Here is a 225,318-nt window from a genome sequence, read left to right as displayed (position 1 = left end):
GATTTTAGATTTTAGATTTTAGATTTTAGATTTTAGATTTTAGATTTTAGATTTTAGATTTTAGATTTTAGATTTTAGATTTTAGATTTTAGATTTTAGATTTTAGATTTTTTCAAAATCTTCGATTTTGAAAGGTAAGCTTTGCGATCTTATTCAAACAAAAAACTTTGCAAACATTGCGTAACTCTTAGCGATCTCTGCGTTTAAATTACACACAAAAACATAATTAAAAAAAGAATAGAATTGATTTTGGAAAAATAAGGAATAACCGTATTTTTGCATCTCAAAATAAAAAATTAGTAATGGGAAGAGCGTTCGAATTTAGAAAAGGAAGAAAAATGAAACGTTGGTCAGCAATGGCTAAAACATTTACCCGAATTGGTAAAGATATCGTTATGGCCGTTAAAGAAGGTGGTCCTAACCCTGATGCCAATTCTAGATTAAGAGCTGTTATACAAAATGCAAAAGCCGCTAACATGCCTAAGGACAATGTGGAGCGTGCGATAAAAAATGCAAGTAATAAGGATACTGCCAACTATAAAGAGATTCTGTTTGAAGGATACGCTCCTCACGGAATTGCTATTTTAATTGAAACTGCATCTGACAACAATAATAGAACTGTAGCCAATATTCGCAGCTACTTTAACAAATGCAACGGAACAATGGGAACCCAAGGTTCTGTTGAGTTTATGTTTGACCACACTTGTAACTTCAGAATTGCAAAAGGAAATCTTGATCCTGAAGAATTAGAATTGGAATTAATCGATTTTGGTGCCGAAGAAGTTTTTGAAGATGAAGACGGAATTTTAATCTACGCTCCTTTTGGAAGCTTTGGCGCTTTACAAAAAGAATTAGAAAACAGAGGTCTTGAAATTTTATCTTCTGGTTTTGAGCGTATTCCGCAAATCACAAAAGAACTTACAGAAGCTCAAATCGCTGACGTTGAAAAACTAATCGAAAAAATTGAAGAAGATGATGACGTTATGAACGTTTATCATACTATGAAAGAGGAATAATTTTTTTTCTTTTCTTATATATTAAAAACTCCAGAGAAATCTGGAGTTTTTTTTGTTCTAATGAACTTTGTGAACACGGAAAAAATTTCTGCAGTATATTTGTGTATATAGGACCGATCGGTTTTCGAAATGTAACTCATTAAACTTGGAATATCATTGGACTGGGCACGAAGTCGGGAGACTTCGCACAGCATCGCCAGAAAGTTTAGAAGAAGACTTCGTAGAGCTGGGGAAATAAAAGTAAATATTAATATAAAAATTGAATAATTATTTATTATGATGAATGAGGAAGAAGATTTTACAACTGTACTAATAAATGCAGGATGGTACAAAGGGAGAACTATTAAAAGTAAAATTGAAAATACTATTCTTTATGAAATATTACCTAAGAAGATTCAAAATTTTCTTTGTGAATTTGGGGAGCTGAAAATTCATGCTGAAAATAGAATAGCGACAATGATTATTGATACAGGATATTTAGACAATAAAAAAGCATTTGATTATCAATTTTCAAATATTTATAAACTAGATGATGAAATTGATTTAAGTGATGATAGAAGTCAAAATTATTATTATTCAACGTTGATTGGGACACAGTTATATCCAGTTGCAAAATTAATTGAACAAAGTGAAGTATTAATGGATGAAAACGGGAATTTTTATATTATTGATTCTCTGCCCCAACTAATTTGGATATCAAATGAAACGTTCAATGCTCTTATTAAAATAATATTTGGATCAGGAGATGTTGCAATTTTCAATGAACATAGTATGGAATGGATGACTCCACTAGGAAAGGAATTGAATCAAAATCTTCCTATTAATCCAATTTTAAAAAATAATCCTTGGTAAAAACTGTTTAATTATTTTCTTATCTAAAATCTTATGAAACAAAAGCCTTCTGAAACTAAATCCAGAAGGCTTTTTTATTTTACAATAATATCTCTCAAATCCCTTCTCCCCTTCTCCCCAACATAATTCACACCCAATCCTCCCATTATCATAATTTTTGTCAGCTCTTCTGTTTCAATAATTATATCTTGTTGAAAACATTTTCTTTTCATGACTTTATGTCAAAATGCAATTACTAATTCAAAAAGTCAAAAGAGTTTAGTAAGTTTAGAACTCATAAGAAATTAAACTTAAAGCAAAGAAAATCACAGATTTAATTTAGGAGCGGGTACGAAGTCGGGAGACTTCGCACAGCATCACCAGATAGTTTAAAACAAGACTTCGCAGAGCTGGGGTTAAAGACCACAGGATTATTAAAAGGAGATGGAGCAAAGAATTTCAAAAAAGCCATATATGATCCTGAAATTTGGCCTGATGATAAATTAGAAAAAGCTTTAAAAGAAGCACTAGAAGATGCAATAAATAAAAATGGTGGAGAGCTACCAAGTGGTAATCCATCAGAAGGTGTGACATCGGAAGGTTATAAAATTATATTTACTAGTAAAAATGAAAAAATTACCACTTTCTGGTTTGATTAAAAACTATAATTATGAATTGGATAATAACTGAAGACAAATCATCTCCTAATAAATTAAGAATTGATTTCATCCCTTCAAATAATACGTTAAGTATGTTCTTTTCTAATTTAAAAACAATTGATTTTTTTGACTATATAATTCAAACGGTTAATTCGATTGGAGGATTTGGAATAGAAAATACAAGTATTTTGTTTTATAATCAAATGGATTGGGAAGATAAGGAAGGCCTTAATATAAAAGAAGGCGAAGTTTATATATACGTATACGATGGATTATCAAATGAAACAATAGTAAATGAATTAGAGTTTAAAAATATTCTCTATGACTTTTCTAGAAAAGTTATAGAAATAAATAATAAAAATGATGTTCTCTCAAAAGATTGGCTACGAAAAATGAACGAATCATTGCAAATATTAAAAGATAAAACATTAAAGGGTGAGATAAAATTATCAGCAGAACTTAAACAAAAAAACATTTATATTTTTTTCGATGGTTTAAAATCACATCAAGTAATTAACCAATATGATGATTGGTTAACTAGTACAGATTATTCTCTGTGGAGTAATTCTTATGTAGAAATTCAAAACAAGAGAATCTATATCATAAAAGAAAATGTAAAAGTATTATCAACTTTTAGATATTTTGATAAAACAGAACTTGACTTATTAGCCAAAAAATATAATCTCAAAATAAAAGAAGAAAATGATGTTTATTATGCATATAAAGATGAGCATACTTCTAGACAATTTCAAATTTCTGAAAATGATGAATTAGCTGTTATTTATTGTATTGAAGGCGGAAATATGCCCGAAAGTATTTTTATTTATGGAGTATTTGAAAAATAGACAAAATTGAAATAAATTTCTTTAAACCAAAGCCTTCTGAATTTAAATCAGAAGGCTTTTTTACTTCACAAAACATCATCAAATCTCCCTTCTCCCCTTCTCCCCAACATAATTAACTCCCAATCCTCCCATAATCATAATCTTAGTCAACTCTTCTGTCTCAATAATAATATCTTGTTGTAAAACATTCCCTTTAACTGATTTTATATCAAAAGGTATTGTTTTTGACAAATAATAATCTCCGCTTACAACACTAAGATAAAGATTATCACTATTCCTTAATACTTTTAAAGGAATAGCAAATTCACCCGTTTTTGCGTTTACTTTAAAAGGAGTTGGTGAATCATTTATAGTGAGCATTAAGTTTGGATATTCTTTATTGTTTAAAGGTCTGTGTGTTTTTGAATCTAATATTTTTCCTTTAACAATAATTGAAACTTCTTCTTCAATGGTTTGACTAACAGCAATTTTACCCACAATATGATTATTTAATTCCGGAGAAGTAATTTCGGTTTTAATTGGCTCTTTTTCTTGCCCAACAACATTCGAGGCTAATAAAACCGATGCGGCAATTGCAGCATATTTAAAATTGTTGATTTTTGATGTTTCATTGTACGCAAATTCCTGGTCTAACTGTGTAGATTTAATTCGTGCGCAAATACTTTTACCTTTATTTTCTGCAACAAACCTGCCTATTTCAGCGTTTGACTTTTTACTTAAATCAATTACGTTTTTAGCACACAAATCGCAAAACGAACCTTTTGAATTAGGAATCATTTTATCAAAATTTTCAGAACAAGGACTTGCTATTTCTAAGGTGAATTTCTTTTTCATACTATATATTTTTAAGTTAAAATCATTTCAAAATGCTTTATACTTATATAGAGAATGTTTTTCATGAAAAGGTTGGGAAGAAATAAAAATATTTTTTGATTTTTATAATTAATGGTTAATTTAAATACCTGTAAGATTAATAAATCAAATAAACTATTATATTTGCGGCAATTAGAAGAATAAAATAATTTTAAAATAATATCATGCAAACATCAAAATACACAAAATTCGCCGTCATTATTCTGGTGATTTTATTTATTGTTATAAGTGTTATAAGCTAAAAAACAAATAATACTAAAATTGAAAAGCCTTCTAAAGTCAAACTTTAGAAGGCTTTTTTATATCATTTCGAATTCATAATCTTTGACTGTCTATATACACTCTAAATAGATTCGAGGTTCCAAGAAAAAAATATAATCTCTTATATTTGCAATTCCAAAAACAAAAAATAAAAAACAATTTATGAAAACATCAAAATACACAAAATTTGCCATAATTATCATGGTGATTTTGTTTGTAGCTCTTAGCGTTATAAGCTGTGTTGCACACGTGCATAATGGTGGTGGCCCGAAAAAAATGCCACCCGGACAAGCGAAAAAAATGTCGGGAAGTCAAAGCGCCAAAGCTTATGCACCCGGACAACAGAAAAAGCATTAAAAAAAAGAAGCCTTTTGATTTTGATTTCAAAAGGCTTTTTCATTTTATATTAAAAATAAGGATTACTGAATAATCTTTATTTTGTTTATTTTTTCGGATTATTAGTTACTTTCAGCAAGTAAGTTCCTTCTGGTAAATCACCTATATTTGTAGCGTTTGCACCTACTACTTTTGTTCCTTGCGAGAAAACCTCAACAATTTTAGAAGTATTTTTTACATCTGTTATTGAAACCGCAGAAGCTGCCAATTTAATTGGAACTACAGGTTTTTCTACTACAGGAGCACTTTTTTGAGCTGCATTTGTACTTTGAGATGCTACAACTGCATTTATGGGTTTTGAGCTATTATAAGACTCCATAACCTGCTCATTTGTCATAGCAACGGTATATACTTTTACATCGTCTATATCGGCGTTAATTCCAACTGCTGTATTCAGTTCTCCGAGTCTTAAAATATATCCTTTTGTTAATCGTGAAATTCCATCAACTGATTTTAGTAATTCACCATTACGATATATTTTTGAGGCATTTCCGTCATAAGTGATGGCGTAGTGATACCAAACATCTTTAGCAAGCGGAACCGAAACAATAACATCATTTGTGGCTCCCCAACCAGCAAGGCTCAAATCAGAGTTGCCGGCCGATGCCGCTTGTTGCAATAAACCAAAGTATTGCGCATTGGCTGCGCTACCATAACCCAAAATATAATTTGGTATAGTAATAGTATTAAATTTCACCCATACAGATATTGATCTTGGTTTATTCCCTTGTGGAAGATCACCTAACACAACTTCAAAACCTTTATTCGTTAATCTCAGAGCACTTTTAGCAGCACCTGCTCTGTCATTTACAAAAACAGGGGTTCCCAAAAAAGAAATTGTATTATCGGTACTTTTTAAATTTCCATCAAACTTGAACTCCTGAACGGGATTTTGGGCATTAGTATTTAAAAAACTTACGAACATTAATGTAAGTAATAATTTCTTCATATTTTATAGATGTTTGGGGATTTAAAACTTTATATTTTAACAATACTAAACTATATTATAATGTCTCTGACTAAAAATTTAGTCGACAACGAACCTAAATAATCGTCAAATAACCAAAATTGATTATTTAAAACTCTTAATTAAATTAATTTATACTTTTATAAATTTTGTTAAAACTATAAATTTAATTCAACATAAACAAGCACTTCCTACGTATAAATACGTTATTCTCATTCAATCAAAATATTTTAACATTTAACAATATAAGATTATAGATTTGTAAAACGATTCTTAAAAAAAAACTCCATTCGTTTACACGAATGGAGTATATATTTCAAAAGTAATTTTAATTTACTTTACAAATTCAATTTTTTGAACTTCCTCTTCATTGATACTATCAAAGAATCCTTGCTCATTCATCCAGTCATCACTAAATACTTTACTCATATAACGAGAACCGTGATCAGGAAAAATAGCAATAATATTACTGTCTTTTGTAAATTCTCCTTCTTCTGCATATTGCTTAATGGCCTGCATTACAGCTCCAGAAGTATATCCAACAAATAAACCTTCTTTACGCGTGATTTCTCTTGCAGAGTGAGCGCTTTCTTCATCGGTTACTTTCATGAATTTATCGATGATATCAAAATCTGTAGCAGATGGAATCAGGTTTTTTCCTAAACCTTCAATACGATACGGGTAAATTTCTTTGTTATCAAATTCTTTTGTTTCGTGGTATTTTTTCAATACTGAACCAAAAGCATCTACACCTAAAATTCTAATGTTTGGATTTTGCTCTTTTAAGAATTTTGCAGTTCCTGAGATTGTTCCTCCGGTTCCGCTACAAGCAACAAGGTGTGTAATTTGTCCTTTTGTCTGTTCCCAGATTTCAGGACCTGTAGAGTTGTAGTGGGCATCAATATTTAACTGGTTAAAATACTGATTAATGTAAACTGAACCTTTTGTTTCTTCGTGCAAACGTTTTGCAACGTTGTAATATGATCTTTCATCATCTGCAGAAACGTGTGCGGGACAAACATACACTTTAGCTCCTAAACTTCTCAGCATGTCAATTTTATCTTTCGATGATTTTGAACTTACTGCCAGAATACAATTATACCCTTTTATAATGCTTACCATTGCTAAACTAAACCCTGTATTACCAGATGTTGTTTCGATTATGGTATCTCCTGGAGAAAGTATTCCTCTTTTCTCGGCTTCTTCAATAATATATAACGCGATTCTATCTTTTGAGGAATGACCCGGATTAAAAGCTTCTACCTTTGCGTAGAAATTTCCTTCTAACTCTTCGGTGATTTTATTTAGCTTAATAAGTGGGGTGTTACCTATTAACTCTAAAACATTATTGTAAGCATTTATTTCTTCTTTCATAAAAAAATAGTTAATCGAAGGTAATTTTTAATGACCTTGATAGGTTGCAAATTTAACAAAAAATTTCTAATTAGCTTTTAATTTTCTCTAAATCTAATAAAAAACTAAATTCTTTTGCTAAGTCTTTTAAAGCTTCAAATCGGCCTGAAGCACCGCCATGTCCAGCATCCATGTTGGTATCTAAGAACAAAAGATTATTATCTGTTTTTAAATTTCTCAACTTGGCTACCCATTTTGCTGGTTCCCAGTACTGTACTTGTGAATCGTGCAGCCCTGTAGAAACGTACATATTAGGGTATTGTTGCGATTTTATGTTATCATATGGTGAATACGACAACATATAATCGTAATATTTTTTATTGTTTGGGTTTCCCCACTCGTCATATTCTCCCGTTGTTAACGGAATACTGTCGTCGAGCATTGTTGTAATAACATCTACAAAGGGAACCTGAGCGATTACACCATTATATAATTGTGGAGCTTCATTTATAATAACTCCCATCAAAAGTCCTCCTGCAGATCCTCCTTCTGCATACAAATGATCAGCAGAAGTGTATTTCTCATCTATTACAAATTTAGAGCAATCAATGAAATCTGTAAAGGTATTTTTCTTTTTTAACAGTTTTCCATCTTCATACCATTGTCTTCCTAAATCTTCACCACCTCGAATATGAGCGATGGCATAAACAAATCCGCGGTCTAACAAAGAAAGTCGTGTAGAAGAAAAATAAGTATCCATAGTTATCCCATAAGAACCATAGGCATAAAGCAATAAAGGATTTTTGCCATTTTTCTGTAATCCTTTTCGGTAAATCATCGAAATTGGAACTTTAACTCCATCTCTCGCAGTTGCCCAAACTCGCTCTTCGATGTAATTTTCTTTATCAAATTTTCCACCTAAAACCTGTTGCTCTTTTAAGATTTCTTTGGTTTTAGTCTTCATATTAAAATCAATTACAGACGATGGCGTTGCAAGCGATTGATAACTGTAACGTAAAACATCTGTATCAAAATCAATATTGGTGGTTGCATAAGCATTATAGGTTTCGCTTCCAAAAGGCAAATAATAATCCGGTTCGCCATTCCACGGCATAATTCGAATATGATTTAAACCGTTTGAGCGCTCTTCTACCACTAAATAGTTTTTAAAAATTTCGATATCTTCCAATAAAACATCTTCCCGATGCGGAATAAGATCTTTCCAGAATTTCTTTTCTGTTTTGTTTTCAGGCGTTTTCATCAACTTAAAGTTGGTTGCCTTGTCTTTATTCGTTAAAATATAAAAAGAGTCTTCATAATGAGAAATACTATATTCTAAACCACGAACACGGGTTTGAAATACTTCAAATTCACCATCAGGATTATCTGAATTTAAAATTCTGTATTCTGTTGTTAAAGTACTTCCGGAACCAATAACGATATATTTTCTTGATTTTTCTTTACTTATTGAAACATTAAAGGTATCATCGGTTTCATTAAAAACCAAAACATCTTTTTCTGAACCCGTATTTAATTTATGTCTGAAAACTTTATCAGATCGTAACGTAACTTCATCTTGTCTGACATAAAAAATGGTCTTATTATCATTTGCCCAAACAGATCCTCCTGTTGCATTTTCGATTTTATCTGCCAGGATTTCTCCGGTTTCTAAGTTTTTTATCTGAATAGTATAAATTCTTCTCCCTACAATATCAACTCCAAAAGTGGCAAATTTGTTATCCGGGCTAATACTTAATCCCCCTAATTTAAAATAAGCATGACCTTTTGCCAATTCATTGCAATTGAACATAATTTCTTCATCTGCCGAAAGGCTTCCTTTTTTTCTTGAAAAAATGGGATAATCCTGACCGGTTTCAAAACGAGTAATGTAGTAATAACCATTATAGAAATAAGGTACAGAGGAATCATCTTCTTTAATTCTGCCTTTCATTTCTTCGTATAAAGATTCCTGAAGACCTTTTGTATGCGAAGTCATACTTTCATAGTATGCATTTTCCTGATTTAAGTAATCAATAACTTCTGGATTTTCTCTGTCATTCAGCCAAAAATAATTGTCAATTCTGGTTTCTTTGTGTTTTTTTAGTGATTTTGGAATTACTTTGGCCTGTGGAGCCGATATATCGTTTTGCATTGGTTGAGCATTAATTTTTATATAAGTCGAAGCAAAAATACTATAAACACAATAGAACAGAATTAATTTTTTCATAAAATATTGTATTGATATAATACAGCAATATAGTAATTTTGTCTGAAATAATTTAAAAATCAACAAAAATGGATTTAATGGGAATGATGGGTAAACTTAAAGAAACCCAACAAAAAATTGAAGATACCAAAAAACGTCTGGATACTGTTTTAATTGATGAGCAAAGTGCTGACGGATTATTGAAAGTAACATTAACGGCTAATAGAAAGATAAAATCAATCTCTATTGATGATTCTTTGCTTGAAGATAAAGAACAATTGGAAGATTATTTAATCGTAACCTTAAATAAAGCTATCGAAAAAGCAACAAGCGTAAACGAAAGAGAACTTGATGCTGTAGCAAAAATGGATATGCCAATGATTCCTGGAATGGATAATTTGTTTAAATAAAGGTACTAAGGTTCTAAGTTGCAAAGGTTCAAAGGTTCAAAGGTTCAAAGGTTTTTGATTTTGTAAACTTTAAAAAAAAAGATGCACAAAACTGTGCATCTTTTTTTATCCTTTGTCCCTCTGAACCTTTGCATCTTTGCATCTTTGAACCTCTTTTCTAAAACTTCTGAAGCGTTTCAATCACATAAGTATGCATGACTTCCCTGTAATCTAAATGCGTTACAATACGAAGTTTATTATGCCCCATTGAACTGATGGAAATGTTTTTCTGTTTTAGTTTTTCTATTAAAAGCTGATCGTTATAACCTTCTGCCAATGAAAAAATCAAAATATTAGTTTCGACAGGTTCAATTGCCGCAACCCATGGTTTTGTACTTAACACTGCTGCAATCTCTTTGGCTCTTCTGTGGTCTTCGGCTAATCTTTCGATATTATGTGCCAAAGCATATAATCCGGCTGCCGCCAAATAACCAACCTGACGCATTCCTCCGCCCAATATCTTTCTGATTCTCAACGCTCTGTGAATATCAGCCTTACTTCCCAATAATACAGAACCTATAGGAGCGCCCAATCCTTTTGATAAACAAACCGAAATGGTGTCGAAAATTGCTCCAAATTCTTTCGGATTTTGTCTTTTGGCAACTAATGCATTCCAGATTCTGGCGCCATCTAAGTGAAATTTCAGATTATTAGCGTCGCAAACCTTTTTTATTTCTCTTAAATCTTCTAATTCATAGCAGGCACCGCCTCCTTTATTGGTCGTGTTTTCAACACAAACCAAACTCGTTAACGGACTATGATAAAACTCAGGATCATTTATCGCTGCTGCAACCTGAGCTGCATTGATCATTCCCCTGTTTCCATCTATTAAGCAGCAGGAAACACCGCTGTTAAAAGAAGCTCCGCCACCTTCATAATGATAAACGTGTGCATATTTATCGGCAATTAATTGTTCACCGGGTTGTGTATGTAATTTAATTGCGGTTTGATTTGCCATAGTTCCAGACGGAAAAAAAAGTCCTGCTTCCATACCAAAAAACTCAGCTACCCTTGTCTCTAATTCGATAACTGTAGGATCTTGCTTGTATACGTCGTCACCAACCTGAGCATTAAACATATACTGCAACATTTCATAGGTAGGTTTGGTAATGGTATCGCTAATTAAATTTATTTCCATATTCTAAAAACTATATCTTATTTTTGTACAACAAAATTACGTATTACTTATAGTTATTCTTGGCAAGTTTTAGTAAATTTTAACTTGTGAATATCCTAGAACCAAATTAACGTAATATTTATAAAAAACATATAAAACTAATATTAATTTATGACAACTACCGAACAAATAAAAGGTATTGTGGAGCGCCTTGGTGCGTTGAGGAGGTATCTTTGACGTCGATGCCAAACTAATCGAAATTGCCAACGAAGAAGAAAAAACCTTCGCACCCAACTTTTGGAACAATGCAAAAGAAGCCGAAGTCATTGTAAAAAACCTTCGAAACAAGAAAAAATGGATCGAAGATTATAACAAAGCCATCGAACTGACGGATGAATTGCAATTGGCGTATGATTTTTATAAAGAAGGAGAACTTTCTGCAGAAGAATTAGACGAGCATTACAAAACAACGCAGGACCATATTGAAAACATCGAGTTCAAAAACATGCTTTCTGATGAAGGTGACAGTTTAAGCGCCGTTGTTCAAATTACTGCCGGAGCCGGCGGAACAGAAAGTTGCGACTGGGCCGGAATGCTAATGCGTATGTACATGATGTGGGGAGAAAGTTATGGCTATAAAATTAAAGAACTGAACTTTCAGGAGGGCGAGGTTGCCGGTATTAAAACGGTTACTTTAGAATTTGAAGGTGACTATTCTTTTGGTTACTTAAAAGGAGAAAATGGCGTACACAGATTGGTACGAATTTCACCTTTTGACAGTAATGCCAAACGTCACACATCGTTTGTATCTGTTTATGTTTATCCTCTTGTTGATGATAGTATCGAAATTGACATTAATCCTGCCGATATCGAAATTACAACGTCTCGCTCTAGTGGTGCGGGAGGACAAAACGTAAATAAGGTTGAAACCAAAGTACAATTAGTACACAAACCAACCGGAATCCAGATTCAATGTTCTGAAACGCGTTCTCAGCAAGATAACAGACAACGTGCCATGCAAATGTTACGTTCTCAGTTGTATGAAATCGAATTAAAGAAACAACAAGCACAACGTGCTGATATCGAAGCCGGAAAGATGAAAATCGAATGGGGTTCGCAAATACGTAATTATGTAATGCAACCTTATAAATTGGTAAAAGATGTTCGTACCGGTTATGAAACCAGTGATGTTGACGGTGTAATGAACGGAAATATTGACCCATTCTTAAAAGCATTTTTAATGATGATGGGACAAAAAGAAGAGGAATAATTTTTAGTATTCAGTCGCAGTTTTCAGTTTTCAGTTTTCAGCTACTGAGACTGTAAACTGGGACTGTAAACTGGGACTGAGACTGTAAACTGAGACTGTAAACTGAGACTGTAAACTAAAAAAATACGATTATGATAAAATGGGCAGATATAATTCGTTTTTCGAATCAGGGAAATCCAACTCCTGAAAAAAGAGTTGAGAAAACCGAAGAGGAATGGAAACAGCTTTTAACTCCTGAAGAATATCAGGTAACACGTTTAAAAGGAACAGAAAGATCATTTAGCTCTGAGCTTTGCAGTTTATTTGATCCGGGAATTTATGAATGTAAATGTTGTGGCACTGTGCTTTTTGATGCTTCTGAAAAATTTGAATCAGGAACCGGATGGCCTTCTTTTACACAACCAATTCAGGAAAATGCAATTGCATATCACGCCGACAAATCATACGGAATGATTCGTGTTGAAGTGGTTTGCAATACTTGCGATGCCCATTTGGGTCATGTTTTCCCTGATGGCCCTGAACCGAGCGGTTTGCGTTATTGCATAAATGCAATTTCTCTTTCTAAAATAAAAGAGTAAATAAACTTTACTCCATTTTTAAAGCGACTTCTTTTTAAGAAAAGAAGTCGCTTTTTTATTGTTTTAAAAATAGTTTTTCAGAGTTTAAGTACTTAATAAATAGACTTTAAAAGGTAAAATAGAGTATCTTCTTTTTAACGACAAAATACATATAATAAAGAAATACCTTATAAATATTATACCAAATTTGAGAATTATTAAATAATCATTATTTTAACTAAATTTTTTATCGATCCTTTTTTTCTCGGAATTAAAGACTGAAAAGAAAAATGAGCACTTTAAAAATCTAATAGTGATAGATTTTTTAAATCTTCATATCATAAAACGCAAGATAATCAGGCTTATTCTTTCTAAATTAATTGCTTTTTATATTTATAGCTAAATGACAACCAGAGGATTAAAAAGAAACCTAATGCCTTTTTAAAATTTAAAACAGATAATTTAAAGGTGTTTTTTAGGATAATTTTCTCATTAAAACAAAGTTCTTAAATTAAATAACAATCAATAAATTAATAGAATTTATGTTAATTTTATAATATTTAGAGCTTTATTTGTAAAAGAATTTAAAAAACTTCAAAATAAGATTAGGTAATTCGAATCTAATTGATTTTATTTGGCAAAAAATAACCCCCAAAATCTCTTAAATTCATTCGATGAAATCCTATTCAATTCAAGAAATTAATGAAGTAATTAATGGTGTAATTTATGGCACAACTTCACAATGCATTACCGCAACAGAGCAGTTAGAAAAAGCTACAACTTCAGAAATTTCATTTATAGGAAATAAAAAATATGAAAAATACTGGGAAGGTTCAAAAGCCTCAATTGCAGTTGTTAACGAAGACATTTCAATAGAGCCGGGAGATAATCGTGCTTTTATTAAGGTAAAAAATGCTGATTTGGCTATGTCTCAAATCTTAGCTCTTTTTGCCCCGCCTACTCCAATATTTCATAGCAATATTCATAAAACTGCAACAGTAGATGAAACAGCTATTATTGGTGAAGGAGCAAGAATTGGTGCGGGTTGTTATATTGGTCCAAAAGTAGAAATTGGTGCTAATGCTACCATCTATCCTAACGTGACAATTCTTGATGAATGTACTATTGGTAACAATACCATTATCTGGTCTGGAACTGTGGTTCGTGAGCGTTGTCATATTGGCAGCGATTGCATTATCCATCCAAATGCAACAATTGGTGCAGATGGTTTTGGTTTCCGTCCTTGTAGTGAAAAAGGTTTGGTAAAAATTCCACAAATTGGAAACGTAATTATCGGAAACGGAGTTGAAATTGGCGCAAATACATGCGTAGATCGCGGAAAATTCAGTTCAACCGTTCTTGGTGATGGCTGTAAAATTGATAACTTAGTTCAAATTGGACATAATAGTAAATTAGGTAAATTTTGTATTATGGCCGGAAATAGTGGTTTGGCCGGATCAGTAACTTTAGGAAACGGAGTTATCATTGGCGGAAGCGCATCTATAAAAGATCACACAACTATTGGCGATGGCGCTATCGTTGGTGCTGGTTCCGGTGTTACCGGAGATGTTCCTGCCGGAAAAACCATGTTAGGATATCCCGCGGTAGAAGCTCGTGATGCTTTGAAACAATGGGCTATTTTAAAAAGAATGGTTTGTGATTCTAAAAAATAATCGAAAAACAATTATATAAAAAAACAGAAGTCACCTTCTGTTTTTTTTGCTTTATATACAAATAAAAAAGGTTTATTTATAACGCTGATCCACTCTAAAATCTGTGGGGAGAGAAAAAAATTACCACGGAGAACGCAAAGATTATAAATATGCTAAGCTTAGTAAAAACATAAAGTTTCCAAAGCTTTGTGGACTTAGATTTGTGTAAACACAACTTAAATCTTAGTGAACTCTGCGAAAAAACCTTTGTGTTCTCTGCGTTAAAAAATAATCAGGGAGGCTAAAATTTTAATGTTTATACACAATATTTAGCGTTAATTCATAACGCTTCACATTCAAACCCCAAAATTTTCATCAAAAAAATAATCTCTTTCATAATATCATTATCCGACTCAAATCGTAAAATTCGATCACAATCTTCAAGATCAAAATTCCATTTCGAATTCGGAAATAGGGTATTCAATTTTGGTGCAATTTTTTTTACTTTTGAAGAAGAATTGACATTTGTTTTAAATACTAAAACCATAATTTAATTGATTTTATTTTTGAGACATTATTTCAATTTTACTTAGAATTTTAGCATCAATATAAAAAGTCCCAAACGGAATCATACAGGCTAAAAGCACTTTCCATGTCGTGTCTTTAAATTTCCAGTTCTGCTCTACTCCTACACTTATAGTATTAAAGATAAAAAGCAAAAATAAAGCGCCATGGATTGTTCCCATAATTCTGGTCAGAAATGGTTCTGCAAAAACATACTTTAAAGGAACAGCAATAAATAATAATATCAATAAGGATGTTCCTTCTAAAAATCCAATAATGCGTAATCTTCCAATGTTTGTCTGAAGTAAATGTTTCATAATTATCTAAAATAAGGTCGGTTTGAAAATGGAGAAAATGGCCAGGGAATGGCAATAAAAATGATCAATAAGGCAACTGAGAACCACAATAACATCGTTTTAAACTTGTCATTGTCTGCTTTTTTTCTTTTGGCTAAAGCCGAACCAATTGTAATTAAAACAATTCCGGTTAACATCAGGAAAATGTGAAGTATACCAAAAAACACAGTTTCAGAATTTTGAATTCCTTCTGAAAAATTCTTCCAAAAATATTTCACAATCGGACTTTGTACGTAAACTAAAATCCCAAAAATTAATTGGATATGAGCAATTGTTGCTGTCCAATGTCGAACAGCATTATCAGTTTTGGTAAATAATAATTGAGAAGAATAACCTTTATAAGCCCTGAAAATAGAATACAATAAGCTTATTAATACGAGCCATCTAAGAAAAGAATGGCAAATTAAAAAAGTTTGATACATTGTTTTTTGATTTAGACAATGCAAATATATTCAAAAACATACTAATTAGTATGTTTTTGAAATTGAATTTATTTTAAACTATTCAAATAATTCTTAAACTCTTTTAAATAAACAATATAGCAGGAATTATTATCTTGTAATTTTCCAAAATTTCGTATTCCCCAATAACCGGACATTATAAAATAAGCAATCTGTTCGCCATTTACATCCTTTCTTATTAATCCTAATTTTTGAGCATTTGCAACAGCTTTTTCAATAGTAATTTTCCATTGATCAACTAATTCAGTCAGGGCTTTACTAAACTGAGTATTCCATGGCGTCATTTCCTGCGTTAAATTTCCAACCGGGCATCCATATTTTACCTGCAAAAAGGGATCTCCGAGAAGTAAATATGAAATCATGTTATAAAAATCTTCAATCGGATTTGCTGAATCTTCTGCCGGTTTTATAAAACTTTCCAGCATTGTAGGTTTCAAAATTTCCTCAATAATAGCAACACCCATTTCGTCTTTTGTTTTAAAATGGTAATAAAAAGCACCTTTTGTAACCTGAGTTGTCGCAATAATATCATCGATGCTTGTGGTTTGATAACTTTTTGAATAAATCAATTCAAATGCTTTTTGAAGAATTGTAAGTCGGGTGTTTGCAGCTTTAGACATAAAAAATACTGATTAGTATGAAACAGCAAATTAAGCCAAAAAAAGTGAATTTTGTTTATAATTTAAAATAGCAATAAATCTGATTTTATTCTGCTTAAAGAATATAATTTATTATGTGGGTTTCAATTGATTTTGTAAATTAGCCAACACTATTTTGTAAAAACCACAATTTCTTATGGATTTAAACTTCAATAAAAACGAAGATCACAATAAACTATTACTTTCTGAATTAAAGCAAAGATTCACCAAAATAAAGTTGGGCGGAGGAGAAAAACGTATTGAAAAACTACATGCCGAAGGCAAAATGACAGCGCGTGAACGTATCGCTTATTTGCTTGATGAAAATTCAAAAAGTATTGAAATTGGAGGATTTGTTGGAGACGGAATGTATGCTGAACATGGTGGCTGCCCTTCTGGAGGAGTTGTTATTAAAATAGGATATATTCGAGGAAAGCAATGCATTGTAGTGGCAAATGACGCAACTGTAAAAGCGGGAGCCTGGTTTCCTATTACAGGAAAAAAGAATCTTCGTGCGCAGGAAATTGCCATGGAAAACAGATTGCCAATTATCTATTTAGTGGATAGTGCCGGGGTTTATTTACCACTTCAGGATGAAATTTTTCCTGATAAAGAACACTTTGGCCGAATTTTCAGAAATAATGCCCAAATGAGCAGCATGGGAATTACTCAAATTGCTGCCGTAATGGGAAGCTGTGTTGCCGGAGGAGCTTATTTGCCTATTATGAGTGACGAAGCTTTAATTGTAGATAAAACCGGAAGTATTTTTCTGGCTGGAAGTTATCTCGTAAAAGCGGCCATTGGAGAAACTATTGATAATGAAACTTTAGGCGGAGCAACAACGCATTGCGAAATCTCCGGCGTGACAGATTATAAAGCAAAAGACGATAAAGATGCTCTTGATAAAATAAAAAATATAGTACATAAAATTGGGGATTTTGACAAAGCCGGTTACAGCCGAATCAAAGCCGAAAAACCAGCTCTTGAACCAAAAGACATTTACGGAATTCTGCCAAAAGCACGAAACGAGCAATATGATATGATGGAAATTATCAATCGTTTGGTTGATAATTCTGAGTTTGAAGCTTATAAAGATGGCTATGGTCAAACTATTATAACAGGTTATGCCCGAATCGACGGCTGGGCTGTTGGAATTGTTGCTAATCAAAGAAAAGTCGTAAAAACCAAGAAGGGCGAAATGCAGTTTGGCGGTGTAATTTATTCTGATAGTGCCGATAAAGCGACGCGTTTTATTGCCAATTGCAATCAAAAGAAAATTCCATTGGTGTTTTTACAAGATGTTACCGGTTTTATGGTTGGATCAAAATCTGAACATGGCGGAATTATAAAAGATGGTGCAAAAATGGTAAATGCGGTTAGTAATTCAGTTGTGCCAAAATTTACTGTCATTGTCGGGAATTCATACGGAGCAGGAAATTATGCCATGTGTGGAAAAGCGTACGACCCAAGATTAATTTTTGCCTGGCCAAGTGCAGAACTTGCCGTTATGGGCGGAACTCAGGCTGCAAAAGTATTGGCGCAAATTGAAGCTTCTTCGCTTAAAGCGAAAGGAGAAATTGTAGACGAAACCAAAGAAACTGAATTATTCAACAAAATAAAAGCACGCTACGACGAACAAACTTCGCCTTATTATGCTGCTTCAAGGTTATGGACGGATGCTATTATCGATCCTCTAGATACACGCACCTGGATTTCTATGGGAATCGAAGCTGCCAATCATGCTCCTATTCAAAAACCATTTAATTTAGGCGTTATTCAGGTTTAGTTTTTCAGATTTTCATAAAATGTGCAAAAAAATAATGCATAATTTATTTTTAAGCTTTAAAAAATCACTATCTCATTAAAAATTAGTAACTTAGTATGTAATTTTTAATCAGCGTAGTATCATGGAAAATGTGAAAAGTTTAAATAAATGGGCCAATTCGCACACTTATTTACCAGTAGATTTAGTACGTATTGTATTGGGCGTTTTTTTATTTATGAAAGGAGTTTCATTTGTAACCAATGCTCAATATTTACATGATTTAATTTCTCCCATTGATCAATATGGAGGCGGAATGTTTCTTTTGCATTACATCGCGCCAGCTCACATGATTGGCGGGATTATGATTGTTTTTGGGCTGCTTACCCGTTGGGCAATAGCTGCTCAGTTACCCATTTTATTTGGAGCTGTCCTTATTAATTTTATGGGACACATGCATTCTCAAAGCTTAATTTTAGCAATAGTTGTATTATTACTTTGTATTTTCTTTTTAATTTATGGAGGCGGAAAACATTCAGCCGATTATTATTTCAAAATGCAGCAATAAAAACAATTTATCCCTGACTTTTTTTATTTGTTGGGGATAGATATGTCTTCTTTTAACATTAATTAGCATTTTTAAGTTTCGTTTATTGTATTTTATGAACTAATTTCGCCACCATGAATTGGATTCGTAAAACCATTATTTTTGTATCACTTTTGATCATCACTTTATTTGCATTTCAGGCAAGTGAAGGTGCTGTACCAAAAATTGAAAATAAAAAAACGAGTCCTGCCTTTTCAATAGAAAATGCTGATACATCAGAATTTATACAACCACAAGCCAGTTATCATTTTGCGGCAAATATAAAAACAAGTCAGCCAGTTTTAATTAAGTGGTTTGACTCTTTATTGATGGCAATTCCCTGTCATAAGGTTGTAAAATCAACAACAAATTTTTCCAATCAATTCTCAAATCAGAGCAAGAAAATATCTTTATTGCTCTATCCTTTCCATTATTTTTGGTAATTAAATTGATGAAACTTAGCGTGAAGAATATCTTCTTCAAAAATTAATCTACCCGTTTTCAACAACGAAAACAGTTTATTATTTCATTTAATTTAATTCAAAATTTTAAAAACATAATGGATACAAGTGTAACTATAATTGGTATTGTGATTGCGATCATAGTAGCCATTCCGATATATTTTTCTGCACGATCGAGTGCTGCAAACAGATCAAAGATTTTAAATATTAAAAAGAAATTCAATCCGGAAAATCCGGAAAATTTTGATTTAACAGAATCTCAAAGCAATAAAACGCTGACGATCGATCAAAAAAACAGAAAATTTATTTTAATGAATTTCAATCCCAATAAACAAGAATCAACGTTTGTAGATTTGAAAACAGTTTCATCCTGCAAATTGATTCCAACCACTGACGGAAATTCAGATACAATCTTAAAAATTGATTTTGAGTTTCAGGAAAAAGAAACATCAAAAAAAATTACGATTCCATTCTATGATTTTGACGACGACAGAATTAAGCAAATAAGTGCTTATCAGGATCATCAGTTTGCAAAACAATGGCTTAAAATCATTCAGGATTCTATTTAGTGTTAGTTATTTAATTCAGTAAAAAGAGGCTCATTTTGAGTCTCTTTTTTTTACGATAAATATGACATTTATCATTTTATGTTTTAAGACGGTCTGTTAATTTTGATAGTCCAAAAATGTACTCTAATGAAAATTTCGCTGATCCAAAAATACAATGTCCCAGGTCCAAGATATACGAGCTATCCAACTGTTCCGTATTGGAACGAAGCTGGTTTTAGCCAGGAAAAATGGATAAAATCTTTTCAGAAAGCGTTTTCAGAAAGCAATTCAGAAAACGGAATTAGCCTCTACATTCACTTGCCTTTTTGCGAAAGCATGTGTACTTTTTGCGGATGTAACAAACGTATTACAAAAAATCATTCAGTTGAAGAAACTTATATAAAAGCGCTGTTAAAAGAGTGGAGTTTGTATTGCAGATTACTTCCAGAAAAGCCCTTAATAAAAGAGATACATTTAGGCGGAGGAACACCAACATTTTTCTCAACAAATAACTTAGAACATCTTATTAACGGAATTTTTTGTTTTGCCAATAAGGCAGCGAATTACGAATTTAGTTTTGAAGGGCATCCAAATAATACAACTTACGAACAACTTAAAAAATTATATGATTTAGGTTTTCGACGTGTAAGTTTTGGAGTTCAGGATTATGCCGAAAAAGTACAAAAAGCGATTCATCGTATTCAGCCTTTTCATAATGTTGCAAAAGTAACTTTTTGGGCAAAAGAAATTGGATACACTTCTATAGGTCATGATATTATTTTCGGACTGCCATATCAAACAATTGAAGATGTCGTGGATACCGTGGAAAAAACAAATTCGTTAAGACCAGACCGATTAGCATTTTATAGCTATGCACACGTGCCATGGATAAAAGGAAATGGTCAGCGTGGATTCGATGAAGAGAATCTTCCAAAAGATGCCGAAAAAAGAAAACTATACGAAATAGGAAAACAAGTACTTTCTAAAAATGGTTATCACGAAATTGGAATGGATCATTTCGCATTACAATCAGATAGTTTGTACAAAGCCTCTCAAAACAAAAAACTCCATAGAAATTTTATGGGATATAGTGCCTCAAAAACACAATTAATGATTGGTTTAGGTGTATCATCTATTAGCGATAGCTGGTACAGTTTTGCTCAAAACACTAAAAACCTGGAAGATTATTATCAATTATTGGAATGGGATAAACTGCCTATTGTAAAAGGACACATTCTTGAGAATGAAGATTTAATCATTCGAAAACATATTCTAGATCTAACATGCGAATTTGAAACTTCATGGAGCAATGAAAACCTTTATTTTAAAGATCTTGGAAATGTAATTTCAGATTTAAAAGAAATAGAAAAAGACAATTTAATTGTGATTGAAGAAAATAAAATTAAAATTACAGAATCAGGAAGACCTTTTGTACGTAATATTTGCATGGCTTTTGATTTACATCTAAAAAGAAAATCTCCAGAAACAAGCTTGTTTTCTATGACGGTTTAAGGTTTAGTGACAATTAGGAGCTTGCTGCACAAATAAACTCATATTTGATGGAGATAAGTACGGAATTCCAAGTCCTAAACCTCTAAGAATAAATAAAACACCAATAATCACAGCAACATAAGGAATTGCTTTTTGTATTTTATTTCTGAAGGACATTTTTAATAAAGAATGCAAATATACAACCGCCGTCATTAAAGGAATAGTGCCTAATCCGAATAAAAGCATGTACAAAACTCCATAACCGGCACTCTGCATGGCTATTGCTCCAAATAGAGCTACATAGACCATTCCGCATGGCAAAAAGCCATTTAAAAGCCCTATTATAAAAAGGGATTTATAATTTTTGTTCTTGAAATGACTTCCTAAATTAGATTTTATTTTTGAAATGAGTTTATAAACCGGTTTTGAAAAATTGTATTTCGAAAACATTTTTTCCGGAATCAAAACCACAATTATCATCAATACACCAATAAAAACAGACATTTTTTGTTGTAATCCCGCCAGAAAAAAACCTCTTCCCAGTAATCCAAAAATTAACCCAATTGTAGTGTATGCTGTTAAACGGCCAATATGATAAGTAACAATTTGAGTTGTTTTCTTCACTTCATTTTGATGATCTACAGGCAACATCATGGCAATAGGGCCACACATTCCTATACAATGAAAACTACTAATTAGTCCGAATATGAAAGCAGAATACAACATTTTCCGTCTTATTAATTTACATAAACAACCTCTTTTGACAAGTATTTTTTACCATCATATTGCCATTCCATATTAACATCCCAGCGGCCTTTGATCAGCTTATTTTTAGGAATTAACAATGAAGATTTTATTAAAGCAATAGTGGTATTAAAATCGAATTTCTTGTTTGAAGGTCTGTATAATAAGATGTTTCCTTTTATTTTATCACTTTCAAATTTTGCAGGAAAAATTATTTCTACTCCGTCGGTAACATATTTTATAGTTGGTCTCTGCTGTAAATCATGTGCATTTTGAATTCGGGCCATTTCATCCTGAAAATGCGAGTCATGTTTGTAATATTCTTCTACAACCAAATCATTATCATATTTACTATTTGACTGTACTTCAAAAACAAAATATAGAATAAAGGTCATAAATAACCCAAATGCTATTACTATTCCGGTTCCCCAATTTATTTTCATGGTATTATTTTTTAATTAAAACTTCGCGGTCCTAAAAAGTTTGTCGTGGTGGTTTCAAGCAGCTCTTTTCCGTTATAAATGCCTATTTTTACTTTGGTTTTATCACTTTCTAAAATAGCCTGATCAATTTCTATAAAAACAGTTCCTTGTGAAATTCCTTCTTTTATAATTTTAAAATGTTCACTTCCAACATTTTTAATATCTCCTTTTTGATCAATCAATTCAAAATGAATATCATTATAATCCTTCATTGTTTTATTGACGATCTTATAGGTGTAAACATTACTAATTTTGTCGCCTTTATGTTGAAAAAGTTGCCCTGGCAAACGCAAAATAATCGCCTGAACATCGGCACGTAAAAAAAGCATTCCAACAAAAACACTTAATAAAATGAATAAAACTGCAGTGTAGCCTTTCATTCTGGCAGTAAACTTAAAAGGCTCTTTTTTTGCAATTTCATCTTCAGATGCATAACGAATAAGTCCTTTGGGCAAACCAACAGAATCCATTATAGAATCGCATTCGTCAATACAGGCAGTACAATTTGTACATTCTAATTGTGTTCCGTTTCTAATGTCAATTCCCATTGGGCAAACATGCACACACTGATGACAATCGATACAATCTCCTTTTCCGGTAATAACCCTGTCTTCCTTTTTATTAAACTTGGCACGTCCTAATTCCTTTTCACCCCGCACAAAATCGTACGCGACGTTTATCGATTTATTATCTAAAAGCACACCTTGTAATCTTCCGTAAGGACAGGCAATGATACAAACCTGTTCACGAAACCAGACAAAAACAAAATAAAAAACCGCTGTAAAAATAAGTAATGCAATAAAATTACTGGCTTGCTGAATTGGTCCTTGCTCAATCATTAAAAACAAGGTATCGCTACCCACTAAATAAGCAAGAAAAACATTGGCAATACCAAAAGAAATCAGGAAAAAGATAATCCATTTCGTGATTCTTTTTCGAATTTTTTCTGCATTCCACTCTTGTCTTGACAAACGGAGCTGTGCACCGCGATCACCGTCTATCCAATATTCGATTCTGCGGAAAACCATCTCTAAGAAAATAGTCTGCGGACAAATCCATCCACAAAATATTCTTCCAAAAACAACTGTAAACAATATTATAAAAACAATACCAACGAGCATTGAAATTACAAAGAGATAAAAATCCTGCGGCCAAAATGGAAAACCAAAAATATTAAAACGACGATCCAAAACATTGAACATCATAAATTGGTTTCCGTTTACTTTTATAAAAGGATTAGCAACTAATATGGCCAATAGCACATAACTAACCCATTTTCGATAATCATAGAATTTACCAGACGGTTTCTTAGGAAAAATATATTTTCTCTTACCACCTTCATCAATAGTTCCAATGGTATCTCTAAATGCTTCGTCTGGTAAATTTGACATGATTGTTTTATTATTTTTTAACTTCGGTACTATCGGCTGGTTTTCCATTTGCTATATCAGGATGCGGAGCAGTGTCATCTGCCCAAACCTCACCTTCTGATTCTTTTGGATCTTTTGGATTACTTCCTTGTAAAGACAAAATATAACTGGCTACTTTTTGAATTTCTTTAGGTTTTAGGGTTCCTTTCCAGGCAATCATCCCTTTACCATCACGACCTCCATTTGTTATCGTATGAAACAGGTTTTTAATTCCTCCGCCCAAAATCCAACGATCATCTGTTAAGTTTGGTCCGATTTGTCCACCACCATCTGCCCGATGGCAAGCAGCGCAATTTGTTGTGAAAATTTCTTTCCCTGCATCCAAATTTTCTTTATCCGTAAGTAAAACAACGGTTTTCTCATCCATTAAATCAGGTGCTGTTTTAAGATATTCATCTACGTCAATTTTCGCCTGAGCCATTTCTTTTTTAAGCTCCATTTCCTGATCATCACCTCCAAACATTTCATAACGGGCAAAATAAATCACTCCAAAAACAACACAGATGTAGAATAAATACACCCACCATGGCGGTAAGTTATTATCTAACTCTTTAATACCGTCATAATCGTGATCCATTAACAAATCGCCTTCTTTTTCTATAGGCTGCGTTTTGGTAAGTTTGTGCATCAGTTCTTTATACCAGGTACTTTCTTTTAGGCTTAAACTGTTTTCATGGTCTGCCTGAGCCTTTTCTTCCGGTGACATTAATTGATACATCACACGATTTACAGCACTTAACGTAATTTCAATTGCAATTAAAATGAACAGAAATACAAATAAAAAAACTGAAACCATTGGATATTTTATAAAAGCGGCTCTGTCGCCTGAATCTATACAATATTCCATCAATCCGAAAACGATGAAGAAAATCACCGGTACTCTTAAATATACTGGGAAAAATTTTTTCATTTTAAATATCTTTTGAAATTAAACTATTTCCTTCCTCTAAAGGTATTTGACTCATCTCCTTAATTTTTTCTTTTTTATAAGTAAAAACCCAAAGACCTAGGAATACAAAAAAGAAGAAAAATATCAGCAGAGAGAGAATCGGGTAAATTTCGATACCCGATATATTCTCCATATTGTGTTTTATTTGTTCGAACATAATAGTATTATTTAGTCTCTTTTACTTTAATATCTGTTCCAAGTCTTTGTATATAAGCAATTAAAGCCACAATTTCTCTTTCATTCATAGGGACAAATTGTTCTCCTCTTGCAGCGGCTTTTTTCTTGCTTTCCTCATAACTTTTCACAAAATCAGGATCGTTTTCAAGACTTTTCTCTATTGATATTGCTTGAGTTCTTAATGTTTGCTGCGCATTTGAAATTTCAGATTCAGAATACGGAACACCTAAAGAAACCATTGCCTGCATTTTCTTTTGGGTTAAAGAAATATCCATCGGTTTATTGTCAAATAACCATTTATAACCCGGCATGATTGAACCGGCAGAAATACTTTGTGGGTTCCAAAAGTGGTTAAAATGCCAATTATCATTATATTTTCCTCCAACTCTCAACAAATCAGGACCTGTACGTTTTGATCCCCAAAGGAATGGATGATCGTATACAAATTCGCCTGCTTTTGCTTGTGGTCCGTAACGCTCTACTTCACTTCTAAATGGTCGAACTGATTGTGAATGACAACCTACACAACCTTCTCTGATATATAAATCACGCCCTTCAAGTTCTAATGGCGAATAAGGTTTTACACTAGAGATAGTTGGAATATTTGATTTTACCATAATTGTTGGTACAATCTGAATTACACCTCCAATTAAAATAGCAATGGTTGCCAAAATGGTCAATTGAATTGGTTTTCTTTCTAACCATGAATGGAATTTTTCTCCATTTATTCTGCCACTGCTTATTCTTTGCAATGCCGGAGCCTGAGCTAATTCATCTTCTACAGTTTCACCAGCTTTAACTGTCATGATAATATTGTAAACCAATGTAAGCATACCAACTAAATACAAAGTACCTCCAATTGCTCTCATCCAGTACATTGGCATGATTTGCGTAACGGTTTCAAGGAAATTTCCGTAAGTCAAAGTACCGTCAGGATTAAATTGTTTCCACATTGAGGCTTGAAGAAAACCTGCAACATACATTGGCAAAGCGTATAATATAATTCCTAATGTACCAATCCAGAAATGGAAATTTGCCAATTTAGTGGAGAATAATTTGCTTTTTGTCATTCTTGGAACTAACCAATAGATGATACCAAATGACATGAAACCATTCCAGGCTAAAGCTCCAACGTGTACGTGAGCAATAATCCAGTCCGTATAGTGTGCGATAGCATTTACATTTTTTAACGAAAGCATCGGACCTTCAAAAGTTGCCATTCCGTATCCGGTAATTGCTACTACGAAAAACTTTAAAACCGGCTCTTCACGTACTTTGTCCCACGCGCCTCTTAAAGTTAAAAGTCCGTTGATCATTCCTCCCCAAGATGGCGCGATCAACATTACAGAAAACGCTACTCCTAAGTTTTGTGCCCAGTTTGGTAAAGCTGAATATAATAAGTGATGCGGTCCCGCCCAGATATAAATAAAGATCAAAGACCAGAAATGTATAATTGATAAACGATAAGAATAAATTGGTCTGTTGGCTACTTTTGGAACAAAGTAATACATTAAACCTAAAAACGGTGTTGTTAAGAAAAAGGCAACCGCATTATGCCCGTACCACCATTGTACAAGCGCATCCTGAACTCCTGCGTACACTGAATAGCTTTTAAGAGCAGAAACCGGAAGTTCGATATTATTGAAAATATGTAAAACAGCAACTGTTACAAACGTTGCAAGATAAAACCAAATAGCCACATACAAATGACGTTCTCGACGTCTTAACATTGTACCTATCATGTTGATTCCCATTACTACCCAGATTAACGCTATGGCAATATCAATTGGCCATTCTAATTCTGCATACTCTTTTGAAGAAGTATATCCTAAAGGCAAAGTAATAGCTGCGGCAACAATAATAAGCTGCCAGCCCCAGAAATGTAAATTACTTAAAAAATCGCTAAACATTCTGGCTTTTAGCAATCGCTGTAACGAATAATACATACCCGCAAAAAATGCATTTCCAACAAAGGCAAAAATAACCGCATTGGTGTGCAAAGGCCTTAAACGACCATAACTAAGCCAGGAGATCCCATCTGTCATGTTGGGAAAAAGGTACATAACCGCCAGGGTTAGTCCTACTAACATACCCACTACTCCAAAAAGGATAGTGGCGTAAATGAATTTTTTTACAATTTTGTTGTCGTAATAAAACTGTTCCATTTCCATAATTATACTTGTTTTTCTTCGGTTGGTGAAATATTATTCTTCGAAGTAATTTTTGTCTCGTCATCAAAAAGCATTCTGACCGAGGGTGTATAATCATCATCATATTGTCCTGATTTTACAGCGACAATAAAGGCAATAAAGAAACAGATTGCGACAAAAATACTTACTGAAATTAATAGATAAATGACACTCATACCCTAAATTTATGTTAACAAAATTAGTAGGTAACAGGCATGTAAAATATGATAATTATCATAATTGAAAAGATATGTTAAAAGTAAGAAAAATTACCTTACAATTATTTATAACTATTTTAAATTACTGTTGCTGAAATAGTTAGACATTAAAGTCACGAAGCTTACAATAGTAATTGTACTTAATGGCATAATAATGGCCGCGACTAAAGGAAGTAAATTGCCGGTAACAGCAAAAGATAAACCAATAACGTTGTAGAGCAATGACAAAGTAAAACTCATCTTGATTATTGAAATTGATTTATGCGATAATTTCAAGAAATAACTGAGTCGTGAAAATTCACCTGCATCTAAAATTGCATCGCAGGCAGGAGAAAAAACATTCACATTTTCTGAAATAGAAATTCCGACATTACTTTGCGCTAAAGCACCGGCATCATTTAAACCATCGCCAACCATCATTACATTTTGTCCCTTTTCCTGAAGTTTCTTTATAAAATCAAGTTTCTGCTCAGGTTTTTGATTAAAAATTAGCTCGGTATTTTTAGGTAAAATGGCTTCGAGACTTTCTCTCTCTCCATCATTATCACCAGATAATACTTTGATTTGATATGTTTTACTTAGTTCTAAAAACAACTCCTGCAAACCTTCCCTATATTGGTTTTTAAATACAAACCTGCCATAATAAACATTATCAATTTTAATATGAAGTGAAGTTTTTTCAATTTCGGATGTATCTGAAACCGAATTCCGTACAAATTCAGCAGAGCCAATCTGAATTTGTTTTTGCTGAATTATTGCCTGAATTCCTTTTCCGGTTATTTCCTGAAAATCATCTGTTTTAATTTTGTTTGTTTCCGGTAAAAAATCATATAACATTCTGCTTAAAGGATGATTTGAAGCGCGAAGTACATTTTTGATAAGCACATTATTTTCGTCAGAAATCAAATCTCCCTCGTAGGTAATACTGGCTTTTTTATTTGTTGTAATTGTTCCGGTTTTATCAAAAACTATCGTATCAACTTTTGCCAATTGCTCGATTACCAGAGCATTTTTCAGGTAAAACTTTCGCTTTCCTAAAATTCTCAAAATATTTCCAAAAGTAAATGGCGCTGTAAGAGCCAGTGCACAAGGGCACGCTACAATAAGTACCGCAGTAAAAACATTAAAAGCTATATTGGCATCAATAAATATCCAATAGCCAAAACCTGCAAAAGCAATTAATAATAATATTGGTGTAAAATACCGACTAATGGCATCTGTAATGGTTTTATGTTTTTGATCTACATTTTTTTGAAAGATTTCATTACTCCACAATTGTGTCAGGTAACTTTGTGAAACCGAATGCAAAACTTCCATTTCGATAATTTTTCCAATTTGCTTTCCTCCTGCAAATATTTTATCTCCCGATTTTTTAGTTATTGGGACTTCTTCTCCTGTTACAAAACTATAATCAATCTCGGCTTTTTCGCTAATCAAAATTCCATCGACGGGAATTAATTCCTGATTTCTAATTAATAAACGATTGCCTTTTAAAATATCATATATAGGAACACTTTCTTCAGAAGTATCCTGATTAATTCTCGTAACTGCAATAGGAAAATAGGATTTAAAATCTCTTTCAAAACTTAAAAAACTATAGGTCTTAATTTGAAACATTTTTCCGAGCAGCATGAAGAAAACCAAACCTGTTAAGCTGTCAAAAAAGCCAGGACCGTAATCCATAATCATATCAAAAGTACTTCGGATGAACATGACAATAATCCCTAAAGCAATAGGAATATCAATGTTTAACATTTTTGCTTTAATACTTTTATAGGCAGAAACATAATAACCGCCTGCCGAATATAAAAAACTAGGCAATGAGAGAATAAAAATTAAAGCTCTAAAGAAAGGTTTATAATTATCGAGCCAAAATTCTTTTATTTCAAAATATTCAGGAAATGAGAGCAACATTATGTTTCCGAAGCAAAAAAAGGCAACTCCTAATTTATAAGTAAGCGTTCTGTCAATATTATTTTTTCCGGTTTCGTAATTTTCTAAACTAATATAAGGCTCATAGCCTATGGAACTTAGCAAATACACAATTTTTTTAAGGGAAACAATTTCTGAGTTATAAGTAATTCGAACTCTTTTTTCTGGAAAATTAACCTGAGAAACACTTATTCCTGACTGTAATTTGTTTAGGTTTTCAAGAATCCAAATACAAGAACTGCAATGAATGTGAGGAATGTTTAATGAAGCAATGGCTGTGTTTCCTTCCTCAAATTCGAGAACTTTTGATAAGATGGCTTCATTATCAAGGAAATCATATTTGCCCTGAATATCTTGTGGAGTAGCGCCAGGTGATTTTTCAAAATCGTAATAGCAGGTTAAATCATTAAGACTAAAAATTTCGTAAACTGTTTTACAGCCATTACAACAAAACTTTTTTTCATCAAAATTGATTTCTTCATTTTTATCAATGGCCAAGCCACAATGAAAACAACCTTGCTCGCTCATAATTTGTTTTTTTTAACTTATGCAAAGTTTATAAATTGCAAAAGACTATAAATATGACTTTTATCATAGTTTATTAAATTATGATTCTAAATTAATAAATTAAAAAAGGCCAATTACTGCATTACATTTTTAATTGCTTTTTTTTATCAAATTATTATGTAATTAGATACTATTATTGGTTAATTTTGCATAAAATTTCTTGTCATGAATAAATGTGACCAATGTATCGTACGCCAGCTTACTTCTCTACAAGCATTAAATAAGGATGAAGTCATTAAACTTGCCAATAGCAAAACTACTTATACCATAAAAAAGGGAGATGCTATTTTTGAGGAAGGTGAAGTAACCAATGGCGTTTTTTGTGTAAAAGATGGTGTTGGAAAACTTTCAAAGCTGAGCGCCAACGGAAAAGACCAAATTATAAAACTCGTTAAATCTGGAGAACTTTTAGGACAACGTTCTATGATTAGTAATGAGCCTGCTAATTTAACGGCAAAAGCTGTTGCTGATATGGAAGTTTGTTTTATTCCAAAATCTGAAATTATTGGCTTTTTTAATAACAATAATCAATTTTCTATGAAGTTGATGCAATCTGTTTGTGAGGATTTGAAAGAATCTGAAAACGATAAAATTGCATTGGTACAAAAAACTGTAAAACAAAGATTGGCAGAAACATTGCTTTATCTACATGATTTTTATGGAGAAAACGATGATAAAACATTAAAAATACAACTTACCAGAGAAGAATTAGCCGGTATGATCGGAACTGCCACTGAAAGTTGTATTCGTTTACTATCTGATTTTAATAAATTAGAATTGATAGAATTGGTTGGTAAAAAAATCGTTCTTAAAAATGTAAAAGCATTAAAAAAAATAGCTGAATAATCAGAGTTTTTTAGCTTCATTCCAAAAAACATCCATTTCTGCAAGTGTCATATCCATTAAAGGCTTTCCTAATTCACCTGCTTTACTTTCAAGGTATTGAAAACGTTTAATAAACTTTTTATTTGTTCGCTCTAAAGCATCTTCGGGATTTACATTTAAAAATCGGGCATAATTAATCATCGAAAATAATACATCTCCAAATTCAGCTTCGATTTTATCCTGATCGCCAGCCGTGACTTCTACCTGTAATTCTTGTAATTCTTCCTGAACTTTATCCCAAACCTGATGCGGTTCTTCCCAATCAAAACCTACACCTTTTACTTTATCCTGAATTCGGCTTGCTTTTACTAGTGCAGGCAAACTTCTAGGAACTCCTTCTAAAACCGATTTTTTACCTTCTTTCAATTTAAGTTTTTCCCAGTTTTGTTTGACTTCTTCCTCATCTTTTACAACTGTGTCGCTATAAATATGTGGATGGCGATGAATTAGTTTTTCGCAAATTTCATTACAAACATCTGCGATATCAAAATCATTTGTTTCTGAGCCAATTTTTGCATAGAAAACAATATGCAACAGTAAATCTCCCAATTCTTTTTTTACTTCATTTAAGTCATTGTCCAAAATAGCATCTCCCAATTCATAAGTCTCTTCAATTGTCAGATGTCTAAGGGTTTGCAAAGTTTGCTTTTTATCCCAAGGACATTGTTCGCGCAACTCATCCATAATAATTAATAATCTTTCGAAAGCCTGAAGTTGAAGTTCTTTACTCATTTTGATGTTTTTTTTGGTTTGTAAACCGAATGTAGTAAAAGTAAAAAATCCTGTCAAGAAAATCTTAACAGGATCAGTATATTTGAATTGAAGATGATTATTCTTCTTCTTTTTTAGCTTTTGCTTTTTTTGCAGCCGGAGCTTTCTTTGGTTTTTCTTCTGTAGCGAGAGCTTTTTCTTCTTTTGTTTCTGCTGGAGCAGGAGCTAAATCAGTAACTAAACCTTTTGCCTGAAGTGTATTATACCAGTTTAATACTTTTTTAATATCTGAAGGATAAACTCTTTCTTCATCAAAATCCGGTAAAATTTCTTTAAAGTAAGCTGTTAATGTAGCATTATCTTCTTTGTGCGAAATCGCCTGACCATTTTTCTCTTTTTTAGCAATGATTTGCATAACTTCTGTTAAAGGTTTTTCTCCTTCGTAAGTGTAAATTGAGATCTCAGATAATAAACTTACATTACTTTTTAAGTTTACTGTAATTTTTTTTCCGTCTATTAATGATTCTGCCACAAAACCTGTACGAGTTTGTACTTTCAATACATATAAACCCGGTTTCCCTGAAATGGCTAAAATTTTCTCTAAATTCATGTTTATTAAAATTAGTATTAAGAATTTCTTTTTTGTTTAATGTTCTTCTCTAAGAACATCGTTTTTATCTTCCTTTTTTTGCCGCTGCAAACTTCATTCTATATTCCTGAAAAGTTTTGCCTTCAGTAATATTTTTCAATTTCTTTTGAATCAAACGCTTTTTCAAAGACGATATTTTATCTGTAAATAAAACACCCTCAATATGATCGTATTCATGTTGAATAACTCTTGCAATCAATCCGTCAAAAACTTCGGTTTTCATTACAAAATCTTCTTCACAATATTCAATTGTAACAGTTGGTTTTCTGTAAACATCTTCACGAACATCCGGTATACTTAAACAGCCTTCGTTAAAACTCCACTCCTCACCCTCTTCTTTAACAATTTTAGCATTGATAAAAGTTTTCTTGAAACCTTTTAGCTCTTTTTGCTCTTTTGTCGATACATCTTCGTCATCGCTAAAAGGCGTCGTATCAATAACAAACAAACGAATCGCTATACCAACCTGGGGTGCAGCCAGACCTACGCCATAAGCGTTGTACATGGTCTCGTACATGTTTGCTATTGTTTCTTTTAAACCGGGATAATCTGGCGTAATCGCCTCACCCACTTTTCTTAAAACAGGATCACCATATCCTACAATTGGTAAAATCATTACTATTAATTTAAGTTTTATCTACTGAAAAACGTTGAAATTTATTCTTATAATTCAGTTGGCAAAAATAGTAAAAAATAGTCAATGAATAATTCTAAACACAGATTAATCTCATTTTTGCTTTATGACCAAAAACTCATCCATAATTATGCCAAAGTAATTCGTACAATTCTTACCTTTGCTAGTAAACCTGATTATATGTACGAACGTATCACGAAATTTACCAACAGCACTTCTTTTTTAAATGCTTCAAAAGTAACTATTGCTTCTGTTGTTCCTGTTTTAATTTTGAATTTTCTGGGATATTTTGAACTTGGTTTTACCATTGCTTTAGGTGCTTTTTTTACCTACCCAAGTGATATTCCAAGTACTTTAAAGCATAAAATTAAGGGCCTTATAGTTGCTTCTTTTATTGTTTCGGGTGTAAATTTATTGGTCAATTTTGCTTATCCGTATCCGTTTTTATTTTATCCTTTTTTAGCCTTATTGCTTTTTTTATGTTCGATGATTTCTGTTTATGGGCAAAGAGCTACTTTAGTATCTTTTTCTGCTTTACTTTCTATTTCGCTATCATTTGGACATCTACATCAGGGTTGGGATGCTATAGAATATGCTGGTCTTATTTTTATTGGAGGCATTTTATATTTAATAGTATCACTTGTTTTTCATTTTGTACAACCTTATAAGTATGTTGAATTACAAATTGCCGAGGGCATTAAATTAACGGCAAAATATTTAAAATTAAGAGGTGATTTATGGAGTCCCGAAGCCAAAAGAACTACCATTATTGAAAAACAACTGGCTCTTCAGGTTGAATTAAATTTAATTAATGAAGATTTAAGAAAGGTACTTATTGGAAATCAAAATACTTCTGCAGCTACCAGCCAGAACAGAAAAATGTTGCTTGTTTTTATCACTCTTATTGAAATTCAGGAACTGGCATTATATACATCATTTGATCATAGTAAACTTCATGAAAAATTTGACAAGCATCCGGAAGTTTTGCGAACCTATCAGAATGTTGCTTATAAACTGGCTTCAACCTTAAAAAAGCTTTCTAAAAATGTACATCATATTGCCGTTTATGTTGATAAATCTGATTTGAAAAATGAACTTGATGCTCTTGAATTTGCCATTTTTGATTATGAAAAAACATTAGGCAAGGAAGCAGCTGCCGAAGGTGTTTTAATGCTAACCAACATGCTTAAATATGCAAAAAATCAAGTTGGGAAAATCAAGACTATTCAAAGGGCATTTTCGCTCGCAATGCAATCTTATAAATTAAAAGACAAGGACAAGGAACTCGAAAAATTCCTTACGCCTCAATATTATCCGTTTCGTACATTGCTGGAAAATATGAGTTTTTCATCTTCAATTTTCAGGCATTCGTTACGATTAACCATTACCATTTTGATTGGTTTTATTGTTGGGAAATTTCTTCCTTTTCAAAATGTTTACTGGATTCTACTAACTATCGTTGTAATTATGCGACCTGGTTATGGTTTGACAAAAGAAAGATCTTATAATCGAATTTTCGGGACAATTTTAGGAGGATTACTTGCTTTCGGAATTGTTTCATTAGTGCAAAATCATGTTGCACTAAGCATTTTTTCTATTGTTTGTATGTTACTCGGAATTTCATTTACACAAATCAATTATAAAATAAGTGCCACTTTTGTAACGATGTATGTGGTTTTCATTTACGGAATTCTAACACCTAATGTTGTTGAAGTCATTCAGTTTAGGATATTAGATTCACTTACAGGTGCTGTCTTAGCCTTTTTGGCCAATCAGTTTTTATGGCCGGCATGGGAATTTATAAACACACCAATACATATTGAAAATTCTATACGTTCTAATAGAAACTACTTAAAAGAAATCGCTGATTTTTATAATAAAAAAGGAGAAGTTCCTACTTCTTACAGATTAGCCAGAAAACATGCTTTTGTTGAAATTGGAAATTTAATGACTTCGTTTCAACGTATGATGCAAGAGCCAAAATCAAAACAAAAAACAATGCCTTTGGTGAACAAATTAGTGGTTTTAAATCATTCTCTACTTTCTGCATTGGCTTCTTTATCAACTTATATTCAATCGCATCAAACAACTTCTGCCTCAGAATCGTTTAATTATATTATAAAAACCATTATATCAAATCTTGATCATTCTATTTTAATTTTAAAAAATGAAACTATTGTAACAGATACTTTTTTTGATAAAGAAGATGTGACTTTGCAATTTGAAGAACTAAAACGCATCAATTTTAATCGTTTGGCTACAGATGATGAACTAGACAAAGAAACGCGTCAGGCTAAAATGCAGGAAGCTTCTATGGTTATTGAACAATTGATTTGGATGAGTAATCTGGCGGAAAAGATATTAAAAAACACCAAAGACCTAAAAACAACAAATCCAGATCAATGATCTGGATTTGTTGTTTTATATAGAATTTAAAACTAATTATTCAATTTCAAAACATCAGAAGTATGTTTTCTGATTTGTTCTAAAAGTTCTGGCTTATCATTTAATGTCTGACCGTAAGAAGGAATCATATTTTTCATTTTAGCTTCCCATTCCGGTGTTTTAATTTGGTTGGTAAAACATCTGCTAATTAAATCAATCATAATAGAAACTGCTGTTGAAGCTCCTGGAGAAGCTCCTAATAAAACTGCCAAAGTTCCGTCATGTGTATTAATTACTTCTGTTCCAAATTCTAAAACGCCACCTTCTTTTTCGTCTTTTTTAATAACCTGAACGCGTTGCCCGGCTCTTTCTAATTTCCAGTCTTTAGAGCGTGCAGTCGGTAAATATTCACGAAGTGCATTAATTCTGTCTTTTGGAGACTGACGAACCTGCTCTATCAAATATTTTGTTAAAGGTATATTGTGATATCCCGCTGATAACATCGGAATTAAATTGTTTGCTTTTATAGATAACGGTAAATCAAGATAAGATCCGTTTTTTAAGAAACGTGTCGAAAATCCTGCGAAAGGCCCAAAAAGAAGTGCTTTTTCACCATCGATTACACGTGTATCAATATGCGGAACCGACATTGGCGGAGCACCAACACTTGCTTTTCCGTATACTTTTGCCTGGTGTTTTGCAATAACTTCCGGATTGGTACATTTCAACCATTGCCCACTTACCGGGAAACCGCCGTATCCATTTCCTTCGGGAACATTTGCTTTTTCTAATAATGGTAATGAACCTCCACCTGCTCCAATAAAAACGAATTTGGTATATGCTTTACGTTTTTGACCGGTAGCCAAATCAGTAATTTTAATTCGCCATAACTTATCTTCGCGTTGTTTTAGTTTTTTAACCTCATGATTGAAATACAAAGAAACACCATCCAGTTTTTCTAAATAATTAAACATGCTTCTGGTTAATGCACCAAAATTCACATCGGTACCAATAGCCATATGTGTGGCAGCCAATTTTTCATTAGCTTCTCTCCCTTCCATTACAAGTGGCATCCATTCTTTTAACTGCTCAAAATCAGTACTAAATTTCATTTGAGAAAAAATTGGATTGCTTTGTAAAGCTTCAAATCTCTTTTTAAGATATTCTACATTTTTATCTCCCCAGACGAAACTCATATGAGGGACACTTTTTATAAAATTATCAGGAGACGGAACTTTGTTTTGCTGCACTAAATAAGACCAGAATTGACGTGAAACCTCAAATGATTCTGCTATACTTATTGCTTTTTTAGGGTCAATACTTCCATCAGCTTTTTCGGGAGTGTAATTTAATTCACAAAAAGCAGAATGTCCTGTTCCTGCATTATTCCAGGCATCAGAGCTTTCGGCAGCAGCAACATCCAGTCTTTCGTAAATTTCAATTTTTATATCAGGTTGCAGCTCTTTCAAAATTAATCCAAGAGTTGCGCTCATAATTCCAGCTCCAATAAGCACTACTTCACTATTGGAACGTATTGTATTGTCAGGCATAACAGTAATTTATTTTTAAAGTGCAAAGGTAATTTTTATAATTGCAAAAAAAAACTAAAATAGCATGATAAAAGTTATGTTTTTCTAAAAATTAAAACATCATAAGATTATGATTAAAAAAAACTAAAATCGTTTTGAAGAAAGATAATCCTGAAGCATTATTGTGGCAGAGATTTCATCAATTAAACCCTTGTCCTGGCGTTTCTTTTTGCTCAAGCCGCTATCTATCATGGTTTGAAAAGCCATTTTTGAAGTAAAGCGCTCGTCTACACGAACGACTTTCATATCAGGAAAAATATTCGAGAAGTGAGTTACAAATCCTTTGACTATTGAAGCACTTTCTGAAGGCTGACCGTTCATTTGTTTTGGTTCGCCAATTAAAACAGCTTCGACTTTTTCTTTTGCAAAATAATCTTTCAGAAAATCAATTACAGTATTAGTTGGAATTGTAGTTAAACCCGACGCTATTATTTGCATTTCGTCAGTAACAGCAATTCCGGTACGTTTTTGTCCGTAGTCTATGGAGAGAATTCTTGGCATTTTTTAATTTTTATCAAAGATAGAAAGGAAAATTTATAAATCTAAAGAGAATCTTTGTATTTAATAAATGCAAAAATAAAAGTAATATCTCGTTCCTTGTCAATTTCATAAAGCGATATATCCCGTAAAGACATAATCTCTTATCATTTCATCATTAAAATGAATTGATTTTTTCAAAGAGAAAAGAATTTTGAATATCTTTTTTATATTTTTGATTAAATCATTTTAAAGCTTTCTAGCCGCTTTCGGTTTATCTTTGGCTATATATTCAACTTGTTTATTCAGGGCAAACAAAAAATCTTCTGTAAAACTAATCTTCATATTTAGAAATTGTTTTTTCTGAAATTTCATCAACTTCTTCTATTGTATATAATTTTGCCGTACCATTTTTAAATTTAGCATAAGCTGCATGTACTTTTTTTCTGTTTTCATCAAAGTCAGGATCTTCATGAGTTATTTCAATTTATCAGAAGAAAATGAACTTAAAAATTCCAAGATTTTCTCTCTGATCTCAGGCTGAAATTCTAATCTGATCGCTTTCATAATATCTCCTTATTATACAAAGATAAACTATTTTATTTTTCAATTTTTCTGCAGTCATACAAAATCTGAGACAGCGAAAAAATATCCTATTTTATTATAAAGATGTTGTTTAATTCCTTTCTTAAAGGAAGAACTAAGTTTCTTTTGCGTGAAATTTTATAGCATAAAAATAATTCCCAAATAAGAACATTTGGTGAATGATCGCAGCTATTTCTATATTAAATTTCATATGACTAATTACAAAAAAAGCACTTTTTTATTTCTTCAAAGATTTATCTTAATAGTTCTAATTTACCAATTCAGCAGACTTCTATTCTATTTCATTAACATTGAACTATTTGATCGTTTTACACTTCAAAATTTTGTAGGTGGTCTTTTATTTGATTTCGCTGCTATCAGTTATATTAATATTCCGTTTTTGATTGCCCATTTAATTCCCGGCAATTTTAAATATAATAATTTGTATCAAAAGATTCTAAAAATCACTTTTTATGTAGTCAATCTTATTTTTATTTCAACAAATTTCATAGACATCATTTATTACCGATTTACAGGCAGAAGAAGTACTTTCGGAATGATCACAGCAAAAGGAATGAAACAGGAAATTCCAGGTTTACTTCCTTCTTTTTTAAGAGAATTTTGGTACGTAGCAATCATTTTTTTTATTCTAAGTTTCTTATTGTGGAAATTAATTCCAAACCTGAATGACACTGTAATCCTAAAAAAAATAACCAAAAAAAATTACTTGAAAAAATCGGCATTTATCTGTTTTTCAATTATTGTAATTGTTATTATTGGCCGTGGAGGTTTACAAGAAAAACCTATAAAAATTGTGGACGGCATAAAATATGGCAATCTTAATAATGCCGGACTTGTTTTAAATACACCATTTACGATTTTAAAAACGTTAACCAAAAAAGAAGACATTGAGAAAGTCAATTATTTTAGTTCTGAAGAATTAAAATCAATTTATGATCCTGTTATTTCAATAAAACCAAAAGATTCTGCAACTAAAAAAAATGTTGTAGTTCTTATTCTAGAGAGCTTTGGTAATGAAAATATTAACCACAATCAAACTCCATTTTTAGATTCTTTGATTACCAAATCATATTATTTTAAAAACGGATTTGCAAACGGAAAAATTTCTATTGATGCCGTTCCTTCCGTTCTTTCCAGTATTCCGAGCTTGATGAATAATTCATTTATTACATCCGGGTATTCTTTAAATAAGACGAATAGCATTTCTGAAATTTTAAAAAGACAAGGTTATAAAACTTCTTTTTTTCATGGTGCGTTTAACGGAAGCCAAAACTTTGATCAATATACTGCAGTTGCAGGTTTTGATGAATATTATGGAAAAGATCAATATGTAGGAAAACCAGCTTTTGATGGGAAATGGGGCGTTTTTGATGAGGAGTTTCTGCGATTTTTCGCGTCTAAATTAAGCTCTTTTAAACAACCTTTCTTTAGTTCGTTATTTACTATTTCTTCACACAATCCTTATGTTATTCCCGACAAATACAAAGGGAAATTTCCAAAGGGAACAACAGTTATTCAGGAAAGCATTGCGTACACTGACTTTGCTTTGCGTGAATTTTTTAAGACTGCCAAAAAGCAAAATTGGTACAACAATACACTTTTTGTTATAACCGCAGACCATACGTCATCCGGTGGAGACAACGATATCTACAAAACAAATATTGGAAAATTCAGAATTCCGATCTTATTTTTTGATCCTTCAAATCCAAATTTTGTTGGTGTTAATGAAAAAAACTTTCAGCAAGTTGATATTATGCCCAGTATTGTTGATTATTTAAATATCAAAACCGAAATGGTTAGCTTTGGAAAAAGCTATAAATCAAAAGAAAATTTTGTAGTTTACTATCTCCAGGGAACATATCACTGCATTAAAGATGACTATTATCTTGCTTTTGCAAATAATCAGACTATTGGTTTATACAATTGGAAAAAGGATATTTTATTAAAAAATAATTTAATGAATCAGGAACTCTTACGAACTAAAGAATTAGAAAATTTTTTAAAAGCGTATATTCAAACCTTTAACGAAAGAGTAATAGATAACAAATTGAGCATTTAATCAAACTTAAAGCACAAAAAATCCGTTTTGAAAACTCAAAACGGATCTTTTTTCCAAATATTTAAAAACCTAAAAATCAAATATTTCAAACCTAAAAAAATATTATCTATTAAATAAACGTTTAAAAAAACCTCTTTCTTCTTCCTCTTCTTCGACATGCTGCTCCTCATATTGAGCAAATTTCGCATGTCCTTTTTCATGTTCAAAAATCAGCTCTTTTATATATTCTACGTAACTTTTCTTTTTTTCTTCCAGAAAACCAATTAAATATTTCTCGCTAAACTCTACTCCGCTTGCTGCTTCAATTTGTAGTAATTTTTTATACAATGGCTCAATATGCAAGGCCACAACTTCCTGAGGTACAGCCTGCCTTCTTGCAAAATAATTTACAATTACATCATTTTCATCACGCGAAATCTCAAAATCGGTAATTACCCAATAAAACCTTCCTGATTTGGCTAAGTTTTTTACAATTGCATGAAAGTTTTTTCCGTTTTTTAGATTTTCCCAAAGCACTTTAAAAATTACTTTTGGCATATCCGGATGACGGATAATATTATGAGGCTGACCCATTAATTCATAATCTTCGTACCCCGAAACATCGACAAATACTTCATTGGCGTATTCTATAATGCCAAATGCATTTGTTTTACTCATAATAACCTGAGTTTTGTCCCACGAAACTTCTTTATCAATAATAGTTCGCTGCTGTCTCTGAAGTTGATTTTCCTGATTCATATGTATATAAATTTGTTTCTGGATTGGCATTTGATAATTCATTTAATGTTTGAATTATGCGGCGAAATTAAGTTGAAGGAAAATCACAAAACCTGACTTATGTCATATTTTGACATTAAAAAAACTTTTAGGGGTTGTTTCTGATTTTTATTAAGCTAATCACGTCGTAATATTTATCAAATTAAAAACAAAAAGTTACATCTGTAACATTTTCAAAGGTTTTTACTTTTTTGCTTTTATCCAAATAAGCTATCTTTGCAAAAAATTAAAAACTTATGAATTCTTTACAGACTATAATTGAACAAGCTTGGGAAAACAGAGCTTTATTACAAGAAACAGCAACAACTGATGCTATTAGAGAAGTTATTGAATTGGTTGATGCAGGAAAATTACGTTGTGCTGAACCAGTTGGTGACAAATGGCAGATAAACGAATGGGTAAAAAAGGCTGTTGTAATGTATTTTCCAATTCAAAAAATGGAAACATGGGAATCTGGTATTTTTGAATATCATGATAAAATGTTGCTAAAAAGAAATTATGCTGAAAAAGGAATTCGTGTAGTACCAAATGCCGTGGCACGTTACGGTGCTTACATTTCAAGCGGTGTGATTTTGATGCCAAGTTATGTAAATATTGGCGCGTATGTAGACGAAGGAACTATGGTTGATACCTGGGCAACTGTTGGTAGCTGCGCACAAATTGGTAAAAACGTACACTTAAGTGGCGGAGTTGGAATTGGTGGAGTTTTAGAACCTCTTCAAGCTGCTCCGGTAATTATTGAAGATGGTGCTTTTATTGGTTCTCGTTGTATTGTTGTAGAAGGTGTGCATGTTGGTAAAGAAGCTGTTCTTGGTGCTAACGTTTGTTTAACTGCTTCAACTAAAATTATCGATGTAACTGGTGACGAACCTGTTGAAATGAAAGGTTTTGTGCCTGCACGTTCTGTTGTAATCCCTGGAAGTTATACTAAAAAATTCGCTGCCGGAGAATTTCAAGTTCCATGTGCTTTGATTATTGGTACTCGTAAACCATCTACAGATTTAAAAACTTCATTAAACAATGCACTTCGTGAGTACGATGTTGCTGTATAGATTTAAATAAAATAAATCACAATTTCTAAATTCCAAATTCCAATCGTAACAGATTTGGAATTTGGATTTTTTTTTATTTGGAATTTCTTTTTTGAAGTTTCAAAAGCTTCGCATATTTCATATAAGAGAAAAAACTTTGAATCATTGCTATTGACAATCCTTCAATTCCATTAAAAATACCTTTCTTAAAAAAATAACAGCGTATAAAAGCAACTGTTCCATTTAAAACTGGCTTAAAAGCATTTATTCTTTTTCCCTGATCAAATAACTGCTGTGCATGCCAGCCAGAATATTGATTCTTTTTTGCAATGATCTGATCTAAAGAATCCCATCCATAATGCAATATATGTACATCAACTTTTTTCTCATTTTGAGTTACAATTTTTTGATGTACTATTGAATCTGAGGGATGTGCCGTTTTTTTGTTAAAAAAACGAACTTTCTGATCCGGATACCAACCAGAGAAATCAATAAGTTTATCTGCCAGAAAATTTTTTACCCTAAAACTAAACGCATCATGATTTCCTTCTAAATACTTTTTCTCCTTTATAAATTCTTTGGCATCTTTATCCAAAAATTCATCAGCATCAAGATTTAAAATCCAATCATTTTTACAATAAGGCAAACCATGCGTTCTTTGTGGTCCATCTCCTAAAAAAGCCTGTTGAATAACTTTTGCACCTTTATTTTGAGCTATTTCAACTGTACGATCCTTGCTAAATGAATCGACAATTATTACTTCTTCACAAACTTTTAGTAATGCATCTATACATTTTCCTATATTCTTTTCTTCATTAAACGTAATTACCAAGCCACTAATTTTCATTACAAATATTTATATATAAGTGCAAAAATAGAAATTTTACTTACTTTTATCAATTAAAAAATAAAAATATTCTTACAATGAAAATTACTATTATTAGCCACGATAATTGGGGTTATAACGACAATATTGCTACAGCTCTTGAAAAAAGAGGACATATAGTAAATCATATAGATTTTAATACTTTCAAATACGAGTACCCAAATTTTACATACCGTATTTATAATTTTTTTCTAAAAGCATTTTTAAAGAAAAATATAAAAAATATTCATTTTGGAAATGAAATAAATAAACGTTTACAAGAACTCGGACAAATTCAGGATGTTATTCTAACTATAAAAGGTGATTTTATTGATCCAAAAAAGATTTTAGAGTTTAAGAAATACACCAAAAAATCAATTGCTTTTTTTAATGATAATATTTATCGCTGCCCAAAAATAATTCCCATTCTTCCTAATTTTGATGAAGTCTATTCATTTGAAAAAGAAGATTGTGCAAAATACAACCTAAAATTTATAACTAATTTTATTTACAAAGAATCAAAAACAAATCCAGCTGGAATTTTTAAATACGATATTTTTAATATTAGCTCAAAAGATAATAGATTTAATATTATATCTAAAATTGCAGATGAACTGACTAACAATGGAATTTCATCTAAAATTATTATTTATGATAAAAAGAATAAAACAAAAAACGCCAACATTGAATTTATTTCAGAATACATTCAAATTGATCAGGTTAATGAATTTGTAAACGATTCCAAATTTCTTTTAGACATTCATCGCAAAGAACAGAATGGGTTAACTTTTAGGGTATTTGAAAGTCTGGGACTGCAGAAAAAACTAATTACAACAAATCCCAATATTGCTCACTATGACTTTTATAATCCCAAAAACATATTAATTATTGATGAAACAAACATAAATTTTGACACAGAGTTTTTCACTAGTCCATACGAACCAATTCCTGAGAATATTTATACAAAATACACTATAGAAAATTGGATCGAAACAGTTTTTGGTTTATCAAAAAAACAGCCGCACTAAGTAAGAATATACAAATACTCGCGTATGATATGTTTTAAGTAAATAAAATATTATGCTTCATTATTAAATCCAAATTCCTTTCTGAAAAATGATTGGGATTTGGATTTTTTTGCTTCAATTTGCAATCTCTTTATAAATACCACATAAATGAAGATACTTGTAATCCAGCAAAAAATGATTGGTGATGTTTTAGTCAGCAGCATTATATGCAACAATTTGCGTGCTGCCTATCCTGACGCTCAAATCGATTATTTGGTTTATTCCTCGACGACTCCTGTTTTAGAAGGCAATTCAAGTATTGATAATATTATTCTTTTTGAAGAGAAACATCGAAAAAGCACAAAGGAATTATTAAATCTTGCATTTCAAATTCGTAGAGAAAAATACGATTTGTTAATCGATGCTTATTCAAAATTAGAAAGTTGGATTTTGGTCTTATTAAGCAATGCCAAAAGAAAAATATCATATAAAAAACCGGGAAGAAATTTTCTATATACAGACAATGTTCCGTTTGAGCCCTTTCCTAAAACAAATTTAGGCTTGGCAATAGAGAGGCGACTTTCGTTATTGGAACCTTTGGATTTAAAAATTAAAATAGATCCAATTCCTAAATTGTTTGTTTCAGACAAAGAAAATCAGGAAGCGATTGCAATTTTTGAAAAACACCTGGTTCGAAAAGATCGAAAAACCGTTATGATAAGTCTTTTGGGAAGTGAAAAACTAAAAACATACCCTTTAGACTTCATGGCAAAAGTTATTGATTATGTTGCTGATAATGCCGATGTAAATATTCTTTTTAATTATTTCCCAAAGCAGCTTGAAGAAGCAAAAACTGTTTTTAATGCCTGTAAATCTTCAACTCAGGAAAAAATTTATTTTGATTTACTGGGTGGAGATTTACGCTCTTTTATTGGTATTGTAAATCAATGTGATTTTATAATTGGTAATGACGGAGGAGCTATAAATATGGCAAAAGCGCTTGAAAAACCATCGTTTATTATTTTTTCTCCGTGGATTGAAAAGAAAATCTGGGCCACTTTTGAAGATGGAATTCATCATCTTTCGGTACATCTAAAAGATTATCGTCCTGATTTATTTGAAAATAAAACGGAAAAAATGCTCAAAAAAGACGCATTATCTTTATACAAAGAATTTAAACCTGAATTTTTTGCAGCAAAAATTGAATCTTTTTTAACCCAAAATCTTAGCACAAAAATAAAATGATTTTGGCAGAAAAACAGCGGTTAACAGTTTTAATCATTACTTACAACGAAGAGTCGAATATAAAAACACTTCTTGATGATTTGGCTTTTGCCGATGAGATAATTGTAGTAGATTCTTTTAGTACCGATAACACTTTTGAAGTTGTTTCAGGATTTAAAAATGTAAAAATATTTCAGCGCACATTTGATAATTTTGCCGTACAACGCAATTATGCCCTAAGTCTCGCCACAAATTCATGGATTCTTTTTATTGATGCCGATGAAAGATTGACGCCTAAGCTTAAACAGGAAATCGACTTTACTATAAATCAAAAAGATAGTGCTTCGGCTTATTTTGTTTATCGAAATTTCATGTTCAAAAACAAAAAAATACGTTTCAGCGGCTGGCAAACTGATAAAATCATTCGACTTTTCAAAAAAGAACATGCACATTATAACGTCAATAAAATTGTGCATGAAAAATTAATCGTAAACGGAAAAACAAAAAAATTAAAACATAAGCTAAATCATTACTCGTATTCCAGTTACAATGAATATAAGCAAAAAATGATTTTTTATGGAAAATTAAAAGCAGAGGAACAATTTATAAAAAACACGAAACCTGGCTTTTATCATTTTTATTTGCGCCCTGCTTATAAATTTTTAAATCAGTATTTTTTACGATTAGGAGTTCTCGATGGCCGAAAAGGAATTATTATCTGTTATTTAAATGCTTTAAGCGTTTTTGTTCGCTATCAGGAACTTAAAAAAATCATTAAACAAGCTAAGACTTCCAAAATTTAAGTTTCTTTTTAAGTCTTTTCTTTCTGGCAAATTCTTCCTGAAAATCTACCGTTGCTTTCCACATAGTGTCAAAAATTTCAGTTTCTGTTTTATCTTTATAAAACTTTGAGTATTCATTGCTCATAACTGCAATCATTTCTTTATGAGGTGTTAAGCGTCTAAAATTATTCATACGCTGTTCAAAAGTCATATTTGCATGAAAGTTCATTCGGTTTAAATCAACCAGAAAAAAATCATATTTATTGTCAGTCGTTTTTTTGATTAAAGTATTTCCTGGTGAATGATCTAAAAACTCAACCCCTTTTTGATGTAAATCGAAAGTAAATTTTGAAAACTGTCTTAGTACATTATCATGATCCGGATAATCAGGAATTTCTACGAGTTCTCTATAGGTTAATTCAGTAATTAAATGCTCACTCGCATAATAACTGTCTTTTAACCCAATAGCATTAAAATTTTCAAGAAATGCAATTGGCTGCGGAGTTCCAATACCTTTTTCCAACAAAATAGTTGCAAATTCAAAAGAACGTCTTGCTTTTGACTTTCGAAAATATTTGTAAGCAATTTTATTTACGATATTCGGTATTTTGAAAGATTTTATATTGATTGTTATTCCGTTCAGTTCAAACAATTTTATTTTATTTCGATCACCATTTCCAAAAAGACTTCCTGAATTATTAAATGTTTTAATATTATCAAGTACAGATAGGGTACTATTTTCAAAAGCGGGATTTACTTTAAAATTCATCAGTATATTTTTATAAACAACAAAAATACATATACAATTTAACACATCAAATTAATATTGTATTTTCGTGAAAAAATTAAGTAATGTCACAGCAAAAGAGTGTTTTTTTAGAAACTCATAACATAAATAACCGAGCAACCGGGTTAGGAACTTTTAATTATGAATTAATTAAGGGTATGGAACAACTTTCTTTTGACAACTTAAAAATCTACCTTAATTCAGGGAAACCGAATTTACTTAAAAATGAATTTGGAGACAAATTCAAATACCATCAATACAGATCTTTTCATAGATATGAGACCTTTAGGCCTTTTGGAAAGTATGATTTATGGCATGCCGTAAATCAAAATACTAAAATTGAACCGCGTACAAATACAAAATATTTATTAACGATTCATGATGTTAATTTTGTTGAAGAAATATCTAAAGATATGAATCACAAAAGAAATCGCTTATTTAAAGAAAAACTGGAAAGAGCTACTGCAATTACTTATATTTCTGAATTTGCAAAAAAACAAACACACGATTATTTTAAAATTCCCGATGTTCCTGAATGTATAATTTATAACGGAAACCCGATATCTACTTTATTAGACACATCTAATTTTATTAGTAAGGTTCCTGTCGATAAACCATTTTTCTATACGATTGGTGACTTTATTGAGCGAAAGAATTATATCGCAATTATTAACATGATGAAGTCTGTTAAAGATTTTAACTTAATAATTTCCGGAAATGATACGAAAGAATATGGCGCGGTAATAAAAAAACTAATTACCGACAATGGTCTTGGAAATCAAGTATTTTTAACCGGAAGAATAAGTGATCAGGGCAAGCAATTTTACATGAAAAATTGCGCTGCTTTTCTATTTCCTTCAATTAGAGAAGGTTTCGGACTTCCTCCTATTGAAGCAATGAGTTTTGGAAAGCCTGTATTTCTATCTGATAAAACTTCCTTACCGGAAATTGGCGGAAATGCAGCAAATTATTGGACTAATTTTGATCCTGAATACATGAAAACCGTTCTTTTTGAAGGATTGAATTATCACGAAAACAATAAAATTGAATGTCAGACACTTTTAAAGGACAGAGCTGCCAGCTTTAATTGGAAAGAAGCAGCTGCTGCTTATTTAAAAGTTTACAATGAAATTTTATATTAATTTATTTAAATAAAAATTTAAACCATTGTCCAAAGTTCTTCAAAGCTAAGTAAACTGGTGAAATGGTTAGTACTTTAGAATTTATTACAAAATCCTTGATTTCTTTCAAATCTTTGCTTGGAAAATAATTTAGTTTTTTCCAGCGGTTTGGTTCTATGTAATAAAAACCTCTAAGTTTGGTGTAATTTTTTTCGTTTACTTTAATCCATTTATCAATAAATCCAGCATTTACCTGACGTTTATGCCCCCAATTTTCTAATTTAAAACGCAATTCTTTTTCTGTTCTTGACAACGATTCGTGCAAAACAATATTATTGGTATAAATTACACGGGAACTTGTTCTTCTGGCTAAATTATAGTTAGGATAGTTTGTCGCAAATATTGCTTTCATTGGCAAATCAACATACAAAATTCCATTGTCTGTATACTTGTAAAGTATAACCCAGAAAGCAGCTATTTGAATTTTATTTTTTTCTGGATTATCCAGATAATGATCATGTTTTCTTAAATCTAAAACAAACTTTTCAAAATCAAAAAAGTACTCATCACTATCTACCTGAACAAGCCAGTTTCCAATTCCCATTTTTAGAGAAAGCAAATGACGCTCGCGAGTATCCATCTCTATTTCGGTTAGAGACGGTACGTAAAAATTATCCCTATAAATTTCGATTTTGTTTTCGGTGTCTATTTCTTTAAGCCATTCAAAAAAATCAGGATCAACCTCAAACTTATTTCCCGACCACGTAATGTAATTTTCATCTATCGCAATAAAAATTTTGTCAGATGCAGCATAAACTGGTGGAATGGATAACTTTAATTTTTCATAATCGTGTGAAAACAAAAAACCTACATGTATTTTTTTCATAAATTCTATAATCAAAAAGAGTATAAATTGAAATTACTTGTTAGGGGTTTTAGGCAAAAATAGTAATAATAAGCTAATAAAAGCTTTTAATAGCTTCCAGGGAACTGTAAATTTTTTAATATGCTGAAATTGTAAGAATCTTTTTGAATTTAAAACTTCGACTTCTTTATAATCCTCCATAAAGGCTGGAAAATATTTTTGAAAAGTTATTTTTTTCTCTTCATTATATAAATCCCTAAACTTTGGATTTGAAGAAATTCCGGTAAAATCATAAATCGCAATTGTTCTCTTCAAATATTTATAAGAAACATTTTTATAACAGATTGCATAAATAAAAAATTCCCAATCTGAGGCAATTTTATAGTTTTCATTATAGTAGAAATAATCATCAAAAAGCGTTTTTCTTATAAAAGTTGACTGATGATTTATTGAGCTATTATAAAAAAAAGAAAAACTTAATTTTTCAGGATAAATTTTTAATCTTTTTGAACCATTACTTTCTTTATAATTATCACCATAATAAATATCATATTCTGATGTAAAATCGGGAATAGTATCTTCTAATACCGAATTATTATAAAAACAATCTCCACCATTCATGAAAATTATAAAATCTCCGGTGGCGATTTTAATTCCTTTATTCATAGCATTAAAAACACCATTGTCTTTTTCGCTCACCCAATGCGTGATTTTATCCTGATATTGTTCTATTAATTCTTTGCTCCCATCATTACTTCCTCCGTCTATTACAATAAATTCAAAATTTTTATCCGTTTGGTTGGTTACACTTTCCAGTGTTTTGCTTAATCCTTTTTTGTCGTTAAAATTTACTGTTATAACAGATACTTTACTCATATCAATTAGTTATTATATTTTTTCCAAAATTTTAATTTCCTCCACATTTTTTTTCTCTTTCTTTTTTTGACTTTAAACTCTCTGTTCAAAGTAAAAAAATCGGCCTCTTTATTAGGAAGCATTATTAATGGATGGGTTATCTGCAAAAGTTTTTCGGTTTTCAGATTCGAAAAAGCATCATTAGAATTGTCTGTATGTGTAGCATTTGCACCAAAACCAATATTACTGATCAAATTTACGTTTGGAATAATCGACAAACCATTATTAAAAAAATTCGTTATTGTCCATTGATAATCCCAAGTGTCGATTTCATTTTTCAATAATTTCTGAAAAATATTGCTCCAGCTCTCTACTACAATGCTATTATTAAAAATAAATTTGAAAGTATTCTCAATATCAGCACTTTTGTATTTCGCTAATTCGACATCATAATCAATCCAGGCTCTTCTCCAGGACGCCCAGCCCCAAACGTGAGTTAAATTTGAAAAATAATAACTATCATTTCCACGTTTTTGACCTAGTTGTAAATTGGTACCTCCAATATGTCTTATTCTGGTATCAAATCTGTATTTTTCGAGTATTGCATCACAAAAAACAAAGAAATCTTCAGAGGGTAAACAATCATCTTCTAAAATAATTCCTTCTTCTTCATTTTCAAAAAACCAGTCAATCGCAGATGAAACAGCGTATTTACAACCTAAATTCTCCTCTCTAAATAATGTTTTAACTTCACAATCCCAGTCAATTTTTGCTGCAATTGCTCTGGTTTCATTACAAATTTCTATTTCATTTGGCCTGTCTCTTCTTGCTCCATCTGCTGCTATATATAATTTAGAAGGTCTGTTATTTCTAATTTGCTCAAAAACCAATTCAGTTACATCGGGCCTGTTAAAAATCAAAAATAATACCGCTGATTTTGTTTTGTAGTTACTCATTTTTCAGATTATTTCTTCAACGCTTTTTGATACACAGCCAAACATTGCGAGGCTGCATTTTCCCAATTAAATTTCTTGCTTTGTTCCAATCCTTTTGCAGTAAAATCTACTCTTAAAGCTTCGTTTTCCAGAAGATTGTTAATTTTAATTTTTAAATCTTCTTTACTGTTTACATCAAAATATACTCCCGCTTTTCCTGCAACTTCAGGAAACGAGCTATGATTTCCCAAAACAACAGGGCATCCGCACGCCATCGATTCCAAAACCGGAATTCCAAATCCTTCATACAGAGATGGAAAAACAAAACATTTTGCATTTTTATAAAAACTGCCTAACTCCTCTTCTTCAAAATCTTTTTGAATAATTTGATTTTCTAAACCCATTTCTTTTATAAAATCATTCTCAGCTTTACTAAAATTTCCGCCGCCTGCACAAACTAAATACAAATTCGAATCCTTCTTTAAAAGTTCTTTTATTGCATCAACCAAAAAAATAAAATTTTTATAATCGGCTCTGGATCCAACAAATAAAATATAATCAGAGGGTAAATCTGTGCTTATGTTTTCATTTATTTTAATTGAAGTTCCATGATAAACTACTTCTATTTTTTCTTCCTCGATATGAGGATATATACGTAAAATATCATTTTTTGTATTTTGTGAAACGGCAATTATTTTTGTTGCTTTTTCGATTAATAACAACTTATTTGCTGCCATTTTATCTGCATCCGAAAAATACTGAGGAAACAATTCATGAATCATATCATAAACTGTTAAAACAAAGGGTTTATTGTCTATATAATCTAAAAAATAAGGATCATAATAAGTTGGAATAAACAAATCATAATTGCTTTCTGACAAACCTTCGTTTATTGTTCTTGCATAATTTGATTTTTTGCTTTTTTTTCGAATACTTATTCCAAGTTTAGAAAGAAGTTCCAGAAAGAAATTATGCTTTTTTTGTCTGCTATTATACAAGACACTTTCTTTATAATAAATGTTTTTAGTGTAAAACCAGGGTATAAAAACTTCTACATCTGGATTTCGGGATAAAACAGAAAATATCTCTGTATAATATCTTGAAACGCCTCCATATTTTTGATAATTAAAAGCTTGTGAATCGAGTATTATCTTCATTCTTAAATTTGCTTTTTTAGATATTTTACATTTAAAAATAAATGTTTAAAATGACTGTAATAATTTTCAAACAAATTTGTTACATCCAATAAACAAAGTACAAACGTACATTAATAAAATGCTTTTTACATACATATTCGGTTACTATTAACACATCAGATTCTTAGAGTTTATTAGTATCTTTGCGCCACTTTTATTAAATATATTGTTGTTATGGAAAATCTGAATCAGGAGATAATAAACGCTTACGAAGTTATTAAAGAAGGCGGAATAATACTTTACCCAACCGATACCGTGTGGGGAATTGGTTGTGATGCTACAAATCCTGAAGCGGTTGCCAAAATATACAAACTTAAACAGCGTGCCGAAACACAAAGCATGATTGTTTTGATGAATGGCGAAAAAATGATGTACAATGTTTTTAAAAATATTCCTGAAGTTGCCTGGCAAATTTTAGATTTATCTGAAAAACCAACTACCTTAATTTTGGACGAACCAAGAAATGTTGCTCCAAATATTATTGCAGCAGATAATTCATTGGGAGTTCGTGTAGTAAAAGAACCTTTTTGTTTTAAATTATTAGAAAGAATGAAAAAGCCTTTGGTTTCGACTTCGGCTAATATTTCTGGACAGCCAACTCCAATTGCTTTTAAAGATATTAACCCGGAAATCGTTAAAGGTGTTGATTATGTTGTAAAATTAAATCAGGATAAAGTTGCAGGAAAACCTTCGACGATTATAAAACTAACAAATGATTCGCAGGTAAAAGTGATTCGTAAATAATTTTAGATTTTAGAGTGTAGATTTTAGATTATAAAATCTACACTCTAAATCTTTGAACCTTTGCAACTCTGTCTCTTTGTACCTTTTTAAAGAGTTTTCAAACTTTGAACCAACCAGTCAATATCTTCTTTGGTATTATAATGACTGAATGAAATTCGTAGATTTGGTAATTTTAAATCTGTTTCTGAAAGCATTTCTTTTAAAACATGCGAAGGCTTTATACTTCCAGACTGGCAGGCGCTTCCTCTTGAAACGGCGATTCCTTTCATATCCAGACTAAATAATAACATCGAAGTTTTATCTTCAGAAAAAGGCAAAATGATATTGATGATATTATAAAAATCTTCTTTTTTACCGTTAATTCTAAAACCTGGAAGATGAATTTCTAATTGTTGAATAAGATACATTTTCAAGTCCGAAATATAGTTTCTTTCTTCCTCTAAATTTTCATAGGAAACAGACAAAGCTTTTGCCATTCCGGCAATTTGATGTACTGCTTCGGTTCCTGCACGAAGTCCTTTTTCCTGTTCTCCACCAAAAATTAATGGCTGCAAACCTGAGTTTTTACGAATAAACACAAAACCAATTCCTTTTGGTCCATGAAATTTGTGCGCGCTGGCAACTATAAAATCAACAGTAGTTTTTTGCAAATCGATTTCGGTTTTACCTACAGACTGAACAGTATCTGAATGAAATAAAGTATTGTATTGCCTGCAAATAACACTAACCCTGTCAAGATCTAAAATAGAGCCTGTTTCGTTGTTTACGTGCATTAAACTGACAATAGTTTTTTTATCTTCAGATAACAAACTTGATAAATGTGTCAAATCGATACTTCCGTCGTGATTTACATCAACATAATCAACCTGAATACCATAATCTGATTGTAAAGCTAAAACGGCATATAAAACCGCATGATGTTCAATTTTTGAAGTTATAATACGGGTTACTTTCAAATCTTCAACAGCCGAACGAAGAATCCAGTTATCAGCTTCTGTACCGCCGGATGTAAATATAATTTCCTGTGCAGAACAATTTAACTGTTTTGCAATACTTTTTCTGGAAAGTTCTAAAATAGTTTTTCCATTTCGTCCAAAACTGTGCGTAGATGAGGGATTACCAAAATCTTCAGTCATCACTTTTGTCATTTCCTGAATAACTTCAGGTCGCATGGCTGTAGTTGAGGCGTTATCGAGATATACTTTTTTCATTGATGCAAAGTTAAGAAATATCAATTGTGAATTCTTAAATATCATTTGCCAAATTTTTCACTATTTTTGACCCAAATAAAATTATGATGAGAAAATATGCAAGCTTACTGTTATTCGCATTTTTATTAAATGGTTGCGATGATGGTGATATAACTGTTGATAACGTTGACTTTAGTACTATTACAAACTCTGCAAGCTGTACTGATGAGAATTTATTGGTTTATAAACTTAAAACTCAGGAATCATTACTATTGCAGGTACCTGAAAATACTTTTCCGGAAAACCCAACACCTATAGATGTGCCAAATCAATACAATATTGATAATAGTACTTATAGACTTGTTTACAGAGGCTATGACGGAACAATAGCAGGAACATACATTTGTAGTTTAATACCGCCAACATCACCTAAAGTTATAGATGAATGGTATGCAAAATCAGGGGTAATAGAAATAGAAACCGTACAAAAAGTAACAGATGCCGACGCTAATAATGCTACGAGAATTAACGGATATAGTCATAACATTATAATTAAAAATGTTACATATTCTGTTTCCGGTGTCGATGTAACTGTACCCGAAATTGTATTTGGAGACTTTTCAACAAAATTGGAAACCACATTAGATTTAACATTTGATGAAACAGCAGCACAATGTACTACATCGGGACAAATTTATAATTTTATTGTATCCGGCGCTGCTATAACTATTGATGCTGTAGAATCTGGTTTAATTCAAAATACGGTTACGCCATTAAATCAGCCAAGAACGGCGGTGATAGGTGCTACCAATAATAAACTTTTATACCGAGTTTACAACAGTACTTTGACCGAAGATTATTTTTGCCAAACTACTACTCCATCAACTCCATCTTTAAAAGAAACATGGACTGGAGCTACAGACACAAATGGTTCAATTGAAGTAACAACAACTACCGATGGACCCAATGCATTTAAGCACACAATTGTACTTAAAAATGTAACGCTTCAAAAAGGAAACAGCAGCTTTAGATTAGGGAACACTTTTGCAATTGGATCGTTTTCAACAAGTGTTGCAAACTAAGATAATTCAGTTCTTTTCAAAACTATAAATTCTTACAAAAAAACATCCGTATTTAAAATTGATTTCTCATCGAAATTGTTTTTAAATACGGATGTTTTTTTATGCTTTATTTTGAGTTTTTTCAGTTCAATAAAAAATCTTATTTATTGTTTTGCCTAATATAAACTTCTGTTGCTCCCAACCCATATTTTTGATAATTGGCATCCTGAAAATCAATTCCGTCATAACGGCCTAATAAAAAATCGAGTTCCGCTTTTAAGACTCCTTCGCCAACTCCGTGAATAAAAACAATTTTCGGAATTCGATTTCGAATCGCAAATTCAATGTGTCTTTTTGCCGTTTCTGTTTGCAAAGTCAAAATATCATAATTTGACATTCCGCGTTTATTTGGAACCAGTTTTTCAATATGCAAATCAAATTCCGGAGCGGGAATTTCGCGTTTATCTTTCTTTTCTTTTACAAAACTTCTTGGTTTTGGCTCCGTTTTCTCTTTCGAAATTTCTTCTAAATTAATTCTTTTAATAGAATTCATTAAATTACTGGAATCTTGCATTTTAAGCAATTCATTGACAAAAAATGTCATCAAGAATCCGTCTTCGGTTTCGATCAGAACTTCCTTGTTTTTTACCGAAACAACTGTTCCGTTTATGGCTTCATCTAAAACAGAAACCTTATCTCCTTTATTCAACATCATGCTCCTCTTTTTCTTGATTTTTACTTGGCGTTTTTGCACTCAGCTGCATCATTCCATACATGAAAACTGCAATCGCAATTACCATAATATAGATATTTTTTTCTGCCGAAACCTGCTCATATAATGCAACCGAAATGGCAAGTATCATTATTAAAATTTTAAAAGCTTTCATATTTTAAAGTATAAAAATCCAAAAGTATGAAACTTTAAAATACCAGTTCCTACCTTGTGAAATGTTATCGGATATTTTTTTGTAAAATTGTAAAAAATAATCGCTTTGAATTTAGAGAAATTTATGCTGCCTTGTTTGTTCAAAACGCTGTTCGGAATCGAGTGTCTGGGCTGTGGTTTTCAACGCGCATTATTCTTACTTTTTCAAGGCGACTTTTTTGCTGCTTTTAAGATGTATCCGGCACTTTATTCTACCCTTTTATTTTTTGGATTTGGAGCTTTATATCTTTTCCAAAAATCAAAAAATAATCAAAAAATGCTTTGGGTTTCAGCTGTCATAAATGGCCTATTTATGGTTGGTGGATATTACTTCAAACACTTTTATTTTTAATTTTTCAACCTGAATTATTTCTTAATCTGATTCAGAATATCGTTCATCATTTCGATTTGTACTTTCTGAATTTCGATTAATTCCTGTTGCTGATGCATAATCAAATGATCAATTTTATCATGAATCATTCTAATTTCTAATTCTGATTTCAGGTTGATCATATAATCTTTTTTGGCACGGGTCCTGTCTTTTTCTTCCTGGCGATTTTGGCTCATCATAATTACCGGAGCCTGCAAAGCGGCAATACAGGAAAGAATCAAATTCAGCAAAATAAACGGATAAGGATCAAATCCTTTATTCATCAAAATATAAACATTTGAGCCAATCCAAATGACTATAAAAAGCAAAAACGAAATGATGAAAGTCCAGCTTCCGCCAAAATCAGCTACTTTATCGGCTATTTTTTGACCAAAACTTCTGGTTTCTTCTTCATCTTCAACAATATTTACAATTGATTTATCTTCTTTTAAAGAGGTAATAACACTTTTTTCAAGATCAGATAATGTACCTATTTCTGTAGACAAATAATTTGAAACATATTTCTGGCGGTAGTCATTTAATTCTTTAACAGCAATAAAATCAGCATCGCAAAAAGAAGGATGATCTTTGATTATCAGTCCTAAAATGGGATCATGAATTGATTTTCCCGAAACTTTTTCGTTTGCAGGAAAAGACAGGTTAGAAATAGCACTCTTAAAAGTCTGATTATTTTTCATTTTTAATATATTTGACTTGGCTAAATTACACATTTAACTTCTTAAGAATCATATAAATTATTGTCCTCCAAAATTCTTTTATTTATCACAAATAGAATTCTTAAAACAAAATTTCTTTAGTTAATTCGTGCCTTTATTTACAAAAAACGCCTTACTTTTAACGTTTCAAAATTACTCATTCAATTTTTATAATTGTGTCAAAAAATACCATCATAGAGAATATAAAAGCTTTAAAAAGCCATTTAAATATAAATTACGGAATCAAAACTAAAACAGAAGATTTTACCGAAAAGCTTTTTTATACCCTTTTTGATTCAAATGCACCTTTGGACGGAAGTATCGACGAACTAGAAATTCGTTTTAAGGAAATTGCCGTTCTGGCCTGCAGAAAGCCTCAAAATATGTGCGAATCTATCTGGGATCGTTTCCTGGAAAAATTGCCCGGCGTTCTGGAAAAACTAAATCAGGATGCAGAATATATCTTAGAAAATGATCCGGCATCAAATAGTATTGACGAAGTTTATTTGGGCTATCCCGGTTTTTATGCCATTGCCATTTACAGATTAAGCCATGAATTATATCAGCTTGATTTGTTATTGTTTTCGAGATTAATGAGCGAATATGCTCACCGTATTACCGGAACCGATATTCATGCCGGTGCACAAATTGCCTCGCCATTTTTTATTGATCACGCCACAGGGATTGTTATTGGAGAAACTACCGTGATTGAAAAAAATGTAAAAATTTATCAGGGAGTTACACTTGGAGCATTGAGCGTAAGCAAGGAAATGAAAAATGCAAAACGTCATCCAACTGTAGAAAAAAATGTTTGCATTTATGCCAACGCCACTATTTTGGGTGGTCAGACTACAATTGGCGCCAACAGCATTATTGGCGGAAACGCCTGGGTAACAAAATCTATTCCCGCAGGTTCTATTGTCATGAATACTACTACAACTGAAGTTAAAATAAAAGAAATAAAATAATGGGTCCACAGAAATTGCTAAACCTAATTGGAAATACTCCATTGATGGAAACTGTCAATTTGGTTAAAAATAAAAACGTAAAACTTTTACTGAAATTAGAAGGAAATAATCCGGGCGGAAGTGTAAAAGACAGAGCAGCATACAATATGATTGCATCGGCTCTTGAAAGAGGCGACATTAAAAAAGGAGATAAACTAATTGAAGCAACAAGCGGTAATACCGGAATTGCCCTTGCAATGATTGCGCAATTGTTTCAAATTGAAATAGAACTGGTTTTACCCGAAGATTCTACAAAAGAACGTACTCAAACGATGCGTGCATATGGCGCTACAGTGATTTTAACGCCTGCCAGCGAAGGAATTATTGGTTCGCGCGATTATGCCGATAAAAAAGTCGCTCAGGGCGGATATTTGATGTTAAATCAGTTTGCAAATGAAGATAACTGGAAGGCGCATTATAAAACGACAGGTCCTGAAATCTGGAATGACACTGAAGGAACCGTAACGCATTTTGTTTCGGCAATGGGAACGACAGGAACTATCATTGGAACTTCGACTTATTTAAAAGAAAAAAATCCTGCCATTCAAATCATTGGTGCCCAGCCAAGCGATGGATCTCAAATTCCGGGAATCCGCAAATGGCCACAAGAATATTTACCGAAAATTTTTGATGCTTCAAAAGTAGATACGGTTGTCGATGTAAGTGAAGAAGAAGCCAGAGAAACGACAAAAAGATTAGCCCTTGAAGAAGGTGTTTTTGCCGGAATGAGCAGCGGAGGTTCTGTTGCAGTTGCCTTAAAAATCGCCGAACAATTAGAATCCGGTGTTATCGTTGCCGTTATCTGCGACCGCGGTGATCGTTATTTATCTTCGGATTTATTTGATTGAGAAAGAGGCAAAGGTTCAGAGGCTCAGAGCGACAAAGTTTTAAAAACAAGTCTCAAAAACCTTTGAACCTTTGTTGCTATGAACCTTTGAACCTTAAACGAAAAAAAATGAACTACAGAAAACTAGGAAAAACAAACTTCAATATATCCGAAATCTCACTTGGCACCTGGCAAGTTGGAGGGAAATGGGGATCTGCGTTTGATAATAAAACAGCAGACGAACTTTTGAATACTGCAATTGATAATGGCGTTAATTTTATTGATACTGCCGATGTTTACGAAAATGGATTGAGCGAAACTGCCGTTGGGCGCGTCGTTCGTTCAAGATCTGAGCGTATATATGTGGCTACAAAATGTGGGCGTCAAATTAATCCGCATGTAAATGAAGGTTATCAGCCAAAAGTGCTTCAAAAATATGTTGAAGATAGTTTAAAAAGAATGGGATTAGAGACACTGGATCTGATTCAGCTGCACTGTCCTCCTACCGAAGTTTATTACCGACCTGAGATCTTCGAAATGTTTGATCGTTTAAAAGATCAGGGTAAGATTTTAAATCTTGGCGTAAGCGTCGAAAAAGTCGAAGAAGCGTTGAAAGCAATTGAATATTCGAATGTTACAACGGTTCAGATTATTTTTAATTTGTTTCGTCAGCGTCCGTCACAATTATTTTTCTCAGAAGCCAGAAAAAAAGATATTGGAATAATTGCCAGAGTTCCTTTAGCAAGCGGACTTTTAACAGGCAAATTTGATGCAAAAACCACTTTTGAAGCAGATGATCATCGTAATTTTAATCGTAACGGAGAAGCCTTTGATAAAGGCGAAACTTTTTCTGGAATTGATTATGATTTAGGTTTAAAAGCTGTTCAGGAATTAAAAGCATTGTTTCCCGAAGCCGAAAATCTGGCACCCTATGCCTTGCAATGGATTTTAGGTTTTGAAGATATTAGCTGCATTATTCCGGGAGCCTCAAAAACAAGTCATGTTTTGTCTAATTTATCCGTTTATGATCAGCCAAAATTAACTCCTGAAAAAATTTCGGCTATGAACGCTATTTATGAAAAATACATAAAACCTTCTGTTCATCAGCTATGGTAACATTAAAGGTCCTGAGGTTCTAAGTTGCTAAGATGCTAAGTTTTTTTTAAACTTTTGCTAGTAATCTTAGTACCTTAGCAACTTAGAATCTTAGTACCTCTTCAAAAAAATGCTTACAAAATCAAACTTTAAAGAATGGTTTAACCGTTATAAATATGCTGAAGTAGCAAGTACAAGTGCTGCACTTTTAACATCGCTTTTCAGTAAAATTTATAGCGGATTAACAACTGCCTATTTGATTACGTTTGCAGAATATTTTGCTTTTTATGGTGTAATAATCTTTACTTCCTACAGGAAATTAGCGAGGCAAAATAAGATTTCAGAAAAAACTACAACATTAAAAGATGTACTATCTCTAATAAAAAACCTGGCATTAGAATTTGGATATCCTGCATTTCTGGACTTTTTGGTAGTTCGCCCTTTTTGTATGTATTGGATGCCAATTTTATGTGGGAATTATTTCTTCGGAATTATTCTTGGAAAAATTACAGCCGATTCTTGTTTTTATTTCTTTACAATCATCAACTATGAAATTATAAAAAGGAGGAAAAACTAAATTTCAAATACAATTTTAAATTCAGCTCCTTTATTTTTCCCTTCGCTGGCAGCCGTTAATTCACCTTTGTTTCTTTCGATTATTTTTTTGCATAAATACAAACCAATTCCCGTTGAAGTTTCTTTTGCAGTTCCTAATCGGCTCATTTTGGTAAATTTCTTAAACAACTCATCAATTTGATTTTTATCAAAACCAATTCCGTTATCAGTAACAGTGATGATCAACTGTTCATTTTCAATATACATTCTTACTTTGATTTCACTATCAAAATAAGAAAATTTAATAGCATTACTTATTAGGTTAACCAAAACCTGAACCAATAAACCTTCATCAATTCTAAGTTTAGCTTCCTCTAATTCTAAAATCAGACTTAACTTTATATTTTTATCTAGTAAACGCTGCTCAACCTGTTCATTGATAAAAGGCAAAATATTCGGAAAAACAATCGTTTTCAATTCCTGATTCAATCTTACTACCTGATCCTGTTCGTTTAATAGCTTAATAAAGTTTTCGATATATCTAAATTGCAAATCGGTCGATTCACAAATTAAAGCAGCCAGATCTTTTATAGATTCTGATGGATTTTCTTCAATAATTAATTTTGCCAGACCTTGCGGATTTCCGGCAAAGTTTTTCAAATCATGAGAAAGCATATAAATCAAATCCTGTTTTTCGTTGATAAAACTTTCAGCTTCATAAATAGATTCCTGAATATTACACATTAATAAACCGGCTTCATCAGAATATTCGGTTGGCAAAACAGATAGTCTTCGATTGTTTCTGTAATCATTCAAAGATTTTGATGCAATGGCTATAGGCTTTATTAATTGATTCAAAATAAATAAAGTAATCAAAGTAGCCAGCAAAGTCATTATGAGAGAAAATACTAAAATCGAAGTTGCTGAAATAGCAGTATCATAATAAAGGACAAAAAATAAAATTCCGATTAGAGGAATATGTATACCAATAAATGCTACAAATAAAAATTTGAAAGCATAACTCTTTTTTAAAAAGCTAATTTGTGAAAGCTCGTGGTACAACTTCATAAAAAAAACAATACAAATAGGTTAAAAATGCAGCATTTGGGATTGTTGCAAAGGCAAAGTTACCGTTTAAACGTTATTAAACTCAATAAATTGATAAAATTGGTAAAATATTTTGAAAATTAAATTCGTAAAAGTTTACAAACCCTTATTTTTGCGCTATGGGAAGAAAAAATACAGACAAAGTTGTCTTTCATCAAATTCCGGTTCTTGATGCCGGAGCAAAAGGAGTTTCAGTAGCAAAAGCTCCTGACGGAAAAGTAATCTTTATTCCGAATGTCGTGCCGGGAGATGTGGTTGACATACAAACTTTCAAAAAGAGAAAGGCTTATTACGAAGGTAAAGCCGTAAAATTTCATGAATTATCAGAACATCGTATTGAACCAATCTGCGATCATTTTGGCGTTTGTGGAGGTTGTAAATGGCAAAATATGAAATACAGCCAACAGTTGTATTACAAACAAAATGAAGTAAAAAATCACTTACAACGTATTGGAAAAGTTGAACTTCCTGAATTTGAAACTATTTTAGGTTCAGAAAAACAGTTTTTCTACAGAAATAAAATGGAATTTTCGTTTTCTAACGCTCGTTGGTTAACCGAAAAAGAAATTGGAAGTACAGAAGATTTAGGAAACAGAAATGCACTAGGATTTCATATTCCGAAAATGTGGGATAAAATCCTGGATATCCAAAAATGTTATTTACAGGAAGATCCATCCAATGCAATCAGAAATGAAATTCGTGATTTTGCAAATGAACATAATCTGGCATTTTTTAATCCAAGAGAACAATCAGGTTTATTAAGAACTTTTATGATTCGTACTGCTTCAACGGGAGAAATCATGGTTTTGATTCAGTTTTTTGAAAATGACAAGAAAAACCGTGAACTTATTCTGGATCATTTATACGAGAAATTTCCACAAATTACTTCATTACAATATGTGGTAAATTCGAAGCAAAACGATACCATTTACGATCAGGATATAAAATTATACAAAGGAAGAGATTATATTCTGGAAGAAATGGAAGGATTGAAATTTAGCATCAATGCTAAATCATTCTACCAAACCAATTCTGATCAGGCTTATGAATTGTATAAAATTACACGTGATTTTGCCGGACTTACTGGCGACGAAACTGTTTATGACTTATATACAGGAACAGGAACTATCGCTCAGTTCGTTTCTAAAAAAGCTAAAAAAGTAATTGGTGTAGAAAGTGTTCCCGAAGCTATTTTGGATGCTAAAGCAAACGCAGAACGCAATAATATTACAAATTGCGAGTTTTTTGTTGGTGACATGAAAGTAGTTTTCAATGAAGCTTTTATCGCACAGCATGGAAAACCTGACGTTATTATTACAGATCCGCCAAGAGATGGAATGCACAAAGACGTTATCGATCAAATTTTAAAAATTGCTCCTAAAAAAGTAGTTTACGTAAGCTGTAACTCGGCTACACAAGCGCGGGATTTAGCTTTAATGGATGAAAAATACAAAGTAACCCGTGTTCGTCCGGTTGATATGTTTCCGCAAACGCATCATGTTGAAAATGTTGTACTTTTAGAACTTCGATAACTAAATTATAAATGAAAAAAATAATCTCATTTTTATTACTCTTTGCTTTTGGATTATCAGGTTGCGAGAAGGATGATATTTGTGACGCAAATACACCAACCACTCCCCGATTGATAATTTCGTTTTACGATATTAATAATCCAACTGTAAAGAAAAAAGTAACAAGATTAAAAGTAATTGGCGACGGACAAACAGAAGGAATCATTTTCAACGAAAGTGCCCTTGATGATGAAAAATACATTACCAGCGGTGATTCCATTGGTATTCCGTTAAAAACAGACGAAGACACAGCTACTTATAGTTTTATTTTAAATTCGGACAATACAAATGCAGATTTGGTTAATACTGATAAATTAAAATTTAATTATACCAGGCAAAATGTGTATGTATCCAGAGCTTGTGGTTTTAAAACTATTTTTAAACTGGATACCCAAACACCTTACGAACAAACAGATCCTACCAGTGATGGTTTATGGATGCAAAATATCGCCCCAATAAATCTTAACATTGAATACGAAGATGAAACACACATTAAAGTATACTTTTAGTATTTGCTTATTGCTTTCAATGTTTTTGGTTAACGCCCAGGATTCTACGGCGACAAAAGAAATCGTTCCTGAAAAAACAAAAACTGCAGCAAAACCTGTAACAAAAGCAAAACAAGTTCAGGAAGCTAAAACAGACAGTATTCCAACTCCTCCAAAAACAAATCGTTATGGTTTGCGGGTAGGGGTCGATTTGTATAAACTAACCCGAGGTTTATATGATAAAGATTATAAAGGAATCGAAATTGTAGGTGATTTTCGTTTAACGAAAAAATACTATATAGCAGCAGAACTTGGTTTTGAAGATAAAACTACAGACGACGACAGATTAAATTCTACTGCAACCGGTACCTATATTAAAGGTGGTTTTGATTATAACTTATACCAAAACTGGCTTGATATGGAAAACATTTTAAGCATAGGTTTACGTGGTGGTTTTAGTACCTTTAGTCAGCAATTGAACAGTTATAAAATATATAACGCAAATCCTTATTGGGGTGAAGAACCTGCACTTGTTGCCGGACAAAAATTTGACGGCTTAACAGCAGGATGGCTTGAAGTTACAGGAGGTTTAAAGGCAAAAGTTTTTAATAATGTATTTGTAGGTTTCTCTGTTCAGTTAAAGCTTTTGGTAGCCAATAAAACACCTGATGGTTTTGATAATTTGTATATTCCAGGTTTCAACAGAACATATGATGGTAATTTCGGAATTGGTTTTAATTATACCGTTTCTTATTTTATTCCGCTTTATAAGAAAAAAGTAATTGTACCGGAAATTCAAAAAAGCAGTCCAAAGAAATAATTTTTACCAATAAATAAAAGCCACGAATTCAAGAATTAAATAATCAATTCATGAATTCGTGGCTTTTAAATTTTTATATTTTTTTAATTAAGACAGCTGAAATTCGACTGCGGCTTTTGAATGAATCAAAGTTGTATCAAAAACAGGAACAGCAACATCTTCAGGTAAAATCACTAGCGGAATCTCGGTACATCCTAAAATAATTCCCTCAGCTCCTCTTTTTATTAATTCGTTTGCAATTTCCAGATAACGTTTTTTGGTTTCGGGAGTTACAAGTCCTTTTCCTAATTCTTCAAAAATGGTAGTATGAATAAAATCTTTATCATTTTCACTTTCCGGAATAATAGCTTCAATTCCCTGCGCGATAAGTTTATCTTTAAAAAAATCCAGTTCCATTGTGAATTTGGTTCCCAATAAACCTACTTTTTTAAGATTTTGCTTCTGAATTTCTTTCGCTGTTTCTGTAGCAATATGAATGATTGGTAAATCGATGGCTTCTTCAAGTCTGTCAGCGATTAAATGCATTGTATTAGCGCATAAAATAATAGCTTCTGCTCCGCCTTGTTTTAGAAATTGACAACCTTTTAAAAGCATATTAAAAGTCGAATCCCAATCGTTGTTTTCGTTATTCTTTTTTATATCAGCATAATTGAAAGAATAAAGTAAACATTCCGAGAAGTTCAAATCTCCCATTTTTTCATTTATTCCCTGATTTATAAGTTTGTAATAATCTGCTGTAGAAACCCAGCTAATTCCGCCTATAAGTCCAATTATCTTCATAAATAACTATTTTATAAATATTCTTTAATTATTTTTAACGCAGAGAACGCAAAGGTTTTTTCGCGGAGTTTCACTAAGATTTAAGTTGTGTATACACAATTTAAGTCCGCAAAGCGTTGTATCCCGAGGCTTCGGTGAAACAAAATCTTTATAATCCTTATAATTGTGGCTAATTAACCTATTTCTCTAATTCCTTTTATAAAAATCCATTTCATAAAAAGCTTTTCACCGTCTTTCGTTTTTACCGCCTGAAATTTAGGTGAAATCAAAGTCGCCACAATAAACGACGTCATCGGAATCCAAAGTCCGGTTAATTGTGTATATGTTGCTACCAAAAAGCGACCTAAAATAAATAAAATCGCGAAACATCCTAATTGATATAAAAAAGCTCTTACTTGTAGTTTTGACATTTTTTTCTTTTTGAGGTTCATAGTTACAAAGGTTCAGAGGGACAAAGGTTTTTTTTCCAACTTTGAAGCTTTGTGGTTTTGAACTTAGTTAACTTGTAGTTTTTTTGAGATTCAAATTATACAGATTCAAAGCAACAATGTTTTTTCTTCACCTTTGCTCCTCTGAACCTTTGAGCCTCTGTGCCTATTCAGAAACCTGAAACTTCGTTCTCTTACTTCCTTCGTACATTTCGTATTTTACCAAACGTGCTTCAAGGCTTGCGTTGAAAAGTTTGATTTTTCTTGATGGTTTTAAACCCACAAATTTTAGTGCTTCAAGATTTGCTGTGATAAACCAGGCATTTGTTCCCGGATAACTTTTCTTTAGAGTATCACCGATATTTTTGTAGAATTCTTCCATGTGAATATCCAGACGCTCATCATAAGGCGGATTAAAAACCATATGCAATTTTCCTTCTACCGCTTTTTCGGTATCAAAAAAGTTATCTTCAGAAATCGTAACATAATCGTCTAGATTCGCATTTTTGATATTGTCTTTGGCTTTATTAACCGCACTCGGCGCTTTATCAAAACCTTTAATGGTATAATGAAACTCTTTAGTTTTTTTCATTAAACTGTTTACAATCTGATCAAATAAATCATTATCCCAGTCTTTCCATTTTTCAAAAGCAAATTCTTTTCTGTTGATATTTGCCGGAATATTACAAGCAATCATAGCTGCTTCTGCAAGGAAAGTTCCAGATCCACACATTGGGTCTAAGAAGTGACTTTGTCCTTCCCAACCTGATAATAACAAAATTCCTGCCGCCAAAACCTCGTTGATTGGTGCAATATTCGTAGCCGTTCTGTAGCCACGCTGATGCAATGAATTTCCTGAGGTATCCAAAGCAACCGAAACCTGATCTTTATCGATATGAATGTTGATTCTTAAATCCGGAAAAGCTTTATCAATACTTGGGCGTTGTCCCGTTCTTTCTCTAAACTGGTCCACAATAGCATCTTTACATTTTTGAGAAACGAACTCAGAGTGGTTAAAATATGTTGAATGCACCGTTGCATCAATTACAAAAGTTTGGTTGGCATTTAATAATTTCGACCAGTTTACGCCCGAAATTCCTTTATATAAAGCCTGTTCGTTATTCGCTCTAAATGAGTAAATTGGTTTTAAAACCTTAAGCGCAGTTCTTAGCGATAAATTGGCTTTGTACATAAAACCTTTATCGCCCTTAAAGCTCACCATTCGCACTCCTTTTTCGACATCCTGCGCACCAAGCGCACGCAATTCTTGTTCTAATATTTCTTCAAAACCAAAAAAACATTTGGCTATCATTCTAAAATTTTCTTCCATCTTTATTTTTGTTTAAAAAAAACTCCGATCGCATACACACATCTGATTATTCAGGTATCGTCACGAAATAGTTATTTTTCGGCAAAAATACACTAAATTTGCCGGACTTTGAATTAATTGAAATAGAATAAATGTCTGAAGCACCAAACTCATCAACACCAAATCAGGAGCGTAACACCGAAAACTGGTTTACATCATGGTTTGATACTCCGTATTATCACATTCTTTATAAAGACCGAAATTACAGAGAAGCGCAGATTTTTATGGATAATCTAACGCATTATTTAAACCTGCCCGAAAAAGCAAAAGTTCTTGATTTAGCTTGCGGAAAAGGACGTCATTCTATTTATTTAAATCAGCTTGGGTTTAATGTTTTAGGAGCAGATTTATCTGAAAACAGTATTGCCGAAGCCAATAAAAACAGCAACGAAACCCTTCATTTTAAAGTGCATGATATGCGCGAACCTTTTGAAGAAAAATTCGATGCTATTTTTAATCTGTTTACCAGTTTTGGCTATTTCGAAAGCGACGATGATAACTTAACAACTTTAAAAGCCATTAAAGAAAGCTTATCAGAATATGGTTTTGCAGTGATCGATTTTATGAATGTGACAAACGTAATCGAAACTTTAGTTCCCGAAGAAGTAAAAACAGTTGACGGAATCGATTTTAAAATAAAAAGATATGTTCAGGACGGTCATATTTTTAAGGAAATAGATTTTGAAGATCAAGGTAAAAAGTACCATTTTACTGAAAAAGTAAAAGCTTTAACCCTAAAAGATTTTGAAGAATTAATGGCCGAAGCCGGCATTTTTCTATTAGATATTTTTGGAGACTACAAACTCAAAAAATTCCACAAAACCGAAAGCGAACGATTAATCATGATTTTTAAGTAGGTTTAATTGTTTAACTGTTAATTTGTTTAATCGATTTAAGCAAAGTAACAAAACCGATTAAACGATTTAAACAAAAAAACGATTAAACAAAATAATGAACTACCTTTTACCCTTATTTTCTGTACTTCTGGGCTATGCTGTGGCTTTGTTTTTAAAACCCAAAAACAAAACCAATCTAAAACTATTATTGGCATTTAGTGGTTCATTTTTATTATCGTTAACCGTAATGCATTTATTGCCTGAAGTTTACGAATCTCATAATCACAATATTGGTTTATTCATAATGGTCGGAATTTTATTCCAGATCATTTTGGAGTTTTTCTCAAAAGGTGCCGAACACGGACACGTTCACGGGCATGCACAAATGTCGCAAATTCCGTGGTTATTATTTATTAGTTTGTGTGTTCATGCTTTTCTTGAAGGTTTTCCCGTAAGTCATCATCATGGTTTAGCGGTTGGAATTGCAATTCATCATTTGCCAATTGCCGTAATTCTAACGACTTTTTTCATCAATGCAGGTTTAAACAAAAAAGCCATTTTTGCTTTTATGCTCACTTTCGCTATCATGACGCCGCTTGGCACAATTGCTTCAGAATATTTATCTTTTTTAAATCAATATTATACTGAAATTACTGCGATCGTAATTGGTATTTTATTTCATATTTCATCGACCATTATTTTCGAAAGCAGCGAAGGGCATAAATTTAATGTTGCCAAAGTTTCAATGATTGTCCTGGGAATTTTACTTGCATTTCTATTATAATTAGGGCGTGACCAAATTCACAAAAGGCGCTATTTAGCAAACCGCTTATGTGCGCCTTTCGCAAATTCGGTCGGGCTATCCGCGCTACTTCGGTAGCCAGCTCCTATCCCTCACGCAAAATGAAGTTTCAGGTTTCAAGTTTCAAGTAAAAAATTATCTAATTGACTCATTTTCTAATCGACTACTTATTTAGTTCTCTTCTTCTCCTCTTTATTCCCAAAATCTCTTTCCTGAACTTTTATTTTTTTGTTTCCGAAGTTATAAGTCGCAGATAATCTGAGAAATCTGTTACTTTCATTTTGACTGTAAACCTGAGTAACACCGTTTACCACAGATTTATAATCTTTTAAATAAGAAGTATTAAAAATATCATTGACAAGAAAACTTAATTGTAAATTATTTTTAAGAAAACTTTGTCTTACCGCAAGATTTAAACCTGCCATATATCCAATTTCATATAAACCTTTTTTAAACGGAGAGCTATAAAAGTATTCGACTTGCAATTTTGTTGTTTCACCCAACGAAAAAGTATTTTCTGTAGTAAAATAAAGCTGTGCGTTATTTGAAGGAACAGCATTTATATTCGAAATAAAAGTAGTTTTTGATCCTAAAAGATAAACAGAACTTTGCGTTTCGAACCAATTTGTAACTTCAGCAGCGTAACTCTCTCCAATTCCAAATGAACTTTCATTAAAATAGTTTTCTCTGCTTATAATTTGCGTATTTGTCTCTGGATTTGACCTAAAAATAACACCATAACCATCATTTATAACATTAAAGAAAATATTGGTTCTCAAATTCTTTTTGTACGAATACGTAAAATCAAAATTATTGCTAAATGAAGGTTTCAAAAAAGGATTTCCCTCAGAATAACTATTACTGTTAATATAAGTACGAAACGGATTCAATAAACCAAATCCCGGACGATTAATACGTTTTCCGTAAGTAAAATTCAGGCCGTGATTAACATTCAATTTATAATCTAAATAAAGACTAGGAAACAACTTTAGATAATTATTGGTTACTTCCTGGCTTAAAGTTCCAGAATACCCGTTTGTCTGTGTATTTTCGGCGCGTAAACCCAATTGAACACTTAATTTTTCATTCATTTTTTTATCAACATTCATATAAACTGCCTGATTATTTTCTGTGTATTCAAATACATTCGACTGATTGGGATCTAACACCGGATTTCCTGTAATTGTATTATAGTAGAAAACATTACTATTACTTTTTATAAAACTTGCTTTTGCACCATAAGATAAATTCATAAATGCTATTGGATGTTCCATATCAGCCTTAATACTATAATTATCAATATTTTGTTTAGAATTATTTCGCGCAGATTGATTGGTGTTTTGATATGTTCCGTCTGGTGAATATGAATTTGCCGTAAAATTTTTATCGAATTTAGAATCGTATGTAAAATAATCCAGATCGATACTAAATTTTCTGCCAATAGTATCTAATTTCGAAACCAAATGCGCATTATAAGTCTGACTTCCAGAATATTTATTATTGAAACCGTTATTTACTAACAATGAATCGACCGAATTTTGATTATTGAAAATTTTAATCACCGTATTAGATTTCATATCCGGATTATATCTTTCGTTTAAATACTGAAATCCAATTGTTGTTTTATCCGAAACATCATAATCCAATGAAAAACGACCCGAAAGATTATTCTCTTTTTGTTTTGAATCATCTCGTAATTGCCAAAGTCCATTTGGATAATTGATGTCTAAATCCTCTGTACTTCTGCTATTTCCAAGACGGCCATTTACGCTGGCAGCAAATCTGAATTTGTTTTTATTGTGAAAAAAACTATTTCTAAGCGTATAAATTCCGTACGTATTTTGATCGTAAGACAGAATAGAAGTATTTTTCCAGGAATCACGAATTCCTTTTTTCATAATAATATTAATGATTCCGCCAGAGCCGTTTGCCTCATATTTTGCCGGAGGATTTGCAATGATTTCGATACTTTTAATATCACTTGCCGAAATTGATTTCAAAAAATCATTCAATTCTTCACCAGATAATTCGATCATTCTTCCGTCGATCATTACTCTCGACGCGCCTTTTCCTAATATATTTATGGCACTGCTTTGTACCACAACGCCCGGCGCCGTATTTATCGCAGTTAATGCGTCTCCGCCCGCAGTCGAAATATTATTTTCGACATTATAAACCACACGATCTATTTTTTGTTCGACAATATTCTTTTGGGTTTTAATGACAACTTCATTCAAATTCGTTGCGCTTTCTTTTAAAGAAATAATTCCCAAATCTAAATCACTTTCTACTGAAATTTCTCTTTGAAAATCTGTAAATCCTAAAAGACTTATTTCTATTTTATAAAAACCTTTTTTAATATTGATTTCAAAAGTTCCGTCTTGTTTTGTTGTAATTCCGTCAATAATTTTTCCTTCTGCATTTAGTATTGAAACATCTGCCCATTCCAGCGGATTTGATGAATTCGTTACTTTTCCTTTTAATGCAAATGTTGATTGTGCCAAACAAAATAAAGGCAATAATAAAAAGATTAGGAGGTTTGCTTTTTTCATGATTCTAATTTTAAACTTGTTCAATTAATTTGAAGCAAAGTTGCCTTAGAAATTTCCCGGAATCGACCGACAAAAAAAAGTCGAACCATTTTCCTGAGAGGAAATTGGTTCGACTTTATTGGGTATGGCGTTCGACTTTTTACAAAATACTTATTTTCAACTGTTTCTATACTCAGTTGGTGTAAGTCTTGTATATTTTTTAAATGAAGTATTAAAAGATGATTTCGAATTAAAACCTACTTCGTATAATATTTCCAAAATGGTTAAATCATTCTTTGACTTATCTTTTAAAATATTCATTGCTTTTTGAATGCGATATTCGTTTACAAAATCAAAAAAATGCTGATCCATATGATGATTAATCAAAACTGATAAATCACGAACGGGAATATTTATTTGATTGGCCAATTCCTGAATCGTAAGCGAAGGATCCAGATAAGGTTTTTGATCAGCCATATATTGTTTTAACAGTAAAATTTGAGCTGTAATTTCATCGTTTTGATTCTCTTTTTCAAAAGTCTTATTTTCTTCTTTAGGAAGAATGTCTTTCGTTAATTGCAATTTAGAATTAATTCCTCTAAAAAGTTCCGGATGATTCATTGCCTTCAAAATAAACCAGCACGTTACGAACAAAGCGACACTTCCTACCAAAACATTTGCCCAAATAAAAGCTTCATCGAAATTGGTGTATCGCAACATACTTTTTAAAGCAACAAGCGAATGTGCAGCAAGAAAAACCGATGTCATTTGAAAAAGCCATTTATAAGTTGAAGTACTTGGATTTGTGTAATTCTCCAGATATATTTCTCTGTATTTTTTCAAAATCAAAAAGACACTTATAATGTAAAATAAATACTGAATTTCGACTAAAACATGAAAAAAGTACATTTCAGGAGATTGATCATGAAACTGAAAGAAATTCAATTTATCAATACCCGACGCAAAATAAAACCTGGGAACAAAAACCAAATTCACTATTATAAATGGAATTGTATGAACTAAATGTTTCCATTTTAAACGGAAATCACTATAACAAACCGCTAATACATAAAGATAAAACAAAGGCATTTCAAGCAGGCAGGTTGTCCACCTAAAAATCTCCAGATCAAGATAATTACTAAGATAATCGTAAACGAAAAATCCGCTGAGATCGACTGCCGTTAAAATAAAAAAACATGCAAATAACCGGTTTGCTAATTTATTTTCTGTTTTTACAGTTAATAAAAAGAAAGATAATAACAGGGAAACAAAAACTGCCATCCATGCAATACCATTCAAAAAACTTAATTTATCCATTTGTCCTTTATATTTAACAAATATAATATTTTAGTTCGTTCAGCAAGGTTTTGAAAAAGTATTCATAGAAAAGAAAAGTCACTGAAAAAGTTTAAAATCGTGATGAGTTTACTTTCTAATTTTTCCCGATTTGCCATAAAAAAGTTTAATTTTGGAGGATAACTATTTCTACAAAAAATGACATTTACTAAAACCACAGAACAAGCATCAAAATACGAACATTTAGAAAAAATGTCGGTTCATGAATTGCTAACGAATATCAATAATGAAGATAAAACCGTTCCTAATGCAGTCGAAAAAGCGATTCCGCAAATTGAAGCTTTAGTGGCTCAGGTTGTTGCTAAATTAAAACTGGGCGGACGAATATTTTACATCGGCGCCGGAACTTCAGGACGTTTGGGCGTTGTTGATGCATCAGAATGTCCTCCAACTTTTGGTGTTCCGTTTGATTTGGTAAACGGAATTATTGCCGGTGGCGACACTGCCATTCGTCGTGCTGTAGAAAATGCCGAAGACAACGCCACTCAAGCCTGGATTGATTTGCAGACAAATAATATTGGCGCAAATGATGTCGTTATCGGGATTGCTGCTTCTGGAACCACTCCGTACGTTATTGGCGGTTTAGATACTTGTAATCAAAATAATATCCTTACGGGATGTATTACAAATAATGCGGGAAGTCCGCTGGCTTTAACGGCTCAGTTTCCTGTTGAAGTTGTGGTTGGTCCTGAATTCGTTACCGGAAGTTCGAGAATGAAAGCCGGAACTGCTCAGAAATTAGTTTTAAACATGATTTCGACTGCAGCTATGATTCAGCTTGGAAAAGTAAAAGGAAATAAAATGGTCGATATGCAATTGAGTAATATCAAATTGGTCGATCGCGGCGTAAAAATGATTATGGGAGAAATTCCAGTTTCGTACGAAGAAGGGTCTGAATTATTGAAGAAATACGGCAGCGTTAGGAATGCTGTTGACAATTATAATAAATAAAATGCTAGCTTAACTGCATGCTATTTTACCGCAAAGTCGCAAAGGTTTTTCGCAAAGTTCGCTAAGATTAGCTTAAAAACAAGTTTCTTAAGGTCGCAAAGTAACCACAATCTTGTCATCCCGAGGAACGAGGGATCTTCGTAATTAACTCGCCATAGATGGTAATTTACTTTACGGAGTTTCTTGTGAAGATCCTTCCTCCGTCAGGATGACAAAAATGAGCAGATTTCGCAAGTAAACCTGAAACTAAAAAAACCTGAAACCTGAAACTTTTCAAAACAAAAAATTAAAATGGCAACAAATAAAGAATTACTAGGAAAAGGCGTTAAATATCTATCGGGTTCATTGCCGCTATTATTTATTGGACCTTCCTTAATATATAATGCTTTTCAGAATCAGCATACAAACTGGCATTATCTGGTTTTAGGAATTGGAATTGTAGCTTGTTTAAGTGCTATGTTTTTAATTTTTTATGGATTGAAAATTATTATGAAGGGTTTGTTTAATGACTAATTTTCCATATCAGTAAACCTGACAGGTTTTTAAAACCTGTCAGGTTTATCGCTACTACAATTTCAAATATTATAATTACCAGATACAAATGGAAAGCCTAATTCACATTCAGAAAACATTCGAGAAAGTCGTATACATCGACAAAAAAATAAACAATCGGGAGTTTGAAGATTGTGTGTTTAAAAACTGTGATTTCTCTAACAGTAATTTTGCTTACAATACTTTTTTAGACTGCGAATTTATCGATTGCAATTTGTCTATGACAAGTTTATTCAGCACGAGTTTGAAGAATGTGACTTTCAAAAATTGTAAACTTCTTGGAATCGCTTTTAATGAATGTGATGATTTTTTATTCCAGGTTTATTTTGAAGAATGCACTTTGGATTATGCTATTTTTTCGAATAAAAAAATGCCTAAAACCAAGTTTATAAATTGCTCGGTTAGAGAAGTAACCTTCATCGGAACCAATTTAACGAGTTCGGTTTTTGATAATTGCAATCTGGAAGGTGCTATTTTTAATGATACACAATTGGCGGCAGTAAATTTTAAAACCGCCTACAATTATAAAATAGATCCGGAATTTAATCCGATGAGAAAAGCGCAATTTTCGAATGATGGAATTGTGGGATTATTGGACAAATACGATATCAAGATTGTTTGATTTCGTTTAGATTATACCACCTCTACGAGGCTAAATCAACTTGAAATAAATAATTTTCTATAAATATTATACTCCTAAAGGAGTTTGTATTTAACAGTTTTGATTATAATTTTCTAATAAAAGTAATACCCCGGCGGGGTAACATATTTATAGAAAACAACAAATTTATTGCTAACAGCTCCATCGGAGCGAAATGTTAATTTCTTTAAATATCAAATTATGGAAGCAACTAAATCCTATTTAGAAAGCGTTAAAAAGCAGTTTTTGTATTATAAAATGCTCGGCGAAAAATCCATCGAACAATTAGAGCCTGAACAGCTTTTTGTTTCTGTAAATGAAGACACCAATAGTATTGCAACAATTATAAAACACATTTCGGGCAATATGTTATCGCGCTGGACGGACTTTCTCACATCAGATGGTGAAAAAGAATGGCGCAATCGTGATGCTGAGTTCGAAAATGATTTACAATCTAAAGAAGAAGTTCTTGAGATTTGGAACAAAGGCTGGGATTGTTTTCTTGGTGCGTTAAACGGTTTAAACCCTGAACAGCTTTCGGATATTATTTATATTCGAAATGAAGGTCATACCGTTATTGAAGCCATAAATCGTCAATTGGCTCATTATCCTTATCATGTGGGGCAGATTGTTTTTTATGCGAAACAATTGAAAAATGGAGATTGGGATAGTTTATCAATTCCGAAAAATAAATCAGGAAATTACAATGCTGAAAAGTTTGCCAAAGAAAAAGAAATCAAGAACTTTACCGATGATGAATTGAAACGATTTTAGATTTTAGAATTCAGATTTTAGATTTAACTTCTAACATTTAACCTTTAACTTTTACTTCCAGACAGCTCCTAAAAACAACTTAAATTTAAAATGAAAAAAATTATATTCCTTTTACCGTTAGTCACATTATTCTCCTGTTATAACGCAGAACACAATTGCAAAGATTTTAAAACCGGAAAATTCAAATTTGAGTTTGAAGTAAATGGCGTTAAAAAAACAACTGTTTTTGAACGTAAAGACAATATTGAAATCGAGACTTTTGAAGGAAAAACAGACACATCAACAATTCGCTGGGTAAGTGATTGCGAATATGTTTTGCAGAAAAAACACCCAAAAAACATGGCTGAGGAAAAAGCAATCAGCATGAAGATTTTAAATACTTCTAAAGATTCTTATACTTTTGAATTTGGAATGGTGGGTTCTGAAGAAAAACAACGTGGGAAGGTTTATAAAATTGATTAAATAAACTACTAATTCTGCCACAAAGGCACAAAGACGCAAAGTTTATATCTTTGTGTTTTTGTGCCTTTTTTGTAAAACATAAATATTTTAATGTGTTTCTTTTACATTTCTATTTTAAATGTTAAATTACAACTCAAATCTTACACATGAAAAACACGATTTCACATAGAGTTGCCGACTTTTTAAAGGATTATCCACCTTTTAATTTTATGCATCAAAAGGATCTTGAAAAATTATCTGAGCAAATTTCTATTGTTTACAAAGATAAAGATGCTATTATTTTTGCAGAAAATGATAAAACGCACGATTCTTTTTATGTGGTTCATAAAGGGGCAATTGCACTTAAAAAAAGTTCTAAAAACAATGTTTTGGACATGTGTGATGAAGGTGATATTTTTGGCTTGCGTCCGCTTTTAGCACAGGAAAATTATATTATGGAAGCCGTGGCACATGAAGAAAGTATTCTTTATGCGATTCCAATTGCTGTTTTTAAACCTTATGCGCTGGAGAACAGAAATGTTGGTAATTTCCTGATTGAAAGTTACGCCTCCAATACCCGCAATCCTTATTCGGATATTCATAAAGATAAATTATACGGCGACGATTTAGGAAACGACAATTTACATTCTACAAAAGATTCTTTCGATTTACAACCTATAAAATATTCGAAGAAAATTGTGACTTGCAGTCCGTCGACAACGGCAAGAGATATTGCAAAAATAATGAATAAGAAAAAAGTCGGGGCAATTTTGATTGTTGATGAAATGCTTCCGATTGGTATTATTACGGATAAAGATTTACGTAATAAAATTGTTACCGGTGATTATTCGATCCTAACCACGGCGGAAACCATTATGACGAAGCCAGTCGTGACATATCCTAAGAAAATGACGGTTACAGAGGCGCAAATGGCAATGATGAAAAGCAACATCAACTATTTATGCCTTACAAAAGACGGAACTGTAAATACAAAAGCGGTTGGTATTTTATCTAAACATGATGTAATGGTGGCGTTGGGTAATAATCCTGCTGTTTTGATAAAAGCTTTAAAAAGAGCTAAAAAAGCAAAGGAAATTAAACCTATCCGTGCCAGAATCATGCAATTGCTTCAGGGATATTTAGATCAAAATATTCCGATGACCTTGATTTCTAAAATCATAACCGAATTGAACGAAGCCTGTACAACGCGCGTTATTGAAATTTGTATCGAAAAAATGAGCAGTCCGCCACCGGTAAAATTTGCATGGCTGGCACTAGGAAGTCAAGGGAGAAGCGAGCAAATGCTGCATACGGATCAGGATAATGCAATTGTATATGAAAATGTGTCGGAAGTTTTTAGGGATGAAACAAAAGTTTATTTTTTAAAATTTGCCGCTCTCGTTAACAAAGGTCTTTTTGATATTGGCTACGATTATTGCCCTGCAGAAATGATGGCTTCGAATCCAAAATGGTGTATGAGTCTGGACGAATGGAAAAGCCAAGTGCATCATTGGATTACGAATCCGGGAAAAAATGAGGTTTTATTATCTTTTATTTTCTTCGATTACAGTGTAACTTATGGTGATACAGAGCTTACTAATGAACTTTCTGATTTTATTTTTGAAAATGTAAAAGCAAACCCTATTTTTTATGTTCACTTAGTGAGTGGCGCTTTACAGAGTCCTTCGCCAACGGGTTTTTTTAGACAATTTCTGGTAGAACAAGATGGTGCAAATAAGGATAATTTTGATATTAAAAGACGTGCTTTAATGCCACTTACTGATGCTGCACGTGTTTTGATTTTATCGCATTCGGTTAAATCAATCAGTAATACAGCGGAGCGTTTTGAAAAATTGGCCGAACTGGAACCCAACAATAGAGAACTGTATTTATCCTGCTCTTATTCGTTTAAAGCGCTATTGAAATTTAGAACAAAACAAGGACTTTTACATAATGATTCGGGGCAATTTATAGCGTTGGAATCTTTATCAAAAATGGAAAAAATAAAACTCAAAAGGACTTTTAAAACAATCAAGGAACTTCAGGAATTGATTAGTGTTAGATTTAATGTTTCAAATGTGGTATAAATATGAGTTTATTTAATTTTTGGAAAAAAGAAGATAATTTATTTGATGAAAATATCAGTATTGAAGAAACGAGATTTGTAGTTTTAGATACAGAAACTACCGGCTTTGATTATGATAATGACAGAATCCTTTGCATTGGCGCCTTAGTTTTGCAAAATAATATGATATCGATTCAGGATAGTTTCGAAGTTTACATTCAACAAGATCATTATGATAAATCGACTGCTCAGATTCACGGTATTTTGAAAGATTTTGTCTTAAAACGCCCTAATGAATTAGAAGCTTTGCAGCAATTTTTGACCTATTTAGGCGATTCTATTATTATCGCACACCATACTATTTTTGATGTTACAATGATCAATAAAGCCCTGGAAAGAAATGGCTTACCAGCTTTAACCAACAAAACTTTAGATACGGCACATTTGTATAAAAAGACTTTAATTAAATCGCATTTATTTGAAAGAAAAGATCATTATACCTTAGATGATCTTGCTGATAAATTTGATATTTCAAAAAAAGACAGGCATACCGCTTTAGGCGATGCTTATATTACTGCTATTGCGTTTTTGAAGATTGTAAAGAAATTAAAAGAGAAAAAAGAGATTAATTTGAATCAGATTTTTAAATAATTTGCATTTTTTTTATGAAGCTAAAATTTACATTTAGCACAACTTATTTACCATTTAGTAATATATACCTTATTTTTATTAGCAAAAAGAAAAAACTGGCATAACATCTATATTGATTTTGAAAGATAGCTTTGTTAAAAAACAAAAAACAAACTATTATGAAATTTAATTTTTTAAAATCAGTAGCATTACTGGGATTTACAGGACTTTCTGTAATTAGCTGCCAAAATGATGATTCAAAAGACTCTTCTAACGATGTAAATGCAGATATTGATTTTACATCACATTCAAAAGTTCCTGCTTTTGTTTATCCAATGACAGGTTTCGAAAATCTTAAAATCAGTACTTTAATCAGTACTACCGATGTTTTACCAGAATCCCCTGCTTTTATTTACGGCGCTCAGCCTGACGGTGCAGGATTAATGAAAAATCCAACCGAAGAAGGTTACATTATGATTACGAATCACGAAATTTTGCAATCGGTTTCGCGAGTTTATCTTGATAAAACTTTTAAACCTGTAAAAGGAGATTATCTTGTGGATGGAATTGGCGGATTAACACGTTTGTGTTCTGCAACTTTGGTAACTCCTGAGGTTCATGGATTTGGCCCTATCTTTTTAACCGCTGGAGAAAGTGGTCAGGAAAGTATGGTTCACGGAATTAATCCGCTGGGATTGTCTACAGACAAAAGCAGAACCGACAGAGTTTTACCTGCTTTAGGAAAAGCAAGTATGGAAAACGCTGTTCCGTTACCAAAAGAAGCATATCCCGGAAAAACAGTTATATTAATTGGTGAAGATCAATCGTATGCAACTTCTCACGCAAGTGCCGGTCAGTTAATTATGTATATGAGCAATACCGTTGGTGATCTATCTAACGGAAAATTATATGCTTTAAAAAGAACAGACGGAAATCAGGTAGAAACTACAATGACTTTAAACAATTCATATCCAGTTTCATTTGTAGAAATTCCAGATGCTAAAAACTTAACCGGTGCTGTAATTAATACAACTGTAAATTCCTTGGGTGCAATCCGTTTTTCAAGAGTCGAAGACGTTGATTACCGAAAAGGCAGTGCGAGCAATAATAGAGAGGTTTATTTTACGGCTACAGGTCAGGCAGCTTCAAACGTTCCTGTTGATGGCTACACAATGTGGGGAAGAGTTTATAAATTAAAAATGGATGCCAATGATCCTTTAAAAGGAACATTAGAACTGGCCGTTGAAGGTGACAGTACTCCAGGAACCGGAATCATTAATCCTGATAATCTATGTGTTACAGAAAATTACGTTTACATCCAGGAAGATGGTGACAGCTATTATGCCGATGCAAAACACGATTCTTATATCTGGCAATATAATATCGCTTCAAAACAAAATAAGCCTTGGTTAAACATGAACCATAAAAGAACAGATGCAGCTTGGAATACATTGTACAACCAAACGGGTGAAATGAGATTTGGAAGCTGGGAATTTGGTGCAATGGAAGATATCTCAGATATTATTGGTGTTCCGGATACTTTTACGGTAAATATTCATCCTCATACCTGGCAAAGCGATGCATTTAAAAATGCAGATGGTTCAGGAATCAATACAAATAAAGAAGGCGGTCAGACTGTAATTATCAGAAACGTACAGCGTTAATCTTTTTAATCTAAATAATTCAACCCTTATTTTAAAAATAAGGGTTGTTTTCTTTTATAGTAATATTATGAAATTGAAATATTTTATTCTTCTCTTTTTATCACTTTGTTTGTTTTTTTCATGCAAAGAAAATAAGGTTTCACAAACCACTATTAAACAGGATTTATTAGTTGATTTAAGCAAACTAAACACCGAAATTGAAAAATTTCTAAGTCTTGTAGATCACAATAAATCACAAAAAGAAATTCTGGAACAGTTTAAAAAGTCTCGTCTTGCCTATAAAAAAACAGAATGGGCGATTGAATATTTTATTCCTGAAACAGCCAGGTTTATGAATGGACCAGCATTGGACGAAATGGAACTTGAAGAAAACAAGTCGTTTGAACCCCACGGTTTTCAGGTAATAGAAGAATTGATCTATCCTGAATATGAAATTGAAAATAGAGAAAACCTCGTCAGAGAACTTAATATTTTTAAATCGAATATTAAACAGGTACAAAGCACTTTTGAAGTTATAACCATCAGTAACGATTATGTTTTAGATGCAGTACAGCAAAACGTTTACAGAATCATTGCTTTAGGAATCACCGGTTTTGACAGTCCTATTTTACAATCTTCAATTCCTGAAACCAGTCAAAGCTTAATAGGGATTCCCCTTATATTTGAAAAAATAAATTCGAAAAGTAAAACACTGGCAGATTTACAAAAGTTGGCTATTGAAGCACAAAAGTATTGTGTTGCCAATAATAACTTCGACGCTTTCAATAGGGCTTTTTTTATCACTGAGTATTTAAATCCAATTTCAAAGAAAATTAAAATTTTTCAAAAGGAAGAGCATATTAATATTGTAAACAAGAATAGTCCTTTAAAACCTACTATTGCCACTTTATTTGATAAAAATGCTTTTGATGTAAACGGATTTGTTCTTTCAAAAGATTATAATTTTACGGCTGACAAAGCAATTTTAGGAGAAAAATTATTTTATGACAAGAGCCTTTCTAAAAATAATGACAGAAGTTGTGCCTCTTGTCATCATCCTGAAAAAGCTTTTACAGATGGCTTAAAAACAAATCTTTCATTAACAGGAATCAATTTGGCAAGAAACACTCCTACACTCACGTATGCCTCATTACAAAATGCTCAATTTTGGGATATGCGTCAGTTGGATTTAGAAAAGCAAAGTGTTGATGTTATTCAAAATAAGGATGAAATGCATGGTTCTATGGAAAATATTCATGCCAAAATTTTATTAGATCAGGATTATATAAAACTCTTCAAAAAGGCATTTCCAAAAACTACAAAGCCTGAGGCATGGCAAATTCAAAATGCGATTGCCAGTTATGTGAGATCTTTAAATGCTTTTGATTCCAGATTTGATCTTTATATGAGAGGAGAAAAAAACGCATTGAATAATGAAGAAATTGAAGGAATGAACCTTTTTATGGGAAAAGCGAAATGTGCCACTTGCCATTTTACACCTTTGTTTAATGGAACTGTTCCGCCAGGCTACTCAAAAACAGAACATGAAGTTATTGGAACTCCTGCTGAAGCCAATGGAAAAAAACTGAGTCCGGATTCTGGTCGTTATTTGTATAATAAAATGCCACAGCTCATTGGAGCATTCAAAACTCCGACAGTTAGAAATATCGCAATTACAGCTCCATACATGCATAATGGAGTTTTTAAAACTCTGGAAGAAGTTGTTGATTTTTACAATAAAGGCGGTGGAAAAGGTCTGGGATATGAAGTAGAAAATCAAACACTTCCTTTTGAAGAATTAAAGTTGAAAAAAAAGGAAGAAAAAGCTCTTGTTGCCTTTATGAAAACTTTGACTGATAAAAGATATAAGTAAAAATATATTGTAAAAAAAGCGCTAAGAAAATCTTAGCGCTTTTTTAAATTTATTCTAAAACTAAACCAATCTGGCCGTCGTCGTCTAATTCTGTTTCAACCGAATCATCCTCTGAAATCTCTGGCGTTTCCGGAAGTTCTTCAACAGGCTCTTCGTAAGGTAACGGATCTAATAAATTAACTTGTTTTAGTTTTTCAGTTGTTAACTGATTCCCTAAAGCTTTAAAACCTTTTACAGCTATAAATTCCTCAACATCAATATGTAAATCTTCTTTTTGAACTCCTTTTACTTTAGCAAAAACCAATTGCGCCATCGGACGATAATCTGTCGAAACGATTTCTAATTGTGAATTTGGATGTTCTGTAATGAAACTTTCTTCTTTTCCTTCGTTTTCGACCAAAAAACGTTTCAAATAGTAACGCTCTTTTTCGCCGTCATAATAAATAGCAGAAATTGGTTTCTTAGGATTCCATTTTTCCAACACAATCATGTCTTCATCAAAATGCGTCGATAACTCCGGAATGATAACTTTCAGTTTTCCTGATTGATTAATAATCAAGATTTTATCGCTAGGCTTAAATTCACCTAATAATTCTCCTCTTGCATCAACATTTAGACGTTTTACGGTATCATCAAACCAAACTTTTCTTGGCAATAAAGTCGAAATTCCTTTTTCTTTTAATTCAATTTTCTTGATAGGATATTTGGTTACCAAATTTCCTTTTGATGCACGTCCTTTAATGGCTAATTTAGCAAAATCAATATCGAATTTCAATTTTTTGATAGTTCCAACCTGACGTAATAAAATTGTTATTACCTCAGCTTCTCCATTCGGATTATGTGAGAAATAAACCACCTGAGAACCAGCTGTTTCATTGGTCAAATCATATGGCTTATCACGTGTTACGCCCGACACATTAAAACGTTTAATGTATGAAGGTCCTGATTTTCCGTCACGATAAATCATGTTGTAAATCGTACGTTTATCACTCTTATCAAAAATAGCAACGTGAATAATATCTTTACCTACAAATGTTTTGGCATCAACTTTTGTTACCAACATTTTTCCGTCACGAAGAAATACAATAACATCATCAATATCAGAACAATCGGTAAGATATTCGTCTTTTTTTAAGCTTGTTCCAACAAAACCTTCTTCGCGATTTACGTACAATTTTGTGTTTCTTAAAACTACTTTTGTAGCCTCAACATTATCAAAAACACGAAGTTCTGTCTGGCGTTCGCGGCCTTTTCCGTATTTCTCTTTTAATTTCGTAAAATAGGCAATTGCAAAATCTGTCAGGTTTTCTAAATTATGCTCTACCTCTTTCATTTCATCCTCTAATTTAGCGATAAAATCATCGGCTTTATCAGAGTCAAAACGGGTAATACGAATCATCGGAATCTGAGTCAATCGCTGTAAATCATCGTCATTAATTTCTCTGACGAATGATTTTTTGAAAGGCTCAAAACGATCGTATAAATATTTATAAAGTGATTCCCTATCAGAATACAATTTGAAATCAATGTACATTTCTTCACGAATGAAGATTTTCTCTAAGGTTGAGAAATGCCATTTGTTTTTTAATTCTTCTAACTGAATTTCTAATTCCTGACGGAGTAAATCTACTGTTCTGTGCGTTGAAATTTTCAACATTTCAGAAACTCCAATAAACAAAGGTTTGTTATCTTCAATAACACAACCCAAAGGCGCTACAGAAGTTTCGCAAGCTGTAAAAGCAAATAAAGCATCAATAGTTTTATCTGGGGAAACGCCTGGAAACAAGTGAATTAAAATCTCAACATCAGCCGCTGTATTGTCTTCAATTTTCTTGATTTTGATTTTACCTTTATCATTGGCTTTCAAAATACTGTCAATCAAAGTAGTTGTATTGGTCGAAAACGGAATTTGCGTAATCACCAAAGTGTTCTTGTCTAATTGTGAAATTTTGGCACGAACACGAACACGCCCGCCACGAAGTCCATCATTGTAATTTGACACATCGGCAATACCTTGTGTCATGAAATCAGGATATAATGTAAAGGCTTTTCCTTTTAAAATTTTGATCGAAGCATCAATTAATTCATTGAAGTTGTGAGGCAAAACTTTAGTCGAAAGACCAACCGCAATTCCCTCTGCCCCTTGTGCCAAAAGCAACGGAAACTTTACCGGAAGATTGTTTGGTTCTGCACGACGACCATCGTATGAAACTCCCCAATCGGTAATTTTTGGCGAATATAAAACCTCCAAAGCAAACTTTGATAAACGTGCCTCGATGTAACGAGAAGCCGCCGCTCCGTCCCCCGTTAAGATATTTCCCCAGTTTCCCTGACAGTCAATCAATAAATCTTTCTGGCCAATTTGCACCATTGCATCACCAATACTTGCATCTCCGTGAGGGTGATACTGCATAGTGTGTCCTACAACATTGGCAACTTTATTATAACGACCATCATCCAACTCTTTTAAAGAGTGCATAATACGACGCTGAACCGGCTTAAAACCATCTTCAATCGCCGGAACTGCACGTTCAAGAATTACATAAGAAGCATAATCCAAAAACCAGTCTTTGTACATTCCCGTTACTTTCGTAATAACGTCTTCTCCTTCTTCTTCCTGATTCTCGTAAAAATGCTGTCCTTCAAAATGTTTAGCGTCTACGTCAATAATTTCGTCGTCTCCATCCTGATTTTCGTCAAGCTGGTTTTCATCTGAATTATTTTCGTCGTCGTTTGGAATTATGTTATCGTCTTCTTCGTCTTTCATTTATTTATATTCGAAATTATAAATTTTGATATTATTTATTCTCCAAAAGTCGTTTTAAATCTGACTCACTTGGTAATACTGTTTTATATTTGCTTGCAAAAATCTGCTCATTGTTTTCTGGTAAAGTATATTTTACTACTGCTTCACTTTTATTTTGACAAAGTACAATCCCGATAGTTTTATTTTCATCTTCCAATCGCATTTCTCTGTCATAATAGTTCACATACATTTGCATCTGCCCTAAATCCTGATGTTTTAATTCTCCTATTTTCAAATCAATAAGCACAAAACATCTCAAAATTCTATTATAAAAAACTAAATCGATTCTAAAATGCTTATCATCAAAAGTAATTCTTTGTTGTCTTCCAACAAAAGTAAAACCATGACCTAATTCTAATAAAAAGTGTTCTAACTTATTTATTATTTCTTCTTCAAGCTGTGATTCCGAATATTGAGGCAATTCAGGCAATCCTAAAAACTCTAAGATATAAGGATCTTTAATAATGTCTTTTGGTTTTTCAATAATCTGCCCTTTTTCAGAAAGTTTTAAAATTCCATCTTTGTCCCGACTCAAAGATAATCTGGTATAAAGTGCCGAATCATACTGACGTTTTAATTCCCTTACACTCCAATTGTGTTTTTCAGATTCTATCTTATAAAAACGCCTTTCTTTTTCATCCTCAATCCGCATTAAAAAAATGTAGTGCGTAAAACTCAATTTAAAAAAAGAAGACAATGTTTGATAATCAAATTCCGCAGTCACTGACTGCGCTTTTTGAGATTTGAATTCCCCAGTCAGTGACTGGGTATTTTTAATCCCTAAAATCCGAGTCAATGATTCGGATTTTGAATAAATAATATAGAATTGTCTTATTTGCTCTAAATTCCTGATAGAAAACCCTTTTCCAAACTCTTTCGTCAATTGCTGAGAAAGCCCTTTTAATAATTTTTTCCCATATTCAGCACGATCCTTTCCATTTTGCTCCTCTTCAACAATAATTCTTCCTATTTCGAAATAGGTAATTGTCATTGTTGAATTTACCGTACGCAAAACCTGTTGTCGGGCATTTTGAAGTAACTCGGCAACTTGATGAAATATAACTTTATTTTGAAGATCGTTTGGCAATATTATGTTTTTTTATTTTTTAAATAGCAACATCTTCAATTGTATCCAACTCTACCTTCAAATTCTTGATAATAAATTCTTGTCTGTCCGGGGTATTTTTCCCCATATAGAATGACAATAATTGCTCTATCGAAGTATTTTTATCCATCATAATTGGGTCAAGTCGGATCGTTTCTCCAATAAAATTCTTAAACTCATCTGGCGAAATCTCTCCCAAACCTTTAAATCGGGTAATTTCCGGTTTTGGTTTTAGTTTTTCGATGGCATCTTTTCTTTCTTCTTCAGAATAACAATAGATGGTTTCTTTTTTATTTCGAACCCTGAAAAGCGGTGTTTGCAAAATATACAAATGCCCTTCTTTGATTAATTCAGGAAAAAATTGCAAAAAGAAAGTAATCAACAACAAACGAATGTGCATTCCATCGACATCGGCATCGGTTGCGATTACGATATTGTTATAACGCAATTTTTCAAGTCCGTCTTCGATATCCAAAGCAGCTTGCAATAAATTGAATTCTTCATTTTCATACACGATTTTCTTCGTCATTCCGTAGGAATTCAACGGTTTACCACGCAAACTGAAAACGGCTTGTGTATTTACATCACGCGACTTGGTGATTGATCCGGAAGCCGAATCTCCCTCGGTAATAAAAAGCGTACTTTCTAAGTTTCTAGGGTTTTTTGTATCCGGAAGATGCGCTCTGCAATCTCTTAATTTTTTATTATGAAGATTGGCTTTCTTCGCACGATCTGTTGCTAGTTTTCTAATTCCTGATAACTCTTTTCTTTCGCGTTCGGCTTGCAAAATTTTACGCAATAAAGCTTCTGCTGTTGGCGGATTTTTATGTAAATAATTGTCAAGTTTGTTCTTAACAAAGTCATTTACAAAAGTACGAACGGAAACAGCCGGCGTTCCATCATCAGAACCCATATCTGTAGAACCTAATTTTGTTTTGGTCTGAGACTCAAAAACAGGTTCCATAACTTTAATACTAATCGCACTTACAATCGATTTACGAACGTCTGAAGCTTCAAAATTTTTGTTGTAAAACTCACGAATGGTTTTTACAATTGCTTCTCTGTAAGCCGCTAAGTGCGTTCCTCCTTGCGTTGTATTTTGTCCGTTTACAAAAGAGTGATACTCTTCGCTGTATTGTGTTTTACTGTGTGTTAAAGCGATTTCGATATCATGATCTTTCAAGTGAATGATTGGATATTCTAAATCATCTTCATTAATCGTTTCTTCTAATAAATCTCTAAGACCATTCTCAGAAATGTATTTTTCGCCATTAAAAATAATCGTCAAACCATTGTTTAGGTAACAATAGTTTTTGACCATTTTAATCACATATTCCATACGGAATTTGTAGTTTTTGAAGATCGTTTCATCTGGCGTAAAAGTTACTTTTGTTCCTTTACGTTTGGTTGTCTCAATTACATCTTCTTCTAAAACCAGGTTTCCTCCTGAAAATTCTGCTGCTTTTTGTTTGTCATCACGAACAGATTCTACTCTAAAATAATTCGAAAGTGCATTTACTGCCTTTGTTCCGACACCATTTAGACCTACAGATTTCTGGAAAGCTTTAGAATCGTACTTTCCTCCTGTGTTCATTTTCGAAACTACATCTACTACTTTTCCTAACGGAATTCCACGTCCGTAATCACGAACCGAAACCGTTTTATCTTTGATGGTAACTTCAATCGTTTTTCCGGAGCCCATGACGAACTCATCGATACAGTTATCTAAAACCTCTTTTAATAGAATATAAATACCATCATCCGGCGAAGATCCATCTCCCAATTTTCCGATATACATTCCCGGACGCATACGAATATGCTCCTTCCAGTCGAGTGATCGGATATTATCTTCGTTATATTGATTTTGCTCTAGCATAAATGAATTGGATTTTCGGCTAATGTACCATTTCTAGCTAAAAAATAAAAGCGTATTTCTTTTTTGTTATGATTAATAACAGCTTTGAATTCTATTTAAATTGATTTTAAAATAATACAGACTTTAAAAGTATAAAATATCAGTTCTAAAATACAAAAATACTATCTTATTCCCAGAACTTCTTTTGCCAAAGCAATCATTTCGGGAGTTCCCGTATTTTTGTTTTTTTCGTCAGAAAGTTTTACGACGCCTTGCCAGTGTAAGTTGTCAGCTTTAGTTTCGGTTAATTTTATGACCATATTCATTGGCGGTAAACCAACGTCGTTTGTAAAATTAGTACCAATGCCAAATGACATTTTAATTTTGTCTCTGCAAAAATCAGCAATCGTTTTTACTTTATCAAAATTAAGCGAATCCGAAAAAACAATAGCTTTGGATTTTGGGTCTATTCCCATTTTTGTATAATGAGAGATGACTTTTTGAGCAAACTCAACAGGATCGCCACTATCGTGCCTTACACCATCAAAAAGTTTAGAGTATTTTTTATCAAATTGATTGAAAAATATATCTGTTGTGTAGGTATCTGTTAAAGCGATTCCGAGGTCACCGCCATAAACTTGCGTCCAATGTTCGAGACTTATCGAATTTGCCATTTTAAAACCATATTGTGCGGCATGAAACATAAACCATTCGTGTGCGTGAGTTCCTAAAGGGCGTCTGTTGTTGAGCATGGCAAAATGAACATTGCTTGTACCAATGAAACTTTCTGAGCCAAAAGTTCGCAGTGTTTCATTGACCAAAACATGTACATCGTACGAATGACGTCGTCTTGTACCAAATTCTAAAACAGAAACTCCTAATTTATTATAGTTGTCAATCTTATTTTTAGTGAGCGTTTTTATAGCATCATCATTCAGTCGAATTAAGTGATTTGATTTATAAAAAAGTTCGGAAATCAATGCCATTAAAGGTACTTCCCACAAAATGGTTCGATACCAAAAACCTTCTACAACGACTTTAACTTCTGAACCTTCCTGAGTAATTTTAACTTCTGAAGGATCAAAACTATAGCCCTGTAAAAAATCTAAATAAGTAGGATCGAGATACGGACAATAATGCGATAAATAATGTTTTTCATCTTTTATTAATCGCAAATCTGCCAGTGCGTCAACCGATTTTCGAAGTAAATCTGCAAAACCTTGCGGAAAAACATGTTTACCACGATTGATAAATCCATAACGTACTTTAGCCTTTGGAAAAAGTCTGATTACGGCATGCTGCATCGTAAATTTGTAGAAATCATTATCTAAAATCGATTTCAAAAAAGTTGTTTCCATAAGGCAAGTGCTATATTTTTTTTCAAATCCGTAACTGCTAAGATACGCCAATTCGGTAAAAGAAGAAAATGATATAAATCAACTTTGCTTAAAAATCCTTACTTAGAAACCACTTTAAATGCTGCAATACTATTTGTGTCTACAAAAAAAGTAATATACTCTCCTATTGTATTGTCAAAAGTTATCTGAAACTCTAAACCGCCTTTTCTTTCTCTTCCGTTAGTGATTTTAACGGGTTGATTTCTTTTATTTAAATAATAAAACTGATCTGATTTTGAAATATTTTTGATTTCAAAAGTGATTTTATCGCCATTTCTTACTTCAATTATACCAGAATCCGGCGATTTGATTTTATAATCTTTCTCGATGGTTTTATTATAAATTAAAGGTCCGTTCAGGAAATCTTCTTTGCTTAATTTATCTCCCAAATAAGATTCTGAATCAGGAAAATGTTTGGAAAAAAAGTAATCCGGATCTGTATCAAAATAAACAGCCGAAAAGTCATTTACCATTCTTCCTTTACTGCTGTCATAATAGCCTTGCCCCCAGGTAACGTCTATTAATCTCCATTTTTTATCAATCAAAACCATATTCCATGCATGATTTGAAGTCGTATTTTTTCGGCCAATATCAACTAATCGGGTCTTAGAATCTCCGCGAACAATTTCACACTTAATTCCAACCAATGAAGCCAGACGTTGATACAAAACCGTAAAACCTTCACAAACCGCTTTTTTAGACTTAAATGCTTTTTCAACCATTTGATCATTCAATGCCTGAATCTTTCTTTGTTTTTCGGCTTCTGAACGATAGCTAAAGCCCTGCGCTTTTGGAGGATTTAAAAAAGCAGCATAATCATACCTTACGTTATAGGCAATCCAGCTATAAATTGCTCGCGCCTTGTCGTAATCAGAGGTAAAATCCTTTTCGATTCTCTCTGCCAATTTTTCGGTTGTACTAAAACTTTTTGGGTATTTTAAAACGATGTTATCAACTGCATTATATTTTTGTGCAAATGAAGAATACAGGAAAATAACATTTATAAGGAATAAAAAAACAATCTTTTTTGGTGTCATAAATTAGAAACAATCTTTTATAATATCTTTTAATTCTTTGTCTAATTCGGCGTTAGAAATTTGATTTTTTTCTAAATCGAAATTAGCATTGAAGGCCGGTAACGAAAATGTAGCTTTTATTTCGGCTCCATATCTTGGCAAAGCATTACGCGCAATTTCTAAAACAGAAGCTCCGCCTCTTGTACCTGGCGAAGTTGCCATTAGTAACATTGGTTTTTGCTGAAAAACTTCTTTGGTAATTCGGGAAGACCAATCGAATATGTTTTTAAAAGCTGTTGAGTAGTTGTTATTATTTTCAGCCAAAGAAACGACTAAAATATCTGCGCTTGCCAGTTTGGCTAAAAACGCTTTTGCTTTTTCATGCTGACCGATTTCTTTCTCTAAATCGACGCTGAATAATGGCATTGCGAAGTCATTTAAATCTAAAACTTCAACTTCTCCATTTTCAATTAAACCTGCAGCATAAGTTGCCAGTTTTTTATTGATTGATTGTTGGCTATTACTTCCTCCAAAGGCTATAATTTTCATATTGTGGTATTTATGTTATATTCTGACAGCAAAGTTCTTGCCACAGATTAAATCTTAAAGATTAAAAATATCATAAGAAATCTTTACAATCAATGAAATCTATGGTAATATTATTTTTCTATTTCAAAAATCTCTTTCTGTATTTCTACTGAATATTCATTTGGATAAATTTTTCCTCCGTATGACTTAGCGTAGACTTTGGTAAATTCTGCCCCAAAATACAGAATTATTGCTGAATAATACACCCAAACCAAAATAATAATTACAGAACCCGCCGCACCATAAACTGATGCCACTGTAGAGCTTCCTAAATAAAATCCGATAGCAAATTTACCAATCATAAAAAGAACAGCTGTAACGGATGAACCGATAATTGCATCTTTCCATCTTATTTTTCCGTCTGGCAATGTTCTGAAAATAATGGTAAAAAGAAGCGTAATACTAGCCAAAACAATAAAAATATTTACAACGTAAAACAAATAAACAGTGCTTTCCGGGAAGTATATTTTTAATCGGGTACTTACCAAATCAAGAGTTGTATTTACCAAAAGACTGACAAGCATTAAAAACCCAACGGACGCAATCATTGAAAATGACATTAATCTGTTTTGTATGAATTTTTTAAGGCCTTTATCTGGTTTTGCTCGTAAACCCCAAATAAAATTAATAGAACTTTGTATTTCTGCAAAAACCCCCGAAGCACCTATTAGTAACATTACAATACCAAAAACGGTTGCAAAAACATTACTTCCGGAAAGTTGTACGTTTTTTATAGCTTCCTGAATCTGAATTGCTGCTTCATTTCCAACCATCTCGTTAATCTGCCCGTATAATTGTCCCGTTACTGCTTCTTCACCAAAGAAAAAACCGCAAATTGTTATAATAATAATCAATAATGGCGGCAATGCAAAAATGGTATAATACGATAATGCTGCACTAAGTTTAATAGCGTTGTCATCATTAAATTCTAGAAAGGTATTCTTGAGAAGAAACCACGTTTTGGAGAATATACTTTTAATTTTCACGATACTTCGATTTTTGGATATTCTCTCAAATTTAAGCAATAAGTTAAAATTTTGAATTGTCGCTTTCTGAGCAAATTTTACATTTTTACCATGTTTATTCTTGAAATTAATACCACTTATTTTGAAACTTTTGTATACTCGCGATCATTACCAATTTTTTTAGTTTTTAAAATATTTTTGAATTCTTTTCGCGTTGGTTGTATTAGATAAGAAAGTGAATCTAACATTTTTCCTTTTATAGCTGTAACTGAATCTAATTTTTGCAAGTCTTCTGGTAGATAAATACTCTTAAATTTAAGAACATTTTTTTCTAATGATATCATTTCTATTTCCCAAAAAATAGAATCTCTCGTACTTAAAACTAAATAACCTTCAATACGTTTTACTTTCTGATTGTATGATAATCTATATAGTGTATCCGTAATTTTCTGAGACACTTCTATAGAATCACCAACTATCTTTATATCAAACTTATTTTTAGTGTCCTTGGTTATTAATTTTCCATCAACAAGATCATATTCAGATTTTAATGAATCCATTTCTTTTCTATCAACCTTAAATTTAAAAAAGTATTCCCTTAAAATTCTATCTGATTCAATTCTTAAAAAAGTAGAATCCGGGCTCATATATAATCCTTTAAATTTAGAAGGGAAACTATTTAATTCAGAATTATTTATTGGTTGGGGATTCTCAAAGTAAAATGATAAACTTCCATAAGGTTCGGCTGCTGCATCAGCTTTTCTACATGACGTTGATACAACTATTATAATCAGGATTAAAAATATCTTTTTCATAAGAGATCTTATTTATAATGACAAAAAATCCCTTTATCATAAACCGTCCATAAACTGGCTTTTTGATTAGCGGCTTTCAAAGCATTATTCGCCCAGGTGTTACAAGTGTAAAACAGACTGTAACTTCCTTTTGCTTCATAAAAAGCATCTTTTCTTCCGTAGCTGTGTCCTTCAATCCACTGGGGATTTGTTGGGTTACTAAAACTGTCTGAAATATAAGAAACCAGTTTTTGATAGTTTTCTTTAGAAATTAAAATTCGTTTACAATCTTCACCTTCTTTTAATTGTTTGAAAAATGTAGTGTGCATCGCTGATGAACTTACACCAAATGTAGCTTTTAAGGCTGTGCTGGCTTTTAAGTCTGACCATTCGGGCGTGTCGAGATAAAAACCTTTATCGCCCCATCCAAAAGCTATAAAATTCATTAAAGAATCTTTGGATTGTGTCTGGCTAAACTGAATTTCTTTTCGCCAGTCTTTTATATCATTTACTACAGGAACAACAATATCTGTATGAACGCCATTGGAAAGAATGTAAATTGGAATTGTTTTTTGCTGTTTAATCAAATCGATATTTGAATTAACAGTGATTTTAGAAATCAGAAAAACGGATAGTACATATAAAAGGAGAAAACTGAAGATTCCGAAAAGTGTCCAGCTTAAAAATTTAAAGGTATTTTTTAGCATTTTGGTTTTATTGTTTTTGGTTGGTTAAAAGTATACTTTTTTCTGATAACCAATTTTTGAGCCAAAAAATTAAACTTCAAATTTTATTTGTTTTTAAATACGGATTGTGGTGAAAATAGAACGCAGATGACGAGGATTCGCTAAAGCGAAAACAAAGATTTACACGGATTTTTATTTTTTTATGTTATATGCATTTTTTGTCATTTCGACCGGAGGGAGAAACCACAAACTTCATCTTAATCTTAGGTTAGAGCATAAAAAAAACTGCTGAATTTCTCCAGCAGTTCAAGTCTATTCTCTTTATTCTTTATTCTATTCTTAAAGTTCTATTCTCAAAAAAAAGTTAAACGTTGAAACGGAAGTGCATTACATCACCATCCTTAACAATATATTCTTTTCCTTCTACTTTGAATTTTCCTGCTTCTTTTGCTTTTGCTTCAGAACCGTACTGAACGTAATCTTCGTATGAAATAACTTCTGCACGAATAAATCCTTTTTCAAAATCAGTATGGATAACTCCGGCTGCCTGAGGCGCTGTAGCTCCAATATTAATAGTCCAGGCACGAACTTCCTTTACACCCGCTGTAAAGTAAGTTTGCTGTTTTAATAATTTGTAAGCTGCACGAATTAAAACTGATGCTCCCGGTTCTGTTAATCCCATATCTTCAAGGAAAACCTGACGCTCTTCGTAGCTTTCTAATTCTGTAATATCAGCTTCTGCTCCTACTGAAAGGATAATAACTTCAGCATCTTCGTCTTTTACTAATTCACGAACCTGATCTACATATTTATTTCCATTTACGGCTGAATTTTCATCAACATTACAAACGTATAAAACTGGTTTTGCAGTAATCAATTGAAAAGATTCCATTAAAACTTCTTCATCATTACCTTGAGGTACAACAGTACGAGCTGATTTTGCCTGTAATAAAGCCTCTCTGATTCTGTCTAAAAGTGCTTTTTCTGTCTGTGCTTCTTTATTTCCGGTTTTAGCGGCACGATTTACTTTTTCCAAACGTTTTTCAACGGTTTCTAAGTCTTTCAACTGTAACTCGATATCGATAGTTTCTTTATCACGAATTGGGTTTACATTTCCGTCAACGTGTACAATATTATCATTATCAAAACAACGTAAAACGTGAATAATAGCATTACACTCTCTGATGTTTCCTAAAAACTGATTTCCAAGTCCTTCACCTTTACTCGCACCTTTTACCAAACCTGCGATATCTACAATATCAACAGTTGCCATTTGCACGCGTTCTGGTTTTACCAACTCTTCTAATTTGTTAATTCTTGGATCCGGAACGTTAACAACACCAATATTAGGTTCGATTGTACAAAACGGAAAATTCGCACTTTGTGCTTTTGCATTCGACAAACAATTAAATAAAGTCGATTTTCCAACATTTGGTAATCCTACAATTCCTGCTTTCATATGTAGATAATATTTGTTTTTTACTTGATTTTATCTCTGTCAGACACCGTAATTATTGATTTATATATCAAATATTTAGCTTCTGATTTGAACGTTTTTTCTTCTTTTTAATTTTTTGCTAAAATGATAGATTTTAGGCTTAAAATTTTGCAAATATAAGATTTAATACCTCTTAAGTAAACAAAAAATGACGATATATGTTTTTTTACGACTTTTCTTAAAAAAAATCAAACTTTTTTATAATGTTTTGTTAAATAACGCTATTTTTATCACAATATTTAACAAACCAACATACAAATTTTAACCAAAATTAGATTAAACATGAAAAAAATTGCAATTCTATTATTTCTATTTAACACGGTCGTCATTTTTGCACAACAGCAAATTTCTGGTGTAGTAAAAGACAACACAGGCAATCCACTGCCAGGTGTTAATATTGTCGAAAAGGGTACTAATAACGGCGTGTCTACAGATATTGACGGATCGTATAAAATTACAGTTAAAGAAGGGGCTTCATTAATTTTTACTTACATGGGGTACAACAGCGTAACCAGGCTGGCAAATTCTCCTCAACTTGATGTTGTTTTATCTGAAGAAGGAGGACAAAATTTGGATGAAGTTGTTGTTACAGGTTCCAGAACCGCGGCCAGAAGTAACACAACAAGTGCTTTACCTATTGATGTTTTATCCTCCAAAGATTTAACAGCCACAGGACAAGCCACATTTGATAAAGCTTTGCAGTACAAGATTCCGTCTTTTAATACGGTACAGACTCCTGTAAATGATGCTACATCATTACTGGATCCGTACGAAATTAGAAACATGGGGCCGAGTAGAACTTTAATCCTTATTAATGGTAAACGTAAAAACTTAAGTTCTTTACTTTATGTACAAACTTCTCCGGGACGTGGTGAAACGGGTGCAGATATCTCTGCGATTCCTACAGACGCGATCGAAAGAGTTGAGATTCTTCGTGATGGAGCTTCTGCGCAATACGGATCTGATGCGATTGCAGGTGTTATGAACATTATTTTAAAGAAAAACAGAACAGATGGATCCTTAACTGTAAGAAGCGGAATTACTTCTGAAGGTGATGGAGAAATGTTGGGCGTGAGTTTAAACCAGGGAACTACTGTTGGCGAAAAAGGCTTTTTGAATTATACTCTTGATTTTTCTAAAGTAAATTTAGCTAACAGACCCGGAACAGTTGATGCTCAGGGTGAAGCAAATGACTTTTTAGACGGATCACCAGCTGCCGTTGCAACCGTAAATGAATTCTTAAGCAGATATCCTGATGCAAGAAACATTAATGGTTCGCCTGAAACAGCTGCAGCAAAATTCCTTATTAATGGTGGAAACGAAATTAGTGATAATACAAGTTTGTATTATAATGCTGCTTATGTTTACAAAAAAGTAAATTCATTTGCCAATTTCAGAACTCCTTATTGGAGACCATTATCTGATGATCCTTATTTGAATGATTTCTTTGGAAATGGTGATGACGTAAATCCTTCTTATGATGGATATGGCCCAACCTTTGAAGGAGATTTAAGTGACTATAATGGTACTTTAGGTTTTAAAACCGTTAAAAATGGATGGAACACAGACGCAAGTATAACAGTTGGTGGTAACAAACAAGTTTATTCGGTAAACAACTCAGTAAACAGATCTTCGATTCTTGATGCAGACGGAAACAATGTTTACAGAGAAAACAGCCCAATTTCGTTTAAACCAGGAGGAACATCTTTTAATCACCTGGTTGGAAATATTGATGTTTCTAAAATTATATCTGACAAAATCAGTATTGGTTTTGGTACTGAATTTAGATCTGAATATTTTACTGTTATGGAAGGTGATAAAGCTTCTTGGGATGGTACGGGAGCTGACTCATTTGCAGGAAACAGACCTGAAAATTCAGGAAAATGGAACCGTTACAATGTTGGTGTTTATCTTGATGTTGCTTATGATATTACAAAAGACTTCTTAATAAACGGAACAGTACGTCATGAAGAATACAGCGATTTTGGTGGTGCAACAGTTTGGAAAGCAAGTACAAGATATAAATTTCTTGATGATAAAATTACCTTGAGAGGATCTGTTTCTACAGGTTTCAGAGCGCCAACTTTACACCAAATCTACACTCAAAAATCACAATATTCATTTGTAGCCGGACAAGGAATTCAAATTAGTGGTATTATCAATAACGTTTCTCCTCAGGCGCGTCAATTAGGAATTCCACAATTAGATGCTGAAAAATCAACTAACATAACTGTTGGTATTGGTGCAAAACCTTTTACAAACTTCAATTTTACAATTGATTACTATAATATTAAAGTAGAAGACAGAATTGTATTAGGAGACAGACAAGATACTGAGTTTGGAGATGTGGCTTGGTTTTCTAACTCATTCGATTCCAGAACTTCTGGTTTAGATGTAGTAGCGAATTACAATAATATTGGAATTGGTGAAGGTAAATTAGGATTTAACGTATCTGGAAATATTACTTTAGATAATAAAAGAATTTCTCCTGTAACTAACAATTCATTCGGAGATATCTTAAATTCATTGACTTTTACTTCAAGACCTGAGACAAAATGGATTTTTGGTATAAACTACGAAATTGGTAAATTCGGATTTTCTTTAAATAATACTTATTTCGGAAAAACTACTTTTAATCAGGATGGTTTAGCTACAAATGATCCAAATGCACCAGTTGGTTCTGCAGAATATTTAGCAGCTAACCTAAAAACAGAATTTATTCCTAAAATTGTTACTGATTTAGGCGTGAATTTTAGTGCTACCGAAAAACTTACAATTGCATTAAACGTAAACAACTTATTTAATGTTCTGCCTGAATGGAAATTCGTAGCAGAAAATGAAGCCGGAGCAGCATTATTAGCAGATCCTGCACAAACTAAACAACAATCTAACTTACTTACATTTAACCAACGTTATTCAAGAATGACTTATGATGGTTTCCATTTCAGCCAGTTAGGAACAATGTTTAATTTATCTGTAAATTATAAATTCTAATTCACATTTGGTTAATAACGCTAAAGGGCTGTCGTTATGACAGCCCTTTTTTATATTTTTATATTAAAATTTTCAAATTATGGCAAATTTATATGATGGAAAAATGGCAGCGATATACGATGCAATGTACCAGACTTTTGTTGATTATGATGAAGAATATGCTTTTTACAACACGCTAATTCAGGAAAACAAAGCTTCTAGCATTCTTGAAATTGGAAGCGGAACCGGAAATCTTGCTAAAAGATTCGACCAAAACAATCAAAATTATCAGGGTTTGGATTATAGCGACGATATGATTGCAATAGCCAGACAACGAAATTCAAATTGCTCTTTTACTCAGGGTGATATGCGTGATTTTAAACTTGACAAGCCTGTAGATGCTGTTTTAATTACAGGAAGATCTACAAGTTATCTCATTACAAATGATGACATGAACAGAACTTTTGATTCAATTTATAAAAACCTCAATGATGACGGTGTTATCATTTTTGATTTTATTGATGCCAACAGGTTCATTCCTTTTACCAAAGAAAACCCAATTATCACGCACGAAGCCAAGTACGAAAATGTCAATTATATCAGAGAAAGTCATTGGGATACCAATAATTCCTTAGAAAATTTTATGCTCGAATGGACTGCTCAATATTACACTTTGGTGGATGGCAAAAAGGAAATTATAGAAAATGATTTTTCGACCGTTCGGGTTTTTACACTCAACGAAATGCAGCTTTTTTTATATTTAAATAATTTCGAAATAATAAAAACTATTGACCGAAAAACGTATGCCTATGATACTTATGTAATTGTAGCTAAAAAAAGAACATAAAAAATCCCGGGTTTCGAACTCGAGATTTTTACTTTACATTTTAAATTCTAATCCTTCTATTAAAGTTTTTTCTTCTTCAGTAGCCGTAAATCCAGATAAATCCCAATACTTGGTCAGAATTTTGTTCTGCTTATTAAAAAGTGTTTTCTCTTTAAAAACATCACTTTCTTTATAAGTAAAGTTTTGTCTATTAAAATTTGTGGTGATAAAATTATTTCGAATCTGAATATTTTTTTTAACCTGATCTTTTAAAATAAGATCATACGCAATTTCTTCATTTGAGCTTAGTAAATAATAATCTTCATCATCAATTCTGTACGTTACTTTAACTTGTGATCTGGTAACATTCTTTGAACCTTCTTTTGTTTGCTCTTCTATTTGAGCAAGATTACCAGGTTTTATACTAATAGTAAACTCTACGATTAACTTTTTTGTTGGATCGTAAATAATTTCAAAAGTATCCAAAGCCTTTTTAGATTTATCCAACGGTGTTACAGACATTATATAATAATCCTTATTATTTGGATGTCCTGTTGTTGTAAACTCGTATTCTTTCTTTGTTTTTGAATCTAAAAGAGGATCGAAATATTTTAAATTTGAATAATTCTCCATAATATTATTCAAATTATATCCCATTAAATCGGCAGAAACATCATTTTCCAGCAATCCATAAGATCTGTTTTGCTCTACTAATAATGTTGTTGTTGATTTTTTTTGATCGCCTTCAAATTGAAAATTGACCAATCCGTCATTATAATAAGAATATTTATTATCCAGCATAAAAAACTCTCTTACATAGACTTTTAATCGGTAATTATTGGCTAATTTCTGTCTGGAATTAGAAACAATTTTTTGAAGATTTTTTTCTGGTTTTTCTTTAGATACTACAATTTCTTCTAATTTATTGTTGCTGTTGTTGTTTTTAAGATAAACAACAAATAAATCCGGTTTTAAAGATCCCCAACGAAGGGTCACTTTCTCGTAATTGGTCTCCGAAACCTGAACATTAGACCCACCTTCCAATTCAAAAGTTACCTTTCCGTCCTGATTACTTATTAAGGTTTGTTTCGTTTTCATAATCAGCACAGTTGCATTTTCTATTGGCAATTGTGTTTCAATATCTTTTACGACAATAGAATACTCCACTTTTTGAGCAAAAATGGCAGTGTTAACGAAAACAACAAATAAAAGCAGCAGTCCTCTCATAGGCAATTATTTAAATATTGCCATCAAATTAACAAAATAAATCATTATAAATAGCATAATACATTATAAAAATAATAAAAAACTTATATTTCGTAAATAAAAAAATCCTGAACAGCTAAGTTCAGGATTTTTTGATCTTTAAATTGAATAAAGATATTATTCTCCGTGCAAAAACGCTTGTCTATTCAACAAGGTTTCTTCATCTTCTACGTGGTTATCATCTGGTACACAACAATCTACAGGACATACAGCAGCACATTGAGGTTCATCATGAAAACCTTTACACTCCGTACATTTTCCAGGAACAATATAATACACTTCGTCAGAAATTGGCGTTTGAGCATCATCTGCATCAACCTCAGTTCCGTCTGGTAAAATTACTTTTCCTTTAAGACTTGTTCCATCTTTATATCTCCAATCATCGGCACCTTCATAAATTGCTGTATTAGGGCATTCTGGTTCGCAAGCCCCACAATTGATGCATTCGTCAGTTATAATTATTGCCATTTTTTTCTTGGTTATGAGTTAAAAGTTACAAGTTGAAAAATAATAATGTGAAGATTTTATTCTGCTTTGTCTTATAACTTAATATAGCTTATTTTTGTGCAAAATTACAATCAAAACTCTTCATAAACAAACATTATGACATTAGAAACAAAAAAAAGTGTTTTTGTTGAATTAGGAAAATTTCTGAAACAATTTTCTGAAAACGATACAATTAAAAAATCGGATGTTCTGCATAACGATTTATTTTTTGATGATTTCGAAAAGCTGATCTATTTATCACAATCTCATAATGGATGGTATACACCTGAACAAGTGTATTTTGCAGTACAATCATGGGCAGATGCGCTGACTGAAGAAAATATCAACAAATGGCTTTCGGCATATTCCTTTGACACTCAGGATAACAAAAACGAGAAAACAGTCGCGCTAATTTTAGCCGGAAATATTCCATTGGTAGGTTTTCATGATTTTCTTTCCGTTTTAATTACCGGAAATAAAGCTTTAATCAAAACTTCGTCAAACGATCAGCACTTATTGCCTTTTTTAGCCAAATATTTGATTGCCGCTGATGAAAGCTTAAAAGACAAGATCACTTTCGTGGAAGGCAAGCTGGAAAATTTTGACACCGTAATCGCCACCGGAAGCAATAATACAGCCCGATATTTTGAATATTACTTTAAAGATAAACCATCAATCATTCGAAAAAACAGAAATTCGGCAGCCGTTTTAAACGGAGAAGAAACACATGAACAATTAGAAGCGCTGGGCGAAGATATTTTCAGGTATTTTGGTTTGGGATGCCGCAATGTTTCTAAACTTTTTGTTCCGAAAGGCTATTCATTTGATGCTTTTTTTCAGGCTATTTTTAAATATCAGGATGTTATTCACTACGAAAAATACGCCAATAATTACGATTACAATAAAGCAGTTTTTTTAATGAGTAATTTCAAATTACTGGACAATGGTTTTCTTACTTTAAAAGAAGATCCGAGTTACGCATCTCCTATTTCCAGTGTTTTTTATGAATTTTATGAAAACATCGAAGAGCTGCAAAATCGTCTTACAACTGATTCCGAACAAATTCAATGCATCGTAAGCAACGATTTAATTAAAAATAGTATTCCGTTCGGAGAAACACAAAATCCTCAATTGTGGGATTATGCAGATAACGTTGATACTATAACGTTTTTGTTAACAACAAAGTAAAAAAATGTTTAATTATTTCGAATAATTTATCGCTTTTTCAGCTCCTATTGCCGAAATTTGCATCTTTAAAATTTCCGACTATTAACAACAACCATGAAAAAACACAACTACAGCGCAGGACCAAGTATCTTACCTCAAGAAGTTTTTGAGAAGGCATCAAAAGCAATATTAAATTTTAATGATTCAGGACTTTCTATTCTGGAAATTTCGCACCGAAGCAAAGATTTCGTTGCAGTAATGGAAGAAGCTCGCTCCCTTGCTTTAGAACTTTTAGAACTTCAGGGAAAAGGATACCAGGCATTATTTTTACAAGGTGGCGCAAGTACAGCATTCTTAATGGCTCCGTATAATTTAATGAAAGAAAACGGGAAAGCTGCTTATTTAGATTCAGGAACATGGGCAACTGCCGCTATAAAAGAAGCTAAATATTTTGGAGAAACTGTTGTTGTAGCTTCTTCAAAAGAAGAAAACTACAACCATATTCCAAAAGGATACACTATACCAAGTGATGCTGATTATTTTCACTGTACAAGTAACAATACCATTTTTGGAACTCAAATGAAAGAATTTCCAACAACAAATGTACCTGTTGTTTGCGATATGAGTTCAGATATATTTTCACGCAATTTGGATTTCTCTAAATTTGATTTAATCTATGCCGGTGCTCAAAAAAATATGGGACCTGCAGGAACTACTCTTGTGGTTATTAAAGAAGAAATCTTAGAGAAAAACGGAAGAACAATTCCTAGCATGTTAGATTATGCTAAACACATTAAGGGAGAAAGTATGTACAATACGCCTCCGGTTTTTGCTGTTTACGTTTCTTTATTGACTTTACAATGGATTAAAGAAAAAGGTGGAGTTGCTGCTGTTGAAAAATTAAACGACGCGAAAGCAGATTTACTTTATACTGAAATCGACAGAAACCCATTATTTAAAGGTGCAGCAGCAGTAGAAGATCGTTCTAAAATGAATGTTACTTTCTTATTAAATAACGCTGATCATACAGAAACTTTTGACGCTTTATGGAAAGCCGCAGGAATTTCAGGATTACCTGGACACCGTTCTGTGGGTGGATACAGAGCTTCTATTTACAATGCTATGCCTATCGAAAGTGTTCAGGTATTGGTAGATGTAATGAAAGCTTTAGAAAGTAAAGTTTAATCGTTTTATGGTTAATCGTTAATTTGTTAACTGTTTAATCGTAAAATATTTCCCTTAAAATATCAAAAAAGAAAAAATCATAATAATTGGTTCTTCGGTTAAACAATTAAACGATTAACCAAATAAACAAAATATACACAATGAAAGTATTAGCGAATGATGGAATTTCTAAAAGTGGAATTCTGGCTTTAGAAAAAGGTGGATTTGAAGTTATAACTACAAAAGTAGCTCAGGAACAAGTAGCTAATTTTGTTAATGAAAACAATGTAGACGTTGTTTTGGTTCGTAGTGCAACCAAAGTTCGTAAGGATATTATTGACGCTTGCCCGGGATTAAAAATTATTGGTCGTGGTGGTGTTGGTATGGATAATATCGATGTTGATTATGCAAAAAGTAAAGGAATTCACGTAATTAATACACCGGCTTCATCATCAGAATCTGTTGCTGAGCTTGTATTTGGACACTTATTTTCTGGTGTTCGTTTTTTACATGATTCAAACAGAAATATGCCTCTTGAAGGAGATTCAAACTTTGACGGTTTGAAAAAAGCTTACGCAAACGGAGTTGAGTTAAGAGGAAAAACTCTTGGAATTGTTGGAATTGGCCGTATTGGTCAGGCTACTGCAAAAATGGCGCTTGGTTTGGGTATGAAAGTTATCGCTGCAGATAGCTTTATTCCTAAAGTTGATATTAAAGTTGAGTTTTTTGATGGCCAGTCTATCACAACAACAATCGAATCTCAATCATTAGAATCATTGTTTAAAGAAGCTGATTTCATTACATTGCACGTTCCTGCCCAGGATGGTTACATCATTGGAGAAAAGGAATTAGCAATCATGAAAGATGGTGTTGGAATCGTTAACTGCGCTCGTGGTGGTGTTATTGATGAAGTAGCTTTAGTAAAAGCTTTAGATTCTGGAAAAGTTGCTTTTGCTGGTTTAGACGTTTTTGAAAGCGAACCAAAACCTGAGATGGCAATCTTAATGCACCCAAAAATTTCGTTGACTCCACACATTGGAGCTGCAACAGGAGAAGCACAAGACAGAATTGGAACTGAATTAGCCTCACAAATTATTTCTTTGTTGAGCTAATAATAAAATAAAAAGATTAACTTTAGAGGGATTTACTGCGTTTTTTGTAGTAAATCCCTTTCTTTTTAATTAATTTTGTTGTGTAATTTTAAACTTTAGATATCATGTTTGAACAATTAACGCAGTTAGTACAACAATATGGAGGTGATGCCATTGTAAAAAACAATGCAGTCCCAAATGAACACAACGAGGCCGTTGTAAATGAAACAAGTAATTCTATTTTTGCAGGATTGCAAAAAATTGCTTCAGAAGGTGGTGCAGAACAATTAGCCGGTCTGTTTAGTGGAAAATCATCAATTGACAGTTCTAATCCGATTGTTCAGCAAATTACGCAGCAATTATCAGGAAGTCTGGGTCAAAAATTTGGTTTGAGCAATGAAACTTCTTCCGGTGTTGCAGCAAGTATGATTCCACAAGTTTTAAATTCGTTGGTAAATAAAGCAAAAGACCCAAATGATAGTGGTTTTCAAATTTCGGATATCATCAGTGCAATTTCAGGAAACAGCGGTCAGGCTTCAGGCATCATGGATACTATTTCTAAATACGGAATGCAATTTGGCTTAGACCAAAACGCAGACGGAAAAGTTGATGTTGCCGATGTTTTGGTAGTAACACAAAGCAAAGGTGGAATTTCTGGATTTATTGGGCGACTTTTTAAGAGTAAATAGTTTTTTAAGATGCTAAGGTTCTAAGATCCTAAGATTTTATTCTATACTTATAAAAAAAATTAAAAGCTGTTTGCAATTGTGCAAATAGCTTTTTTTTTATGGAATTAAGATAAAAAACTTAGAATCTTAGAACCTTTCAAAAAAAAACTTAGAATCTTAGCATCTTAGAACCTTAGCAACTTTTTAAAAAAAATTTCGTAAATTTAAGGTATGAAAAACTGCATTTACATATTAATTGTTTTGTTTACGATTATTGCTTGCTCAACGTCTCAAAAGACGGCTGATAATGCAGTAAAGCAAAATGTTGCCGTAAATGATACTGTTAGAATTGCAAATGATTCTCTCGAATATGAAGTCATCATTATTGATGACGGATTTAGTACCTGGCTGGCTTCGAGAGCTTATCCCAGAAATTATCATTCCTTGTCGTATCTTGAAAACAAGAACAATTTGTATGTTACAGAATGGAATAATCGGGTTTTACAGCCACAACGCTACAATCCAGACTTGTATGAAATGAGTATTAATTATAACCCGACTATTAAGTACGGCTACGAAGTAAATTACCTAATTTACAACTACATGATTTATTTTCAAAATACTTATAAACAAAAGCTTTGGGGATATGTTCCATCAAGATAATGTTGTTATATTTGTAATCATTACTAATAAAAATGAATAAATTAAAGCAACGTTGGGGCATCACCTCAAATTTTCAATTGGTCATCATATTTATTGTTTTTGCCATCACCGGATCGGCATCTGCATGGTTGTCTAAACCTTTTTGTGTATGGTTAGGCATTACAAAAGAAGATTTTGGAGGTTGGTTTACTTTAATTCGCCTAATTATTATATTCCCAATTTATCAGGTTTTATTGGTTGCTATAGGAACTGTTTTTGGACAATTCCGTTTCTTTTGGGCTTTCGAAAAAAGAATGCTTAAAAGCATGGGATTAGGATTTATGTTTAAAGACTAAACATCTTCATTGGTCTTCTGAAAAAAATAAGTGTAAATCCACGTAATTGTAAATGATGGAATTATATCTGTAAACGGGATTATTTCTTCAACAAAAGTCAAAAAACCGGCAACCTTCCCTACTCTTCCTTTGTACATTCTGCTCATAATAAAAGCCGCAATTGGCGCCCAGATCACATCTGAGAATTCACCAAGTAACGGAATCGAAAACGAAATCATTCCGATACCATCAAAAAGAAGCCCTAAAAGAAGCTTTCTCATTCTTTCGTCATTCGTAACATTCAAATCCTGCATTTTATTTCATTTAGAGATTATTCGAATTTAAAAATAAATCATTAAAGTAAATTTATTTCTAATAGCTATTTTTTTTCGTAATTACCACTTCCTCAATTTTCAAGCCAAGGTTTTGAATTTTAGATTTTAGACTTCAGATTTTATATTACTGAGATTTGGAATTTGGAACTTCAATATTGGAATTTAATTTTAAGAATTTGATTCTAATCATAATCTTTGTTTCTTTGTAGAAACAGTTTCAAAATGATACACGCAAAAAACATACATAAATTCTACGATAAACTGGAAGTTTTAAAAGGAGTTGATTTACATATTAAAAAAGGAGAAATTGTTTCGATAGTGGGTGCTTCCGGTGCCGGAAAAACTACTTTATTGCAAATTTTAGGAACTTTAGATAAACCCGAACAAAATACAAATTCGTCATTAACCATTAACGGAGAAAATATTTTAACGCTTCAGGATGTTGAAAAAGACAATTCGAAAGAAGAAAAAACATTCAAAATTATTACCTGGACAGGAAGTATTTATGTGATTATTTTAGCCGTATTTTTATTGTTTTTCAGAGCTAAAATCTACGATGATATTTTGAGATTAGTAACGATTGGTGTTTTGTTATTACCTATCATTTCCATGATTATTTATTACACCAGATATTTCAAAAAGAAAAGCAAAAAAGACAAAACCTTATCCAATTTCAGAAATTTAAATCTTGGTTTTATCTTTCAGTTTCATCAATTGTTGCCAGAATTTACAGCTTTGGAAAATGTTTGTATTCCTGCATTTATGGCCAATAAATCAAAAGCAGAAGCAGAAAAAGAGGCCAAAAAACTCTTAGAATATTTAGGTTTATCACATCGAATAAATCACAAACCAAACGAACTTTCGGGCGGAGAACAACAGCGTGTGGCCGTTGCAAGAGCTTTAATCAACAAACCAGACGTCATTTTTGCCGATGAGCCTTCCGGAAATCTTGACACACAATCTGCTGAAAACTTGCATCAGTTATTTTTTCAGCTTCGTGACGAATTCGGGCAAACCTTTGTAATCGTAACCCACAACGAAGATTTAGCCAATATGGCCGACAGAAAATTAGTAATGGTCGACGGACAAATTAGTAATTAGGAAAGCAACACGAATTTCACTAATTGCCACTAATTAGTTTGTGAAATTAATTTCATAAACTAAGTTAACCATTGAAATTTGTGTAAATTAGTGAAATTCGTGTTTAACATTGATTTATAATACTTTGCCCGGCATGTAGCTCCCATCAGGCTAGGGCACCCGAATAAATAAGAACATTCATTTCACATGAACCAAAAAGAACTCAAAGAATTCCTTGACGAAAAAGTCATTCAATATAATAATCAGGATTTTATAGAAAGTGATCCAGTGCAGATTCCGCATTTATTTTCGCAGAAAGAAGATATTGAAATTGCCGGTTTTTTGAGCGCAACAATTGCTTGGGGAAACCGCAAAATGATCATCAAAAACTCACATCAAATGATGGAATTAATGGGCAATACGCCTTACGATTTCATTATGTCACATTCTGAAAATGATCTGGAGCGTTTAGAAAATTTTGTACATCGCACCTTCAACGGAAAAGATTTTAGCAGCTTTATAAAAGGTTTACAGCACATTTATAAAAATCACGGCGGACTTGAAACTGTTTTTGCCAAAAATCAGGAAAAAGACAGTTTACAGAAAAGCATCAGCGAATTCAAGAAAACATTCTTCGAAATCGATCATTTGCCAAGAACACAAAAACATATTTCAGATCCCTTAAATAATTCCGCAGCAAAAAGAATCAATATGTATTTGCGCTGGATGGTGCGTCAGGATACAAAGGGAGTCGATTTGGGAATTTGGAAAAGCATTTCGACAGCCGCATTATCTTGTCCGCTTGATGTACATTCCGGTAACGTAGCCCGCAAACTTGGCATTCTTTCGCGTAAGCAAAACGACGCAAAAGCATTGGCAGAACTTGATTTGCAACTTCGTAAAATGGACAGTAACGATCCGGTAAAATATGATTTTGCTTTGTTTGGTTTGGGCGTTTTTGAAGGGTTTTAAATATTAAACACGAATTTCACTAATTTGCACAAATTTCAATGGTTAACTTAGTTTGTGAAATTAATTTCACGAACGAATTAGTGGTAATTTGTGAAATTCGTGTTTAACATTGATTTCTAATATTTGCATTCTGATGGTAAGTTTCAATTGGGTACATCGCTATCAAAAACATAATTCTAACAAAAAACCACGAATTTAACGTACATTTGCACAAAATTTAATGTAAATGAGCACTTTCGAAAAATTCAATCTTCCAAAATCAGTACAAAAAGCAATCGACGAATTAGGATTTGTTACGCCAACTCCTATTCAGGAAAAATCCTTTTCTGTGATTATGTCAGGTCGCGATATGATGGGAATTGCGCAAACCGGAACCGGTAAAACATTTGCATATTTATTGCCTCTTTTAAAATTATACAAATTTACTCCAACCAATACGCCAAAAATCGTAATTCTGGTTCCAACCCGTGAATTGGTAGTTCAGGTTGTAGAGGAAATCGAGAAATTAACCAAATATATGTCGGTTAAAACGCTTGGTATTTTTGGTGGTGTAAACATTAATACACAAAAAAAAGCTGTTTACGAAGGTGTTGACATTTTAGTTGGAACTCCGGGTAGAATGATGGATTTAGCTCTTGATGCTGTAGTTCGTTTTGATGAAACTCAAAAATTAGTTATTGACGAGTTTGACGAAATGCTGAATTTAGGTTTCCGTACCCAATTGACAGCACTTTTGGCGATGATGAAAACCAAACGTCAGAACATTTTATTCTCTGCAACTATGACAGATGAAGTAGATGCCGTTTTAAATGACTTTTTTGATTTTCCGGAAGAAATTACACTTGCTTCTTCAGGAACTCCGCTTGAAAATATTACTCAGATTACTTATAATGTTCCTAATTTCAATACAAAAGTAAACCTGTTACAACATTTATTAGAAACGAATGAAAACATGGAACGTGTTTTGGTTTTCGTGAATAATAAAAAGATTTCAGACATGCTTCATACCCGAATTGAAGAACATTTTGAAGGACAATTTGGAGTAATTCACTCGAATAAATCTCAAAATTATCGTTTGAGCACAATGGCCGAATTCCAGGAAGGAAATCTTCGCGGATTAATTACAACTGATATTATGGCGAGAGGTTTGGATATTTCGAACATTTCACACGTTATTAACTTTGAAATTCCTGAATTGCCAGAGCTATACATGCACAGAATTGGTCGTACAGGTCGTGCTGATGCCACAGGAACAGCAATTAGTTTTATCACACCTCGTGAAGAAGAATTTAAGATAGAAATAGAAGTTTTAATGAATCAGGAACTTGAAATAGCCGAATTTCCTGAAGAAGTCGAAATTTCATCCAAATTAATCGAACCTGAAAAAGACAAACAGCCGATTAAGTTTTTAATGAAAAAAGTAAAATTGGATGGTGAAGGTGCTTTTCATGATAAAGCTAAAAAGAATAAAAAAGTAAATCTTGGCGGACCTTCAAAAACCAAAAAGAAAACTCACGGTTCTGTCAATCGAAATATGTTGAAAACCAGAGATAAGAAAAGAAAAGATAAAGACAAATAGTTTCCTTAAAGATGCTAAGGTTCTAAGTTGCTAAGATTCTAAGATTAAAAAAAAAGCTCAAAAGGTGATAAGAATTTATCTCACATCTTTTGGGCTTTTTTTAATTATAAACTTTTGTCTACATAAAAACTTTGAACCTTAGTAGCTTAGCATCTTAGAACCTTAAAAATTAAATCTTTGTAAATATCAATCCTACCGGCGAACACAATACGATCTTTTTTCCGGTATCTTTAAGTTTTCCAGTGATTTTATCTCTTTTAAAAATGATAATATCGTTTGTGTATTGATGTCCAACTAAAAGGTAACTTCCTGTAGGATCAATTGCAAAATCTCGTGGGCCTTTTCCTAAAGTGCTTTGTTGTTCTACCAATTCAATACTTCCGTTTTTAAGAATTTTATAAACCGAAATATTATTAGCGTCAACACGATCCGTTACGTACAAAAATTTTCCATCAGGTGAAATTTTTATTGCCGCTGCACCCGTTCCACCGGTAAAACCTTTTGCAAGAATACTAGTTTCTGCAATTAGTTTTAGATTTCCGGTTTTATCATAACTAAAAGTTGTCAAAGTACCATCCAATTCCTGAACCAGATAAACAAACTTTCCGTCTTTGCTAAATGTTAAATGCCTTGGTCCGCTTCCTGCTTTTACATCAACAGTTCCTTTTAGAGTCAGAATTTCATGTTTTGAAGCTGCATTGTATTTGTAAATAAAAACCTTATCCTGTCCTAAATCATTCGATATAACGAATTGTTTATCCGGAGAAAAAACTACCATATGCACGTGTGCTTTTTCCTGACGCGCTGCATTTGGTCCCTTTCCTTCGTGCTGAATTAATTGCTGCGCTTCTGTTATACTGCCATCGGCATTCTTCTTAAAAACAGCAATACTTCCGCCGGAATAATTAGCAATAATTACATTTTTATCATCATTAATTAAATGACAAGGATCTGCTCCTAATGAAGCATTTGTATTCAATAATTTAAGTTTACCGGTTTTTGAATCGTAACCAAATGCACTTACAGCGCTTTGAGTTCCGTTTTCGTTTACCGCATAAATAAATTTATTATTTGTCGAAACTGATAAATAGCTCGGGCTCACCACTTTTTCTGTAGAACTTTTTAATTTAAAATCTCCGGAATTAGCGTCGAAATCGTAAACGTAAATTCCTTTACTATCGCAAGTATTGGTATAGGTTCCTACCAATAAATTAAATTTGTTTTGTGCTTCCATAGTCGTAAAAGCTAAAGTTGAAAAAAGCAAAATATACAATCTTTTCATAGTTTTTTTATAGTTTTTTGAATTAGCTAAAATACTGAAAATTCTTATTACAGAGTTTCTTTTTTGTTACAAATGAATTTACAAAAGTTACATTTTAAAACTATGCTTTGTATTTTTTAAACCATATAAGTCATATAAGTTCATTTAATTTACTAAAAATGAAACTTTAATATTATCTCACAAATAGTTTATATGTTCTAAAAATGCTCAAAAGAAAAATTCACTTATAATATCTTACATTACTTATATGGTTTAAAAAAAATATCCCCATAAGATTTAACTAAAAATTTGTATTTTTGACCAGTATCTTCGCAAAAATAAAACGTAGCGAAGTAAATCAAACCGAGAATGCACTTTAAACAGCCCGAAATTCTATACTTTCTTTTTTTATTGATTGTTCCTATTTTGGTTCATTTGTTTCAATTACGACGTTTTAAAACCTCTTTTTTTACAAACGTCCGTTTCCTTAAAGAACTTGCCGTACAAACCCGAAAAAGTTCTAAAATCAAGAAAAGATTATTATTAGCGACACGTTTATTGTTACTAACCTGTGTAATTTTAGCTTTTGCACAGCCTTTTTTTGAAGCCAAAGACAGCAAAAATGCAACAAATGAAATGTACATTGTTTTAGACAATTCGTTTAGTATGCAGGCAAAAGGCAAAAAAGGGGAACTGTTAAAACGTGCTGTTCAGGAATTATTGGAAAACACGCCCGAAACTGCACAATTTTCGCTGTTAACCAACACCGAAAATTTTTGGAATACAGATATTAAAGCCTCTAAAAATTCTTTACAAAACTTAAAATACAGCGCAACTCCTTTTGAACTTTCGTCAATAATGGCGAAAATAAAAGCACATAAATCGGCGCATAAAAAAGATATTGTAATTATTACAGACGCTGTTGGTTTAGCTGAAAAAGATGTAAAGAATATTGATACCGAAGAAAAGCCGTATTTTATAATTCCGGGAGCCGAACAAAAAAACAACGTTTCGATTGACAGCGTTTTCATCAATCAGACTTTAGAGAATTTCTACGAAATCGGTATTAACTTATCTGCTTACGGCGAAGATTTTAAACCGATTTCGATGGCATTGTACAATCAGAAAAAATTGATAGCCAAAACGATAATTAATTTTGATTCGAAGAAAAAGAAAATCAATTTTACGATTCCAAAAGAAGCTTTTCATGGTTACGTAACCATTGAAGATAATGGACTGACTTACGATAACAAACTTTATTTTAGCATTTCGAAAAGTAAAAAAACAAATGTGATTAGCATTGGCGAACCTGAAAAAAGTAATTTCTTATCCAGAATTTATACTTCTGCCGAATTCAATTACAGCAATTATTCGATCAGCAGTTTAGATTATAATAGTTTAGAAAAACAAAACACTATTATTCTGAATGAATTAATTGAAGTACCTCAGGCTTTGCAAACCACTTTGAAAGCCTTTGTTTCAAAAGGCGGAAATTTGGTTGTGATTCCTTCTGAAAAAAGTTCCGTTTCGAATCTAAATTCTTTTTTAGCCAATTTTGGAAAAATTCAGTTTAAGAACCTTGAAAATAAAGATAAATTAATCACCAAAATTAACTTTGATCATCCCTTATTTTCAGGGGTTTTTGAAAATAAAATTACTAATTTTCAATATCCAAAAACAAGTAAATCATTTGATATTTCAAGTGCGTATCCCGCAGTTTTATCTTATGAAGATCAAAGCGTCTTTGTAACAATGATTCAGAATCCCGTTTCTGGAATTACAGTTTTTTCGGCACCAATAAATACCACAAATTCAAACTTTCAGCAATCGCCTTTAATAGTTCCGCTTTTTTACAAAATGGGACAAAACAATCAAAAAACAGGTGTAAATGCTTTAACTATTGGCAATAATCAGCCTTATTTTGTGGATGTATTATTGAGCAAAGATGCAATTTTAGAAGTAAGAGGAAATGATGATTCTTTTATTCCTATTCAGCAAATATTGAATAATAAAGTTAAACTAACATTCAATGACTTCCCTGAAACTGCGGGGAATTATAGCGTTTTTGATAAAAAAGAATCAGTCGAAAACCTGAGTTTTAATTATAAAAGAAGTGAAAGCGATTTAAATCAGGTAAATACAAACGTAGTTTCAGATTTTAAAACTGCCGATACCATTTCGACTATTTTTAACACGCTACAAACTGAGCGAACTGACAGCCAAATTTGGAAATGGTTTGTTATCTTTGCACTGTTATTTTTAGCATTAGAAATGGCGATCATCAAATTTGTAAAGTAAAACATAACGTTTTACTTTTTTTTGAACCATTAAGAGATTAAGATAATAAAGTTTTAGCACTTCTTAATCTAACTTAATTCCTTAATGGTAGAAATAAAAACATTTAATGTTTGAATAAAAAAAATCTACATATGAAAATAATCATCAGAAGCGCCAAAATTATAGATTCAGAAAGTCCGTTTCATAACCAGACTGTTGATCTTTTAATTTCAGATGGTTTAATTGAAAAAATAGGAACTTCGATTCTTGATATTGATGATTCAACCGAAGTGAAATTAGATAATCTGCATATTTCTCAAGGTTGGTTTGACAGTAGCGTTTCGTTTGGAGAACCCGGATATGAAGACAGAGAAACTATTGCAAACGGATTGAACGTTGCGGCAAAAAGTGGTTTTACGGCAATTGCTTTGCAGCCAAACTCCTTCCCTGTTATCGATAATCAATCTCAGGTGAATTTTGTAAAAAATAAAGCAAATGGTTTTGCTACAGAACTTTATCCAATTGGTGCTTTGACAAAAGCAAGCGAAGGAAAAGATATGGCAGAATTATTTGATATGAAAAAATCCGGAGCGATTGCTTTTGGAGATTATAATAAAAGTATTGATAATGCTAATTTGCTAAAAATCGCTTTGCAATATGTTCAGGATTTTGATGGTTTGGTAATCACTTATTCTCAAGATCCAAACATAAAAGGAAACGGAGTTGCGAATGAAGGAATTGTTTCTACGAAATTAGGTTTGAAAGGAATTCCGAATCTGGCCGAAGAACTGCAAATTTCGAGAAATTTATTTTTACTTGAATATACCGGAGGGAAACTTCATATTCCGACGATCTCTACAGTAAAATCTGTCGAATTAATTAAAGAAGCTAAAGCAAAAGGTTTACAGGTAACTTGTAGTGTCGCTGTACATCATTTGGTTCTTACCGATGAAAAATTAGAAGGTTTTGATACTCGCCTTAAAGTGACTCCTCCTTTGAGGACTGAAGCAGACAGAAAAGCACTTATCAATGCTGTTTTAGACGGAACTATCGATATCATTACTTCAGACCATAACCCGATTGATATTGAGTTCAAAAAAATGGAATTTGATACCGCTAAAAACGGAACAATCGGTTTAGAAAGTGCTTTTGGAGCTTTATTGACTGTTTTACCATTAGAAACTATAATCGAAAAATTGACTTTAGGAAAAGCTATTTTTGGTCTTGAAAATACTTCAATTACTGAAGGCTCAAAAGCTAATTTTACTTTCTTTAATCCGGAAGGAACATCAACTTTTACTAAAGAAAATATTCTTTCAAAATCTAAAAACTCTGCCTTTTTAGGAACTGAAATAAAAGGTTCTGTTTACGGAATTTTAAATCAAAACCAACTTGTTATCACAAAATAATTACAATGAATAATTCAATCGAAGAGGGAAAATCAATCGCAATTACCAGTTATATCTTAATTATCGGGGTTTTAATTGCCATGTCTATGAACTCTGAAAATAAAAATAGTTTTGCTTCTTTTCATATTCGTCAGGCTTTAGGACTATCGCTTACGTTTATTTCTTTTGGAGCTATAATCAGTAATTTTGACAGCTTTTTTATCACTTTCCCTATGTGGATTTGTATTTCAATATTATGGACTTACGGAATTTTTAGCGCTATACAAGGTCAGATGAGACCGATTCCTTTAGTTGGAAATATATTTCAAAAATGGTTTAAATCTATTGGGTAAAAGTTAAATTCCAAAATTTAAATGTTAATTCCAAAAGAAATCTGTTAAAATCAGCATTTCGCTTTAGCGAATCTGTTTTATCAGCATATTAAATTTGAACGCGGATGACGCGGATTTGCAAGCAAAAACGCAGATAAAAACTGATTTTATTTATACTACATTAGCTTTATCAAAGTTTAAAACTTCGACAAAGTTTAACTTCAGCTGAAACTCAAAACTTATAATTCATAACTTCCAAAGAAAATGAATCTATCTTTAGAATATAAAATACAAGAACCGAAAGTAATTTTAGATAAAAATCCTGTTTTACTTTTATTACACGGATATGGCAGCAACGAAGCTGATTTGTTTTCGTTTGCTACAGAACTTCCTGATAATTATTATATTATTTCGGCCAGAGCACCTTATGATTTACAATACGGAGCTTACGCCTGGTACGCTATTAATTTTGATGCCGATCAGAATAAATTTTCGGATAATGAGCAAGCTAAAACTTCTCGTGATGTAATCGCAAAATTTATTGATGAATTGGTTGCGAATTATCCAATTGATGCTAATAATATAACTTTGGTTGGTTTTAGCCAAGGTTCGATTTTGAGCTATTCTGTTGCACTTTCTTATCCTGAAAAAGTACAGCGCGTTGTAGCAATGAGCGGTTATTTTAACAATGAAATCATCAAAGAAGGTTTTGAAAATAATGACTTCAAAAACCTTAAAATATTTGCCTCACACGGAACTGTAGATCAGGTTATCCCGATTGACTGGGCTAGAAAAACACCTGCTATTCTTGAGAAATTAAATATTCCGGTTACTTATAAAGAATATCCTGTTGGTCATGGAGTTGCTCCGCAAAACTTTTTTGATTTTAAGAATTGGCTGGCTGAGTAGTATTCAGCTACAGTCGCAGTATTCAGTTTTACAGTCGCAGTTTAGAACTGAAAACTGAATACTGAGACTGTAAACTTTATTATTGTCCTGTATAAATTATCTTTCCAGCTTTTTTCAAAACATAACCTTTCCAGGGAATTAATTGTAAATCACCATTTACCCACGAATCCCCTTCTGATTTTCTTTCTAAAACAATCGATTCTTTTTGAGTGTCTAAGAAAAGTTCAGCTTTGTTGCCTTCGAAAACTACGTAGGCAGCCGTTGTGTATGTTTTTCCGCTTTCTTCGGCGTGAGATAATTTTGTGCCTTCAAAAGTTCGGATACATTTGTTTTTAACAATAGACCAGGTGTAGCCTGCAGAAGCTTTGCAACCGTGACTGTCAACATCACCCCCAACTATCACTTTTTCTGATTTTGCTTCTGTCTTATTTTCCTGAGATACTTTTTTGGCACAAGAAAATGAAAGAACAATTATAACTGAAAATAAAAATACTTTTTTCATTTTTCCTATTTATTGATTAAACACAAAAATAAGAAAAATCTTTCTTATTTTTGATATAAAAGTGATTGATTTGTTTCGAATGAAATGCTTTCGTCATCGTTAACAAAGTATTTCAATAAAGCTTCTCCCCATAATTCTCCGTTGCTAAAATCAACGATAATCCATCTGTGATTTAAGATTTTCACTTTATTGATGATAAATTTCTTGCCATCAATCATATCTTGTCCTGTATAAGGATTTCCTTTTGGATTGGAATTTAGGTCTAATAATTTTTCGGTTACAATTGGAATCAATTTTTCATATAAAATAACTTTTCCGCCAGAAGCACTATTGTCAAAATAATTTTGCGCATTTTCATTATGAGACAGGGAAAAATAATCTGCTTCGGCTAATTGACCTGAAACCAAATTGATACTGTCTCTAAGCTTTTTTGTAGTTTTTTCATATCTTTCTTCACCAAATTTTACTTCACGGCTGTAAAACATGTAAGTAAAAATATTCATTAATATCGCAAGGATAAAAAGGTAAAGCATTAAGGATTTTTTCATTTTGTAGGTATAATTAAATTGTAATTTCTAAATTGTCGTAAGCCAGGAAAACGTTTTTAGGCAATTGTTTTTGTACTTCTTCGTGAAATCCTAAAACGTGGCTAATATGCGTTAAATAAGCAACTTCTGGTTTAACCAGATTGATAAAATCAAGTGCTTCCTGTAAATTAAAGTGGGTATCATGAGGTTCTACACGCAAGGCATTTACGACCAAAACTTTTAAATTCTGTAGTTTTTTAACTTCCGTTTCTGCAACGGTTTTCACATCGGTTAAATAAGCAAAATCATCAATTCGGTAGCCAAAAACCTGTAATTCGCCGTGCATTACATTTACGGGAATTGCCATTTTATTACCAACAGCAAAAGGTTGATCATTAACAACTTCGATTGTTTTTACGCTTGGCGCACCGGGATATTTATTTACGGTTTCGAAAACATAATCGAAACGGCGTTTTAGATTATCAATTACACGTTGATGGGCGTAAACCGGAATTTCGCCTTGTCTAAAATTAAACGGGCGAATATCATCCAAACCTGCCGTGTGATCTGCGTGTTCGTGTGTAAATAAAATCGCATCGATATGCCTACAGCCACAAGAAAGCATTTGCTGCCTGAAATCAGGTCCGCAATCTATGACATATGAATGATCATCCCACGTAATCCAGATGGATACGCGGAGCCTTTTATCCTTAGCATCAGTGCTTTTACAAACAGGATGATCGATTCCAATAATTGGAATACCTTGAGAAGTACCAGTACCTAAAAAATAGATCTTCAATTGAACTTGTTTTTTTTACAAAAATAGGGATTATTTCTCTTTCATTAGAAGCCTAATTTGCTAACTTTGTAACAAATCTATTTAAAATAAAATGGGTACAGAAATAAAACTCAAAGGTGACAAGGTCATCGAACAGATTCCTTCTATAAAAGACAAAGCGTTACGCATTAATTTAAACGAGAATATTTACGGGACATTTGCTGAAATTGGCGCTGGACAAGAAACGGTTAGGCATTTTTTCAGATCCGGAGGTTCATCGGGAACTATTGCAAAAGCAATGTCTGCCTATGATAAAGATTTTAGTGATGCCGTTTACGGTATTGAAGGCGACGGCCGCTACGTGACAGAAAACCGACTTAAAAAAATGTTGACCTTTGAAGGTGAACTAATTGAAGAACGTTTGAGCCGCGAAAAACACCCTAATAAACTTTTCTTTAGTTACGCCAATACGGTTGCCACAATAGATTTTGCCAAACAATTTAAAGGTCATGGCTGGGTTGGAATTCGATACCAAATTGAACCAGACGAAGCTTATAATGAAATTATTCTGCACATTCGTTTTAAGGAAACTGACGCAAGACTTCAACAAGAAACACTTGGAATTTTAGGTGTAAACTTAATTTACGGTGCTTTTTACAAATACAATGATCCGAAACGATTACTTCGCTATTTATACGATCACTTAGATAAAGACCAACTTGAAATAGATACTATTAACTTCTCAGGACCACGTTTTGCCGATGTTGATAACCGTTTGATGAGTTTACAGCTTGTTAAAAACGGAATGACGGATGCGGTAATGTTTAACCCTGAAGGGAAAAATATTCTTCCGGCTGCGATTTTATACAAAAAGAACTTACTTGCCTTAAGAGGAAGTTTTCGTCCGGTTACGAAAGTAAATATGGATATGTATGAGAAATCATTAAATATGTTTCTCGAAGAAAATAAGGTTGAAAAGGAAAACACTTTAGTGGTTTTCGAAATTACACTTTCCAATTTACGCTCTGATGGTGAAATTGACGAGCGCGATTTTATGGACAGAGCTGAATTGCTTTGTTCGCTTGGTCAAACCGTTATGATTTCGAATTTTCAGGAATATTATAAAGTGGTTGAGTATTTTGCTAATTATACCAAAGCGAGAATGGGATTGGCAATGGGAGTTAACAATCTTGTTGATATTTTTGATGAGAAATATTATCGTCATTTAAGTGGTGGAATTCTGGAAGCTTTCGGAAAATTATTTTACCGCGATATGAAAGTTTTCTTATACCCAATGCTGGATGAAAATGGTGTATTGATGAATTCTAGCAATTTAAAAGTACATCCAAGAATGAAAGAATTGTACAAATTCTTTAAATTCAACGGAAAAGTAGTGGATATCGCTAATTATGACCCAAACAATCTGGAGGTTTTCTCTCGCGAAGTTTTAAAAATGATCAATCAGGGAAAAACAGGCTGGGAACATATGCTTCCTGCTGGTATTCCGGAAATTATAAAAGAGCACCACCTTTTTGGATACCATCCGGAAAAGGAACTGGAACAAAACGCTTAAAAAAAATCCCCGAAAAGAAATTTTCGGGGATTTTTTTTAGTTTTCAGTCTCAGTCTCAGTTTTCAATTACTATATCGCAATCTTTTCATTTAGAACGCAGATGACGCGGATTCGTGTTGCAAAAACGCAGATTAACGCGGATTTTGTCTTTACGAGGAACGAAGCAATCTCACTTGTTAAATCAAAATTTGTGCCCTATTTGTTAGTGCGGTTGCTTCGTTCCTCGCAATGACAGAATGTGCGTATTGCTCGAAAATTGAAACTTGAAACTTTGAAACTTTTTTTTCCTACTTCAAAATCTGCGCTGCGTGTTCTTTTGTTTTTACTTGTGAAATTACCTCATCGATAATTCCTTTTTCATCGATTACGAAAGTCGTTCTATGGATTCCGTCGTATTCTTTTCCCATAAACTTTTTTGGTCCCCAAACGCCAAATGCATTGATTACAGACTTGTCTTCATCGGCTAGTAATGGAAAAGGAAATTCGTATTTGTCTTTGAATTTTAATTGTGCTTTTGCACTGTCGGCGCTAACTCCAAGAAGCTCGTAATTATTGGCTTTAAAACGCTCAAAATTATCTCTTAAATCACAGGCTTCTGCGGTACAACCAGGTGTACTTGCTTTTGGATAAAAGAAAACTACTAACTTTTTTCCGGCATAATCTGCCAGTTTATGTGTTTTTCCGTCCTGATCTGTTCCTGAGAAATCTGGTGCTTTATCGCCGGCTTTTAATGTTGTCATATGTTTTATTTTAGATTTTAGATTTTAGATTTTAGATTTTAGATTTTAGATTTTAGATTTTAGATTTTAGATTTTTGGATTGCGCATAAAAATTACATTCATAACTCTTAACCTAAAACTCATAACTTATAATTTATAACTCATAATTCATAACTTTTTTGCCCCAGATTGAAGTGAAAACCCCGGAATTGTGAAAGTTTACATTTTTTGCATTAAGAAAGCGACCGGAGGAAGCTCTTGTTAATGCTTAAAAATGTTACTTTGACAATGAGGAGTTGTAACGGAAAGCTGGATTAGGCACATCATGAAAATTATGCTATTTTTACATCAATAAAAATACGGAAATGAATAAAGAAGCCCGCGTACAATTTGTTATAAATACGTTAAAAGAACTCTACCCTACTATACCTATTCCACTAGATCATAAAGATCCTTATACATTATTAATCGCGGTTTTGCTTTCGGCTCAATGTACTGATGTGCGTGTAAATCAGATTACGCCTTTGCTTTTTGCCAAGGCTGATAATCCGTATGATATGGTGAAAATGTCGGTGGAGGAAATTAAGGAAATTATTCGTCCGTGTGGATTATCGCCAATGAAATCGAGAGGAATTCATGGTTTATCTGAGATTTTGATTGACAAATATAATGGTGAGGTTCCACAAAGTTTTGAAGCACTGGAATCTTTGCCGGCTGTCGGGCATAAAACGGCAAGTGTGGTAATGTCTCAGGCTTTTGGAGTTCCGGCTTTTCCGGTTGATACGCACATTCACAGATTAATGTACAGATGGAATCTTTCGAATGGAAAAAACGTGGTTCAGACTGAAAAAGATGCGAAACGATTATTTCCTAAAGAAACATGGAATGATTTGCACTTGCAAATTATTTGGTACGGACGTGAATATTCGCCTGCAAGAGGCTGGAGTTTGGAGAAAGATATTATAACAAGAACAATTGGCAAAAAATCGATAATAGAAGAAGCTCTTAAAAAGAAAATCTAAAAAGTGATATGTTTATTATAACACGAATTTCACGAATTGGCACAAATCTAAATTGCGAAACTAATTTCACAAACTAGTAATTAGTGCCAATTCGTGAAATTCGTGTTTGTCTATTTATTGACTGCTTTTCAATGCATTGTATTCTGCTGTCATATCCAATGATCTGTAAATTCCTAAAAGTGATTTGAAAGCATCTTCGTTTTTTGGTTCGATAACTAGTGCTTTTTTCAGATATGGAATGGCGCTTTTTACAATTTCGTCTTTTTGAGCATCTAGTTTATCGTATTCTTTCATCTCCTGCGGACTATTGCCAAGCAGAGCCATCTGATCTACCAATACTCTTTTTAATTGTATTTTGACATAAGCAAGATTGATATAACAGTCTATACAATTTTGATTTAACTGTATTCCTTCGTCATAATATTTTTCGGCATTGATATAATCTTTTGTTTCCATATAAGAAAATGCCAATGAGTTTAAAATTTCTTCCTTTTTAGAAGGTGGCCAGACATCTCTTGGCTTTTCATAAAGACCAGCAGCAATATTTGATTCTCTGGCACTTCTTGAAATAAAAGATTCTTCTGTTTTTGTTTTTTTATTGGTAGCGTAAAACATGATCCCTTTTCCGCTATAATTTATTTTCTTTAGTTTTTCATAATATTTAATTGCAGAAGAATAATCTTTGCCTGCTAACGAAGCCGAAGCTGCATTAAGTAAGTTTAGTGTATCTTTTTTATCAAACTGGTAAACTTCGTAACTTTTATCTGCGCTTTCTTTGTATTTTCCTGCTTTAAAATCATTGTATGCTCCATCTACAAGTTTAGACTTCATTTCTTTTAAAGCTAAATTGGCTTTAAAAGCGTATTTGTAATTGCGGGAATCATTTTCATACAAAAGCACATCCTGATACGCACCAGAAGCTATTGCAAAATTTGCTGCAGCATCTATGTTTTTGGTTGCCAAATCCTTATAAACATTTCCTTTTGTAAAAAAGAAATCGGATTTTACCTCATCTGGTGCATTTATTACTAAGTATTCTACTTTTTTTAAAATCGCACAAGCTTCTTCAGGTTTTCCTTTATCAAAATAAGACTGGGCTTCTTTAATTTCCTCTTTTTGAGCAAATGCTGCGTAGTTTATCAATAGTAAAATTGATAGTATTTTTAGTTTCTTTTTCATTTCATTTTAGTTTGGTTGTTAAATAGATATGAACGACTATTGTGGTTATTTATAGTCGCTTTTGGGACAAGTAGCACTTATAAGTGTTAGTATGCAAAAAAATCTTTTTGCTTAACAATAACATTAAGATGCACAACAAATAAAATGAAACAGAGTAGTGTAATTTTTCTTCATAAATTATTGGTTATTGGTTAAACATTTCTTCTTCTGATATTTAGCTTAATTTTGAATATTTTTTACTGTTCAAAGTTTTTTAATACGAAAAACTCTTCAATAAAGTGATTTACTTGAATAAAAAAAAACTTTTTAACTAAAATAAAACAAATATTGAATAAATCAATAAAAATAACATAAAATATCAAACTTTAACAAACTAATGCAATAAATCAAGAATAGATCCTGAAAATTATTTTATTAAAAGTTAGAAAACACTACGATAACAATCGCGAAAAAAAGAGACTTAAATTATGGTCAAAAAAAAAAAAACTCACTATCTGTATTTATATACAAATAGTGAGCTTTCAACCAAAACGACCATTTGGTTTTTCTTTCGAAATAAACATCCGACCAAAGCAGTGGGCTGTTTAATTAGCTATAATCTCAAAACTTTTATCTTCAATTTTCACAACTGTTAGCGCTTGTGAATAGTTTAATAAAAAAGAAACTACTTCTTTTTTTGGTTTTAAGTTTTTAGAAGCTAATGCTTTTTTAGAGTAAATTTTCGCCATACTATGATTAATGTTATTTAAAGTATAACGGGCTAATTTACAAAATAGTATTAGTTGGTTAAAATAATTTGATGTTTATCAATTATTTTTCTTAAATTCATTAGAGCATAACGCATTCTTCCTAACGCAGTATTGATACTTACACCTGTAAGTTCTGAAATTTCTTTGAAACTCATATCCTGATACATACGCATTACAAGAACTTCTTTTTGATCTTCAGGAAGCTCTTCAATTATCTTTTTGAGATCTACTTCAACCTGATCAAAAATCATTTTATTTTCGATGGTCAAGGAGTCATCAGACATAATTGAAAAAATAGAAAACTCTTCTGTTTCTCTATACATTGGCATTTTTTTGGTCTTGCGGAAATGATCTACAATTAAATTGTGAGAAATTCGCATAACCCAAGGCAAAAATTTACCTTCTTCATTATATGAATTGGATTTTAAAGTTTTAATAACTTTAATAAATGTATCCTGAAAAATATCATTTGAAATATCTCTATCAGCTATCTTAGAATATATAAATCCATATATCTTAGACTCATGCCTTTTTATCAATGTCGCAAGGGCATTTTCATTGCCTTCGACATAGTTTTTTACTAATAGAGCGTCTGGAATATGCAGATCAGCCATAATACTACTTTTTTAGTTTTTGATTAAAATTTGGAGTAATTTTTCTAAAAAGTAATTTTATGTAATAGGCCTATCTTGAGTTATGTTAATATTGAGTCCAAATTTAACAAATATTTTTTTTAAAAAGCAAATGAATGGAGTAATAATTAATAATAAAATTACAAATAAGATACATTAAAATTAAACTTTGCCATGAAAGTGCTTAATAATATGAAAGAATTAGAATGTTTTAACAAATTAAAAAAAGAGGCGTAAATAATTTAAATATCTTATTTTAAACAACTTACACCTATTTTTTAGTAGTATTATTAGTATTTATTTTTTATTGATAGACACGAACATAGTCTATATAATACTTTTGTGGTAATATAGAATCGTCTACATCTGGTCCTCCAAAATTACCTCCGATAGCCAAATTTACAATTATATAAAATGGTTTATCAAAAGGCCATGTATCTTCATTTTTAATTTCGGGATTGAAGGTATAAACCAAAGTGGTATCAACAAAAAAATCAATCTTTTCTTTTGTCCATTCAATAGCATAAACATGATATCCTTCTTCGATAGTTGGAAATTCAGTTCTTTTTGTGTTGATTGTGTTTCCGTGGCTATCTTGTGTATGCAATGTAGTATATACCATGTGCGGATCACGGCCAATATATTCTAATATGTCTATTTCGCCTGTTTTAGGCCATTTTACGGAATCAATATTAGCACCCAGCATCCAGAATGCCGGCCATAAACCATGACCAACCGGCAATTTTGCTCTTGCTTCGATACGACCGTACAAAAACTCTTTTTTGCCTTTGGTGGTGATTTTTGTAGAAGTATATTTTTCTCCTTCTTTTCTGGCTTCGATAATTAAATTACCGTCCTTGATCTCATGATTGGTTTTGGTATAAATTTGCCTTTCATTGTTTCCATAACCGCATAAATTTGGGCAGCCATCTCCGAGTTCAAAATTCCAGAAGGACTCGTTTATTTTCTTTTTACTGAAATTTTCTTCCCATATTAGTTTTCTCTCTGTCTTTTGTGCAAAGCAAAAACTAACCGTTAAGAACATCATTAGTACAAGTATTTTTTTCATCGTATAGTTTTAAATTTTAAAATAAGAAGGCCAGCCTGAACTGACCTTCTTATACTTTCTACTAATTAATTATATTCTATTGAAATACTTTTACGTAATCTATCTCCATTGTCGATTGTGTGAAGGCAGGATCAATAGTGCCTCCAAGATTTCCTCCCATTGCAACATTTAATATTAAGAAGAAATCGCTATTAAACGGAAGTGTGGCATCATTGGCAACTTTGTGAATTTGTACATCATCGACATAAGTTGTTACCGATGCGGGGCTCCAAATTGCTTTATATACATGAAATTCTGTAGAAACATTAGGAATTGTTTTCGATCCTGTGTTTCCGCCTCCTCCAGAATGTCCCGGATAATGAAGTGTACTTAAAATAACATTTTGATTGTTTCCTACGTGTTCCATAATATCAATCTCTCCGCAAGCAGGCCATGGTTTGGTTAAGAAATTAGATCCAAGCATCCAGATCGCAGGCCATGTTCCTTTTCCGATTGGCAGTTTGGCACGAATTTCAATTTTCCCGTAAGTAAACTTAAATTTACTATCCGATTTTAGTCTTGTCGAAGAATAATCTACACCTCCGGAAGCTTCTTTTTTAGCTGTAATTTTTAAGCTTCCACCTTCAACAATAACATTTGATGCTGAAGTTGTATAGTTTTGTTTTTCATTATTTCCCCAGCCATCATTATTAGGTCCTCTTCCTAAATCGTAATTCCATTTTGTTGCATCCGGAGCTCCGTCAACATTAAATTCATCTGACCAAACCAGGTTTGTATAATCAACAACAGGGTCAGTAACCTTAACTGGTTTTGTAGTGGTAAAAATATGGTACCATGCTAATGAAGCATCACCGCCCATTACAGCTCTAACTACCATTCTGTTGGCAGTAATTGATAGAATTTCGTACGAATTCTGACCAATATAATACCCCATAAATCCGTTATCAGAGAAGTTCATCATCGTGCCACGTGTTTGTGTAGCATGATCTTTATTTTTTGTCACAACAGATTCTGATGGACTTAACGAAACTGTTTTTATTCCGCCGACATCATAAGTTAAACAAGAATCACTTGGTCCACTTCCTCCTGCTACGCTTGCAAATACAGCATTAAAAAATGTTGCTCCTCCATTATTTAATTGGTATTTTAATTGGTCACCATCAAGAGAGAAAGTCAATTCATTGTCATACAAACAGCTACTTGTCGGTGAACCTGCTTTTTCAAAAGCTCCGGCCTGATAGTGATTTGGATAATAATTTTTAGTCTCATCACCATCATTTTGACCTACGCCTAAATGTCCTGGTTCTGAAGCTGACCAATACCATTTTTTAGAAGTTCCGCCTGTTAAAAACTGAACGGCTTCGTCATCACTAAAGTTACTTAAAACCGTAACATCAAGCGTAGTATTTGATGCTACCCCTCCTCTCCCTGTAGCAATAAGCGTTACAGTGTAAGTGTTTACCCCTGTTTTTGTAAAACGTTTGGTAAACTTGCCGTTTGGAGAATTTTCTGAAGTTCCGTCGCTAAATACATATTTATATGAAATTGCATTATCTGCAGTAGCAGTTAATTTTATCATTCCTGAACCGTCTCCATCTGGAGCATCGGCTGTTTTTCCAACAATTTCTGCAGTTACCTGAAGATTTGTTGGTGTATCTATAGATCCAAATGTGAAATCATCTTTCTGACAAGCCGCCATAAGGAGAATCGTAAATAAGGATATTATCTTTATGATTATTTTTTTGTTCATGATTTCTTCTTTTAATTGGATTGTTTGATGTCATCAAAGTAAAAAGTTTCTCCTGCCCCTGTTTTTCCAAAATCCGGAAATAAAATTACTCTGTCGTATTTAATGCTTGTGCTAAAATCTGGTGCCGTTGTAAGATCAAAGGTCAATTCCTGCCATGCATTTGCTACTGTCGTTTTTACTTTTACTTCTATAAATACAGTTGGATTACCATTTCCATCTTTTGGAGAGGTCGAAAGTTCCATTTTGTATAAGATATCAGTACCTACTTTAGGCGACCAGACATTTATTTTTACAGTTGTCCCCTTTGTATAATCAAGCGTATTTTCTAAATTCAGGCTTGCTCCTCCCCAGGTTTCTGCTCCTGATTTTTTGTCTAATTTTAAAACTTTATCAGAAACATTAATTCCCGTTTTATTAGGATTAGCAATAACTGACGCATCAACATTTCCAAATCCGCCCCAAGTATAGGTTAAAGTTGAAGATTCAAAATCGAGTGGTAATTTAATTGCCTCAGTCGGTTCTTTATAGAAATAAAAATTGTCGATGTACACCGTATGGCTTCCGCTAGGATTTCCTGAAAGAATTAACTGTGCAATATGGGCGCGGGTTGTTAATCCTGTAAAATCGCTTAAAGGAATATCTAAACTTACCCATTTACCCTGCTCTGGAGCTGTAACTTTAATTTCATGTTCTACATTATCGCCTCCTGTTTCATAAACGCCATTGGCTCCAAAATCGACTAATTTGATTCTGAATTCTGTAAAATCCAAAGACCAGACATCAATATGAAGATAGGTCATTGCCGAAGCATCTATTGTAGCTGTTGGCTCTGCACCCACAAAATTTAAATTTGAATATTTTTTTACTGCATTTTCTGCAATACTAATATCATCTAATACCGCATCAGACCATGAAGTTCTCCAAGTGCCCATTGGTACATTTGTGTAAGCATCGCTAAACAATGAAATAACATTTGCCGCAGATTTGGTTGGTGTTGGTGCCGCAGAAGTTGGAGCCAAAATTAAAATGGCTTCAAATTGCTCGGTATGTTCTGTTGTTTTAATAGCAGCACTTTTTGAAACCACACGAATCGTGTAAACTCCCGGGTTTTGATAGGTGTATGAAACAGCTTCTCCATTGTTTGCCGAAATTGGATCTGGTTTTCCTGTTTCTCCAAAATAAACATCATAAAACAAAGCAAAATCTGCTGTTGCCTTAACTGTTACTTTTTTAGAAACCGTTAAATCATTTGTTATTTCAACTATTAAATTTTCTGGCGCTTTAAACGAAACTACTACTTCTTTTTCTACTTCTGTAGTTTTTCCGTTAAGTCCCATTGCTGTAATTTTAGACTTATAAATGCCTTCTTTATATACGTGTGCCACTGTTGATCCGGCTCCAATATAATCAGAATCTGCGCTTCCGTCTCCAAAACTAATTTTGTATTGTGTTACACCTTCGCCTTTTGGCACAAAGGTAACTTTACCTGTATTGTCCTGCGTAACTGTGGTCAAAGCCGATACATTTGTAGGAGCTTCTAAACCATCCAAATCAATATCGCTGTTATCGCTTGAGCAGCTAAAAAATACTGCCAAAACGAAAAGACTTATAATAGAATGTATTTTTTTCATAATTGATGTTTTTTAATATCCAGGATTTTGTTCCCAATTTCCATTTGCAAACTGAATTTCTTCAATTGGAAGCGGAAATAACTCGTTTTTGTTAGCTGTAAAACCAGGAATAGTTCCAGCTGCTTTTCCGGTTCTTACCAAGTCGAAAAAACGATGTCCTTCTCCAAAAAGTTCTACTCTTCTTTCTGCTAAAATAAAATCAGTTAGCGCTGCTCCGGAAGCTGCTATATCATGATTATTATCTCCAAAAGCACGTCTTCTAACCTGATTAAGGTATTCTCTGGCTTTTGCATCATCAATTTCACCCCTGTTATAAGCTTCTGCAGCCATTAATAAAACATCTGCATAACGAATTGCTCTGTAGTTGTTTGGGTTTGTTAGATTCAAATCTCCGGCAGCGTTATCACTTCTTTTTCTTGGCAAATATTTTCTATTGAAGAATCCTGTATCTTCATTTCCTTTTCCGTAAGTTACTCCGCTATTAGTTCCAGCCCAGGCCGCAATATCTAAAATAGCAACCGCTTTACGTTTATCTCCTGTTTCAAAAGCATCTGATGATTCCTGAGTAGGAAGGTTAAAACTAAATCCTGAAGAGAAAACTGGTCCTGAATAATTTCTGATTCCACTAAAACCTACCGCAACGTTTCCTTCACTACATTGCAAACAACCAAAGCCTGCTCCTTCAACATCTGTATACTGTACTTCAAAAACAGATTCGGGTCCGTTTTCTCCATCTAATTCAAACATTTTATTGTAATCTGTTTCTAAAGAATAAGGTGATGTATTTATTAAGGCTTGCAAAGTGCTTGCTGCCTGAGAAAATTTGCCCTGAAATAAATATGCTTTTCCTAATAATGCCTGAGCAGCCCCTTTTGTCACTCTGCCTTTTTGAGCTGCAATTGGAGATAAATTTGCCGACGCAAAAACCAAATCAGCCTCAATAGAAGCATACACTTCTTCAACTGATGCACGCGGAATTGTTTTTTCATCTCCAATTTTAAACCTTACATCGCCTTTCATCGGTATACCACCAAACCATTTTACTAATTCAAATTGGTAATACGCTCTTAAAAAACGAGTTTCGGCTATAAGCTGTGTTTTTCCTGTAAAATCTGTTTTGTTTTGAAATTCAAGTATATAATTGGCTCTTTGAACTCCGGCAAACATCCAGTTCCAGACATCTCTTAAGTTACTGTTTACTTCAGTATGAATCATATCGTCTACTTGCTGAAAACCAATTACATCAGTAGGACTTTCTCCTCCTGCCAATGTGTTATCTGAAGCAATTTCTCCCAATAAAACATTTACATATGTTGATTGCAGCAAATCATAAGTGGCAATTAATGCCTGATCGTAATCTTCTTTAGAATTAAAATAATTCTCAGAGTCGATTGAATATTCAGGTTTAGGATTCACAAATTCATCTGAACAAGAAGTTGTTACAGTTAGAATTAATGTTATCGTTACCAGAGTGATAAATAAATATTTTTTCATTTTAATTGAAATTAAAAATTAATGTTTAAGCCCAATAAATAAGTTCTTGGAACAGGATAAAATCCGTAATCGATTCCGGCACCAATTGGCGATTGAGAAACTCCGTCTCGATTTGTAGGTCCAAAAGAAGCACCAGGATCAAACCCTTTGTATTTAGTAAATGTGTATAGATTATTTACTCCGGCATAAAGTCTTAGCTTTGTAATTCCTGCTTTTTGAGTCACTTTTGGATCAAGTGTATATCCTAATTGTACATTTTGAATTCTAAGATAAGATGCATCTTCAACAAAATAATCTGATAATACATTGTTTGCTGTAGCTCCTGTAGTTACTTTTGGTACAGAATTGCTTGTTCCTTCACCTGTCCATCTGTCTAAAACATAATCAAGACGATTGGCATCTGAAAGTGTTCTTTCGTAGTTACGAACCATATCGTTTCCTACTGATGCAAATGTATATACCGCAAAATCAATGTTTTTATAATTTAACTGAATATTGAAACCCATTGTAGCATCTGCAATTGGATCGCCAATATTTGTTCTGTCTTTGGTATCAATTACTCCGTCACCATTTATATCTACGTAACGAATATCACCTGGCGAAGCATTTGCTCCTAAAGCCAATTGCGACGGGTGAGCCTCAACTTCTGCCTGATTCTGAAAAATTCCATCGGTTTTATATCCATAAAAATATCCAATTGGTTTGCCCGCTTCCATGCGTGCTGCTGCTGGCTGCCCAACCCCAAAAGAGCCTTGTTCTATAAAACCGGTTCCGTTATTTACTTCGATAACTTCATTTTTAAGAAAGGTTACATTATAACCTAATGTCATTGAAAATGAATCTGAAAATTTCTCTTTGTAATCTATAGCAAATTCAAATCCTGAATTTCTCACAGTACCTGCATTCATTGTTGGAGCACTTGCTCCCGGAGCACCAACTCCTATAATTCCCGAAACCGGAATATTTGGTATTAATAAATCTTTTCTGGTATCGATAAAATAATCGGCAACCACAGAAACTTTATCATTAAATAATCTTAAATCTAAACCAACATCGAATTTTTTGGCTTCTTCCCATTTTAGATCCGGATTTGGTATTTGTCCTGTTGCAGCACCATTTACTAATAAACCATCAAATACATACGTTGCTTCACCATTTAAAATACTTAAATACCCGTTATTCGGAATTTGATCATTTCCTAAAGTTCCATAACTAACTCTGAATTTTAAGAAATTAAACGTTTGTGATTCTCCAAAAAAACCTTCGTCTGAAGCAACCCATCCTGCTGTAAAAGAAGGAAAATACCCAACCTTGTTTCCCGGACCAAATTTTGTTGAGGAATCTCGTCTGATCATTGCTGAAAAAAGATACTTTCCTTTATAATCATATTGTGCTCTTCCAAAATAAGAAATTCTTCTTTGATCGTAAACGTAACCACCCGTATTTAAAGCAGTTGGTAAACCTTTAGTTAACGAAAGATCTGCAAAGTCCCATGAATTATTTGGCACATCGTAACCTGTTGCAACGGCAGAATTTCCCCATTGTTTGTAGATTGTATTACCTAATGTTGCTGTAATATTATGGTTCTCTGCTATTTTAGTATTATAAGTTCCATAAATATCAAATGAATAGTCATTGTCGTTTACAGTTCTTTGCGTTACAGAACTTCTCTGAACATCAAAAACTTTTCCTCCATAACTTATTTGTGGATCAAATGTTTTGCTTTCACTATTTGCGGTATTAAATCCGATGGAGCTTGATAACACAAATCCTTTGAAAATTTTATAATCTAATCCAAAATTTCCGTTTAGTTTTTTATAATTGTAATCGTTGTACGTGTTTTCAATTTGTGCCAGCGGATTAATAATTTCTGTTCCAAATCCTGTTGTACTTGGCACTAATGTAAAATTGCCATTTGCATCGTATGGACTTAATGTAGCCGGCACGTTTAAAGCATTAAATAATACAGATCCTAATCCGTTTTCGTTAATTGTTTTTCTATTAAAATAAGTATAGATTACATTCGTTTTTAGTTTGAATTTATCACTCAAATCTGCTCCCAATGCTATTCTGGCAGTATTTCTCAGGTAACCTGATTTGTCGCCGCCAACAAGCCCTTCCTGATCAAGGTGCGAACCACTAATAGAATAGGTGATTTTATCAGAACCGCCGGAAATTGTCAAATCGCTGTTTAACAACGGAACGCCTTTTCCTAAAACTTCTTTTTGCCAGTCTGTTCCTTTCCCTAAGCCATTTACATTTGGATATGGCAGTGCTCTTCCGCCATTGGCATAACTTTCATTTAATAATAAAGCGTATTCTGTAGCATCCAAAATTGACAATTTTCTCGAAGCTTCCTGAAATCCTGTATAGCTATTAAAAGAGATTCTTGTTTTTGAGTTTTTCTTCCCCATTTTGGTTGTAACCAAAATAATCCCGTTTGCACCAATCGTTCCATAAATGGCTGCTTGTGCATCTTTTAAAACGGTTATGGTTTCAATATCGTTCGGGTTTAAAACATTCAGGTCTCCAACATAGCCGTCAATAATAGTCGTTGGTCCGTTTTGTCCGTTTGTAGCAATACCACGAATACGAACATCTATAGGAGCGCCGGGAGCTCCGGATTGTGTTGTAACGTTTACACCCGAAATTGTTCCTTGTAACGCCTGCTCAATTCTTGCCGGTTTCAGGATATCAAGCGTTTTACTATCCAAAACAGAAACTGCTCCTGTTAGTTCTCTTTTCTTTTGACTACCATAACCAATGACAACGACTTCGTCTAATGATCTGGTATCGTCGCTCATTTTAACAGTAACTTTTGGTCCTGAAACCACAATTTCCTGTGTTCGGTAACCAATATAACTTAAAAGAAGTGTGGTGCCGTTTGAAACACCGCTCAGTTTAAAAGATCCGTCGAAGTCTGTTGTTGTGCTTTGAGACGAAGTTTTAACTTTTACATTTACGCCCGGCAATGATAAACCTGAGCCATCCAGTACAGTTCCGGTTACATCAAAAGTTTGCGAGAACGCAAGAGATGTAAACAGTAACAATACCATCAATAATAATTTTGGTTTCATAATTAGTTAGTTTTTTATTGAAGCTAAAATATCCTATCCTTTTAAGAATACGATAAAACTAACCACAACAAAAAACATACACCACAAAAAAAAATGCTTTAATTTAATATATGATAAAAAATAGCTCGCTTTACCTAGAAAATCATAATGTTAATTTCTTTAACAAATAAGTGTAATAAACACAAGAAAACGTTAATGTTGTGGTGATGTATAGGTCTTTTAGAAGCAATTTCTGACTTCCTATACAGCGAGGATATATTCGACCAAACCGATTTCATGCTGTAAATCCATTTTTTTACGCAAACGATATCTTTTAATTTCAACGCTTCGAACAGAAATATTAAACAATGGCGCAATTTCTTTGGATGAAAGGTTCAGTCGAAGATAGGCGCAAAGTCGCAAATCATTCGGAGTAAGTAATGGATGGAGCTGTTTGATTCTCTTTAGGAAATCCTTATCGGCATTGTCAAAAGCTTCTTTAAAAATCTTCCAGGAATCTTCTTCGGTAATATTATCATTGATAGTTCGTATAACAGATTTGATATTTTTATTATCATCCTGCGAAGTCTTTTTCAAATCTTCTTTTATAAAAGCCAAAAGTTCGTTTTTGCTATTTAAACTCATTGTTGAAACCGCCAATTCTCTGTTTTTATTATCAACATCCTGAGATAATTGCTCGTTTCTCAGTTTCATTAATTGCTGTTCGTTTTCAAGTTCCTTAATCTCAAGCAAAAGATTGTTTTCTTCAATTAATTTCTCTTTTTGCTTTTGATAAAAATTGCGATACGCCTTATTGATAAAATAGCCAATTACAACTAACAATAATAAATAAATAAAACACGCCAAATTGGTTAAATACCAAGGCTTTAAAACCACAAAAGTATAAGTTGCCGTGTTTTGCAAAAGTGTATTGGCGTATTTCGCCCGAACTTTGAACGTATATTTCCCCGGAGATAAATTTTTAAAATTAACCGAAGATTTCGTGCTCCATTCGCTCCAGTCATTCTGGAAACCTTCTAATAAATACTGATATTCTGAGTTGATGTATTTATTGTATTCCGGAACGGTGTAATTTAAAGTAATGTTATTTTCATTTGATTTAAAACTTCCTTCATCATTTAAAACAACATTTTTTAAAATCTGGTTTTGTTTATTAATAAAAATGCCGGAAATAGAAACAGCGTAGTTTTTAAAACTCAAATCATCAATATTAAGCGTATAATAACCATCTGTAGTTCCGATTAAATAAGTTGATTTTGAAATTTGCGTAATATTCTCAAAACCCAGCATCGAATTGGTTAAAGAAGACGGAATCGGGATTACATTCTGTTTTAACTGATTACTCAATTTGCTTGCAGAAAAATAATGAATGTAATTTTTAGAAAACAACCAGATTTTATTCGATTGATCTACAATTAATTTACCCGAAGTATATTCATCTTTTTCAAAAATAGAACTCAGTAATTTATCTTTTTCGAATTGTTTTGTTGTTGGATTTAATTTGAAAATTCCTTCTTTGTATGCGTAATATATCGCATTATTAAATTTTGTTAAACTGGCATTTTTTCCTTTTTTTGGAGAAGAATAAGTATGGAATTCTTTAATTTTTAAAAATGAATGATCCAGTTTAAATCTAAAAATCCCTTTGTATTCATGGCTTACATAAACATCAAGATTTGGCAGGATTTCAAAATAACGCGAAGAATAATTAAAACCTTCAATTTTATTCCTGAATTTCCACTGATTATTGACTTTCTCTAAAACCGAAATTCCGTAATAATTTCCCTGAAGTAAAATGTTTTTATTATTCGGCGAAAGCTCAAACTTCCATGTTCCTGAACCTTTAAAAATATTTTTTGCCGATATATTTTCTATGATAAAAGTTCCCGAATCATGTCCGCAAAAAAGCGTATTATCATAAGCAAACAAAGACCAAACTTGCCCTTTTGTTCCGTTTATAAACTGAAAATTATCTTTGCTGTGGTATTTTTTACAAAACAATCCCTGATTCGTTCCCACATACAACATTCCATTGTGCGAGATTGAGGCATAAACCGTTCCTAAAACTCCTGTATCATCGGTAAAACTATGCACCGGCGTTTGCAGATTGATGCAATTAATTCCGTTATCAAGACCCACCCAAACATTCTGATCTTTATCTTCAAACAAAGACAAAGCGGTATTGTTGCTCAGTCCTTTGCTTTGCGAAATATGATAATTTAATTTTCCTGTATTTGATAAAATAAAAATTCCGTTGGAAACCGTTCCTAAAGCATAACTTCCGTCCTGAAGCCGCTGGCTGCTGTACACAAAACTTGCTTTTATCTGCGTATCAACTTCTGTTGCAAAAGGAGTTAAAGCAGTTCCTGTAAGTTTATAAAATCCGTCTAATTGCGTCTGAATCAACAAACCATCATCAATAGTAAAAACATTGACAATTGTGTATTTTTTAAGAAGTGGATTGTCAGAAATCAATTTCCCCTTTCCTCCTTCTATTTCAAAAAGACCTTCGTTTATGGTTTGATAATAAATTGAATTTTTGGTGCTAAATGATTTTATAACACCATTTTTAGGTGAAATAATTTTAAAGCTTTTGGTTTTTGTATCATAGATATAAATTCGGTTCAAAGACTGAAATAAAATCCATTGATCGTATTTTAAAATGTTCCAAAACTGTTCGTCATCCAGGATCTTATTCCTGATTGTATCGCTTAGCGAGGTATATTTTAATTTTCCGTTTGCCTGTCTTGTCCAGTAACCAAAATTCATGTAACAACCTGTATAAATCTTATTATCAATTACTTTTACAGATCGCATTATGGTTTCGTTTGGCGTTGGATATAACTCCCAATTGGTTCCATTATATTCTAAAAGTCCATCGTTATTGGCAAAATACATTAAATTTTGTTCATCCTGCGAAATCATCCAGCTTTGATTTCCGGCACCGTAAACAGTTGAAGGATATTTTACAATTGGCGGTAATTCCTGAGAAAACAGGACGAAACCCATTAAAAAACAAAGGATAAAAAATTTAGTTTTCAAAATTTGGTCAGAATATTAAAATAGTATTAAAGCAGTTCTAAAATAGGGTATTTTATTATTGAAAATACAAATTTTTATTAAATAAGATTTAGCATATTTAATTTGGTTCTCTCCTATTCGAACATAGCCCGTTCAACCATGGGATAAGAATTGTAATAATATATTGCGTCGAATTTCGAATATAGCCCGCGGTTTCAACCGCGGGGATACGGTTTGTGATAATTATATTGCGTCCCAACGGTTGAAACCGTTGGCAATGTTTACTACATCGAATTTTGAACATAACCCGCGGTTTCAACCTTGGGAAACGAATTGGAATTTCAATCTGTATCAAGTGTTAGCGTCTTTTACATCAAAGCAATTAGTTAAAATTTGTAACAATCTCATTAACAAAACTCAATTCAAAATTGATTACTTTTGTAAAAATTGACTTTTTTTATGCAGATTGATCTTTCGACACTAGACCCAAAACATAATATCATCATTAAGGGAGCACAGGTACATAATTTAAAAAATGTAGATGTTGCTATTCCCCGAAACAAACTTGTAGTCATTACAGGGCTTTCAGGCTCAGGAAAATCGAGTCTGGCTTTTGATACTTTATACGCCGAAGGACAGCGTCGTTATGTGGAGAGTTTATCATCATATGCGCGGCAGTTTTTGGGCCGATTAGACAAACCAAAAGTAGAATATATCAAAGGGATTGCTCCGGCAATTGCCATTGAGCAAAAAGTAAATACAACAAACGCCCGTTCTACAGTTGGAACTTCAACTGAAATCTATGATTATATCAAACTCCTATTCGCCAGAATTGGTCGTACTTATTCGCCAATTTCAGGTCAGGAAGTCAAAAAAAATACCGTTACCGATGTTGTTACAGATGTAAAAGGCTTTGAATTAGACAGTAAATGGCTGTTGCTTTCTCCTATTCATCTTGAAGAAGGACGCCAACTTGAGGACAAACTTAAAGTACTTTTACAACAAGGTTTTGCCCGTATTCTGGTTGATAACGAAATGGTTCGTCTGGACGAGTTTACACCAACAGAACTTCATAAATTAGACAACAAAGATATTTTATTGATCATTGACAGAATTGTTGTTAAGGATGAAGAAGAATTCTACAATCGTCTTGCAGATGCCGTGCAAACCGCTTTTTTTGAAGGAAAAGGAATTTGTTATCTTCAGGAATTAGGTACAGATAAAAGATTCTCCTATTCTAATAATTTTGAATTGGACGGAATTACATTTCTGGAACCAAACGTGCATTTATTCAGCTTTAATAATCCGTATGGCGCGTGTCCGGTTTGCGAAGGCTACGGAAATATTATTGGTATTGATGCTGATTTAGTTGTTCCAAATACCTCTTTATCAGTTTTTGAAAGTGCTATTTATCCTTGGCGAGGCGATAGTATGAGCTGGTATAAAGACGAATTGGTAAAACATGCCTATAAATTTGATTTCCCAATTCATAAACCGTATTTTGAACTTACAGACGAGCAAAAAGACGTTATCTGGACAGGAAACAAATATTTTCAGGGATTAAACGGGTTCTTTAAAGAATTGGAAGAAAAAAATTATAAAATTCAGAATCGTGTGATGTTGTCTCGCTATCGCGGAAAAACAAAATGTCACGCTTGTCGCGGAAAACGTTTACGCGAAGAAGCTTCGTATGTAAAAATTGGCGGAAAAACCGTTTCTGATTTAGTTGATTTACCAATTAAACATTTGGTTACATTTTTCAAAAATCTTGAACTGAATGTTTACGAACAGCAAATCGCAAAACGTTTGATGCTTGAGATAAACAATCGTTTATCATTTCTAACAGAAGTTGGTTTAGATTATTTAACCTTAAACAGAAACTCTGCGACACTTTCGGGAGGTGAATCGCAACGTATAAATCTGGCAACTTCATTAGGAAGCAGTTTGGTTGGTTCGATGTATATTCTCGACGAACCTAGTATTGGTTTACACCCAAAAGACTCTGAACGATTGATTAAAGTTTTGCTTTCACTTCGTGATTTAGGCAATACAGTAATTGTCGTTGAGCATGACGAGGATATTATGAAAGCTGCCGACATGATCATAGATATTGGTCCCGAAGCAGGAACTTTTGGAGGAAATCTTGTTGCTCAGGGAACTTATGATGAAATTTTAAAATCAGAATCTTTAACTGCTAAATATTTAAATGGAGATTTGGAGATTTCAGTTCCGAAGAAAAGAAGAAAATTCAAAAATCATATTGACATTATTGGCGCGCGCGAAAACAATTTAAAGAATATTAATGTAACCTTTCCTTTGGATGTTTTAACGGTAATTACCGGAGTTTCAGGAAGCGGAAAAAGTACCTTAATTAAGAAAATTTTGTTTCCGGCAATGCAGAAAAAACTGGAAAGTGCTGCTGAAAAAGCAGGTCAGTTTAGCGATATAACAGGTTCTTTTTCACAAATAAAACATATTGAATATGTTGATCAAAATCCAATTGGAAGAAGTTCAAGATCGAATCCTGTAACTTACATTAAAGCTTATGATGACATTCGTGATTTGTATGCCAAAGAAAAACTATCAAAAATAAGAGGCTATCAGGCTAAACATTTCTCTTTTAACGTAGATGGAGGCCGATGCGAAACTTGTAAAGGAGAAGGCTCTATAAACGTCGAAATGGTATTTATGGCCGATGTTTCATTGCCATGTGAAACTTGCGGAGGAAAACGTTTCAAAAAAGAAATTCTGGAAATTAATTTTGACGAAAAAAACATCAACGATATTCTGACTATGACTATTGATGATGCTATTGCTTTTTTTGAAAAAAATAAACAAACCAAAATCACTCAAAAATTACAGCCGCTTCAGGATGTTGGTTTGGGATATGTGCAATTAGGACAATCTTCTTCTACCCTTTCCGGTGGTGAAGCACAACGTATTAAGCTGGCTTCATTTCTGGTAAAAGGAGCTACAAAAGACAAAGCTTTATTTGTTTTTGATGAACCAACAACGGGTTTACATTTTCATGACATCAAAAAGCTAATGGCTTCGTTTGATGCTCTAATTGAAAAAGGACATTCTATAATTGTAATTGAACACAATCTTGACCTGATAAAATGCGCCGACTGGATTCTTGATTTAGGTCCCGAAGGTGGAGAAAATGGTGGTTATTTATTAGCATCCGGAACTCCTGAAGATATTGTAAAAGTAAAAGAATCTGTAACGGGAAAATATTTGAAAGATAAACTTTAAAAAGGTGCTAAGATCCTGAGTTGCTATCCCGAGGCTTCGGGACTAAGTTTTAAAAATATCCTGAAATAAAAAATTCCAAATTCCAATACACTCTAATCAGTATTTGGGATTTGGAATTTATTTTTTGAAATTTAATTTCTTTAAGCAACCAAACATCTTTCTTCAAATGGCAAACCATCCTCGTCAATAGCAACCAATATTTTTTTCTGTTTCGATGCTTCCAAAGTAAGATAAAGCCATGCAAATGACCATAATCCTAAGGTCAGACAAAAAATGTTAAAATTCAGACCATGATTAACAACCTTTCCTCCTTTAGAAAGAACGGCAAAAAGCAATTTGTCATTTCTTTCTTCAAGCGTAAATCCATTATGAACTTTATTTGATATCATATTAGAAAATACCTGTAAGCTCTGTTCCTGACTAAGGTGACTTTTTTTCATAATTATCAAATTAAAATTAATTCAAGTATTACTACAATTATTTATGTGTTGGTGGAAACTATCAGTAATGCTCTCTTGATAAAAACATTACAACTTTACTTTTATTACATTTTATAAAATATTTTTTATTTAATGAATCAAAGTAATGATAAATTCTTATATAAAATTAATTTTTATAATAGTAATAACAAAACAAACCACTGTTAAAATTTTAAGATTTAAAACTGTGGTCCAATACTTTAACCTTTATTTTTAATACTAAAAGATGGCGCTTCGTAATCTTTACCCAAATAGTTCTCGGGAATAGTTGTTGTATTTCCATCTCTCAAAGCATTATAATGTGGAGACATAATCTCAATACCCGCGGCATTAAAGGAATCCTGAATGTTTTGATGCAGGGAAGAATAGATTCTGGGCTGCTTTGTAGGTTCTTTTGTATAGACATTTATTTGATAAGAAACATAAAAATCATCCAAACTGGTTTGCAGTACAAAAGGCTCCGGTATTTTCTCTGTCATATCTGTTTTTAATGCAGCCTCGATTAATGCTTTATGAATAGCTGCCCACGGAACATCATAACCAATTGTAACAGTTGTATGGATTAAAAGACCATTAGTAGTCTGCTTTGTATTTGCAGAAAAATTGGTTGAAGTACTTGATAAAACAGTCGCATTTGGTATTGTTATGTCTTCAAATTTTGGTGTTCTTATTCGGGTTACCAATGCTGTTTTTTCAATTACTTCTCCGCTTACATCACCAATTTTAATAAAGTCGCCAATTTTAAACGGACGCATATAAGTAATTACCAATCCCGCAACCATATTGGCAATCGCGTTTGATGATCCTAATGAAAATAAAACCCCAACAAAGACAGAAACACCTTTAAAAATTGGAGAATCAGATCCTGGCAAATACGGAAAAATAATAACGAGCATAAAAGCATACATTAATAACCGAATAATATTGAATGTTGGCATTGCCCAATCATTATAAAAACCATCTATTTTTATGTTTTCCTTTTTTATCTCATCAAAAAAGAACTTAATGACTTTTATAGAATATCTAAAAATGATAATGATAACTATTATTGTTACCAAGCTTGGCAGGAAACCAACAAATCCCATTACGGCTAATTTTGCGGGAGCTAAAATCCAACGCAATAAAGTTGTGGTATAAGCTTCTGTAGCAGGAAAAAGACTAAATAGTACAGGCAGCGAAAAATAAACTATTAAAATCAAGGTAAAGATCTTAACAAAGCCAAACAGCCGCATCAACAAAAATTGCTGCTTATGCGGCGAAAGAATATTAATATTGTTATAATTAAAGCCTTTAAAATACCTGTCACTATTTTTTAAAAGATAAAGTTTTATACGATTGAAAATCTTTCCAACCAAAAACAAAACGACTCCAATAATTAAAACCAATAATGCTGTATATCCCAATCGTTTAGGTAATTGCGAATAGTTTTCATTTTGATAAATAACTGCTTTTTTGATTGAATTTAAATTTCGTTTTGCAATATAAGCAGTAGTCTGATTTTCGACTTTTGCATCAATATCCAAAATAGACATGATAATAAAATCGCCTTTGTACGTGATATCCTGAGAAATATCCGAAGGAGCAACTACAAGAGAATCTGATTCAAAAAAAGAATCGTGATAAAGTTTTCTGATTTTTTCTGTAATAGCATTTGCCCTGTTCTCTGCAGAAAAAGAACCAACTTTATTATAAACATAAAAAAGTGTGTCCTTAAAAGGAGAAACCGGATACCCTTTTAATGCAACAGTTTTCTGCGCCGTTTTTATGGTATCATTTTGGGCAATAGCGAACGAAGAAAATAAAACAACAAACAATACTATTAGAAAACAAAGTAATTTATTTTTCATATTACGCTATAAATAAGTTAGTTATCTTTCTAACAAATATAAAACAAAATAGAATTGAATTTAGATTACTTTCTGTTTTCTCAATAAAATCGTACTAAATTTTAAAACCTACTTTTCGTAAAAGACCATCAATTACTTTGTTGATATCTGGAGAAATATCAAATTTATAGTTTAAATAAACATACAGAATAGTTACTATAATTGATTTTAATGCTATACTGATTAATTGATAAAACGGAAATTCCCAAAAGTAAAACATTAAAAATAATGCAAAAGTTAACAGCATTGAATAAATCGTTTCTTTAGAAAAAGGATATAAATCAAGCTTTTTCACCACAAAAAGCAGCTTTGCCAAACTGTATAATGTAATCGATAATAAAGTTGCAAATGCAGAGCCTTTAATGCCAAAAATTGGAATAAAAATCATGTTTAAGACTATTGTTAAAAACACTAAAAGCAGTCCTAAATACAACACCATTCTGTAATATTTCGTATTAAAAATAATAGCGTTATTGTTTCCTAATATCAAATCGAAATATTTAGATAAACCAATCATAAATACAACTGAGATTCCTCCGCTGTATTCTTTTGGAACTAATTCATACAACTGATTAATATTTACAAAAATGCATAACATTACAAAACCACCTACCATTTGTAAATTTATCGATGTCTTTTTATATAGGTCATTCAATTCATCATGTTTGTTGTCGTGCATTAATTTTGCCGTAATTGGGTATACAATTTGATGCATCGCGCGACTTGGAACCGAAATTACCAAAGCGATGTAAGTTGCTACCGAATAATAGGCTATATTCTCAATTTTCATGTATTGATTCAGCATCAATTTATCGCCATCTAAAAGCAAATTGGCGACACTACCTGAAAGAATAATGAAGAAAGTGTACTCCATAACATCTTTTACATTCTGAGGAATATTAATCTGAAACTTAGGTTTTTTAATGTAAAATGCATAAAACATGGTTATTAAAAACGCAATAAAATATATCGCTGCCGTTACATAAACAAACTGTACTAATGTTATCCAGTCAAAATATAAACCTACCAAAGCTACTGTCGAGAATAATCTTAAACCTACTTCTTTGATAAAATTTCCAAAAACAGAGTGCATATGAACCCTTGCCCAAGCATAAAAAATCTCAAAATAAGCCATGCAAATCCCTATAAACGGAATTAAATACATAAACTCTTTTACAACAGGATTTTCCTTAGAAACAAAAGCGGTAATATCATCAAAGAAAAAGATTCCGATAATCCCTAAAGGAATACACATCAAAACGGGAAACAAAGCGGTAAAGGACAGAAACTGCTCTCTTTCCTCTTCTGTTTTATACTGTGAATAAAATTTCACCAGCGTATTTTGCATTCCGATGGCAAATAAAGGCATAATAACATTTGCTGCCGAAAGAATATAGTTGGTTAAAGCATAATAAGTTGCACCTAAAAAAACAGGATATAAATAAAGTGTATTAATGGCCCCGATACCGAAACCTATATAAGTAATTATAGTATTTTTGAAAGACTGATTTAAAACAATACCCATTTTTGGATTTCTGAATTTAGATTTTAGATTTTTGCACTTATCCTTTAATCAATTGTGCTAATTGTTTGGTGAGGTTTTTTCGTGAATATTGTTGCAAACCAACGCCATGAGACTGTAATTTCCCTTCCAAAAACTGATTATAAAAGTCCAAAATTACACTTTTTAATTTCGCTTTTTCAGAATAATCAAAAAATACTCCTGTATTTGTTTCTTTTATAATATCTGCAAAATCAGAACCTTGCGGACCAATAGCAATTATGGGTCTGTTGGAAACCATATACTCAAACAATTTACCAGGAATAATACTTTTTGTATCTTCAGAATTAATTTCGATTAAAAGCAAAACCTGTGACTTTTTTTGATGCGCAATGGCTTCATGATGAGAAACATAACCTAAAAGATTCAAATATTCGGTTAGATAAAATTGCGAAATAGCATCTAAAACTTCCTGGCTCACGGCACCAATTAATTTAATTTCTAAATGCTTTTTAAAATCAGGGATTTCGTTTAGTAATTCAACCAGACATTCCCATAAAAAAGGAGGATTTCTGTCTGATAAAAACGAGCCGATATGTGCCAGAGTAAATTTGGTGTCTAAAGTTTGCTTCTCTACATTTTCGATATCATAACCATTTGTAATTACCGAAATTGGTTTGTTGGTAATCGCTTCAAATTCTGTTTTGGTTGTTTTGCTGGTGACAATAATTGTATCAGCAGTATTTAAAACTTTGCTTTCTAATTTTTTATGTTTTTTAGAAGCATAATTTGACAAACGCAATGCTTTATGATAGCCAATTGTTGTCCATGGATCACGGAAATCAGCAAACCATTTTACATTCAATTTTTCTTTTAATTCTAAACCAATTAAATGCAAACTATGTGGAGGACCAGACGTTACAATGGTATCAATATTATTTTCTTTAATGTATTTTTCGAGATAAGACACAGATGGCTTTACCCAAAAAACACGGGCATCGGGAATAAAAAGATTTCCGCGTACCCATAAAAATGTTTTATCCAGAAAAGTTTGTTTTTTCTTTTGGGGAAAAATTCCTGAACTGATTTTCTTGGTTTTATTCTTCGAAAAAATGGAAGCTAATTGATATGGCTCCCAAATTTTACTTTTCAAAACTATTACTTTGTCAGAGATTTGACCAATCAAACCTTCATCAATAATGGGATATGTTGGGTTTTCCGGAACATAAACAATGGGCTGAACATCAAATTCAGGCAAATATTTTACAAATTTTAACCAACGCTGTACGCCGGGACCTCCGGCTGGCGGAAAATAATAAGTAATGATTAAGAGTTTTTTTTGTTCCATTTGGTTTGTTCCGTTTCACAGAGATACGCAAAGATTTCGCTAAGTTTCAGAAAGATTTTTTTAAATTTCTTTTGTGCATCTCTATGAAATCTTTGTGTATCTCTGTGAAATTATTGTTCACAAAGTTTCGCCAAGATTTCACGAAGATTTGCAGATTTAAAACTGAGATTATTTACTAAGACTGTTCAGTAGACTTTTTTCTATTCTCAAAATAAATCCCACCAACTAAAAGCAACAACATTCCAATTGAACTTGCTAATGCAATGGTTCCACCGGTTTTTATAACTTGTGGCTCAAATTTAAATTCGATAGTATGTTTTCCTCCCGGAACCTCCATTGCTCTTAAAACGTAATCTACAGGGAAATGATCTGTCAATTTTCCATCAACATAAGCGTTCCATCCATTTTTGTAATAAATCTCAGAGAATACGGCTAAACCATCTTTTTTATTATCTGATTGATATTTGATGTAGTTTGGTTTGTATTCCACAACTTTTATCGTTCCTGTTGTGTCCCATTGTTTTTTTAATCTGGCACTTTTAAATTTACCTTCATAATCATGAACATTAAAAACCACAACATTTTTTGTATCGATTTTATCTAATGCTTTCATAACATCATCTGGTTTGTTTACTAACTTTAGCGAACTTACAAACCATGCATTTCCGTTTGCATCGGGATTTGCAACAGGAACCTCATTTCCTTCTTTATTAGTTTGGATTACATACTTAACATTTAGCATATTAAGCACTTCAATATTTCCTTTTTGAATTTGATAATCCATTAATTGCTGCATTCTTCGCGGTCTTACAGCACTATATCCTCCAATTGTTTTATGAAAATAAGAAGATCTTCCTTGCAATTGGCCTTGCACATCAAATACACGATATATTGATTTGTCTTCTAAGATTTTGGCGTCAATAGGAGTTTCCTGAAATGGAGATGCAATTTGAACCGGACTCACAAAATCTTTTGCAGAAACATATCTTTTGTCCACAAAAAACAAATCGAAGATCATCAAAAGTCCAACAATGATTAAAGTAGTATTTTGTGAAAATTTATTTTTGATGAACAACCATAAAATTCCAAATGTTACTACAATAAAAAATCCGGAACGCAATAAATCAGCAGAATATAAACTCTTTCTGTCGTCTTTTAAAGCATCAACAAAAGCTGGTCCGTAACTTTCCATATATGCACTGTCGCTCATTCCCGTAAAATGAAAAAATCCTTTTGCAACTACCAGAATAGCAATAACTCCCAAACCAAAAACGCCAGTTTGAACTAATGCTTTCTGCTGTAATTTTGGCTCATCCTTAAACTTAAAAAAAGATTGTAACCCCATAACCGCTAGTACAGGAATACATAATTCTAAAATAACCTGAATAGAAGAAACTGCCCTGAACTTATCGTACATTGGCACATATTCTATAAAAAAGTTAGTTAGTAAGGAGAAATTTTTTCCCCAGGAAAGCATCAATGTAAATAATGCGCCTGCGAGAAATACATATTTTATTTTTCTATCGTCTATAAACAATGCTAAAACAGCCAAAAAGAAAACCACAACACCAATATAAGCCGGCGCAGAAACAATTGGCTGGTCTCCCCAATACGTTGGCATTCCCGAAACGAAATCTTGTGCCTGATCTGATGGAACTCCCTGCTCAATCATAAAAGAATACATACGGCTATCGGTTCCAACATTTTCATGGCTGGATCCTCCAAAAATTCTTGGGGCAATTAAGTTCAGACTTTCTGCAACACCATAACTATATTCTGTAATATAATCTGTTGTCATCGAAGCGGTTGTTTGATTTTTAGACCCGTCCGGATTAAAAGTCAATTCGCTTTTATCGCGAATACTAAATTTAGCATATTCGCTTGTTGCCATCAAATTAGTAGCATTTGCACCAATAGCAACAATACCTGCCGCTGCCAAAACTCCAAATGATATTAATAAAGGCTTATATTCTTTATCTTTAATAAACTGAAAAGTAAAATATCCAGAAAGTATTAATAAAAATATCAATAGATAATACGTCATTTGAAAGTGGTTTGCATTCACTTCCAGCGCTACTGCAAACATGGTGAGTAAGCCTCCCCAAATGTATTTTTTCTGGAAAACAAGTATAAAACCGGCAATTACAAGCGGCATATAAGCAATAGCATGCGCTTTTGCATTATGACCAACTCCTAAAATAATAATTAAATAAGTAGAAAAACCAAACGCAATCGCGCCAATAAAAGCTTTTAGCGGATCTGTTTTTAAAACCAATAACAATCCGTAAAAACCCAGGAAATATAGAAATAAATAATCTGCAGGACGTGGTAAAAAACGTAAAGCATCATCTAGTTTACCTACATAATCATTTGGGTAGTTTGCACCTAACTGATACGTTGGCATTCCGCCAAAAGCAGAATTTGTCCAATAAGGTTCACTATGTTCTGCAGCTCTAAAATCATTTTGCTCCTTTGCCATTCCTGTATATTGTGCAATATCAGACTGGAAGATTTGTTTTCCCTGTAAAACCGGGTAAAAATAAATTAAGGAAACGAGAATAAAGCCCAATATAACAAGGGCATGCGGATAGAACTTATTTACTATTTTCAATTTAGGTTGGTTTAGGTTAAATGATGATTCCTATTATTTAGGGCACAAACTTAATCTATTTCTTCGTAATCAACATAATCTCCCACTTTTTTGGTTTCGCGTGGATTTTTTGCATTAGCAGTATTGATGATTATTTCATCATTGTTGTTACGTGTTTTTTGCCAGCTATTATCCTGACTATATTGTTGTTGTTTTTGAAAATTCTCTCCTGCTTTTTCAACCGCTTTTTTTACCAATACAGGCAAAAAGATTCTGGCTAAAAATTTAAAAATATAATAAAATGCTATCATGTATACAATAGCTTTTATTAAACCTGAAAAAGATGCTTCTTGCATGATCATATAATTTTTTTCCAAAATTAATAAATCCATTGTTTAAAATTAAAATATGAATCTTAAATAAATAATAAAATATGTACATTTGAAATGCGTTATATCTTTTTAATCCCAAAAACAGATTTATGTTAAAAATTAAATACCTACTTATTACATCTCTTTTTTTTGCACCACAATTATTTTTTGCGCAATATACCGATGTTATTAACTCGAACAGGCCAGGTGAAACGATGTCTGCCTATGCAGTTGGAAAATCAGTAATTCAGGCCGAAATTGGCATTTACGGCATCAAAGAAAAACATGATTTACTAAATTATGACGCAAGTGGTTTTGGAACCGATTTAACTTTTAGATACGGTGCTTTTCTTGAAAAACTAGAATTCGTTCTTGACTTGCAATATCAAATGGAAAACTTTGATACTCCGTATACAAGCTACAAAAAAAACAATTTCAGACAAACCGTTTTGGGAGCTAAATATTTGATTTATGATCCTTTTAAAAACTACGAAAAAACAAAAAACATTTACAGCTATAAAGCGAATCATCGTTTTGACTGGCACTCTTTAATTCCGGCTGTTTCGGTATTTGCAGGAGCTAATTTTGTCGGGGCTGATAATCCGTATTCTTTTTCTCCCCAATCAAGTATTTCTCCAAAGGTAGCATTGATTACGCAAAACGTTTTTGGAGGCGGAAAATGGGTTTTTGTAACTAATATTATAGCAGATTATATCACAACAGACTATCCAAGTTACGGATATGTATTAACTTTGACGCATGGATTTAATGACAAATGGTCTGGATTTATTGAAAATCAAGGATATAAAAGTGATTTCTACAGCGACGCTATTGTTCGTGGAGGAGCAGCTTACTTAATTAATCCGAACTTACAGGTTGACGCATCAATAAGTACAAACTTTAAAAATTCGCCTTCTATTATGTATGGCGGAGTTGGAGTTTCATGGCGTTATGACGGTAAGTACAAGGAAAAACAAATGGAATTTAAAAGAGAATCCAGAAAAGAGAAAAAAGTAAAAGATCCGAAATCAAAAAAATCGAAGAAAGAAACTGATTATCAGGAGCAAGAAAGAAAGCGTAAATCTAAATACGAATAAGAATTTAATAACCAACTTCTCTAAATAAAAGAGATTTTACAATAACGATCTTAATGATTACAATTAAAGAAGCAAAAACCAAGAAAGAATTAACAGAATATATCAAATTTCCGTTTTCATTATACAAAAACAATCCTTATTGGGTTCCGCCTATTATTGCAGATGAATTAGAATCGTTTGACAAAACAAAAAATCCTGCTTTTGATAGTGCCGAGGCGTATTTTTATCTGGCTTATAAAAATAATGAAATTGTTGGTCGAATAACAGCCATTATCAATTGGTCTGAAGTCAATAATCAGCATAAAAGAAAAGTTCGTTTTGGCTGGTTTGATGTAATTGATGATATTGAAGTTACAAAAGCCTTATTAGAAAAAGTATACGAATTAGGAAGATTACATAATCTGGAACATGCTGAAGGCCCGATGGGATTTTCGAATTTAGACAAAGTTGGAGTTCTTACCGAAGGTTATGACCAAATGGGAACTATGATTACCTGGTACAATAATCCGTATTATGTAACTCATTTTGAACAATTAGGTTTTCAGGTCGAAAAAGAATATATCGAAAGTATTTTTCCATTCTCAAATGTAAAGCCTGAATTTTTTCTGAAAGCTCAGGAATTAATCAAAAAAAGATATGGTTTGAGAGCATTGACATTTACAAAAACAAAAGACATTATGCCACACGTTGATAAAATGTTTGATTTGTTTAATGAATCCTATGCAAAACTAGCTTCGTTTGTAGCAATATCAGATGTACAGAAAGAATATTTTAAGAAAAAATACATCAGTTTTATCAATCCCGAATACATTAAATTCGTCGTTGATAAAGACGATAATCTAGTTGCTTTTAGTATTGTAATGCCAAGTTTTTCTGAAGCTTTACAGAAAGCAAAAGGAAAATTATTCCCATTTGGTTTTATTCATTTATTGAAAGCCAGAAAAAAGAGTAAAGATGTTGTTTTTTACTTAATTGGTGTTCATCCTGATTATCAAAACAAAGGTGTAACAGCTATTATTTTTGATGAATATTTTAAAACTTTTTCAGAAAAAGGAATTCAAAATTGCATCAGAACGCCAGAATTAGCCGAAAATACAGCTATTCATTTACTTTGGAAAAACTTTGACCCAACAATTCACTGTCAGAGAAAAACGTATTTAAAATATTTATAAGAAAATTTCAGTTTTCAGTTTTCAGTTTTCAGTTTTCAATCTCATTGAAGAGACTGAAAACTGAGACTGAGACTGAGATTACAATTATTGCGCACATTCAACTTTTGTCAATGTGTTTTTCGCGTCAAATTTTAATTTTGTTTTATCTTTAAAAGATACTTTATCATTAGCATCAACTACATCTCCATATCCTTCGATAAGAGTTCCATCTTTTTGCAAAAAAACTACTTCTCTAACAGAAGAGACTCCCTCTGATGTAAAAGTATAATCTGCAACTAAAGTATCTCCTTTCATATTCCCTATCAGGGTACCTTCATTTCTATCTTTTCCGGTAATGTTATAGCTTAATTTTCCATTTACTTCCTGATGAGAATTTACATTAAAACTCAAAGCAACTATATTTCCATTAAGTCTTGATGCATAGCATTGGTCTCCTGCCGGTTCAACAAGTTCTGCTTCTTTTGGAGCGTTTGGCTCTATTTGCGGAGGCGGAAGCGCAGTCTCATTTTTACAGGAAATAAAAAGGGTTAAAATCATTATTGTAATTGCTGATACTTTTTTCATAATCTTAATTTTTAATAATTAGTGCTATAAAGTTACTTTAATAATAAAAAAATCCATTCGCATAAACGAATGGATTTTTTATATAATTCCCATATAACGGAATCTTATTTCAAAAGAAATTAAGCGTCTAAATCAACTGTTGTTCTGCTTGCGATTTCTTTGTATGTACCGTTTTCTAATTTTTCACGAATTGCTTCAAAAGCAGTAAGTGTTTCATCAATATCAGCTAAAGTATGTGATGTTGTTGGGATCATTCTCAATAAAATAATTCCTTTTGGAATTACAGGATAAATTACAATCGACAAGAAAATACCATAGTTTTCTCTTAAATCGTTTACCATAACCATTGCTTCCGGAACACTTCCTTCTAAATAAACTGGTGTAACGCAAGTATTTGTGTCTCCAATATTAAAGTTTCTTGAACGTAATCCGTTTTGTAATGCATTTACGTTTTCCCAAAGCTTGTCTTTCAATTCAGGATGATTACGCAATAATTCTAAACGTTTTAAAGAACCAATTGTCTGAATCATTGGCAATGCTTTTGCAAACATTTGCGAACGTAAATTGTATTTCAAATAATCGACAATATCTTTATCTGCAGCAATAAAAGCTCCAATATTTGCCATTGATTTTGCAAAAGTCGAGAAGTAAACATCAATACCATCCTGACATCCCTGCTCCTCACCTGCTCCGGCACCTGTTTTTCCAAGTGTACCAAAACCGTGTGCATCATCAACTAATAAACGGAAATTATATTTTTCTTTTAAGGCAACAATTTCTTTTAATTTACCTTGTTGTCCTCGCATTCCAAAAACACCTTCAGTAATAAATAAAATTCCTCCACCTGTTTCAGTAGCCATTTTGGTAGCTCTTTGCAGGTTTTTTTCCATACTTTCAAGATCATTGTGTTTATAAGTAAAACGTTTACCCATATGCAAACGAACACCATCAATAATACAAGCATGAGAATCTACATCATATACAATGATATCATTTTTAGTAACAAGGGCATCAATAGTAGAAACCATTCCCTGATAACCAAAATTCAATAAATAGGCAGCTGGTTTCATTACAAATTCAGCCAACTCATTTTCTAATTGTTCATGGTATTTAGTATGTCCGGACATCATTCTGGCTCCCATTGGGTAAGCTGCTCCAAATTGAGTTGCTGCATCGATATCTGCCTGACGAACCTCCGGATGATTTGCAAGACCTAAATAGTCATTCAAACTCCAATTTAAAATATTTTTTCCACCAAATTGCATTCTTGGACCAAGTTCACCTTCTAATTTAGGGAAAACAAAATAACCCTCAGCTTGTGAAGCCCATTTTCCTAATGGCCCTTTATTGTTCTGAATTCTTTCGAATAAATCTTTTACCATAAATATATTTTGAAGTAATAATTTTTATTTATACAGGGTGCAAAAATAATGATTATTATTCTAAAATAGAGTTAGCCTTTTATTTTTATTAAAAAATATTAAAAATATTGAATTTTACCTTTAATACTGTAAGCTTTTTACAAGAATTAGGCAATTAATTGTTTATTAATTAAATAAATCCTCAAAAAAAATATAAGTAATATATGACTTTTATCATAATAAAAGACAAAAGACTCCTTTAATTTTACTCCAGATTTAAAACTAAAATAAAACCAATTATTATGAAAAAGAAGAATGAAGCCCCTATTGTTATCAGGTTATTTGTTTATACCTTTTTTTGTTTACTAATTTTATCTTCATGCAAAAAAAGTGAAGAATCAGTCAATTACACTGAAATTAAAACAGAAGGACAAATGGATGCCGAACTTACTGCTCCGCCGATGGTACCAAAACCTATTGGCAATAGAGCGGCTATGAAATTGAAAGTAAACATGGAAATTAAAGAACAGGAAGGCACAATGACAGATGGTGTAAAATACACGTATTGGACATTTGGCGGCTCTGTTCCAGGAAGTTTTATCAGAACCCGCGTAGGCGATGAAGTGGAGTTTCACTTAAAAAATCATCCTGACAACAAATTACCTCATAATATAGATTTACACGCTGTAACAGGTCCTGGTGGAGGCGCAACATCATCTTTGGTAGCTCCGGGACATGAAAAGGTGTTTAGTTTTAAGGTTATAAATCCGGGGCTTTATGTTTACCATTGTGCTACTGCTCCTGTGGGAATGCACATTGCAAATGGAATGTACGGTTTAATTTTGGTTGAACCAGAAGGCGGACTTCCTCCGGTTGATAAGGAATACTATGTAATGCAGGGCGATTTTTATACGCAAGGCGAATATGGAGCAAAAGGACTTCAGCCTTTTGATATGAATAAAGCAATTAAGGAAACTCCTGATTATGTTGTTTTTAATGGCAAAGTAGGATCGATGACAAACGGAAATGAACTTACTGCAAAAGTGGGCGAAACAGTACGTTTATTTGTAGGGAATGGTGGTCCGAATTTAGTTTCTTCTTTCCACGTCATTGGTGAAATTTTTGATAATGTGCATGTTGAAGGTGGCGCCATGATGAATAAAAATGTTCAAACTACATTAATTCCTGCGGGTGGATCTGCAATTGTTGACTTTAAAGTAGAAACCCCGGGAAATTTCATCTTAGTGGACCACTCTATCTTTAGAGCCTTTAATAAAGGTGCTTTGGGAATATTGAAAGTGGAAGGTGCCGAAAATAAAAACATTTATTCAGGAACTATTCAGGAAGGGATTTATTTGCCGGAAGGTGGAACTATTCAGAAAATGCCTGAAACTAAAGCTGCCGCTGCGGCAAGTGCTCCTAAAAGAACTTTGGCTGATAAAATAAAAATTGGAAAAGAAATTTTTGGAACAACCTGCTTTGCCTGTCACCAATCTGAAGGACAAGGAATTCCGGGAGCTTTTCCTCCTCTTGCAAAATCAGATTATCTTAATGCAGATTCAAAAAGAGCCATCAAAACAATTTTACATGGTTTAAGCGGCGAAATTACCGTAAATGGTAAAAAATTTAGTAGTGTAATGCCGGCGCAAAACTTATCTGATGATGAAATAGCCAATGTTATGACTTACATATACAATAATTGGGGTAACAATAAAACAGAGATTACTACGGAAATGGTTAAGGCACAACGATAAAATTAAAAACAACATGCTAAAAAGCATTTTAATTATTTTTCTATTCTTGGCTCAGATTGGATTCTTAAGAGCGCAAGAATCGAAAATGGTTCCGGTAAAAGAGGGTTCATTTGTCCCTCTTTACGGAGCCACATCTAAAAGTCCTGTAAAAGTAAAATCATTTTTTTTGGATGTTTACCCTGTTACTAACGCTGAATATTTGAGTTTTATAAAAAAAAATACAAGCCTTGGCAAATCTAAAATAAAAGGCATTTTTGCTGATGAAAGTTATTTGGCGTACTGGAAAAATGATCTTGATTTTGGAAATGTAAACCCTAAATCGCCTGTAACAAATGTTTCCTGGTTTGCTGCCAAAAAATACTGCGAATGCCAGGGAAAGCGGTTACCAACAATGGATGAATGGGAATATGTGGCTATGGCGGATGAGAAAAAAACAGATGCCAGAACGAAAACAGAATTCAATAAATACATTTTGTCCTGGTATGAAAAATCAAAAACCTATGAAAACCCGATTGGTCAAACATTCAAAAATTATTGGGGAGTTTATGACATGCATGGATTAGTTTGGGAGTGGACTGCTGATTTTAACAGCATTTTTTTATCGGGAGAATCCAGAAAAGACAAAAGCGAAGACAAAAACCTTTTTTGTGGCGGTGCATCTGTCAATGCAACTGACTTAATGGATTATGCTGCTTTTATGCGATATGCTTTTAGAGGAAGTCTTAAAGCGCAATATTCGACCCGAAATCTTGGTTTTCGCTGTGCAGGTGCAACGAGACTTTAATTCTAAAATTATTAAAAAATGAATAAAACTATACTGGTGTTCTTTATTCTTCTTTTTACTTTACAAAGCTGCAAAGATGCTGAAAAAAAAGAAAGCCAACCGATACCAAAAAGCAAAGAAATTAACGATTTATCGATCTATAATTTACCCTCCGAATGGACAACTCAGGATGGAAAAAATATCGAATTAAAAAGTTTAAACGGGAATGTTCTTGTCATGGTAATGATTTACACATCGTGCAAGGCGGCCTGCCCAAGATTAGTGGCAGACATGAGATCTATTGAAACAAAACTCGACAAACAAACTAAAAAAAACATAAAACTTATATTAGTAAGCATCGATCCTAAAACCGATACTCCGCAAAGATTAAAGGCTTTTGCAATAGAAAATAAAATGAATCAGGATCCCTGGATTTTTCTTCGTTCTACTGAAGAAAACACACGCGAATTTGCTGCTGTACTTGCGGTAAATTATAAACAGATTTCGCCAATCGATTTTTCGCATTCCAATATTATAAGCGTTTTTAATCCAAAAGGCGAATTAATATACCAGCAAGAAGGTTTAGGAGTAAATAACGATAAAACCATAACGATAATAAACGAAGAAGCTAAAAAAATTAAATAGGTTGATTAGTCAAAAACAAGAGAAGATTTTATTAATCAACTCTTGTTTTTTTATTTATAATTGAAGTTACAATCAAAATTAATCCTGATACAATTAAACAACTCGCTGCAAAAATGCTTTCGTAATATCTGGGAAGTTTTCCTCTGTTGAAATAAAAAAAGGATCCCTGAAGAAATAACAAAATTTCAGTTGCAATATATCCCAAAACAAAAAACTTCATTCCTAAACGAAGTATGTAAGATTGATTTGAAAGTATTTTATTCTGAATTAATATTCCGAACAAAAAACCGGTAATTACACCCAATGATGTCAAGTGGATAAATCCAATTACAAAATTCCTTATCTGATGTAAAGTTTCAGTAAAACAAGGTAACAAAACCAATAATTGCAAGCTTATTTTTAGAAATAAAGAACTAAACGCCAACCCGTAAACCATTTTGGTTGCTGAATTTAAACTGGCTTTAAAAGTCTTTATTTGAGTTTTTAGCATTTTATAGAAATAAACAAAAGCCAAAAGCTGGAGCACAACAGCACACGCATTTATCCATCTTAATATTTTCATATCAACAAACCAACTTACGGGAAATGCAACCGTTAACAGGATTGAAATAAGTAGCAAAATCTGGAATATTCTAAAATGTTTTAGATTGATTTCACCCTTAAATTGTTGTAGAAACAATGCCAAAACTGCTACTAAAAACCAGCCATTAAATTGAAAATGAAGAAAAAACTGAATTGCAATTTGATAAAAAGCACTTTGTTTGCCCAATGTACTTATTGCCGGACCAAGACACCAGACTACAAAAGTAGAAAAAACCATAAACAGAATCGAGATCAATAAAAGTCTTTTATTATAGGTTTTATCAGCTGCTGCATCTTTCCAAACGAGCCAGCAAAAAACATAACTTAATAAAATATGTGTGGTCGAAAATATAATTGAAAACAATCCATAACCATGAACAGGAAAAGCAATCATCATTCCGATAACCACACATTCCGTCGCCCAGAACAATTGATTGTAAATTGGTTTCTCTCTTTTATGATTCGGAACAAAAAAATGGATGATTAAAATATAAATCATCATGTAAGTCCAACCTAACATGGCAACATGAGAATGTGCATGAAGCAGATAAATATAATTTACATTTAAAGGAAAAAGGTATGAAAAACGCAACAGCAAACCCATAATTGAAGCTATGAGAAAGTTGAGAAAACAACAAAGTATCCAACTTTTTTGCGAATTCAGTTTAAAATCTATTTTCATTTCTTTTCAAATAAAAATGCACCAAACATAAGTCGAATAAGTTGGTGCATTAATTCTAAATTAGTTAGTATTAGGCAAATTCCTCTTCCAGAATTACAGCTTTAGGAAACAGGATATTATTTTCAAGATGAATGTGTTTGTGCAAATCTTCTTCAAATTCTTTTAACATCGCAAATGTTACTTTATAAGTTGTACATCCATCAGCCGGCGGCGTATAATTATCAGTCAGTTTTGCAATTTCACTAAAACGATCTCCTTCATTCTCATGTTCCTGCATCATCATTGCAATAGGATTTGAAACTGTTCCAAAAGATGGCTGTGTTAAAACTCCGCTAGATTCTTTCGTTTTTACCATTCGTTTAATAAAAGGAAATAACATTAACTCTTCCTTTTTCATATGTTGCGACAATTCTCCAGCGCCGGCGGTAAATAGCTCATTAATTCTAAATAATTCCGGATGTCCCTCGCCATGAACTTTACATAATTTATCTAAAAACTGCGTCAAAATAGTTGTTTTATCTTCAACATAACGATGGTGCGTTTTTTCAATATAATCGACCAATAAATCTAATGGCCACGAATTAAAATCTATCGTATTTCCGTTTTCAGACTGTAGTACATCAAAAACGTTTTGCATTAATACATCTGCATCAATATCTTGTTTTTCACAAACTTCCGTTATCGTTCGGTTTCCTTTACAACAAAAATCGATTTGATATTTTGTAAAAATTGCCGCTGTTCTAAAATCCTGTGCTACAAATGAGCCTACTGTTTTATTCTTTAAATTTTCCATTTTTTTTGAATTAGTTATTGCGATTTTCAATTAATTTTAATAAAAGATAAAAACGTCTTTTATTTAAGTTTAAAAAAACTCTAATGCATTTACATTAGAGTTTTTTTTATGTTTATTCTACAATTAAAACACCTTTCATCATGGCAAAATGCCCAGGAAAAGTGCATAAAAAGTTATATGTCCCTTTTTTATCAATTGTAAATTCTATTGTATCTTCTTCTCCTCCACCAAGTAATTTAGTATGGGCAATAATTGATGCTTTTTCTGAAGCAGGAATATAATCGGTTTCTTTTGCTGTAATTGCTTTTGCAGCAAAAGCAGCTTCATCTGTACCTTGCTGTAAAATAACCAGATTATGCCCCATGGCTTCTTTTGGTATTTTACCAACATGCTTTAAAGTTAATGTTATTGGTTTCCCGGCAATTGCTCGTAATTCGCTTGTATTAAATTGCATTTGATCATTTCCTTCAACAACCAAAACGTTGCTTACCGCTGTTGCCGCCTGCCCTTCTCCTTCTGTAGTTTCATTTACTTCTGTCGATTCTTCAGTTGGTGCTGTTTCTTTTTTTCCACAAGAAGTTATGGCTAAAAATCCCATTAGTACAAGCATTGAAATTTTGACTTTTTTATTCATTATTAAGTATTTAAATTATAAAATTTTTATTCGTTTCTGTTCAATATTTTAAGATGAAAATCGCCTGAATTAACTCCAGAAGCCAATTCTTCTAATGTTGTATTGGTTAACATGGCAAGCAGCAATTCCCGTATTTTTTTAAACTCATTATGTACCGGGCAAGGATGTGTTTCTGAACATTCTTTTAATCCGATTCCGCAACCTTTATATATAGTATTTCCATCAATTGCATCAACAATCTGAATTAATTTGATAGATTTTACGGCTTCTTTCGAAACTTCAAATCCTCCGCCCACTCCTTTTGCAGAAGCTATGATTCCGTTTTTGGTTAAAATCTGCATTATTTTGGCCGTAAACGGTTCTGGAGAATCAATTTCTTTTGACACATCTTTTATCCCAACCCGAATACCTTCTGATGATTTGGTTGCGATAAATATAGAAGCCCGAATGCCGTACTCGCACGCTTTTGAAAACATATTAAGTTGATTAAATTCTATACAAATATATTTAAACCCATATTAAAAGACAAATTTATCTTTAATTAATTTTTACAAAAAAAATCTTATTTATAACCAAAATAATTTATTGGTAACAAAAGACATATTTATCATCAAGTCTAAATAAAAACCAATTTTAGTTTTACCTTTGTTTTCTAACTTGTAAATAATGCCTTTAAACAACGTAAAAGACTTAAAACTAGCTGTTCTTATTGATGCCGACAACGTTCCGTACAGTAACGTAAAAGGTATGATGGAAGAAATCGCTAAATTTGGCACGCCAACTACCAAGCGTATTTATGCAGACTGGACCAAACCAAACTCAAATGGATGGAAAGGCGTTTTACTCGAACATGCCATTACTCCTATCCAGCAATACAGTTATACGGTTGGAAAAAACTCATCAGATTCTGCATTGATTATCGACGCAATGGATTTACTTTATTCAGGAAAACTGGATGGTTTTTGCATTGTTTCAAGCGATAGCGATTTTACTCGTTTGGCCATTCGTTTGCGTGAATCAGGCATGAAAGTTATTGGTATTGGCGAAAAGAAAACGCCAAACTCCTTTATTGTTGCCTGCGACAGGTTTATTTATATTGAGGTTTTGGATGGTGCAATTCAAAAGAAAAAACTTAAATCTACAGCAGGTGCCAAGAAACCTGTTGAAAAACCTATTGAAAAACCTACCGAAAAAGCATTACACAAAATAGACAAACAAACTATTGAGCTTATAGAAGCTACAATTGAAGATATCGAAGATGATGATGGATGGGCATTTTTGGGTGATGTTGGAAATTTAATTGTGAAGAAAAAACCGGAATTTGACCCAAGAAATTATGGCTTTTCTAAGCTTACGCCAATGCTAAAATCCTTAACTGATATTCTTGAAATTGATGAAAGAGAATCAGATAAAAAAGGAATCAAACATGTCTATGTTAGATTACGATTCAATTAATTATTACTTTATTACCTTTTAAATTTTTTAAAAACATGAGAAAAAAATTCTTTATCTACGGACTCTTATTGTTTCTAATTGTTGCAGTCACCTATTATTATACTGAACGCGGTTTTTTACTTGTTATCATTTTACCAATATTATTAGTGGTTGGTGTTTATAACGCCATTCAAACAAAACATGCCATATTAAGAAACTTTCCTGTTTTGGGTTATTTCAGATATTTATTTGAAATGATTGCACCGGAAATTCAACAATACTTTATTGAAAGATCTACAGACGGAAAACCCTTTTCAAGAAACCAGCGTTCATTGGTTTATCAAAGAGCTAAAAACATAGATTCAAGTACACCTTTCGGAACGCAGCAAAACTTAAATCATGATAGCTACGAAGGAATAAAACATTCTATTTTTCCGGCAAAAGTTAATGAAGAATTACCACGTATATTGGTTGGCGGAAAAGATTGTAAACAACCTTATCTTGCTTCTTTATTTAATGTTTCGGCGATGAGTTTTGGTTCGCTAAGCGAAAATGCGGTTCGTGCTATTAATATTGGTGCCAAAAAAGGAAACTTCTACCAAAATACCGGAGAAGGCGGTTTAACAGAATTTCATCTTGCGGGTGGTGGCGATATTACCTGGCAAATTGGTACAGGTTATTTTGGCTGTCGCGATGATGATGGAAATTTCAGTCCTGAAAAATTCTCAGAAAAAGCCAATCTCCCAAACGTAAAAATGATCGAAATTAAACTTTCTCAGGGCGCAAAACCAGGTCATGGAGGTGTACTTCCGGCGGCAAAAAATACCGAACAGATTGCCAAAATCAGAGGTGTTAAACCGCATACGATGATTCTTTCTCCTCCCGGTCACCATGCTTTTTCTGACGGCAAGGGACTTATTCGTTTTATAGCACAATTACGTGAATTATCAAACGGAAAACCAATTGGATTTAAATTGTGTATTGGTAACACCAACGAATTTGAAGCTATTTGCCATGAAATGATTGCCGAAGATATTTATCCTGATTTTATAACCGTTGATGGTGCTGAAGGCGGTACAGGAGCAGCTCCTTTAGAATTTGCTGATGGCGTTGGAATGCCGTTTGAACCTGCATTGATTTTTGTCAATAAAACGCTTATTGCGTTAAATATTCGTGATAAAATAAGAATTATTGGCAGCGGAAAAATCATTTCGGGTTATTCTATTTTACATGCTGTTGCCCTAGGTGCCGATATGTGCAATAGTGCGCGCGGATTTATGTTTTCATTAGGATGTATTCAGGCGCTTCGTTGTCATAATAACGAATGTCCAACCGGAGTTGCAACTCAAAATAAAATGCTAATGAAAGGTTTGGTTGTCACCGACAAATCAGATCGTGTGTATCATTTTCATAAAAACACTTTGCACGCTGCCAATGAACTTTTAGCTGCAGCCGGCAAAACATCTTTTGCTGATGTTGGTCCTAATATTTTTATGCGTGGAGACGAATTCACACATCTTTCTGATATTTATTTTCCTGATATTCTAACCAATGTTAGAAAACAGTAGAAACAAAAAATCCTCTTTAAATAACAAAAGAGGATTTTTTATTTTTGGTAAATTATGTTTTTGGTATTCATTTAAATCAAAGCTTTGCTGTTTCTTTTCCAGCTACAGAACCATTTTCTAAAACTGCCAATTCTTCTTTATCAACTAATTGCTGAGCCAGAATTATATTATTGTAGGATAAAAAGTACACATCAAACTTTACTCCTTCTTCAATTAACGATGGAGAAATTTGATCGTTTTTAATCATGTCTTTAATTAAATCAGGAAAAGTATCTTTATAAGCTAGTTTGTTTACTTCAGTTCCTTCTAAATTGGTTTCAATTCTTATTTCAATTTTATTATCATTCAAGAATGCTTTAGCACTGGTACTAACAACATTTCCTCCTTTTATAGAAGATGAAGTGTTATAATTACTTACATGTTCCTGAATTTTCTGCTTGGTATTTTTGCAGCTTACCAACAACAATGCACAGGTTAAGATGAATACGATTTGAGTAATTTTTTTCATAATTTTTTGGTTTTATGGTTAAATATTAACTCAAACATAGCAAACTTTACAGACAAAAGCAACATAATTTGATAAAAACAAAAACATAACCACTTGAATATAAATAAATTATTACAAAACTAAAAATCTTGTACAGGTACAAAAAAGCCCTTTAATTTTTTTTTTAAAGGGCTTTAATTTTTAAAGTAAATTGATTATTTTTTTATTAATTCCGGCATAGTCTCAGCGTTTACTACTTCTTTTACAAATACAGTATTATCATCAGCCAAAAAATAAACATCAAATTGCACACCTTCATCTACCAATTCTTTCGGAATTTGATCTTTATTTAGCATCTCTCGCAATAAGTCTGAAAATCGTTTTATACTTTCCGTTTTATTAGATTCGTTTTGTTCTAAATTAGTTTCAAAACGCAATTCGATTTTGTTGTCATTTATATATCCTCTGGCAGTTGTAAGTGTTACATTTTCTGCTTTAAAACTGGCAGCGGTGCTATTATAAGTAGCAACATATTCCTGAAGTTTTTGCTTTGTGTTTTTACAGCTTAACAGCATTAACGCAAAAATAAATGCAAACGAAATTTGACTTATTTTCTTCATCATAATCTTTAATTTATTTTAATTTTTGAAGTCTTAAAAGTGCCTCAAGATAATAATAATCGGCGTAATTAATAGAACAATCTATTTCGCTTCCGGCAGGCTTATGTCCGGTTGAATGCAATAAAAATGCTGAGTTCACCTCATGACTTTGATAATGCCCTGAAAGTTCAACAATCATCTTTTTAGATTTTGAAAGATATTCATTTTTTAGTTTTTTATCTTTAGTATAAGAACTCAATTCAATAAGTGCTGAAGAAACAATTGCTGCTGCCGAAGCATCTTTTGGCTCGTTTGGAATATTAGGCGCATTAAAATCCCAATACGGAATTAAATCCTCCGTTGTTAATTTATCCAGATAAACACGTGCTACTTTATGTGCAAAATCCAGAAATTTAGGATCTTTTGTTTCTCTGTAAGTCATTGTAAAACCATAAATCGCCCACGCCTGACCTCTCGCCCACATACTATCGTCGCTATAACCTTGCGCTGTTCTTCCTTTTATTTTTTTGCCAGTTTCATAATCATAAATTAAAACATGATAAGAAGTGTAATCTGGTCTAAAATGATTGTTCATCGTAGTTTCAGCATGTTTGACTGCAATATCGTAAAGCTTTTTATTTCCTCCGTTTTTAGATGCCCAAAAAAGCAATTCTAAATTCATCATGTTATCAATAATCGTATTATGACCGCCCATTTTATTATGTGGCCAGGATTGAATCGTTCCTACTTTTGGATTAAAAAGTGTCGCCAAAGTATCGGCTGTTTTCAGGATAATATCTTTGTATGCTGCGTTTTTCGTTAATAGATAACCATTTCCGAAACTATTAAAAATTTGAAATCCAAGATCGTGATCATTTGCTTTATTTACAGATAAAGGAGTTAAAAATCTACTGAATTTATCTGCTTCCTTTTCCCATTTTTTGTCTCCGGTTGCTTCGTACAAATACCATAATTCTCCGGGCCAGAATCCGCTGGTCCAATCTTTATAATCGACAAATTTCCAATCTTTACTTCCCGTTGGAATACTTCTTGGCGAAGTCCCGTCATTTGGAATCATAGTTAATGTTTTCGATGCTTGTACTGCACAATAATCGAGTTGTTTTCTAATATCAAACGAATTATTTTTTTGTGAATAGCCCATATTCATAAAAAATAAACAGGTTATTAAGGCAGTAAAAATGAAAGATTTTGTAATCATTGTGGTTATAATTTTGGGTAGATAGTTTTGTTTTTAATTGATTAGATAAATTTATAAAATAAAGCTGACCTATTTGGGCTTTGTATTTTTGTGTACCTAAAATGTACAAATGATTTTTGTACGTCGTCATCTTTGTCAAAGTTTAAAACTTTGACAAAGATTCGGTTTTACAATCTTTGTCATCCCGAACGAGGGATCTCCGTAAGTAGCTCGACAAAGATTGGCGATTTTAAATGAGGCGCTTCTTGCGGAGATCCCTCGTTCGAGATGACAAAATGCGCACATACGTATTTCTCTTATTCAAGTGTCTGCGTAATTTTATCAATATTTAAACTATTTGCCATCGCTGTAAATATTTCATAATAAACATCTTTATTATCATATAATTCATCGTGCGTTCCTTGCTCTACACATTCTCCTCTTTCTAATACAATAATATGTGAAGCATCAATAATTTGAGAAATGCTATGTGAAATAATAATTACGGTTCTGTCCTTTTTTATAGCGTCGAGAGATTTTTTTATTTGCTCTGTTGCAATGGCATCCAAACTTGCTGTAGGTTCATCCAGAAAAATAATTGGCGGATTTTTTAAAAATAATCTGGCAATTGCAATTCGCTGTTGTTGTCCGCCTGAAAGCAAATGCGCATCAGAATCATATCCTTTTGGCAATTGCATTACTTGCTCATGAATGTACGCTTGTTTAGCTGCATCAATAATTTCTAATTTTGTAGCATCAGGATTTCCATAAAGAATATTTTCAGCAATTGTGCCTTTAAAAATATGATTCTTCTGCAAAACCAATCCAATATTTTTACGGAGAAAATCAGTATCGTAATCATTTAAATCAACTCCATCTAAATAAATTTTTCCGCTTGACGGCAAATAAAATTTATCTAACAAATTGATAATAGTACTTTTTCCGGCACCGCTTAATCCGACCAATGCGCTGGTTTCATTTGGTTTAATGGTAAAATTAATATTCGAAAGCGCTTTGGTCCCGTTCGGGTAAACAAAGTCTACATTTTTTACTTCGATAAGTCCAACAATTTTGTCTGGAATATAATCTCCACTTGTTTCTTTTTCCTGATCAGATTCTAAAATTTCAAAGAAACCTTCTGAATAAATCAAAGCATCATTTACTTCATCATAAATGCGATGTAATTGTCTAATTGGAGATGAAACATTGTTAAACAACATGATATGAAACATAATCGCGCCAATTGTCATCGTATTATTCAAAACAAAATAAGCCGTCAGAATAATGATAATAACAACTCCTATTTGTTCAATAAAGCCTTTTATACTTTCAAAAATGAAACTCGTTTTTCTGGTCGCCAATTGATTTTCGGTCATTTCAAATTGAATATTCTTATGACGATCGGCTTCCATTGGTTCACGAACAAAAGATTTAATAACCGTTATAGATTCAATTAAACTTATAATTCCGTTATTCTTAGTTTCACGATAATTACGCATTCTCCTTCTAAAACCGCTTAATTTACTGGCTTGCAATTGGCTCACATAAAAATAAATCGGAATGATACATAAGCTTACCAAACCAACGTAAACATTGGCATAAAACATCAATATCAATGCAACAAAAGCATTTGCAAATAAGGGCAAAATATCAATAAAAAAATTCTGAACCAATCTCGTCAAACTGCTGATTCCTAAATCTATTCTGGTTTGAAGTTTTCCGCTTTCATTTTCATTCGAAGTATAAAACTCCATTCTGTAAGTCAGAATTTTTTCGACTATTGACTGAGAAATATCACGGGTTATAAAAATTCGCAGTTTTTCTCCATAAAATTTCTGTCCAAACTGCACTATCGAATAAACCAACTCTTTAGTAAGCAATACAATACTAATAATCTCTAATAAATGAAACCCCTTGGACAAAGGTTCATGTGCTACCATCAATTTATTGATAGAATCAACTGTGTATTTTAATATTAAAGCATTTACCTGTGCGGCAAATGAACCTAAAAAAGTAAGCAGTAAAGTAGCAATTACCATTTTTCGATACGGTTTAACAAAAGGTGTTATTTTTTTATAAAGCGCGGATATCTGCATTTATTTTTATTTTTTAGGCAACTATCAAATATAAGAATTCTAAATTTGTGTTTCAAATTACTCATACTTAAACTTTATAATATGCAACTGGTTTTCGCTTCAAACAATCTAAATAAAATCAAGGAAATTCAAAGTATCCTAAACGGATCGATACAATTATTAAGCTTAGAGGATATTGGCTGTCATGAAGAAATTCCTGAAACGGCTGATACTATTGAAGGAAATGCTATTTTGAAAGCGAATTATGTAACAGAAAAATATGGTTACGATTGTTTTGCAGATGATACGGGTTTAGAAGTTACGGCTTTAAACAGAGAACCTGGCGTTTATTCTGCACGGTATGCCGGCGAACAGCGAAATGCTGACGATAATATGAATAAACTTTTGAATGCTTTGGCGGATAAATCAGATCGTAGTGCCCAGTTCAAGACCGTCATTGCATTAAATATCAAAGGAGAACAACATTTATTTACCGGAATTGCAAGTGGAGAAATTACTTTAGATAAATCTGGAAATCATGGTTTTGGATATGACCCAATATTTCAGCCCGAAAATTATGATGAAACTTTTGCAGCATTATCTTCGTATATAAAGAATAAAATCAGTCATCGTGCGAAAGCAACTCAGCAACTAATTGATTTTCTGAACTCCACAAAATAATTGTTTTAAATACAACATTTTAAAGGGCAGAATTTATATTATTAGACGTAAAATTATTCATTGCATGATCGAACTGATATTACGACAAACATAACTTTTTGATAATCAAATCATAACAAATGCATAATTCTTAAAAATGCATTAGTTTATGTGAAATATTAACAGTAATTTTGCACCCTATTTTAAAAATATATATGAATAAATTTGAACAATTAGGATTGAATGAATCGTTACTGAAGGCGATTTTAGATCTAGGATTTGAGAATCCGTCAGAAGTACAGGAGAAAGCGATTCCCCTATTATTGGAAAAAGATACAGATATGGTTGCGTTGGCTCAGACAGGGACAGGGAAAACGGCAGCTTTCGGTTTTCCGCTAATTCAAAAAATTGATGCTGACAACAGAAATACACAAGCATTAGTTTTATCGCCAACACGAGAACTTTGTTTACAGATTACCAACGAACTTAAAAACTACGCAAAATACGAGAAAGGTATTAATGTGGTAGCAGTTTACGGCGGGGCTAGTATTACAGAGCAAGCTAGGGACATTAAGAGAGGAGCACAAATTATTGTAGCTACTCCGGGAAGAATGCAAGACATGATTAACAGAGGTTTAGTAAACATTAAAAATATAGATTACTGTATTCTTGATGAGGCTGACGAAATGTTGAACATGGGATTTTATGAGGATATCGTTTCGATTTTATCAGATACTCCGGATCAAAAAAGTACATGGTTGTTCTCTGCAACTATGCCACAAGAGGTTGCCAGAATTGCAAAACAATTTATGAGCGACCCTGTTGAAATTACTGTTGGAGCTAAAAACTCTGGTTCTGCAACAGTTTCTCACGAATTTTACTTAGTAAATGCACGTGATCGTTACGAAGCTCTAAAACGTATCGCCGATGCTAACCCGGACATTTTCTCTGTGGTTTTCTGTCGTACTAAAAGAGATACTCAGGCCGTAGCCGAAAAATTAATTGAAGATGGATACAGCGCTGCTGCATTGCACGGGGATTTATCTCAGGCGCAACGTGATGGTGTAATGAAATCTTTCCGTGGAAGACAAATTCAAATGCTTGTTGCAACTGACGTTGCTGCACGTGGTATTGACGTTGATAATATTACTCACGTAGTAAATTACCAACTTCCTGACGAAATTGAAACATACAATCACCGTTCTGGACGTACTGGTAGAGCTGGAAGATTAGGAACTTCTATCGTAATTGTTACTAAAAGTGAATTACGTAAAATTTCTTCTATCGAAAGAATCATCAAACAAAAATTCGAAGAAAAACAAATTCCATCAGGAATTGAAATCTGCGAAATTCAATTATTGCACTTAGCAACTAAAATTAAAGATACTGAAGTTGATCACGAAATTGACAACTATTTGCCAGCAATCAATAACGTTCTTGAAGGTTTATCGAAAGAAGAACTGATCAAGAAAATGGTTTCAGTAGAATTTAACCGTTTTATTGCTTACTACAAAAAGAACAGAGATATTTCCGCTCAATCTTCTGGAGAGAGACGCGAAAGAAACGACTCTGAGCCAAGAGAATTCAATAATAACGGAGCAGTTCGTTATTTTGTGAACATCGGTTCAAGAGATAATTTCGATTGGATGACTCTTAAGGATTATTTGAAAGAAACATTAGACTTAGGTCGTGATGACGTTTTCAAAGTGGATGTAAAAGAAGGTTTCTCTTTCTTTAATACTGATCCTGAGCATACTGATAAAGTAATGGAAGTATTAAACAACGTACAGTTAGAAGGACGTCGTATTAATGTTGAAATTTCTAAAAATGATGGTGGCGGAAGACGTGACCATAACGGACGCTCTGGTGGTGGACGTTCTTCTGGAGGTCCAAGACGTGAAGGTTCTGGCGGAGGAAGTTTCGGCCCAAGACGTGAAGGTTCTGGTGGCGGAGGTTTTAGAAGCGACAGAAATTCAGCTCCAAGAGAAGGAGGCGGTTTTAGAAGCGACAGAAACTCATCTGCTCCAAAAAGAGAAGGTGGTTTTAGAAGTTCTGCTCCAAGAAACGAAGGTGGTTCAGACAGAGCTCCAAGACGTTCTGAAAGCTTTGGTGATGCACCAAGACCAAGAAGACCAAGAAGAGACTAATAAGTCAATATCTTAAAATACAAAATCCCAAATTCCAGAAATACTTGGAATTTGGGATTTTTTTATACAAAAACCTTGTTCTGAATTGATGAGTCTTGCAATTCAAACAAAATTTAAATCTCCTCACTTCTTTTTACTTAAATACTAAAAAGCAGCAATTCTTGCTTTGTTAATTTTCTGATAATTATATTCAAAGACTGCGAAATATTTAATCCCGATTTACTACTTTTAGTGCTTTAAATCAGGATATGAAATATTTCGCCGTTTTCTTTTTTACACTATTCTCAACTTTTGGTTTTGCACAAGACACAGAATCTAATGTTCCGCAAAGAGTATCAGGATACATTATCAATGACAATAGTAAACAACCTCTTCCTAACGTAAATATCATTAACACAAACAAAGTTCGTGGCGCAAAATCTGACGCTAAAGGATACTTTGAAATTGATGTACAGCCAAATGATACGATTCACTTTTCGATTTTAGGTTTTCAGTCTTTGAGAATTAGAGTTACGAATGACTGGATAAAAAATAAAGTAACCAGAATTCAGCTTACCGAAAAAGCGATTGCACTTGAAGAAGTTATCATTGCACCTTTTAGTTTAACCGGTTATCTTGAAGTTGACTCGAAATTAATTCCTACCAAAGAAAATTATCGTTATAGCATTTCAGGTCTTACACAAGGTTATGAAGCTGGAGAATATTCGCCAAATGCTTTTGGAAAAGTATTGGGATCTATTTTTAATCCAGCTGACGTGTTATATGGTTTCTTTGGAAAAAATGGAAAAGAGCTCAAGAAATTAAAGGAAATGAAGAAAGACGATACGGTTAGAAATCTTTTGGAATCAAAATACGATCGCGAAACTGTTTCTGTGCTTTTAGGTGTTAGCAAGGATGAAATTCCGGAGATTTTGCAACGCTGCAACTATTCTGATTCTTTTATTCAAACAGCAAACGATTTACAAATTATGGACGCTATTAGTGCCTGTTATGAGCAATATAAAGTATTAAAACGTAATTAATCTTACCTTTTAAACAGAAAATCAAAATCCTCATTTACGATTCGTAACTGAGGATTTTTTATTAACCATTAATTAATCAAACCAAAAAAACTATGACTGCAATACCTTTTCAAACCATTGACTGGACACAAATTACAAAGACGGAACATCCGGGAGAAACCGGAACCGCTTATTGGCAAACCTTACAACTAGGAGGTTTACGAATTCGAAAAGTTACTTATTCTGAAAATTATATGGCCGATCATTGGTGCCAAAAAGGGCATATTGTACATTGTTTGGAAGGTGAATTTGTAAGCGAATTAGAAAATGGAGAAAAATTTGAACTTTCAAAAGGAATGACTTATGTAGTTTCTGATGATGTAAGTTCACATCGTTCCATAACAATAAAAGGTGTTGAACTATTAATAATTGATGGAGACTTTTTAAAATAGCATCTCTCTGTAAATAATATTTAGATACTTTCTCTCTGAAATTTCTCATTAGATCCCTTTTTTTTGATTAAATTAGACATTATTACTTCTTTCCTAACTACCATGACAGATTTAACTCAAAAGATTTTAAATTTTATTGATCTTCACAAAGGTGAGGAAAATAAAAAATCAGTAATAGAAAATATTACGGGTTCGGTATCTTTTAGAGGTTCAAATATTTGGATTTTAGCTTGTGCCATTATTATCGCGTCAGTTGGATTAAATGTAAATTCGACAGCAGTAATTATTGGGGCAATGTTAATTTCACCGTTAATGGGACCAATTGTTGGAGCAGGTTTTGGTCTGGGAATGTATGATTTTGAGCTTTTAAAAAAATCAATTAAAAATCTTGTTATTGCAACCCTGGTAAGCCTGGTTACTTCTACGATATATTTTTATCTTAGCCCGTTTAAAGAAGCACAATCCGAATTGTTAGCAAGAACATCTCCAAATATTTATGATATTTTAATTGCATTTTTTGGTGGCTTAGTTGGTGTAATTGCAGTAACCCGTGTAGAAAAAGGAAATCCAATTCCAGGCGTTGCCATTGCCACTGCCCTGATGCCTCCGCTTTGTACTGCAGGTTACAGCCTGGCGCTTGGAAACTTCATTTATTTTTTGGGTGCAATGTATCTGTATACTATCAATTGTGTTTTTATTTGCATTGCAACTTTTATGATTGTAAAATATTTAAAATATCCAATCGCAAAACAACTTGATATAAAGCATGAAAAGCAAGTGAAGTACGGAATTTCTGTTTTAATTTTATTTCTGATTGTGCCCAGTGTGTATTTTGCATATCAGTTATACAATCAAAAAAGCTATACTTCAAGAACAGAAATTTTTATCCAAAATGAATTTCTTAATAATGACTATCCATTGATCTATAAAAAAATCAGATACAATACGAATCCCAAAAGAATTGAATTAGCCTTTTTAGCTAAAAAATTTGATGACAGCGAAATTATTGGTCTCAACAAAAAGCTCGCTGATTATAATTTACCTAACACAAAACTGATTATCAGACAAGATACTGTAAATTTGAGAAGAGATATCATGAACCAAATTAATAGCAATCAAAATATTGCAGATCAAAAAGATATTTTAATCACTAGTTTACAAAGCCAATTATCACAGTATCATTTTAACACAAAGCAAATTAATGACGAAGTCAAAATATTATTTCCAACTATAACTTCTCTTGAAATCGGAAATTACACTATTGAAAACAAAGAAAATAAATCTAAAATTATTCCGGTGATCCTTTATCAAACAAAGAAAAAAATTGATTTAGATACACAACAAAAAATGAAATTGTGGCTAAAAGAAAGACTAAAAAAGGATTCTATTGAAGTATACCAACAAAACAATTAAAAAAAATTTAAAGACAAACAATAGTATTAATAAATCAAAAATAAAATATCATGTCAAAAGGTCAAGATGCTAAAAAAACAGCAAAAAAAGAACCGTTGAAAACGGCTAAAGAAAAGAAAGAAGAAAAAAGAGAAAAGAAAAATTCTCCTAAAAGAGATTAACTTAGTTTACAGTCTCAGTTTGCAGTTCTTTAAAACTGAATACTGAGACTGAGACTTTTAAACATTCAGTCACAGTTTACAGTTCTCAGTCAAACTGAATACTGTAAACTGCGACTGTAAACTTTATTTTACCGGTATATTCGAAAGAATTTCTAATACAAATTTCCAATATTTTTGAGCAGATGAAATACTTGCTCTTTCATCTGGAGAATGGGCACCGTGAATTGTTGGTCCGAAAGAAATCATATCCATATCAGGATAATTTGTTCCTAAAATTCCACATTCTAAACCAGCGTGACAAGCTACAACTTTTGGTTTTTCGCCGTTTTGTTTCTCATAAATTCCTACCAAAGTATCTAAAATTTCAGAGTTTACATTTGGTGTCCAGCCTGGATAAGAACCAGAAAGTTCTACCTCGCAGCCTACCAATTCAAAAGCAGAACGCAATGAGTTTGCTAAATCAAATTTTGAACTTTCAACAGAAGAACGAGTTAAGCATCCAACTAAAATCTCACCATCTTTTATAATAACGCGCGCGATATTATTTGAAGTTTCAACTAAATCAGCCATATCCGGACTCATTCTGTAAACACCATTGTGAGCGGCATAAATTGCTCTTATGATTCCTTCCTGAACACCCAAATCCATTACTTTCTCTGGTAAATCGCATTTTACGATTTCAATTGTAAGGTTTGGTTCCGTCGTTTTATATTCAGCTTTAATATCATTTATAATTTCCTGCATATCAAAAATGTAGGCTTCATCAAACATTTCAGAAATAATTACTTTAGCAACACTTTCTCTCGGAATAGCATTTCGTAAACTTCCACCATTGATCTCAACAACCTGCAGTCCGAAATTCTCAAAACCATCAAATAACAAGCGATTCATAATTTTATTGGCATTACCAAGACCTTTATGGATATCCATTCCGGAATGTCCTCCATTTAAACCTTTTACGGTAATAATATGACCAACTGAACCTTCAGGAACTTCCTCTTCATGATACGTTCTTGTAGCCGTTACATCAATTCCACCCGCACATCCTATATCAATTTCATCGTCTTCTTCGGTATCTAAATTCAATAAAATCTGACCTTGAAGAATTCCGCCTTTTAAATTTAAAGCGCCCGTCATTCCTGTTTCTTCATCAATTGTAAACAACGCTTCGATTGCAGGATGCGGAATATCCTTGCTTTCTAAAATTGCCATAATTGTCGCTACTCCTAACCCATTGTCAGCACCAAGGGTTGTTCCTCTGGCACGAACCCAGTCACCGTCAACATACATATCAATTCCTTGTGTATCGAAATCAAAAACGGTATCTGCATTTTTTTGATGTACCATATCAAGATGTCCCTGCATTACAATCGCTTTGCGATTTTCCATTCCCGGCGTGGCAGGTTTTCTAATGATTACATTTCGAATTTCGTCTTCAAAAGTTTCTAAACCTAAGCTGTTTCCAAAGTTTTTCATAAACTCGATCACACGCTCTTCTTTCTTAGACGGACGTGGAACTGCGTTTAAATCTGCAAATTTATTCCAAAGTGCTTTCGGTTCCAGATTTCTTATTTCCTGACTCATTATATTTTGTTTGAAGTTTAACAATTAAGAGTTCCAAAGTTACAAAGTTTAGCAGGATTGTATTCGTTTTTTTGCCACGAATTACGCTAATGAACGCAAATTATAATCAATACTCAAACTGCGTCACAAGAATTATTTAGGATATTTGGATGGATTTAATGATGTATTAAAAACAGATATAACGTAAATTGTTTTTAAATTTTCATCAATAAAGTAAAAGATAATAAAGGGGAATTTTTTAGTGGGTAAACCGTGATAATCTTTATATCTAATTTGAAAGAAAGGATTTTTTGTCAATGTTTTTATATGATCATCAATTATCTTGTGAAAATACTCACCTAATCCGGACTGTTTAGCCTCATAATAATCAATTGCATCTTGTATATCAAGAATTGCTCTTGGCTCGATTACAACTTCAAAAATCATTTTCCGGATTTAAAACGCAATTGTTTTTTTGCTTCATTCCACGGAAGAAAATCCTCAACTTTGGATGTCGATCTTCTTTCATCTAATAAATTTTTCATTTCTTCAGTTACAGAAAATTCGTTAATTACGGTTTCGTAATTAAATTTTTCTATTAATTGCATAAAGAATGACAATTCGTTATCTGGAATATTTAAAGTAATTTGTGTCATTTTTTTCCCTTTTATTAAATAACAAATTTACAAAAAAAGAAAGCGAACAACTATATTAATTATTATTTTTATACCAAAAGCAAAATCGTGAGAAGAAAATATATCCTTCCTTTATTTCTATTAATTCAAATTATCTTTTTAAAAATCCTTCCCTATTTTCCGGATTTTGTTGAAGGCTTTTACAGTAACAATTTTTTTGTTAGAATTTCACACTTTTCAAGATCTCTTTTAGGTAAAATTCCATTTTCAGTCGGCGATTGTATCTATGCTATTTTGCTCTTGTCTATAATAAGCTGGTTTTGGAAAATACGAAAAACATGGAAAACAGATTGGAAAGACCATCTTTTAAAAATTTTAGGTAAAATTTCAGTTTTTTACTTTTTCTTTCATCTATTATGGGCTTTTAACTATTATCGCGAACCTCTTTTTGAAAAAATGGAAATCAAAAGAGAATATAGCGATGCTGAATTTTTAGCTTTTACAAAAAGATTAATAGTTAAGACGAATGAAGTTCAGTTTACCATTACAAAAAATGACACTGCAAAAATTGTTTTTCCTTACTCACAAAAAGAATCATTTCAAATGATTTTAAATGGTTATGATAATTTAGCCAAAGAGCATCCTTATTTTAAATATAGAATCTTAAGCGTTAAAAAATCATTATTCAGTACACCTTTGACATATATGGGATTTGGCGGATATTTAAATCCGTTTACTAACGAGGCGCAGATTAATGATTTATTACCAATGTACAATTTTCCTCAAACTACAGCTCACGAAATGGCACATCAAATTGGGTTTGCCAGTGAAAATGAATGTAATTTTATTGGTGTTTTGGCTTCTCTTAAAAATGATAATCTTTACTACCAATACGCAGGATATAGTTTTACATTGAATTATTGTCTGGGAATTTGGAAATTTAAAAATGAAAAAGTTTTTAATCAATTAAAAAAATCTGTGCATATCGGAATTTTAAAAAACTATAAGGAAAGCGAGGATTTTCACAAAAAGTATAATACTTTTCTCGATGAAGGTTTTTATTTTCTTTATGATAATTTCCTGAAATCAAACAATCAAAAAGACGGTATGGAGAGTTACAGTAAATTTTTAGATTTGATGGTGAATTATTATAAAACCCGAAAATTATAGTTTTTTGCCACAGATTAAATGATTAAAAAAGATTTAACATCGAAGCCTTTAAACTCTGGTAAAAAAGTTCAAAACAGATAAAAAAATCATTAAAATCTTTTAATCTGTGGCAAAAAAAAAGAAACGAGTTGTAACAAAAATGATTTCAGAACTACTAATACATTTATGACCGAAAACCTAGAACAATCATTTGTTGCGCAATTGCAGGCAAATCAGAATATAATCCACAAGATTTGTAGATTATATACTGCCGGCGAAGATGCACATAAAGATTTGTTTCAGGAAATAACAATTCAGCTCTGGAAAGCGTATCCAAAATTTAGGGGCGACAGTAAATTTTCGACCTGGACGTACCGCGTGGCCTTAAATACCGCCATTACTTTATACCGCAAAACCAAACGAACCGTATCGACAGTAGAATATGAAAGCCATCAGCATTTTGTAAAAGATGTTGATTACAATTATGAAGAGGAAGAACAAATTAAATTGATGTACAAAGCCGTTTATCAACTTAATGACATCGAAAAAGCATTAGTTTTTATGTATTTAGAAGACAAAGATTATCAAGAAATAGCCGAAACTCTCGGAATCAGCGAAGTGAATGCACGTGTGAAAATGAACAGAATTAAAGGGAAACTCAAAAAAATACTAAATCCTTAAAAATTATTTATGAAAGAACTGGATTTATTAAAAAAAGACTGGAAAAAGAACTCGGATTCTTTTGAACAAATTTCGGAAAATGAAATCTACAAAATGATTCATAAAAAGTCTTCTTCGATCGTGAAGTGGATTTTGATAATCAGTATTTTAGAGATATTATTCTGGACGGTTTCAAACTTCTTTTTTAGTACAGATGAAATGCTGATTAAGATAAAACACGCAGAAATGATATTTTATCTTGAACTTTTAACTTATTTCAATTATGTAGTAGTACTGATATTTGTGTACTTTTTTTACAAAAATTACAAAACAATATCAACAACAGGTTCTACCAAATTATTGATGAGCAGTATTTTAAAAACCAGAAAAACGGTTCAATACTACGTTTGGTACAATTTAGGAATGGCTGTTTTAAGCTCAATTATCAGCTTTTTTATTGCATTTGTATATAATCCCGAAATGGAATTTTTAAGAGATAAATTATCTTCAAACGGAAAAGCAATGATGATGACAGTTGGTATTTTATTTCTTGTAACGCTTGCGTTTTTAGGGATATTTTGGTGTTTCTACAGATTATTGTACGGAACTTTATTACGAAGATTATATGCTAATTATAAAGAGTTGAAGAAGATAGATTTTTAAAAAGGTCCAAAGGTACAGAGTGACAAAGGTTCAAAGTTTTTTTTAAAGTCGCTATCCCGAAGCCTCGGGACTTAGCTACTAAGTCCTAGTTTTCCAACCTGAAACGAAAGTTTTTCAATCTAAAATCTAAACTCTGAAATAAATCATTAGTATTCCCATCTTCTCAGTTGGTTCAATTCTTCCTGTACTTTTAATTCTTCAGCAGGAATAACTTTTAAAAATGATGGATGCTGTTCGATGGCGTATTCTACTTTTTCAACTATTTCGTCGATTGTATCATTTTCATAATCAATATCAAGAGGTTCTTTGATGATGAAAGACTGCAAAATTCCTTTCTTTTTCATTCGTAAACCTTTTTTATCAAATGAACGACGGAAACCATCAATTACTATAGGAATTACAATTGGTTTATGTTGTTTAATGATATGTGCAGTACCTTTTCTAACAGGTTTAAATGATTTTGTAGTTCCTTGCGGAAACGTAATTACCCAGCCATCTTCTAGCGCAATTCTAATATTTTCGGTATCATTTGGGTTTACATCACGTTTTTCTGTTACATCGACCCCTTTAGCCCGCCAAGTTCTTTCTACGGTAATAGCACCCACATATGCTAAAATTCTTGGCAGCAATCCGGCCTGCATAGTTTCTTTGGCTGCAACATAATACAAATTCATTTTAGGCTGCCACAAATAACCAATATTCTTAATTGTATCCTGACGTCCGCTTAAACTTGCATTAAACACATGGAACATCGCTACAACATCAGCAAAGTAAGTTTGGTGATTGGATATAAACAAAACATTTGTCTCAGGCAATGTTTTAATTATTTCAGATCCTTCAATCTGCAAATCATTAAACCCCCTGTATCTTCGGTGCGTCATAGCGCCCAAAATACGGATTAACCATTTTTTGATAAATAATATATGTCCGAAAGGATTTCGTTTAAACAATCCCATAGCAGTGTATTGTGTTTATTTTTTGTTAGGTCGCAAACATACAAAAATTATTCGTTTAGCAATAACAATAAGCAATTTCGGGAAAATTTTGTTATTCTTATGAATATCAAATTGTTAATTTTGTGTTTTTACAAACTTTCTCCAAAACTCGTTTTCAAAACCTCTCTAAGTTCACTTAAAATCATGGCTGTTGCCCCCCAAACAATATGATTTTGAATATTGAATGCGGGAACTAAAATATTAGATCCGTAAGAAGTTGACAATGTGGCTTCCATAATTATTTCATCGTCTAAAAAAACGGAGAGCGGCAACTCTATAATATCTGCTACTTCACGAACATCCGGATAAAATGAAAGTTCATCGTGCGATATTCCTAAAAAAGGATGCACCAAAAAATTACTTGGCGGAATGTACATGGGAGAAAATTCCTTTATAATTTCTATCTTTTCAGATAGAATTCCAACTTCCTCCTGCGTTTCCCGCAATGCAGTTGCTTCATAACTAATATCAAAAGTCTCATATTTTCCTCCGGGAAATGCGATTTGTGACGAATGAACTCCTTCATAAGCATTTCTCACTATCAAAACCAAATGTGTTTCTTTGTTCTTTGGATACAAAAGCATCATTACAGCAGCAATTCTGGGATTTACAGCTCGTAAATCAAGATTTTTTAACGCGTCGGCACGTTCTTTTGGGGCCATTTTTATATGCGCAGCTTCTGCCGGAAGTTCAACTGGAATTAAATTAGGAACATATTGCAAAAAATCTTGAAAATCCATATTCAAAGTTTATTTTTGTACTTTCAAATAAAATATAAATATAGTTCAGAAAACGCGGTTCTACAAGTTTTCACAAATCAAAGCCATAAAAATGTACAGTAGAGAAGAATCACAAAAGTTAAAAAGAGAGTTTTGGGTGGCTTTCGCCGAAAAATATCCACGTAAATGGGTACTTTATGACACCAAAATCAAAGACTTTTCTTTTAAATTTTATGTGGATAATAAAAAAGCGCAGGTTTTAATTGATATTGAACATCGAAGTGACGAAAAGCGAATTGCTTATTTCGAAAAAATAGAAGCTTTAAAAAATATTCTCGAAGAAGAATTTATAAAAGATTTGGTTTTCGAAAAAAACTATACGCTTGAAAGCGGTAAAACCATTAGCCGAATTTGGGTAGAAAAACAAAGCGTTGGTTTTAGCAATCGCAATAATTGGGATGCTATTTTCGATTTCTTTTTTGAAAACATGCATGCTCTTGAAATGTTTTATCTCGAGTATGATGAGTTTGTTAAGGATATTTCTTGAGAGAAGGTTCTAAGTTACTGAGATACTAAGTTTATTCAATAATATAAACCCGACAGATGTAAAACATCTGTCGGGTTTATATTTACTCAGCAATAGTTACACACTAAAAATATTATAAACAATAATACGATCATCGTAATTAATATATAATTGCTTGCGATAATCTTGTTTTTTACGGGTAATGATAGATACTTTACAGTCCATTCCGTTATTATCTTTACACATGAATGAATATACTATATCAGTATCATTTTCTTCTCTTTCGATATAATCTAAAATACTAAAAAGCTGAATTTCCTGCGAATAAACTACAATACGGTGTTTATTAGTATCGAGTATTACAGAAAGATTTACCAAATCAAGATTGGACCACTCGCCCCATTTTCCTCTTTCATTTTTCTCCAAAACACTAAACCCCGATGTTTTAAATTGATAGGCCTGACTGTAAGCTTGTTGCAAACCCAATCCTAAGAAAAACAATATAATATAATAAGTGCGGATAATTTTCATAATATAATTCTTGCAGATAATTAAAACTCAAATTTAACCTTTTCCTGAAGGGCAATTTCAAAATCTGCTATCATTTCTTTAATAATTTGTTCAACAGGCAAAATCTCATGAATCAATCCGGCTACTTGTCCAATTTCAAGTTCGCCTTCATCAAGATCTCCTTCAAACATTCCTTTTTTTGCCCTGGCTCTTCCTAATAACTGAACTAAATCTTCTTTAGAAGGACACTTTTCATATAAATCCTGAACATCCTGATAAAATTTATTTTTAATCAATCGTACAGGAGCTAATTCTTTCAATGTCAATTGAGTATCGCCTTCTTTTATATCAACTATCTTTTGTTTGAAATTATTGTGTGAGGATGATTCTAATGATGCGGCAAAACGACTTCCAACCTGAACTCCGTCTGCCCCTAAAATCATCGCTGCCAGCATTCCGCGTCCTGTTGCAATTCCACCCGCCGCGATAATCGGAATCTGGATTTTTTCTTTTACCATTGGAATCAGCGTCAAAGTTGTAGTTTCGTCACGACCATTATGACCGCCTGCTTCAAAACCTTCTGCTACAATAGCATCTACTCCTGCATCTTGTGCTTTAAGAGCAAAAATACTGCTGCTTACAACATGAACAACTGTAATTCCTTTTTCTTTCAAAAAAGAAGTCCACGTTTTAGGATTTCCCGCAGAATTAAAAACGATTTTTACGTCTTCTTCTACAATAATATTCATGATTTCTTCGATGTTTGGGTACAACATCGGAATATTAACTCCAAAAGGTTTATTCGTAGCTTTTTTGCATTTCTGAATATGTTCCCTTAAAACTTCAGGATACATGGATCCGGCACCAATTAGTCCTAAACCGCCAGAATTACTCACGGCAGAGGCTAATTTATAACCGCTTGCCCAAATCATTCCTCCCTGAATTATTGGATATTTTATATTGAAAAGTTGCGTAATTTTATTCATTCAAAAATTATTATTGCTTGATAATCTTTCCGGTTTTATGTAAACCTTCGGCATCAAAAGTATAAAAATAAAGTCCGCTTTTTAAAGGCTGAACAGAAACAGTTGGATTTTCGTTTGTTATTTCTGTTTCAATAAGTTTTTGTCCTAAAACAGAATAAATTACAATCGAAGCTTTACTATTTTGTTCTGAAAAAGAAAAAGAAATATCCGTTTTTGCCGGATTGGGAAACACTGAAAAAGAAGTAGCTGTTTGAAACTTTTCTACTCCTAAAGTCGATCCAAAATTAGGGATTCCATATCCGTAATTATTATCCGGAGTCGTATATTGGCTTGATGATTCCAGAATCATTTGTCTGATTTCCTTATTGGTTTTAGCTGGAAAAGCCTGCCATAAACAAGCTACCATTCCCGCCATAATCGGGCATGAAAACGAAGTTCCGTTTGATGTTCCTATAGTTCCATTTACGTTAGCAACTACCGAAGCAGTTCCTTGCGCCATAATATCCGGTTTTATTCTACCATCGTAACTTGGCCCGATAGAACTAAAACTCGATCTTACTTTAGAAGCCATAACCGATCCGATTGCTAATACCGAAACTGCATCAGCCGGAGAACCAATATGTGGCTCAGCCTTGGCTCCCTCATTTCCGGCAGAAGCCAAAACTACTATCCCTTTACTAAACGCTATTTCTGCACCACGCGAAATAAAATTGGTTATTCCGTTCATATCACTATAAGTATGATTGTACCTTGCTTCGTCACGCTCACCAAAATAACCTAATGACGAAGTAATAATATCAACCCCTAAAGCGTCTGCTCTTTCAGCGGCTTCTACCCAAAGTGATTCTTCCAGAGGATTTTCCAGAGCATCAATTTCTGTAATAAAAAGATAATATGAAGCATTTGGAGCAGTTCCTATCAAAGCATTTTCTTTGTAACCGCCCATAGTAGAAAGAACCAAAGTTCCATGACTGCCCCCTGTGTAGAAATTAGCATTTCTGGTGGTAAAATCGTAACCGCCCAAAATGCGATTATTATTTCTAAGATTTTCAAATGGCTGGGCTGTATTAACGCCCGGAAATCCTGCATCTAAAACGGCTATAATTTTTCCTTCTCCTGTAAAATTCTGCTGATGCAAAATTTGTCCGTTGAGCATCTGAATCTGACTGGCAGAATTACCGTAAGCATAATCAATAGCAGTTTCGAGCTTATTCAGCGTTTGACTTGTATTGGTTTCTGATACTTTTTTTGATGTTGTATTTAAAGTTTTATCTGCAAAATCTACTTTTTGAACAAAAGAAAATGATTTTAAAGCATTAATATCTGTCTGTGTACCACGAATATGAAGCGCATTCAACCATTTCGACTGCGCCATTACAGTTATTCCTGTACTTACCTTAATTTGGTCGATAAAGGAAGTTTCTACAGGTGCGTCTGTAAAATCCAACGCTATGTTTTGATTTGTTCTTCGATCTAAAGCTTTTTGAGAAAGTTCTGTCAACGGATTATTAAAGAACAATTGAGCATTGGGTTTTGCATTGAAATACACCCAAGCTTCCTGTTGTGAAAATACCGTGATCGAAAGAAGTAATAAAAGAAATGTAAAGTTGTATCTCATAGTTTACTTTTTTAAAGGCTAAACCTTTGTAAAAAAGTATAAAGCTAAGAAATTACTCCCGAACCAACTAATTCATTTTCTAAATACCAGGCTACAAACTGACCTTCTGTAATGGCAGACTGAGGTTCTTCAAATTGAACGTACATTCCATCTTCAAATTGGTGCAAAACAGCTTTTTGCAAAGGCTGACGATAGCGAATTCTCGCCATCACTTCCATCGTTTCCCCTTTTTCCAATTTTAAATCTTCACGAACCCAGTGTACTTCAGAATCTCCAACAAATAAAGCTTTTTTAAACAAGCCCGGATGATTGCTTGTTAAACCTGTATAAATCGTATTGGTATCAACATCTGTCGCAATAACAAATAATGGATCTGTTGTTCCGCCAACATTAAGCCCCTTTCTTTGTCCATTTGTAAAATAATGGGCTCCCTGATGTTTTCCCATCACTTTTCCCATTGTAGGAAGGTATGCTCTTTTTTGAGCTTCTAATTTTAATTCTTCTTCTAAAGATAATCCAGCCGGTATTTCCAGATTGTAAATCGGATCATTTTTATCAATTTGAACAATCTTTCCTTCTTTTGGCTGCAATTTTTGCTGCAAAAATTCCGGTAGACGTACTTTTCCAATAAAACATAAACCTTGAGAATCCTTTTTTTCGGCAGTTACCAATTCCATTTCAGCAGCAATTTCACGTACTTCCGGTTTTGTTAAAGCGCCAATTGGAAACAACGATTTTGCTAATTGATCTTGCGATAACTGGCATAAAAAATACGATTGATCTTTGTTATTGTCTGCTCCGGCAATTAATTGGTAAACCGGTTTTCCATCAACTTCAATTTCATTTTTTTGACAATAATGTCCCGTTGCTACATAATCGGCACCAAGACTTAAGGCAATTTTCATGAAAACATCAAATTTGATCTCACGATTACAAAGCACGTCAGGATTTGGAGTTCTTCCTTTTTCATATTCGTTGAACATATAATCAACGATTTTTTCTTTGTATTCTTCGCTCAAATCTACAGTTTGAAACGGTATTCCTAGTTTTTCAGCAACTAATAAAGCATCATTACTGTCTTCTAACCAAGGACATTCGTTTGAAATAGTAACCGAATCATCGTGCCAGTTTTTCATAAAAAGACCGATAACTTCGTAACCTTGCTGCTGCAATAAATAAGCCGCAACACTAGAATCTACTCCACCAGAAAGACCAACAACTACACGTTTCATTTTAACTCCTTTATAATTTTATAAGGGTGCAAAGGTAAGTCATATTTTAGAAAATTATATTGGTTTTAATTAGTTTATATAATGCAGAGGTAGATAAAACTTATTGCTTTTTTTAATTACTTTTAATCATCAACTAAAATGTCATGCCAAAACAGTTTTACACCTTTATTTTCTTTATCATTTTAACCACTTTAAATGCGCAAAGTTATCGTGCTTCCTTGCAAAATTATGCAGAGTACAAAGCATTTAAAGGCAAACCGCTATCAGATAAATTTTCGAATATTGAATCGGTAAAAGTAATTTACGATTTGAAAAGACAAAAGATGTATTATTTCAACAGTACTCTCATTCGTCTGCATTTTGATTTTGTAACCAACTATTTGGGTTACAGTAAAGACCTTGATGTTTTTAATAACAATAATTATAGTGATACCGAAAAAAGCCGGGAGTTTTTATTGGGAAATCTGAATCACATTAAAGGTTCTGATAAATGGATTTTTGAATTGGCAGCTTCAGATCATATGCCAATTACATTGCTGGAACGTTTCTATCATTTAATTGTAAGCTCAACTTTCATTGGCAAAGATTTAAAGTTTTATCTCAACAATCCGGAACAAATTGAATGGTTTCAACAAAATAAATTTAAAATCCCCTGTGTAAAATCAGACTATATTTTTAATGAATTGAGTTATCAGGAAGTAGTTCCGGGGAAAAATATTGGTATTCTAAAACAATATAAAATCAAGGAATTAGAAAGCACAAAACCCAATCCTGATGAAATTATTATTCTGGATGGAACACCGGATATTCTGCCAAATGTTCGCGGTATTATTGTAAATGAGTTACAAACTCCGTTAAGCCATTTGGTGTTGTTGGGAAAAAACAGAAAAATTCCGATTATGGCCTATACGAATGTCTTTAAAGATTCGAATATCAAAAGATTACTTTCTAAAAAAGTAGAATTAAAAATTGCTGTTGACACCTTTTACATCAAAGAAACCGATAAAAAAATAATACAAAAAGTTATTAAGAAAAAGAAAAAATTAATTATCGATAATAGTGTTACTGAATTAGTCAACTTAGCAACAATTCCTAAAAAAGGAGTAAATTATATTGGTTCTAAAGCGCAAAATATGGCGTATTTAATTGCCATTGCAAAAGAGACATCTTTTAAAACGCCTGAAGATGCTCACGCGATTCCGTTTTATTTTTACACCAAACACATTCAAAAGAAATCAATTTCTCCTTTAATCACGGAGCTTTTAAATTATCCCCACAAAGATTCAACTGTTTGGATTAACAAGCACTTAAAGAAAATACGTGATGCTATTAAGAAAGAACCAATTGATCCTCAATTAATAACAAAACTAAATCAGACTTTTAAAAATGCAGCCTTCAAAAACTTCCGATTCAGATCTTCAACCAATGCCGAAGATATGGATGATTTTAATGGCGCCGGACTTTACGATTCTAAAACCGGAATATTAGGTGACAGTATCAAAACTTTTGAAAAAGCCATTAAACAAGTTTGGGCAAGCGCCTGGAATGAAAGTTCATTTACAGAAAGAGAACTTTTTGGTATTGATCAGCAAAATGTTGCTATGGGGGTTTTAGTACATCGTTCTTTTCCGGATGAATTGGCAAATGGAGTCGTAATAACAAAGAACATATTCAGGGAGAATTTTTCGGGAATTACAGTAAATGTTCAGAAAGGAGAAAACTCAGTTGTAAAACCAGAAAAAGGCGAAGTTTGCGAACAGTTTATAGTTTATCATTTTAATGAAGGCAAAACAGAAAGCGACTTTGATGTAGATTATACTTCAAACTCCAATCTCAACAACAACGAGCCTTTATTGAATAGGAAAGAAATAAGTAATTTGTTCCTGGTTAGTAAAAAAATCGAAACTAAAATGTACCTTTACTGGAGAAAAAACCAATTTCATCCCATCGATATTGAATTTAAAATTGTTGGTAAAAACAGAGATTTGTACATCAAACAAGTGAGACCTTTTAATGAATAATTTACTCGTTGAGTGTAATTATTTTTAACACATAGAAACATAGAATTATTGAACTCAAAAAAGGCGTTTCACTAGCATTAACAAACATAGCTATGTGTGAGAAACGAGTTTCTTTTTGACTTCTTTTTACAAAATCATTAATCTATGTTTCTATGTGTTTAATTAAATTTTATTGTATTACACATCCGACGGGATAATTAATATAAAACCAAAAGATCAATTTCGTTTGAAATAGTGTTAACAGTAATAATTTTAAAGTCGAAATTTTCAATGTCGATTTTTTCCTGAATAGACTTTCTAATGCTGCTGTTATCTAAAGAAAAATTAGCGTCTAATGCAATTTTGACATTAATTGTATTCAAATATTTAGAGGCTTTTTTGTTGACAATGATAGAAGCAATTACATAAAATCCGATTATCATAATTTGAAAAAAGAGCAAAACTTCTATTTTTTCATAAGGATATAAAATATCTAAAATTGAAAGCGTAATTGTGGCAAAAAGAAAGATAATTGCATTGACCGTAAAAGATTGTGTACGGAATCTCAGAATTGAAAAAATGGCAAATAGACCAAACCCAATGCCTACTCCAATCTCAATTTTTGTAAATACATAACAAAGTGAAAAAGTACAAAGCCCAACAATAACCATCAACGGATTTATGGTTTCATTATCTTTTCTGTTTGAGAAAAAATACAAAATCAGAATTGAAAAAAACAGCAATAAAAATCTTCCTGAAAGCTCGTTTAAATCCATTTAATTAAATTATTTAGCTAATCAAATTTAGATAAAAAGTTGCCATGAATTTCACGAATTTCCCGAATTATTCTACTTGGTTCAAGTTTGAGAAAAAAATTAGCGAAAATTCGTGACTCAAGCGAAGCGAACAGGCGAAGCAAATTCGTGGCAAAAAAAAGTCCGCTCAAAGCGGACAAATATCTATTCCATTTTAGGTTTTGAATCAGCTTTATAACTGCTTTTCGGATCACTCATATTTACCTCTTTGGTTAATTTTCCTTTAAAGTAAAATTGCCACATTCCGACCTTCTTTCCGTTCAAAAATTTTCCTTTAGATGCTACAACCCCATCAGAATCATAAAAAACAGCATCTCCATTATATTCGTTATTTTTATAGGTTGTCTGCTCTAAAATGATTCCGTTTTGTCCCCATTTTTTATAAATGCCTTCTTTCTTTCCGTTTACATACGTCATTTCTTCGGCAACTTTTTCATTTGGATAAAAAACCGTTCTTGCACCTTCCAGCTTTCCGTTTTTGTAATTTTCGATTGCCATTACAATTTTAGAGGCTTTATGGTAATATTTCCATTCTCCCTCGTAATTTTTGCCTATCACTTTACCTTCACTTACCTTATTTTTATTCTGATCATAAAAAATATTATAAGCACTTCCGTCATTGGCACTAAAATCACGAGTTGCAATCACATCGCCTTTTTTAGTATCATCAAAAAATTTAAATATTCCGGTTTCTTTTCCGTGACTAAAAGTTCCTTCGTAGCGAGGACGTTTTGAAACTTCGTAAGTTCCTTTCCACAAACCATCTTTTTTACCGTTGGCATCGAGTTTATTAATGTCAGCCTGAGCGTTTATAAAAAGTACATTTAGTAATGCTAATCCAAATAATAGTCTTTTTAAAATCATATATTTTCAATTTTAAACTTAAACGAAATTGTCTTGTATAAATTATATTGGGTATAAAAAAATCCCGATAAATCGAGATTTTTTTATTTGTTATTTCTTTTTATTCTGCGCTTTTGCAGCTTCTTGCTGCTCCATCACATCCTGAAGACGCTGTTGAAATTTACTTGGCTTTTTAGGCTCTTTCAATTTGTTCTCCTGAATTTGAGCGTGAATTTTATCTGTATCAACAATATAGTTTTTAATTACAAACATGATTCCGATTGTAATTAAGTTGGAGATAAAGTTATACAAACTCAAACCTGCACCGTAACTATTGAAGAAAATTAACATCATTAATGGCGAAACATAAATCATTATTTTCATCATTTTTGCCATATCCGGCATACCTTCTTGCTGAGGCGCTGCCATTTGCTGATCTCCAGACGTCATTTTCATATAGAAGAAAATTGCAATTGCTGCCAAAATTGGGAACAAACTGATATGATCTCCATATAAAGGAATGTGGAAAGGTAATTTTACAATAGCATCAAATGAAGATAAATCATTTGCCCAAAGGAAACTTTTTTGTCTTAACTCAAAAGCTGACGGGAAGAACTGGAATGATGCATACATAAACGGAAGCTGAATCAAGGCCGGAATACATCCTGCCATTGGGTTTACTCCTGCTTTGTTGTACAACTTCATTGTTTCCTGTTGTTTTTTCATTGGGTCTTTTTTGAATTTTTCCCCCAATTCTGTAATCTCCGGACGTAAAACTTTCATTTTAGCCTGAGACAGGAATGATTTATATGTAATTGGCGACATGGCCAATTTAATAATAATTGTAAATATGATAATCGCAATTCCGTAAGCAATATAAGAACTTAGGAATCCGAATAACGGAATAAATACCCATCTATTAATCCATCCGAAAATTCCCCAACCTAATGGAATAATTTTTTCGAAATTTTTATCGTAAGATTTTAAAGTTTTATAATCAGCTGGTCCAAAATACCAACTCATTTTGTAGTCAATCTCTCCATTTGAAAAAGCCAGAGGAAGAGTCGCTCTAAATTGTTTGATAAAGGCAGTATCTATTTTTTCGTCTTTAACTAAATCATCTGATTGTAATTTAGATTTTTCAAATGGTTTATCAGTAGATAAAATAGTCGTAAAAAAATGTTGTTTAAAAGCTACATAACTTACTTTTTCAGGTGTTTCTTCTTTACCTACTCCATTAGGACTTACATAATTGTACTTTTCATCATCGTATTCGTATTGGATTTCAGCAAAACGTTTTTCGATAGAAACACTTTTTTCATTTCTGTAAGTTTTTAAATCCCATTGTAAATCTAATGGTTTGGCAGCATTTAAAACTTTATTCAATCCCTGAGAACGAATATCAAAACCAACTAAATAATCGTTTGGTTTTAAAATATATTTATATTCTAAAAATTCGTTAGCTCCTGCTTTCAAACGCATTGTCAAAACCTGATCAGCACCAATTTTAGTTAGTGTTGGCTCAAAAAATAAATCTTTAGAATTTAAAGTTCTGTTATCAGTTGTTTGTAATTGTATATTTAAATTAGCATTATTGTCTTTAATCAATTCAACTAATTGCTTTGAACCTTTTTCAAATCTTTCAAATTCTTTAAGAGTTGCTTCAACTATATAACCACCTTTATTGGCGATTTTTAGTATCATCTTTTCGTTTTCGATGGTTGTAAAAGACTCTTTTGCAGAAGGAAGCGTAGCAGAATAAGCGAAACCACCTAAAGTTTTTTGCAATTGTGCCAATTGAACTGTATCACCAGGAGTTGCAGCAGCAACCGGCAAAACAGCGGTTTTAGTTTTGTCAGCTTTAGCCTGAGCTTCTTGTGTGGCAACTAATTCTTTCTTGGCTTTTTCAGCAGCAATTTCTTTATCAGAAGGTTGATTTTGGTACATTATCCAAATCAAAATTCCAAATATCAATACAAAACCAATGATTGAATTAAGATCAAATTTTTTTTCTTCCATTATAATTTAAAAAAGTTATTCATTTAAGGCTATTAGTAATGAGTTTAACTCAAAAGTTACACCTTTTAGAATTAATTATTATTTTTTATGTGCATTGACTGCAGCAGCCACAAAGTTTACGAAAATTGGATGTGGGTTTGCCACTGTACTTTTGTATTCCGGGTGGTATTGTACTCCGATGAAAAACGGATGATTTTCTAATTCTATAATTTCAACTAAACCAGTATCAGGATTCACTCCAGAAGCAATTAAACCAGCTTTCTGCAACTCATCTTTATATTTATTGTTATACTCATAACGGTGACGGTGACGTTCTGAAATAGTCTTTTCACCATAAATTTTATGTGCCAATGAGTTTGGTTTGATATCACATTTCCAAGCCCCAAGACGCATAGTTCCGCCTTTATCAGTAATTGTTTTTTGCTCTTCCATCAAATTCACAACTGGATGTTTCGTTTTGTCATTCATCTCAGTAGAATTCGCTTCTTTGTAACCTAAAATATTTCTTGAATATTCGATAACAGACATTTGCATTCCCAAACAAATTCCAAAAAACGGAATATTATTTTCACGTGCAAAACGAACTGCTTCAATTTTTCCTTCGATACCTCTTTCACCAAAACCAGGTGCTACTAAAACACCATCAAGAGGTCCTAATTTTTCTTCAATATTATCGCTGGTAATATGTTCTGAATGTATAGAAATTACGTTTACTTTCGTTTCATTTGAAGCTCCAGCATGAATAAACGCCTCTAAAATAGATTTGTAGCAATCCTGCATTTCTACATACTTTCCAATCAAACCAATATTTACAGTATGTTTTGGATTTTTTAATCTGCGTAAAAAAGTATTCCAGTTTTTTAAATCCGGAGACGCTTTTTTAGGCAAATCTAATTTCTTTAAAGCTACAACATCTAATCCTTCTTCAAGCATTAAATTTGGAACTTCATATATTGTAGAAGCATCAATAGATTGAATTACAGCTTCTCTTTTTACATTACAAAATAATGCCAGCTTATTACGCAACTCATCAGAAAGTTCATGCTCTGTTCTGCAAACTAAAATATCAGCTTTGATACCACTTTCCATCAACGTTTTTACAGAGTGCTGTGTAGGTTTTGTTTTTAACTCACCTGCAGCAGCCAAAAATGGAACCAAAGTTAAATGAATAACAATTCCATTATTTTCTCCCAACTCCCAAACCAACTGACGAACAGACTCTATATAAGGTAATGACTCAATATCACCAACAGTTCCACCAATTTCAGTAATTACAATATCATAATCGCCCGATTTACCAAGCAACTGCATTCTGTCTTTGATTTCGTTTGTAATATGAGGAACAACCTGAACCGTTTTTCCTAAAAATTCTCCCCTTCTTTCTTTCTCAATAACCGAAAGATAAACTCTTCCTGTAGTAACATTATTGGCTTGAGAAGTCGGAACATTCAAAAAACGCTCGTAGTGACCTAAATCCAAATCTGTTTCTGCACCATCATCTGTAACGTAACATTCTCCGTGTTCATAAGGATTCAATGTTCCCGGATCAACATTGATGTACGGATCAAATTTTTGAATAGTTGTACGATATCCTCTTCCTTGTAACAATTTTGCTAAAGATGCCGCGATAATTCCTTTTCCTAAAGAAGAAGTCACACCGCCTGTAACAAAAATATATTTTGTTTGATTCATTCTGTTGTTGTTTGTATTGTAGTTGTGTAAAAAACTTGGCAAAAGTACAAATTTAATTAGACAATTTATCAATTAGAGATTGAGATAATTTGCAAATTTTTAAACAGAACGATTACTTGGTTTTGTAATCGATAATTTTAAGGATTTATTAGGATTTTTTTTGAAGAATGTCTTTAAATCGAACTTAATTACTGTTTTCTAATAATTGAAAAAGTTAATTTACTAATGTCTTACATTATCAGTTATAGTTATTTTTTTGGCAAAAAAAAATATTATAATTTTAAAACATCGACTTGTACACATTTATAAATTCAGTCTTGAATTCTGTGGTGCCAATTTGTTTTCAAAAATTATAATATTTTTTATCTTTCAAATATTAAATTCAAAAACACTGACTTGTACACATTAATAAATTCAGTCTGGAATTCTGTGGTATCACTTTGTTTTTAAAAATTATAATATTTTGTACTTCAAATATATACAAAAAATTTAAATAACAAAAGATTTTTCTTACTATTTAATTTGGTTTTGGATATTGTTCCTTAATATTTCTGATTAATTCTTCCAATCCGTTTAATTTTAGCTCGTAAATAAGCTGTAATTGCTGGCCTAATTCTCCTTTAGGAAAACCTTTATTATGGTACCAAACCACATAATATTCTGGTAAATCGATTAAAAAACGTCCTTCGTATTTTCCGAAAGGCATTTTGGTGTGGGCTAATTTTATGAGAAGTTTTTTGTCTTGTTCCATAGTTTAAAGAAAAAAGAAGCAAGAGAAAAGAATATAGACTAATTCTTTCTTCTTGCTTCTACCTGCAAAGCTATTATTAATTTTTACTTTTTGCCACAGATTAAGAAATTAAATTGATTTTCTGATCGGTGTGTATTTTCCGCCACGAATTCCACAAATTAGCACAAATTTAATTAGTGAAAATTAGTGCAATTAGTGGCAAAACTTAGAATCTTAGCATCTCAGAACCTTAGCAACTTAGTAATGCCATCTCACGAAAGCTTCCATTGCTGCATACGTTGCCAAACCTAATTGTTGGTACAAATCAGCAGTTTCTGCGTTTCTGTCTTCTGCTCTTTGCCAAAATTCTCTGGCGTCGGTTCCTTGAAAAACAACCCCGTCTTTTTGAGATTGGTGTTTGAAAATTCCGTGACGTTTTGCTAAAACCTGATCGGGGCTCATTGGTACAGCCATTTCGACTTCGTCAATTCCCCATTCCTGCCAAGCCCCTCTGTATAACCATAACCAGCAGTCATCCATAAACGATTTTGGCTTTAAGACTTTTACAGCTTCAAAAATAGCATCCAGACAAACTTTGTGCGTTCCGTGTGGATCTGCTAAATCTCCGGCAGCATATATTTGGTGTGGTTTTATCTTTTCAATTAAATCAACTGTTAACTGAATATCTTCTGGTCCAATTGGTTTCTTCTCAATTGTTCCGGTTTCATAAAACGGTAATTCCATAAAATGAATCTGATCATCGCTCAATCCAACAAAATGACTTGTCGCTCTCGCCTCCCCTTTTCTGATCAAACCTTTGATGTAACGAACTTCAGGAATATCAATTTCACTGTTCTTTTTATTTTCTAAAAAGGTTTGTGCTTTTTGGTAAATGTTATCGGCTTCGGCGCTTTTGATTCCGAATTTCTCATTATAATCAATTACGAATCTTGCAAAACGCAACGCTTCATCATCCGCAACAGCGATGTTACCGGAGGTCTGATACGCAACATGTACTTCATGTCCTTGTTCCTGCAAACGCATGAAAGTTCCTCCCATACTAATAATATCATCATCAGGATGTGGACTAAAAATCAAGACACGTTTTTTAGCAGGCTCCGCTCTTTCTGGTCTGTTTGAATCATCAGCATTTGGTTTTCCGCCTGGCCAGCCTGTAATTGTATTTTGTAACTTATTGAATATTTTAATGTTGATGTCGTATGCCGGACCTGAATCTGCCAATAAATCGCTCATTCCGTGTTCGATATAATCAGCATCTGTCAGCATTAAAATTGGTTTTTTAAGCTGAAGTGCTAATCCTAAAACCGCTTTACGGCTAAGCTTATCTGTCCACGTCACTTTTTCTACCAGCCAAGGTTTGTTGATTCTGGTTAGTTTGGAAGATGCTTCTTTATCTAAAACAAAAACGGCATTATTGTGTTCCTGCAAAAACGAAGCTGGTACACGATTCGTAACTTCATCTTCTACCGATTTTTTTACAATATTGGCTTTTCCTTCTCCCCATGCCAAAAGAATAACTTGTTTGGCTTCCATGATTTTCTTGACTCCAAGAGTAATTGCTGTTCTTGGCGTATTACTTAATCCGAAGAAATCTTTACTTGCCGCAACTCTTGTAATATGATCTAATGCCACCAAACGCGTTTTTGAATTTTGAAGTGATCCTGATTCATTAAAACCAATGTGTCCGTTACCACCAATTCCAAGAATTTGAAGATCTATTCCGCCCAAAGCTTCAATTTTAGCCTCGTATTCATGACAATAATCGGCAATTTGTTCTTTAGTTAAAAGCCCGTCCGGAACGTGAGCGTTTTCAGGTAAAATATCGACATGATCAAACAGTAATTCTTTCATGAAACGAACATAACTGTTGATTGAATTTGGTTCCATCGGATAATATTCATCCAGATTGAAACTAATTACGTTCTTAAAACTCAAACCTTCCTCTTTGTGCAAACGCACCAATTCAGCATACAATCCTTTTGGAGAAGATCCGGTCGCCAAACCTAAAATACAAGGTTTGTTTTCTTTTTGTTTTTCCTGAATTAACGCTGCAATTTGCTGTGCAACAGCTTTTGAGGCATCGGTTGAATTTTCAAAAACAACAGTATTGATGTTTTCGAATCGTTTTTCGAATCCTGTTGCTTTGTCGATTTTACTTTTTAACATGATATAGTTTTTTTTTAATTCTTTTTTGGTCGTTTATTTTATATAAAACACTTATAATCAATTTCATATAAAGATAACATCTTTAATTTTGAATAACAAAAAGATTATTATCTGGCTTTTTTTTAAGTAAATCATTGTGAGAGAGGATGATAATTTAAAAAAATTAATAAGTGTATCTTTTGCATTTTTTACGCATTAATCTGCATTTTTTTTGCATAACAAAATTACTCCAATTAGTTCTTTATAACTAATATCCCGCAATGAAAATTTTGTTAATTCTTGATTTCTCAGCTGAAAAACAAAAAAAAATCTATTGTCATAAAAAAACCGTCAATTTCTTGACGGCTTTTAAATTGTATTTTTGATATTATTTCCAGTTGAAGGTAATTCGTTTTTCAATATCCGAATTTAAACTTAAAAATACCGGACAAGTCATTCCTGCACGTTCAAGAATAGTTCTGTCTTTTTGATCAGCTACACCTTTCAATTCAAAAACAATTTCGATTGCACCAATTCTTCTTGGTTCGGCATTCATTATTTTAGTTACTTCTGCTGTAGAATCCTGTAAATCTATGTTCATATCACGGGCTTTAATTCCCATAATGGTAAACATGCAGCTTGCTAAAGCATTGGCAACGGTATCTGTTGGAGAAAAAGCCTCTCCTTTTCCGTTATTATCTAGTGGTGCATCCGAAATAATTTCGCTTCCTGATTGCACATGAATTGATTTTGTTCTTAAATCGCCTAAATAGGTTACTTTCGATGTCATTAATTTGCTACTTTTAAAGTTAAGTCTGAGTCGTAATATAAAATGTAAACACCTTTGTTTGCGTGTCCTCCATCATCTTTTTTATAATATTGAAATTTATTGTCAACTTGTTCTGTTGTCATTAAATCTGTCGTTTCCTGATACGTTTTTCCTTGTACCAAACGCATCATCGTATCAAAAGTAACATCAAAACCACGAGTGGCATACGAATTTGGATTCACTTTATTTTTCAGTCTGTATTCTTTTTCAAAAATTAAAACTGGCTGCTCATCACTTTCACGAGTTACAGAAGGATACATTAAATTTAATTTCACTAAATTTTCAAAATTAATTTCATCTGTGTCAAGTGTACTGTTTGGCTCTAAAATCACCAATTGAACCTGACAGGTTTTTTGAGCATCGATTAAAGCTTTTATAGTCGTTTTAATCATCGCTGTATTTGCCGTTTCCATTACAACATAATTAAGTCTGTTTGGCAATAATAGACTTTTTAAATTCGCCACATCCAACCCTCCGGTTTCAGACAATGCTGCAAACATAACTCCTTTTTGATTTTGCTTGATATAATTTATAACCGATTCTTTTTTCTTGTCTACAACAGCAACAATGTTTCCGTTTTTATTTCGCATATAATCAAACATAGCGCTTCTAACCACGTCGTTTGTTGGTATTGACTGATATAAATTATCAATTGGATTTGCCGTATCTTTTGATAACGGTGAAATTACGGGAACATTATACAAACGCAATGAATTAGCGGCAGCTTCAGCATTACTTTGATAAAACGGTCCGATAACTGCATTTGCATTTTGCAGTTTATTTTGCGAAATCAGGCTCGAAATATTCGACGTGTTTTTTGTTTCCTGCGAATCGTAAATAGCAACATCAATTGGTAACTTTAAAACTTTAGCCGAATCGATTGCCATCATTGCACCTGAGTAAAAATCAAGTGTCATATTCAAAAACTTATCCTTTTTTAAGCGAGTTGCTGTACTTGTTGTGTCATTTTGCATTTTAGCAATATTAAAAGGCAATAGCAAAACCACTTTTTGACGTTCTGTTTGTCCTCTTTTTTTAGTTAATTCCACTACTTCCGGATTAACAGAAACTTCTTCAGATTTTACTTTTTCAAGAATTCTAATGCCTCCGCCTGTATTTTCAACTGGCTTATCAGCCGTTTTTTCAACCGATTTTTCAATTACTGGCTGTTGTTGTGCAATAATTGGCACTGGAGCCACATATCCAGAGGGTACTTTTAAAACCATTCCTTCTTTAACACCTTCAGAAAGCGACGGGTTTAATTCCGTTAATTCTTCCTGAGTAATGTGAAATGTATGTGTTAAACTATAAAAAGTTTCTTTTGGTTTTACCTGATAATCCATGTAAGTAGTCCCTTTTTTAGCAGTTTCTGAAGGTTTTGCAACAGTAGTTACAGCCGCAGCCGAAGTTTCTGTTTTTGGCGCCGTACCTTTTATCGTTAAACGGTAGCCAACTGGCAAACTTGTTACAATTTCGGGATTACGTTTTTCTAAATCCTCAACTGTGGTTTTATATTGTTTAGCAATAGAATACTTCGTTTCTTTTGCTACAACATCATGATAAACATATTTTTCGGCAGTAGAAGATTTTGCTGATTTTTCTGTTTTTGCTGTTACTGATTTTGCTGCTGATCCTTTTGAAGGAATAACAAGCGTTTGCCCAATTTGCAAACCATTTGTAACCAGAAACGGATTTGCAGCTTTTAAAGCTTCATCAGAAACACCATATTTTTTTTCTATTCCAAATAAGGTTTCTTTTGGCTGAACTTCGTGCGTTTTACCATTTTCTGAAACAACATTTTTAGAAACAGATTCTGCTTTAGCTACTGTTTTTCCCGCTTTTGTTGGAATCAACAAAACAGAGTTTGGCGAAATTCCGGAACGTGCGTCAGGATTTAATGAATAAATATCATAAGGCGTAACCTTAAATTTCTCTGCAATCTGATTGATGGTTTCTCCAGCAGAAACTTTATATTTTACCACTTTCTCCTGCGAAAAGGCCGAAGTGTTAATAAAAAAAACGAGAGATAATAATGCTAAATAATATTTCATAATATGGCTAAAACAATTTAATTTTTAATTCAAAAAACAAGATACTAATTTTGCTTAAAGCAAGATTCGGGCCAGTGTTAATTTTTACACAATAATTATCTAAGATCTATTTCGGCCTTAGCGATAATGATGTTTTTATATAACTCATCTTCTTCTCTTTTCTTGCATTGATATAAAACTTCTTCCATATTTTGATACTTATCGGAGTAAACATAATACGAAAGACTGTTTATATTAAAGAAAAAACTAGCATTAAAATCACCAGAGTCAATAAGTTGCATAATTAACTTATCTCTTGGCGCTGCATCGGTAAATATACCTAAAACTAAGTAATAGCCATTTGAAACTTCTTTAAGATTATCAAAAACTTCAATCTTTACATTTTTTGCATTTTTCAGCGGGTTTTCTTTCAATTCCTGTCTCATTTCTTCTACCGAAACTGATTTAGAAACTACTGCTGAATTCTCTTTATTCTGATTTTTAATCGCCTCATCCTGGTATTTTTTCAGTTTAATTAAAGCTACTTTATCATCAAACTTTCTGGCTTCCATGCTATAATAAGAAGCTTTACTGATATGACGTTTTATTTCGATTGTTTTTTGAGTATCCAAAGAATCAATTTTAGAAATCAGCAATTGATTTTGGGCATCGCCTTTTTCCTGCTCAATTTTATATCTTTTTATTTCGTCAAGCGAAAGTCGTTGCTGCAATCCGGTTTTGCTGTTATTTTTTTCGCTTTCGCGGATTTTCTTCTTATACTCCTGATTTTCCTCAACAGCGATTCTTTCTACTTTATTCATTAAACCGGCATATGCTTTTCTATTTTCAGCCAGCTCTTTCTTTAATTGAGAAGATAATTCATTTGTTTTTCCGATGCTTTCATACGATTGTTTTTCTAATCGTTTTGACTGGTCAATATTTAAAACATCCATTCTCTTCAATTCGACCAAATCATCATTCATTGTATTTACCAGTGAATCTAATTTTGCCATTAAAATATCCTGCACATTTTTATTTGCTTCTAAAACCAACCTCAGTTTTTCGACCGAATTATCCTTAGAACCACTCATATCGTCCAGATTCAACTTCAGATCATTAATTTTTATAATTTTCTGGTTCATTTCTTTCTGAACGACCAATCTGTCTTTCAAATCATCAATTTCAACCGTTTTGGCTTTTGTTTTTTCGACAACAACTTGTTTTTCGGCAAGAGCCAGCATCAATTCTTCACTCTCGTTTGCCGGTTTTATTTCTTTTGTATTGATGGCCAATTTATTGCCAACAACCAATCCGTTTACAATTTCTGGATTTTGAGATTCTAACTGATCAATCGAAATCCCGTATTTTTTGGCAATCGAAAATTTGGTTTCCTTTGGTTCAACGACATGAAAAACAGTTTCCTGATTTATTACACGAACTCTGCCATCAAGCGTTTTTCTTTTATTGGGAATTGCAATTGTCTGACCAATCTGCAGTCCGTTTTGAAGTAAATCTTTATTTAAAGTTTCCAGATCCTGAACCGAAACATTGTATTGTCTGGCAATGCTAAACAAAGACTCTTTTGCCACAACCAAATGGGTTGCTTTTGAAGAACCTGTAATTTCAGTTTTTGGAGAATTTGAAGTTTGCGGAATAACTAATTCCTGACCAATCTGAAGTCCGTTGGCAAGAATTGAGTTTGCATTTTGAAGCGCTTCTACAGAAATGCCGTATTGTTTTGATAAACCAAAAAGAGTTTCTTTTGCACCAACAATATGTGTTGTTTGGTTTTGGTTTGGTTTTTCTGCAGCATGAACCGGAATTTTAAGAATCTGGTTGTCTTTTATTCCGCTTTGCGACTCGGGGTTGAGTTTGTAAATTTCATCAACAGAAACCTTATACTTTTGGGCAATAAAATAAGCCGTTTCTCCTTTTTGAATTTTGTGTTCAATAATTGAATCTTGTGCAGTTATTTTGTTAAAAGACAAAATAAACACAAGAGAAATCGTTAAAAGTTCTCTCATAAATAGTAGGTTATAAAAAATTAAGGCCTTACAAATGTAAGACCTTAATTTTAAAAATGGTACTATTCCCACTCAATTGTTGCAGGTGGTTTTGAACTTATATCGTAAACTACACGATTCACGCCTTTTACCTTGTTGATAATATCGTTAGACACTTTCATCAGGAATTCATAAGGCAAATGAACCCAGTCAGCAGTCATTCCGTCCGTAGACTCAACAGCTCTAAGCGCTACTACTTTTTCATAAGTACGCTCATCGCCCATCACACCAACAGAATTTACGGGAAGCAAAATTGCTCCAGCCTGCCAAACTTTATCATATAATCCCCAAGATTTTAATCCGTCGATAAAAACAGCATCAACATCTTGCAGGATTTGAACTTTCTCCGGAGTAATATCTCCAAGAATTCTTATTGATAATCCTGGTCCCGGGAAAGGGTGTCTTCCTAATAATTCAGGATCTATTCCTAAAGTAGCACCAACTCTGCGAACTTCGTCCTTAAACAACATTCTAAGCGGTTCTACAATTTTTAATTTCATATAATCCGGCAATCCACCCACATTATGGTGAGATTTAATAGTTGCCGATGGTCCTTTTACAGAAACCGATTCGATAACGTCTGGATAAATAGTTCCTTGCGCCAACCATTTTACATCTTCGATTAAGTGTGATTCATCATCAAAAACTTCGATAAATACACGACCAATTGTTTTACGCTTGGTTTCAGGATCGCTTATTCCGGCCAATTCACCTAAGAAACGATCTCCGGCATCTACTCCTTTTACGTTCAATCCCATTCCTTTGTATTGATCTAATACATTTTGGAATTCGTTTTTACGAAGCAAACCGTTATTTACAAAAATACAGTATAAGTTTTTACCAATTGCCTGGTGTAATAAAACTGCAGCAACAGTAGAATCTACTCCGCCAGAAAGTCCTAAAACAACTTTATCGTTTCCTAATTTCTCTTTTAATTCTCCCACCATTTCTTCAACAAAAGCATTTGGTGTAAAGTTTTGAGGAACTTCGGCAATTTTTACCAAAAAGTTCTCCAGCATTTTTGATCCATCTGTAGAATGAAAAACTTCTGGATGATATTGAATAGCATAAGTAGTTTCGCCATCAATTTTATAAGCTGCATATTCTACATCATGAGTGCTGGCCAATTTTACAGCATTGGTTGGCAAAGCTTTGATACTATCGCTATGGCTCATCCAAACCTGGCTGTTTTCTGAAACGCCTTCAAAGAAAGTTTCATTGTCTTTAATATAAGACAAATTAGCTCTACCATATTCTCTGGTGTTTGAAGCTGCTACTTCACCTCCGCTAAAATGCGCTAAATATTGTGCTCCGTAACAAACTGCCAACATTGGCAATTTGCCTCGAATTTGAGATAAATCAGGATGTGGAGCATCTTCTGCACGAACAGAAAATGGGCTTCCTCCTAAAATTACGGCTTTATAAGGTGATAAATCACTAGGAAAGTGATTGTAAGGGAAAATTTCGCAGAATATATTTAATTCGCGAACTCTACGCGCAATAAGCTGTGTATATTGCGATCCGAAATCTAAAATAAGTACGTTGTGTTGCATGCGCAAAAATACTTTTTATATTCGAAATTGAAAAATCGGAACCGCGAAAAAAAATATTTTTTTTTCACAGTTCCGATTTTAGGTTCAAAGGTTCTGAGTTACAAAGGTTCAAAGGTTTTTAAAATTGAAGATTTGCAAGATTTTTCCTTTGAACCTTTGAGCCTCTGCAACTCAGAACCTCAATACTAAAATCCAACTTTAGAAAAAATTCGTATCTAAGAAAAACCAACTTAAATATGAAATCAAAACTAATTGCCTTAACCCTTTTATTGCCTTTATTTTTAACTTCCTGCGATGCGCTTGACGATTTACTGTCATTTACAATTTCAAACGAAACTTCGATACAGATAAAAAGTACCTCACCTATTAATTTACCTACGGAAATTGTTACGCCGGATGTTACAACAAATTCGTCGGCTGAATTTAAAAACAATAAAACGGAAGCGGGTTTGGTGAAAGATGTAAAATTAAAATCGCTCAACCTAACGATTACAAGCCCTGACGGAAAAACTTTTACATTTCTAAAATCTATTCACCTTTATATTTCAACCACAGATTCTGATGAAATAGAATTGGCCTACCTTGATGATATTAATTCAACAACCAATATGATTGAGCTAATGAGCACCAACGCCAGATTAGACAAATACATAAAAGCTGATAAATATAAAATTAGAACACAGGTTACCTTAAAAGAAACATTGACAAAAGATGTAACCGTAAAAGCAAATATGAAGTTTGGAGTGACTGCGAATCCTTTTTAAAAGGCACAAAGTTACAAAGCGACAAAGGTTCAGAGTTTAAAAGTGTAGTGGCTTTTACAGCTTTGTTCCTTTGAACCTTTGCCCCTTTGAACCTAAATAAATGTAGATTATAAAATATAATTCTTTAAATATAAAACAAACCCAATCGAAATGAGTGTTACCTTTAAGAGGAATTCTAAAAACACATTCGATGAGTAAAATAGTTGCAGAACAATTAGTTGAAATGTTGGTAGAAGCCGGAGTAAAACGTGTTTACGCAGTTACCGGTGATAGCTTAAATCATTTTAATGATGCGATACGAAGAAACGGAAAAATAAAATGGATTCATGTTCGCCATGAAGAAGTAGGTGCTTATGCAGCTGCTGCCGAAGCCGAATTAGACGGTTTTGCTGTTTGTGCAGGAAGTTGCGGCCCGGGACATGTTCACTTAATTAATGGTTTGTATGATGCGCATCGATCCCATGTTCCCATGTTGGCCATTGCTTCAACAATTAATACGAGCGAAATGGGAATGGATTATTTCCAGGAAACCAATACCATTAAACTTTTCGACGATTGCAGTTGTTATAATCAAATGATTATGACGGCTGAACAAGCTCCAAGAATCATACAAACTGCCATACAACATGCCTTAGGCAAAAAAGGTGTTGCTGTTATTGGCTTACCCGGCGATGTTTCTGAATTAAAAGCGGTTGAAAGCAATATATCGACTCAGTTTTTTCATTGTAATCCCGTGATTCGCCCATCTGATAATGAATTACAGCATTTAGCAAAAGCCATAAACGAGAGTACAAAAATCACTTTATTTTGCGGAATTGGAGCTGAAAAAGCACACGATCAGGTGGTGCAATTATCACAACATATTAAGGCACCTGTAGGATATTCTTTTAGAGGAAAAATGAGCATTCAGCCTAATAATCCTAATGAAATTGGAATGACAGGTTTACTTGGACAGCCTTCTGCCTATCATAGTATGCACGAATCAAATTTGGTATTATTGTTAGGAACTGATTTTCCGTATGATAAATTCATGCCGACTGATAATAAAATCATTCAAATCGACACCAGCACCGAACGTTTAGGAAGAAGAGCCAATCTTTATATGGGATTATGTGGTGATGTTGCCGATACTATTAAAGCTTTATTGCCCTTGCTGGAAAACAAAACAGATGATGCTTTTTTAGAAGCTCAGCTTAAATTGTACAGCGTTGTTAAGGAAAACATGAATACTTATATTGAAGACAATGGCTCGGAAGATACTATTCAACCAGAATACGTTGCTCATATTATCGACAAACTGGCTAATAACGATGCAATTTTTACAGTAGATACCGGAATGACCTGCGTTTGGGGAGCCCGTTTTATTAAGGGAACCGGAGAACGAAAAATGCTGGGTTCTTTCAATCACGGATCAATGGCCAATGCAATGCCAATGGCTATTGGAGCCGCTCTCGCACATACTGAAAGACAAGTTATTGCCATGTGTGGCGATGGTGGTCTATCTATGCTATTGGGGGATTTAGCAACAATTCATCAATATAATATTCCGATTAAAATTATTGTTTTTAATAATCGCGCTTTGGGTATGGTAAAACTCGAAATGGAAGTTCAGGGATTGCCCGATAACGAAACAGATATGACTAATCCTGACTTTGCTTTAATAGCTCAGGCAATGGGTTTTCAGGGAGTAAACGTGCATAAACCCAAAGAAGTTGAGCAAGCGATTGAAAATGCATTTCGTCATAATGGTCCCGTTTTACTAAATATTTTTACAAATCCGAATGCACTCGCAATGCCTCCAAAAGTTGAATGGGAACAAGTTGTGGGTATGGCAAAATCGATGACAAAATTAATGCTCGGCGGAAAAATGGATGAAGTTTTAGATACTATTAAATCAAATTACAAACATTTGAAAGAAGGCCTATAAGGTTCAAAGCTGCAAAGTAACAAAGGTTCAGAGGTTTCAAAGTACAGCGCTTTGTTCCTTTGAACCTTTGTCGCTTTGAGCCTTTTTATTCTTTCGTAACAACAATCGAAGCTTTAAAACCTGCCGCCAGATTGTTCCAATAGTCATTGGTTATTAAGGCTCCTTTATCATCGTACACCTGAATTTCTGCGGTGTTTCCTCCTAATGTTCCAATGTTCAAGGCTTCAAAATCGAGTTTATTAAAACCATTAACAAGGTCAATTTTTACCTGTTTAAAACTGGCATCAAGAAATAATTGATCTGCAATAACTCTATCATTGGATGAAACTCTGACCAAATCACCATCAATGGCGCCAAAATCCCTGAATTTCACAATAAAATATTCCGATTTTGTTCTGAAATCTCCAAGAGAAATGTTTTTCTTAACCAATTCGCCTCTTCCTTCTTTTAGTCCGGCATCTTTTAGGGCTTTATCCAGTTCTTTCTCCATTTTTGGCACATAACGATCGCCGGGATTGGCAAAATCTGTTTCAGTCGACATGGTGAATTTGCTTTTTTCTTCTCCAATCTGAAATTTTGATTTTGGAGTTATGCTTGTATTATCAAAAACGTTGGGTGTTTTTATACTCGGAATATCTGAATTTTCTCCCTGAGGATCTTTTACTTCAGGAATTTTCTTTGGTTTTGCACTAAACTTTGGTGCAGGAATACTTTTGTATTTAGTACTAAATTCAGTTTGTGCCGACATTGCTGCGGCAGTAAAAAATAATATGAAAAATAAAATATGTTTCATTGAAATATTATTATCGAATCGGCTTTTAAAATTTATAAACCCAAAAAGTAGCTTCACAAAAATAGCATAATTTAGTTAGGCTCTACAGCTTTAAGATTTTTATAACAATATATTAGGCTAATTTTTGGAAACAAAAAACCTGCCAGAAATTAAAATTCGTAAATTTATTTCAAAATGAAATTGAAGTTCAGAATGAAGTGTTTAACTTCAAAAATAAAACTATAGTGTTTTGAAAATCAGCAACTAATTCCTAACTTCAATATATTAATTTACTTCATTAAAAAATTTAGAAAATGGATTATATAGATTATTATAAAACATTAGAAGTTACAAAATCGGCTACTGAAGCCGAAATTAAGAAAGCGTATAGGAAATTAGCACGAAAATATCATCCCGATTTGAATCCGAATGACAAAGAAGCGGAGAAAAAATTCAAGGAAATCAACGAAGCAAATGAGGTTTTAAGCAATCCCGAAAATCGAAAAAAATACGATAAATACGGAAAAGACTGGCAACATGCAGACGAATTTGAAAAAGCGGGTTACGACCCCAATCAACAGCGTTCAAGACAACAAAGCAGTTCTGATTTTTCGGGTGGAGACTTTTCTGGCTTTGGCGGCGATTTTTCGGGAAGCGATTTTTCAGATTTCTTCAATTCCATGTACGGCTCTTCAGGAAGAAGTTCCAGAGGTCAGGCAAAATACAGAGGCCAGGATTTCAATGCCGAATTACAATTGGATTTGGCGTCGGCATATACCACACACAAACAAAATTTGGCCGTGAACGGAAAGAATATCCGAATTACAATTCCGGCCGGAGTAGAAAATGGTCAGATTATAAAAATCCCCGGTCATGGCGGACCTGGCGCAAACGGTGGCCCGAATGGCGATTTGTATATTACTTTTAATATCGAAAATAATTCTGATTTTAAACGAGAAGGAAATAATTTATACTCAGATGTTGATCTTGATTTGTACACCGCAATTTTAGGCGGAGAAGTTTATGTCAATACTTTTGATGGAAAAGTAAAAATTAAAGTTCCTGAAGAAACACAAACCGGAACAAAGGTGAAACTGAAAGGAAAAGGATTTCCGGTGTATAAAAAAGAAAATCAATTTGGTGATTTATACATCACTTATAATGTAAAAACACCAACAAAATTATCTCAGAAAGAAAAAGAATTATTCGCAGAATTAGCTAAAATCAGAAATCATGAATAGTAAAAATTTAATCCAGATAAAACAATTTTGTACTTACCACGAAATTGAAAACACCTTTATAACAGAGTTGAATAATTATGGTTTGGTTGAAATTATTATTCAGGAAGAAGATGAATATTTACAGCCGGAACAATTGCCTGCTATAGAAAAAATGATACGAATGCATTATGATCTCAAAATCAATCTGGAAGGAATTGATGCCATTTATCATTTGCTGAATAAAATCGAGCTATTGCAGCAAAACTTAACAGCAACACAAAACAAACTACGCCTTTTTGACCAGCACCAAATACAGTAATCATTTTTTGCCACAGATTGAAAGATTTAAAAAGATTTTCTTTCTTTATTTTCTAAAATTAAAAAGCTAGCAATTCGTGAAAATTAGTGAAATTCGTGGCAAAAATTTAAACAAATAAATAATCAATAAAATCATTTAATCTGTGGCAAAAAAATTAAATTAACTACTCAAAATATCACAAAAAAGAATAATTTCTGAAATGATTTCAAGTAAAACCAACTTTTTTCAGTTTCATATTTTATAAATTGCAACGGAATTAACTAACCCGAATTTGTTTTTAAAATTGAGAAAAACGATTCAGAAAAACATAACAAAATGAAAAGAGAAAACATCTTGACAGGATCACCATGGGAAGATAAAATGGGATATTGCCGCGCCGTAAGAATTGGTAATATTATCGAAGTTTCAGGAACTGTGGCAATTGTTGATGGCGAAAAAGTAAAAGCTGACGATGCTTATGCTCAGACGTATAATATTTTGGAACGTGTTGAAAAAGTGCTGGAAGATTTGAATGTCGGAATGAAAGATGTAATCAGAACCCGTATTTTTACGACCAACATTTCAACTTTTGAAGATGTTGCAAGAGCACATTCTGCTTTTTTTAAAGATGTAAAACCTACAACCGGCTTTTATGAAATCAGCAAACTGGTTGCTCCTGAATATTTAGTTGAAATTGAATTTACAGCTGTTGTTCAGTAATATTTTTTTAGCCACGAATTTCACGAATTTTCATTAATTATTTTTTTTTACTACAACTTATTATTTTGTGAAAATTTGTGCAATTTGCGGCTAAACCTTTTTGATTATTTTTTCAATTAAAAAGCCATTAATTCGTGAAAATTAGTGAAATTCGTGGCAAACTTTTCCATTAAACAATTAATGACTTCTCAAAAACCAAAAGAAATATTCCTGAACACTTTCAAATGGATTTTGATCTGTGTTTTGATAGGTGTTTTTTCAGGATCTGCGTCGGCATTTTTTTTAGTTTCTTTAGAATTTGTTACTCAATTTAGAATTCATCATGACTGGATTATCTGGCTTTTGCCTTTCGGCGGATTATTAGTTGGATTGAGTTATTATTATTGGGGAGAATCGGTTGTAAAAGGCAATAATTTATTGTTGGAAGAATATGAAAATCCGCAAAAAGTAATTCCGTTCAAAATGGCTCCGTTAGTTCTTTTCGGAACTTTAATTACTCATTTATTTGGAGGTTCTGCAGGCCGCGAAGGTACGGCTGTTCAAATGGGCGGTGCGATTGCAGATCAGTTCACAAAAATTTTCAAACTAGATAACTCCGAACGCAAAATTCTAATTATTCTCGGTATCAGTGCTGGTTTTGCATCTGTTTTTGGAACACCGTTGGCAGGTGCTATCTTTGCTTTAGAAGTTTTATACTTCAGCAAAATAAATCTCAAAAGCATTATTTTATCTTTTATAGTCGCATACGCCGCTTATTTTACGGTAGAATTCTGGCAGGTAAAACATACGCATTATAGTATTCCTGAGGTTCCACAAATCTCAATTTCTACCTTATCTTATACTATTATAATTGGTGTTTTATCTGGACTTGCTGCTTTATTATTTTCGAGAAGTACGCACTTTTGGGGTTCGCTTTTTTCAAAAATTAAATATCCTCCTTTACGACCTTTTATTGGCGGAATCATTTTGGCAATAGCCATAGCCGGTTTTGGCTTTACAAAATTCTCAGGATTAGGAGTTCCGGAAATTGTCGATTCATTTTCAAATCAAAACCAATGGTATGACTTTTTACTCAAGATATTATTTACTGGATTTACATTAGGAGCCGGATTTAAAGGTGGCGAAGTAACTCCGTTATTCTTTGTAGGTGCCACTTTAGGAAGTGCCTTATCTGTAATTATTCCAATGCCAATTGCAATTTTGGCAGGTTTAGGGTTTGTAGCCGTATTTTCGGGCGCGACCCACACGCCTATCGCCTGCACCATTATGGGACTAGAATTATTCGGTCTTCAACCCGGAATTTTTATTGCAATTGCCTGTACAGTTGCCTATTTTTCGTCGGGTTCTTTGGGAATTTATAAATCTCAGATTGTTCCAAAAAATAAATTCCAATTTTTAAATTCCAAAATCTAATAGCAAACGAAATTCCAAAAAAATAAATTCCAAATTCCAAAACCTTCGAGGATCTCTGTGAATTCTTTGAGAATCTCTGCGGAATAACTAAATAAATCCGCCCAAATCCGTGTTTTCGCTTTAACGAATCCGTTTCATCCCCGTTCCATTTAAATTCCAAAAATTAAATTCCAAATTCCACAATCCAAAACTCATATCTTTTAATTAATAACTTCTAACTTTATAAAATATGATTTCAACATTACATTAAAAAAATGTAAATTCGCACACTATGAAAATACAAGATATTCAAGCGATACAATTGTTGCTCGCAACCCCAAAGAAAATCGCCATTATTCCGCACAGAGGTCCAGATGGCGATGCCATGGGATCTACGTTAGGTTTATACCACTTTTTATTAAAAAACAATCATCTGCCAACAGTGATTGCGCCCAATGATTTTCCTGATTTCCTAGCCTGGTTACCGGGTTCTGAAACCGTAAAAATATTCGAAAAAGACACTGAAAACTGCACGAAAACATTACAAGAAGCCGAGTTAATTTTTACACTTGACTTTAATGCTTTTCATCGTACAGGCGAAATGGAGCATACTTTAGCAAAGCTAACGGCTCCGTTTATCATGATTGATCATCACCAAAAACCTGATGATTATGCTACATATATGTACTCTGACACGGCGTTTGGTTCTACCTGCGAAATGGTGTATAATTTTATTTCATTTTTAGATAAAAAACAAGATTTAGACAAAACTATCGCAACTTGCATTTATACAGGAATATTAACTGATTCCGGATCATTTCGTTTTCCCGGAACAACAGGAAATACTCACCGCATTATTGCCGAATTAATAGATTTAGGAGTCGAGAATACCCAAATTCCGGTTCTTTTATTTGATAATAGTTCTTACAGCCGTTTGCAATTATTGGGTCGCGCATTGCAAAACATGAAAGTTTTTGAGGAATACAAAGCTTCTTATACAACACTTACACAACAGGAATTAGATGCATTTCATTATGTAAAAGGCGATACAGAAGGAATTGTTAATTACGGATTAAGCATAAAAGGAATCTGTTTTACTGCTATTTTTATAGAAAATAAAGACGAAAATATTATCAAAATATCTTTCCGTTCGCAAGGAGGATTTGACGTAAATCAATTTGCAAGAGATCATTTTAATGGTGGAGGCCACAGTAACGCCGCCGGAGGAAGATCAGAAGTTTCTATGGAAGAAACGGTGAAAAAATTTGAAGATTTAGTAACAAAACTAAAAATATAACCCAAATGAACTACTTAAAACTAAGCATTTACACCCTACTTTTTGCTGTTTTATTGGTTAGCTGTAAACAACACGAAGAAGCCAGAAGACCTATTTCGAGATCTTCAGGTTCGTTTATGAAAAAATCGGCTGACCGTAATAAAAAACTGGTTGCAAGCGAAGAAGATGTTATTAAAAAAATCATCAAAAGCAATCCGAAAGTAAAATATTATGCCACCAGAAAAGGTTACTGGCTTTCATATGATGAAAAAAACCTAACCGATACACAAACTCCCAAAAAAGGAGATATCGCTTATTTTAATTTAGAAATAAAAGATATTGAAGGCAAAATAATTTATTCTGAAGCAGAGCTTGGTCCGCAAACGTATTATGTAGACAAACAGGATATCATGATGGGATTGCGCGACGGTATTAAGCTAATGCATAAAAATGAAACCGTTACTTTTTTATTTCCGTCACATATTGCCTACGGGTATCATGGCGATAATAAAAAAATCGGAACCAATGAATCGTTGATCTGCACTGTAACGCTAAGAAATTTTGTACCGGATCCGGCAGTTGCACCAACTTCAACTGCAACTTCGGCAACTACGGGCACGACTGCAGCCGCAATAAAAACGACAACAGCTCAACCTACAAAACCGGCTGTTAAAAAACCAGTTACTGAAACTAAAAAAGACTCTGTAAAACCATAAAAACAATATTTTAAAAATGAAAAAAATTATTTTATTATTACTATTAGCCGTTTCCTCATTTTATTCTTGTAAAGACGAGCATAGCAATTTGCCTGATGGTTTATATGCCGATATTGAAACCAACAAAGGGCATATCATTGTTGAATTAGATTATAAAAAAGCACCCGTTACGGTTGCTAATTTTGTGACTTTGGCCGAAGGAAAAAATGAATTTGTAACCAAGGAATATTTAAAAGGAAAACCGTTTTATAACGGATTAAAGTTTCACAGAGTTATCGAAGATTTCATGATTCAGACAGGAGATCCTGAAGGAACAGGTTCTGGTGATACAGGATATAAATTTAAAGATGAATTTACTGATTTAAAATTTGACAAAGCGGGTGTTTTAGCAATGGCAAACAACGGTCCGGGAACCAACAGCAGTCAATTTTTTATCACACATGTTGAAACACCGTGGTTAAACGGAAAACATACTATTTTTGGTCATGTTGTTGAAAAAGGGCAAGAAGTTGTTAATCAGGTAAAACAAGATGATACTATCGTTTCTGTTACTATTATCAGAAATGGAGAAGCTGCAAAAAAGTTTGATGCAGTAAAAGTATTTGGTGATTATTTTTCAGATATAGCAAAAGAAAAAAGCAAATTTGCAGGAGTTCAAAAAGAAAAAATTGACTATTATGCTGCTCAAAAAGCAAAAGCAACTAAAACTTCAACAGGTTTAGAATATGTCATTACTGAAAAAGGAACAGGTAAAAAACCTGCAATTGGAACGCAATTATACATTCACTACGCAGGATTTTTGGAAGACGGAACTTTGTTTGACACAAGCATTGAAGATGTAGCCAAAACTTTTGGAAAATTTGATCCGGCCAGAGCTGAAGCAAAAGCATATTCGCCAATTCCTTTTCAGGCAGGTAAAAAAGATGGTATGATTCCCGGATTTATTGAAGGTATTGAAAAGCTTTCTTTTGGAGATAAAGCTGTTCTTTTTATCCCTTCTCATTTAGCTTATGGAGCCGCAGGAGCCGGTGGCGTTATTCCACCAAATGCTAATATTATTTTTGAAGTACAATTACTGGAAAAACCGTAATAATATTCTTATTTTTGAAACATTATTACAGACTTAAATTATAAAACACGATGAAATTTAAATTTCTATTTTTATTTTGCCTTGCAATAATCAATGTTCAGGCACAAGCAACAAAAAAAACTGCTGCTAAAAAACCAACTACAACAAAAGCAGTTGCACAAGCAAATCCTAATGAGGGAATTTTTGCCACTATTTCTACAACAAAAGGCGATATTGTTTTGTCTTTAGAATATGTAAAAGCGCCGGTTACTGTGGCTAATTTTATTTCTTTGGCAGAAGGTAAAAATCCTAATGTAAAAGTAGAAAGACTAAAAGGAAAACCATTTTACGACGGTTTAAAATTTCATAGGGTTATTAATGATTTCATGATTCAGGGTGGAGATCCTGATGGAAACGGTTCAGGAGGTCCTGGTTATTCATTTAAAGATGAATTTGTTGAAGAATTAAAATTTGAAAAAGGCGGCGTTTTAGCCATGGCAAATTCAGGTCCGGCAACAAACGGAAGCCAGTTTTTTATCACACATAAAGAAACACCCTGGTTAAATGGAAAACATACTATTTTTGGTCACGTAGTTTCGGGAATGGACAATGTAAATAAAATTGTTCAGGACGATATCATGACAAAAATTACTATTACTCGTAAAGGTGCGGCGGCTAAAAAATTTGATGCCTTAAAAGTTATAGCGGATGATGCGAAAAAAGATGAAGCTAAAAAAGCGGAAAGTAAAAAAGTAATTGCTGAAAAAGCGGCTTATTTTGCTGCTACTAAAGCCAAAGCAACTGCAACACCATCTGGTCTGCAATATGTTATTACGCAAAAAGGAACCGGCGTAAAAGGAGCTGACGGATCTACAATTTATTTTCACTACGCAGGATATTTTGAAGACGGAAATCTTTTTGACAGCAGCATGTCTCAGGTAGCAAAAGCATATGGTAAATATGATGCTAACAGAGACGCTCAAAAAGGATACCAAGCTTTTCCTTTTATAGTTGGTAAAAAAGACGGAATGATTCCTGGTTTCTTAGAAGCATTAGCTATGATGACTGATGGAGAAAAAGCAATTTTCTTTCTTCCTTCAAACTTAGCTTACGGAGAAAAAGGTGCAGGGGGAGTAATTCCGCCAAACGCAACTTTGGTTTTTGAAATCGAAACGTATCAAAATCAACCAGCTTTAAAATAATTGATTTTAAAATTTAGATATAAAACCCATCATCATTGATGGGTTTTTTGTTTTATTAAATCAACCCAAATCTAAGAAATTCACAATTTTAAGTTTAAAATCAAAGCTGAAATCGCAACACTAATAATGTTTACAACGGTTTTCTATTAAATCCTAAACAAAATAGCTTACCTTTGCCGGCTTTTATTTTTAATTTAAAACAATTTAAGATGTCACAAAACAATGTATTAAAGGGAGTATTTTTAGTTGCACTTGGTGCCACAACTTATGGAATGCTGGCTACTTTTGTAAAAATGGCTTATTCTGAAGGATATACAACTGCCGAGGTAACAACATCTCAATTTGTCTTGGGAATTATTGGTATCTTATTAATTAATGCATTTCAAAAAATAAAGCATAAAGATAATGTTGTAAAAGCAACACCAAAAAACATATTTAGTTTAATGCTTGCCGGAACTTCATTAGGAATGACGAGTTTATTCTATTATCTGGCTGTAAAATATATTCCGGTTTCTATTGGTATCGTTTTATTGATGCAAACCGTTTGGATGGGAGTTTTACTGGAAATGATTTTGGAAAAAAAATTACCATCCAAACAAAAAGTCATTGCTGTATTTATTGTTTTGATTGGAACTGTTTTGGCAACCAATATTATCAATAACGATATAAAATTGGATTGGAGAGGTATTGCATGGGGAATTATGGCTGCGGCATCTTTTACGACAACTATGTTTACTGCAAATCGTGTTGCAACTGAAATTTCATCTGCGCAGCGTAGTCTTTATATGCTATTAGGAGGAGCTGTAATTGTATTTTCATTTGCATTTGCTACTCAGACAACTGCTTTTAATCTTGCTATTTTCATGAAATGGGGAATCGTTCTGTCTTTATTTGGAACCATAATTCCTCCGATGCTTATGAATGCCGGGTTTCCGTTAACGGGAATTGGTTTAGGAAGCATTGTTTCTGCTCTTGAGTTACCAGTTTCAGTAATGATGGCATATGTTTTATTAAATGAAAAAGTTATCTTTTTACAATGGGTTGGAATTGTTTTAATCATTCTTGCCATTATCATTATGAATGTAAATTTCAAACGCAAAAATTAACAAAATTACTTTCTATTAAAAATAAAGTAATTGTAAATCAATTTTTGTTAATTTTTTTTATAATTTCGTGATAAATAATCATATCATGAACCTACCCTGGCATTTATATTTAATGGCTTTTCTTTATATAATTGCCGGAATTAATCACTTTAAAAATCCGGGAATGTACATTAAAATCATTCCCTCCTATCTGCCAAACCCCAAATTATTAAATATTTTAAGTGGAGCTGCCGAAATTATTTTAGGTATCCTGCTAATAGTTCCTTTTACAACGCAATTGGCTGCCTGGGGAATCATAGCATTATTAATTGCGGTTTTCCCTGCAAATGTTTATATGTTTTGTAAGAAAAAAGGTAAATTTTCTTTGTTAAAAATTATTTTATTAATACGTTTGCCCTTACAAATTGTATTGATTTTATGGGCATACCAATATACCCTTTAACAAACAAACTATTAATTAAATTTATTTACTATGAAAAAGTTATTTGCTGAGTTCTTCGGAACTTATTGGCTGGTTTTTGGTGGTTGCGGAAGTGCACTTTTTGCGGCAGGATTTCCTGAATTAGGAATTGGTTTTGCTGGTGTTGCATTGGCTTTTGGTTTAACGGTATTAACAATGGCATATGCTGTTGGTCATATTTCAGGCGGACATTTTAATCCCGCTGTTTCGTTTGGTTTATGGGCCGGAGGAAGATTCCCGGCAAAAGATTTAATCCCTTATATTATCGCACAATGTATAGGCGCAATTGCAGCTGCAGGTACTTTATATACCATTGCTTCAGGAAAAGCAGGTTTTGTAATTGATGCAACCAAGGCAGGAGCATTTGCTTCAAATGGTTTTGGTGCTTTTTCTCCGGACGGATATTCTTTAGCAGCAGCTTTTATTGCAGAATTTGTGCTTACCTTGTTTTTCTTAATAATCATTTTAGGCTCTACAGATAAATGTGCAAACACTAACTTTTGTGGTATTGCAATTGGTTTAGCGTTAACATTAATTCACTTAATAAGCATTCCTATCACAAATACTTCTGTTAATCCGGCAAGATCATTGTCTCAGGCAATTTTTGTGGGTGGAGAACCTCTTTCGCAAGTCTGGCTATTTTGGGTTGCACCTATTTTAGGAGCTGTTGTTGGCGGCTTTATTTATAAAACATTATTACAAAAACAAGACGATACAGAATAGTATCATTTACAAATAACATTAAATTTAAAATATGGAATTTTTATATTTCTTACTTATTGGAGCAATTTCAGGATGGTTAGCTGGTCAGGTTTGGAAAGGCGCAGGTTTTGGGTTAATTGGTAATATCATCGTTGGAATTATTGGTGGATTCATCGGTGGATGGATTGCCGGTAAACTTGGAATTGGCGGTGGTGGCCTTTTATGGCAAATACTAATTGCTGTTGGAGGAGCCTGGGTTTTATTATTTATTATCAGTCTTATCAAAAAGTAATAAATCTTCATTAAGATAATTTATTCCAAAAGAGAAAATCTTATATATTTATATTTGATTTTCTCTTTTTTTATGAAATATCAGTAACTTTAATACGCTCTTAAGGCTACAAAGTTTATTCTATTTAAATAGTTTATTATGAATGAAATCATTGCTTATTTCAGTACGATTCCATCTTCACACCGAAGTTTAATTTTGGTTGGAGGAATAACTATTTTTTGGCTTATCGAAAATACATTTCCGCTATTCAGGATGCAATATAGAAAATGGCATCACGCAGGAATAAATATCTTTTTTACGATTACCACTATTATCGTAAATTTCATTTTAGCTTTTATACTCATTAAAACTGCCGGATGGACTACTGAAAACAATTTTGGAATTTTACAATGGCTGCCAAAAATTCCAATTTGGCTTTATGCCATTCTTGGTTTGCTTTTATTAGATTTAATAGGTGCTTATCTGGTGCATTTTATCGAACATAAAATAAAATTTTTATGGCGTTTTCATTTAATTCACCATACAGATACCTGGATTGATACTACAACTGCAAATCGACATCATCCCGGAGAAAGTATCATTCGTTTTTTATTTACAACTGCAGGCGTTTTAATAGTCGGAAGCCCTATGTGGATGGTTTTTCTTTATCAGTCATTATCTGTCATAGCTTCTCAGTTCAATCATGCTAATATTTCGCTTCCTCCTAAATTAGACAATATTCTGAGTTATTTTATCGTTTCTCCTAATATGCACAAAGTGCACCATCATTATGTTTTACCCTATACGGACAGCAATTATGGAAACATTTTTTCTGTTTGGGATCGGCTTTTTGGCACTTTTACAACTTTACCAAAAGAAGAATTAATATATGGCGTAGACACACACATGGCAGCAGATGAGCACAACAAATTGAAAAATTTATTAAAAATTCCGTTTCAAAAATCAAGATCCGAAAAAAACAAGCAAAATCATTAAAAAAAACATACCTGATCGAACCAACTAATTATTTTTTTTATTAATATTGATACTTAAATTGAAAATCAATCTATTAATCATTAACCCCTATTTTGAATTAATTTTCACGTGATGAAAAAGAGTAACCGCAAAGAGTTGAGCTGGGAACAAACGGAAAAACTTGTTTCGTTGGCCTTGGAAGAAAGAAATCCATTTGAAATTATAAAAAAAGAATTTGGATTGGCAGAAAAAGAAGTTCTGGAAATCATGAAAAAGAAAATGCCACTCGAAAAATTTGAAATGTGGAAAAAGAAGGCGATCGCAAATAAACCAAAACCAAAACCCGTTAAAATAGATGATTTTGATGAAGATTTGGATGGAAAATATTATATAAAGAACAAACTTGACTAGCATAAAACTCCTGTGAATCGGGAGTTTTTTTTTATTTTTAATTTTATGTAACATAATTACATTTTATAAGTCAAATACACATAACTAAACATAAACAAATGAAAAAAATACTTTACACATTAGCTCTTGCGGTAACGTTTTGGAGCTGTAAAACCGGTACGGGTTCCGGAGCTGCAAAAAGTAATACAGTGGCCGTTACTATAAATCTTGTCGACGTAAAAGACGATAAAGTTTTAGTAACCGTTACTCCACCGGAAATAAAAACAGATGAAATTATTTACAGTATTCCAAAAACAGTTCCCGGAACTTATTCTACAGATAATTACGGTAAATACTCTGATGATTTTAAAGCTTTTGATGCTAAAGGAAATGCTTTAACAGTAAAAAGAATCGACGATAATTCGTGGTCAATTTCAAATGCTAAAACATTAAAAAAAATAACTTACTTAGTTGGTGATACTTTTGATACTGAAAAAGGAACCGGCTTTGGTAATGATGACGTTTTCTCACCAGCAGGAACTAATATCAACGCAGGAATCAATTTCATGGTCAATACACACGGTTTTGTAGGGTATTTTCAGGATAAATTAGATGTTCCGTATAAAGTTACCATTACGCATCCTGAAACACTTTGGGGAGCAACTTCTATGAATGATGAAGATGCAAGCAAAACAAGTGACGTTTTTACTACACCTCGTTATGCTGTTTTGGTTGAAAATCCAATCATGTATTCTAAACCAGACTATACCACTTTTAATGTAAACGGAATGGATATTTTAATCGCCGTTTATTCTCCAACAGGAAAATTTACAGCCGAAAGTATTACACCGGAAATGAAAACAATGATGACAGCGCAAAAAAACTTTTTAGGAAAAGTAAATGCGACTAAAAAATATACTGTTTTATTGTATTTATCAAGCATGGCAAAAGATGATGCACATGGTTTTGGTGCCTTAGAGCATCCAACTGCTACAACAGTTGTTTTGCCGGAATCAATGCCAAAAGAAAAATTGGTTGAATCTATGAAAGATGTAGTTTCTCATGAGTTTTTCCATATTGTAACTCCGCTAACTGTACATTCAAAAGAAATTCAGTATTTTGATTATAATGCACCACAAATGTCAGAGCATTTATGGATGTATGAAGGTGTAACGGAATACTTTGCAAACCTTTTTCAAATCAATCAGGGTTTAATTGATGAAACCGAATTCTATACTCGTATTGCTGATAAAATACAACAGGCAAAAGGTTTAAACGATACAATGTCGTTTACAGTAATGAGTAAAAATGTTTTAGAGGAGCCTTACAAAGATCAATATTTAAATGTATACCAAAAAGGAGCTTTAATTGGTATGTGTATTGACATCATTATTAGAGAAAAAAGTAATGGAGAAAGAGGAATTCTTGACTTAATGCATAAATTATCAAGTGAATATGGAGTTGAAAAACCATTTAATGATAATGAGCTTTTTGCCAAAATTACTCAATTAACATATCCTGAAGTTGGTGAATTTTTAAAAACTTATGTCGCCGGAACTACTCCTATTCCTTATGAAACTTATTTAGCAAAAGTAGGCGTAACAAAATCTTCTGAGAAAAAACCGGGATCAATTTTCATTAAAGGGCAAACTCCATACATTGGAATTGATAAAGCAACAAAAGTAATAAGTGTTCGTCCTGATATGGATTTAAATGTATTCTTCACTAACTTAAACCTTAAAGCAGGTGATGCTATTGTTTCTATAAATAACAAAGCATATAACCTGGATAACATTTATGATTTGATTGGAGAAAGTGAAAACTGGAAAGAAAACGATCCAATTACAGTTAAAATAAAACGTGGCGGCGTTGAACAGACTATTAAAGGAACTGTAAAAGTGCCATTCGAAGAGGCAGAAACTTTTAAAGCTACAGATGCTTCAAAAGAGAAACTTAAAACTGCATGGTTGAAAGGGTAATTTCTTTTAATTGCTAACGATAAAAAAAACCGACAAGTGATTGTCGGTTTTTTTGTTTGTCATGCTGAGGAACTGTGTTATTTCTTCACTGGAAACTTCCAGTCAAATTCATCTTTATCATTAATGATTGCTCCTACTTCAAACTTCACAACTTCATCAAATTCAGTTTGAAGAATAAACCAATTGTCTTCATTGAAATAATTTTCGAAAGTATCAAAAGTTTCCTGAGTATATTTTGTAATGCCTTTTGCAGCAAAATCTTTCTTTACATCGGCAATTTTTCTTCCGATTATTTTGAATCCAAAAACTTCCAAATCATTGCTTGAAGCTACTAAATAGCCTAATTTCAATTCTTCTTCCTCATAAAATGTCAATCTGATTTTGTGTGCATTATATACAAAAATCACATTATCATCTTCGTCTTTATAATTTTTATCAGGTTTTCCTAAAGCAGCCGTTACATCGTTTTGCTTCATCCCGAAAAGCAATTTATCAATTCCTGATTTTAGATTTATTTTCATATTGTTATCTTTAATTTGAGGTGCAAATTTCGTGAAGTTTTTGTAAAGTCTGTTATTTTTTGTTCTTATTAATTTTTCGCCACGAATCCTGCAAGGTTTTCAAAACCTTGTAGGTATTTATACACATCATGAAATAGACCTACAAGGTTTTGAAAACCTTGCAGGATGTTGAAATCAAAACCTGTTAGGTTTGGCTCATAAAATTTAATAACTCTTCTTATTCGGTTTCGAACTCATATAAAAAGTAATTTTCCCGCCATTAACAACGTCCGAATGTTTTAAGAATGGTCTTAATAGCTCTTTTCCATTCAAAAGTACTTTACTCACAAAAACATTTTTATCAGATTGATTTACAGTTTCAACTTCAAAAGTTTTACCATTTTCTAAGTTAAAAACAGCATTTTTAACCAGGGGACTTCCCAAAGCATATTCATCAGAACCTGGCGCAACTGGATAAAATCCTAAACTGCTAAAAATATACCAGGCGCTCATTTGTCCGAAATCGTCGTTTCCGCCTAAACCATCGGCACCGTTTCTGTACATTTTTTTCAGGATCATTCTAATTTTGTCCTGTGCTTTCCAAGGAGAATTTGTCCAGTTGTACAAATAAACAACGTGATGCGAAGGCTCGTTACCGTGAACGTAATTCCCAATAATTCCTTCTCTGGTAATATCTTCTGTGTTTTCAAAATATTTATCCGGCAAATGCATGTTGAATAACGAATCTAAACGAACATTAAATTTGTCGTTTCCACCCATCATTTTAATCATTTCGGCAGGATCTTGCGGAACATACAAGCTGTAATTCCATGAATTCCCTTCGATAAAACCTTGTCCGTGTGTATCTAAAGGATCAAATTCTTTTTTGAAAGTTCCGTCGTTTAATTTCGGACGCATAAAACCTGTTTTCTCGTCGTAAACGTTTTTATAGTTTTTAGATCTTTTGATAAACTCGTTATAGATCTCGGTTTTACCTAGCTTTTTGGCCGCCTGCGCGATTGCCCAATCATCATAAGCGTACTCTAATGTTTTAGAAACTGAAGATCCATTTTTATCTTCAGGGACATATCCCATTTTCATGTAATATTCCAATCCATCATAATATGGAACTTTTGCAGTATTGACACAAGCCTGAAGCGCTTTTTCAGGATCGAAATTGGTGTTACCTTTTACAATCGCATCTGCAATTACAGATACGGAATGATAACCAATCATGCACCAGTTTTCATTAGCATAATGCGACCAGATGGGCAGCATTTTGTGCACACTTTGATCTGAATGTGCCAACATCGAACTAATCATATCTGAATTTCGCTTTGGCTGAACTATATTAAATAATGGATGCAAAGCACGGTAAGTATCCCAAAGCGAGTAACTGGTATAATTTGTGAAATTTTCAGCTTTATGAACATTCATATCCAAACCTTTGTAGTTTCCGTCTAAATCCATGTATTCCGTTGGACCTAAAAAGGCGTGATACATTGCCGTGTAAAAATTCACTAAATCTTCTTTCTGAAGGGTCTCGATTTGAATTTTATTCAATTCTTTGTTCCAAACTTCCTGACTTTGTTTTTTTACTTTTTCAAAATCCCAGCCTGGAACTTCTTTTTTCATATTTTCTAACGCACCCGCCGAACTTACCGGAGAAAGCGCCATTTTAATTTTGATTTTCTCTCCTTCTTCAGTGTTAAAATCAAAAAACAGTTTTAGGTTTTGACCTGCCATTTCCGGAAAATTTTTGGTTTGATCAAATCTTCCCCAAAAACCTCTATACACACTTTTTTCCTGCGCCGCCTGACCGTAGCTTTTAATTGGTTTACTGAAAGACATTGCAAAATAAACGGTTCTTGTTCTCGCCCAGCCATTTGTCTGGCGATATCCTGTAATTAAAGTATCATTTTCTACACGAACAAATGTCCAGACATTCTTTTTATCATAGTTGTAAATTCCCGAAGTTAAATCCAAAATAATATGTGCTTCATCAGATTTTGGAAAGGTATATTGATGCATTCCCACGCGTGTTGTTGCCGTAAGTTCTGCTTTGATTTTATGATCTTCCAAAAGAACGCTGTAATATGCCGGTTCTGCTTTTTCGGTCGAATGGGAAAATGCAGATCGATATCCGGATAATGGTTTTGAAGCAACTCCGGGGTTCAATTGCAGTTTTCCGGTTGTTGGCATGATAAGAAAATCTCCCAAATCAGAATGTCCTGTCCCGCTAAAATGAGTATGGCTAAAACCTACAATCGTTTTATCTTCATATTGATAACCTGCGCAATATTTGTAAACTTCTCCATTGTATTTTCCGTTTAAACTGTAAGCAATTGTATCGGTTTCAGGGCTTAACTGCACGCTGCCAAACGGAACTGTTGCGCCTGGATATGTGTGACCCATTTTGGCTGTCCCAATCATTGGGTCTACATATTGAATCAAGTTTTTGAAGTTGTCTGTTTTCTTTTGAGCAATTAGTTCGCTCGTAAAACAAAATAGCAAAACTGATAATCCAAAAAGAAGGTGTTTTGTTTTTACAATATTCATTGGTGTGTATTTAATATTATTTGCAAAACTGAATTAATTTCAATTTCACGTTAGGAAATTACGACAAAAATGGAATTTAAAAAATATAAATGTTCGTAAACTGAAAAGCTTTTAGATATCTTTGATTTATAATTTATATACCACATGAAACGATTTATTTCATTCCTTTTTCTTTTTTATTCAACCTTTGGTTTTTCACAAAAAACAGAAAGTTCGATTTTAGATAAAGAACAAATAAAACAAAGAGAACTAGAGAATATTTCTGACTTCCCTATTTACAAAGCTTATGAATATCAGGATAAAAGCGGAGTTCTTGAATTGGTTTTATGCGAAAATCAAGCAAATAAAAAAGACACATTAAATACCAAAATCCAGGCAATTTGTGGTAAGAACGATCACGGTGGTTTTCTTGAAAAATGGAGAATTAATGATTTACTTGAAGATTACGAGCCTAAGGAAACCAACATTTGGTTCTGGACAAAATATTGCAGTACCAAAGATATCGATGGCGATGGCTACATCGAACCTATAATTGTTTACGGGACAAGAACTGAATATGATGAAATAAGACGGGTTAAAATTATCACCGTGTATAAAAATCAAAAGTACGTGATTCGTGCTGTAGAGTGTGACTTAGATTACTGCAGAAGTTTTAAAAAAGATAAAAACTGGAATTTATTGCCTCAAAAAATAAAACTTTACGTTGATCAATTGGTTATAAAACTGCGAAAAGAACAAGATTTATTATTAAAGGATGGATAAAATTAAATCCCAATTTTTTTTAAAATCCAAATTCCAAAACTGAAATTAAATATATAATATACTCTCCTTATTTACGTAAACTGGATTAATCCCGAAGCCTCGGGACAGCCCTACAATATTGGTCGAGCCACTGGCTCTTTTTGCCGTTGGTATATTTTAAAGTTTTCGCTTTAAATTTTCTTTTACCTCGGCAAACCATTCTTCTTTAAGAATACTTAAAACAATTGAATCGCGGCGTACTTCGTTATTTCTGGTTGGCATGTGACTTCTTAAAACACCTTCGACTTTACAGCCAATGCTTTTCATTGCGGCAATACTCCTGTCATTATTATTGTCGGCACGAAATTCTACACGTTCCATTCCGAGGGTTTCAAAAGCAAATTGTAGCAATAGAAATTTGCAATGTTTGTTAAGTCCGGTTCCTCTAAAAGCAGATCCGTACCACGTGTAGCCTAATTGCACGGTTTTATATTCAAGCTGAATATCGTAAAAACGTGTTGAGCCAGCATATTTTTGAGATTTTTTATCGAAAACTATAAACGGAAATTCTTTTTTATTTTCTCGTGCTTTTATGGCTGACTGAATATAATTGATCAAATTCTCTTTTCGATCTGCACCAACCAAAGAATATTTCCAGGTTTCTGGCTCGTTTATAGAAAATTCTAATAAATTATCAAAATCTGATTCTTGCAAAGGACGCAATAAAACCAAATCATCTTCTAAAATAATGTTGTCTGAGAAATTGAAATTAGTTGTTGGAGCCATATTTTTATTCTTGGTGTTTCTCTGTGAAATCTTTGTGCATCTTTGTGTAACTATTTCGCAGAGATGCACAAAGATATCGCGAAGTTTCATAAAGTATTTTACTCACTCATTTCGTCATAACGTTCCGGAACTTGAGGATCGTACAACGGACATTTGAATTCTTCCATTAAACTGACTAATTTGTTCATGGTTTTACCTTCGGTTCCATAACAGTCAATTTTAATGCTTTGTGGAGTTGAAATTACCTGAAAAGCTCCTTTTCCTTTCGTATTTTGCCAGCTATTTTCATCGACTTTTTCCCAATCAGAAAATACAGATGCGATTCGATTAAAAATTACTTCAACAGGAAGTGTTTCTAATCCTTCAACTTCTTCTTTTTCAACAAGAGCTTCGTAAACCTCGTGATGGTTTAGGTAAACCTCTTCTAAATATTTCCAAAAAAGTAATTCGTACATAGCGTGGTTGTTTTAGCCCCGATAGTAGTGAAAATCCTTTTGTGCCGGGGTTCGGCACAAAAGATTGTAACGGATAGCGGGATTAGCTCCTAAAAAAGCTAATTATTAATAAAAAAGGTCCTGTTGAAACTCCAGTATAGAAAACCTTTGCAACTCAGAACCTTTGAACCTTTGTAACTTAAAAAAAATTAATATTCAAATGTTCCGTATTCGCTGGTAATAGTAAGCTTTTTAGCATCTGCCGCTTCTACTCTACCTACGATTTGTGCATCGACATTGAATGATTTTGAAATTGCAATAATATCCTGAGCAATATTTTCGGGAACGTAAATTTCCATACGATGACCACAATTGAAAACCTGATACATTTCTTTCCAGTCGGTTTTTGATTGTTCCTGAATTAGTTTGAACAATGGCGGAACCGTAAATAAATTATCTTTTATAATATGTAAATTCTGAACGAAATGTAAAATCTTAGTTTGCGCTCCTCCACTGCAATGCACCATTCCGTGAATATCGTTTGGTGTATATTTGTCTAAAATTTTCTTGATAATTGGCGCGTAAGTTCTGGTTGGAGAGAGTACCAATTCACCTGCATTTATTGGACTATTTTCAACTTCATCAGTCAAATTCACCTGACCTGAATAAATTAATTCTTCGGGCACAAGAGCATCATAACTTTCAGGATATTTTTTAGCCAAATATTTTCCGAAAACATCATGACGTGCAGAGGTAAGCCCGTTGCTCCCCATTCCGCCGTTATAGCTTTTCTCGTAGGTTGCCTGACCAAAAGACGCCAAACCAACAATTACGTCTCCCGCTTTAATGTTTGCATTATCAACAACATCGCTGCGTTTCATACGAGCTGTTACGGTAGAATCTACAATAATAGTACGAACTACATCTCCAACATCAGCCGTTTCGCCTCCGGTTGAATGAATGGTTACTCCAAAAGATTTTAATTCGTTGATTAATTCTTCGGTTCCGTTAATGATTGCCGAAATAACTTCTGCGGGAATTAAATTTTTATTTCTTCCAATTGTTGATGAAAGCAAGATATTATCGGTTGCCCCAACACATAATAAATCATCAATATTCATGATTAACGCATCTTGAGCGATTCCTTTCCAAACAGAAATATCTCCGGTTTCTTTCCAGTACATATACGCCAAAGACGATTTTGTACCGGCTCCGTCAGCGTGCATAATTAAGCAGTGTTCTGAATCTTGTGTAAGATAATCGGGAACAATTTTACAGAATGCCTGAGGAAATAAACCTTTGTCTATATTTTTTATGGCGTTGTGTACGTCTTCTTTTGATGCCGAAACACCTCTTTGTGCGTACCTTTTGCTAGAATCTGAACTCATGAAAATTAGTTTGTGTTGATGTGGTGCAAAGATAATCCCTTTTTTTAATTCTTTTGAATGATTCGTTTATTGATTGTGAAAAAGTTTTTACCACTAATAACCACTAATTAAATTGGAGAGAAGCAAAAAAGCCACTAATTAAAGTGATTTTATGGTTTTACGATTGTGTAGATTTTTTTTAACCACAAATTACACAAATTAGCACAAATTTTTATAAAGCAAAAATCATCCTTGCGGATGATTTTTGAAAATCTAATATTGAATTTACGAAAAATAGAATTCGTGAAAATTCGTGTAATTCGTGTTTAAAAACTATTTAGTAAATAACAATTCTCTGTATTTAGTAAGTGTCCAGCTTTCGTCATCTACCAATAATTCTAATTTATCACAGTGATTACGAATATCTTCAAAATAAGGTTTTACTTTATTGCAATACGCTTCTGCCATAACCTGCGCATCTGTTAGATGATTTGCTTTTCTTCTTTCATCTGTCATTGCCAATACTTTAGAATTAATTCCTTCAATATGACCCGAGATTTCTTTAATTAAAACGATTTGCTCTTTTGCAATAGTTTCAAACTCTTTTCCGAAGATTTCTTTTAATCCTTTTACGTTTTCAATCAACGTATTTTGATAACGAATCGCTGTCGGGATTACATGATTTCTGGCAATATCACCTAAAACTCTTCCTTCAATCTGAATTTTTTTCGTGTATTCTTCCAGTTCGATTTCGTATCGCGCTTCTGCTTCAACGTGATTCAAAATTCCTAATTCATCAAATAAATCAAGTGCTTGTTTAGAAATTTTAGCTTTAATTGCTTCGGGTGTAGTTTTAAAATTACTTAAACCTCTTTTAGCAGCTTCTTGTTCCCAGGCATCAGAATAACCGTCGCCTTCAAAAAGAATCTTTTTTGATTGTTTAATATATTCTCTTAAAACATTAAAAATTGCATCGTCTTTTTTCATGTCTTTCGACTCGATCAAAGTATCTACTTCTGCTTTAAAATCTTTCAGTTGTTTGGCTACAATCGCGTTTAAAGTTGTCATTGCGTTCGAGCAGTTTGCGTTTGAACCAACGGCTCTAAACTCAAATTTATTTCCTGTAAAGGCAAAAGGCGAAGTTCTGTTTCTGTCTGTATTGTCTAAAAGTACATCCGGAATTTTTCCCACTACATTTAGTTTTAAATCTGTTTTTTCTTCCGGAGATAATTTTCCGGTAGTTACGCTTTCTAATTCAGATAAAACTTTGGTCAATTGCGCTCCAATAAAAACCGAAATAATGGCCGGTGGCGCTTCGTTTGCTCCTAACCTATGATCGTTACTTGCTGTTGCGATTGAAGCTCTTAATAAAGTTTCGTAATCGTTTACCGCTTTTATTGTATTAATAAAGAATGTCAAAAACTGTAAATTGCTCATCGGCGTTTTACTCGGACTTAATAAGTTAACTCCGGTATCTGTTGCCAATGACCAGTTGTTGTGTTTTCCTGATCCGTTTACGCCTTTAAATGGTTTTTCGTGAAATAATACTTTAAAATCATGACGCTCTGCCACTCTTTGCATCACATCCATTAATAACGAGTTATGGTCTACGGCAAGATTGGTTTCTTCAAATATTGGGGCCAATTCAAATTGATTTGGCGCTACTTCGTTATGACGCGTTTTTACCGGAATTCCCAATAACATACATTCTTGTTCTAAATCTCTCATATACGTTAAGGCACGAGTTGGAATAGATCCAAAATAATGATCGTCAAGCTGTTGTCCTTTTGCAGAAGTGTGTCCTAATAAAGTTCTTCCGGTCATCATTAAATCCGGACGGGAATTTGCCAACGCTTTATCAATTAAAAAATATTCCTGTTCCCAGCCTAAAGTTGCGGTTACTTTTTTTACGTTTTTATCAAAGTATCTACAAACTTCCGTTGCAGCTTCATCCATAGCGGATAATGCTCTTAATAATGGAATTTTATTATCTAAAGCTTCACCAGTGTAAGCAATAAAAACGGTTGGAATACATAAAGTTGTTCCATAAATAAATGCCGGAGAAGTTGGGTCCCAAGCCGTGTAACCTCTGGCTTCGAATGTATTTCTGATTCCGCCATTCGGAAAACTTGATGCATCCGGCTCTTGCTGAACCAATTGTGCTCCGCCAAATTTTTCTACAGGATCACTTCCGTCATATGAAGTTTCAAAAAAAGCATCGTGTTTTTCTGCAGTTGTTCCTGTAAGTGGCTGAAACCAGTGTGTATAATGTGTTACGCCTTTTGATAAAGCCCATTCTTTCATTCCCATGGCAATATAATCTGCCAGTTTTCTGTCAATTTTAGTTCCGTGCTGAATAGCATCCCTAACTCCTTTTAAAGCATCCGAAGTTAAAAATTGCTTCATTGCTTTCTCATTAAACACATTTGAACCAAAAATGTTAGATTTTCTATCAATTTCTTCAAAATGTACCGGCTTTCTTGTAGAAGCTTCTTTTAAAGCTTGGAAACGTAATGTTGACATGTATATAATTTTTAAAAATTCGTATTATTTTTTATTGAAAAAAGAAGGACAAAGATAAACAATAAAAAAGCCTGTTTGAAAGATAAATAGTAGATTTTTATACAAGGATTTTTCAATAGAAAATCAATTTTATAAAGAATAATTAATGTGAATTGAAGAAATATAACAAATTAACGCAGTATTATTCATTAAATAAACATTTTTTCATAATTACATAACCTTTAAACTCAGAAAAAGTACGTTATTTTTACGAATTTATTTTTTTAAGGTGTTAAAAATTACTTTTTTCAAAATATACCCCTATCAAAATTGCGCTTCTCTAAAAAATTATAGTCCGCCCAACAAAATAGCCCCCTAATTTTTAGGACTAAAAAAATAAATCTATATTTGACCCAGCGAAAAAACAAAAAAAAATAAATTTATATTATTATGGCTAAAATTAAGTTAGAGTACATTTGGTTAGATGGATATGAACCAACTCAAAATCTTAGAAGTAAAACTAAAGTTGAAGAACACGAAAATTTCAAAGGAACATTAGAAGAACTTGGAAACTGGTCATTTGATGGTTCATCAACAAAACAAGCCGAAGGAGGTTCTTCAGACTGTTTATTAGTTCCTGTTGCAATTTACCCTGATCCAACACGTATTAACGGATATTTAGTTATGTCTGAGGTTATGTACGCTGATGGAACTCCACACCCTTCTAACGGTAGAGCTACTATTGATGATGATAATGAAGATTTCTGGTTTGGTTTCGAACAAGAATATTTTATCATGGATACTAAAACTTTATTGCCATTAGGTTTCCCTGTTGGAGGTTATCCTGCTCCACAAGGTATGTACTACTGCTCTGTAGGTGGAAAAAACACTCACGGAAGAAAATTAGTAGAAGAACATGCTGACTTATGTATCGCTGCCGGAATTAACTTTGAAGGTATTAACCAAGAGGTTGCTTGCGGACAATGGGAATTCCAATTATTCGCTAAAGGTGCTAAAAAAGCCGGAGACGAAATTTGGGTTGCTCGTTATTTATTAGATCGTTTGACTGAAAAATATGGTTACTATATCGAATACCACCCAAAACCACTAGGAGATACTGACTGGAATGGTTCTGGAATGCACGCTAACTTCTCTAACGAAGTTTTAAGAACATGTGGAGACCAAGCTACTTACGAAAGAATTTGTGAAGCTTTCCGTCCTGTTACTGCCGAGCATATCGCAGTTTACGGAGCTTACAACGACCAACGTTTAACTGGTAAACACGAAACTGCTTCTATCCATGATTTCTCTTACGGAGTTTCAGACAGAGGATGTTCTATCAGAATTCCTTTAATGACTGTTCAAAAAGGATGGAAAGGTTGGTTAGAAGACAGAAGACCAGCTTCAAACGGTGATCCATACAAAATTGCTGCAAGAATTATCAAAACTGTAAAATCAGCATTATAATTTTAAGCTTACATTATATTCGAAAGTGCCATCTTAATTGATGGCACTTTTTTTTTGCTGTTCAGTTCGTCGTTTTGATTTCTATATTTTTTTTTAGGAGCTAATCCCGCTATCCGTTTCAATCTTTTGCTCCATTTCATTCCACAAAAGGATTTCCACTACTATCGGGGCTCATATCTTTACATTATTATATCAAAATCTTATCTTTGAATATAAACTATTGATAAACAGAACTAAGTTGCAAAATTCTATCGGGGCGAAATACATCATTGATGATA

The 225,318-nt window shown here is 32.9% G+C and carries 203 protein-coding genes and 2 pseudogenes; 97 read left to right on the top strand and 108 right to left on the bottom strand.

What is annotated here, in order from left to right; translation table 11 throughout:
- Window positions 1-302 precede the first annotated feature (302 nt).
- Window positions 303-1,016 carry a YebC/PmpR family DNA-binding transcriptional regulator gene (locus SD960_RS14165; RefSeq protein ID WP_007811539.1) on the top strand — a complete coding sequence of 238 codons (714 nt, stop codon included), beginning with the start codon at window positions 303-305 and terminating at the stop codon, window positions 1,014-1,016.
- A gap of 276 nt (window positions 1,017-1,292) precedes the next feature.
- A complete protein-coding gene (locus SD960_RS14160; RefSeq protein WP_318804110.1) occupies window positions 1,293-1,868 on the top strand; it encodes an SUKH-3 domain-containing protein in 576 nt (191 codons plus the stop codon).
- Between the two features lie 74 nt (window positions 1,869-1,942).
- On the opposite strand, the gene SD960_RS14155 is transcribed toward SD960_RS14160, so the two are convergent.
- Window positions 1,943-2,080 (bottom strand): hypothetical protein, encoded by a 138-nt coding sequence (locus SD960_RS14155; RefSeq protein WP_318804108.1) that lies wholly within the window; start codon window positions 2,078-2,080, stop codon window positions 1,943-1,945.
- A 437-nt stretch (window positions 2,081-2,517) separates the two neighbouring features.
- On the opposite strand from SD960_RS14155, the gene SD960_RS14150 reads away from it, so the two are divergent.
- Window positions 2,518-3,351, top strand: a complete 834-nt coding sequence (locus SD960_RS14150) for a hypothetical protein (protein WP_318804105.1) — start codon at window positions 2,518-2,520, stop codon at window positions 3,349-3,351.
- 78 nt (window positions 3,352-3,429) lie between these two features.
- Here SD960_RS14150 and SD960_RS14145 read toward each other — a convergent pair whose 3' ends face one another.
- On the bottom strand, window positions 3,430-4,185 hold the full coding sequence (locus SD960_RS14145) for a hypothetical protein (RefSeq protein ID WP_318804102.1): 756 nt from the start codon (window positions 4,183-4,185) through the stop codon (window positions 3,430-3,432).
- A gap of 462 nt (window positions 4,186-4,647) precedes the next feature.
- Here SD960_RS14145 and SD960_RS14140 point away from each other — a divergent pair, with 462 nt between their 5' ends.
- Window positions 4,648-4,842: a hypothetical protein gene (locus tag SD960_RS14140; protein ID WP_318804099.1), complete on the top strand. Its 195-nt coding sequence runs from the start codon at window positions 4,648-4,650 to the stop codon at window positions 4,840-4,842.
- 85 nt (window positions 4,843-4,927) lie between these two features.
- Here SD960_RS14140 and SD960_RS14135 read toward each other — a convergent pair whose 3' ends face one another.
- The 3 genes from SD960_RS14135 to SD960_RS14125 all read right to left on the bottom strand — a co-directional run bounded on the left by SD960_RS14135 (window position 4,928) and on the right by SD960_RS14125 (window position 9,428).
- Window positions 4,928-5,830 (bottom strand): LamG domain-containing protein, encoded by a 903-nt coding sequence (locus SD960_RS14135; protein WP_318804098.1) that lies wholly within the window; start codon window positions 5,828-5,830, stop codon window positions 4,928-4,930.
- Between the two features lie 351 nt (window positions 5,831-6,181).
- Window positions 6,182-7,222 (bottom strand): PLP-dependent cysteine synthase family protein, encoded by a 1,041-nt coding sequence (locus SD960_RS14130; RefSeq protein WP_042564217.1) that lies wholly within the window; start codon window positions 7,220-7,222, stop codon window positions 6,182-6,184.
- Window positions 7,223-7,292: 70 nt separating this feature from the next.
- A complete protein-coding gene (locus SD960_RS14125; RefSeq protein ID WP_318804096.1) occupies window positions 7,293-9,428 on the bottom strand; it encodes a S9 family peptidase in 2,136 nt (711 codons plus the stop codon).
- A 68-nt stretch (window positions 9,429-9,496) separates the two neighbouring features.
- On the opposite strand from SD960_RS14125, the gene SD960_RS14120 reads away from it, so the two are divergent.
- Window positions 9,497-9,817: a YbaB/EbfC family nucleoid-associated protein gene (locus tag SD960_RS14120; RefSeq protein ID WP_007806829.1), complete on the top strand. Its 321-nt coding sequence runs from the start codon at window positions 9,497-9,499 to the stop codon at window positions 9,815-9,817.
- 157 nt (window positions 9,818-9,974) lie between these two features.
- Here SD960_RS14120 and SD960_RS14115 read toward each other — a convergent pair whose 3' ends face one another.
- Complete coding sequence (locus SD960_RS14115; RefSeq protein WP_042564214.1) at window positions 9,975-10,994, bottom strand: threonine aldolase family protein; 1,020 nt, start codon at window positions 10,992-10,994, stop codon at window positions 9,975-9,977.
- A gap of 150 nt (window positions 10,995-11,144) precedes the next feature.
- Between SD960_RS14115 and prfB the strand changes: the two genes are divergently transcribed.
- The 3 genes from prfB (at window position 11,145) to lpxD (ending at window position 14,473) form a co-directional block, all read left to right on the top strand.
- Window positions 11,145-12,243 (top strand): peptide chain release factor 2 gene (gene prfB / locus SD960_RS14110; protein ID WP_302095445.1). Its coding sequence is split into 2 segments (ribosomal slippage): window positions 11,145-11,207 and window positions 11,209-12,243, totalling 1,098 coding nucleotides; the frame shifts between segments, so codons are not numbered across the junction.
- Between the two features lie 131 nt (window positions 12,244-12,374).
- Window positions 12,375-12,821 (top strand): peptide-methionine (R)-S-oxide reductase MsrB, encoded by a 447-nt coding sequence (gene msrB, locus SD960_RS14105; protein ID WP_318804089.1) that lies wholly within the window; start codon window positions 12,375-12,377, stop codon window positions 12,819-12,821.
- Window positions 12,822-13,474: 653 nt separating this feature from the next.
- On the top strand, window positions 13,475-14,473 hold the full coding sequence (lpxD, locus tag SD960_RS14100) for a UDP-3-O-(3-hydroxymyristoyl)glucosamine N-acyltransferase (RefSeq protein WP_318804087.1): 999 nt from the start codon (window positions 13,475-13,477) through the stop codon (window positions 14,471-14,473).
- A 539-nt stretch (window positions 14,474-15,012) separates the two neighbouring features.
- Here lpxD and SD960_RS14095 read toward each other — a convergent pair.
- The 3 genes from SD960_RS14095 to SD960_RS14085 all read right to left on the bottom strand — a co-directional run bounded on the left by SD960_RS14095 (window position 15,013) and on the right by SD960_RS14085 (window position 16,453).
- On the bottom strand, window positions 15,013-15,333 hold the full coding sequence (locus SD960_RS14095) for a DUF3817 domain-containing protein (protein ID WP_318804085.1): 321 nt from the start codon (window positions 15,331-15,333) through the stop codon (window positions 15,013-15,015).
- A 2-nt stretch (window positions 15,334-15,335) separates the two neighbouring features.
- Window positions 15,336-15,794: a hypothetical protein gene (locus tag SD960_RS14090; RefSeq protein ID WP_318804082.1), complete on the bottom strand. Its 459-nt coding sequence runs from the start codon at window positions 15,792-15,794 to the stop codon at window positions 15,336-15,338.
- A gap of 68 nt (window positions 15,795-15,862) precedes the next feature.
- Window positions 15,863-16,453: a TetR/AcrR family transcriptional regulator gene (locus SD960_RS14085; protein WP_318804079.1), complete on the bottom strand. Its 591-nt coding sequence runs from the start codon at window positions 16,451-16,453 to the stop codon at window positions 15,863-15,865.
- Window positions 16,454-16,628: 175 nt separating this feature from the next.
- Between SD960_RS14085 and SD960_RS14080 the strand changes: the two genes are divergently transcribed.
- From SD960_RS14080 to hemN, 5 genes are all read left to right on the top strand, one after another.
- Window positions 16,629-18,257: an acyl-CoA carboxylase subunit beta gene (locus SD960_RS14080; RefSeq protein ID WP_318804077.1), complete on the top strand. Its 1,629-nt coding sequence runs from the start codon at window positions 16,629-16,631 to the stop codon at window positions 18,255-18,257.
- A gap of 121 nt (window positions 18,258-18,378) precedes the next feature.
- Window positions 18,379-18,801 (top strand): DoxX family protein, encoded by a 423-nt coding sequence (locus tag SD960_RS14075; RefSeq protein ID WP_318804074.1) that lies wholly within the window; start codon window positions 18,379-18,381, stop codon window positions 18,799-18,801.
- Window positions 18,802-18,914: 113 nt separating this feature from the next.
- Window positions 18,915-19,262 carry a hypothetical protein gene (locus tag SD960_RS14070; RefSeq protein ID WP_318804073.1) on the top strand — a complete coding sequence of 116 codons (348 nt, stop codon included), beginning with the start codon at window positions 18,915-18,917 and terminating at the stop codon, window positions 19,260-19,262.
- A gap of 116 nt (window positions 19,263-19,378) precedes the next feature.
- Window positions 19,379-19,849, top strand: coding sequence for a hypothetical protein (locus SD960_RS14065; RefSeq protein ID WP_318804072.1), 471 nt, complete (start codon window positions 19,379-19,381; stop codon window positions 19,847-19,849).
- Between the two features lie 126 nt (window positions 19,850-19,975).
- A complete protein-coding gene (gene hemN / locus SD960_RS14060; RefSeq protein WP_318804069.1) occupies window positions 19,976-21,340 on the top strand; it encodes an oxygen-independent coproporphyrinogen III oxidase in 1,365 nt (454 codons plus the stop codon).
- Between the two features lie 3 nt (window positions 21,341-21,343).
- On the opposite strand, the gene SD960_RS14055 is transcribed toward hemN, so the two are convergent.
- From SD960_RS14055 to SD960_RS14020, 8 genes are all read right to left on the bottom strand, one after another.
- On the bottom strand, window positions 21,344-22,045 hold the full coding sequence (locus SD960_RS14055) for a sulfite exporter TauE/SafE family protein (protein WP_318804067.1): 702 nt from the start codon (window positions 22,043-22,045) through the stop codon (window positions 21,344-21,346).
- An 11-nt stretch (window positions 22,046-22,056) separates the two neighbouring features.
- The gene (locus tag SD960_RS14050) at window positions 22,057-22,506 is read right to left on the bottom strand and encodes a FixH family protein (RefSeq protein ID WP_318804066.1); all 450 of its coding nucleotides are present in this window, start codon (window positions 22,504-22,506) and stop codon (window positions 22,057-22,059) included.
- Window positions 22,507-22,517: 11 nt separating this feature from the next.
- The gene (gene ccoG, locus SD960_RS14045; protein ID WP_318804064.1) at window positions 22,518-23,936 is read right to left on the bottom strand and encodes a cytochrome c oxidase accessory protein CcoG; all 1,419 of its coding nucleotides are present in this window, start codon (window positions 23,934-23,936) and stop codon (window positions 22,518-22,520) included.
- Between the two features lie 10 nt (window positions 23,937-23,946).
- Window positions 23,947-24,885 carry a cbb3-type cytochrome c oxidase N-terminal domain-containing protein gene (locus SD960_RS14040; protein WP_318804062.1) on the bottom strand — a complete coding sequence of 313 codons (939 nt, stop codon included), beginning with the start codon at window positions 24,883-24,885 and terminating at the stop codon, window positions 23,947-23,949.
- Window position 24,886: 1 nt separating this feature from the next.
- Window positions 24,887-25,081, bottom strand: coding sequence for a CcoQ/FixQ family Cbb3-type cytochrome c oxidase assembly chaperone (locus SD960_RS14035; RefSeq protein ID WP_318804061.1), 195 nt, complete (start codon window positions 25,079-25,081; stop codon window positions 24,887-24,889).
- A 7-nt stretch (window positions 25,082-25,088) separates the two neighbouring features.
- Window positions 25,089-27,272 (bottom strand): cytochrome-c oxidase, cbb3-type subunit I, encoded by a 2,184-nt coding sequence (gene ccoN, locus SD960_RS14030; RefSeq protein WP_318804060.1) that lies wholly within the window; start codon window positions 27,270-27,272, stop codon window positions 25,089-25,091.
- A gap of 2 nt (window positions 27,273-27,274) precedes the next feature.
- The gene (gene ccoS, locus SD960_RS14025; RefSeq protein WP_042564196.1) at window positions 27,275-27,466 is read right to left on the bottom strand and encodes a cbb3-type cytochrome oxidase assembly protein CcoS; all 192 of its coding nucleotides are present in this window, start codon (window positions 27,464-27,466) and stop codon (window positions 27,275-27,277) included.
- A 114-nt stretch (window positions 27,467-27,580) separates the two neighbouring features.
- Window positions 27,581-29,968 carry a heavy metal translocating P-type ATPase gene (locus tag SD960_RS14020; RefSeq protein WP_318804056.1) on the bottom strand — a complete coding sequence of 796 codons (2,388 nt, stop codon included), beginning with the start codon at window positions 29,966-29,968 and terminating at the stop codon, window positions 27,581-27,583.
- A gap of 204 nt (window positions 29,969-30,172) precedes the next feature.
- Between SD960_RS14020 and SD960_RS14015 the strand changes: the two genes are divergently transcribed.
- A complete protein-coding gene (locus tag SD960_RS14015) occupies window positions 30,173-30,853 on the top strand; it encodes a Crp/Fnr family transcriptional regulator (RefSeq protein WP_318804054.1) in 681 nt (226 codons plus the stop codon).
- Here SD960_RS14015 and mazG read toward each other — a convergent pair whose 3' ends face one another.
- The 3 genes from mazG to def all read right to left on the bottom strand — a co-directional run bounded on the left by mazG (window position 30,854) and on the right by def (window position 32,868).
- On the bottom strand, window positions 30,854-31,624 hold the full coding sequence (gene mazG / locus SD960_RS14010) for a nucleoside triphosphate pyrophosphohydrolase (protein ID WP_264537028.1): 771 nt from the start codon (window positions 31,622-31,624) through the stop codon (window positions 30,854-30,856).
- 97 nt (window positions 31,625-31,721) lie between these two features.
- Window positions 31,722-32,213: a DUF5606 domain-containing protein gene (locus SD960_RS14005; protein WP_318804053.1), complete on the bottom strand. Its 492-nt coding sequence runs from the start codon at window positions 32,211-32,213 to the stop codon at window positions 31,722-31,724.
- Window positions 32,214-32,277: 64 nt separating this feature from the next.
- Window positions 32,278-32,868 carry a peptide deformylase gene (gene def / locus SD960_RS14000; RefSeq protein ID WP_042564191.1) on the bottom strand — a complete coding sequence of 197 codons (591 nt, stop codon included), beginning with the start codon at window positions 32,866-32,868 and terminating at the stop codon, window positions 32,278-32,280.
- A gap of 198 nt (window positions 32,869-33,066) precedes the next feature.
- Between def and SD960_RS13995 the strand changes: the two genes are divergently transcribed.
- The gene (locus tag SD960_RS13995; RefSeq protein ID WP_318804124.1) at window positions 33,067-35,292 is read left to right on the top strand and encodes an FUSC family protein; all 2,226 of its coding nucleotides are present in this window, start codon (window positions 33,067-33,069) and stop codon (window positions 35,290-35,292) included.
- Between the two features lie 32 nt (window positions 35,293-35,324).
- Here SD960_RS13995 and SD960_RS13990 read toward each other — a convergent pair whose 3' ends face one another.
- A complete protein-coding gene (locus SD960_RS13990) occupies window positions 35,325-36,821 on the bottom strand; it encodes a malate:quinone oxidoreductase (protein WP_318804052.1) in 1,497 nt (498 codons plus the stop codon).
- 123 nt (window positions 36,822-36,944) lie between these two features.
- Window positions 36,945-37,361 carry a Holliday junction resolvase RuvX gene (ruvX, locus tag SD960_RS13985; protein WP_042564573.1) on the bottom strand — a complete coding sequence of 139 codons (417 nt, stop codon included), beginning with the start codon at window positions 37,359-37,361 and terminating at the stop codon, window positions 36,945-36,947.
- A 772-nt stretch (window positions 37,362-38,133) separates the two neighbouring features.
- Between ruvX and SD960_RS13980 the strand changes: the two genes are divergently transcribed.
- Window positions 38,134-40,002, top strand: a complete 1,869-nt coding sequence (locus SD960_RS13980; RefSeq protein WP_318804049.1) for an LTA synthase family protein — start codon at window positions 38,134-38,136, stop codon at window positions 40,000-40,002.
- A 102-nt stretch (window positions 40,003-40,104) separates the two neighbouring features.
- Here SD960_RS13980 and SD960_RS13975 read toward each other — a convergent pair whose 3' ends face one another.
- Complete coding sequence (locus SD960_RS13975) at window positions 40,105-40,740, bottom strand: PAS domain-containing protein (protein WP_318804122.1); 636 nt, start codon at window positions 40,738-40,740, stop codon at window positions 40,105-40,107.
- 275 nt (window positions 40,741-41,015) lie between these two features.
- On the opposite strand from SD960_RS13975, the gene SD960_RS13970 reads away from it, so the two are divergent.
- Entirely contained in the window at window positions 41,016-41,831 is an 816-nt protein-coding gene (locus SD960_RS13970; RefSeq protein ID WP_318804046.1) for a 2,3,4,5-tetrahydropyridine-2,6-dicarboxylate N-succinyltransferase, read from the top strand.
- Window positions 41,832-41,904: 73 nt separating this feature from the next.
- Here SD960_RS13970 and SD960_RS13965 read toward each other — a convergent pair whose 3' ends face one another.
- A complete protein-coding gene (locus tag SD960_RS13965) occupies window positions 41,905-42,657 on the bottom strand; it encodes a glycosyltransferase family 2 protein (RefSeq protein ID WP_318804045.1) in 753 nt (250 codons plus the stop codon).
- A 77-nt stretch (window positions 42,658-42,734) separates the two neighbouring features.
- Here SD960_RS13965 and SD960_RS13960 point away from each other — a divergent pair, with 77 nt between their 5' ends.
- The 3 genes from SD960_RS13960 to SD960_RS13950 all read left to right on the top strand — a co-directional run bounded on the left by SD960_RS13960 (window position 42,735) and on the right by SD960_RS13950 (window position 45,709).
- Window positions 42,735-43,703, top strand: coding sequence for a hypothetical protein (locus SD960_RS13960; RefSeq protein WP_318804044.1), 969 nt, complete (start codon window positions 42,735-42,737; stop codon window positions 43,701-43,703).
- 147 nt (window positions 43,704-43,850) lie between these two features.
- On the top strand, window positions 43,851-44,927 hold the full coding sequence (locus SD960_RS13955) for a glycosyltransferase family 9 protein (RefSeq protein WP_318804041.1): 1,077 nt from the start codon (window positions 43,851-43,853) through the stop codon (window positions 44,925-44,927).
- Window positions 44,924-45,709, top strand: a complete 786-nt coding sequence (locus SD960_RS13950) for a glycosyltransferase family 2 protein (protein WP_318804039.1) — start codon at window positions 44,924-44,926, stop codon at window positions 45,707-45,709. The genes SD960_RS13955 and SD960_RS13950 overlap by 4 nt, the downstream gene beginning before the upstream one ends.
- Here SD960_RS13950 and SD960_RS13945 read toward each other — a convergent pair.
- Window positions 45,690-46,457 (bottom strand): Kdo domain containing protein, encoded by a 768-nt coding sequence (locus SD960_RS13945; protein WP_318804037.1) that lies wholly within the window; start codon window positions 46,455-46,457, stop codon window positions 45,690-45,692. The genes SD960_RS13950 and SD960_RS13945 overlap by 20 nt on opposite strands.
- Before the next feature lie 83 nt (window positions 46,458-46,540).
- Here SD960_RS13945 and SD960_RS13940 point away from each other — a divergent pair, with 83 nt between their 5' ends.
- Window positions 46,541-47,617: a glycosyltransferase family 1 protein gene (locus tag SD960_RS13940; RefSeq protein WP_318804035.1), complete on the top strand. Its 1,077-nt coding sequence runs from the start codon at window positions 46,541-46,543 to the stop codon at window positions 47,615-47,617.
- Between the two features lies 1 nt (window position 47,618).
- Here SD960_RS13940 and SD960_RS13935 read toward each other — a convergent pair whose 3' ends face one another.
- The 4 genes from SD960_RS13935 to SD960_RS13920 are packed head-to-tail and all read right to left on the bottom strand — an operon-like array spanning window position 47,619 to window position 51,408.
- The gene (locus SD960_RS13935) at window positions 47,619-48,482 is read right to left on the bottom strand and encodes a hypothetical protein (protein ID WP_318804033.1); all 864 of its coding nucleotides are present in this window, start codon (window positions 48,480-48,482) and stop codon (window positions 47,619-47,621) included.
- Between the two features lie 33 nt (window positions 48,483-48,515).
- Window positions 48,516-49,337 (bottom strand): glycosyltransferase family 2 protein, encoded by an 822-nt coding sequence (locus SD960_RS13930; protein WP_318804032.1) that lies wholly within the window; start codon window positions 49,335-49,337, stop codon window positions 48,516-48,518.
- 5 nt (window positions 49,338-49,342) lie between these two features.
- Window positions 49,343-50,272, bottom strand: coding sequence for a nucleotide-diphospho-sugar transferase (locus tag SD960_RS13925; RefSeq protein ID WP_318804031.1), 930 nt, complete (start codon window positions 50,270-50,272; stop codon window positions 49,343-49,345).
- Between the two features lie 8 nt (window positions 50,273-50,280).
- On the bottom strand, window positions 50,281-51,408 hold the full coding sequence (locus SD960_RS13920) for a glycosyltransferase family 1 protein (protein WP_318804029.1): 1,128 nt from the start codon (window positions 51,406-51,408) through the stop codon (window positions 50,281-50,283).
- Window positions 51,409-51,621: 213 nt separating this feature from the next.
- On the opposite strand from SD960_RS13920, the gene SD960_RS13915 reads away from it, so the two are divergent.
- Window positions 51,622-52,191 carry an L-threonylcarbamoyladenylate synthase gene (locus tag SD960_RS13915; protein ID WP_073393550.1) on the top strand — a complete coding sequence of 190 codons (570 nt, stop codon included), beginning with the start codon at window positions 51,622-51,624 and terminating at the stop codon, window positions 52,189-52,191.
- 86 nt (window positions 52,192-52,277) lie between these two features.
- Here the strand turns inward: SD960_RS13915 and SD960_RS13910 are convergent, their stop codons facing one another.
- Window positions 52,278-53,402 carry a cysteine desulfurase family protein gene (locus tag SD960_RS13910; protein ID WP_318804025.1) on the bottom strand — a complete coding sequence of 375 codons (1,125 nt, stop codon included), beginning with the start codon at window positions 53,400-53,402 and terminating at the stop codon, window positions 52,278-52,280.
- Window positions 53,403-53,485: 83 nt separating this feature from the next.
- Here SD960_RS13910 and SD960_RS13905 point away from each other — a divergent pair, with 83 nt between their 5' ends.
- Entirely contained in the window at window positions 53,486-54,463 is a 978-nt protein-coding gene (locus SD960_RS13905; RefSeq protein WP_318804023.1) for a hypothetical protein, read from the top strand.
- A gap of 139 nt (window positions 54,464-54,602) precedes the next feature.
- Here SD960_RS13905 and SD960_RS13900 read toward each other — a convergent pair whose 3' ends face one another.
- Both SD960_RS13900 and SD960_RS13895 read right to left on the bottom strand, forming a co-directional pair.
- Window positions 54,603-55,154 (bottom strand): Smr/MutS family protein, encoded by a 552-nt coding sequence (locus SD960_RS13900; protein ID WP_318804121.1) that lies wholly within the window; start codon window positions 55,152-55,154, stop codon window positions 54,603-54,605.
- Entirely contained in the window at window positions 55,144-55,329 is a 186-nt protein-coding gene (locus SD960_RS13895; protein ID WP_073393544.1) for a hypothetical protein, read from the bottom strand. Before SD960_RS13895 ends, SD960_RS13900 begins: the two co-directional genes overlap by 11 nt.
- Before the next feature lie 123 nt (window positions 55,330-55,452).
- Here SD960_RS13895 and SD960_RS13890 point away from each other — a divergent pair, with 123 nt between their 5' ends.
- Window positions 55,453-55,719: a DUF2752 domain-containing protein gene (locus SD960_RS13890; protein WP_318804119.1), complete on the top strand. Its 267-nt coding sequence runs from the start codon at window positions 55,453-55,455 to the stop codon at window positions 55,717-55,719.
- Window positions 55,720-55,733: 14 nt separating this feature from the next.
- On the opposite strand, the gene SD960_RS13885 is transcribed toward SD960_RS13890, so the two are convergent.
- Complete coding sequence (locus SD960_RS13885) at window positions 55,734-56,435, bottom strand: DUF1003 domain-containing protein (RefSeq protein WP_318804022.1); 702 nt, start codon at window positions 56,433-56,435, stop codon at window positions 55,734-55,736.
- Window positions 56,436-56,629: 194 nt separating this feature from the next.
- On the opposite strand from SD960_RS13885, the gene epsC reads away from it, so the two are divergent.
- From epsC to SD960_RS13865, 4 genes are all read left to right on the top strand, one after another.
- Entirely contained in the window at window positions 56,630-57,421 is a 792-nt protein-coding gene (gene epsC / locus SD960_RS13880; RefSeq protein ID WP_318804019.1) for a serine O-acetyltransferase EpsC, read from the top strand.
- On the top strand, window positions 57,421-58,308 hold the full coding sequence (gene cysM, locus SD960_RS13875) for a cysteine synthase CysM (protein ID WP_318804017.1): 888 nt from the start codon (window positions 57,421-57,423) through the stop codon (window positions 58,306-58,308). The genes epsC and cysM overlap by 1 nt, the downstream gene beginning before the upstream one ends.
- 107 nt (window positions 58,309-58,415) lie before the next feature.
- Window positions 58,416-59,402 carry an aldo/keto reductase gene (locus SD960_RS13870; protein WP_318804015.1) on the top strand — a complete coding sequence of 329 codons (987 nt, stop codon included), beginning with the start codon at window positions 58,416-58,418 and terminating at the stop codon, window positions 59,400-59,402.
- Window positions 59,403-59,511: 109 nt separating this feature from the next.
- Window positions 59,512-59,958, top strand: a complete 447-nt coding sequence (locus tag SD960_RS13865; RefSeq protein ID WP_318804013.1) for a hypothetical protein — start codon at window positions 59,512-59,514, stop codon at window positions 59,956-59,958.
- On the opposite strand, the gene SD960_RS13860 is transcribed toward SD960_RS13865, so the two are convergent.
- Complete coding sequence (locus SD960_RS13860) at window positions 59,955-61,004, bottom strand: HAMP domain-containing sensor histidine kinase (protein WP_318804012.1); 1,050 nt, start codon at window positions 61,002-61,004, stop codon at window positions 59,955-59,957. The genes SD960_RS13865 and SD960_RS13860 overlap by 4 nt on opposite strands.
- A gap of 158 nt (window positions 61,005-61,162) precedes the next feature.
- On the opposite strand from SD960_RS13860, the gene rlmD reads away from it, so the two are divergent.
- From rlmD to SD960_RS13845, 3 genes are read left to right on the top strand one after another with little or no spacing between them, the layout of a single operon-like run.
- On the top strand, window positions 61,163-62,575 hold the full coding sequence (gene rlmD / locus SD960_RS13855; protein WP_318804010.1) for a 23S rRNA (uracil(1939)-C(5))-methyltransferase RlmD: 1,413 nt from the start codon (window positions 61,163-61,165) through the stop codon (window positions 62,573-62,575).
- Between the two features lie 11 nt (window positions 62,576-62,586).
- The gene (locus SD960_RS13850; protein WP_318804007.1) at window positions 62,587-63,123 is read left to right on the top strand and encodes a DUF6452 family protein; all 537 of its coding nucleotides are present in this window, start codon (window positions 62,587-62,589) and stop codon (window positions 63,121-63,123) included.
- Complete coding sequence (locus tag SD960_RS13845; RefSeq protein ID WP_318804004.1) at window positions 63,095-63,922, top strand: DUF6048 family protein; 828 nt, start codon at window positions 63,095-63,097, stop codon at window positions 63,920-63,922. Before SD960_RS13850 ends, SD960_RS13845 begins: the two co-directional genes overlap by 29 nt.
- Window positions 63,923-64,009: 87 nt before the next feature.
- Here SD960_RS13845 and SD960_RS13840 read toward each other — a convergent pair whose 3' ends face one another.
- The 3 genes from SD960_RS13840 to SD960_RS13830 form a co-directional block, all read right to left on the bottom strand.
- Window positions 64,010-64,702, bottom strand: coding sequence for an aspartate/glutamate racemase family protein (locus SD960_RS13840; protein ID WP_318804002.1), 693 nt, complete (start codon window positions 64,700-64,702; stop codon window positions 64,010-64,012).
- Between the two features lie 173 nt (window positions 64,703-64,875).
- Window positions 64,876-65,112: a hypothetical protein gene (locus SD960_RS13835; RefSeq protein WP_318804000.1), complete on the bottom strand. Its 237-nt coding sequence runs from the start codon at window positions 65,110-65,112 to the stop codon at window positions 64,876-64,878.
- Window positions 65,113-65,296: 184 nt separating this feature from the next.
- Window positions 65,297-66,460, bottom strand: a complete 1,164-nt coding sequence (locus SD960_RS13830; protein ID WP_318803998.1) for a THUMP domain-containing class I SAM-dependent RNA methyltransferase — start codon at window positions 66,458-66,460, stop codon at window positions 65,297-65,299.
- Window positions 66,461-66,591: 131 nt separating this feature from the next.
- Between SD960_RS13830 and SD960_RS13825 the strand changes: the two genes are divergently transcribed.
- Window positions 66,592-67,356 carry a class I SAM-dependent methyltransferase gene (locus SD960_RS13825; RefSeq protein ID WP_318803996.1) on the top strand — a complete coding sequence of 255 codons (765 nt, stop codon included), beginning with the start codon at window positions 66,592-66,594 and terminating at the stop codon, window positions 67,354-67,356.
- A 94-nt stretch (window positions 67,357-67,450) separates the two neighbouring features.
- Window positions 67,451-68,119, top strand: a complete 669-nt coding sequence (locus SD960_RS13820) for a ZIP family metal transporter (protein ID WP_318803994.1) — start codon at window positions 67,451-67,453, stop codon at window positions 68,117-68,119.
- A gap of 185 nt (window positions 68,120-68,304) precedes the next feature.
- Here the strand turns inward: SD960_RS13820 and SD960_RS13815 are convergent, their stop codons facing one another.
- The gene (locus SD960_RS13815) at window positions 68,305-70,689 is read right to left on the bottom strand and encodes a TonB-dependent receptor domain-containing protein (protein ID WP_318803992.1); all 2,385 of its coding nucleotides are present in this window, start codon (window positions 70,687-70,689) and stop codon (window positions 68,305-68,307) included.
- 156 nt (window positions 70,690-70,845) lie between these two features.
- On the bottom strand, window positions 70,846-71,985 hold the full coding sequence (locus SD960_RS13810; protein ID WP_318803989.1) for a helix-turn-helix domain-containing protein: 1,140 nt from the start codon (window positions 71,983-71,985) through the stop codon (window positions 70,846-70,848).
- 177 nt (window positions 71,986-72,162) lie between these two features.
- Here SD960_RS13810 and murQ point away from each other — a divergent pair, with 177 nt between their 5' ends.
- The 9 genes from murQ to SD960_RS13765 all read left to right on the top strand — a co-directional run bounded on the left by murQ (window position 72,163) and on the right by SD960_RS13765 (window position 81,593).
- Entirely contained in the window at window positions 72,163-72,975 is an 813-nt protein-coding gene (murQ, locus tag SD960_RS13805) for an N-acetylmuramic acid 6-phosphate etherase (RefSeq protein WP_318803987.1), read from the top strand.
- A 291-nt stretch (window positions 72,976-73,266) separates the two neighbouring features.
- Window positions 73,267-73,488 carry a DUF6095 family protein gene (locus tag SD960_RS13800; protein ID WP_318803985.1) on the top strand — a complete coding sequence of 74 codons (222 nt, stop codon included), beginning with the start codon at window positions 73,267-73,269 and terminating at the stop codon, window positions 73,486-73,488.
- An 88-nt stretch (window positions 73,489-73,576) separates the two neighbouring features.
- On the top strand, window positions 73,577-74,149 hold the full coding sequence (locus tag SD960_RS13795; protein WP_318803982.1) for a pentapeptide repeat-containing protein: 573 nt from the start codon (window positions 73,577-73,579) through the stop codon (window positions 74,147-74,149).
- A 219-nt stretch (window positions 74,150-74,368) separates the two neighbouring features.
- Window positions 74,369-74,941, top strand: coding sequence for a DUF1572 family protein (locus SD960_RS13790; RefSeq protein WP_318803979.1), 573 nt, complete (start codon window positions 74,369-74,371; stop codon window positions 74,939-74,941).
- 90 nt (window positions 74,942-75,031) lie between these two features.
- Window positions 75,032-75,403 (top strand): hypothetical protein, encoded by a 372-nt coding sequence (locus SD960_RS13785; RefSeq protein WP_042564570.1) that lies wholly within the window; start codon window positions 75,032-75,034, stop codon window positions 75,401-75,403.
- A gap of 146 nt (window positions 75,404-75,549) precedes the next feature.
- A complete protein-coding gene (locus SD960_RS13780; RefSeq protein ID WP_318803974.1) occupies window positions 75,550-77,469 on the top strand; it encodes a DUF294 nucleotidyltransferase-like domain-containing protein in 1,920 nt (639 codons plus the stop codon).
- Window positions 77,470-77,471: 2 nt separating this feature from the next.
- The gene (locus SD960_RS13775; RefSeq protein WP_318803971.1) at window positions 77,472-78,098 is read left to right on the top strand and encodes a 3'-5' exonuclease; all 627 of its coding nucleotides are present in this window, start codon (window positions 77,472-77,474) and stop codon (window positions 78,096-78,098) included.
- A gap of 158 nt (window positions 78,099-78,256) precedes the next feature.
- On the top strand, window positions 78,257-79,741 hold the full coding sequence (locus tag SD960_RS13770) for an alkaline phosphatase PhoX (protein WP_318803969.1): 1,485 nt from the start codon (window positions 78,257-78,259) through the stop codon (window positions 79,739-79,741).
- A 67-nt stretch (window positions 79,742-79,808) separates the two neighbouring features.
- On the top strand, window positions 79,809-81,593 hold the full coding sequence (locus SD960_RS13765) for a cytochrome-c peroxidase (protein ID WP_318803967.1): 1,785 nt from the start codon (window positions 79,809-79,811) through the stop codon (window positions 81,591-81,593).
- A 49-nt stretch (window positions 81,594-81,642) separates the two neighbouring features.
- On the opposite strand, the gene SD960_RS13760 is transcribed toward SD960_RS13765, so the two are convergent.
- From SD960_RS13760 to ychF, 10 genes are all read right to left on the bottom strand, one after another.
- Window positions 81,643-84,360 carry a DNA gyrase/topoisomerase IV subunit A gene (locus SD960_RS13760; protein WP_318803966.1) on the bottom strand — a complete coding sequence of 906 codons (2,718 nt, stop codon included), beginning with the start codon at window positions 84,358-84,360 and terminating at the stop codon, window positions 81,643-81,645.
- Window positions 84,361-84,391: 31 nt separating this feature from the next.
- Window positions 84,392-85,486 (bottom strand): PDDEXK nuclease domain-containing protein, encoded by a 1,095-nt coding sequence (locus tag SD960_RS13755; protein WP_318803964.1) that lies wholly within the window; start codon window positions 85,484-85,486, stop codon window positions 84,392-84,394.
- A 19-nt stretch (window positions 85,487-85,505) separates the two neighbouring features.
- The gene (locus SD960_RS13750) at window positions 85,506-87,380 is read right to left on the bottom strand and encodes a DNA topoisomerase IV subunit B (RefSeq protein ID WP_318803961.1); all 1,875 of its coding nucleotides are present in this window, start codon (window positions 87,378-87,380) and stop codon (window positions 85,506-85,508) included.
- Window positions 87,381-87,541: 161 nt separating this feature from the next.
- Window positions 87,542-88,717, bottom strand: coding sequence for a nicotinate phosphoribosyltransferase (pncB, locus tag SD960_RS13745; RefSeq protein ID WP_318803959.1), 1,176 nt, complete (start codon window positions 88,715-88,717; stop codon window positions 87,542-87,544).
- A 98-nt stretch (window positions 88,718-88,815) separates the two neighbouring features.
- Window positions 88,816-89,793, bottom strand: a complete 978-nt coding sequence (locus tag SD960_RS13740; RefSeq protein ID WP_318803957.1) for a transglutaminase domain-containing protein — start codon at window positions 89,791-89,793, stop codon at window positions 88,816-88,818.
- A gap of 3 nt (window positions 89,794-89,796) precedes the next feature.
- Window positions 89,797-90,321, bottom strand: a complete 525-nt coding sequence (locus SD960_RS13735) for an NAD(P)H-dependent oxidoreductase (RefSeq protein WP_318803956.1) — start codon at window positions 90,319-90,321, stop codon at window positions 89,797-89,799.
- A gap of 110 nt (window positions 90,322-90,431) precedes the next feature.
- On the bottom strand, window positions 90,432-91,346 hold the full coding sequence (locus SD960_RS13730) for a YihY/virulence factor BrkB family protein (protein WP_318803954.1): 915 nt from the start codon (window positions 91,344-91,346) through the stop codon (window positions 90,432-90,434).
- 116 nt (window positions 91,347-91,462) lie between these two features.
- Window positions 91,463-92,140, bottom strand: a complete 678-nt coding sequence (locus SD960_RS13725; RefSeq protein ID WP_318803951.1) for a hypothetical protein — start codon at window positions 92,138-92,140, stop codon at window positions 91,463-91,465.
- An 8-nt stretch (window positions 92,141-92,148) separates the two neighbouring features.
- Window positions 92,149-92,826, bottom strand: coding sequence for a TIGR02117 family protein (locus SD960_RS13720; RefSeq protein ID WP_318803950.1), 678 nt, complete (start codon window positions 92,824-92,826; stop codon window positions 92,149-92,151).
- A 343-nt stretch (window positions 92,827-93,169) separates the two neighbouring features.
- Window positions 93,170-94,264 (bottom strand): redox-regulated ATPase YchF, encoded by a 1,095-nt coding sequence (gene ychF, locus SD960_RS13715; protein ID WP_115847615.1) that lies wholly within the window; start codon window positions 94,262-94,264, stop codon window positions 93,170-93,172.
- Window positions 94,265-94,585: 321 nt separating this feature from the next.
- Between ychF and SD960_RS13710 the strand changes: the two genes are divergently transcribed.
- Both SD960_RS13710 and SD960_RS13705 read left to right on the top strand, forming a co-directional pair.
- Complete coding sequence (locus SD960_RS13710) at window positions 94,586-97,297, top strand: TonB-dependent receptor (RefSeq protein WP_318803947.1); 2,712 nt, start codon at window positions 94,586-94,588, stop codon at window positions 97,295-97,297.
- A 79-nt stretch (window positions 97,298-97,376) separates the two neighbouring features.
- Window positions 97,377-98,123, top strand: coding sequence for a class I SAM-dependent methyltransferase (locus SD960_RS13705; protein WP_318803946.1), 747 nt, complete (start codon window positions 97,377-97,379; stop codon window positions 98,121-98,123).
- Window positions 98,124-98,156: 33 nt separating this feature from the next.
- Here SD960_RS13705 and SD960_RS13700 read toward each other — a convergent pair whose 3' ends face one another.
- Both SD960_RS13700 and SD960_RS13695 read right to left on the bottom strand, forming a co-directional pair.
- Window positions 98,157-99,329 carry a hypothetical protein gene (locus tag SD960_RS13700; RefSeq protein WP_318803945.1) on the bottom strand — a complete coding sequence of 391 codons (1,173 nt, stop codon included), beginning with the start codon at window positions 99,327-99,329 and terminating at the stop codon, window positions 98,157-98,159.
- A 156-nt stretch (window positions 99,330-99,485) separates the two neighbouring features.
- Entirely contained in the window at window positions 99,486-99,836 is a 351-nt protein-coding gene (locus tag SD960_RS13695) for a 4Fe-4S dicluster domain-containing protein (protein WP_042564137.1), read from the bottom strand.
- Window positions 99,837-99,971: 135 nt separating this feature from the next.
- Here SD960_RS13695 and SD960_RS13690 point away from each other — a divergent pair, with 135 nt between their 5' ends.
- The 6 genes from SD960_RS13690 to SD960_RS13665 all read left to right on the top strand — a co-directional run bounded on the left by SD960_RS13690 (window position 99,972) and on the right by SD960_RS13665 (window position 104,942).
- Window positions 99,972-101,042 carry an acyl-CoA reductase gene (locus SD960_RS13690; protein WP_318803943.1) on the top strand — a complete coding sequence of 357 codons (1,071 nt, stop codon included), beginning with the start codon at window positions 99,972-99,974 and terminating at the stop codon, window positions 101,040-101,042.
- Window positions 101,043-101,135: 93 nt separating this feature from the next.
- On the top strand, window positions 101,136-102,206 hold the full coding sequence (gene serC, locus SD960_RS13685) for a 3-phosphoserine/phosphohydroxythreonine transaminase (RefSeq protein ID WP_318803942.1): 1,071 nt from the start codon (window positions 101,136-101,138) through the stop codon (window positions 102,204-102,206).
- A gap of 140 nt (window positions 102,207-102,346) precedes the next feature.
- Entirely contained in the window at window positions 102,347-103,297 is a 951-nt protein-coding gene (locus SD960_RS13680) for a D-2-hydroxyacid dehydrogenase (RefSeq protein ID WP_318803940.1), read from the top strand.
- Between the two features lie 104 nt (window positions 103,298-103,401).
- Window positions 103,402-103,965, top strand: coding sequence for a DUF937 domain-containing protein (locus SD960_RS13675; protein WP_318803938.1), 564 nt, complete (start codon window positions 103,402-103,404; stop codon window positions 103,963-103,965).
- Window positions 103,966-104,175: 210 nt separating this feature from the next.
- Window positions 104,176-104,607: a DUF6146 family protein gene (locus tag SD960_RS13670; RefSeq protein WP_318803936.1), complete on the top strand. Its 432-nt coding sequence runs from the start codon at window positions 104,176-104,178 to the stop codon at window positions 104,605-104,607.
- A 32-nt stretch (window positions 104,608-104,639) separates the two neighbouring features.
- A complete protein-coding gene (locus tag SD960_RS13665) occupies window positions 104,640-104,942 on the top strand; it encodes a DUF6787 family protein (protein ID WP_318803934.1) in 303 nt (100 codons plus the stop codon).
- Here SD960_RS13665 and SD960_RS13660 read toward each other — a convergent pair.
- Window positions 104,939-105,235 carry a hypothetical protein gene (locus SD960_RS13660; RefSeq protein ID WP_318803932.1) on the bottom strand — a complete coding sequence of 99 codons (297 nt, stop codon included), beginning with the start codon at window positions 105,233-105,235 and terminating at the stop codon, window positions 104,939-104,941. The two genes, SD960_RS13665 and SD960_RS13660, sit on opposite strands and share 4 nt — an antisense overlap.
- 243 nt (window positions 105,236-105,478) lie before the next feature.
- On the opposite strand from SD960_RS13660, the pseudogene SD960_RS13655 reads away from it, so the two are divergent.
- From SD960_RS13655 to SD960_RS13640, 4 genes and pseudogenes are all read left to right on the top strand, one after another.
- Window positions 105,479-105,694, top strand: a pseudogene (locus SD960_RS13655) (ATP-binding cassette domain-containing protein); the annotation flags it as partial.
- 213 nt (window positions 105,695-105,907) lie between these two features.
- Window positions 105,908-106,357 (top strand): annotated as a pseudogene (locus tag SD960_RS13650) (ABC transporter ATP-binding protein); the annotation flags it as partial.
- A 186-nt stretch (window positions 106,358-106,543) separates the two neighbouring features.
- Window positions 106,544-107,308: a TIGR02757 family protein gene (locus SD960_RS13645; RefSeq protein ID WP_318803931.1), complete on the top strand. Its 765-nt coding sequence runs from the start codon at window positions 106,544-106,546 to the stop codon at window positions 107,306-107,308.
- A 226-nt stretch (window positions 107,309-107,534) separates the two neighbouring features.
- Window positions 107,535-108,887 (top strand): DEAD/DEAH box helicase, encoded by a 1,353-nt coding sequence (locus tag SD960_RS13640; RefSeq protein ID WP_318803930.1) that lies wholly within the window; start codon window positions 107,535-107,537, stop codon window positions 108,885-108,887.
- Between the two features lie 169 nt (window positions 108,888-109,056).
- On the opposite strand, the gene SD960_RS13635 is transcribed toward SD960_RS13640, so the two are convergent.
- Window positions 109,057-110,169, bottom strand: a complete 1,113-nt coding sequence (locus SD960_RS13635) for a lactonase family protein (RefSeq protein ID WP_318803928.1) — start codon at window positions 110,167-110,169, stop codon at window positions 109,057-109,059.
- Between the two features lie 348 nt (window positions 110,170-110,517).
- Between SD960_RS13635 and SD960_RS13630 the strand changes: the two genes are divergently transcribed.
- From SD960_RS13630 to SD960_RS13615, 4 genes are all read left to right on the top strand, one after another.
- Entirely contained in the window at window positions 110,518-112,446 is a 1,929-nt protein-coding gene (locus tag SD960_RS13630) for a BatA and WFA domain-containing protein (protein WP_318803927.1), read from the top strand.
- 131 nt (window positions 112,447-112,577) lie between these two features.
- On the top strand, window positions 112,578-113,834 hold the full coding sequence (locus SD960_RS13625) for a dihydroorotase (protein ID WP_318803925.1): 1,257 nt from the start codon (window positions 112,578-112,580) through the stop codon (window positions 113,832-113,834).
- A gap of 5 nt (window positions 113,835-113,839) precedes the next feature.
- Window positions 113,840-114,166 carry a hypothetical protein gene (locus SD960_RS13620; protein WP_302095365.1) on the top strand — a complete coding sequence of 109 codons (327 nt, stop codon included), beginning with the start codon at window positions 113,840-113,842 and terminating at the stop codon, window positions 114,164-114,166.
- Window positions 114,167-114,409: 243 nt separating this feature from the next.
- Window positions 114,410-115,054 carry an alpha/beta hydrolase gene (locus SD960_RS13615; protein WP_318803923.1) on the top strand — a complete coding sequence of 215 codons (645 nt, stop codon included), beginning with the start codon at window positions 114,410-114,412 and terminating at the stop codon, window positions 115,052-115,054.
- A gap of 79 nt (window positions 115,055-115,133) precedes the next feature.
- Here SD960_RS13615 and SD960_RS13610 read toward each other — a convergent pair whose 3' ends face one another.
- Genes SD960_RS13610 through SD960_RS13600 form a run of 3 tightly spaced genes read right to left on the bottom strand, consistent with a single transcriptional unit; the run spans window position 115,134 to window position 116,882 of the window.
- Window positions 115,134-115,556, bottom strand: a complete 423-nt coding sequence (locus tag SD960_RS13610) for a hypothetical protein (protein WP_318803922.1) — start codon at window positions 115,554-115,556, stop codon at window positions 115,134-115,136.
- Window positions 115,557-115,600: 44 nt separating this feature from the next.
- Window positions 115,601-116,104, bottom strand: a complete 504-nt coding sequence (locus SD960_RS13605; RefSeq protein WP_042564119.1) for a hypothetical protein — start codon at window positions 116,102-116,104, stop codon at window positions 115,601-115,603.
- Window positions 116,105-116,117: 13 nt separating this feature from the next.
- On the bottom strand, window positions 116,118-116,882 hold the full coding sequence (locus SD960_RS13600) for an MBL fold metallo-hydrolase (protein WP_318803921.1): 765 nt from the start codon (window positions 116,880-116,882) through the stop codon (window positions 116,118-116,120).
- A 91-nt stretch (window positions 116,883-116,973) separates the two neighbouring features.
- Between SD960_RS13600 and SD960_RS13595 the strand changes: the two genes are divergently transcribed.
- Window positions 116,974-118,434, top strand: coding sequence for a TonB-dependent receptor (locus SD960_RS13595; RefSeq protein WP_318803920.1), 1,461 nt, complete (start codon window positions 116,974-116,976; stop codon window positions 118,432-118,434).
- A 287-nt stretch (window positions 118,435-118,721) separates the two neighbouring features.
- Here the strand turns inward: SD960_RS13595 and bcp are convergent, their stop codons facing one another.
- Window positions 118,722-119,174 (bottom strand): thioredoxin-dependent thiol peroxidase, encoded by a 453-nt coding sequence (bcp, locus tag SD960_RS13590; protein WP_318803919.1) that lies wholly within the window; start codon window positions 119,172-119,174, stop codon window positions 118,722-118,724.
- 344 nt (window positions 119,175-119,518) lie between these two features.
- Between bcp and SD960_RS13585 the strand changes: the two genes are divergently transcribed.
- Window positions 119,519-120,175 (top strand): endonuclease III, encoded by a 657-nt coding sequence (locus SD960_RS13585; RefSeq protein WP_318803916.1) that lies wholly within the window; start codon window positions 119,519-119,521, stop codon window positions 120,173-120,175.
- A 114-nt stretch (window positions 120,176-120,289) separates the two neighbouring features.
- On the opposite strand, the gene SD960_RS13580 is transcribed toward SD960_RS13585, so the two are convergent.
- From SD960_RS13580 to SD960_RS13540, 9 genes are all read right to left on the bottom strand, one after another.
- Window positions 120,290-121,354 carry a hypothetical protein gene (locus SD960_RS13580; protein ID WP_318803915.1) on the bottom strand — a complete coding sequence of 355 codons (1,065 nt, stop codon included), beginning with the start codon at window positions 121,352-121,354 and terminating at the stop codon, window positions 120,290-120,292.
- Window positions 121,355-121,938: 584 nt separating this feature from the next.
- Entirely contained in the window at window positions 121,939-122,082 is a 144-nt protein-coding gene (locus tag SD960_RS13575; RefSeq protein ID WP_165587188.1) for a hypothetical protein, read from the bottom strand.
- 50 nt (window positions 122,083-122,132) lie between these two features.
- Window positions 122,133-122,717, bottom strand: a complete 585-nt coding sequence (locus SD960_RS13570) for an RNA polymerase sigma factor (RefSeq protein WP_042564113.1) — start codon at window positions 122,715-122,717, stop codon at window positions 122,133-122,135.
- 322 nt (window positions 122,718-123,039) lie between these two features.
- Window positions 123,040-123,804, bottom strand: coding sequence for a glycoside hydrolase family 16 protein (locus SD960_RS13565; protein ID WP_318803913.1), 765 nt, complete (start codon window positions 123,802-123,804; stop codon window positions 123,040-123,042).
- Window positions 123,805-123,880: 76 nt separating this feature from the next.
- Complete coding sequence (locus tag SD960_RS13560) at window positions 123,881-125,554, bottom strand: family 16 glycosylhydrolase (RefSeq protein WP_318803911.1); 1,674 nt, start codon at window positions 125,552-125,554, stop codon at window positions 123,881-123,883.
- A gap of 11 nt (window positions 125,555-125,565) precedes the next feature.
- Window positions 125,566-127,185 (bottom strand): hypothetical protein, encoded by a 1,620-nt coding sequence (locus SD960_RS13555; protein ID WP_318803909.1) that lies wholly within the window; start codon window positions 127,183-127,185, stop codon window positions 125,566-125,568.
- Between the two features lie 12 nt (window positions 127,186-127,197).
- Window positions 127,198-128,679: a RagB/SusD family nutrient uptake outer membrane protein gene (locus SD960_RS13550; RefSeq protein ID WP_318803907.1), complete on the bottom strand. Its 1,482-nt coding sequence runs from the start codon at window positions 128,677-128,679 to the stop codon at window positions 127,198-127,200.
- Window positions 128,680-128,690: 11 nt separating this feature from the next.
- Window positions 128,691-131,756, bottom strand: coding sequence for a TonB-dependent receptor (locus SD960_RS13545; RefSeq protein ID WP_318803906.1), 3,066 nt, complete (start codon window positions 131,754-131,756; stop codon window positions 128,691-128,693).
- Between the two features lie 240 nt (window positions 131,757-131,996).
- The gene (locus SD960_RS13540; RefSeq protein ID WP_318803905.1) at window positions 131,997-134,798 is read right to left on the bottom strand and encodes a triple tyrosine motif-containing protein; all 2,802 of its coding nucleotides are present in this window, start codon (window positions 134,796-134,798) and stop codon (window positions 131,997-131,999) included.
- 438 nt (window positions 134,799-135,236) lie between these two features.
- On the opposite strand from SD960_RS13540, the gene uvrA reads away from it, so the two are divergent.
- Complete coding sequence (gene uvrA / locus SD960_RS13535; protein WP_318803903.1) at window positions 135,237-138,032, top strand: excinuclease ABC subunit UvrA; 2,796 nt, start codon at window positions 135,237-135,239, stop codon at window positions 138,030-138,032.
- 140 nt (window positions 138,033-138,172) lie between these two features.
- On the opposite strand, the gene SD960_RS13530 is transcribed toward uvrA, so the two are convergent.
- From SD960_RS13530 to SD960_RS13505, 6 genes are all read right to left on the bottom strand, one after another.
- Window positions 138,173-138,472, bottom strand: a complete 300-nt coding sequence (locus SD960_RS13530) for a hypothetical protein (protein ID WP_318803900.1) — start codon at window positions 138,470-138,472, stop codon at window positions 138,173-138,175.
- 239 nt (window positions 138,473-138,711) lie between these two features.
- Window positions 138,712-140,358, bottom strand: coding sequence for a mechanosensitive ion channel family protein (locus SD960_RS13525; protein WP_318803899.1), 1,647 nt, complete (start codon window positions 140,356-140,358; stop codon window positions 138,712-138,714).
- Between the two features lie 94 nt (window positions 140,359-140,452).
- Window positions 140,453-141,922 (bottom strand): lipopolysaccharide biosynthesis protein, encoded by a 1,470-nt coding sequence (locus SD960_RS13520; RefSeq protein WP_318803897.1) that lies wholly within the window; start codon window positions 141,920-141,922, stop codon window positions 140,453-140,455.
- 37 nt (window positions 141,923-141,959) lie between these two features.
- Window positions 141,960-143,246 carry a glycosyltransferase family 4 protein gene (locus SD960_RS13515; protein WP_318803895.1) on the bottom strand — a complete coding sequence of 429 codons (1,287 nt, stop codon included), beginning with the start codon at window positions 143,244-143,246 and terminating at the stop codon, window positions 141,960-141,962.
- 175 nt (window positions 143,247-143,421) lie between these two features.
- Window positions 143,422-145,857, bottom strand: coding sequence for a YfhO family protein (locus tag SD960_RS13510; RefSeq protein ID WP_318803893.1), 2,436 nt, complete (start codon window positions 145,855-145,857; stop codon window positions 143,422-143,424).
- 50 nt (window positions 145,858-145,907) lie between these two features.
- Window positions 145,908-146,228 carry a DUF4834 family protein gene (locus SD960_RS13505; protein WP_243396800.1) on the bottom strand — a complete coding sequence of 107 codons (321 nt, stop codon included), beginning with the start codon at window positions 146,226-146,228 and terminating at the stop codon, window positions 145,908-145,910.
- 89 nt (window positions 146,229-146,317) lie between these two features.
- Between SD960_RS13505 and SD960_RS13500 the strand changes: the two genes are divergently transcribed.
- On the top strand, window positions 146,318-147,304 hold the full coding sequence (locus SD960_RS13500; protein ID WP_318803886.1) for a transporter: 987 nt from the start codon (window positions 146,318-146,320) through the stop codon (window positions 147,302-147,304).
- 53 nt (window positions 147,305-147,357) lie between these two features.
- Window positions 147,358-148,476, top strand: coding sequence for a GTP cyclohydrolase (locus SD960_RS13495; protein ID WP_318803884.1), 1,119 nt, complete (start codon window positions 147,358-147,360; stop codon window positions 148,474-148,476).
- Between the two features lie 84 nt (window positions 148,477-148,560).
- On the opposite strand, the gene SD960_RS13490 is transcribed toward SD960_RS13495, so the two are convergent.
- Entirely contained in the window at window positions 148,561-149,040 is a 480-nt protein-coding gene (locus SD960_RS13490) for a hypothetical protein (RefSeq protein WP_318803882.1), read from the bottom strand.
- 119 nt (window positions 149,041-149,159) lie between these two features.
- Entirely contained in the window at window positions 149,160-150,422 is a 1,263-nt protein-coding gene (locus tag SD960_RS13485) for a pyridoxal phosphate-dependent aminotransferase family protein (protein ID WP_318803880.1), read from the bottom strand.
- A 281-nt stretch (window positions 150,423-150,703) separates the two neighbouring features.
- On the opposite strand from SD960_RS13485, the gene nirK reads away from it, so the two are divergent.
- From nirK to SD960_RS13470, 3 genes are read left to right on the top strand one after another with little or no spacing between them, the layout of a single operon-like run.
- The gene (gene nirK / locus SD960_RS13480; protein WP_318803879.1) at window positions 150,704-152,155 is read left to right on the top strand and encodes a copper-containing nitrite reductase; all 1,452 of its coding nucleotides are present in this window, start codon (window positions 150,704-150,706) and stop codon (window positions 152,153-152,155) included.
- Window positions 152,156-152,168: 13 nt separating this feature from the next.
- On the top strand, window positions 152,169-152,939 hold the full coding sequence (locus SD960_RS13475) for a formylglycine-generating enzyme family protein (protein ID WP_318803878.1): 771 nt from the start codon (window positions 152,169-152,171) through the stop codon (window positions 152,937-152,939).
- A gap of 18 nt (window positions 152,940-152,957) precedes the next feature.
- Entirely contained in the window at window positions 152,958-153,563 is a 606-nt protein-coding gene (locus SD960_RS13470; protein WP_318803876.1) for an SCO family protein, read from the top strand.
- A 31-nt stretch (window positions 153,564-153,594) separates the two neighbouring features.
- Here the strand turns inward: SD960_RS13470 and SD960_RS13465 are convergent, their stop codons facing one another.
- The 4 genes from SD960_RS13465 to SD960_RS13450 all read right to left on the bottom strand — a co-directional run bounded on the left by SD960_RS13465 (window position 153,595) and on the right by SD960_RS13450 (window position 156,730).
- On the bottom strand, window positions 153,595-154,827 hold the full coding sequence (locus SD960_RS13465) for a hypothetical protein (RefSeq protein WP_318803874.1): 1,233 nt from the start codon (window positions 154,825-154,827) through the stop codon (window positions 153,595-153,597).
- A 70-nt stretch (window positions 154,828-154,897) separates the two neighbouring features.
- On the bottom strand, window positions 154,898-155,620 hold the full coding sequence (gene ric / locus SD960_RS13460) for an iron-sulfur cluster repair di-iron protein (protein WP_318803873.1): 723 nt from the start codon (window positions 155,618-155,620) through the stop codon (window positions 154,898-154,900).
- Between the two features lie 112 nt (window positions 155,621-155,732).
- Window positions 155,733-156,254 (bottom strand): azurin, encoded by a 522-nt coding sequence (gene azu / locus SD960_RS13455; protein WP_318803871.1) that lies wholly within the window; start codon window positions 156,252-156,254, stop codon window positions 155,733-155,735.
- Between the two features lie 26 nt (window positions 156,255-156,280).
- Window positions 156,281-156,730, bottom strand: coding sequence for an Rrf2 family transcriptional regulator (locus SD960_RS13450; protein ID WP_318803869.1), 450 nt, complete (start codon window positions 156,728-156,730; stop codon window positions 156,281-156,283).
- Between the two features lie 190 nt (window positions 156,731-156,920).
- Here SD960_RS13450 and SD960_RS13445 point away from each other — a divergent pair, with 190 nt between their 5' ends.
- Window positions 156,921-157,709, top strand: a complete 789-nt coding sequence (locus tag SD960_RS13445; protein WP_318803866.1) for an NYN domain-containing protein — start codon at window positions 156,921-156,923, stop codon at window positions 157,707-157,709.
- A gap of 35 nt (window positions 157,710-157,744) precedes the next feature.
- Window positions 157,745-159,256, top strand: coding sequence for an FMN-binding glutamate synthase family protein (locus tag SD960_RS13440; protein WP_318803863.1), 1,512 nt, complete (start codon window positions 157,745-157,747; stop codon window positions 159,254-159,256).
- 76 nt (window positions 159,257-159,332) lie between these two features.
- Here SD960_RS13440 and SD960_RS13435 read toward each other — a convergent pair whose 3' ends face one another.
- The 4 genes from SD960_RS13435 to SD960_RS13420 all read right to left on the bottom strand — a co-directional run bounded on the left by SD960_RS13435 (window position 159,333) and on the right by SD960_RS13420 (window position 163,636).
- Window positions 159,333-159,764, bottom strand: coding sequence for a hypothetical protein (locus SD960_RS13435; RefSeq protein ID WP_318803861.1), 432 nt, complete (start codon window positions 159,762-159,764; stop codon window positions 159,333-159,335).
- Between the two features lie 194 nt (window positions 159,765-159,958).
- Window positions 159,959-160,366 (bottom strand): hypothetical protein, encoded by a 408-nt coding sequence (locus SD960_RS13430; protein WP_318803859.1) that lies wholly within the window; start codon window positions 160,364-160,366, stop codon window positions 159,959-159,961.
- 10 nt (window positions 160,367-160,376) lie between these two features.
- Window positions 160,377-161,561 (bottom strand): glycoside hydrolase family 88 protein, encoded by a 1,185-nt coding sequence (locus tag SD960_RS13425; RefSeq protein WP_318803856.1) that lies wholly within the window; start codon window positions 161,559-161,561, stop codon window positions 160,377-160,379.
- A 296-nt stretch (window positions 161,562-161,857) separates the two neighbouring features.
- Complete coding sequence (locus SD960_RS13420; protein WP_318803855.1) at window positions 161,858-163,636, bottom strand: ABC transporter ATP-binding protein; 1,779 nt, start codon at window positions 163,634-163,636, stop codon at window positions 161,858-161,860.
- A gap of 81 nt (window positions 163,637-163,717) precedes the next feature.
- On the opposite strand from SD960_RS13420, the gene SD960_RS13415 reads away from it, so the two are divergent.
- The 5 genes from SD960_RS13415 to SD960_RS13395 all read left to right on the top strand — a co-directional run bounded on the left by SD960_RS13415 (window position 163,718) and on the right by SD960_RS13395 (window position 169,288).
- Window positions 163,718-164,296 carry a non-canonical purine NTP diphosphatase gene (locus SD960_RS13415; RefSeq protein ID WP_318803854.1) on the top strand — a complete coding sequence of 193 codons (579 nt, stop codon included), beginning with the start codon at window positions 163,718-163,720 and terminating at the stop codon, window positions 164,294-164,296.
- Between the two features lie 194 nt (window positions 164,297-164,490).
- Window positions 164,491-166,422, top strand: a complete 1,932-nt coding sequence (locus SD960_RS13410) for a DEAD/DEAH box helicase (RefSeq protein WP_318803853.1) — start codon at window positions 164,491-164,493, stop codon at window positions 166,420-166,422.
- A gap of 248 nt (window positions 166,423-166,670) precedes the next feature.
- Window positions 166,671-167,444 (top strand): carboxypeptidase-like regulatory domain-containing protein, encoded by a 774-nt coding sequence (locus SD960_RS13405; RefSeq protein ID WP_042563229.1) that lies wholly within the window; start codon window positions 166,671-166,673, stop codon window positions 167,442-167,444.
- 92 nt (window positions 167,445-167,536) lie between these two features.
- Complete coding sequence (locus SD960_RS13400; protein ID WP_318803851.1) at window positions 167,537-167,875, top strand: DHCW motif cupin fold protein; 339 nt, start codon at window positions 167,537-167,539, stop codon at window positions 167,873-167,875.
- Window positions 167,876-167,977: 102 nt separating this feature from the next.
- The gene (locus tag SD960_RS13395; RefSeq protein ID WP_318803850.1) at window positions 167,978-169,288 is read left to right on the top strand and encodes a DUF389 domain-containing protein; all 1,311 of its coding nucleotides are present in this window, start codon (window positions 167,978-167,980) and stop codon (window positions 169,286-169,288) included.
- Between the two features lie 284 nt (window positions 169,289-169,572).
- Here the strand turns inward: SD960_RS13395 and SD960_RS13390 are convergent, their stop codons facing one another.
- The 3 genes from SD960_RS13390 to SD960_RS13380 form a co-directional block, all read right to left on the bottom strand.
- Complete coding sequence (locus SD960_RS13390; protein ID WP_318803849.1) at window positions 169,573-171,033, bottom strand: aminoacyl-histidine dipeptidase; 1,461 nt, start codon at window positions 171,031-171,033, stop codon at window positions 169,573-169,575.
- A 132-nt stretch (window positions 171,034-171,165) separates the two neighbouring features.
- A complete protein-coding gene (locus SD960_RS13385; protein ID WP_318803847.1) occupies window positions 171,166-171,459 on the bottom strand; it encodes a type II toxin-antitoxin system RelE/ParE family toxin in 294 nt (97 codons plus the stop codon).
- Window positions 171,456-171,668, bottom strand: a complete 213-nt coding sequence (locus SD960_RS13380) for a hypothetical protein (RefSeq protein WP_065447784.1) — start codon at window positions 171,666-171,668, stop codon at window positions 171,456-171,458. The genes SD960_RS13385 and SD960_RS13380 overlap by 4 nt, the downstream gene beginning before the upstream one ends.
- 87 nt (window positions 171,669-171,755) lie before the next feature.
- Here SD960_RS13380 and SD960_RS13375 point away from each other — a divergent pair, with 87 nt between their 5' ends.
- The 3 genes from SD960_RS13375 (at window position 171,756) to SD960_RS13365 (ending at window position 174,119) form a co-directional block, all read left to right on the top strand.
- Window positions 171,756-172,817, top strand: coding sequence for a DUF3810 domain-containing protein (locus SD960_RS13375; protein WP_318803845.1), 1,062 nt, complete (start codon window positions 171,756-171,758; stop codon window positions 172,815-172,817).
- 165 nt (window positions 172,818-172,982) lie between these two features.
- Window positions 172,983-173,477: an RNA polymerase sigma factor gene (locus SD960_RS13370; RefSeq protein WP_042563225.1), complete on the top strand. Its 495-nt coding sequence runs from the start codon at window positions 172,983-172,985 to the stop codon at window positions 173,475-173,477.
- 9 nt (window positions 173,478-173,486) lie between these two features.
- Entirely contained in the window at window positions 173,487-174,119 is a 633-nt protein-coding gene (locus SD960_RS13365) for a hypothetical protein (protein WP_318803842.1), read from the top strand.
- Between the two features lie 146 nt (window positions 174,120-174,265).
- Here SD960_RS13365 and SD960_RS13360 read toward each other — a convergent pair whose 3' ends face one another.
- On the bottom strand, window positions 174,266-175,075 hold the full coding sequence (locus SD960_RS13360) for a lysophospholipid acyltransferase family protein (protein WP_318803841.1): 810 nt from the start codon (window positions 175,073-175,075) through the stop codon (window positions 174,266-174,268).
- Between the two features lie 128 nt (window positions 175,076-175,203).
- Window positions 175,204-175,854: a CoA pyrophosphatase gene (locus tag SD960_RS13355; RefSeq protein WP_318803839.1), complete on the bottom strand. Its 651-nt coding sequence runs from the start codon at window positions 175,852-175,854 to the stop codon at window positions 175,204-175,206.
- 91 nt (window positions 175,855-175,945) lie between these two features.
- On the opposite strand from SD960_RS13355, the gene SD960_RS13350 reads away from it, so the two are divergent.
- Window positions 175,946-176,380, top strand: coding sequence for a DUF4268 domain-containing protein (locus SD960_RS13350; protein ID WP_318803837.1), 435 nt, complete (start codon window positions 175,946-175,948; stop codon window positions 176,378-176,380).
- Window positions 176,381-176,476: 96 nt separating this feature from the next.
- Here the strand turns inward: SD960_RS13350 and SD960_RS13345 are convergent, their stop codons facing one another.
- From SD960_RS13345 to mnmA, 4 genes are read right to left on the bottom strand one after another with little or no spacing between them, the layout of a single operon-like run.
- Window positions 176,477-176,890, bottom strand: coding sequence for a hypothetical protein (locus SD960_RS13345; protein ID WP_318803836.1), 414 nt, complete (start codon window positions 176,888-176,890; stop codon window positions 176,477-176,479).
- Window positions 176,891-176,910: 20 nt separating this feature from the next.
- On the bottom strand, window positions 176,911-177,855 hold the full coding sequence (locus SD960_RS13340; protein ID WP_318803835.1) for an NAD(P)H-dependent flavin oxidoreductase: 945 nt from the start codon (window positions 177,853-177,855) through the stop codon (window positions 176,911-176,913).
- A gap of 10 nt (window positions 177,856-177,865) precedes the next feature.
- Window positions 177,866-179,473, bottom strand: a complete 1,608-nt coding sequence (locus SD960_RS13335; protein WP_318803833.1) for a S8 family serine peptidase — start codon at window positions 179,471-179,473, stop codon at window positions 177,866-177,868.
- Window positions 179,474-179,517: 44 nt separating this feature from the next.
- Complete coding sequence (gene mnmA, locus SD960_RS13330; protein ID WP_318803832.1) at window positions 179,518-180,705, bottom strand: tRNA 2-thiouridine(34) synthase MnmA; 1,188 nt, start codon at window positions 180,703-180,705, stop codon at window positions 179,518-179,520.
- Window positions 180,706-180,848: 143 nt separating this feature from the next.
- Between mnmA and SD960_RS13325 the strand changes: the two genes are divergently transcribed.
- Window positions 180,849-182,726 carry a PEP/pyruvate-binding domain-containing protein gene (locus SD960_RS13325; RefSeq protein WP_318803831.1) on the top strand — a complete coding sequence of 626 codons (1,878 nt, stop codon included), beginning with the start codon at window positions 180,849-180,851 and terminating at the stop codon, window positions 182,724-182,726.
- 197 nt (window positions 182,727-182,923) lie between these two features.
- On the opposite strand, the gene SD960_RS13320 is transcribed toward SD960_RS13325, so the two are convergent.
- The 10 genes from SD960_RS13320 to guaA form a co-directional block, all read right to left on the bottom strand.
- A complete protein-coding gene (locus SD960_RS13320; RefSeq protein ID WP_318803830.1) occupies window positions 182,924-183,481 on the bottom strand; it encodes a DUF4956 domain-containing protein in 558 nt (185 codons plus the stop codon).
- Window positions 183,482-183,664: 183 nt separating this feature from the next.
- Entirely contained in the window at window positions 183,665-184,384 is a 720-nt protein-coding gene (locus tag SD960_RS13315) for a hypothetical protein (protein ID WP_318803829.1), read from the bottom strand.
- 90 nt (window positions 184,385-184,474) lie between these two features.
- Complete coding sequence (yidC, locus tag SD960_RS13310; RefSeq protein ID WP_318803828.1) at window positions 184,475-186,382, bottom strand: membrane protein insertase YidC; 1,908 nt, start codon at window positions 186,380-186,382, stop codon at window positions 184,475-184,477.
- Between the two features lie 78 nt (window positions 186,383-186,460).
- Complete coding sequence (locus tag SD960_RS13305; protein ID WP_318803826.1) at window positions 186,461-188,074, bottom strand: CTP synthase; 1,614 nt, start codon at window positions 188,072-188,074, stop codon at window positions 186,461-186,463.
- A 517-nt stretch (window positions 188,075-188,591) separates the two neighbouring features.
- Window positions 188,592-188,825, bottom strand: coding sequence for a DUF3820 family protein (locus SD960_RS13300; protein WP_318803825.1), 234 nt, complete (start codon window positions 188,823-188,825; stop codon window positions 188,592-188,594).
- 237 nt (window positions 188,826-189,062) lie between these two features.
- Window positions 189,063-190,991 carry a glucosamine-6-phosphate deaminase gene (gene nagB, locus SD960_RS13295; protein ID WP_318803823.1) on the bottom strand — a complete coding sequence of 643 codons (1,929 nt, stop codon included), beginning with the start codon at window positions 190,989-190,991 and terminating at the stop codon, window positions 189,063-189,065.
- Window positions 190,992-191,358: 367 nt separating this feature from the next.
- A complete protein-coding gene (locus SD960_RS13290; RefSeq protein WP_318803821.1) occupies window positions 191,359-191,760 on the bottom strand; it encodes an OsmC family protein in 402 nt (133 codons plus the stop codon).
- Entirely contained in the window at window positions 191,760-193,850 is a 2,091-nt protein-coding gene (locus tag SD960_RS13285; protein WP_318803818.1) for a LysM peptidoglycan-binding domain-containing protein, read from the bottom strand. Before SD960_RS13285 ends, SD960_RS13290 begins: the two co-directional genes overlap by 1 nt.
- Window positions 193,851-193,945: 95 nt before the next feature.
- Window positions 193,946-195,853, bottom strand: a complete 1,908-nt coding sequence (locus tag SD960_RS13280) for a LysM peptidoglycan-binding domain-containing protein (protein ID WP_318803817.1) — start codon at window positions 195,851-195,853, stop codon at window positions 193,946-193,948.
- 62 nt (window positions 195,854-195,915) lie between these two features.
- Window positions 195,916-197,445 (bottom strand): glutamine-hydrolyzing GMP synthase, encoded by a 1,530-nt coding sequence (gene guaA / locus SD960_RS13275; RefSeq protein WP_042563209.1) that lies wholly within the window; start codon window positions 197,443-197,445, stop codon window positions 195,916-195,918.
- Window positions 197,446-197,681: 236 nt separating this feature from the next.
- Between guaA and SD960_RS13270 the strand changes: the two genes are divergently transcribed.
- Together SD960_RS13270 and SD960_RS13265 are read left to right on the top strand one after the other, a co-directional pair.
- Window positions 197,682-198,209 carry a hypothetical protein gene (locus tag SD960_RS13270; RefSeq protein ID WP_318803814.1) on the top strand — a complete coding sequence of 176 codons (528 nt, stop codon included), beginning with the start codon at window positions 197,682-197,684 and terminating at the stop codon, window positions 198,207-198,209.
- Window positions 198,210-198,399: 190 nt separating this feature from the next.
- Entirely contained in the window at window positions 198,400-200,136 is a 1,737-nt protein-coding gene (locus SD960_RS13265; RefSeq protein WP_318803812.1) for a thiamine pyrophosphate-dependent enzyme, read from the top strand.
- A gap of 85 nt (window positions 200,137-200,221) precedes the next feature.
- Here the strand turns inward: SD960_RS13265 and SD960_RS13260 are convergent, their stop codons facing one another.
- Window positions 200,222-200,929 (bottom strand): hypothetical protein, encoded by a 708-nt coding sequence (locus tag SD960_RS13260; RefSeq protein ID WP_318803810.1) that lies wholly within the window; start codon window positions 200,927-200,929, stop codon window positions 200,222-200,224.
- Window positions 200,930-201,222: 293 nt separating this feature from the next.
- Between SD960_RS13260 and SD960_RS13255 the strand changes: the two genes are divergently transcribed.
- From SD960_RS13255 to SD960_RS13185, 15 genes are all read left to right on the top strand, one after another.
- Entirely contained in the window at window positions 201,223-202,149 is a 927-nt protein-coding gene (locus SD960_RS13255) for a J domain-containing protein (RefSeq protein WP_318803809.1), read from the top strand.
- Complete coding sequence (locus SD960_RS13250; protein WP_318803806.1) at window positions 202,142-202,447, top strand: chaperone modulator CbpM; 306 nt, start codon at window positions 202,142-202,144, stop codon at window positions 202,445-202,447. Before SD960_RS13255 ends, SD960_RS13250 begins: the two co-directional genes overlap by 8 nt.
- Before the next feature lie 315 nt (window positions 202,448-202,762).
- Window positions 202,763-203,146, top strand: coding sequence for a RidA family protein (locus tag SD960_RS13245; protein WP_318803805.1), 384 nt, complete (start codon window positions 202,763-202,765; stop codon window positions 203,144-203,146).
- A 180-nt stretch (window positions 203,147-203,326) separates the two neighbouring features.
- Window positions 203,327-204,559, top strand: coding sequence for a voltage-gated chloride channel family protein (locus tag SD960_RS13240; RefSeq protein WP_318803803.1), 1,233 nt, complete (start codon window positions 203,327-203,329; stop codon window positions 204,557-204,559).
- Between the two features lie 271 nt (window positions 204,560-204,830).
- Window positions 204,831-205,835, top strand: coding sequence for a bifunctional oligoribonuclease/PAP phosphatase NrnA (locus SD960_RS13235; protein ID WP_318803802.1), 1,005 nt, complete (start codon window positions 204,831-204,833; stop codon window positions 205,833-205,835).
- Between the two features lie 5 nt (window positions 205,836-205,840).
- Window positions 205,841-206,530 (top strand): gliding motility-associated peptidyl-prolyl isomerase GldI, encoded by a 690-nt coding sequence (gene gldI, locus SD960_RS13230; RefSeq protein WP_318803801.1) that lies wholly within the window; start codon window positions 205,841-205,843, stop codon window positions 206,528-206,530.
- Between the two features lie 16 nt (window positions 206,531-206,546).
- Window positions 206,547-207,620, top strand: a complete 1,074-nt coding sequence (locus SD960_RS13225; RefSeq protein ID WP_318803800.1) for a peptidylprolyl isomerase — start codon at window positions 206,547-206,549, stop codon at window positions 207,618-207,620.
- Between the two features lie 50 nt (window positions 207,621-207,670).
- Window positions 207,671-208,801 carry a peptidylprolyl isomerase gene (locus SD960_RS13220; RefSeq protein WP_318803799.1) on the top strand — a complete coding sequence of 377 codons (1,131 nt, stop codon included), beginning with the start codon at window positions 207,671-207,673 and terminating at the stop codon, window positions 208,799-208,801.
- Window positions 208,802-209,010: 209 nt separating this feature from the next.
- Window positions 209,011-209,907, top strand: coding sequence for a DMT family transporter (locus SD960_RS13215; protein WP_318803798.1), 897 nt, complete (start codon window positions 209,011-209,013; stop codon window positions 209,905-209,907).
- Between the two features lie 85 nt (window positions 209,908-209,992).
- Window positions 209,993-210,349 (top strand): MauE/DoxX family redox-associated membrane protein, encoded by a 357-nt coding sequence (locus tag SD960_RS13210; protein ID WP_318803797.1) that lies wholly within the window; start codon window positions 209,993-209,995, stop codon window positions 210,347-210,349.
- A 30-nt stretch (window positions 210,350-210,379) separates the two neighbouring features.
- Entirely contained in the window at window positions 210,380-211,090 is a 711-nt protein-coding gene (gene aqpZ, locus SD960_RS13205; RefSeq protein ID WP_318803795.1) for an aquaporin Z, read from the top strand.
- A gap of 31 nt (window positions 211,091-211,121) precedes the next feature.
- Entirely contained in the window at window positions 211,122-211,361 is a 240-nt protein-coding gene (locus SD960_RS13200; protein WP_042563193.1) for a GlsB/YeaQ/YmgE family stress response membrane protein, read from the top strand.
- A gap of 138 nt (window positions 211,362-211,499) precedes the next feature.
- Window positions 211,500-212,336: a sterol desaturase family protein gene (locus SD960_RS13195; protein WP_318803793.1), complete on the top strand. Its 837-nt coding sequence runs from the start codon at window positions 211,500-211,502 to the stop codon at window positions 212,334-212,336.
- A gap of 111 nt (window positions 212,337-212,447) precedes the next feature.
- Window positions 212,448-212,726 carry a DUF2805 domain-containing protein gene (locus tag SD960_RS13190; protein WP_042563191.1) on the top strand — a complete coding sequence of 93 codons (279 nt, stop codon included), beginning with the start codon at window positions 212,448-212,450 and terminating at the stop codon, window positions 212,724-212,726.
- Window positions 212,727-212,824: 98 nt separating this feature from the next.
- Window positions 212,825-214,684: a peptidase M61 gene (locus SD960_RS13185; RefSeq protein WP_318803784.1), complete on the top strand. Its 1,860-nt coding sequence runs from the start codon at window positions 212,825-212,827 to the stop codon at window positions 214,682-214,684.
- A 77-nt stretch (window positions 214,685-214,761) separates the two neighbouring features.
- Here SD960_RS13185 and SD960_RS13180 read toward each other — a convergent pair whose 3' ends face one another.
- On the bottom strand, window positions 214,762-215,205 hold the full coding sequence (locus tag SD960_RS13180; protein ID WP_318803783.1) for a hypothetical protein: 444 nt from the start codon (window positions 215,203-215,205) through the stop codon (window positions 214,762-214,764).
- A 204-nt stretch (window positions 215,206-215,409) separates the two neighbouring features.
- Window positions 215,410-217,743, bottom strand: a complete 2,334-nt coding sequence (locus SD960_RS13175) for a GH92 family glycosyl hydrolase (protein ID WP_318803781.1) — start codon at window positions 217,741-217,743, stop codon at window positions 215,410-215,412.
- Between the two features lie 144 nt (window positions 217,744-217,887).
- Here SD960_RS13175 and SD960_RS13170 point away from each other — a divergent pair, with 144 nt between their 5' ends.
- Window positions 217,888-218,505: a M949_RS01915 family surface polysaccharide biosynthesis protein gene (locus SD960_RS13170; RefSeq protein ID WP_318803780.1), complete on the top strand. Its 618-nt coding sequence runs from the start codon at window positions 217,888-217,890 to the stop codon at window positions 218,503-218,505.
- A gap of 156 nt (window positions 218,506-218,661) precedes the next feature.
- Here the strand turns inward: SD960_RS13170 and SD960_RS13165 are convergent, their stop codons facing one another.
- The 4 genes from SD960_RS13165 to SD960_RS13150 form a co-directional block, all read right to left on the bottom strand.
- The gene (locus tag SD960_RS13165; protein WP_318803779.1) at window positions 218,662-219,270 is read right to left on the bottom strand and encodes a GNAT family N-acetyltransferase; all 609 of its coding nucleotides are present in this window, start codon (window positions 219,268-219,270) and stop codon (window positions 218,662-218,664) included.
- Window positions 219,271-219,368: 98 nt separating this feature from the next.
- Entirely contained in the window at window positions 219,369-219,725 is a 357-nt protein-coding gene (locus SD960_RS13160; protein WP_318803777.1) for a hypothetical protein, read from the bottom strand.
- 188 nt (window positions 219,726-219,913) lie between these two features.
- Window positions 219,914-221,092 (bottom strand): AIR synthase related protein, encoded by a 1,179-nt coding sequence (locus SD960_RS13155; protein ID WP_318803775.1) that lies wholly within the window; start codon window positions 221,090-221,092, stop codon window positions 219,914-219,916.
- A gap of 312 nt (window positions 221,093-221,404) precedes the next feature.
- The gene (locus tag SD960_RS13150; RefSeq protein WP_318803773.1) at window positions 221,405-223,594 is read right to left on the bottom strand and encodes a glutamine synthetase III; all 2,190 of its coding nucleotides are present in this window, start codon (window positions 223,592-223,594) and stop codon (window positions 221,405-221,407) included.
- A 429-nt stretch (window positions 223,595-224,023) separates the two neighbouring features.
- Here SD960_RS13150 and SD960_RS13145 point away from each other — a divergent pair, with 429 nt between their 5' ends.
- Complete coding sequence (locus tag SD960_RS13145; RefSeq protein WP_072971733.1) at window positions 224,024-225,040, top strand: glutamine synthetase beta-grasp domain-containing protein; 1,017 nt, start codon at window positions 224,024-224,026, stop codon at window positions 225,038-225,040.
- Window positions 225,041-225,318: the final 278 nt, after the last annotated feature.

The organism is Flavobacterium sp. MMLR14_040, assembly GCF_033657265.1.
In the GTDB taxonomy this organism is placed as follows: Bacteria; Bacteroidota; Bacteroidia; order Flavobacteriales; family Flavobacteriaceae; genus Flavobacterium.
This window is presented reverse-complemented; position numbering and strand designations above follow the sequence as displayed.

Excerpts from the sequence above, each read along its gene's own strand:
- azu (WP_318803871.1), bottom strand. The coding sequence starts at position 156,254 with ATGAATAAAAAAGTCAAAATTTCAATGCTTGTACTAATGGGATTTTTA.
- pncB (WP_318803959.1), bottom strand. The coding sequence starts at position 88,717 with ATGGAAACAACTTTTTTGAAATCGATTTTAGATAATGATTTCTACAAA.
- ccoS (WP_042564196.1), bottom strand. The coding sequence starts at position 27,466 with ATGAGTGTCATTTATCTATTAATTTCAGTAAGTATTTTTGTCGCAATC.
- SD960_RS13405 (WP_042563229.1), top strand. The coding sequence starts at position 166,671 with ATGAAATATTTCGCCGTTTTCTTTTTTACACTATTCTCAACTTTTGGT.
- SD960_RS13195 (WP_318803793.1), top strand. The coding sequence starts at position 211,500 with ATGAATGAAATCATTGCTTATTTCAGTACGATTCCATCTTCACACCGA.
- SD960_RS13165 (WP_318803779.1), bottom strand. The coding sequence starts at position 219,270 with ATGGCTCCAACAACTAATTTCAATTTCTCAGACAACATTATTTTAGAA.
- SD960_RS14120 (WP_007806829.1), top strand. The coding sequence starts at position 9,497 with ATGGATTTAATGGGAATGATGGGTAAACTTAAAGAAACCCAACAAAAA.
- ccoG (WP_318804064.1), bottom strand. The coding sequence starts at position 23,936 with ATGTCAAATTTACCAGACGAAGCATTTAGAGATACCATTGGAACTATT.
- SD960_RS13795 (WP_318803982.1), top strand. The coding sequence starts at position 73,577 with ATGGAAAGCCTAATTCACATTCAGAAAACATTCGAGAAAGTCGTATAC.
- SD960_RS13215 (WP_318803798.1), top strand. The coding sequence starts at position 209,011 with ATGTCACAAAACAATGTATTAAAGGGAGTATTTTTAGTTGCACTTGGT.
- hemN (WP_318804069.1), top strand. The coding sequence starts at position 19,976 with ATGAAAATTTCGCTGATCCAAAAATACAATGTCCCAGGTCCAAGATAT.
- SD960_RS13505 (WP_243396800.1), bottom strand. The coding sequence starts at position 146,228 with ATGGATTTATTAATTTTGGAAAAAAATTATATGATCATGCAAGAAGCA.
- SD960_RS14015 (WP_318804054.1), top strand. The coding sequence starts at position 30,173 with ATGAATAAATGTGACCAATGTATCGTACGCCAGCTTACTTCTCTACAA.
- SD960_RS13445 (WP_318803866.1), top strand. The coding sequence starts at position 156,921 with ATGCCTTTAAACAACGTAAAAGACTTAAAACTAGCTGTTCTTATTGAT.
- SD960_RS14165 (WP_007811539.1), top strand. The coding sequence starts at position 303 with ATGGGAAGAGCGTTCGAATTTAGAAAAGGAAGAAAAATGAAACGTTGG.
- SD960_RS13470 (WP_318803876.1), top strand. The coding sequence starts at position 152,958 with ATGAATAAAACTATACTGGTGTTCTTTATTCTTCTTTTTACTTTACAA.
- rlmD (WP_318804010.1), top strand. The coding sequence starts at position 61,163 with ATGGGAAGAAAAAATACAGACAAAGTTGTCTTTCATCAAATTCCGGTT.
- SD960_RS14050 (WP_318804066.1), bottom strand. The coding sequence starts at position 22,506 with ATGAAAATAAATTGGGGAACCGGAATAGTAATAGCATTTGGGTTATTT.
- SD960_RS13370 (WP_042563225.1), top strand. The coding sequence starts at position 172,983 with ATGACCGAAAACCTAGAACAATCATTTGTTGCGCAATTGCAGGCAAAT.
- SD960_RS14040 (WP_318804062.1), bottom strand. The coding sequence starts at position 24,885 with ATGAAAAAATTTTTCCCAGTATATTTAAGAGTACCGGTGATTTTCTTC.
- SD960_RS13250 (WP_318803806.1), top strand. The coding sequence starts at position 202,142 with ATGAATAGTAAAAATTTAATCCAGATAAAACAATTTTGTACTTACCAC.
- SD960_RS14035 (WP_318804061.1), bottom strand. The coding sequence starts at position 25,081 with ATGTTCGAACAAATAAAACACAATATGGAGAATATATCGGGTATCGAA.
- SD960_RS13710 (WP_318803947.1), top strand. The coding sequence starts at position 94,586 with ATGAAAAAAATTGCAATTCTATTATTTCTATTTAACACGGTCGTCATT.
- SD960_RS13760 (WP_318803966.1), bottom strand. The coding sequence starts at position 84,360 with ATGAAAGACGAAGAAGACGATAACATAATTCCAAACGACGACGAAAAT.
- SD960_RS13475 (WP_318803878.1), top strand. The coding sequence starts at position 152,169 with ATGCTAAAAAGCATTTTAATTATTTTTCTATTCTTGGCTCAGATTGGA.
- SD960_RS13625 (WP_318803925.1), top strand. The coding sequence starts at position 112,578 with ATGAAAATAATCATCAGAAGCGCCAAAATTATAGATTCAGAAAGTCCG.
- SD960_RS13180 (WP_318803783.1), bottom strand. The coding sequence starts at position 215,205 with ATGAAAATAAATCTAAAATCAGGAATTGATAAATTGCTTTTCGGGATG.
- SD960_RS13425 (WP_318803856.1), bottom strand. The coding sequence starts at position 161,561 with ATGATTACAAAATCTTTCATTTTTACTGCCTTAATAACCTGTTTATTT.
- SD960_RS13680 (WP_318803940.1), top strand. The coding sequence starts at position 102,347 with ATGAAAGTATTAGCGAATGATGGAATTTCTAAAAGTGGAATTCTGGCT.
- SD960_RS14080 (WP_318804077.1), top strand. The coding sequence starts at position 16,629 with ATGGATTTAAACTTCAATAAAAACGAAGATCACAATAAACTATTACTT.
- SD960_RS13255 (WP_318803809.1), top strand. The coding sequence starts at position 201,223 with ATGGATTATATAGATTATTATAAAACATTAGAAGTTACAAAATCGGCT.
- SD960_RS13175 (WP_318803781.1), bottom strand. The coding sequence starts at position 217,743 with ATGAATATTGTAAAAACAAAACACCTTCTTTTTGGATTATCAGTTTTG.
- SD960_RS13735 (WP_318803956.1), bottom strand. The coding sequence starts at position 90,321 with ATGAAAATTATAGCCTTTGGAGGAAGTAATAGCCAACAATCAATCAAT.
- SD960_RS13495 (WP_318803884.1), top strand. The coding sequence starts at position 147,358 with ATGATTACAATTAAAGAAGCAAAAACCAAGAAAGAATTAACAGAATAT.
- nirK (WP_318803879.1), top strand. The coding sequence starts at position 150,704 with ATGAAAAAGAAGAATGAAGCCCCTATTGTTATCAGGTTATTTGTTTAT.
- SD960_RS14085 (WP_318804079.1), bottom strand. The coding sequence starts at position 16,453 with ATGTCTAAAGCTGCAAACACCCGACTTACAATTCTTCAAAAAGCATTT.
- SD960_RS13220 (WP_318803799.1), top strand. The coding sequence starts at position 207,671 with ATGAAATTTAAATTTCTATTTTTATTTTGCCTTGCAATAATCAATGTT.
- serC (WP_318803942.1), top strand. The coding sequence starts at position 101,136 with ATGAAAAAACACAACTACAGCGCAGGACCAAGTATCTTACCTCAAGAA.
- SD960_RS14020 (WP_318804056.1), bottom strand. The coding sequence starts at position 29,968 with ATGAGCGAGCAAGGTTGTTTTCATTGTGGCTTGGCCATTGATAAAAAT.
- SD960_RS13440 (WP_318803863.1), top strand. The coding sequence starts at position 157,745 with ATGAGAAAAAAATTCTTTATCTACGGACTCTTATTGTTTCTAATTGTT.
- SD960_RS13690 (WP_318803943.1), top strand. The coding sequence starts at position 99,972 with ATGACATTAGAAACAAAAAAAAGTGTTTTTGTTGAATTAGGAAAATTT.
- SD960_RS13860 (WP_318804012.1), bottom strand. The coding sequence starts at position 61,004 with ATGAAGTTGTACCACGAGCTTTCACAAATTAGCTTTTTAAAAAAGAGT.
- SD960_RS13245 (WP_318803805.1), top strand. The coding sequence starts at position 202,763 with ATGAAAAGAGAAAACATCTTGACAGGATCACCATGGGAAGATAAAATG.
- SD960_RS13365 (WP_318803842.1), top strand. The coding sequence starts at position 173,487 with ATGAAAGAACTGGATTTATTAAAAAAAGACTGGAAAAAGAACTCGGAT.
- SD960_RS13465 (WP_318803874.1), bottom strand. The coding sequence starts at position 154,827 with ATGAAAATAGATTTTAAACTGAATTCGCAAAAAAGTTGGATACTTTGT.
- SD960_RS13990 (WP_318804052.1), bottom strand. The coding sequence starts at position 36,821 with ATGCCTGACAATACAATACGTTCCAATAGTGAAGTAGTGCTTATTGGA.
- SD960_RS13185 (WP_318803784.1), top strand. The coding sequence starts at position 212,825 with ATGAAAAAAATACTTTACACATTAGCTCTTGCGGTAACGTTTTGGAGC.
- SD960_RS13635 (WP_318803928.1), bottom strand. The coding sequence starts at position 110,169 with ATGAAAAGATTGTATATTTTGCTTTTTTCAACTTTAGCTTTTACGACT.
- SD960_RS13720 (WP_318803950.1), bottom strand. The coding sequence starts at position 92,826 with ATGCTAAAAAATACCTTTAAATTTTTAAGCTGGACACTTTTCGGAATC.
- SD960_RS13225 (WP_318803800.1), top strand. The coding sequence starts at position 206,547 with ATGAAAAAAATTATTTTATTATTACTATTAGCCGTTTCCTCATTTTAT.
- SD960_RS14095 (WP_318804085.1), bottom strand. The coding sequence starts at position 15,333 with ATGAAACATTTACTTCAGACAAACATTGGAAGATTACGCATTATTGGA.
- def (WP_042564191.1), bottom strand. The coding sequence starts at position 32,868 with ATGATTTTACCAATTGTAGGATATGGTGATCCTGTTTTAAGAAAAGTG.
- SD960_RS14075 (WP_318804074.1), top strand. The coding sequence starts at position 18,379 with ATGGAAAATGTGAAAAGTTTAAATAAATGGGCCAATTCGCACACTTAT.
- SD960_RS13350 (WP_318803837.1), top strand. The coding sequence starts at position 175,946 with ATGTACAGTAGAGAAGAATCACAAAAGTTAAAAAGAGAGTTTTGGGTG.
- SD960_RS14090 (WP_318804082.1), bottom strand. The coding sequence starts at position 15,794 with ATGTATCAAACTTTTTTAATTTGCCATTCTTTTCTTAGATGGCTCGTA.
- SD960_RS13395 (WP_318803850.1), top strand. The coding sequence starts at position 167,978 with ATGACAGATTTAACTCAAAAGATTTTAAATTTTATTGATCTTCACAAA.
- SD960_RS13260 (WP_318803810.1), bottom strand. The coding sequence starts at position 200,929 with ATGAAACATATTTTATTTTTCATATTATTTTTTACTGCCGCAGCAATG.
- SD960_RS13145 (WP_072971733.1), top strand. The coding sequence starts at position 224,024 with ATGGCTAAAATTAAGTTAGAGTACATTTGGTTAGATGGATATGAACCA.
- SD960_RS13890 (WP_318804119.1), top strand. The coding sequence starts at position 55,453 with ATGCTGCCTTGTTTGTTCAAAACGCTGTTCGGAATCGAGTGTCTGGGC.
- SD960_RS13450 (WP_318803869.1), bottom strand. The coding sequence starts at position 156,730 with ATGTTTTCAAAAGCGTGCGAGTACGGCATTCGGGCTTCTATATTTATC.
- SD960_RS13390 (WP_318803849.1), bottom strand. The coding sequence starts at position 171,033 with ATGAGTCAGGAAATAAGAAATCTGGAACCGAAAGCACTTTGGAATAAA.
- SD960_RS13485 (WP_318803880.1), bottom strand. The coding sequence starts at position 150,422 with ATGGTAAAAGATTTATTCGAAAGAATTCAGAACAATAAAGGGCCATTA.
- SD960_RS13920 (WP_318804029.1), bottom strand. The coding sequence starts at position 51,408 with ATGAAGATAATACTCGATTCACAAGCTTTTAATTATCAAAAATATGGA.
- ruvX (WP_042564573.1), bottom strand. The coding sequence starts at position 37,361 with ATGCCAAGAATTCTCTCCATAGACTACGGACAAAAACGTACCGGAATT.
- SD960_RS13520 (WP_318803897.1), bottom strand. The coding sequence starts at position 141,922 with ATGGGTATTGTTTTAAATCAGTCTTTCAAAAATACTATAATTACTTAT.
- SD960_RS13565 (WP_318803913.1), bottom strand. The coding sequence starts at position 123,804 with ATGAAAAAAATACTTGTACTAATGATGTTCTTAACGGTTAGTTTTTGC.
- SD960_RS13355 (WP_318803839.1), bottom strand. The coding sequence starts at position 175,854 with ATGGATTTTCAAGATTTTTTGCAATATGTTCCTAATTTAATTCCAGTT.
- SD960_RS14115 (WP_042564214.1), bottom strand. The coding sequence starts at position 10,994 with ATGGAAATAAATTTAATTAGCGATACCATTACCAAACCTACCTATGAA.
- SD960_RS13840 (WP_318804002.1), bottom strand. The coding sequence starts at position 64,702 with ATGAAGATAATTGGACTTATAGGCGGAATTAGCTGGGTTTCTACAGCA.
- SD960_RS13945 (WP_318804037.1), bottom strand. The coding sequence starts at position 46,457 with ATGAATTTTAAAGTAAATCCCGCTTTTGAAAATAGTACCCTATCTGTA.
- uvrA (WP_318803903.1), top strand. The coding sequence starts at position 135,237 with ATGCAGATTGATCTTTCGACACTAGACCCAAAACATAATATCATCATT.
- SD960_RS13580 (WP_318803915.1), bottom strand. The coding sequence starts at position 121,354 with ATGAAAAAGAAACTAAAAATACTATCAATTTTACTATTGATAAACTAC.
- SD960_RS13900 (WP_318804121.1), bottom strand. The coding sequence starts at position 55,154 with ATGTTGAATAAAGGAGATAAGGTTTCTGTTTTAGATGAAGCCATAAAC.
- SD960_RS13770 (WP_318803969.1), top strand. The coding sequence starts at position 78,257 with ATGAAATTTAATTTTTTAAAATCAGTAGCATTACTGGGATTTACAGGA.
- SD960_RS13790 (WP_318803979.1), top strand. The coding sequence starts at position 74,369 with ATGGAAGCAACTAAATCCTATTTAGAAAGCGTTAAAAAGCAGTTTTTG.
- SD960_RS14065 (WP_318804072.1), top strand. The coding sequence starts at position 19,379 with ATGGATACAAGTGTAACTATAATTGGTATTGTGATTGCGATCATAGTA.
- SD960_RS13640 (WP_318803930.1), top strand. The coding sequence starts at position 107,535 with ATGAGCACTTTCGAAAAATTCAATCTTCCAAAATCAGTACAAAAAGCA.
- SD960_RS13905 (WP_318804023.1), top strand. The coding sequence starts at position 53,486 with ATGATGAGAAAATATGCAAGCTTACTGTTATTCGCATTTTTATTAAAT.
- SD960_RS13925 (WP_318804031.1), bottom strand. The coding sequence starts at position 50,272 with ATGAGTAACTACAAAACAAAATCAGCGGTATTATTTTTGATTTTTAAC.
- nagB (WP_318803823.1), bottom strand. The coding sequence starts at position 190,991 with ATGTTAAAAAGTAAAATCGACAAAGCAACAGGATTCGAAAAACGATTC.
- lpxD (WP_318804087.1), top strand. The coding sequence starts at position 13,475 with ATGAAATCCTATTCAATTCAAGAAATTAATGAAGTAATTAATGGTGTA.
- ric (WP_318803873.1), bottom strand. The coding sequence starts at position 155,620 with ATGGAAAATTTAAAGAATAAAACAGTAGGCTCATTTGTAGCACAGGAT.
- SD960_RS13630 (WP_318803927.1), top strand. The coding sequence starts at position 110,518 with ATGCACTTTAAACAGCCCGAAATTCTATACTTTCTTTTTTTATTGATT.
- guaA (WP_042563209.1), bottom strand. The coding sequence starts at position 197,445 with ATGCAACACAACGTACTTATTTTAGATTTCGGATCGCAATATACACAG.
- SD960_RS13930 (WP_318804032.1), bottom strand. The coding sequence starts at position 49,337 with ATGAGTAAAGTATCTGTTATAACAGTAAATTTTAACGACAAAAAAGGA.
- SD960_RS13240 (WP_318803803.1), top strand. The coding sequence starts at position 203,327 with ATGACTTCTCAAAAACCAAAAGAAATATTCCTGAACACTTTCAAATGG.
- SD960_RS13575 (WP_165587188.1), bottom strand. The coding sequence starts at position 122,082 with ATGGCGAAAATTTACTCTAAAAAAGCATTAGCTTCTAAAAACTTAAAA.
- SD960_RS13525 (WP_318803899.1), bottom strand. The coding sequence starts at position 140,358 with ATGAAAAATAAATTACTTTGTTTTCTAATAGTATTGTTTGTTGTTTTA.
- SD960_RS13530 (WP_318803900.1), bottom strand. The coding sequence starts at position 138,472 with ATGAAAAAAAGTCACCTTAGTCAGGAACAGAGCTTACAGGTATTTTCT.
- SD960_RS13865 (WP_318804013.1), top strand. The coding sequence starts at position 59,512 with ATGCTTACAAAATCAAACTTTAAAGAATGGTTTAACCGTTATAAATAT.
- SD960_RS13605 (WP_042564119.1), bottom strand. The coding sequence starts at position 116,104 with ATGAAAAAATCCTTAATGCTTTACCTTTTTATCCTTGCGATATTAATG.
- SD960_RS13825 (WP_318803996.1), top strand. The coding sequence starts at position 66,592 with ATGTCTGAAGCACCAAACTCATCAACACCAAATCAGGAGCGTAACACC.
- SD960_RS13200 (WP_042563193.1), top strand. The coding sequence starts at position 211,122 with ATGGAATTTTTATATTTCTTACTTATTGGAGCAATTTCAGGATGGTTA.
- SD960_RS13940 (WP_318804035.1), top strand. The coding sequence starts at position 46,541 with ATGTCACAGCAAAAGAGTGTTTTTTTAGAAACTCATAACATAAATAAC.
- SD960_RS14150 (WP_318804105.1), top strand. The coding sequence starts at position 2,518 with ATGAATTGGATAATAACTGAAGACAAATCATCTCCTAATAAATTAAGA.
- SD960_RS13300 (WP_318803825.1), bottom strand. The coding sequence starts at position 188,825 with ATGGAACAAGACAAAAAACTTCTCATAAAATTAGCCCACACCAAAATG.
- SD960_RS13980 (WP_318804049.1), top strand. The coding sequence starts at position 38,134 with ATGACTAATTACAAAAAAAGCACTTTTTTATTTCTTCAAAGATTTATC.
- SD960_RS13815 (WP_318803992.1), bottom strand. The coding sequence starts at position 70,689 with ATGAAAAAAGCAAACCTCCTAATCTTTTTATTATTGCCTTTATTTTGT.
- SD960_RS13430 (WP_318803859.1), bottom strand. The coding sequence starts at position 160,366 with ATGATGAAGAAAATAAGTCAAATTTCGTTTGCATTTATTTTTGCGTTA.
- SD960_RS13670 (WP_318803936.1), top strand. The coding sequence starts at position 104,176 with ATGAAAAACTGCATTTACATATTAATTGTTTTGTTTACGATTATTGCT.
- SD960_RS13910 (WP_318804025.1), bottom strand. The coding sequence starts at position 53,402 with ATGAAAAAAGTATATCTCGATAACGCCTCAACTACAGCCATGCGACCT.
- SD960_RS13800 (WP_318803985.1), top strand. The coding sequence starts at position 73,267 with ATGGCAACAAATAAAGAATTACTAGGAAAAGGCGTTAAATATCTATCG.
- SD960_RS13935 (WP_318804033.1), bottom strand. The coding sequence starts at position 48,482 with ATGAAAAAAATACATGTAGGTTTTTTGTTTTCACACGATTATGAAAAA.
- SD960_RS14145 (WP_318804102.1), bottom strand. The coding sequence starts at position 4,185 with ATGAAAAAGAAATTCACCTTAGAAATAGCAAGTCCTTGTTCTGAAAAT.
- SD960_RS13850 (WP_318804007.1), top strand. The coding sequence starts at position 62,587 with ATGAAAAAAATAATCTCATTTTTATTACTCTTTGCTTTTGGATTATCA.
- SD960_RS13570 (WP_042564113.1), bottom strand. The coding sequence starts at position 122,717 with ATGGCTGATCTGCATATTCCAGACGCTCTATTAGTAAAAAACTATGTC.
- SD960_RS13190 (WP_042563191.1), top strand. The coding sequence starts at position 212,448 with ATGAAAAAGAGTAACCGCAAAGAGTTGAGCTGGGAACAAACGGAAAAA.
- SD960_RS13545 (WP_318803906.1), bottom strand. The coding sequence starts at position 131,756 with ATGAAACCAAAATTATTATTGATGGTATTGTTACTGTTTACATCTCTT.
- SD960_RS13585 (WP_318803916.1), top strand. The coding sequence starts at position 119,519 with ATGAATAAAGAAGCCCGCGTACAATTTGTTATAAATACGTTAAAAGAA.
- mazG (WP_264537028.1), bottom strand. The coding sequence starts at position 31,624 with ATGAGTAAAGAACTTCAACTTCAGGCTTTCGAAAGATTATTAATTATT.
- SD960_RS14140 (WP_318804099.1), top strand. The coding sequence starts at position 4,648 with ATGAAAACATCAAAATACACAAAATTTGCCATAATTATCATGGTGATT.
- aqpZ (WP_318803795.1), top strand. The coding sequence starts at position 210,380 with ATGAAAAAGTTATTTGCTGAGTTCTTCGGAACTTATTGGCTGGTTTTT.
- SD960_RS13345 (WP_318803836.1), bottom strand. The coding sequence starts at position 176,890 with ATGAAAATTATCCGCACTTATTATATTATATTGTTTTTCTTAGGATTG.
- SD960_RS13780 (WP_318803974.1), top strand. The coding sequence starts at position 75,550 with ATGAAAAACACGATTTCACATAGAGTTGCCGACTTTTTAAAGGATTAT.
- msrB (WP_318804089.1), top strand. The coding sequence starts at position 12,375 with ATGATAAAATGGGCAGATATAATTCGTTTTTCGAATCAGGGAAATCCA.
- SD960_RS13665 (WP_318803934.1), top strand. The coding sequence starts at position 104,640 with ATGAATAAATTAAAGCAACGTTGGGGCATCACCTCAAATTTTCAATTG.
- SD960_RS13150 (WP_318803773.1), bottom strand. The coding sequence starts at position 223,594 with ATGTCAACATTACGTTTCCAAGCTTTAAAAGAAGCTTCTACAAGAAAG.
- SD960_RS14160 (WP_318804110.1), top strand. The coding sequence starts at position 1,293 with ATGATGAATGAGGAAGAAGATTTTACAACTGTACTAATAAATGCAGGA.
- SD960_RS13415 (WP_318803854.1), top strand. The coding sequence starts at position 163,718 with ATGCAACTGGTTTTCGCTTCAAACAATCTAAATAAAATCAAGGAAATT.
- SD960_RS13325 (WP_318803831.1), top strand. The coding sequence starts at position 180,849 with ATGCCAAAACAGTTTTACACCTTTATTTTCTTTATCATTTTAACCACT.
- SD960_RS13615 (WP_318803923.1), top strand. The coding sequence starts at position 114,410 with ATGAATCTATCTTTAGAATATAAAATACAAGAACCGAAAGTAATTTTA.
- SD960_RS13700 (WP_318803945.1), bottom strand. The coding sequence starts at position 99,329 with ATGAGAGGACTGCTGCTTTTATTTGTTGTTTTCGTTAACACTGCCATT.
- SD960_RS13170 (WP_318803780.1), top strand. The coding sequence starts at position 217,888 with ATGAAACGATTTATTTCATTCCTTTTTCTTTTTTATTCAACCTTTGGT.
- SD960_RS13550 (WP_318803907.1), bottom strand. The coding sequence starts at position 128,679 with ATGAAAAAATATTTATTTATCACTCTGGTAACGATAACATTAATTCTA.
- SD960_RS13725 (WP_318803951.1), bottom strand. The coding sequence starts at position 92,140 with ATGAAAAAGATATTTTTAATCCTGATTATAATAGTTGTATCAACGTCA.
- SD960_RS13955 (WP_318804041.1), top strand. The coding sequence starts at position 43,851 with ATGAAGATACTTGTAATCCAGCAAAAAATGATTGGTGATGTTTTAGTC.
- SD960_RS13740 (WP_318803957.1), bottom strand. The coding sequence starts at position 89,793 with ATGACACCAAAAAAGATTGTTTTTTTATTCCTTATAAATGTTATTTTC.
- SD960_RS13765 (WP_318803967.1), top strand. The coding sequence starts at position 79,809 with ATGAAATTGAAATATTTTATTCTTCTCTTTTTATCACTTTGTTTGTTT.
- SD960_RS13360 (WP_318803841.1), bottom strand. The coding sequence starts at position 175,075 with ATGGGATTGTTTAAACGAAATCCTTTCGGACATATATTATTTATCAAA.
- SD960_RS13340 (WP_318803835.1), bottom strand. The coding sequence starts at position 177,855 with ATGAATAAAATTACGCAACTTTTCAATATAAAATATCCAATAATTCAG.
- SD960_RS14135 (WP_318804098.1), bottom strand. The coding sequence starts at position 5,830 with ATGAAGAAATTATTACTTACATTAATGTTCGTAAGTTTTTTAAATACT.
- gldI (WP_318803801.1), top strand. The coding sequence starts at position 205,841 with ATGAACTACTTAAAACTAAGCATTTACACCCTACTTTTTGCTGTTTTA.
- SD960_RS13380 (WP_065447784.1), bottom strand. The coding sequence starts at position 171,668 with ATGACACAAATTACTTTAAATATTCCAGATAACGAATTGTCATTCTTT.
- SD960_RS13335 (WP_318803833.1), bottom strand. The coding sequence starts at position 179,473 with ATGAGATACAACTTTACATTTCTTTTATTACTTCTTTCGATCACGGTA.
- SD960_RS13435 (WP_318803861.1), bottom strand. The coding sequence starts at position 159,764 with ATGAAAAAAATTACTCAAATCGTATTCATCTTAACCTGTGCATTGTTG.
- SD960_RS13660 (WP_318803932.1), bottom strand. The coding sequence starts at position 105,235 with ATGCAGGATTTGAATGTTACGAATGACGAAAGAATGAGAAAGCTTCTT.
- SD960_RS13820 (WP_318803994.1), top strand. The coding sequence starts at position 67,451 with ATGAACTACCTTTTACCCTTATTTTCTGTACTTCTGGGCTATGCTGTG.
- SD960_RS13965 (WP_318804045.1), bottom strand. The coding sequence starts at position 42,657 with ATGAAAATTAGTGGCTTGGTAATTACGTTTAATGAAGAAAAGAATATA.
- SD960_RS13845 (WP_318804004.1), top strand. The coding sequence starts at position 63,095 with ATGAAACACACATTAAAGTATACTTTTAGTATTTGCTTATTGCTTTCA.
- SD960_RS13560 (WP_318803911.1), bottom strand. The coding sequence starts at position 125,554 with ATGAACAAAAAAATAATCATAAAGATAATATCCTTATTTACGATTCTC.
- SD960_RS13280 (WP_318803817.1), bottom strand. The coding sequence starts at position 195,853 with ATGAGAGAACTTTTAACGATTTCTCTTGTGTTTATTTTGTCTTTTAAC.
- SD960_RS13775 (WP_318803971.1), top strand. The coding sequence starts at position 77,472 with ATGAGTTTATTTAATTTTTGGAAAAAAGAAGATAATTTATTTGATGAA.
- SD960_RS13675 (WP_318803938.1), top strand. The coding sequence starts at position 103,402 with ATGTTTGAACAATTAACGCAGTTAGTACAACAATATGGAGGTGATGCC.
- SD960_RS13320 (WP_318803830.1), bottom strand. The coding sequence starts at position 183,481 with ATGGATTTAAACGAGCTTTCAGGAAGATTTTTATTGCTGTTTTTTTCA.
- SD960_RS14070 (WP_318804073.1), top strand. The coding sequence starts at position 18,915 with ATGAATTGGATTCGTAAAACCATTATTTTTGTATCACTTTTGATCATC.
- SD960_RS13950 (WP_318804039.1), top strand. The coding sequence starts at position 44,924 with ATGATTTTGGCAGAAAAACAGCGGTTAACAGTTTTAATCATTACTTAC.
- SD960_RS13385 (WP_318803847.1), bottom strand. The coding sequence starts at position 171,459 with ATGATTTTTGAAGTTGTAATCGAGCCAAGAGCAATTCTTGATATACAA.
- SD960_RS13515 (WP_318803895.1), bottom strand. The coding sequence starts at position 143,246 with ATGGAACAAAAAAAACTCTTAATCATTACTTATTATTTTCCGCCAGCC.
- SD960_RS13305 (WP_318803826.1), bottom strand. The coding sequence starts at position 188,074 with ATGAATCAAACAAAATATATTTTTGTTACAGGCGGTGTGACTTCTTCT.
- SD960_RS13270 (WP_318803814.1), top strand. The coding sequence starts at position 197,682 with ATGAAATCAAAACTAATTGCCTTAACCCTTTTATTGCCTTTATTTTTA.
- SD960_RS13290 (WP_318803821.1), bottom strand. The coding sequence starts at position 191,760 with ATGACATCGAAAGTAACCTATTTAGGCGATTTAAGAACAAAATCAATT.
- SD960_RS13870 (WP_318804015.1), top strand. The coding sequence starts at position 58,416 with ATGAACTACAGAAAACTAGGAAAAACAAACTTCAATATATCCGAAATC.
- SD960_RS13490 (WP_318803882.1), bottom strand. The coding sequence starts at position 149,040 with ATGAAAAAAGTATCAGCAATTACAATAATGATTTTAACCCTTTTTATT.
- murQ (WP_318803987.1), top strand. The coding sequence starts at position 72,163 with ATGACATTTACTAAAACCACAGAACAAGCATCAAAATACGAACATTTA.
- bcp (WP_318803919.1), bottom strand. The coding sequence starts at position 119,174 with ATGACAACATTAAAAGCCGGCGATAAAGCACCAGATTTCTCAGGAACA.
- SD960_RS13830 (WP_318803998.1), bottom strand. The coding sequence starts at position 66,460 with ATGGAAGAAAATTTTAGAATGATAGCCAAATGTTTTTTTGGTTTTGAA.
- SD960_RS13995 (WP_318804124.1), top strand. The coding sequence starts at position 33,067 with ATGTACGAACGTATCACGAAATTTACCAACAGCACTTCTTTTTTAAAT.
- SD960_RS13235 (WP_318803802.1), top strand. The coding sequence starts at position 204,831 with ATGAAAATACAAGATATTCAAGCGATACAATTGTTGCTCGCAACCCCA.
- SD960_RS13210 (WP_318803797.1), top strand. The coding sequence starts at position 209,993 with ATGAACCTACCCTGGCATTTATATTTAATGGCTTTTCTTTATATAATT.
- SD960_RS13555 (WP_318803909.1), bottom strand. The coding sequence starts at position 127,185 with ATGAAAAAAATACATTCTATTATAAGTCTTTTCGTTTTGGCAGTATTT.
- ychF (WP_115847615.1), bottom strand. The coding sequence starts at position 94,264 with ATGAAAGCAGGAATTGTAGGATTACCAAATGTTGGAAAATCGACTTTA.
- SD960_RS13595 (WP_318803920.1), top strand. The coding sequence starts at position 116,974 with ATGGGTACAGAAATAAAACTCAAAGGTGACAAGGTCATCGAACAGATT.
- SD960_RS13970 (WP_318804046.1), top strand. The coding sequence starts at position 41,016 with ATGAATTCTTTACAGACTATAATTGAACAAGCTTGGGAAAACAGAGCT.
- SD960_RS13785 (WP_042564570.1), top strand. The coding sequence starts at position 75,032 with ATGAAAAAAATTATATTCCTTTTACCGTTAGTCACATTATTCTCCTGT.
- SD960_RS13960 (WP_318804044.1), top strand. The coding sequence starts at position 42,735 with ATGAAAATTACTATTATTAGCCACGATAATTGGGGTTATAACGACAAT.
- ccoN (WP_318804060.1), bottom strand. The coding sequence starts at position 27,272 with ATGGAAATGGAACAGTTTTATTACGACAACAAAATTGTAAAAAAATTC.
- SD960_RS14155 (WP_318804108.1), bottom strand. The coding sequence starts at position 2,080 with ATGAAAAGAAAATGTTTTCAACAAGATATAATTATTGAAACAGAAGAG.
- SD960_RS13500 (WP_318803886.1), top strand. The coding sequence starts at position 146,318 with ATGTTAAAAATTAAATACCTACTTATTACATCTCTTTTTTTTGCACCA.
- SD960_RS13705 (WP_318803946.1), top strand. The coding sequence starts at position 97,377 with ATGGCAAATTTATATGATGGAAAAATGGCAGCGATATACGATGCAATG.
- SD960_RS13160 (WP_318803777.1), bottom strand. The coding sequence starts at position 219,725 with ATGTACGAATTACTTTTTTGGAAATATTTAGAAGAGGTTTACCTAAAC.
- SD960_RS13610 (WP_318803922.1), bottom strand. The coding sequence starts at position 115,556 with ATGAAAAAAGTATTTTTATTTTCAGTTATAATTGTTCTTTCATTTTCT.
- SD960_RS13885 (WP_318804022.1), bottom strand. The coding sequence starts at position 56,435 with ATGAAAAATAATCAGACTTTTAAGAGTGCTATTTCTAACCTGTCTTTT.
- SD960_RS13410 (WP_318803853.1), top strand. The coding sequence starts at position 164,491 with ATGAATAAATTTGAACAATTAGGATTGAATGAATCGTTACTGAAGGCG.
- SD960_RS13420 (WP_318803855.1), bottom strand. The coding sequence starts at position 163,636 with ATGCAGATATCCGCGCTTTATAAAAAAATAACACCTTTTGTTAAACCG.
- SD960_RS14005 (WP_318804053.1), bottom strand. The coding sequence starts at position 32,213 with ATGAATTTAGAGAAAATTTTAGCCATTTCAGGGAAACCGGGTTTATAT.
- SD960_RS14130 (WP_042564217.1), bottom strand. The coding sequence starts at position 7,222 with ATGAAAGAAGAAATAAATGCTTACAATAATGTTTTAGAGTTAATAGGT.
- SD960_RS13265 (WP_318803812.1), top strand. The coding sequence starts at position 198,400 with ATGAGTAAAATAGTTGCAGAACAATTAGTTGAAATGTTGGTAGAAGCC.
- SD960_RS13975 (WP_318804122.1), bottom strand. The coding sequence starts at position 40,740 with ATGAATCAGGAAAATCAACTTCAGAGACAGCAGCGAACTATTATTGAT.
- SD960_RS13750 (WP_318803961.1), bottom strand. The coding sequence starts at position 87,380 with ATGCTAGAGCAAAATCAATATAACGAAGATAATATCCGATCACTCGAC.
- SD960_RS14055 (WP_318804067.1), bottom strand. The coding sequence starts at position 22,045 with ATGTTGTATTCTGCTTTCATATTCGGACTAATTAGTAGTTTTCATTGT.
- SD960_RS13285 (WP_318803818.1), bottom strand. The coding sequence starts at position 193,850 with ATGAAATATTATTTAGCATTATTATCTCTCGTTTTTTTTATTAACACT.
- SD960_RS13155 (WP_318803775.1), bottom strand. The coding sequence starts at position 221,092 with ATGAGTTCAGATTCTAGCAAAAGGTACGCACAAAGAGGTGTTTCGGCA.
- SD960_RS13915 (WP_073393550.1), top strand. The coding sequence starts at position 51,622 with ATGGAAAATCTGAATCAGGAGATAATAAACGCTTACGAAGTTATTAAA.
- SD960_RS13315 (WP_318803829.1), bottom strand. The coding sequence starts at position 184,384 with ATGATTTTAAAAAGACTATTATTTGGATTAGCATTACTAAATGTACTT.
- cysM (WP_318804017.1), top strand. The coding sequence starts at position 57,421 with ATGGGTCCACAGAAATTGCTAAACCTAATTGGAAATACTCCATTGATG.
- SD960_RS14125 (WP_318804096.1), bottom strand. The coding sequence starts at position 9,428 with ATGAAAAAATTAATTCTGTTCTATTGTGTTTATAGTATTTTTGCTTCG.
- SD960_RS13895 (WP_073393544.1), bottom strand. The coding sequence starts at position 55,329 with ATGAAAGCTTTTAAAATTTTAATAATGATACTTGCCATTTCGGTTGCA.
- SD960_RS13620 (WP_302095365.1), top strand. The coding sequence starts at position 113,840 with ATGAATAATTCAATCGAAGAGGGAAAATCAATCGCAATTACCAGTTAT.
- SD960_RS13645 (WP_318803931.1), top strand. The coding sequence starts at position 106,544 with ATGAACCAAAAAGAACTCAAAGAATTCCTTGACGAAAAAGTCATTCAA.
- mnmA (WP_318803832.1), bottom strand. The coding sequence starts at position 180,705 with ATGAAACGTGTAGTTGTTGGTCTTTCTGGTGGAGTAGATTCTAGTGTT.
- SD960_RS13400 (WP_318803851.1), top strand. The coding sequence starts at position 167,537 with ATGACTGCAATACCTTTTCAAACCATTGACTGGACACAAATTACAAAG.
- yidC (WP_318803828.1), bottom strand. The coding sequence starts at position 186,382 with ATGGAAGAAAAAAAATTTGATCTTAATTCAATCATTGGTTTTGTATTG.
- SD960_RS13695 (WP_042564137.1), bottom strand. The coding sequence starts at position 99,836 with ATGGCAATAATTATAACTGACGAATGCATCAATTGTGGGGCTTGCGAA.
- SD960_RS13835 (WP_318804000.1), bottom strand. The coding sequence starts at position 65,112 with ATGTCAAAACTACAAGTAAGAGCTTTTTTATATCAATTAGGATGTTTC.
- SD960_RS13810 (WP_318803989.1), bottom strand. The coding sequence starts at position 71,985 with ATGGATAAATTAAGTTTTTTGAATGGTATTGCATGGATGGCAGTTTTT.